This window comes from Pedobacter boryungensis, assembly GCF_013204825.1.
GTDB classification, from domain to species: domain Bacteria; phylum Bacteroidota; class Bacteroidia; order Sphingobacteriales; family Sphingobacteriaceae; genus Pedobacter; species Pedobacter boryungensis.
Genome location: NZ_JABMKV010000003.1, coordinates 115343 through 346028, shown reverse-complemented (window position 1 = coordinate 346028; position 230686 = coordinate 115343). Strand labels below are relative to the sequence as shown.

The 230686-nt window shown below is 33.8% G+C and carries 195 protein-coding genes, 2 tRNA genes and 1 riboswitch (2 of these 198 cut by a window edge); of the genes, 132 read left to right on the top strand and 65 right to left on the bottom strand.

The features are described from left to right. The 36 genes from HQN85_RS13635 to HQN85_RS13460 all read left to right on the top strand — a co-directional run. Positions 1–315, top strand: partial view of a DUF3108 domain-containing protein gene (locus tag HQN85_RS13635; RefSeq protein ID WP_173273149.1) — the 3' end only. Its footprint begins 459 nt before the window's first position; only the last 315 of its 774 coding nucleotides appear in the window; its start codon lies beyond the left edge, outside the window; it ends in the stop codon at positions 313–315. A gap of 6 nt (positions 316–321) precedes the next feature. After that, the gene (locus tag HQN85_RS13630; protein ID WP_173273148.1) at positions 322–888 is read left to right on the top strand and encodes a DUF3109 family protein; all 567 of its coding nucleotides are present in this window, start codon (positions 322–324) and stop codon (positions 886–888) included. A 70-nt stretch (positions 889–958) separates the two neighbouring features. Further along, positions 959–2011: a dTDP-glucose 4,6-dehydratase gene (rfbB, locus tag HQN85_RS13625; protein WP_173273147.1), complete on the top strand. Its 1053-nt coding sequence runs from the start codon at positions 959–961 to the stop codon at positions 2009–2011. Further along, positions 2011–2559, top strand: a complete 549-nt coding sequence (gene rfbC, locus HQN85_RS13620) for a dTDP-4-dehydrorhamnose 3,5-epimerase (RefSeq protein ID WP_173273146.1) — start codon at positions 2011–2013, stop codon at positions 2557–2559. The genes rfbB and rfbC overlap by 1 nt, the downstream gene beginning before the upstream one ends. Then, positions 2552–3430 carry a dTDP-4-dehydrorhamnose reductase gene (gene rfbD, locus HQN85_RS13615; protein WP_173273145.1) on the top strand — a complete coding sequence of 293 codons (879 nt, stop codon included), beginning with the start codon at positions 2552–2554 and terminating at the stop codon, positions 3428–3430. Before rfbC ends, rfbD begins: the two co-directional genes overlap by 8 nt. After that, the gene (gene rfbA, locus HQN85_RS13610) at positions 3427–4287 is read left to right on the top strand and encodes a glucose-1-phosphate thymidylyltransferase RfbA (protein WP_173273143.1); all 861 of its coding nucleotides are present in this window, start codon (positions 3427–3429) and stop codon (positions 4285–4287) included. The genes rfbD and rfbA overlap by 4 nt, the downstream gene beginning before the upstream one ends. Positions 4288–4345: 58 nt before the next feature. Then, complete coding sequence (gene gmd / locus HQN85_RS13605) at positions 4346–5482, top strand: GDP-mannose 4,6-dehydratase (RefSeq protein ID WP_173273141.1); 1137 nt, start codon at positions 4346–4348, stop codon at positions 5480–5482. Positions 5483–5501: 19 nt separating this feature from the next. Continuing rightward, on the top strand, positions 5502–7961 hold the full coding sequence (locus tag HQN85_RS13600) for an SLBB domain-containing protein (protein WP_173273138.1): 2460 nt from the start codon (positions 5502–5504) through the stop codon (positions 7959–7961). A gap of 65 nt (positions 7962–8026) precedes the next feature. Continuing rightward, positions 8027–9100 carry a lipopolysaccharide biosynthesis protein gene (locus HQN85_RS13595; RefSeq protein ID WP_173273136.1) on the top strand — a complete coding sequence of 358 codons (1074 nt, stop codon included), beginning with the start codon at positions 8027–8029 and terminating at the stop codon, positions 9098–9100. Between the two features lie 3 nt (positions 9101–9103). Continuing rightward, entirely contained in the window at positions 9104–10102 is a 999-nt protein-coding gene (locus tag HQN85_RS13590) for an NAD-dependent 4,6-dehydratase LegB (RefSeq protein WP_173273135.1), read from the top strand. 15 nt (positions 10103–10117) lie between these two features. After that, positions 10118–10840 (top strand): acylneuraminate cytidylyltransferase family protein, encoded by a 723-nt coding sequence (locus HQN85_RS13585; protein WP_216847292.1) that lies wholly within the window; start codon positions 10118–10120, stop codon positions 10838–10840. Beyond that, on the top strand, positions 10837–11886 hold the full coding sequence (locus HQN85_RS13580) for an N-acetylneuraminate synthase family protein (RefSeq protein WP_173273132.1): 1050 nt from the start codon (positions 10837–10839) through the stop codon (positions 11884–11886). The genes HQN85_RS13585 and HQN85_RS13580 overlap by 4 nt, the downstream gene beginning before the upstream one ends. 40 nt (positions 11887–11926) lie before the next feature. After that, positions 11927–12964, top strand: coding sequence for a nucleotidyltransferase family protein (locus HQN85_RS13575; RefSeq protein ID WP_173273130.1), 1038 nt, complete (start codon positions 11927–11929; stop codon positions 12962–12964). 12 nt (positions 12965–12976) lie between these two features. Then, positions 12977–14113: a UDP-N-acetylglucosamine 2-epimerase gene (neuC, locus tag HQN85_RS13570; RefSeq protein ID WP_173273128.1), complete on the top strand. Its 1137-nt coding sequence runs from the start codon at positions 12977–12979 to the stop codon at positions 14111–14113. Next, entirely contained in the window at positions 14106–14957 is an 852-nt protein-coding gene (locus HQN85_RS13565; protein WP_173273126.1) for an NAD-dependent epimerase/dehydratase family protein, read from the top strand. Before neuC ends, HQN85_RS13565 begins: the two co-directional genes overlap by 8 nt. Positions 14958–14986: 29 nt before the next feature. Further along, complete coding sequence (gene hisF, locus HQN85_RS13560) at positions 14987–15742, top strand: imidazole glycerol phosphate synthase subunit HisF (protein ID WP_173273123.1); 756 nt, start codon at positions 14987–14989, stop codon at positions 15740–15742. Beyond that, positions 15739–16377, top strand: a complete 639-nt coding sequence (gene hisH, locus HQN85_RS13555; RefSeq protein WP_173273120.1) for an imidazole glycerol phosphate synthase subunit HisH — start codon at positions 15739–15741, stop codon at positions 16375–16377. Before hisF ends, hisH begins: the two co-directional genes overlap by 4 nt. Positions 16378–16382: 5 nt before the next feature. After that, entirely contained in the window at positions 16383–17612 is a 1230-nt protein-coding gene (locus tag HQN85_RS13550) for an N-acetyl sugar amidotransferase (protein ID WP_173273117.1), read from the top strand. Between the two features lie 81 nt (positions 17613–17693). After that, positions 17694–19121: a lipopolysaccharide biosynthesis protein gene (locus tag HQN85_RS13545; RefSeq protein ID WP_173273114.1), complete on the top strand. Its 1428-nt coding sequence runs from the start codon at positions 17694–17696 to the stop codon at positions 19119–19121. A 26-nt stretch (positions 19122–19147) separates the two neighbouring features. Then, positions 19148–20518, top strand: a complete 1371-nt coding sequence (locus HQN85_RS13540; protein ID WP_173273111.1) for a hypothetical protein — start codon at positions 19148–19150, stop codon at positions 20516–20518. A 58-nt stretch (positions 20519–20576) separates the two neighbouring features. Beyond that, a complete protein-coding gene (locus HQN85_RS13535; protein ID WP_173273109.1) occupies positions 20577–21506 on the top strand; it encodes a class I SAM-dependent methyltransferase in 930 nt (309 codons plus the stop codon). Between the two features lie 132 nt (positions 21507–21638). Continuing rightward, positions 21639–22154: an acyltransferase gene (locus tag HQN85_RS13530; protein WP_216847291.1), complete on the top strand. Its 516-nt coding sequence runs from the start codon at positions 21639–21641 to the stop codon at positions 22152–22154. A 112-nt stretch (positions 22155–22266) separates the two neighbouring features. Beyond that, positions 22267–23262, top strand: coding sequence for a hypothetical protein (locus HQN85_RS13525; protein WP_173273105.1), 996 nt, complete (start codon positions 22267–22269; stop codon positions 23260–23262). Next, positions 23259–24137, top strand: a complete 879-nt coding sequence (locus HQN85_RS13520) for a glycosyltransferase family protein (RefSeq protein ID WP_173273103.1) — start codon at positions 23259–23261, stop codon at positions 24135–24137. The genes HQN85_RS13525 and HQN85_RS13520 overlap by 4 nt, the downstream gene beginning before the upstream one ends. 37 nt (positions 24138–24174) lie before the next feature. After that, on the top strand, positions 24175–25353 hold the full coding sequence (locus HQN85_RS13515) for a hypothetical protein (protein WP_173273101.1): 1179 nt from the start codon (positions 24175–24177) through the stop codon (positions 25351–25353). Next, positions 25350–26072 carry a glycosyltransferase family 2 protein gene (locus HQN85_RS13510; protein ID WP_216847290.1) on the top strand — a complete coding sequence of 241 codons (723 nt, stop codon included), beginning with the start codon at positions 25350–25352 and terminating at the stop codon, positions 26070–26072. Before HQN85_RS13515 ends, HQN85_RS13510 begins: the two co-directional genes overlap by 4 nt. Before the next feature lie 49 nt (positions 26073–26121). After that, positions 26122–26652, top strand: a complete 531-nt coding sequence (locus HQN85_RS13505; protein WP_246249797.1) for a DapH/DapD/GlmU-related protein — start codon at positions 26122–26124, stop codon at positions 26650–26652. Between the two features lie 4 nt (positions 26653–26656). Beyond that, on the top strand, positions 26657–27790 hold the full coding sequence (locus HQN85_RS13500) for an NAD-dependent epimerase/dehydratase family protein (RefSeq protein WP_173273098.1): 1134 nt from the start codon (positions 26657–26659) through the stop codon (positions 27788–27790). Between the two features lie 3 nt (positions 27791–27793). Further along, entirely contained in the window at positions 27794–28783 is a 990-nt protein-coding gene (locus HQN85_RS13495) for a hypothetical protein (RefSeq protein WP_173273097.1), read from the top strand. A gap of 153 nt (positions 28784–28936) precedes the next feature. After that, the gene (locus HQN85_RS13490; protein ID WP_173273096.1) at positions 28937–29836 is read left to right on the top strand and encodes a glycosyltransferase family 2 protein; all 900 of its coding nucleotides are present in this window, start codon (positions 28937–28939) and stop codon (positions 29834–29836) included. A 93-nt stretch (positions 29837–29929) separates the two neighbouring features. Beyond that, positions 29930–30982, top strand: coding sequence for a glycosyltransferase (locus HQN85_RS13485; RefSeq protein ID WP_173273095.1), 1053 nt, complete (start codon positions 29930–29932; stop codon positions 30980–30982). Between the two features lie 217 nt (positions 30983–31199). After that, positions 31200–32186, top strand: coding sequence for an MraY family glycosyltransferase (locus HQN85_RS13480; protein WP_173273094.1), 987 nt, complete (start codon positions 31200–31202; stop codon positions 32184–32186). Positions 32187–32334: 148 nt separating this feature from the next. After that, positions 32335–33846: a lipid II flippase MurJ gene (locus HQN85_RS13475; protein ID WP_173273093.1), complete on the top strand. Its 1512-nt coding sequence runs from the start codon at positions 32335–32337 to the stop codon at positions 33844–33846. Next, on the top strand, positions 33843–34931 hold the full coding sequence (locus HQN85_RS13470) for a glycosyltransferase (RefSeq protein WP_173273091.1): 1089 nt from the start codon (positions 33843–33845) through the stop codon (positions 34929–34931). The genes HQN85_RS13475 and HQN85_RS13470 overlap by 4 nt, the downstream gene beginning before the upstream one ends. 327 nt (positions 34932–35258) lie before the next feature. Further along, positions 35259–36383, top strand: a complete 1125-nt coding sequence (wecB, locus tag HQN85_RS13465; RefSeq protein ID WP_173273090.1) for a non-hydrolyzing UDP-N-acetylglucosamine 2-epimerase — start codon at positions 35259–35261, stop codon at positions 36381–36383. A gap of 236 nt (positions 36384–36619) precedes the next feature. Further along, on the top strand, positions 36620–38302 hold the full coding sequence (locus HQN85_RS13460) for a capsule assembly Wzi family protein (RefSeq protein ID WP_173273088.1): 1683 nt from the start codon (positions 36620–36622) through the stop codon (positions 38300–38302). A 112-nt stretch (positions 38303–38414) separates the two neighbouring features. On the opposite strand, the gene HQN85_RS13455 is transcribed toward HQN85_RS13460, so the two are convergent. Both HQN85_RS13455 and HQN85_RS13450 read right to left on the bottom strand, forming a co-directional pair. Next, positions 38415–39149, bottom strand: a complete 735-nt coding sequence (locus HQN85_RS13455; RefSeq protein WP_173273087.1) for a tyrosine-protein phosphatase — start codon at positions 39147–39149, stop codon at positions 38415–38417. A 133-nt stretch (positions 39150–39282) separates the two neighbouring features. Further along, positions 39283–39921, bottom strand: coding sequence for a DUF6266 family protein (locus tag HQN85_RS13450; RefSeq protein WP_173273085.1), 639 nt, complete (start codon positions 39919–39921; stop codon positions 39283–39285). 320 nt (positions 39922–40241) lie between these two features. On the opposite strand from HQN85_RS13450, the gene HQN85_RS13445 reads away from it, so the two are divergent. The 22 genes from HQN85_RS13445 to HQN85_RS13340 all read left to right on the top strand — a co-directional run bounded on the left by HQN85_RS13445 (position 40242) and on the right by HQN85_RS13340 (position 67437). Further along, positions 40242–41006 carry a polysaccharide biosynthesis/export family protein gene (locus HQN85_RS13445; RefSeq protein ID WP_173273084.1) on the top strand — a complete coding sequence of 255 codons (765 nt, stop codon included), beginning with the start codon at positions 40242–40244 and terminating at the stop codon, positions 41004–41006. Between the two features lie 4 nt (positions 41007–41010). Further along, positions 41011–43410, top strand: a complete 2400-nt coding sequence (locus HQN85_RS13440) for a GumC family protein (protein ID WP_173273083.1) — start codon at positions 41011–41013, stop codon at positions 43408–43410. Between the two features lie 21 nt (positions 43411–43431). Then, positions 43432–44412, top strand: a complete 981-nt coding sequence (locus HQN85_RS13435; RefSeq protein WP_173273080.1) for an SDR family oxidoreductase — start codon at positions 43432–43434, stop codon at positions 44410–44412. 15 nt (positions 44413–44427) lie between these two features. After that, entirely contained in the window at positions 44428–45708 is a 1281-nt protein-coding gene (locus HQN85_RS13430) for a nucleotide sugar dehydrogenase (RefSeq protein ID WP_173273078.1), read from the top strand. Positions 45709–45757: 49 nt separating this feature from the next. Beyond that, positions 45758–46891, top strand: a complete 1134-nt coding sequence (locus HQN85_RS13425) for a DegT/DnrJ/EryC1/StrS family aminotransferase (RefSeq protein WP_173273076.1) — start codon at positions 45758–45760, stop codon at positions 46889–46891. Next, the gene (locus tag HQN85_RS13420) at positions 46884–47468 is read left to right on the top strand and encodes an acyltransferase (protein WP_173273074.1); all 585 of its coding nucleotides are present in this window, start codon (positions 46884–46886) and stop codon (positions 47466–47468) included. Before HQN85_RS13425 ends, HQN85_RS13420 begins: the two co-directional genes overlap by 8 nt. Beyond that, positions 47458–48489, top strand: coding sequence for a Gfo/Idh/MocA family protein (locus HQN85_RS13415; RefSeq protein ID WP_173273072.1), 1032 nt, complete (start codon positions 47458–47460; stop codon positions 48487–48489). Before HQN85_RS13420 ends, HQN85_RS13415 begins: the two co-directional genes overlap by 11 nt. A 1-nt stretch (position 48490) precedes the next feature. After that, positions 48491–49729 (top strand): polysaccharide pyruvyl transferase family protein, encoded by a 1239-nt coding sequence (locus HQN85_RS13410; RefSeq protein ID WP_173273070.1) that lies wholly within the window; start codon positions 48491–48493, stop codon positions 49727–49729. 19 nt (positions 49730–49748) lie between these two features. After that, positions 49749–51164, top strand: a complete 1416-nt coding sequence (locus tag HQN85_RS13405) for a lipopolysaccharide biosynthesis protein (protein WP_173273067.1) — start codon at positions 49749–49751, stop codon at positions 51162–51164. A 123-nt stretch (positions 51165–51287) separates the two neighbouring features. Beyond that, positions 51288–51734 (top strand): acyltransferase, encoded by a 447-nt coding sequence (locus tag HQN85_RS15890; RefSeq protein WP_216847289.1) that lies wholly within the window; start codon positions 51288–51290, stop codon positions 51732–51734. 57 nt (positions 51735–51791) lie between these two features. Then, positions 51792–52916, top strand: coding sequence for a glycosyltransferase family 4 protein (locus HQN85_RS13395; protein WP_173273065.1), 1125 nt, complete (start codon positions 51792–51794; stop codon positions 52914–52916). 5 nt (positions 52917–52921) lie between these two features. Beyond that, positions 52922–53965 carry a non-hydrolyzing UDP-N-acetylglucosamine 2-epimerase gene (wecB, locus tag HQN85_RS13390; protein WP_173273063.1) on the top strand — a complete coding sequence of 348 codons (1044 nt, stop codon included), beginning with the start codon at positions 52922–52924 and terminating at the stop codon, positions 53963–53965. A gap of 25 nt (positions 53966–53990) precedes the next feature. Then, a complete protein-coding gene (locus HQN85_RS13385; protein ID WP_173273061.1) occupies positions 53991–55286 on the top strand; it encodes a glycosyltransferase family protein in 1296 nt (431 codons plus the stop codon). Positions 55287–55309: 23 nt separating this feature from the next. After that, entirely contained in the window at positions 55310–56560 is a 1251-nt protein-coding gene (locus HQN85_RS13380) for an EpsG family protein (protein ID WP_173273059.1), read from the top strand. A 17-nt stretch (positions 56561–56577) separates the two neighbouring features. Beyond that, complete coding sequence (locus HQN85_RS13375; protein WP_173273057.1) at positions 56578–57912, top strand: phenylacetate--CoA ligase family protein; 1335 nt, start codon at positions 56578–56580, stop codon at positions 57910–57912. Positions 57913–57922: 10 nt separating this feature from the next. Continuing rightward, a complete protein-coding gene (locus tag HQN85_RS13370; protein WP_173273055.1) occupies positions 57923–59095 on the top strand; it encodes a glycosyltransferase family 4 protein in 1173 nt (390 codons plus the stop codon). Next, positions 59085–59687: a sugar transferase gene (locus HQN85_RS13365; protein WP_173273054.1), complete on the top strand. Its 603-nt coding sequence runs from the start codon at positions 59085–59087 to the stop codon at positions 59685–59687. The genes HQN85_RS13370 and HQN85_RS13365 overlap by 11 nt, the downstream gene beginning before the upstream one ends. Beyond that, the gene (locus tag HQN85_RS13360; protein ID WP_173273052.1) at positions 59687–60292 is read left to right on the top strand and encodes an acetyltransferase; all 606 of its coding nucleotides are present in this window, start codon (positions 59687–59689) and stop codon (positions 60290–60292) included. Before HQN85_RS13365 ends, HQN85_RS13360 begins: the two co-directional genes overlap by 1 nt. A gap of 280 nt (positions 60293–60572) precedes the next feature. Beyond that, on the top strand, positions 60573–61748 hold the full coding sequence (locus HQN85_RS13355; RefSeq protein WP_173273049.1) for a DegT/DnrJ/EryC1/StrS family aminotransferase: 1176 nt from the start codon (positions 60573–60575) through the stop codon (positions 61746–61748). A 69-nt stretch (positions 61749–61817) separates the two neighbouring features. Next, positions 61818–63737, top strand: coding sequence for a polysaccharide biosynthesis protein (locus HQN85_RS13350; protein WP_173273047.1), 1920 nt, complete (start codon positions 61818–61820; stop codon positions 63735–63737). Between the two features lie 120 nt (positions 63738–63857). Continuing rightward, positions 63858–65792 carry a polysaccharide biosynthesis protein gene (locus HQN85_RS13345; RefSeq protein WP_173273045.1) on the top strand — a complete coding sequence of 645 codons (1935 nt, stop codon included), beginning with the start codon at positions 63858–63860 and terminating at the stop codon, positions 65790–65792. 25 nt (positions 65793–65817) lie between these two features. Further along, positions 65818–67437: a gliding motility protein RemB gene (locus HQN85_RS13340; protein ID WP_173273043.1), complete on the top strand. Its 1620-nt coding sequence runs from the start codon at positions 65818–65820 to the stop codon at positions 67435–67437. Positions 67438–67752: 315 nt separating this feature from the next. On the opposite strand, the gene fcl is transcribed toward HQN85_RS13340, so the two are convergent. Next, positions 67753–68682, bottom strand: coding sequence for a GDP-L-fucose synthase (fcl, locus tag HQN85_RS13335; protein WP_173273041.1), 930 nt, complete (start codon positions 68680–68682; stop codon positions 67753–67755). Positions 68683–68737: 55 nt separating this feature from the next. Then, positions 68738–70666, bottom strand: a complete 1929-nt coding sequence (gene dxs, locus HQN85_RS13330; RefSeq protein WP_173273039.1) for a 1-deoxy-D-xylulose-5-phosphate synthase — start codon at positions 70664–70666, stop codon at positions 68738–68740. Between the two features lie 259 nt (positions 70667–70925). Here dxs and glyA point away from each other — a divergent pair, with 259 nt between their 5' ends. Continuing rightward, positions 70926–72197: a serine hydroxymethyltransferase gene (gene glyA, locus HQN85_RS13325; protein WP_173273037.1), complete on the top strand. Its 1272-nt coding sequence runs from the start codon at positions 70926–70928 to the stop codon at positions 72195–72197. Positions 72198–72211: 14 nt separating this feature from the next. Then, positions 72212–74980, top strand: a complete 2769-nt coding sequence (locus HQN85_RS13320; protein WP_173273035.1) for a PAS domain S-box protein — start codon at positions 72212–72214, stop codon at positions 74978–74980. 107 nt (positions 74981–75087) lie between these two features. Here the strand turns inward: HQN85_RS13320 and HQN85_RS13315 are convergent, their stop codons facing one another. The 6 genes from HQN85_RS13315 to HQN85_RS13290 all read right to left on the bottom strand — a co-directional run bounded on the left by HQN85_RS13315 (position 75088) and on the right by HQN85_RS13290 (position 80815). Continuing rightward, a complete protein-coding gene (locus HQN85_RS13315) occupies positions 75088–76473 on the bottom strand; it encodes a Clp protease/crotonase-like domain-containing protein (RefSeq protein WP_173273033.1) in 1386 nt (461 codons plus the stop codon). 2 nt (positions 76474–76475) lie between these two features. Then, entirely contained in the window at positions 76476–77174 is a 699-nt protein-coding gene (locus HQN85_RS13310) for a ComF family protein (protein WP_173273031.1), read from the bottom strand. Positions 77175–77281: 107 nt separating this feature from the next. Then, on the bottom strand, positions 77282–78337 hold the full coding sequence (gene rlmN, locus HQN85_RS13305) for a 23S rRNA (adenine(2503)-C(2))-methyltransferase RlmN (RefSeq protein WP_173273029.1): 1056 nt from the start codon (positions 78335–78337) through the stop codon (positions 77282–77284). Positions 78338–78454: 117 nt separating this feature from the next. Continuing rightward, positions 78455–79432 (bottom strand): 23S rRNA pseudouridine(2604) synthase RluF, encoded by a 978-nt coding sequence (rluF, locus tag HQN85_RS13300; protein WP_173273027.1) that lies wholly within the window; start codon positions 79430–79432, stop codon positions 78455–78457. Between the two features lie 115 nt (positions 79433–79547). Then, positions 79548–80045, bottom strand: coding sequence for a DinB family protein (locus HQN85_RS13295; protein WP_173273025.1), 498 nt, complete (start codon positions 80043–80045; stop codon positions 79548–79550). Between the two features lie 80 nt (positions 80046–80125). Beyond that, entirely contained in the window at positions 80126–80815 is a 690-nt protein-coding gene (locus HQN85_RS13290) for a helix-turn-helix transcriptional regulator (RefSeq protein WP_173273023.1), read from the bottom strand. 56 nt (positions 80816–80871) lie between these two features. On the opposite strand from HQN85_RS13290, the gene HQN85_RS13285 reads away from it, so the two are divergent. From HQN85_RS13285 to HQN85_RS13180, 22 genes are all read left to right on the top strand, one after another. Beyond that, the gene (locus tag HQN85_RS13285; protein WP_173273021.1) at positions 80872–82029 is read left to right on the top strand and encodes an amidohydrolase family protein; all 1158 of its coding nucleotides are present in this window, start codon (positions 80872–80874) and stop codon (positions 82027–82029) included. Positions 82030–82033: 4 nt separating this feature from the next. After that, positions 82034–82987, top strand: coding sequence for an NAD(P)H-dependent flavin oxidoreductase (locus HQN85_RS13280; RefSeq protein ID WP_173273018.1), 954 nt, complete (start codon positions 82034–82036; stop codon positions 82985–82987). Between the two features lie 2 nt (positions 82988–82989). After that, a complete protein-coding gene (locus tag HQN85_RS13275; RefSeq protein ID WP_173273016.1) occupies positions 82990–83367 on the top strand; it encodes a hypothetical protein in 378 nt (125 codons plus the stop codon). 143 nt (positions 83368–83510) lie between these two features. Further along, positions 83511–83795 (top strand): acylphosphatase, encoded by a 285-nt coding sequence (locus tag HQN85_RS13270; RefSeq protein ID WP_173273014.1) that lies wholly within the window; start codon positions 83511–83513, stop codon positions 83793–83795. 66 nt (positions 83796–83861) lie between these two features. Then, positions 83862–85361 (top strand): lipopolysaccharide biosynthesis protein, encoded by a 1500-nt coding sequence (locus tag HQN85_RS13265; protein WP_173273012.1) that lies wholly within the window; start codon positions 83862–83864, stop codon positions 85359–85361. A gap of 3 nt (positions 85362–85364) precedes the next feature. Further along, positions 85365–85796 (top strand): dUTP diphosphatase, encoded by a 432-nt coding sequence (gene dut / locus HQN85_RS13260; protein WP_173273010.1) that lies wholly within the window; start codon positions 85365–85367, stop codon positions 85794–85796. 47 nt (positions 85797–85843) lie between these two features. Further along, positions 85844–87541 carry a tetratricopeptide repeat protein gene (locus HQN85_RS13255; RefSeq protein ID WP_173273008.1) on the top strand — a complete coding sequence of 566 codons (1698 nt, stop codon included), beginning with the start codon at positions 85844–85846 and terminating at the stop codon, positions 87539–87541. Continuing rightward, entirely contained in the window at positions 87519–88310 is a 792-nt protein-coding gene (locus tag HQN85_RS13250; RefSeq protein ID WP_173273006.1) for a DUF4292 domain-containing protein, read from the top strand. The genes HQN85_RS13255 and HQN85_RS13250 overlap by 23 nt, the downstream gene beginning before the upstream one ends. Before the next feature lie 20 nt (positions 88311–88330). Beyond that, positions 88331–89605, top strand: coding sequence for a murein hydrolase activator EnvC family protein (locus HQN85_RS13245; protein WP_173273004.1), 1275 nt, complete (start codon positions 88331–88333; stop codon positions 89603–89605). Positions 89606–89653: 48 nt separating this feature from the next. Next, entirely contained in the window at positions 89654–90010 is a 357-nt protein-coding gene (locus HQN85_RS15780) for a Sec-independent protein translocase subunit TatA/TatB (protein WP_246249794.1), read from the top strand. Positions 90011–90054: 44 nt separating this feature from the next. Then, positions 90055–90261 carry a Sec-independent protein translocase subunit TatA/TatB gene (locus tag HQN85_RS13235; protein WP_173273002.1) on the top strand — a complete coding sequence of 69 codons (207 nt, stop codon included), beginning with the start codon at positions 90055–90057 and terminating at the stop codon, positions 90259–90261. A 33-nt stretch (positions 90262–90294) separates the two neighbouring features. Next, on the top strand, positions 90295–91722 hold the full coding sequence (gene gatA, locus HQN85_RS13230; protein WP_173272999.1) for an Asp-tRNA(Asn)/Glu-tRNA(Gln) amidotransferase subunit GatA: 1428 nt from the start codon (positions 90295–90297) through the stop codon (positions 91720–91722). Positions 91723–91755: 33 nt separating this feature from the next. Then, on the top strand, positions 91756–93147 hold the full coding sequence (locus tag HQN85_RS13225; protein ID WP_173272997.1) for a lytic transglycosylase domain-containing protein: 1392 nt from the start codon (positions 91756–91758) through the stop codon (positions 93145–93147). 232 nt (positions 93148–93379) lie between these two features. Continuing rightward, positions 93380–95698 (top strand): NADP-dependent malic enzyme, encoded by a 2319-nt coding sequence (locus tag HQN85_RS13220; protein ID WP_173272995.1) that lies wholly within the window; start codon positions 93380–93382, stop codon positions 95696–95698. 6 nt (positions 95699–95704) lie between these two features. Then, a complete protein-coding gene (gene ruvA, locus HQN85_RS13215) occupies positions 95705–96289 on the top strand; it encodes a Holliday junction branch migration protein RuvA (RefSeq protein WP_173272993.1) in 585 nt (194 codons plus the stop codon). A gap of 10 nt (positions 96290–96299) precedes the next feature. After that, a complete protein-coding gene (gene sov / locus HQN85_RS13210) occupies positions 96300–103457 on the top strand; it encodes a T9SS outer membrane translocon Sov/SprA (protein ID WP_173272991.1) in 7158 nt (2385 codons plus the stop codon). 91 nt (positions 103458–103548) lie between these two features. Further along, positions 103549–103929 (top strand): glycine cleavage system protein GcvH, encoded by a 381-nt coding sequence (gene gcvH / locus HQN85_RS13205; RefSeq protein WP_173272989.1) that lies wholly within the window; start codon positions 103549–103551, stop codon positions 103927–103929. Positions 103930–103932: 3 nt separating this feature from the next. Then, a complete protein-coding gene (locus HQN85_RS13200; RefSeq protein ID WP_246249792.1) occupies positions 103933–104343 on the top strand; it encodes a VanZ family protein in 411 nt (136 codons plus the stop codon). Between the two features lie 250 nt (positions 104344–104593). Then, complete coding sequence (locus tag HQN85_RS13195) at positions 104594–107371, top strand: outer membrane beta-barrel family protein (protein ID WP_173272987.1); 2778 nt, start codon at positions 104594–104596, stop codon at positions 107369–107371. 132 nt (positions 107372–107503) lie between these two features. Continuing rightward, positions 107504–107719 (top strand): FeoA family protein, encoded by a 216-nt coding sequence (locus HQN85_RS13190; RefSeq protein WP_173272985.1) that lies wholly within the window; start codon positions 107504–107506, stop codon positions 107717–107719. Positions 107720–107732: 13 nt separating this feature from the next. Beyond that, positions 107733–109841 carry a ferrous iron transport protein B gene (feoB, locus tag HQN85_RS13185; protein WP_173273525.1) on the top strand — a complete coding sequence of 703 codons (2109 nt, stop codon included), beginning with the start codon at positions 107733–107735 and terminating at the stop codon, positions 109839–109841. Between the two features lie 46 nt (positions 109842–109887). Then, a complete protein-coding gene (locus tag HQN85_RS13180) occupies positions 109888–110469 on the top strand; it encodes a SprT-like domain-containing protein (protein WP_173273523.1) in 582 nt (193 codons plus the stop codon). Here the strand turns inward: HQN85_RS13180 and HQN85_RS13175 are convergent. The 12 genes from HQN85_RS13175 to HQN85_RS13120 all read right to left on the bottom strand — a co-directional run bounded on the left by HQN85_RS13175 (position 110421) and on the right by HQN85_RS13120 (position 123254). Next, positions 110421–111236, bottom strand: coding sequence for a hypothetical protein (locus HQN85_RS13175; RefSeq protein ID WP_173272983.1), 816 nt, complete (start codon positions 111234–111236; stop codon positions 110421–110423). The genes HQN85_RS13180 and HQN85_RS13175 overlap by 49 nt on opposite strands. A 348-nt stretch (positions 111237–111584) precedes the next feature. Further along, positions 111585–113561 carry an alpha-ketoacid dehydrogenase subunit alpha/beta gene (locus tag HQN85_RS13170; RefSeq protein ID WP_173272981.1) on the bottom strand — a complete coding sequence of 659 codons (1977 nt, stop codon included), beginning with the start codon at positions 113559–113561 and terminating at the stop codon, positions 111585–111587. Between the two features lie 59 nt (positions 113562–113620). After that, complete coding sequence (locus tag HQN85_RS13165) at positions 113621–115009, bottom strand: LutB/LldF family L-lactate oxidation iron-sulfur protein (RefSeq protein ID WP_173272979.1); 1389 nt, start codon at positions 115007–115009, stop codon at positions 113621–113623. 136 nt (positions 115010–115145) lie between these two features. Beyond that, positions 115146–116792 carry a M28 family peptidase gene (locus tag HQN85_RS13160; RefSeq protein WP_173272977.1) on the bottom strand — a complete coding sequence of 549 codons (1647 nt, stop codon included), beginning with the start codon at positions 116790–116792 and terminating at the stop codon, positions 115146–115148. A gap of 65 nt (positions 116793–116857) precedes the next feature. Further along, a complete protein-coding gene (rpiB, locus tag HQN85_RS13155; protein WP_173272975.1) occupies positions 116858–117298 on the bottom strand; it encodes a ribose 5-phosphate isomerase B in 441 nt (146 codons plus the stop codon). Positions 117299–117366: 68 nt separating this feature from the next. After that, positions 117367–118248 carry a twin-arginine translocase subunit TatC gene (gene tatC / locus HQN85_RS13150; protein ID WP_173272973.1) on the bottom strand — a complete coding sequence of 294 codons (882 nt, stop codon included), beginning with the start codon at positions 118246–118248 and terminating at the stop codon, positions 117367–117369. A gap of 113 nt (positions 118249–118361) precedes the next feature. Beyond that, positions 118362–119702 carry an acetyl-CoA carboxylase biotin carboxylase subunit gene (gene accC / locus HQN85_RS13145; RefSeq protein ID WP_173272971.1) on the bottom strand — a complete coding sequence of 447 codons (1341 nt, stop codon included), beginning with the start codon at positions 119700–119702 and terminating at the stop codon, positions 118362–118364. 82 nt (positions 119703–119784) lie between these two features. After that, positions 119785–120270 (bottom strand): acetyl-CoA carboxylase biotin carboxyl carrier protein, encoded by a 486-nt coding sequence (gene accB / locus HQN85_RS13140; protein WP_173272969.1) that lies wholly within the window; start codon positions 120268–120270, stop codon positions 119785–119787. A 134-nt stretch (positions 120271–120404) separates the two neighbouring features. Continuing rightward, entirely contained in the window at positions 120405–121400 is a 996-nt protein-coding gene (locus HQN85_RS13135; protein ID WP_173272967.1) for a beta-ketoacyl-ACP synthase III, read from the bottom strand. A gap of 74 nt (positions 121401–121474) precedes the next feature. After that, positions 121475–122413 carry a phosphate acyltransferase PlsX gene (plsX, locus tag HQN85_RS13130; protein WP_173272965.1) on the bottom strand — a complete coding sequence of 313 codons (939 nt, stop codon included), beginning with the start codon at positions 122411–122413 and terminating at the stop codon, positions 121475–121477. 98 nt (positions 122414–122511) lie between these two features. Continuing rightward, on the bottom strand, positions 122512–122703 hold the full coding sequence (gene rpmF, locus HQN85_RS13125; protein WP_173272963.1) for a 50S ribosomal protein L32: 192 nt from the start codon (positions 122701–122703) through the stop codon (positions 122512–122514). A 17-nt stretch (positions 122704–122720) separates the two neighbouring features. Then, positions 122721–123254, bottom strand: a complete 534-nt coding sequence (locus tag HQN85_RS13120; RefSeq protein ID WP_173272961.1) for a YceD family protein — start codon at positions 123252–123254, stop codon at positions 122721–122723. Positions 123255–123383: 129 nt separating this feature from the next. Between HQN85_RS13120 and HQN85_RS13115 the strand changes: the two genes are divergently transcribed. Further along, positions 123384–123575, top strand: coding sequence for a hypothetical protein (locus tag HQN85_RS13115; RefSeq protein ID WP_173272959.1), 192 nt, complete (start codon positions 123384–123386; stop codon positions 123573–123575). A 2-nt stretch (positions 123576–123577) separates the two neighbouring features. On the opposite strand, the gene HQN85_RS13110 is transcribed toward HQN85_RS13115, so the two are convergent. Then, complete coding sequence (locus HQN85_RS13110; RefSeq protein WP_173272956.1) at positions 123578–124417, bottom strand: sulfurtransferase; 840 nt, start codon at positions 124415–124417, stop codon at positions 123578–123580. Positions 124418–124465: 48 nt separating this feature from the next. Beyond that, the gene (gene pdxA, locus HQN85_RS13105; RefSeq protein ID WP_173272954.1) at positions 124466–125545 is read right to left on the bottom strand and encodes a 4-hydroxythreonine-4-phosphate dehydrogenase PdxA; all 1080 of its coding nucleotides are present in this window, start codon (positions 125543–125545) and stop codon (positions 124466–124468) included. Between the two features lie 168 nt (positions 125546–125713). On the opposite strand from pdxA, the gene rsmA reads away from it, so the two are divergent. The 4 genes from rsmA to HQN85_RS13085 are packed head-to-tail and all read left to right on the top strand — an operon-like array spanning position 125714 to position 128478. Continuing rightward, positions 125714–126499: a 16S rRNA (adenine(1518)-N(6)/adenine(1519)-N(6))-dimethyltransferase RsmA gene (rsmA, locus tag HQN85_RS13100; RefSeq protein ID WP_173272952.1), complete on the top strand. Its 786-nt coding sequence runs from the start codon at positions 125714–125716 to the stop codon at positions 126497–126499. A 2-nt stretch (positions 126500–126501) separates the two neighbouring features. After that, complete coding sequence (locus HQN85_RS13095; protein WP_173272950.1) at positions 126502–127431, top strand: 2-hydroxyacid dehydrogenase; 930 nt, start codon at positions 126502–126504, stop codon at positions 127429–127431. A gap of 40 nt (positions 127432–127471) precedes the next feature. Next, positions 127472–127948: an OsmC family protein gene (locus tag HQN85_RS13090; protein WP_173272948.1), complete on the top strand. Its 477-nt coding sequence runs from the start codon at positions 127472–127474 to the stop codon at positions 127946–127948. Positions 127949–127950: 2 nt separating this feature from the next. Next, entirely contained in the window at positions 127951–128478 is a 528-nt protein-coding gene (locus HQN85_RS13085) for a hypothetical protein (protein ID WP_173272946.1), read from the top strand. A gap of 93 nt (positions 128479–128571) precedes the next feature. Here the strand turns inward: HQN85_RS13085 and HQN85_RS13080 are convergent, their stop codons facing one another. Continuing rightward, complete coding sequence (locus HQN85_RS13080; RefSeq protein WP_173272944.1) at positions 128572–130446, bottom strand: M1 family metallopeptidase; 1875 nt, start codon at positions 130444–130446, stop codon at positions 128572–128574. A 303-nt stretch (positions 130447–130749) separates the two neighbouring features. On the opposite strand from HQN85_RS13080, the gene greA reads away from it, so the two are divergent. Then, positions 130750–131223, top strand: a complete 474-nt coding sequence (gene greA, locus HQN85_RS13075; protein ID WP_173272942.1) for a transcription elongation factor GreA — start codon at positions 130750–130752, stop codon at positions 131221–131223. A 73-nt stretch (positions 131224–131296) separates the two neighbouring features. After that, positions 131297–131686: an HIT family protein gene (locus HQN85_RS13070; protein ID WP_173272940.1), complete on the top strand. Its 390-nt coding sequence runs from the start codon at positions 131297–131299 to the stop codon at positions 131684–131686. 55 nt (positions 131687–131741) lie between these two features. Here the strand turns inward: HQN85_RS13070 and HQN85_RS13065 are convergent, their stop codons facing one another. The 3 genes from HQN85_RS13065 to rsgA are packed head-to-tail and all read right to left on the bottom strand — an operon-like array spanning position 131742 to position 133459. Then, a complete protein-coding gene (locus HQN85_RS13065; protein ID WP_173272938.1) occupies positions 131742–132068 on the bottom strand; it encodes a nucleotide pyrophosphohydrolase in 327 nt (108 codons plus the stop codon). A 10-nt stretch (positions 132069–132078) separates the two neighbouring features. Continuing rightward, a complete protein-coding gene (dtd, locus tag HQN85_RS13060) occupies positions 132079–132537 on the bottom strand; it encodes a D-aminoacyl-tRNA deacylase (RefSeq protein ID WP_173272936.1) in 459 nt (152 codons plus the stop codon). Position 132538: 1 nt separating this feature from the next. Further along, a complete protein-coding gene (gene rsgA / locus HQN85_RS13055) occupies positions 132539–133459 on the bottom strand; it encodes a ribosome small subunit-dependent GTPase A (protein ID WP_173272934.1) in 921 nt (306 codons plus the stop codon). 533 nt (positions 133460–133992) lie between these two features. Between rsgA and thrA the strand changes: the two genes are divergently transcribed. The 3 genes from thrA to thrC are packed head-to-tail and all read left to right on the top strand — an operon-like array spanning position 133993 to position 138720. Then, positions 133993–136449: a bifunctional aspartate kinase/homoserine dehydrogenase I gene (gene thrA, locus HQN85_RS13050; protein ID WP_173273521.1), complete on the top strand. Its 2457-nt coding sequence runs from the start codon at positions 133993–133995 to the stop codon at positions 136447–136449. 2 nt (positions 136450–136451) lie between these two features. Then, a complete protein-coding gene (locus HQN85_RS13045) occupies positions 136452–137381 on the top strand; it encodes a homoserine kinase (protein ID WP_173272931.1) in 930 nt (309 codons plus the stop codon). Between the two features lie 25 nt (positions 137382–137406). Continuing rightward, entirely contained in the window at positions 137407–138720 is a 1314-nt protein-coding gene (thrC, locus tag HQN85_RS13040) for a threonine synthase (protein WP_173272929.1), read from the top strand. Between the two features lie 70 nt (positions 138721–138790). On the opposite strand, the gene metF is transcribed toward thrC, so the two are convergent. The 8 genes from metF to murQ form a co-directional block, all read right to left on the bottom strand. Next, a complete protein-coding gene (metF, locus tag HQN85_RS13035; protein ID WP_173272927.1) occupies positions 138791–139744 on the bottom strand; it encodes a methylenetetrahydrofolate reductase [NAD(P)H] in 954 nt (317 codons plus the stop codon). Between the two features lie 9 nt (positions 139745–139753). Next, complete coding sequence (locus tag HQN85_RS13030; RefSeq protein ID WP_173272925.1) at positions 139754–140149, bottom strand: four helix bundle protein; 396 nt, start codon at positions 140147–140149, stop codon at positions 139754–139756. Between the two features lie 67 nt (positions 140150–140216). After that, a complete protein-coding gene (gene metH / locus HQN85_RS13025) occupies positions 140217–143918 on the bottom strand; it encodes a methionine synthase (RefSeq protein WP_173272923.1) in 3702 nt (1233 codons plus the stop codon). Positions 143919–144051: 133 nt separating this feature from the next. Next, positions 144052–144155: riboswitch (SAM riboswitch) on the bottom strand. Between the two features lie 116 nt (positions 144156–144271). Beyond that, positions 144272–145015: a Bax inhibitor-1/YccA family protein gene (locus HQN85_RS13020; RefSeq protein ID WP_173272921.1), complete on the bottom strand. Its 744-nt coding sequence runs from the start codon at positions 145013–145015 to the stop codon at positions 144272–144274. 29 nt (positions 145016–145044) lie between these two features. Continuing rightward, on the bottom strand, positions 145045–145260 hold the full coding sequence (locus HQN85_RS13015) for a DUF2442 domain-containing protein (RefSeq protein ID WP_216847287.1): 216 nt from the start codon (positions 145258–145260) through the stop codon (positions 145045–145047). Further along, positions 145244–145483 carry a DUF4160 domain-containing protein gene (locus tag HQN85_RS13010; RefSeq protein WP_173272917.1) on the bottom strand — a complete coding sequence of 80 codons (240 nt, stop codon included), beginning with the start codon at positions 145481–145483 and terminating at the stop codon, positions 145244–145246. Before HQN85_RS13010 ends, HQN85_RS13015 begins: the two co-directional genes overlap by 17 nt. Before the next feature lie 16 nt (positions 145484–145499). After that, the gene (locus HQN85_RS13005) at positions 145500–146066 is read right to left on the bottom strand and encodes a hypothetical protein (RefSeq protein ID WP_173272915.1); all 567 of its coding nucleotides are present in this window, start codon (positions 146064–146066) and stop codon (positions 145500–145502) included. A gap of 82 nt (positions 146067–146148) precedes the next feature. Then, positions 146149–146955 (bottom strand): N-acetylmuramic acid 6-phosphate etherase, encoded by an 807-nt coding sequence (gene murQ / locus HQN85_RS13000; RefSeq protein WP_173272913.1) that lies wholly within the window; start codon positions 146953–146955, stop codon positions 146149–146151. Between the two features lie 285 nt (positions 146956–147240). On the opposite strand from murQ, the gene HQN85_RS12995 reads away from it, so the two are divergent. The 5 genes from HQN85_RS12995 to HQN85_RS12975 all read left to right on the top strand — a co-directional run bounded on the left by HQN85_RS12995 (position 147241) and on the right by HQN85_RS12975 (position 152394). Beyond that, entirely contained in the window at positions 147241–148845 is a 1605-nt protein-coding gene (locus tag HQN85_RS12995) for a S41 family peptidase (RefSeq protein ID WP_173272911.1), read from the top strand. A 128-nt stretch (positions 148846–148973) separates the two neighbouring features. Continuing rightward, entirely contained in the window at positions 148974–149246 is a 273-nt protein-coding gene (locus HQN85_RS12990) for a DUF4242 domain-containing protein (protein ID WP_216847286.1), read from the top strand. A 3-nt stretch (positions 149247–149249) separates the two neighbouring features. Then, on the top strand, positions 149250–150038 hold the full coding sequence (locus HQN85_RS12985; protein ID WP_173272910.1) for an AraC family transcriptional regulator: 789 nt from the start codon (positions 149250–149252) through the stop codon (positions 150036–150038). A gap of 86 nt (positions 150039–150124) precedes the next feature. Beyond that, a complete protein-coding gene (locus tag HQN85_RS12980) occupies positions 150125–151360 on the top strand; it encodes a S41 family peptidase (RefSeq protein ID WP_173272908.1) in 1236 nt (411 codons plus the stop codon). A gap of 2 nt (positions 151361–151362) precedes the next feature. Then, positions 151363–152394 (top strand): threonine aldolase family protein, encoded by a 1032-nt coding sequence (locus HQN85_RS12975; protein ID WP_173272905.1) that lies wholly within the window; start codon positions 151363–151365, stop codon positions 152392–152394. A gap of 40 nt (positions 152395–152434) precedes the next feature. Here the strand turns inward: HQN85_RS12975 and HQN85_RS12970 are convergent, their stop codons facing one another. From HQN85_RS12970 to HQN85_RS12940, 7 genes are all read right to left on the bottom strand, one after another. Then, complete coding sequence (locus tag HQN85_RS12970) at positions 152435–152956, bottom strand: GNAT family N-acetyltransferase (RefSeq protein ID WP_216847285.1); 522 nt, start codon at positions 152954–152956, stop codon at positions 152435–152437. Between the two features lie 565 nt (positions 152957–153521). Beyond that, complete coding sequence (locus HQN85_RS12965) at positions 153522–154586, bottom strand: DUF5007 domain-containing protein (protein ID WP_173272903.1); 1065 nt, start codon at positions 154584–154586, stop codon at positions 153522–153524. Between the two features lie 11 nt (positions 154587–154597). Beyond that, on the bottom strand, positions 154598–155296 hold the full coding sequence (locus HQN85_RS12960) for a hypothetical protein (RefSeq protein WP_173272901.1): 699 nt from the start codon (positions 155294–155296) through the stop codon (positions 154598–154600). 22 nt (positions 155297–155318) lie between these two features. Next, positions 155319–156800 carry a RagB/SusD family nutrient uptake outer membrane protein gene (locus HQN85_RS12955; protein WP_173272899.1) on the bottom strand — a complete coding sequence of 494 codons (1482 nt, stop codon included), beginning with the start codon at positions 156798–156800 and terminating at the stop codon, positions 155319–155321. A 10-nt stretch (positions 156801–156810) separates the two neighbouring features. Then, a complete protein-coding gene (locus tag HQN85_RS12950) occupies positions 156811–159960 on the bottom strand; it encodes a SusC/RagA family TonB-linked outer membrane protein (RefSeq protein ID WP_173272898.1) in 3150 nt (1049 codons plus the stop codon). A 616-nt stretch (positions 159961–160576) separates the two neighbouring features. Continuing rightward, positions 160577–160648: transfer RNA gene (locus HQN85_RS12945), tRNA-Glu, on the bottom strand. A gap of 30 nt (positions 160649–160678) precedes the next feature. Then, positions 160679–160754: transfer RNA gene (locus tag HQN85_RS12940), tRNA-Met, on the bottom strand. A 109-nt stretch (positions 160755–160863) separates the two neighbouring features. Between HQN85_RS12940 and era the strand changes: the two genes are divergently transcribed. Both era and der read left to right on the top strand, forming a co-directional pair. After that, positions 160864–161754, top strand: a complete 891-nt coding sequence (gene era / locus HQN85_RS12935; protein ID WP_173272897.1) for a GTPase Era — start codon at positions 160864–160866, stop codon at positions 161752–161754. Positions 161755–161924: 170 nt separating this feature from the next. Continuing rightward, positions 161925–163226, top strand: a complete 1302-nt coding sequence (der, locus tag HQN85_RS12930) for a ribosome biogenesis GTPase Der (protein ID WP_173272896.1) — start codon at positions 161925–161927, stop codon at positions 163224–163226. Between the two features lie 57 nt (positions 163227–163283). Here der and HQN85_RS12925 read toward each other — a convergent pair whose 3' ends face one another. Then, a complete protein-coding gene (locus HQN85_RS12925) occupies positions 163284–164144 on the bottom strand; it encodes an AraC family transcriptional regulator (RefSeq protein WP_173272894.1) in 861 nt (286 codons plus the stop codon). Between the two features lie 151 nt (positions 164145–164295). Between HQN85_RS12925 and HQN85_RS12920 the strand changes: the two genes are divergently transcribed. The 3 genes from HQN85_RS12920 (at position 164296) to HQN85_RS12910 (ending at position 170327) form a co-directional block, all read left to right on the top strand. After that, a complete protein-coding gene (locus tag HQN85_RS12920) occupies positions 164296–164982 on the top strand; it encodes a GNAT family N-acetyltransferase (RefSeq protein WP_173272892.1) in 687 nt (228 codons plus the stop codon). A gap of 408 nt (positions 164983–165390) precedes the next feature. Next, on the top strand, positions 165391–168438 hold the full coding sequence (locus tag HQN85_RS12915) for a SusC/RagA family TonB-linked outer membrane protein (RefSeq protein WP_173272890.1): 3048 nt from the start codon (positions 165391–165393) through the stop codon (positions 168436–168438). An 11-nt stretch (positions 168439–168449) separates the two neighbouring features. Next, entirely contained in the window at positions 168450–170327 is a 1878-nt protein-coding gene (locus HQN85_RS12910; RefSeq protein WP_173272888.1) for a RagB/SusD family nutrient uptake outer membrane protein, read from the top strand. Positions 170328–170382: 55 nt separating this feature from the next. Here the strand turns inward: HQN85_RS12910 and HQN85_RS12905 are convergent, their stop codons facing one another. Continuing rightward, complete coding sequence (locus tag HQN85_RS12905; RefSeq protein ID WP_173272886.1) at positions 170383–170766, bottom strand: hypothetical protein; 384 nt, start codon at positions 170764–170766, stop codon at positions 170383–170385. 174 nt (positions 170767–170940) lie between these two features. On the opposite strand from HQN85_RS12905, the gene HQN85_RS12900 reads away from it, so the two are divergent. The 5 genes from HQN85_RS12900 (at position 170941) to HQN85_RS12880 (ending at position 175074) form a co-directional block, all read left to right on the top strand. After that, positions 170941–171246, top strand: coding sequence for a GNAT family N-acetyltransferase (locus tag HQN85_RS12900; RefSeq protein ID WP_173272884.1), 306 nt, complete (start codon positions 170941–170943; stop codon positions 171244–171246). A 69-nt stretch (positions 171247–171315) separates the two neighbouring features. Then, on the top strand, positions 171316–171906 hold the full coding sequence (locus HQN85_RS12895; protein ID WP_173272882.1) for a TetR/AcrR family transcriptional regulator: 591 nt from the start codon (positions 171316–171318) through the stop codon (positions 171904–171906). Between the two features lie 6 nt (positions 171907–171912). Then, positions 171913–172137 (top strand): hypothetical protein, encoded by a 225-nt coding sequence (locus HQN85_RS12890; protein ID WP_173272880.1) that lies wholly within the window; start codon positions 171913–171915, stop codon positions 172135–172137. Positions 172138–172141: 4 nt separating this feature from the next. Beyond that, positions 172142–173395 (top strand): MFS transporter, encoded by a 1254-nt coding sequence (locus tag HQN85_RS12885; protein WP_173272878.1) that lies wholly within the window; start codon positions 172142–172144, stop codon positions 173393–173395. A gap of 221 nt (positions 173396–173616) precedes the next feature. Beyond that, positions 173617–175074 carry a glycoside hydrolase family 30 protein gene (locus HQN85_RS12880; protein ID WP_173272876.1) on the top strand — a complete coding sequence of 486 codons (1458 nt, stop codon included), beginning with the start codon at positions 173617–173619 and terminating at the stop codon, positions 175072–175074. Positions 175075–175092: 18 nt separating this feature from the next. Here HQN85_RS12880 and HQN85_RS12875 read toward each other — a convergent pair whose 3' ends face one another. The 3 genes from HQN85_RS12875 to HQN85_RS12865 are packed head-to-tail and all read right to left on the bottom strand — an operon-like array spanning position 175093 to position 177253. Continuing rightward, positions 175093–175935, bottom strand: a complete 843-nt coding sequence (locus tag HQN85_RS12875; RefSeq protein WP_173272874.1) for a DUF6263 family protein — start codon at positions 175933–175935, stop codon at positions 175093–175095. Between the two features lie 22 nt (positions 175936–175957). Continuing rightward, positions 175958–176368: a hypothetical protein gene (locus HQN85_RS12870; RefSeq protein ID WP_173272872.1), complete on the bottom strand. Its 411-nt coding sequence runs from the start codon at positions 176366–176368 to the stop codon at positions 175958–175960. Between the two features lie 12 nt (positions 176369–176380). Then, complete coding sequence (locus tag HQN85_RS12865; RefSeq protein ID WP_173272870.1) at positions 176381–177253, bottom strand: hypothetical protein; 873 nt, start codon at positions 177251–177253, stop codon at positions 176381–176383. Between the two features lie 265 nt (positions 177254–177518). Here HQN85_RS12865 and HQN85_RS12860 point away from each other — a divergent pair, with 265 nt between their 5' ends. The 5 genes from HQN85_RS12860 to HQN85_RS12840 all read left to right on the top strand — a co-directional run bounded on the left by HQN85_RS12860 (position 177519) and on the right by HQN85_RS12840 (position 185268). After that, complete coding sequence (locus HQN85_RS12860; protein WP_173272868.1) at positions 177519–179489, top strand: DUF1800 domain-containing protein; 1971 nt, start codon at positions 177519–177521, stop codon at positions 179487–179489. Positions 179490–179495: 6 nt separating this feature from the next. Beyond that, positions 179496–180767, top strand: a complete 1272-nt coding sequence (locus tag HQN85_RS12855) for a DUF1501 domain-containing protein (RefSeq protein WP_173272866.1) — start codon at positions 179496–179498, stop codon at positions 180765–180767. A gap of 929 nt (positions 180768–181696) precedes the next feature. Further along, positions 181697–183262, top strand: a complete 1566-nt coding sequence (locus tag HQN85_RS12850) for a M20/M25/M40 family metallo-hydrolase (RefSeq protein ID WP_173272864.1) — start codon at positions 181697–181699, stop codon at positions 183260–183262. Between the two features lie 116 nt (positions 183263–183378). Then, positions 183379–184896 carry a glycoside hydrolase family 10 protein gene (locus tag HQN85_RS12845; RefSeq protein WP_173272862.1) on the top strand — a complete coding sequence of 506 codons (1518 nt, stop codon included), beginning with the start codon at positions 183379–183381 and terminating at the stop codon, positions 184894–184896. A gap of 174 nt (positions 184897–185070) precedes the next feature. Then, positions 185071–185268 carry a hypothetical protein gene (locus HQN85_RS12840; protein ID WP_173272860.1) on the top strand — a complete coding sequence of 66 codons (198 nt, stop codon included), beginning with the start codon at positions 185071–185073 and terminating at the stop codon, positions 185266–185268. Between the two features lie 602 nt (positions 185269–185870). Here HQN85_RS12840 and HQN85_RS12835 read toward each other — a convergent pair. From HQN85_RS12835 to HQN85_RS12820, 4 genes are all read right to left on the bottom strand, one after another. Beyond that, the gene (locus tag HQN85_RS12835) at positions 185871–186725 is read right to left on the bottom strand and encodes an N-acetylglucosamine kinase (protein WP_246249788.1); all 855 of its coding nucleotides are present in this window, start codon (positions 186723–186725) and stop codon (positions 185871–185873) included. Positions 186726–186743: 18 nt separating this feature from the next. Beyond that, a complete protein-coding gene (locus HQN85_RS12830; RefSeq protein WP_246249783.1) occupies positions 186744–188054 on the bottom strand; it encodes a TolC family protein in 1311 nt (436 codons plus the stop codon). Between the two features lie 6 nt (positions 188055–188060). Next, complete coding sequence (locus tag HQN85_RS12825; RefSeq protein ID WP_173272856.1) at positions 188061–191183, bottom strand: efflux RND transporter permease subunit; 3123 nt, start codon at positions 191181–191183, stop codon at positions 188061–188063. Between the two features lie 94 nt (positions 191184–191277). Beyond that, a complete protein-coding gene (locus HQN85_RS12820; RefSeq protein ID WP_173272854.1) occupies positions 191278–192390 on the bottom strand; it encodes an efflux RND transporter periplasmic adaptor subunit in 1113 nt (370 codons plus the stop codon). Positions 192391–192534: 144 nt separating this feature from the next. Here HQN85_RS12820 and HQN85_RS12815 point away from each other — a divergent pair, with 144 nt between their 5' ends. Further along, a complete protein-coding gene (locus HQN85_RS12815; protein ID WP_173272852.1) occupies positions 192535–194346 on the top strand; it encodes a M61 family metallopeptidase in 1812 nt (603 codons plus the stop codon). A gap of 208 nt (positions 194347–194554) precedes the next feature. Here the strand turns inward: HQN85_RS12815 and HQN85_RS12810 are convergent, their stop codons facing one another. From HQN85_RS12810 to HQN85_RS12800, 3 genes are all read right to left on the bottom strand, one after another. After that, on the bottom strand, positions 194555–195025 hold the full coding sequence (locus tag HQN85_RS12810; protein ID WP_173272850.1) for a hypothetical protein: 471 nt from the start codon (positions 195023–195025) through the stop codon (positions 194555–194557). A 216-nt stretch (positions 195026–195241) separates the two neighbouring features. Then, positions 195242–195550 carry a hypothetical protein gene (locus HQN85_RS12805; RefSeq protein WP_173272848.1) on the bottom strand — a complete coding sequence of 103 codons (309 nt, stop codon included), beginning with the start codon at positions 195548–195550 and terminating at the stop codon, positions 195242–195244. A 121-nt stretch (positions 195551–195671) separates the two neighbouring features. Then, positions 195672–196388 (bottom strand): pirin family protein, encoded by a 717-nt coding sequence (locus HQN85_RS12800; RefSeq protein ID WP_173272846.1) that lies wholly within the window; start codon positions 196386–196388, stop codon positions 195672–195674. 251 nt (positions 196389–196639) lie between these two features. On the opposite strand from HQN85_RS12800, the gene HQN85_RS12795 reads away from it, so the two are divergent. Continuing rightward, a complete protein-coding gene (locus HQN85_RS12795) occupies positions 196640–197782 on the top strand; it encodes a putative sensor domain DACNV-containing protein (RefSeq protein ID WP_173272844.1) in 1143 nt (380 codons plus the stop codon). A 9-nt stretch (positions 197783–197791) separates the two neighbouring features. On the opposite strand, the gene HQN85_RS12790 is transcribed toward HQN85_RS12795, so the two are convergent. Then, positions 197792–198169 carry a hypothetical protein gene (locus HQN85_RS12790; protein ID WP_216847284.1) on the bottom strand — a complete coding sequence of 126 codons (378 nt, stop codon included), beginning with the start codon at positions 198167–198169 and terminating at the stop codon, positions 197792–197794. Positions 198170–198359: 190 nt separating this feature from the next. Between HQN85_RS12790 and HQN85_RS12785 the strand changes: the two genes are divergently transcribed. The 4 genes from HQN85_RS12785 to HQN85_RS12770 all read left to right on the top strand — a co-directional run bounded on the left by HQN85_RS12785 (position 198360) and on the right by HQN85_RS12770 (position 203258). Then, positions 198360–198713 carry a PadR family transcriptional regulator gene (locus tag HQN85_RS12785; protein WP_173272840.1) on the top strand — a complete coding sequence of 118 codons (354 nt, stop codon included), beginning with the start codon at positions 198360–198362 and terminating at the stop codon, positions 198711–198713. Between the two features lie 11 nt (positions 198714–198724). Next, complete coding sequence (locus HQN85_RS12780; RefSeq protein WP_173272838.1) at positions 198725–200335, top strand: PspC domain-containing protein; 1611 nt, start codon at positions 198725–198727, stop codon at positions 200333–200335. Positions 200336–200420: 85 nt separating this feature from the next. Further along, positions 200421–202871 carry an outer membrane beta-barrel family protein gene (locus HQN85_RS12775; protein ID WP_173272836.1) on the top strand — a complete coding sequence of 817 codons (2451 nt, stop codon included), beginning with the start codon at positions 200421–200423 and terminating at the stop codon, positions 202869–202871. 18 nt (positions 202872–202889) lie between these two features. Continuing rightward, entirely contained in the window at positions 202890–203258 is a 369-nt protein-coding gene (locus HQN85_RS12770) for a hypothetical protein (RefSeq protein ID WP_173272834.1), read from the top strand. 63 nt (positions 203259–203321) lie between these two features. On the opposite strand, the gene HQN85_RS12765 is transcribed toward HQN85_RS12770, so the two are convergent. The 3 genes from HQN85_RS12765 to msrA form a co-directional block, all read right to left on the bottom strand. Continuing rightward, positions 203322–206045, bottom strand: a complete 2724-nt coding sequence (locus tag HQN85_RS12765) for an alpha-2-macroglobulin family protein (RefSeq protein WP_246249780.1) — start codon at positions 206043–206045, stop codon at positions 203322–203324. Positions 206046–206196: 151 nt separating this feature from the next. Then, positions 206197–206829: an NAD(P)H-dependent oxidoreductase gene (locus tag HQN85_RS12760; RefSeq protein ID WP_173272832.1), complete on the bottom strand. Its 633-nt coding sequence runs from the start codon at positions 206827–206829 to the stop codon at positions 206197–206199. A 153-nt stretch (positions 206830–206982) separates the two neighbouring features. Continuing rightward, positions 206983–207582: a peptide-methionine (S)-S-oxide reductase MsrA gene (gene msrA / locus HQN85_RS12755; protein WP_173272830.1), complete on the bottom strand. Its 600-nt coding sequence runs from the start codon at positions 207580–207582 to the stop codon at positions 206983–206985. A 223-nt stretch (positions 207583–207805) separates the two neighbouring features. Between msrA and HQN85_RS12750 the strand changes: the two genes are divergently transcribed. Next, the gene (locus HQN85_RS12750) at positions 207806–208768 is read left to right on the top strand and encodes an isopenicillin N synthase family dioxygenase (RefSeq protein ID WP_173272828.1); all 963 of its coding nucleotides are present in this window, start codon (positions 207806–207808) and stop codon (positions 208766–208768) included. Between the two features lie 80 nt (positions 208769–208848). Here HQN85_RS12750 and HQN85_RS12745 read toward each other — a convergent pair whose 3' ends face one another. Continuing rightward, complete coding sequence (locus tag HQN85_RS12745) at positions 208849–210681, bottom strand: serine hydrolase domain-containing protein (RefSeq protein ID WP_246249778.1); 1833 nt, start codon at positions 210679–210681, stop codon at positions 208849–208851. After that, positions 210653–212284 carry an amidohydrolase gene (locus HQN85_RS12740; RefSeq protein ID WP_173272826.1) on the bottom strand — a complete coding sequence of 544 codons (1632 nt, stop codon included), beginning with the start codon at positions 212282–212284 and terminating at the stop codon, positions 210653–210655. The genes HQN85_RS12745 and HQN85_RS12740 overlap by 29 nt, the downstream gene beginning before the upstream one ends. A 258-nt stretch (positions 212285–212542) precedes the next feature. On the opposite strand from HQN85_RS12740, the gene mutL reads away from it, so the two are divergent. The 8 genes from mutL to HQN85_RS12700 all read left to right on the top strand — a co-directional run bounded on the left by mutL (position 212543) and on the right by HQN85_RS12700 (position 221501). Beyond that, positions 212543–214390 (top strand): DNA mismatch repair endonuclease MutL, encoded by a 1848-nt coding sequence (gene mutL, locus HQN85_RS12735; RefSeq protein ID WP_173272824.1) that lies wholly within the window; start codon positions 212543–212545, stop codon positions 214388–214390. A 2-nt stretch (positions 214391–214392) separates the two neighbouring features. Next, the gene (locus tag HQN85_RS12730; RefSeq protein ID WP_173272822.1) at positions 214393–215100 is read left to right on the top strand and encodes a rhomboid family intramembrane serine protease; all 708 of its coding nucleotides are present in this window, start codon (positions 214393–214395) and stop codon (positions 215098–215100) included. Then, positions 215093–215938, top strand: coding sequence for a rhomboid family intramembrane serine protease (locus HQN85_RS12725; protein WP_173272820.1), 846 nt, complete (start codon positions 215093–215095; stop codon positions 215936–215938). Before HQN85_RS12730 ends, HQN85_RS12725 begins: the two co-directional genes overlap by 8 nt. Further along, the gene (locus tag HQN85_RS12720) at positions 215938–217056 is read left to right on the top strand and encodes an endonuclease/exonuclease/phosphatase family protein (protein ID WP_173272818.1); all 1119 of its coding nucleotides are present in this window, start codon (positions 215938–215940) and stop codon (positions 217054–217056) included. Before HQN85_RS12725 ends, HQN85_RS12720 begins: the two co-directional genes overlap by 1 nt. A 46-nt stretch (positions 217057–217102) precedes the next feature. Then, positions 217103–218563 carry a cysteine--tRNA ligase gene (gene cysS, locus HQN85_RS12715; protein WP_173272816.1) on the top strand — a complete coding sequence of 487 codons (1461 nt, stop codon included), beginning with the start codon at positions 217103–217105 and terminating at the stop codon, positions 218561–218563. An 11-nt stretch (positions 218564–218574) separates the two neighbouring features. Then, complete coding sequence (locus HQN85_RS12710; RefSeq protein WP_173272814.1) at positions 218575–219561, top strand: M28 family peptidase; 987 nt, start codon at positions 218575–218577, stop codon at positions 219559–219561. 76 nt (positions 219562–219637) lie between these two features. Continuing rightward, positions 219638–220492: a nuclear transport factor 2 family protein gene (locus HQN85_RS12705; RefSeq protein WP_246249776.1), complete on the top strand. Its 855-nt coding sequence runs from the start codon at positions 219638–219640 to the stop codon at positions 220490–220492. A 130-nt stretch (positions 220493–220622) separates the two neighbouring features. Beyond that, on the top strand, positions 220623–221501 hold the full coding sequence (locus HQN85_RS12700; RefSeq protein WP_173272810.1) for a glycerophosphodiester phosphodiesterase family protein: 879 nt from the start codon (positions 220623–220625) through the stop codon (positions 221499–221501). Between the two features lies 1 nt (position 221502). On the opposite strand, the gene HQN85_RS12695 is transcribed toward HQN85_RS12700, so the two are convergent. Genes HQN85_RS12695 through HQN85_RS12685 form a run of 3 tightly spaced genes read right to left on the bottom strand, consistent with a single transcriptional unit; the run spans position 221503 to position 224376 of the window. Then, a complete protein-coding gene (locus tag HQN85_RS12695) occupies positions 221503–222465 on the bottom strand; it encodes an AAA family ATPase (RefSeq protein WP_173272808.1) in 963 nt (320 codons plus the stop codon). 3 nt (positions 222466–222468) lie between these two features. Then, positions 222469–223830 (bottom strand): peptidylprolyl isomerase, encoded by a 1362-nt coding sequence (locus HQN85_RS12690; RefSeq protein WP_173272806.1) that lies wholly within the window; start codon positions 223828–223830, stop codon positions 222469–222471. A gap of 60 nt (positions 223831–223890) precedes the next feature. Further along, complete coding sequence (locus tag HQN85_RS12685) at positions 223891–224376, bottom strand: hypothetical protein (protein ID WP_246249774.1); 486 nt, start codon at positions 224374–224376, stop codon at positions 223891–223893. 213 nt (positions 224377–224589) lie between these two features. On the opposite strand from HQN85_RS12685, the gene HQN85_RS12680 reads away from it, so the two are divergent. After that, positions 224590–225195 carry a hypothetical protein gene (locus tag HQN85_RS12680; RefSeq protein ID WP_173272802.1) on the top strand — a complete coding sequence of 202 codons (606 nt, stop codon included), beginning with the start codon at positions 224590–224592 and terminating at the stop codon, positions 225193–225195. Beyond that, positions 225188–225766 carry an RdgB/HAM1 family non-canonical purine NTP pyrophosphatase gene (gene rdgB / locus HQN85_RS12675; protein WP_173272800.1) on the top strand — a complete coding sequence of 193 codons (579 nt, stop codon included), beginning with the start codon at positions 225188–225190 and terminating at the stop codon, positions 225764–225766. Before HQN85_RS12680 ends, rdgB begins: the two co-directional genes overlap by 8 nt. 10 nt (positions 225767–225776) lie before the next feature. On the opposite strand, the gene HQN85_RS12670 is transcribed toward rdgB, so the two are convergent. Then, on the bottom strand, positions 225777–227987 hold the full coding sequence (locus HQN85_RS12670) for an OstA-like protein (protein WP_317170034.1): 2211 nt from the start codon (positions 227985–227987) through the stop codon (positions 225777–225779). A 71-nt stretch (positions 227988–228058) separates the two neighbouring features. Here HQN85_RS12670 and tilS point away from each other — a divergent pair, with 71 nt between their 5' ends. The 3 genes from tilS to bshA all read left to right on the top strand — a co-directional run. Next, positions 228059–229393, top strand: a complete 1335-nt coding sequence (gene tilS, locus HQN85_RS12665) for a tRNA lysidine(34) synthetase TilS (RefSeq protein ID WP_173272796.1) — start codon at positions 228059–228061, stop codon at positions 229391–229393. Beyond that, entirely contained in the window at positions 229393–229875 is a 483-nt protein-coding gene (locus tag HQN85_RS12660; RefSeq protein WP_173272794.1) for a hypothetical protein, read from the top strand. Before tilS ends, HQN85_RS12660 begins: the two co-directional genes overlap by 1 nt. A 121-nt stretch (positions 229876–229996) precedes the next feature. Next, a protein-coding gene (bshA, locus tag HQN85_RS12655; protein WP_173272792.1) for an N-acetyl-alpha-D-glucosaminyl L-malate synthase BshA crosses the window boundary here: on the top strand, positions 229997–230686 show its 5' portion. The gene runs 450 nt beyond the window's last position; 690 of the gene's 1140 nt are visible here — the first part of the coding sequence; its start codon is at positions 229997–229999; its stop codon lies beyond the right edge, outside the window.

The following is a 230686-nucleotide window of genomic DNA, read 5'->3' as shown; positions in this document are numbered from 1 at the left end:
AGTTTGGATATCGCTAAATTAAAAGTGGGAGATAAGTTCAAATTGAATTACTTTTTAGGAGATGAAATTTCTCAATTGGAAATTCAATATGTGGGTAAAGAAACCATTAAAAGTAAATTGGGTTCGATTAGATGCTTAAAGTTTAGTCCATCAATTAAACCGGGTCGTATCTTTAAAAAAGATAGTAAACTGTATCTTTGGATTACAGATGATGGCAACAGAGTGCCTGTTAAAGCTGAAGTAGAAATTTTAGTAGGTTCAGTAACCTTAGAAATTAAATCTGCTGAAGGGCTAAAATATCCAATAGGGAAATAATAAAAGATGATAGAAGTACAAAGTGCTTTAGTGCATGAAGATGTAATTAGTGAAAACTTTGTGTGCAATTTAAGCAAGTGCAAAGGAATTTGTTGTGTAGAAGGGGATTCGGGGGCACCATTAGAAGTAGCAGAAACTGCTATTTTAGCTGAAATTTATCCTAAAATCAAACATCTATTAGCACCAAAAGGAATAAAAGCAATTGAAGAACAAGGAACTTCAGTGGTGGATGCAGATGGCGACTTAACTACCCCATGTGTAGATGTACACAATGAATGTGCGTATGTAACGTTTGAAAATGGAATTACAAAATGTGCAATTGAAAAGGCATATGAACAGGGCTTGGTGGACTGGAAAAAACCTATTTCGTGCCATTTATACCCGATACGAATTACTAAGTATCCTGAATTTGATGTGCTAAATTATGACAGATGGCATATTTGCCACGATGCTTGTACTTTTGGTAGAGAACTTAAGGTTCCTGTTTATCAGTTTCTAAAAGAACCATTAATTAGAAAATATGGTTTGGAATGGTACACAGAACTTGAAAATAGTGTAAATTCAAAAGAGTAAGAATCGTAGTATTGTTATAATTGATATTTAATGTTGAAGATTTAACTACTTAAAACTAATTGATAATACCTTGAAGAAAATTTTAATTACTGGCGGTGCTGGTTTTATTGGCTCACACGTAGTCCGCAGATTTGTAAACAACTATCCGCAGTATGAAATAATCAACTTAGATGCGCTAACCTATGCGGGAAATCTGGCCAATCTTACCGATGTTGAAAATAAGAATAATTATAGGTTTATAAAGGCTGACATTACCAATGCCTCAGAAATAAACAATCTTTTTAAGACGGAGAATTTTGATGCTGTAATCCATTTGGCGGCAGAATCACATGTTGATCGTTCAATAGCAGATCCAAGTGCCTTTGTAATGACCAATGTGATAGGAACTGTAAATCTGTTGAACGCAGCAAGGGAATATTGGAAAGGTGGGTATGCAGATAAGCGTTTCTACCATGTCTCTACAGATGAAGTTTATGGTGCCCTGGGAGAAACAGGGATGTTTACAGAAAGTACCAGCTACGATCCCCATAGTCCATATTCGGCATCAAAGGCGAGCTCTGACCACTTTGTGAGAGCCTACCATGATACTTATGGTTTAGATGTGGTGATTTCAAACTGCTCTAATAATTATGGGTCGCACCATTTTCCAGAAAAGTTAATCCCACTTGCGATAAACAATATTAAGAATAATAAACCGGTACCTGTTTATGGCAAGGGTGAGAACGTACGCGATTGGTTATGGGTTGAAGACCATGCAAGGGCGATCGACGTAATCTTCCATAACGCTAAGACTGGTCAGACATATAATATCGGGGGCCATAATGAATGGAAGAACATAGATCTAATCCATTTGTTATGTCAGATAATGGATCAAAAACTTGGCAGGGCAGAGGGAGAATCTGCAAAATTGATCACCTTTGTAACCGATAGGGCAGGGCATGATTTACGCTATGCGATAGACTCTACCAAGCTACAGAATGAATTGGATTGGGTGCCTAGTTTGCAGTTTGAAGAGGGTTTGGCAAAAACAGTAGATTGGTACTTGCAGAATGAAGATTGGTTAAATAATGTAACTTCAGGCAATTATCAATCATATTATATTAAACAATATCATACTAATTAATGGAAATTCAAGAAACCGGGCTAAAAGATTGTTTAATTATTAAACCTAGATTATTTGATGACTCTAGAGGTTATTTTTTTGAGAGTTTTAATCAAAATGTGTTTGAAAGTAAAACAGGTCTTTCATGCAATTTCGTTCAAGACAATCAATCATTCTCATCTTATGGAGTAATTAGGGCACTACATGCTCAAAAAGGAGAATACGCACAAGCTAAATTAGTGCGTGTGCTAAGTGGAAAAGTACTTGATGTGGCAGTTGATGCAAGAAAGGGATCTCCTACTTATGGTCAACATGTTGCTGTAGAATTAAGTGCCGAAAATAAATTGCAATTATATATTCCTCGCGGGTTTTTACATGGTTTTGCAGTTTTAAGTGAAACAGCTGAGTTCTTCTATAAATGTGATAATTCTTATAATAAAGAATCTGAGCAGGGAGTAATGTATAATGATCCAACATTAAATATTAATTGGTTGATTCCGCAAGAGAAGCAGCTAATTTCTGATAAAGATCTAATTTTAAATTCTTTTGCATCCCTGTCTGATGAGTAAAATAATAGTTATTGGAGCCGGAGGCCAGCTAGGGCAATGCCTTAAAGTTGTTGCTCATAAAAGAGGTATTAGCTCTATTTCGTTTCTGATGGAGCAAGAAGCTAATATCTTAAATCCCTCCCTTTTAAATGCGTTATTCGAGAGCGAAAAGGCCGATTATGTGATTAATTGTGCAGCATATACTGCTGTAGATAAAGCAGAGGATGAACAAGAATTGGCAAAAGCAGTTAATGAAACTGGCGCATTTAATTTAGCCAATGCATGCAAAACACATGGATCAGTTTTAATTCATGTTTCTACAGATTTTGTTTTTGAGGGAAATGATGTAAAATTATTAACAGAAGAAGATGTTGCTAAACCTATTAACGTATATGGGCAAACAAAATTAGATGGTGAGTTAGCTATTGCTGAATGCTTAACCAATTATTTTATAATTCGTACCAGTTGGTTATACTCGGAGTATGCTAATAATTTTGTTAAGACAATGCTTAAATTAGGAGTAGAAAGAGATGAATTAAATGTGATAGCCGACCAAGTTGGTACCCCAACGTATGCCATAGATTTAGCGAATGTCATTTTCGATATAATTAATTCTGGAAGTGAAAACTACGGGCTATATCATTATAGCAATGAAGGTGTAACTTCTTGGTTTGATTTTGCTAAAGCGATATTTGATATTAGTAAAACTAAATTAAAGCTAAATCCTATACCAGGTTCAGCTTATCCAACTAAAGCTAAACGACCATTGTTTTCAGTAATGGATAAGAACAAAATAAAAAGCACTTTTAACCTAACTATTCCTTATTGGAGACATAGTTTAGAGGTGTGCATTAAACAAATAGAAATCATATCTCAAATTAATAAAAAATGAAAGGAATAATTTTAGCAGGCGGTAGCGGAACACGCTTACATCCATTAACACTTGCATGTAGCAAACAAATGATGCCGGTTTATGATAAACCCATGATTTACTATCCACTATCAACTTTAATGCTTGCAGGAATTAAAGAAGTTTTAATTATTTCAACACCACATGATCTTCCAAATTTTGAAAAGTTATTAGGTGATGGTGCTAATTTAGGCTGCAAATTTAGTTATGCGGTTCAACATGAACCAAATGGTTTGGCTCAGGCTTTTGTAATTGGGGAGGAATTTATTGGAAAAGATAAAGTAGCCTTAGTACTTGGCGATAATATCTTTCATGGTGATGGTATGGCAAAGTTGCTTCAAGCTAGCTCAGATCCAGATGGAGGTGTGGTATTCGCTTATCAAGTTTCTGACCCGGAAAGGTATGGCGTAGTAGAATTTGATACAGATAAAAATGCAATTTCTATAGAAGAAAAACCAGCTCAACCTAAATCAGATTACGCAGTACCAGGCTTATATTTTTATGATAATTCAGTGGTTGATATTGCTAAAAATATCAAACCATCACCTCGTGGAGAATATGAAATTACCGATGTAAACAAAGTATATTTAGAACAAGGTAAATTAAAAGTAGGTGTGTTAAGTCGGGGAACTGCCTGGCTAGATACAGGAACTTTTACCTCATTAATGCAGGCAGGACAATTTGTTCAAATTATAGAAGAGCGCCAAGGTTTGAAAATAGGATGCATTGAAGAAATAGCATATCGTATGGGTTTCATTAACGATGAACAATTGAGAAAAATTGCAACACCATTAATAAAAAGTGGTTATGGTGAGTATTTGCTGAAAATCATTAAGTGATAATTTTCTATTAGATAATCTGTATGTTTGCAATTGTGAAAAACCGTTTAATTAATCTATGAAAGTTGCACTTATTACCGGAGTTACTGGCCAAGATGGAGCTTATTTAGCCGAGTTTTTGTTGAAAAAAGGATATTTTGTGCATGGTATTAAAAGACGTTCATCTTTGTTCAACACTGATAGAATAGATCATTTATATCAAGATCAGCATGAAAATAATGTGCATTTTAAATTGCATTATGGTGATTTAACAGATTCTACAAATCTTATACGGATTATTCAAGAAACACAACCAGATGAAATTTACAATTTGGCCGCCATGAGCCATGTTCAAGTAAGTTTTGAAATGCCAGAATACACTGCTAATGCAGATGGAATTGGTACTTTACGGTTATTAGAAGCTGTGAGAATTTTGGGTCTAGCAAAAAAAACAAAAATTTACCAGGCTTCTACATCTGAATTATATGGATTGGTTCAAGCTGTACCTCAAAGCGAAACCACTCCTTTTTATCCGCGTTCGCCATATGCAGTAGCTAAAATTTATGGTTATTGGATTACAGTTAATTACCGTGAAGCTTATGGTATGTTTGCATGTAATGGAATTCTATTTAATCATGAAAGTCCTTTAAGAGGAGAAACTTTTGTAACCCGTAAAATTACAAGGGCAGCTTGTAAAATTGCTTTGGGGTTGCAAAATTGCTTATACTTAGGAAATCTTTCTGCTCAACGGGATTGGGGACATGCTAAAGATTATATTGAGGCAATGTGGTTAATTCTGCAGCAAGAAAAAGCAGAAGATTTTGTAATTGCAACGGGGGTGACCACCACAGTTCGTGACTTTGTTCGTATGAGTTTTGCAGAGTTAGGTATTGATATCGAGTTTAGTGGAAAAGACGCCAATGAACAAGGAGTAATTATAGATATCGATCAAGTAAAAATTAAAAGCTTAGGCCTAAATGAAGATAGCTTAAAACTAGGCATGACGGTTGTTAAAGTAGACCCGAAATATTTCAGGCCAACTGAAGTTGACTTGTTATTAGGTGACCCAACTAAGTCAAAAACCCAATTAGGATGGGAACCAAAATATGATTTACCAGCATTAGTAAAAGATATGATGCAATCAGATTTACATTTAATGAAAAAGGATGAATACTTAAAAGAAGGAGCGTTCAGGACTCTAAATTATTTTGAGTAGATTAATCTTACAGAAACTTATGAAAAAAAACATACTTCAATTATTCACGATTTTGTTGGTTATTTTAAGCTTTAACAGCACTGTTTTAGCACAAAGTAATTATGCAAACGTTAAAGTAGATGAACTTTCTGATACGCGGATTTTAGAAATCGTAAAGCAAGGGGAATCTATTGGTTTTACGAGTGAAGCTCAATTGGAACAAATGGCTTTAGCTCGTGGAATGAAAGCAGAAGAGGTACGAAAATTTAAACTCCGTGTAGAGAAACTTCGAAATCAAAATAATTCTGATCAATCTTCCTCAACTAATAGAACCTATAATGAAGATCAATCAATTGTTGCAGATACAGTTGGAAAAAACAGGAAGAATGAAAGTTTAACCCCTAAAATTTTTGGTTCAGATTTATTTCGAAATGGAAATATTACTTTCGAACCAAATTTACGCATCGCTACACCAAAAGGATATATTATTGGCCCAGATGATAAATTAATCATTGATTTAACTGGTGATAATGAAAAGACGTATAATTTGCAAGTAAGTCCAGAAGGAATTATAAATTTAGAATTTGTAGGAAGAATTGCTGTTGGTGGATTAAGTATTGAACAAGCTGCTTCTAAAATTCGTTCTTTAATGTCTTCTACTTATCCAGCATTGCGCTCTGGTCGGACAACTGTAGCAGTTAATTTAGGCAATATTAGAAGCATTAAAGTAACAATTACTGGTCAGGTTGTTAAAGCTGGAACGTACACTATATCATCACTATCTACTGTTTATAATGCTTTAGGTGCTTCTGGAGGGCCATCTACAAATGGATCCTATCGTAATATTCAAGTAATAAGAAACAATAAAGTTGTTTCAACAGTAGATGTTTATGACTTTTTATTAGCTGGAATTCAAAGAGCTAATATTCGTCTGCAGGATCAGGATGTAATTTACATTCCAGTATTTGAAAAAAGAGTTGAAATTCAAGGAGAAGTTGTTCAACCTGCTTTATTTGAAGTTAAAAATGGAGAAAGCTTGCAAGATGTAATAAATTTTGCTAGTGGCTTCACACCAAAAGCGTATACTGCTCAAATTAAAAACTTTCAAAATACAGATAAAGAACGTCGAATTAGCGATATTTCTTCATCAGCATTTAATACTTATATACCAAAAAATGGAGATGTCTATTTGGTAGAGCCTATTTTGGATCGTTTCGAAAACCGGGTTGAAATTGAAGGAGCAGTTTTTAGGCCAGGTCAATATGAATTAGAGAAGGGTTTAACCTTAAAAGCATTGATTAATAAAGCTGCGGGTTTAACTGAAGATGCTTTTTTAAATAGAGGATATATTAATCGTTTAAATGCTGATAATACACCAAGCCTAATTTCGTTTGATGTAGCTAAGCTTATGGCCGGAACCATAACTGATATTTCATTACAACGTGAAGATAAAGTTACAATTTCTTCTATTTTTGACTTACGAGATGAATATAAAATTACTATTCAAGGTGAAGTAAGAGCTCCAGGTGTATTCAACTATGCGGATAGTATGAGTTTAGAGTCAGTTATTCAAATGGCTGGGGGTTTCAAAGAAGGGGCAACAGCCAAACGAATTGAAATTTCTAGAAGAATCAAAAATAGTGATGCAAGTTCGGCATCTGCTCGTACTGCTCAAGTCATTACAGTTAATGTAGATCAAAATTTAAAAATTATAGGAGATCGTGTTATCTTAAAACCATTCGATGTAATTTCTGTTCGTAGTTCTACAGGATATCAAGTACAAAAACAAGTAATAATTGAGGGTGAAGTTCTTTATCCAGGCCCTTATACAATTATGAAAAAGAATGAGCGAATATCTGATTTGATTAAACGAGCAGGAGGCTTAACCCCATCAGCGTATACAGATGGAGCTTCATTAAAAAGACCTGGTGCTGACAACGTCAATCCTACAGATAAAAATGCAATTAATAATAAAGAAGAGGAAGAGAAAAAGTTGTTAAGTTTAAAACGCATACAGGAAGCAGGGGTAAAAGATACATTAACAACAGAAGTAGAACAAAAGCTTATTCAATCTGATTTGGTAGGAATTAATCTTACAGCTATTTTAGAAAAACCACTTTCTAAACAAGATCTAATTGTAGAAGATGGAGATATTATTCGTATTCCACGTCAATTGCAGGTTGTTAAAGTTACAGGAGAAGTGCTAAGTCCAAACAGTATTGTTTATCTAACTGGGAAAAGTTTCAAAGATTATATAAATGGTGCGGGTGGTTTTACTGATAAGGCACTTAAAAATAAGGCTTATGTAAAATATGCGAATGGTACAGCTGCTGGAGCTAAGAAGTTTTTGTTTTTTAATAATTATCCAAGAATTAAGCCTGGAGCTGAGATTTTTGTTCCAAAAGCCGCAGATAAACAACCTTTAAATGCTCAAGCTTGGATTGGCATAGGTACTGCAATCGCTTCTTTGGGTGCTATTATTGTGAGTTTGTTAAAATAAATTGTATTAGAAATTTAAATAGCGAATAGCATTCCATTGTATTTATAAACAAATTATTTTAAGTAATGACAGTCGATAATCAGGGTAAAACTTCAGATGAAATAACTTTAAAGGAACTCCTACTTAAATTAGGGAGAGGATTTCGTTTTATACTATCTAAGGGGTTCATTATTTTATTTTTTGGTATTTTAGGAAGCGTTTTTGGTTATTTTTATGCCGCTAAAAAAAAAGCAATTTATACCGCCACTACTAATTTTGTACTAGAAGAGGGGTCTTCTCAGGGAGCACTAGGTAATATTGGAAGTCTAGCATCTATTGCTGGGATTAATTTAGGAAGCGGTGGTGGTGATCTTTTTCATGGAGATAATATTATCAAACTTTACAAATCACGAAAGATGGTTGAGGAAACCTTATTAAGTGAGGTAGATTTTAATGGTAAGAAAAAATTATTGATAGATGCATATATTGAATTTAATGATTTAAAATCAATATGGAAAGATAACCCGAATTTAAAGGACATTAATTTTAAAGAAACTTTAACTCAGAAAAATCGTGTTAGAGATAGTATCATTTCTAGTATCGTAATTGATATCAATAAAAATTATCTCTTCGTTGATAAGCCGGATCCTGAACTAAGTATCATTAAAGTTGATGTAAAATCGAAAAATGAATTCTTTGCAAAAGAGTTCAATGATCAAATCGTAAAAAACGTAAACGATTTTTACGTGCGGACCAAAACAAAGAAATCAATCGATAATGTAAATATTTTGCAGCATAAAACAGATTCGGTTAGACTGGTAATGAATGGAGCTATATCTACAGCCGCAAAAGTTACTGATGCAACACCTAATTTAAACCCTACAAGACTTTCACAACGCGTGGCACCAGTACAAAGAGCACAATTTTCTGCCGAAACAAATAAGGCTATTCTAGCAGAATTCTTAAAGAATTTAGAATTGTCGAAAATAACGCTCCTTAAAGAAACACCACTAATTCAGGTAATCGATGAGCCAATATTTCCATTACAAGTAGAAAGATTTGGTAAAGTAAAAGGTGCCTTGCTAGGCGGAATACTATTTGGGTTTTTGACAATTTTAACTTTAACACTAAAAAGGATATTTAAAGATATTTTAAACTAATTAATGGAACTTACAGGTAAGAATATTTTAGTAACAGGAGCTGATGGATTTATTGGCTCACATTTGGTAGAAGAACTATTAGCTATTAATTGCAATATAAGAGCATTTTGTTATTATAATTCATTTAACAGTTGGGGGTGGTTAGATACTTTGCCAAAAGATAAACTATCAAAAATTGAAGTTTTTACAGGTGATATTAGGGATACAAATGGTGTTAGAACTGCAATGGAAGGTATTGATGTTGTTTTTCATTTAGCAGCACTGATAGCTATACCATTTTCCTATCACTCTCCAGAATCATATATAGATACCAATGTAAAGGGCACACTAAACATTGTTCAGGCTGCTAAAGATTTGGGCGTTGAGAGAATATTGGTAACTTCTACATCTGAAGTTTATGGTACGGCTCAGTACATTCCTATAGACGAGAAACATCCACGCCAACCCCAATCTCCATATTCTGCATCCAAAATTGGTGCCGATAGTATCGCAGATTCTTTTTATAGAAGTTTCGATTTGCCATTAACTATTGTAAGACCATTTAATACTTATGGCCCAAGGCAATCAGCTAGAGCAGTAATTCCAACAATAATAACACAATTATTAAATGGTATTGAAGAAATTAAACTAGGCGATTTAACACCTACAAGAGATATTGTTTATGTTAAAGATACTGCTAACGGATTTATCGAAATAGCTAAATCAGACACCTTAATTGGGCATGATTGTAATATTGCTACCCAAAGTGAGATTTCGGTTGAAGATCTAGCTAAAGAATTGATAAATCAGATTAATCCTAATGCAAAAGTGATTTCGGATAGCCAGCGCCTAAGGCCAGAAAAATCTGAAGTTTTTAGGCTCTATGGATCAAAAGAGAAATTGCAAAAAAATACATCATGGGCACCGAAATATGACTTAAAAAATGGATTGGCCGAAACTATCGAATGGTTTAAGAACCCAGATAATCTGAGTCGTTATAAAGCTGATATATATAATATTTAAAGAAAGAGATCAATTTTGGACTCATGTATAAAAGATGTAATGATTAATCCCGGTAAAATTATATGTATTATACCCGCAAGAGGTAAATCAAAGCGATTACCAGGGAAAAATATAATCGATTTCTTAGGCAAGCCATTACTTGCTCATTCTATACTAGCTGCGAAGCAATGTGTCTATATTGATGATATTTTTGTCACAACTGATGATGACGATATAGCAGAAGTTGCAATTTTTTATGGAGCAAAAATTGTAAAAAGACCAGAAGAATTATCATCAGACTTCGCAACAACAGCAGCCGCGATTAGACATGCATTAAACAATGAGCAGGTTAGTTCCTTAAATCCAACTGCAGTTTTAACATTACAGCCAACAAATCCATTGCGGCCAGAAAATTTAATTGGCCAATGTGTAGAGGCTTTCTTAAACTGTAAAAATGATATAGATTCTTTAATTTCAGTATCAATTAATCGACATAAAATTGGAAAAATTAAGGACAATATTTTTGAACCTCTAACTTATAAATTAGGTGAAAGATCTCAAGACATGATCCCAAGCTATTATGAGAATGGATTAATTTATATCACCAAAACAGCTATTATTTTAAATCAGAATGATTTATTTGGTAAAAAGATTAAGCCGTTTGTAGTGGATAGTCCGTTTTCAGATATTGACATAGATACTAAAGATGATCTAGATTGGGCCGAGTTTATTGGTAAAAAGTATAATAGTAAATTATGAAAAATAATGATGTAGAATTCGAGATTGCAGGAAGAAAAATTGGATATAACCATAATCCGTTAATTATAGCAGAGATAGGTATTAACCATGGAGGTTCTTTGGCATTGGCGAAAGAAATTGTTGATGCCGCTCACAGTGGTGGTGCTGAAGTTATTAAACATCAAACTCATATTGTTGAAGATGAGATGACAAGCGAAGCGAAGAATGTAATACCAGGACATACCAAAACATCCATATATGAAATTATGGAAAGATGTGCATTGAATGAAAAAGATGAGATTGAGCTAAAGAAGTATGTTGAAAGTAAAGGTATGATTTTTATGAGTAGTCCATTTTCTCGTGCAGCCGCAGATAGACTTAGAAGAATGGATGTTCAGGCATATAAAATAGGTTCTGGAGAGTGTAATAATTATCCCTTATTGGAGCATATTGCAAGCTTTGGAAAACCTATCATTTTAAGTACAGGAATGAATAGTATTGAAAGTGTTAAAAAGGCTGTTGCAATCTTCAAAAAATTCAATATTCCTTATGCGTTGTTACATTGTACTAATATCTACCCAACACCTCCAAATTTGGTCCGCCTTGGAGCAATGAATCAATTACAAGAAGAGTTTCCTGATGCCGTAATTGGACTATCCGATCATACTACAGATAATTTGGCATGCTTAGGTGCAGTAGCATTAGGTGCATCAATTTTGGAAAGACATTTTACCGATAGTATGTCTAGGGTTGGTCCAGATATAGTTTGCTCTATGGACCCTAAGGCGTTGATTGAACTTATAAATGGAGCAAATATCCTAAAATTAGAACGAGGAGGAGAAAAAGGTGCGCTTAAAGAAGAGCAAGCTACTATTGATTTTGCTTATGCATCGGTTGTTACCATTGATAATATTAAAAAAGGCGATACGTTTACCAAAGATAATTTATGGGTTAAAAGGCCAGGAACTGGACAGATTTTAGCTGAAGAATTTAATACTATTCTTGGTAAAACAGCCGCTAAAGATATAGCTAACGATACTCAGTTAAAATGGGAATATGTGCTGTAATAGATAATTAATTAAAATAAGACAAAAAAAATCGATAAAAATGAATGTCATTCCTATTTCTGCTACTATAAAAGATGCTTTAAAAACCTTAAATCAACTAGAGAGCGGATTTACATTATTTGTGAAAGATAGTGATGATAAAATAGTAGGAACACTAACTGATGGTGATATTCGACGTGGATTAATAAATGGTTATGAATTGATAGATCTTGTGGACTCGATTATGAACAAAAAGTTCGAATTTCTGACACGTCAAACTATAAATTCTAAAAAGATATATCAATTAAGGAATAATAAAATTTTTCAAGTTCCATTACTTAACGACGAATTTAAGATTATCAAGATTTTAGACCTTGAAAATATAAAAGGATATATATCTGTTGATGTACTTATTATGGCTGGAGGCGAAGGAACACGTCTTCGCCCATTAACATTAGAGGTTCCAAAACCACTCTTAAAAGTTGGTGATAAACCTATTATTGAGCATAACATAGACAGGTTAATGGGATATGGAGTTAATAACTTTTGTATCTCTACTAAATACTTGGCAGAAAAAATAGAAACTTATTTTGGAAACGGAGAAGCAAAAAAAATAAATATTTGCTATGTATTGGAAGATACACCTATGGGGACCATTGGGGCATTAAAACTCATGAATAATGCGAGTAATGATGATGTATTGGTTATGAATTCTGATTTATTGACAAATATCGACTTTGAAGATTTTTATAATTTCTTTAAAAATAGTGATGCGGATATGGCTGTAGCAACCACAGCGTACAATGTCAATGTTCCATATGCTGTTCTAGAATTAGGGAAAGACAATTCAATAACTTCCCTAAAGGAAAAACCAACCTACACCTATTATTCTAATGCAGGAATCTATCTTATAAAAAAAGAAATGATAGACCTAATACCAGAATCTACATTTTTTAATGCGACAGATCTAATGGAATTGATTATTGGAAAGAATTTAAAACTCGTAAATTACCCCATTCTTGGTTATTGGTTAGATATTGGAAACCATACAGATTTTGCTAAGGCACAAGAGGATATTAAACATATCCAATTATATTAAATTAAGATAAATATGAAAAAAGTTTTTGTAGTAGTAGAAAGAAGAGCAGATTATAGCAGATATAAACCTATCCTTGAAAAGATGGTGAAAGACCCTTTCTTTGAAATATATTTAGTAGTAACTGGAATTTGCTTGTTGGAAGAGCACGGTAGTGATATTAACTACATAGAAGAGGATGGATTTGTAATCTCTGCAAGAGTTCCGATGTTTAATGAGAAAAGACCAGATACAGGTGCAGAAATGGTAAGATCTATGGCGAGAGTACTTAGCGGACTTACAGACGAGTTGGAAAAATCTAAACCAGATTTAGTATTATCAGGATTTGACATTGGTGGAAATTTTGCTGTAACTATTGCCGCAGCACACATGAATATTCCTGTGTTACATATTCAAGGTGGAGAAGTTACAGGAAGCATAGATGAAAGTATTCGTCATGCTATGAGCAAATTCTCGCATATTCATTTGCCTGCTACAGAGGATGCTAAAGATAGATTAATAAGAATGGGAGAAGACCCTGATAATATTTTTGTAGTTGGGTGCCCATCAATTGATGTCCTAGTAAGTACACCTATTATTCCTAAAGAAGAATTGGAAAAAGAATTTGATCTTGATTTTTCAAAACCATTTGTTATTATGATTCAGCATCCTGTAACTACAGAGGCTGCTACATCTTTAGATCAAATTAAAGAAACAATCAATGCTATTAAAGAATTAGGTATACAATGCCTAGTTTTATTACCTAATAATGATGCTGGTTTCTCTAATATCATTAATGAAATTAAAAATTCTGGGCTTAAATGGTACCCTAGTTTACCAACAAACAAGTTTATAAATTTATATAGAAATGCTTGGGCACTTGTAGGAAATTCAAGTTCGGGCATCCATGAAACGCCTACTTATAAAATTCCTGCTGTTAATATTGGGAATAGACAAATGGGTAGAGAAAGAGCAGAAAATGTAATTGATGTTCCAAACAATAAAGAAGCGATCAAAAAAGGGATAGAAAAGGCTATTTATGATGAGGAATTTAGATCTTTTGTAAAAACAATTGTAAATCCATACGGCGTAGGTAATTCGGCTGATCAAATCATTGAGGTTATGAAAAATGTTTCTTTAGAAGGCATAATTCAAAAACGTTTTTATGAATAAAGATGTTATAATCTTAGCGGGTGGCGGATTTTTAGGAAGAACATTAATCAATTCCTTGAAATTAAATGGGTATAATCAAATTGGATGTATAGACCTTGTTAACCCGAATATTGATGGGGTTGAGTTTTATGCATTAGATTTACTTAAATCCAGTACCGAAGATTTAATAAGCATTATTAAAAATTACAATATCGTAGTAAATTGCTTGGGTCAAATTACTAATCCCATTAACATATGTTTTAGATTAAATACTGAAGGCATAAATCGAATTACTGATGCTGTTGTAAAGACAAATAAATTTTTATTTCATTTTTCAACAGTTACTGTTTATGGATCTGTTAAAAGTGCCAATGAAGAAACAGACCTAAACCCTGAAACACCATATTCATGTTCCAAGGCCTTTGCAGAATATTTAATCGAAAGTAAATTAGATGATAATAAATATTGCATAGTAAGGTTATCTAATTTGTATGGTGATGAGCAACCAAAGGGGGTATTTAGCTATATGAAGAGGTCATACAATTCTGATAGGATACTTGAATTTAATAATAATGGAGAAATGGTACGCTATTATTTGCATGTAAAAGATTGCGCATCTATTGCTGTTGAATTGTTATCACAATCCATTAGTGGAAAATATAACCTTATAGGTCCTGATAGGTTTACACTAAAAGAATTGATCAGCTCCGCAGAGCAAGTACTACATATTAAATTTCAAGGATTTTTTGATAATGTAGTTGCTCCAGACAATACGTTACATATAACTGATGAAAAGTTGAAAAAGCAAATTGGTATTAAGTATAATAACTCTATACCGGAAAGTTTTAAGGTAATATTTAAATAAGACAATACAAAAATAACTAAGCATAATTCATGAGTAAGAAAAGGCTAATTGCTAGGATAGATGTAAAAAATGAATTTGTAATTAAAGGCATTCATTTGGAGGGTTTAAGAAAAGTGGGTGATCCATTTGAACTTGCCAGAAGATATTATCATGATGGAATTGACGAAATTATATTTATGGATGCCGTAGCAAGTCTATATGGAAGAAATAATTTATTTCATATTATTGAACAAGCTTGTAAGGAGGTTTTTGTACCTATTACAATTGGAGGTGGGATAAGGTCTATCAATGATATTGAAATGGCATTGAAATCTGGTGCAGATAAAATCTCTCTAAATACTCAAGCTATAAAAACCCCAAACATAATTACTGAAGCATCAAGAATTTATGGTTCTCAATGCATTGTTGGATCTATTGAGGCAAAAAGAAAGGGAAACTCTTGGGAAGCATACGTGGATAATGGTAGAGAAGAAACCGGAATTGATGCAATAGAATGGGCATGTAAACTCGAACAGCTTGGCGCTGGAGAATTAATGGTTACATCTATAGATCAGGAAGGAACCAAAAGGGGATTTGAAATTCCTTTAATAGAAAAAATAGCGGCAAAGGTTTCTATACCAGTAATAGCGAGTGGAGGAGCTGGAAATCCTAGCCATGTTGCTAATCTTTGTAAACAAACAAAAGTTAGCGCTGTAGCAATAGCTGCTATACTTCATTACAATTCATTTACTGTAGGAGACATTAAAAAAGCAATGGATGCAGATGGCATCAAGGTAAGGATATGAAGAAGATCGTTGTAATAGATTACGGAATAGGTAATGTAAAAAGTATGGTGAATGCTTTGGAGAGCTTGGGTGTAGAAGCAGTTTTAACTGCTAATGAGCAAGAGATTATGACTGCAAACGCAGTTATTCTTCCTGGTGTAGGTGCATTTAAACACGGGATGGATAACCTAAACCAAAGAAATCTTGTGCCTGTTATCCACGACTATGTAGGTACTGGAAAACCCTTTTTAGGGGTATGCTTAGGTATGCAAATGTTAATGGAAGAAAGTGAAGAATTCGGGAGTTCAAAAGGCTTAGGACTAATTGAAGGAAGTGTAAAAATTATTCCCTTATTGGCCGATACCACAGAAAAATTGCCTCATGTAAGTTGGAATGAGTTAATTGAGCCTACAAAAGATCGATGGGAAAATACTATTTTAAACAATACTAAGGTTGGAACAGATATGTATTTTGTACATAGTTTTGCCGCAATCCCAATTCATCCATCCGATGTATTAGCTAACTGTAGCTACGGCAATCTAAGCTTTTGTGCAGCTGTACATAAAAAAAATATATATGGAACTCAATTTCACCCAGAAAAAAGTGGGATATTTGGCCTGAGAATATTAGAGGAATTCATTAAACTTATAAATTAAAATATATGTCATCAGATCAAACTTATTATGGACTGCCTGCAGAAGTCAAGTTTTGCAAACGTTGTGTAATATCTAATCAACGACCAAGTTCGACCGTTGAATTTAAAAGTAATATTAAAGATAAGAAAGAAACGATAGATTTTGATGAACATGGAATATGCTCGGCTTGTAGATATCATGATGAAAAAGAAGTAAACATAGATTGGAAGCAACGGGAAGATACGTTGATGAAATTATGTGATAAATTTAGGAAAGATGATGGTACTTATGACATGATTATTCCAGGAAGTGGGGGGAAAGACAGTGCATTTACCTCACATATCATGAAATATAAATATGGAATGAATCCACTAACTGTAACTTGGGCTCCGCATTTATATACAAATATTGGCTGGAAAAATTTTAATAACTGGATGCACGAGGGCGGGTTAGATAATATCTTATATACACCTAATGGCAAACTACATAGATTATTAACAAAATTTGCATTTCATAATTTGTTGCACCCCTTTCAACCCTTTATCATTGGTCAGCGCATTATTGGCCCCGCAATGGCTGCTCGGTATGGCGTAAAATTGGTTATGTATGGCGAAAATCAAGCTGAATATGGCAACAAGGTTGATGCTAATAATATTCCAACGATGAATACAGAGTTTTTTTCTGTGGAAGATCCATTAGAAATGAGCTTGGGTGGTGTGAAAATGAAGGATATTATTAAGGATTATGGGTATAAAAAAGCAGACTTTGCACCATATATTCCAGTAAGCCCAGAAGAATTGCATGCCAAAGGTGTAGAAGTACATTACCTTGGTTATTATTTGAAATGGGATCCTCAAGAATGTTATTATTATGCTGTAGAAAATACAGGGTTTTCATCAAATACTGAACGTACTGAAGGAAGTTATTCTAAATATAGTAGCATTGATGATAAAATAGACCCATTTCATTACTTTACTACATTGGCTAAATTTGGAATTGGTAGAGCAACCTATGATGCAGCCCAAGAAATTCGCAATGGTAAAATTACAAGAGAAGAGGGACAATTTTTGGTTAAGAAATTTGATCAAGAATTTCCCCACAAATTTTTCACTGAATTTTTAGAATATATCGATACTTCAGAAGAAGAATTTAATCGTATTGTTGATAAATTCCGTTCGCCACATCTGTGGGGGAAAAATGAACAAGGAGAATGGAAATTAAGACACAATGTAAATAACGATGGCTTAGATGATTAGTAATTAATTTAGGCAAAAATACTTATCATAGCAATTAAGTACAAAACAGACTTAATTGCTATTTTATTTTAATAACCCTCAATGTTGAACAATAAGAAATTTCTATCCAATACTATTTTATATTCCATTGGGGAAATTGTACCTAGGGCATTGGCGCTTTTACTATTGCCCATTCTCACTACTTACCTTACTACTCGAGAGTACGGGATAAATAGCTACACTACCTCTGTGATGACATTTGTTTTCGTCATCACTTCCTTATCACTAAACACCTACATTTTAAAGCAATACTATAAAGTTGATAGCATAGAGGAAAGAAAAAATTTAGTAGGGACTGTATTCTATTTCATACTATTATTTAATGGCCTGCTTCTTATTATCCAATACCTAGTATTTCCTAGTTTAATCTCTTTCTTTAAAATAAATATTCCATTTTATCCTTTTTTTTGGCTGGCTATACTCAATAATTTTTTTGATGTTATTGCCATCATTCCACTAGTTATTTACCGAGTAAATGAGAACGCAAAGGGTTTTATCTTAGTTAGTTTATCAAAAACAATTCTACAGTATGCTTTGGTTTTAATATTAGTTGTTCATTTTAAATATGGTTTAGAAGGAAGCTATTATGGTAGGTTATTGGTTAATGTGCCATTTGTTTTTGTTTATGCTTATCAGCTCTATAAGCACGGAAATTTAAAATTGGATTTCAAAATTATTAAAAGTGCGTTACGTTTTTCATTGCCACTCTTACCAGGTAGTATCTCCTATATTTTGATATCGCTCAGTGATAGAGTCTTTTTAGAGCAATATATTAGTTTAGATGAATTAGGGGTTTATTCGGTAGCCTTTACCTTGGCACTTACACTAAATGTAATTATACAGGCGCTTTATAAAACAATAGAACCTATTTTATTTAAAGAGCACAATCAACCTAATTTTCAAAATGTCAACTTGAGATTGTATAAATCTTACTTGGCCTTACTTTTGATCGGTGGATTTGGGATGGCAATATTTAGTAAAGAGGTTTTTATAATTGCTACATCTAAGAATTTTTTAATGGGCTATAGATTAGTCCCATTTTTAATCATTTCTGTTTTAATCTCAGGAACTAACCTCTATCTAGATATGCTTCTAATAGCTAACAATAAACAAAAAATAGTATCCTATACAACTATATTATCTGGAATAATTTCTGTGTTGGCCAACTTTGTCCTTATCCCGATTTTAGGTTACTATGGAGCTATTATAACTTCAATAGTTTCTTTTTTAGTGGTGAACATCATTTGTCAACGCCTGGTTTTTATAAAACATAAATACTTTCTTTCCCAAATTGTAGCTTTGCTATTAATCGCCTTTTTACCTACTCTGTATGAATGTATTTTCACATTTGAAGGGTTGTTTATTCATATTTTGCTAAAAACATCACTATTTATTGCCTTTAGTACACTGATATTGATAATTTTTCAAATAGACCCACGTAAATTAGTAAAGAATCGCCTAGCTATTTAATTGAGGTAGCCGAAAGATATTATAACATGGATATAGTAGAATTCACAAAAAAAATAAACAAATTAGAAGTTAGTCATAATTTTTTTGATGTTAAAGACGAAAATGGTTTAGCATATTGGGACATTGCTAGGCACGATGTTTTTTACGCAATTTATTATGAACTTTCAGGTATTAAATTAATTAACTCTGGATTTAGCAATAGTAAACTTTCTAGAATCAATTCCATATTTAAATATTTTTATCATTCATTCAAGCTTAAGCAGGCCATTTCTAATAAAACATATAAATATATCTGTTTTACCTTTTCTAGATATCGAAACGAAAAGAACGAAAATATAGATTATGCAATGGATGATATTGTATCCAATATTGATGCAAATGAGGTCCTCCTACTAGAAAATAATATTATTTTTGGGGAAACATTCGCATATACTTCATACTTAAACACGGGTGTAATTACCGCTGGTTATTTTAATAAATTTAAACAGTTATTTTCAAGGCCTAAAGATCGGTCATTTTTGATTACCCAAATACTTAAACAAGAGTTTGGTGTAAAAGCCAATTTGAATCAAATCATAAATGGTCTGATTAAAAAATATACTTTAGAAGTTAATTATTATCTAAAGTTATTTAAAACGGTTAAACCTGATCAAATTTTCTTAGTTCAAAGCGGATTACAAAAAGGACTATTTAAAGCGGCAAATGCACTCCAAATACCCTCTTATGAAATGCAACATGGGCTGGTTAGCTTTATACACCCTGCATATGATTATCCTCCGGCAATTGATTTAAAAAACTCAGGTAATTTTCCGGCTTATTTTTTGAGTTTCTCACCATTTTGGTCAAATAACATACATTATCCTGTACAAGAAACGATTACCCTTGGAAATACATTTTTCTCAAAAAAACCGGCCCCACAGCCAGAAGAATTTGATTTGCTAGTTGTTTTTGCAGATATATACACGCAAGACCTTTTAGAATTATTAAACAAATTTTTAAGTATTGAATTTACCGGAAAGATTGCAGTTAAATTGCATCCTAATCAGAAAAGGGAAGTAGATTTTATTACTAAATATTTTGTGCTGTATCCAAACGTTACAGTAATTTGCGATGAAAGAACAATAAAAGAGCTACTCTTGGCTTCGAATTCTGTTTTAGCAGTGCAATCTACCTGTGTTTATGAAGCTTTATACGATCAGGTTAAAGTATTAATATATAAAGTTAAAGATTATCATACCCATGAGGATATATTTAATAATCCAAATGTTTATCAAATAGATAATTGCGAGGAAATAAGAGATATATTAAAAAGAACTTATATTTTAGATGATCAAATTAAATTTTTTAATCCATTTGATCGTAAGCTTTTTTTAGACTTGCTTAAGCATCATGTATAATATTGGAGAAATTGGAAAATTGTTGTTAATCGATAGTGTATTAGATATTTGATTTATAATGGGAATAGCAGCAGAACCAGTTATTAAGACATGCATCATTTGCAACTCAACTGATGTTAGGGTTATTTATAATACCTATGATAGACATTATGGGAATACCGACAAATATTTTCAGGTTGCGGAATGTAATAGTTGTGGATTACTTTTTTTAAACCCAATGATTACAAGTGACGAATTGCACAGTATGTATGATGAAGACACCTATTACTCTTATCAACAATTTAATGATGGAACCGAAAAAAAATCTTTGAGACAGAAATTAGGAAAGTTATTATTGAATACTGAACCTAAAGATCTGGAATTTAATTGTGCTGGGAAGGAGGTTTTAGATATTGGGTGTGGAAGTGGGGAAAAACTATATGACTACATGAAAAAGGGGGCTAAAGTAAGTGGTGTCGAAATTAGTAAATCTGGTGCTGATTTTGGAAATACTTATGGGTTAAAAATATTTAATGGGATATTAAATGAAGCAAGATTTGAGAGTGATAAGTTTGACTACATAAGAAGTAATCATTCTTTTGAACATTTGATAAATCCCATTGAAACCACTGAAGAAATTTATAGAATAGCTAAGCCTGGTGGTAAGGTTTTTATTGGGGTGCCGAATACCAAGAGCATTCCCTACTTTTTTTTTAAAAAATATTGGTATTATCTAGGGATACCTTTTCATCCCATTAATTACAATCCTAAAAATCTAATTTTGCTTTTTGAATCGAAAGGCTTCAAAATGGAAAAGGTTAACTATAATGGTAACGTAAATGGCGTACTGGGCAGTATTCAAATATTTTTAAACCGAAATAATAAAAAGTCTAGCTCAGAAGGCTGGTTGGTAAATAACTTGATTTTAAAAGTAATCACACATCAAATTGCGAAGTTCCTGAATGTAATCAAGTTAGGCGATTGTATTGAAATAATATTTGTAAAATAAGGATAGATTTACATGGATTATAAATCTTTAAAAGAAGAGCCATTAAGATACTTTCATAGTATTTATCGAAAGATAATTACTAATACTCTATACAAATCTGCGCTTAGTTCATTAGGTAGCAATGTTCTAATTTTGAAGCCATTATTAATAACAAAGAAATGTGTTTCTATAGGTAATGATGTGTATATTTGGCCTAATTGTAGAATTGAAGGCATATTTAGCTACGCTGGAACTTCTTATTCTCCACAAATTATGTTTGATGCCCGCTGCAGTATTCAACAGAACCTGCACCTCACTTGTGCAGAAAGCGTATATATTGGTAAGAATACCGCTATAGCTGCAAATGTGTCTATTACCGATATTCATCATGGATATGAGGATATTGAAGTTCCTATTGAAGAGCAAAGCCTTATTGTGATGCCAGTTTATATTGGGGATGATTGTAAAATAAATAACAATGCAGTTATTCTTCCGGGAACTTCTATAGGTAAACATTGCATTATAGGCGCTAATAGTGTTGTTAAAGGTTCTTTCCCAAATTATTGTGTAATTGTCGGTGCTCCAGCAAAAATTGTTAAAAGGTATTGTGAAGATGTAAAACAATGGCGTTCGACTCATTCAGATGGATCATTTAAAGATGGAATATGAAAAATTTTATGGATAACCGGCTTTGGGTTTATCAAAGCTATTATAAACATTCCTCTCATCCATTGATAAATGGATATTACTATTGTGTTGTTTTAAAGGAGATCTGTAATTAATGAGAAATGATTTTTTAAAAGATAAGCGTGTGCTTTTCATCGGCATGGGATTTTATGATTATGATCATGCCATCATTGAACAATTTAAAAAATTTGGAGCAAAAGTCGATTATTTCTCAGAGGTGCCTACTGGGTATCAATTTAGGTATGCACTTAGAACGGACAATCAAAAAGCTAAACAGCAAATTGTTAACAATTTAAGCTTTGAAATTGCACAAAGTTCACAATCAGATTATGACATTGTTTTTGTAATTAAAGGTGAATACTTAACAATAGAGGCAATTGAAATTCTTAAATCAAAAAGCAAATCAGCAAAATGGATATTTTATTTATGGGATTCAATAGCTAGAATCCCTAGCTCTGCTAGAATTATGGGTCAATTTGATGAAGTTTATTCTTTTGACAGGATAGAATGCATTGATAATCCAAACATGAAATTTAACCCGCTTTTTTATAGAGAAGAGTACGCCTATAGGAAGCCTTTAAAAGAAGCATCGATTGATCTTTACTTTTTAGGCTGGTACCACTCTGATCGACTTAAGCTGGTAAAAAAAATAAGTAATTTTTGTGATCAACATAGACTAAAATACAACATGAAGCTGTATAGTGGTCGATTTAGTTATTTGCTTCACACTTTAATGGGGGGTGAATTAAAAGGGAATAGGCAATTATTAACATTTAAACCTACTACCGCAAAAAAAAATATGGAAGGGATTTTAAGTTCACGATGCTCACTAGATATTGCGCATCCACTGCAATGTGGACTTACCATGCGAACAATAGAATTACTTGGTGCACAAAAAAAGATCATTACAACTAATAGAGACATCGTTAATTATGATTTTTACCATCCTAATAATGTCTTACTCATTGATAGGGAAAATCCTGAGCTCAATGTAGATTTTTTTAAGTCTGATTATACTCCTATTTCAATAGAAATTGTGAGTCAATATACCATAGAAAGCTGGTTAAAAAGAATGATTATAAACAAATGATAAAAAAAAATATACCAACCGTTGAGTTTAATGCTTTCTTAGATTCTCTTGTCGTAACTTTAGTCTTATTTAAAACAAACCTATATGAAACAAGTGCATATATAACATTAAATAAATCTGCTAAAGAAATAGCGGCTGATGCGAATTTTGATTGTTATGTTTTTGATAATAGCCCTGAACCAAATTTTAATGATATTAGTAGGCTAACCCTTGATAAAATTAAGTATAAATACGATAGCTCAAATCCTGGATTAAGTAAGCCCAGTAATGAAGCTGCTCAAATGGGTAAAAATGCGCACAAAAAGTGGATTTTATTTACCAATCCTGATACTTCTTATCCATTAAATTATTTTGAAGAACTCTTTCATTCTGTTAGTTCAAATAATAATATTGAATTATTTGTGCCAATATTAAAGTCTAATGAAGTAATTGTTTCTCCAGCAAAATATACATTTTTTATAGGATCTAGCCCAGATAGTGTTAATCCAGGTATTAATAACTTAGAAAAAAAATTAATTCTTTATAGTGGAATGTTCATCACATTAACTGCCTTTTTTAAATCGGGCGGATTTAATGATAAAATAAAATTAGATTTTATGGATTGTTATTTCAGCGAAAACTATAAAAGGAAATATCCTACATTTTATTTATTAAACGTAAATTGTGAGCATGATTTGTCGTCATTCGAAAAAAATGTACAAAAAGTGTTAAATAGATTTAAATATTATTGTGAGGGTGCTAAGTACTTCGCTTCCACAAAAATAAACTATTTTTCTTTGTTTGTAATTTGTTTGCTGAGATCATTTAAATTAGCGACAAAATTCCAAAATTTATCCTTTCCAAAAATTGTGTTTAAGGTTTTTTTAACCAAATGAACCGGTGAGATTTAATATGGTGTATGATTAGAAAGTAATGATAAATACTTTAAAGAGAATTGAATTCCTAACAATACTTAAACTACTTTTTGTTCCAATTCTATTTGAATTGGTCATTGGAGGCGGTGGGCATTTTATGGAGCTTGGACCATTAACAGCCAGGATGTTGTTTTTTATCTTTGCAATATTCTTATCACTAAGCTATTTGGCCTACAAGAAACGCATTAAAAAAGATATCATTTATATTATATTATCTTTCACCCTAATTTTATTTATAGGAACGTTAGTTGGTTATGTCAACAACGGTACATGGGCAGCCATAATCGAAGATCTAAAAACAATGATTTTCTTCTATATCTTATTATTTTTTTCGCTTACAATTAAATCTATAGGGGACATAGAAAAAGTAAAGTTTATCATTAAAAGTGGTTCACTAATATTAGGGATAATTTTTGTCGTTGTTATACTATTGTTATTAATGGGTAGGATTAACTTTATCTCATTTTATGCTAAACAAAACCAAATAGGAGAAATTATGTTCAGGAATGATACCTTATTTTTTTATAAGGGGTTTCTTTACTTATGTGTTGGATTTTTCTTTTTTCTTTTATCAAAAGGATTCTACAATAAAATTGGGGCGTTTTTTCTATTGCTTACTATAATCCTAACTTTAACAAGAGGATTTATGCTGTTTACCTTTTTAATATTGCTATACTATATATTTTTTATTAACAAAAAGGCAATTTATAAATGGATAATTTTAATATTAGGAAGTCTGACATTGGTTATTGTTGTTCCAATGCTTCTTAACGTTTTAGGAGATAAAAAGGGTTCTGACGGTATGCGATATCTACAAATTAATCAAGTAATTGATGCGATTAATCCTGTGAGTTTAATGGTTGGACACGGCTTGGGTATTGGTGTTGAAAGTCGACCAGTACATATGGAATTATCATTTTTGGAAATTTTCCACAAGCAGGGTTTAATCGGAATTAGTTTTTGGATTGGTATTTTCAGTTATATTTTTTTTATGTACTATCAAATCAAAAATGAGGAGTATAAAAAATTGGCCTTGCCTTTCTTATTAAGTGTTATCTTTATAATTTTGCAATCTGCAACAAATCCTTATATGAATAATCCAATCGGATTAACAATGATTTTAATCACTATTGTAATTTTCTCAAAATTGCTAGAACTACAAAAAACTGATTTATGATGATTTCTGTGTGCATAGCCACTTATAATGGCGAAAAATACATTCTTGAACAATTGAACTCCATTTTACCACAATTGTGCTACGATGATGAAGTTATTATTTCAGATGACTTATCTACAGATGCTACTTTAGCAATTATTGAATCCATCAATGATCATAGAATTAAGATTTACATAAATGAGCAAAATTATGGATATTCAAAAAACTTTGAAAATGCACTGAATAAAGTAAAAGGAGAGGTCATTTTTATTGCTGATCAAGATGATGTCTGGTATCCTAATAAAGTGCAGAGGATGTTAAAAGCCCTTGAAAATGCAGAGATGGCAATTAGTGATGCCACTGGAGTAGATGAAAATCTTAAACCCCTCTATCCTTCGCACTTTGAAATCCATCAAACTAAACAAGGTTTTTGGGTAAATTTTTTGAAAACAAGGTATATTGGAGCCTGCATGGCTTTTAAAAAGGAATTGTTACAAAAAGCATTACCTTTGCCCTCTAATTTTAGATTATGCGCATACGATTACTGGTTGGCAATTATTGCTGAATACTATTTTAGCGTAAATCTTGTAAATGAACCCTTGCTAAAATACCGAAGACATAATAATAATGCCTCTTCTGGAGGTACATCAAGTCATAATTCATTATTCAAAAAGATTGAAATTCGAATTTATGCCATGCGTGAATTATTAAAAAGAAAAAATAATGTTTCAGAGATATAGTTTTTTTCAAATAGTTTCGTTGTTCATTGATGTGATCAAGACAAGATTCATGTTTTCAGAAGCTAGGCTAATTAGGTCTCCATCAGATATTCGTGGTAAAAAATACATCAGTGTAGCTTCAGGTTTTACTACTGGGAAAGGTTGCAGATTAGAAGCGTATCCCAAAAATAAGAAAGATGTGGTTTTATTCTTTGGAAAAAATATACAAATGAATGATTATGTGCACATTACCGCGATGGATGAAGTTAGAATTGGCAATAATGTACTAATTGCAAGTAAAGTATATATTTCAGATAATTCTCATGGGCACTATGCTGGAGATGAAAATGATTCTTCCCCTTTATCTATACCTAAGGATAGACCTTATACCACAAAAAAAGTAATTATAGGAGATAATGTTTGGATTGGGGAAATGGTAAGTATAATGCCAGGAGTAACTATAGGAAGCGGTACAATTGTTGGCGCAAGTTCTGTCGTAACAAAAAATTTGCCCCCAAATACAATTGCAGTTGGTTCTCCGGCTAAGCCAATAAAAAAGTTTAACTTCGATACCCAAAGATGGGAATCTTACAAATTATAAAAATATGAATATACTAATAACTGGAGGTGCTGGATTTATAGGGAGCAATTTGGCTTTAAAATTAATCGATAAAGGTCATAAAATTACTGTATTAGATTCTCTTTCGCCTCAAATACATGGTGATAATGCTGAAGAAACTTCACCTTTATATAAGAGCATAAAAGATAAAGTTAACTTTATTAAAGGCTCAGTTACTTCAAAAGATGATTGGAAAAATGCTGTTAATGGACAAGATGTTATTGTACACTATGCAGCTGAAACTGGTACTGGACAATCCATGTATGAAATTCAAAAATATGTAGATGTGAATATCAACGGTACAGCTATTTTACTTGATTTGTTAGCAAATCAATCTCATCAAGTTAAAAAAGTTATTATCGCTTCTTCTCGCTCTATTTATGGAGAAGGTAAATATAAAAGTGCCGAGAAAGGTATAGTTTATCCTAAACACCGAGTATCTGAAATGATGGATAAAGGAGATTTTGAGGTTAAATATCCAGGTTGCGAAACCAAATTAGAACTAATGGCTACAGATGAAGAATCTAAAATACATCCATCATCGGTTTATGGCATAACTAAACAAAATCAAGAGCAAATGATTATGACTGTTTGTCCAACACTAGGTATAGCACCCGTAGCATTCCGCTACCAAAATGTTTATGGCCCAGGGCAGTCTTTAAAAAATCCATATACAGGTATTCTATCTATATTTTCAACCCAGATTAAAAATGGGAATGGCATTAATATTTTTGAAGATGGCAAAGAAACACGTGATTTTGTCTACATAGACGATGTTGTGGATGCCACAATTTTGGGTATAGAGAGTGACAAAGCTAATGGGGAAGTTTTTAACGTTGGGACAGGTGTGGCTACTGATGTAATGAAGGTTGCAAAAACGTTAATTAAGAATTACGGTGTAGAAGTGCCGGTTACAATTAGCGGCAATTATAGGTTAGGAGATATCCGTCATAATTATGCAGACTTAACGAAGATAAAAAGCCTATTGGGATTTCAACCTAAATATACCTTCGAGCAAGGCATTAATGAATTTACAAAGTGGGTAAATGATCAGGAAATTGAAACAGATAATTATGCTAAATCAATTGATGAAATGAAGGCTAGAGGCCTATATAAATAAAAGATGGCATCATTAGATAAGAAGAATATTTTATTTTTATCACCAAGTTTTTTTTCATACGAAGTAGAAATTCAGGATGCGCTAAAACGCATGGGAGCTCATGTAACTTGGTGTGATGAACGTCCATCTAATACATTTTTAACAAAAGTGCTCATCCGTTTGAATAAAAAAGTTGTTAAAAGAAAAATTATCAACTATTATTCGGGCGTCCTCAATCAATTGATCAAGGAAAAAAAGGAGTTTGATTATATTTTTATCATTAGTCCAGAAACCCTAACATTGCCAATTTTAACTAGCTTTAAAAATTCCTTTCATAAAGCAGAAGTTATACTTTACATGTGGGATTCTTTTAAGAATAAGGGGGCATTAGAACTATTGCCTGAAGTTGATCGTACGATTACCTTCGACCCCATTGATGCTGAAAAATATGATTTAAAGTTTAGACCTTTATTCTATATTAATAAGTATAAGGCAAAGGAGGCCCAAATTCTTTATGACCTACTTCTTATTGCTACAGCACATAGCGACAGATATATCTTTGTGAGAAATTTGATGTGCAAATTGCCAGATAAACTCCGATTTAAAACCTATTTTTTTCTTAGTAGTCAAAAACTTTATTGGGCAAAAAAGATAGTCGAAAAGAATTTCAAGAATGTTAAATTAGAAGATATATCGTTTACTTCACTATCTCATGATGAAACTGCAGAAATGGTTCATCATACTAAGGTTGTACTAGACATTAATCATCCGGAGCAAGTTGGTTTAACAATGAGAACTTTAGAAACATTAGGGGCTCAAAAAAAACTTATTACCACTAATAAAGACATCGTTCGATATGATTTTTATGACCCAACTAATTTTTTAATTCTAGATAGGAATGATCCCAATGTGCCAATGGATTTTTTTAACACAGCGTTTAAACCTGTTGGTGATGATATATTAAAAAAATATAGTATAAATGGTTGGATTGAAGATATATTTGAATTGGATTAGTTTACATAATTAGATAGTTAGTAGCTAAATGCCTTTTGTTCATTGATAAAAAAAACCTAAAGTTTATTAATTTATTAAAAAGTCTTATGTTAGGGCAATATGCTTCGTTTTTCAATTTTTTAAAACTTATAAGCAGATCTCAATTATAGCGTAATGGGTAATCAACTTATACAAGTAAGTATCATTATAGTTAATTTCAATAGTACTCAGTTATTAATCCAATGTTTAGAATCAATAACCAAACATACTACTTGTTCTTATGAGATTATTGTAATCGATAATAATTCAACTGTTGATAAACCAATAAACTTAGTTGAAATTTACCATAATATTCACTTCATTTTTAATTCTGATAACCTTGGTTTTGCTAGAGCTAATAATCAGGGCATATCTGTGGCTAAAGGGGATTATTTTTTTATTTTAAATCCGGATACATATTTAAAAAGCGATGCAATTGGTGCTTTTTTAAGTTTTATGGAGTGTAAAGAAAATGTTAATGTTGCATGTTGTGGTGCAAGTCTTTGTCTGCCAGATGGAAAACTTCAAGTAGCTTATGGTAATTTCCCGACGTTAAAAGAAGCATTTTCTTCTTTAGGCTTCTATCGACTATATCAGGCTTATTATTACAAACGCCTGCATTCTGCAATAAAAGCTAGCACGAAAAAAACAATAACAGTAGATTATATATCTGGAGCAGACTTGTTTTTAAGAAAAGCTGCTTTAATGGAAACTGGATTATTTGACGAAGATTTTTTTCTTTATTTCGAAGAAACAGAGCTATGTTTTCGTTTTAAGAAACATGAATATAAATGTGTTTTACTACCTTTGGTAGAAATTGTCCATCTCGAAGGTGGAAGTCAGCAATTAAAATCTAATTATTTACTTAAGTATCAGTTCTTTGCAAAAGGTAGGAGCTTATTCTTTCGTAAATGTTATGGCCTTATTTCTTATAAGACAATGAAAGTATTGTGGACAGTTCATTATTTAATGACGTACGCAATTATGAGAAGAAAGTATGCATTACAATTAGCAAAAATTACTTGGAAAACATGAAGTATTTAAGGACAAACCAAAAGCTATGTTAAGAATGAAAAACCTTTATGGAAATGATAGTGCTTGTACTAAAATTCTAAAAACTCTTTGCGCTTGAAAGAAATCCTATTCCTTACCGCTTACCCAACCAAAAAGACTTTAAAAGACGGAATGGTTCAACGTGTTAAAAACATTGATGATCTTTTTACCCATACCCCAAGAATTTTTCTAGATGTTAAGATAAGATTCTACTTTAGTAAGCAAGTTTGTGAGCCAGCTGAGTATGTTAAAGAATATAAGCTTAATGCAGTTATTCATTTTTTTCTTATCTGGAAATTAATTAAAAGTGCAGATATTATTTATCTACACTCTATTTATGGTGCTGTTTGGACATTTATACAATTAAGCTTTTTTAAGAAGAAAATTTGCCTTGATTTTCATGGTGTTGTACCAGAAGAAAATTTAGTTATCAATAATAAATTTTATTTTTATTATTTCAATTTTATAGAAAGAATTTCTGTTCGTCTTGCTACACATGTGATACATGTTTCAAAAGTAATGGAGCGAAATTTTACACATAAATACCCATTTATTACGAAAAATAGTATGGTTTATCCAAACTACACTAACATTAGAAAAGATCATATTCCCCTTGATTTTGGCAAGAAAGAAATAGGAAGTGAGACTACATTTATTTACAGCGGTAATCTTCAAAGTTGGCAAAATATAGATGAACTCCTGGAACTTATTCATAGTTATCAGCATGTTCCGCACTATCGTTTTATTATATTAACAGGAAAGGTAGAACAATTCAAAAAGCGAATTTTAAAACATCATATACAACTAGATAGAATTGAAATCAATTCTGTTAATTCAGATGAGATAGATCAATATTATGCTAAAGCCCACTATGGATTTATTTTGAGATCAAATCATTTGCTAAATAGGGTGGCAAATCCAACAAAAATGATGGAATATCTTTTATTTGGTATTACGCCTATTGTAAAGTCTGTGGCCATTGGCGACTTTAATGATTATGATTATGAGTACATTAATGTAAAAGAATTTAATGAGCACCTTCTGCCAAAAAAGAGTATAGTCAATCAAAATATTGCTCTTAAAATTTTAAGTGAAAAAGAAGATTTAGTTGAGTTTGTAAAATTGTAGATTATATATCTATATGGCATAGTGCGGTTAAGTTTTACCAATATTACTTAATCTATAATGTAGTAAATAAACTATTTGAAGTTGTAAATTAACACTTGGCGATATCTCATTTCTTTTTGATGTGCTTGCTATCAAATTTATACATTAGAATTCTATATGTTGATTAAATAACTATCTTTGGTATGTTAAGGCATAAAAAGGAGTACAACAATAACTAATGAACAAGATCTACATCTACCTGCTATTTTTTGTTTTTTTGTTTTTGATGATGGCGATTTATTTCAAGATAGCTAATAAGTATAACATCATTGATAAACCAAATGCAAGAAGTTCGCATACTTTAATTACTGTAAGAGGAGGAGGGATTATCTTTCCTATAGCGGCATTTCTCCATTATTTTTGTTTCGGATCAGCTCATCCATGGTTTTTAGCTGGACTGCTACTAATTAGTATTGTAAGTTTTGTTGATGATATCATCGAACTTAAGGGGCAGATTAGGTTGGTATTTCAATTTATTGCAATGGCCATGTTGTTGCTAGATTTTTCGTTATTCAATTTCCCCTTTTATGTTTATTTACCCTTATTAATGTTGGGAGTTGCGACTATTAATGCTTGGAATTTTATGGATGGTATAAATGGAATTACTGGCGGTTATAGTTTACTCACATTAGCTACTCTCATTTACTTAAAAGATCAGGTTCTTGGCTTTGCCTCAACTGGTTTTACGGTAGCAATTGCACTGGCACTCTTAGTATTTATTTTCTATAATTTTAGAACACAGGCTCGTTGTTTTGCAGGAGATGTTGGAAGTGTAAGTATAGCATTTATTGTGGTAGCATTAATGATTAAGTTGGTTAAAACGACAGAAAATCCAAATTATATCTTATTTATCTTAATATATGGGCTTGATTCTGCAACAACAGTATTTTTTAGGGTACTTAGAAAAGAATCTATATTACAACCTCATCGGAGCCACTTGTATCAATACTTAGCTAATGAAAAGGGAATGCCACATAATACTGTTGCAATGGTTTATATATTGATACAGTTAATAATAAATATTTTGGTTATTTCATTTTCTTTTCATTCAACCAATACCTTTATCATTAGTTTAATTGTTTCTGTTGTTATTTTTGTTGGCGTTAGATTTGCCTTAGAGGGTTCTAGTCGATTGCTCGGTCGAGCTCCTCTTATCCAAGACTAATAGGTGTCATAAAGACTTTTGCTACAAGTTGGGACCAACAATTATCATTAACAATCTGCAATTAAGTACTTCAAAAAGTAGTGTTTGGTTTAAAGATGTGGATTGAATTGAAGTATTACACAGATTTAAAAGTATAAACTCGAAGACGTTGAGGAGACAAGCAGGTACATTAGTTGTTCTTAAAGGGTGCCGACTTAGTATATCGATTTTAAGTCTTTATTTTTCTGCCAAATATTTTGGTGTTACCATAGAAAGAGATGTTTGGCTCCTTGCTATAAATGTACTCCTTATATTCGATATGGCTATATGGGGTCCAATCAACGAAAGCTTTAGAGCTAAATTTATTTTCATAAGAGAAGAGGAAGGCGAAAAAGAAGCATTACAAAAAACGAGTTCCTTGCTGCTATTTACTAATGTAGTTACAGTAGTTTTAGTCTTACTAATTTTATGGAAACCAGAACTTATTTCTACTATTATAGCGCCCACTTATAAAGGCGAGCAATTAACATTCTTGCTATTTATGATTAGAATTATGGCGCCAAGCTTTCTTTTTAATCAAGTTAATCAACTTTTGATTAGTGTACTAAACTCCTATCGGTCTATTTATGTCCCTGAAATTGCAGGACTTATCTCAGGGATAGTCAACCTAATACTTATTATCATACTTGCTCCAAAAATAGGTATACTATCATTAGTCTTTGGTTACTATTTGAGTTTAATTTTTCTGCTTATTCTGCTCATTTGCCAAATTATATTTAAGAAAATTAAGTTATTCAGCGATATAAAAATGATTAAACTTTCCGATACGAAACCGTTTATCTTATTTTCTTTGCCATTTTTCATCCCTTATTTTATTGGTCAAGTAGCATTAGTTGTAGAGAAAACAATTTCTACGCTATTAGGTTATGGTGTTGTTTCAATGCTTGATTACTCTAGGAAGTTTTCAGACATATTGACCAACATCTTATTAAGTATTCTCGTTACGATGTTTGTGCCTATATTATCATCTCATTTTATGAAGAATAATATAAAGGGTTTCGTTTTTGAGCTTAAACAAATTTATCAGTTTGGTTTTTTACTCTTAATTTTTGTAGTTGCTATACTTACTGTATGTCCGTATCCCTTTATTAGTATAATATACCAAAGTGGTAATATTTCAGATACCGCCCTTCATCAAATAAGTAAACTTACTATGTATTATAGCTGGTCTACAATTGCCATATTTTTTTATTACATCTTTGGCATTAGTTTACTATCGTCAAAAAGAGGAAAATACTATGCTTTATATGGTTCTTTTGCACAAGTAATTATGATACTATTAAATCTGTTATTTTATAAAAGGTTAAATGCATATATTTTTCCATTCTCGTTATTCATTTCTCACCTTATTGCCGCCTGCTTAATGTTAGCAAAATTACCTTATGGCAAAAGGGAGCTTGCAAAAAGTGCAATGAAATATATTTCAATTTTATTGAGTATTATTTTACTACTATATTCCATTAATTATTACTTTATCCTCTTAAACTCCGCATTTATGATTTTGTTTATCAATATATTTTTGCTCACTGCTATTTTATTGGCAGCTTTGTTTTTGTTTAAACTAGATGAGCGAATTATATTAATTAACTTATATCAAAAAGTATTTAAAAAGCATAAATGAAGAGATTTCTAACAATCTTTCCTATTGCTACAAACGTACATCTAATTAAAGATGTTGGTATGATTCCTTATATCCTGCATAAGGAATTAAACTATGAATCGACTTTCTTATGCTATAAAAATGATGATTATTCTTATTTAGAAAAGGAAGTAAAAGGGCTTCATATTGTATATCTTAAAAAGATTTTTCATAATCAATTATTAGATGTATTGTTTTTTCTTCTTTTTAATCAGAGAAAATATGATGTATTCCAAGTGTACCAATTAAGCCGAGTAAACTTGATTTTGTGTTTTTTTATCAAAATATATTCTTTTTGCAAAAGAAAGACATATCTCAAACTCGATGCTGATGATCAGATATTAAGCTATTTGCCATCAAAAATCACTAAGTATCTTTTAAAGGGAATTGATATCGTATCCATCGAAAACCAAACCTATCTTAAACACCTCAATCTAACTATGCAGTTAGGCAGAAAAATAGACTATGTTCCTAATGGCTTTTACGATAATGGAGTTCAAAAATCACTCAATTTTAATAAAAAGGAAAATAAGATAATCACAGTTGGTCGTATTGGCACAAAACAAAAGGCAACAGAAATACTTTGTGAAGCATTTAGAGAGTTTTCGATTTATAATCAGGAATGGAAGCTTGAAATTATTGGGCCTATTGAAAATGAATTCAAGCCTTTTATTGCGCATTACTTTAAACAAAATCCTAATTTAAAGCACAGAGTAACATTTACTGGCCCAATTAATAATAGGGAAGTATTGGAGGATTATTATGCTACAGCCAAGGTTTTTGCGCTAACCTCACGATATGAAGGATTTCCATTGGTTTTAACTGAAGCGGCAAAATTTGGTTGTTTTATTATTTCAACAGATTTGCCTGCAGTAAGAGATTTAATTGATGGTAACCAATATGGTAATGTTTTCCCAATTAATGATCATCACTATTTAGCAGCGCTTTTTAAAAAGATTAGCGATAATCCGCATATATTAGAAAAATTATCTTCAGAATTTCAGTCTTTTGCTTACAAGCATTTTTATTGGCCAAAAATCTGTAGAACTATCGATAAATTATTATGAGGAAAGATTAGAGCCTATATGATCTATAATTAGTATCGTTTAGACGACAATCTTAATACCCTTACTATTTAAGCACCTGTAATAAGTCCGCAAAAACGGAACTTTCATTTAGCTCATGGAATAAAGGATATTTATCCTTTATTTTGTGATATGTACTACTTTATCCCTAGAGAACTTCTTATCGTTAAACAAACTTTAGAGAAATCTTTTTTTTCGTCTGCAGTCACTGATTATAGTTTTAAGAAATATGACCAAGACTGTACCTCAACTCTTCCTAAGTCTGCGTATTTTTTGCAGAGATTAATGCACAAACTTTAACCCAAAGCTGTGAGAAAAAAAATATTAATTGCCTTTGGAACGAGACCAGAAGCCATTAAGATGGCTCCATTAATTAACGAATTCAAACATCATAAAAATAAATATGAAGTTAAAATTTGCGTTACGGGTCAACATAGAGAGTTACTTGATCAGGTTTTAGATTTTTTTGAAATTGTCCCTGACTATGATCTAAAGCTAATGAAAAGCAAACAAGATTTAAGTCAACTCACTGCAGCGGTAATTGAAGGAATGAAAGTAGTACTAGACTCCTTTAATCCTGATTTTTTATTTGTGCATGGCGACACTACTACCTCTACATTTGCTGCTTTGGCAGGATTTTATGCTGGGGTAAAAGTTTGTCATGTTGAGGCCGGTTTGCGTACCTATAATTTAAGTTTCCCTTTTCCAGAGGAAGGTAACCGTCAACTAACTTCCAGATTAGCTTATTTGCACTTTACACCTACTGCTATAGCATCAACTAATCTTTTAAAGGAGGGCATTGATCCCAAGCACATTTGTTTAACGGGAAATACAATTATAGATGCGTTACTTTTTGCTATTGAAAAAATAGAGAAGAATAAATACCTACAAATAGAAGACTTAAAGCAACTTATTAGCCAAGAGCGACCAGTAGTATTGGTAACCTGTCATAGAAGGGAGAATTTTGGTCAGAACTTTGAGCAAATCTGTAGTGCGCTAAAACATATTGCAGAAACTAATGATGTTCAGCTCATTTATCCTCTTCATTTAAATCCAAATATTCACGATACTGCCCATAAAATAATTGGTAATGTTAAAAATATCAACTTAATTGAGCCCCTAGCTTACCCAACATTTATATGGTTAATGAAAATAGCCAGCTTTATCATTACAGATAGTGGAGGAATACAAGAGGAGGGAACAGCATTAGGAAAGCCTATTTTACTGATGCGTACCTGTACGGAAAGACCAGAATTGGCTGATTCGGGATTGGTAAAACTGGTTGGTTCTGATCCTAAAGGAATTATTGATGAGGCTACTATACTTTTAAGGAGTCAGAAGAGATCACAATCTGTTGCAATTCAATCTAGCCCATATGGCAAGGGAGATTCTGCCAAACAGATACTAAACGTATTAGACACACATATTCTTTAACTTCTGTAGCTAAGTTTCTTTAGATTTTGGTTGACAATTAAATACTATTGTTTTCTAACTGTTATTAAAAAACATGAGTAGCATTACCGTATAATTTTTAGCTTAATGTACTTAATAAAATTTACAAATCATCGTTTGTAGGATAATACACAAAATTTAATGGATACTATCTCTTATATTTAAAAAATAAATTATAGTATTTAGAAATATTATTGATACAAAAGAAACAGTTGACTATGAAGAACAAAGAAATCCTAACACTAGTATTTTTCCTATCAATTGGCGTTTTCCAAGCAATTGCTCAGACCTTACCTGTTGGCCAGCTGCAAAATATTGAAGATGCCTATCGCAGGCAACAACTACTAGGGAATGATACCTCGAAAACTTCATTTATGATTCGTCCAATTTATATGAGCGATGTTAATCAATTTGATCTTGCTGATGATGAGGGCACATTTTCAACACATGACTTTCGTAAACAATTATATGGTTCTGGTAGTGGTAAAACTGCATTATATGCGCTGCCTGTAATTTGGCAACAGCAATATAATACGCATCATCCTTATGGTTGGAATGATGGGGCAATGGTGCCAGCAAAAGGCTATCAAACGTTAATTACCGCTGGCTTTTATGCCAAAGTAGGTCCATTAAGTATTCAATTTAAACCAGAGTTTGTTTTTGCACAAAATAAAGATTTTGTAGAGATTTCAGAGCCTGCACCTTTTAAACCAAATGTTGTAGGTGGAATGTATAATTATATCGATTTGCCAGAAAAATTTGGGAATGGAGCTTATAGTAAATTTAATTGGGGCCAGAGCAGTATTAGGCTTAATGTTGGGCCTATGTCCTTAGGCTTGTCGAATGAGAATTTATGGTGGGGACCAGGTGTTCGTAATTCTTTATTAATGAGTAATAATGCGAGTGGATTTAAGCATCTCACCTTAAATACCATTAGGCCCGTTAATACACCAATTGGATCTTTTGAAGTCCAATTGATTTCGGGTAAATTAGAAAAATCTGGTTATCCAGGTTCTCAGTACATTAAATCCAATGTTAAACCAAACGACTGGCGCTACCTTTCTGGGTTAGCTTTTGTGTTTAACCCTAAATGGGTACCAGGCTTGTATCTAGGCTTTGATCGTTCTTATGCGTTATATAGTAAAGATTTAGGGCATGGTTTTTTTGATTATTTCCCAGTATTCTCAGCACTGGAGAAAGCTGCTTATGATGACCCTAACAATCCAAATTACGATTTTGAAGATGCTAAGAATAGAGACCAATATTTCTCACTTTTCGCCCGTTGGGTGATGCCAGAGTCTCATGCGGAAGTATATGCGCAATATGGTAAAACAGATCACAATAAAAATTTAAGAGATATTCTACTAGAGCCAGAATCTTCGAGAGCTTATATTTTAGGATTTAGGAAATTAGTGCCTTTAGCAAAGAGCGATGAATACATCCAGGTTGGATTAGAAGTTACTCAAATGGAAAAATCTCCAACAAAAGAGATTCGCTCAGGCGGTACTTGGTATACACATAGTCAGGTTAGAGATGGTTACACAAACAATGGTCAGGTATTAGGAGCAGGTATAGGCCCTGGGAGCAACCTACAATCTTTAGATATCAGTTGGGTGAAAGGCTTAAAAAAAATAGGCTTACAATTGGAACGTTTGGTGAATAACAATGATTGGATGTACAGAGCTGCTCCAAGCATCAGAAGGCATTGGGTAGATTTATCGGCTACTGGAAAATTTGACTGGACTTACAAGAATTTTGTTCTGAATTCTCAACTTACCTACGTTCGGTCGTTAAATTATCAATACGTAGTGAAAGAAGCTGTACCTGCTGATTTTTGGAATTATGATTTCCAAGATGTAAATAATTTTCAATTAAGAGTTGGGTTAATGTATAGATGGTAATGTCTATCTAACTTTTGTATAGTAATTGAATATAGGGATTAGTGGCTTTTTGGTAAGGATTACTCTTTAACAGTCTTGCGAAACAATTTTTTTATTTGCTATGGCAATTTAATTAAGAGTTCAACAAGCTTTGGTTTTTCAATAATCCACTATCTACTAAACGTGTAAAGTGTTTACTTAAGGGTACTCGTTTTAAAATTTCAAGATGTTTGGTATGGTGAAGATCAGTTCCAATAAAATCTATCATGTCTTTTTCAATTAACTTTTCAGCCACAGCCTTAATATGTTTCCCATAATGTTCAGTCAAGGAAAGTGCATTCACTTGTAATTCAACTCCCATTTCTTTTAAGCGTGTGAAATAATCGAAATGTTTATGAAAGAACAGGTATCGTTCTGGATGAGCTAAAATGATTTGATAACCCTGAAGGCCTATTTCAAAAATTTGTTGTTCTAAATCATGAGGTCTAGAAATTTGACTAAATTCGATTAATAAGCGATTACCAGTGAGCGGTAAAACTGCATTATTATTTCTTTGTTCACTAAATTGCTCATCTAAATAATATTCTGAAGAAAGTGCCAAATGAATTCCAGTAGGTAATTTTCCATGTAATAAACTATGCCCTGCTTTTAAGGATTCATGCGTATTTGGATGTATATCCTGCAATGTATGAGGGGTTGTAATCAAATGCTGAAAACCTAGTTCTTTTAACCCTGTAATTAATTGCACACTATCTGCTACATCTTTTGCACCATCATCTACCCCCGGAATAAGGTGAGAATGCATATCGACAATAATGTCACTAAAATTTCTAGAAGCAGTCTTTTGCGAACGATTAAAAAAGAACATAATGGGTGGATGATTTGAGGACTAAGCTAAAAAAAAATACTTAATCGATAAAATAATCTAAGCTTAAACTGTCTTTTACAGTTCTAAGCCAGCTACCCCCAACAAAAACTGTTACGTATTTAAATTTAGTTAATTAAAAAATAAACTTCCCTGCATAGCTGCTCATCGAAATACCCTGTCTGTCATCTGCAATAAATGAAATCCAGGTGTGAAATTCATTTCCTTTTTCCAAACTTGGTATAAGTAAACTGTCAAAACCTGTCTCTCTTCTAGCGCCACTTAATTTGCAATAGGCTCGTTTGTCATTTACATTATAAGCTAATAGCATTATCTGATCGGTTGTTCTAATCCACGTGTTTTCTGAGTTATCAGTCCAGCTGAAATGAAAGCCGATATCATCTTGTGCAATGCTATGATTTTCTACTCCCCTTAAGTTGCCAAATGTTAAACAAATCTTTGAGTAATCGATTGCTCCATTTGCATCTAATGCGTTAAGCATATTGTAAGATTTAGCCACATTGTGTGCACCCATTTGCCTCAATTTTGATTCGAGATTGAACCCTACTCTAATGAAATCGATCACTGGACTAAGAAAATGCTGCATTTTGGTAAAACCAGATCTACATGCTCTCTGGTTAGCACTTCCCTTTTTGTTTTTTGGACTTAATTTAGGTAAACTTCTCATTACCCATTTGCCATTTAATTGATAGCCTATTGTACTACCAACTTTTCCGTTGAAACCCCCGTTGATTCCGTTGTTGAATGTTGCCATAATTTTTAAACATAAAACGGGATGATTAGGACCAAGATACAAAAACAATTGTAACGGCTATATTTTAAGACCAATTAAATTCGCATTTCAGTCGGAATTTGTTCGGATACAATTGTCACAACCCCGACCAAACCCCGACCAAACCCCGACCAAACCCCGTTTTAACAAAAATTTATTATAACCTATTTAGTAATTAATAGCAGGCATTCATATTTTTAAGATCGAATATTCAAACAAATCAATTAACAAATAAGCTAAAACACGAGTGAATTAAGTATTATTATTATATTTGACCATATTTAAAATCCCTAACTATATCTATGAGACAAATCTTCTATGTTTGTATTGTTGTCATCTTGTTTAGTGCCTGTTCTACTAGAAAATATAAAGAAGTAACTTATTTCAATGATTTAAATGATAGTAGCACTATTGTTCAACAAATTGAAAATTATCAAGCTTTGCGCATTCAAAAAGATGATATTTTAGCACTTAATATAAGTAGCCTAAATGATGAAGCTTCTGCTATTTTTAATAGGGGAAATATTGGTACTTCGCAAAATTCTGCATCAAGCACTATTACGAATGGATTTACCGTAGACGCTAATGGGGCGATTCAATTACCGAAGATAGGCTCCATTCAAGTAGCTGGATTAACTACCACTGAGGCAAGAGAGTTAATCCAAAAGAAATTATTGAATGATTTAAAAGAGCCCGTAGTTAGTCTACGAATAGCTAATTTTAAAGTGTCTATCATTGGGGATGTAGCCAAACCAGGTGTTTATCCAATTAACAGTGAACGTGTTTCTGTAATAGACGCTCTAGGCTTCGCTGGCGATTTGAATATTACAGCGCTAAGAAAAAATATACTTTTGGTGCGTGAAGTTAATGGTGAGCGAAAATTCATTAGATTAGATATGAATAGCAAGGAACTTTTTAAATCGCCTTATTTTTATCTTCAAAACAACGATGCTTTATATGTGCAACCAGGAGATGCCAAATATGCAAACGTCGATACGAGATATCGCAATGTTAGCTTAGGGTTATCTATCATTTCTATCATAGTTCTTGTTATCACACGCCTATAAAAACATGAATAATAATATAGATTTAAGCAATTTCGATAACGAAAACGAAGAAGCAGAAAACATTAATTTTGCTGAAATTTTACATAAATACCTGTATCATTGGCCAGTATTTATACTTGCACTTATTGTGTGTTTTAGCCTCGCGTTTTTATATCTACGCTACACTCGACCTGTTTATCAGGTTACAAGTACTTTGTTAATTAAAGATCAAAAGAAAAGTGGTAACCCTGGGGATTTATTGAATGAATTAGATCTGTTTGGAGGATCTAAAGTGGTTGAAAATGAAATAGAGATCTTACAGTCTAAAACCCTGATGCGTAAAGTAGTTGATCGGTTAAATTTAAATGTGAGCTATCAAGTAGAGGCTAGGGTGCTTACAGTAGATTTATACGAGCAACGTCCAGTTAATTTTATTTCTATTGGTCTAGATAGTGCGCTGTATGGAAGTACTTTTAAGCTAAGCTTTCCTAATGAAAATCAATATGTTTTAGAAGATACCAAAATTCATAAAACAGTTAAAGGAAATTTAAATGAAATACAAAGAAACAGATTTGGTGTTTATAAAATCGATAAAACAAGGTTCTTTAAAAAGAATAGTAAACAAGTAATCACCTTGCAATTTTCTAATCCTGTTGCAATTACAAATCAGTATTTAAGCAGGCTGTCAGTCGCATTAAAAAATAAAGTTTCCTCTGTTTTGGTGTTAAATTATCAGGCCACCAATATACAGCGGGGTAAGGATATTTTAAGTACTTTAATACAGGTTTACAATGAAGCTGCTGTTGTAGATAAGAATCAAACTATTCAAAGCACCTTAAATTTTATAGATGAACGTTTAAAACTGATTAGTGGAGAATTGACTGATGTAGAGAAAGATGTAGAAAATTTTAAAAGTGGCCAAGGTTTAACAGATATCAGTAGTCAGGCTAGCTTATATTTAGATAATGTAAAAGCCAATGATGTACAATTAAATCAAGTGAACCTACAAATTGATGTCATCAAGGATATCCAACGCTACGTCAACTCAAATTCTTCTCAAGAAAAGTTGCCAACCACAATGGGCATTTCCGATCCCGTACTTTCTTCTCAGATTGTGGAATTGAGTGCATTGCAATTGAAAAAAGACGAACTTTTAGCCACTACTCAACCAGATAATCCAATAGTTGTACCTATAACCAAACAGATAGAGTCTATTAGAGCTAACATAAAAAATAGTGTGCAAAATATTTATAATTCATTAATGATTACCAAGCGCTCGCTTGCTCAAAATAATTCTAAATACGAAGGCTCTATCAAACAGATTCCTAGCCAGGAAAGACAATACATTAGTATTAAACGCCAGCAAGGGATTAAAGAAACGCTTTATTTGTACCTATTACAAAAAAAGGAGGAGGCAGCACTTTCGTATGCAGCTTCAGTCACCGACAGCAGGGTAGTAGATGATCCATTTTCAAATAATACACCAATATCCCCTAAGCGACAGCTTATTTACTTAGGCGCCCTTTTATTGGGAATTATATTGCCTGTAGGCTACATTTATGGAAAGGATTTATTAAACAATAAAATTTATAGTAGTTCGGATATTAGCAAAATTACCAATGCTCCTGTATTGGGCGAAATTTCTCTTTCTGATAGTGATCAACCTATAGTTGTTCAAGCTAATAGTAGAAAAGCTATTGCAGAACAATTCCGGTCAATTCGAACTAACATGCAGTTTTTATATGGTAAAGGTGTTGAGGGTGTAGGCCATGTTACCCTATTTACTTCGAGTATGTCTGGAGAAGGAAAGAGTTTTGTGGCAAGTAATGTCGCAGCAGCCCTAGCTGTAAGTGGTAAGAAAACCGTTCTTTTAGAATTAGATTTAAGAAAACCTAAAATTAGCAAGTATTTAAACTTAAACAATAAGGTTGGATTTAGTAATTATTTAATAGGGAAAGTCAAGATAGATGATATTATTCAACCTTCTGGAGTTAACCCTAATCTTTTCGTAATCGGATCAGGACCAATACCTCCTAACCCTTCTGAATTGTTAATACAGAATGAGATCGAAGAATTAATGACTTATTTGAAAAGTAATTTTGATGAAGTTGTTATCGATACACCACCAATTGGCCTAGTAACTGACTCCCAAATATTAGCAAGGCTAGCAGATGCATCTATTTACCTCGTTAGACAAGGGGTTACCAGTAGAGAACAAGTTAAACAGTTAAACAAATTATACGCAAGCAAGAAATTCCCTAAATTAAACCTGATTTTGAATGGTATTGAATTGGGTGGACGGTATGGTTACGGGTACGGCTATGGCTATGGTTATGGCTACGGTTATGGCTATTATTCTGATGATGTTTCCTCAAAAAGAAAAACAATCAAAGTACTGTTTAAAGAATTCATCAAAAGATTTTAATTAAATACCAAATATCTATTCATGAGTTTAACGATTGAAACAATTCTAATTACGGGCGGAGCAGGATTTATCGGTTCTAATCTAACAGAATACTTTTTAAATAAGGGATATAAAGTAAGGGTATTAGATAATTTCGCTACAGGTCATCGGTATAATATCAATCCTTTTCTTGCCAATCCAAATTTTACGTTGATAGAAGGGGATATCCGTAATCTAGCGGATTGCCGAAACGCTGTTAGAAGCGCAAATTATGTATTACATCAAGCTGCACTTGGGTCTGTGCCACGTTCTATTAACGATCCAATAACTAGTAACGATGTGAATGTTTCTGGATTCTTAAATATGCTAGTAGCGGTAAGAGATGCACAGATTAAACGATTTGTATATGCAGCAAGTTCAAGTACATATGGAGATTCGGAAGCTTTACCAAAAGTAGAAGATAAAATTGGTAAACCGTTATCACCCTATGCTATTACCAAATATGTAAATGAACTGTATGCCGATATTTTTGCAAAGACGTATGGATTAGAATGTATAGGCCTTAGGTATTTCAATGTGTTTGGTAGAAGACAAGATCCAAAAGGAGCTTATGCTGCAGTAATTCCGAAATTCGTGATGCAATTAATGGCTCATGAGAGTCCTGTGATTAATGGTGACGGAGAGCATTCACGTGATTTTACATACATCGATAATGTCATTCAAATGAATGAGAGAGCAATGACTACTTCAAATAAAGAAGCAGTCAATACAGTGTATAATACCGCTGTTGGAGATCGAACTACATTAAACCAATTGGCAAGCTACTTGAAAAAATATTTGTCCGTCTATGATCCTGAAATTGAAACTATTAAAATAAAGCATGGCACAAATCGTGCTGGCGATATTCCGCATTCATTAGCAAGTATTAAAAAAGCGCAACAATTATTAGACTATCAACCGTCACATAAAATTGGGCCCGGATTAGAAGAAGCAGTAAAATGGTATTGGGAGAACTTAAAATAACTCATAATTAAATAAATGAATGCACCAAAATTAGCCGTAATTGGTTTAGGGTATGTTGGCTTGCCTCTAGCAAGATTATTTGCAACAAAATATGCCGTGATTGGCTTTGATATAAATGCTAATCGTATTGCAGGTTTACGTGCCGGAAATGATAGTACATTGGAAATTTCAGATGAAGTACTTCAGGCAGTATTGGTGCAATCACCTCAATCGGAAAAAGGACTGTATTGTTCCTCTGATTTAAGTGATATCGCAGATTGTAATTATTATATCGTTACTGTACCCACACCTGTGGATAAGAATAATAGACCGGACTTAACCCCACTATATAAGTCAAGTGAAACTGTGGGAAATGTGTTAAAGAAAGGGGATATCGTAATTTACGAATCTACTGTATACCCTGGTGTTACAGAGGAAGAGTGTGTACCGGTATTAGAAAAAATATCAGGACTAAAGTTTAATGAAGACTTTTTTGCTGGATATTCGCCAGAAAGAATTAATCCTGGAGATAAAGAACATACGGTTGAAAAAATATTAAAAGTTACAGCTGGCTCTACTGCTGAAGTTGGAGAAAAGGTGAATGAACTTTATAAATCGGTTATTACAGCAGGCACTCATCTAGCACCTAGTATCAAGGTCGCCGAAGCGGCAAAAGTAATCGAAAATTCACAACGCGATATCAACATCGCTTTTGTAAATGAACTGGCTAAAATATTTAATTGCATGGATATTGATACCCATGCCGTTCTAGAGGCTGCGGGAACGAAATGGAATTTCCTCCCATTCAAACCTGGATTAGTTGGGGGACATTGTATTGGCGTAGATCCTTATTACTTGGCACAAAGAGCACAAGAGTTTGGTTACCATCCAGAAATTATATTGGCTGGCCGTCGCTTGAATGATAGTATGGGAGAATATGTGGCTTCTCAAATTGTTAAATTAATGATTAAGAAAGGTATTACAATAAATACCGCAAGTCTGTTGATGTTGGGAATAACTTTCAAAGAGAATTGTCCTGATGTACGAAATACTAAAATTGTAGATGTTATTTCTGCTTTGAAGGATTATGGTATTACGGTAGATATATATGATCCATGGGCAAATCCAAAAGATGTTCAACATGAATATAAATTAGAAACGAGCCAAGAGTTGCCATCAAAAAAATATGATGTAGTTGTTTTGGGAGTTGCGCATAAAGAATTTTTGTCAATAGACTTAAACAATTTTAAAAATAACAATGCAATTCTATATGATGTTAAAGGCATCATAAAAAATAATGTTGATGGTAAGCTATAGTTGATATAGGTCACATTAATGGTTTAATATAAAGTGCTGTAGAATCAAAATGGATAAAAATATACAAATGGTAGATCTTAAAATTCAATATCAAAATATTGAAGAAGAGATAGATACAGCAATTAAAGATGTTTTAACAGGTGCCCATTATATCAATGGCCCACAGGTAAATGAATTTGAAACCAATCTGGGTTCTTTTTTAGGAGATGTAAAGGTGGTGGGATGTGCAAATGGTACAGATGCATTACAGATTGCTTTTATGGCATTAGGGCTAAAACCTGGTGATGAAGTTATTGTACCAAGTTTTACCTATGTGGCAACTGCAGAAGTAATTGGTCTATTGGGTTTAATCCCTGTAATGGTAGATGTGGATCCTTTTACTTTTAACATTACTGCAGAATTGATTGAACCTGCAATAACATCAAAAACAAAAGCAATTGTTCCGGTGCACCTTTTTGGTCAGTGTGCGGATATGGAACCTATTATTGAACTTGCAAAAAAGCACGGCCTAAAAATTGTAGAAGATACTGCACAAGCTTTAAGTGCTGTTTATACGTTTTCTGATGGTAGGAGCTTAAAAGCAGGAACAATGGGAGATATTGGATGTACTTCTTTCTTCCCTTCTAAAAATTTAGGATGTTTTGGAGATGGTGGAGCATTATATACGAATGATAAGTTACTGGCTGAACAAATTAAAATGGTGGCAAATCATGGTCAGCGTAAAAAATATTACCATGAAGTACTCGGAATAAATAGTCGCCTTGATACCTTGCAAGCAGCTATTCTAAATGTAAAACTTCCGTATTTGAAATCATATAGTGAGGATAGAGAAAAAGCAGCTTCTTTTTATGATAAAGGATTGCAGGATATAGGTGGTATAACCTTGCCAGTTAGATCTCCTAAAAGTAGTCATGTTTTTCATCAATATACATTACGAGTAGCTAATGGCAAAAGAGATGAATTGCAACAATTTCTAAAGAACCAAGGTATTCCAAGTATGATTTATTACCCATTACCATTATTTGAACAAGAAGCGTTTAAAAACATAGGTAGGGTTGTAGGCAAACAAGACATTACAATTTCACTTTGCAAAGAAGTTCTTTCCTTACCTATACATCCAGAAATTACGCAAGAAACGCAAGAGTATATTATCAATCAGATTAAAACTTTTTTTAATGGATAAAATTTTCTTTTCACATGAGACTGCAATAATTGATGAAGGTTGTGAAATTGGTGCGGGCACAAAAATTTGGCATTTTTCTCATATTATGACCAATTGTGTAATTGGCGAAAACTGTAATATTGGTCAAAATGTAGTGGTTTCTCCAGAAGTAGTTTTAGGGAAAAATGTGAAAATTCAAAATAACGTATCGATCTATACTGGGGTTACTTGCGATGATGACGTTTTTTTAGGACCATCGTGTGTTTTTACCAATGTAATTAACCCGAGGAGTGCTGTAAATCGTAAAAATGAATATTTAAAAACACATGTAGGAAAAGGAGCAAGTATTGGTGCAAATGCAACCATTGTTTGTGGCCACGATATAGGTAAATATGCATTTATTGGTGCTGGGGCAGTTGTTACTAAAACTGTAAAAGATTATGAAATAGTGGTTGGTAATCCGGCAAAACAAATGGGTTGGATGAGTGAATTTGGTCAAAAATTAATATTTGATCGGGAAGGAAGGGCAGTATGTTCAGAGAGTAAAGAAGAATACCTGATATTAAACGACAAAGTATCAAAAAGGAATGCAAAATAAAATAAAATTCGCTGTTATAGGATGTGGGCATATCGGTAAACGACATGCAAGTATGATTTTAGGTAATGATCATTTCGAGTTGGTTGCACTTTGTGATGTTAAACCTAAAGATACCTTAGGAGTTGATGCCTATTCGACAGCTCAATTCTTTTCATCCATAGATGAGCTTTTAGCCTCAGGATTAGTTATTGATGCTGTAGCAATTGCCTCACCTAATGGTTACCATGAAGAACACGCATTAAAGGTATTAGAACGTAATTGTCATGTGGTTATAGAGAAGCCGATGGCTTTAACAAAAGCCGGTTGCGAAAAAATCATTTTTAAAGCACTTCAAAAACACAAACAAGTATTTTGTGTAATGCAAAATAGGTACTCTCCACCTTCCGTTTGGTTGAAAAATGTTTTAGACCAAGGGATTCTTGGAAAAATATTTATGGTTCAAACTAATTGCTATTGGAATAGAGATGATAGATACTATAAACCTGATCCAAATACGGGAAAGCCTACAACTTGGCATGGCACTAAGAAATTAGATGGTGGAACACTATTTACCCAATTCTCTCATTTTATAGATTTGATGTATTGGTATTTCGGTGATATTACTAATATAAGAGCTCAGTTTAACGACTTTACGCATAAAAATAGTACAGAATTTGAAGACTCTGGCTTTGTGAGTTTTGATTTCATGGAGGGTGGAATGGGAAGTTTAAATTATTCTACAGCAATCTGGGATAAAAACTTGGAGAGTTCTATTACTATAATTGGCGAAAAAGGTTCGATAAAAGTGGGTGGGCAATACATGAACGAAGTAGAATACTGCCATATTAAGGATTATGAAATGCCAGAGTTAGCAGCAAGTAATCCACCAAACGACTATGGTCCGTACAAAGGGTCAGCAGCAAATCATCATTACATTTACGAAAATATTTCCGATGTAATAAATGGAGAAGGAAGTATTACTACAAATGCGCTAGAAGGACTTAAGGTGGTAGATATTATTGAACGAATTTACGCATCATAAAATGAGCACAGATGAATTTAGAAAAATTGTTATTTTCGGAAGCTACAATAAGCAAAGTGTTGGCGATAAGGCTATACTGATTTCAATAATCGATTTACTTTTCAAAAATTCTATTGAAAAAATATACGTTGAAGTAATTTGCTTTGATGTTGAAGCCATTAAAGAAGAACTAAAGGTGTTTTCTTGGTTTGCCTCCGTAAATGTTGTTCCTTTTCAGGAGAAATCATCAAGTAATAGTGTAAGGCAAAGCCCATCAAGGGGAAAAAGCAAATGGAAAAAAATCATACCACTTGGTATTTTACAGACTTTAAACTCTCTTAAATTCTATTTTAAATATAAACCAAACTTTGATACCAAGGCAGATTTACTAATCATTGGTGGTGGGAATTTGTTGATGGATCTTTTCCCTTCTTGGCTAATCATGCCATTTTTAATCACAAGGAAATTTAAATGTCCATATGTTATTGCTGGGGTTGGTGCATTTCCAATTAAAACCAACTTGGGTAACTTTTTAATCAAGCAATTGTTAAAGAAATCGTCATTTAATTTTGTTAGGGATCAAAATACATATGACTTAATCAAAAACAAATATAAAATTGATTGTCACCTACATCCTGATTTTGCATTTTCATATCCAAATAATCTGAAACAGACTGATGAAATGGTTGAAGATATTGTAGCAGTTAATGTTGCACCAGTGTTTGGTGAACATTGGCCTTACAGGAATATAGTTAAATATAATAACTTCATTAATATAATATCTGAAAGTTTACATGCCGAGATTTTATCAAAAAATGCAACGAGTAAAATATTATTTTTTGATAGTAATTATCCAACTGATCGATTGGGGGCAATAGATGTGATAAATCATCTGATGGCTAAGGGTATAGATAAGTCTAGGTTAATTTATGAAGATAAGTTAATTAGTAGTTATGGACTTATACAGATGTTTCTTAAAGTAAAGTACTGCATAGTGACAAGATTACATGCGGGAATACTTGGATTAGATGCTAACCTGCCTGTTTTGGGTATTGCTTATCAGCCCAAAGTTAAAGATGTGTTCGATCTTGTAGGATTGGGAGGAAATGTGATTGATATTGAAGATATTGACAGCCTACCAAATTTATTGAGAGATTACTCTAGAAATAGAGATAAGTATATTTTAAATGATGAAGTGAAGCTTAATTTAGAACGAAAAAATCAAGAAGTCATTGAAAAAATATTAAAAATTATTAACTAGTAGCTATTAAAATAATTTTATGAGTCAGGGAAATATACTTCTAAAAAATACTTTTATTTATGCCATAGGTAATTTTGGCTCAAAAATTCTTACCTTTCTTTTACTTCCCTTATACTCATATTATCTATCTACAAGTGATTTCGGGATATATGATATTATTTTAACTTCCGTTAGTTTATTAGTTCCAGTTGTTACAATGCAACTGTCCGAAGCTTCCTACAGGTGGTTACTAGATGCTGGTGATGATGAAGAAGTGAAATCCATAGCCATTACCAATGGATTTACGGTGATATTAACAAGTGCGATTTTTTATTGCACCATTTATGTTGTTTTGTCTTTCTTCATCGATTTTAAATTAACAATATATTTTCCAATAATTTTGTTTATCTCAAGCTTTGTGCCTTTTTTTCAGCAGGTAGCACGTGGTTTAGGGAAGAAAAAACTATACTCAATTGCAGGCATTATCAGCGCATTTTTTGTATTGGTTTTTAATGTCTGTTTTTTGATTTTATTTGATCTAAAGTTAATTAGTTTGCTATTGGCAATGATATTTTCTAATGCAATTGTATTAGGATTTCTTATTATTTCAACAAAGGTGTTTAGATTTTTTTCTATAGGCAATCTTAGCATTCACCATATTAAAAAGATGCTGCACTATTCGTGGCCGCTTATTCCTAATACAATAAGTTGGTGGCTTATTAATGCTGCCGATAAATATATAATTTTATACGTGTTACATACCGAGGCAAATGGTATATATGGTGTTTCAAGCAGATTTCCAGCTATCATTGCTCTCGTGAACTCCATTTTTTTAATGGCTTGGCAGGATGAGGGAATAACGACTAAGGAAAGCGATTACTCTGATAAAAATAGTTTTTTTTCTAGAACTTTCCATAAGTTTATCACTTTTGAACTCACGTTCGTAGCAATATTAATCTGCATATGCCAATATTTGGTTAAATACTTTCTGAGTGTTAAATTTTATGATTCGTGGCATTATATTCCATTACTTTTTTTAGGGGTCGCGTATTCTTCTTTTTCCGCATATATAGGGGTAACCTACCAACGTGCTAAAAAAACAAAAGGTATATTTACCACAACAATAATTGGAGGACTGGTCAATATTCTAGTAAGTGTACTTTTTATGAAGTATATTGGTCTTTATGCTCCCGCACTAGGAACTTTTTTGAGTTTTTTAATAGTATATATGGTTAGAAAGAAAGAGACAAATGCCTTTTCACCAGTTTATGTTGACAACAGAAACTTAATATTGCTGACACTTTGGGGTCTTGTTTGCTTAGGGTTTACATCTTTTAATATCCTCTACGTAAATATTGTATTTACGGGAATCTCTATATTTATATTTTTCAGATACAACCGTCCTCTTATAGCTATTGGTTATAAATTTTTAAAAAGAGATAAAAAATTGTCTTAAAATTTTATTATGATTTCATTGTTTAAGTTTCTCATTACCTATCGTAACAAATTAATTTTGGGAAAAATTACTAAATCGTTTGGGAGCGTTGGTATTGGGACCAAAATTTGGAAAGATATTAATGTGTCTTTTCCGAAGAATTTAGTGATTGGAGATTATGTCTATATAGGCCCTAATGCATTTATCCAAGCTCTAGGCGGAGTAACTATTAAAAAAGGTACAATAATAGGCCCTGACTTAAGGTTATACACGGCAAATCATAAGTTTAAAGGTGCTAAGTCTATTCCCTACGATGAAAACTATGAAAGAAAAGCAGTTGCTATAGGAGAAAACGTATGGATCGGTGGAGGAGTAATAATTCTTCCAGGCGTAAGCATAGAAGACGGAGTGGTTGTTGGAGCTGGAAGTGTAGTTACTAAACCAATACCAAAAATGGCTATTGTGGGAGGGAACCCTGCAAAGATAATTGGTTATAGAAATGAAGGTGATTATGAGAAATTAAAAGCCAATGATATGATTTATATGAAACTAAAAGGCTCTGGCTTAATTAAACCGAATTTTCATAATTAATATTTCTAATATTTAAGTAAATCAATGCACATCCTTTTAATTCCTTCTTGGTATCCTATGCCAACAAAACCACTGGCTGGCACTTTTTTTCAAGAGCAAGCCTATGCATTGAAATCTAATGGAATAAAGGTTGGTATTGTAGCGGTTAACCAACAATCCATAAAAAAAATCGGAGAAAAATTATTTAATAAAGGAACAGTTTACAATATCATAGATAACGGCATTCCCACATACATTCAAGAAATTCGCTCATGGTTACCTAATATTCCATACGGAAACGCATTGTTGTGTAAAAGAGCATTTCATAAAATGATCGATTCCTATATTGAAGAAAATGGTACTCCAGATCTTATTCATGCTCATTCAGCATTTTATGGGGGTTATGCAGCTATAACCTATAAATTAAAAATTAGAACCATATTAACTGAACATAATAGTGGATTTGTAAGGGGTTTATTTAATAAAACTTGGAAAAAAGCACTGATGCGTAAGGTGTTAGAGAATGTAGTCGCTAAAATAGCTGTCAGTAATTTTTTTTCGGAAGCTTTGTTTCAGCTTTTCCCTGAGAATGGAAGATGGATAACGGTTCCAAATATTGTTGATGCCAGTTTTTTTTTAAAACCGATTGAAAGAAATAATTCATCGAATATAACTTTTTTAAACGTTGGTTTTTTAACTCCCGTAAAAGGTCAAAAGTCTTTACTAACAGCTTTTTCCATTTTTTGTAAAGAAATATCAAATGCACATCTTTTAATTGGAGGTGATGGTCCTTTAAAAGATGAATTAGTTAATTATTCAAAAGAACTTAACATCGATGAAAACGTAGTCTTTTTAGGTAACCTATCTAGAGATGAAGTGCGGCACCACATGAGGAAAGCAGATTTTTTTGTGCTTAATAGTAATTTTGAAACATTTGGAGTTGTATTAATTGAAGCTCTAGCAGCTGGTTTGCCTGTTTTGAGTACTAGGTCTGGCGGCCCCCAAGATATTATAAATGATTCAAATGGAATTTTAATTGAAAATTATAATCAGAATGCTTTAGTTGAAGGATTGTTAAAATTATATCATCATAAGAGCTTTTATGATAAAGAGAAAATAAGAAAGGACTGTTATGATAGATTTTCTGGTGAATCAATCGTAAGGTTATTAAAAGACGTTTATAACAAAGTATTATCTAATTAATTTAAATGAAAATCATAACTATTATTGGTGCAAGACCACAATTCATTAAGCATTTCCCTTTTGAGAAAGCCTGTGAAGGAAGATTGGAATTGAAAACTATTCATACGGGACAGCATTACGATGCCAATATGAGTGAAATATTTTTCGACCAGTTAGGTATGAAAAAACCAGATTATACTTTAAGTACAGGTAGCGGAAATCATGGAGAGCAGACAGCCTCTATGATGGTAGAAATAGAAAAAATTGTATTGCTAGAGCAACCAAATGGAATTGTAGTTTACGGGGACACTAATTCAACATTAGCAGGGGCTTTAGTTGCGTCAAAATTACATATTCCAATATTTCACATTGAGGCGGGTTTAAGAAGCTTTAATAAAAAAATGCCCGAGGAAGTAAATAGGATACTAACTGATCATATTTCAGATTTACTATTTACACCTTCTGAAGCTGCAAAACTTAACTTAACTAATGAAGGCATAACAAAAGGTGTATATGTGATTGGTGATATCATGAAAGATTTAATTAAATATGTAAAGGAGAAGGATCTTATAGGTGTAAGACCAATTCAAGAATCTTATTATTATGTTACATTACATAGACCTTACAATACAGATGATAGAGAAAGGCTAAAATACATTCTTGAAAATTTGAATGATTTATCTAGCAAAGTAATCATGGCTCTTCATCCTAGAACTAAAAACTTGATGGAGAAGTATAGCATAGACCTAAATCAGTTTTCTAATATTTCTTTTATCGAGCCGCAATCATATTTTCACAATCTCACCTATTTAACATTTTCAGATGGTTTGATTACAGATAGTGGTGGAATGCAAAAAGAAGCCTATTGGTTAAATAAAAACTGTATCACGATTAGAACTGAAACGGAATGGATAGAAACTGTAACTTTGGGAGGAAACGTTTTAGTTTTTGATGATTTAACTTTAATACAAAATGCAATTGATAAGAGCATTGAAAACTGGGATAGTAATTTATATGGTGATGGCAATGCAGCCACTCAAATAGTTAATAAAATAGTTGGTTATGTATGATTTAAATGTTAGTGAGAATAAGTAGATGAAAAAAAAGATACTAATTATTTCATATAGCTATCCACCATCAAATGCACCTGCAGCACAACGACCTTATACTGTAGCAAAGTATCTTAACAAGGAAGAATTTGATATTACAGTAATTACTTGCGGTAATGCAGATAGCTCTTTAGGTTATAATGAAGGCTTCGATCCAGAATTACCAGATGTTAAGCTGATCAAGATCAATAGTTTGGTAGGCAGTGGCGCATCCACTCTTAGAAAGAGCAAAATGGGTGGGAATAAAAGTTTAAAAAATAGCATCAAATCATCTCTATTTGATTTATTTTCATCCTTGATTGTTCCAGATAAAGCAATCTTTTGGTATCCGAAGGTTAGAAAATACTTGTTGGCACATCCAGATCTAATTTATAAGTCAGATGTTGTGTTTACAACTTCCCCTGCTTTTTCAAATCATTTAAGTGGTAAATTTATAAAATCACTAAACAAAAATGTTTTTTGGGTAAGTGAAATGAGAGATTTCCATGCATTAGAAAAAACGGAAAATGCTAGGAGCATAAGACAAATTATAAATAAAAAACTGGAACAATCGGTTATAAAAGAATCTGATAAAGTTTCTTTTATATCTTATGCCATGCAACATATTTATTCAAATTATTATACAAAGTTTAATCATAAATTTGGCGTTATTTATAATGGATTTGACTTGTCGGATTTTGAACATTTAAATATTGTTAGGACACAAAATAGAAAACTAACGTTATTTTATGCTGGGAGCTTTTACCGAGGGGTAAGGTCTCCTAAGCCTCTATTAGAAATATTAGATAATTTGATAGCTAGAGAGTTAATAACTGTTGAGCAACTTGAAATTCGGATAGCAGGTAATTTCGAAAATGAATTAATGGAGGAGATCAAAAGGTATAAATCTAGTACATCTATTAATTTCATAGGTAATATTCCTAGGAAGGAGGTACTTTTACAATTAGTGTCTGCAGATTTATTATGGTTAATTGTAGGGAATAAATCAACCCATTATACTGGTGTGCCTATTAAGTTTTTTGAATATATTGGAGCCCGCAGGCCAATAGTGAACTTTGCCCCAGCTATGTCCGAGCCTTCGAGGATTATTTCTGAAAATAACTTGGGATGGAATTTTGACACCTCTAATTTCAATCTAACAGAGTCGGTCGAAACTTTCCAGCAGATTATTAATGATTATAAATCTGGGATATTAGCTGAAAGTTTAAAAAATAAATCCTTTCCTGAATTTGATAGAGAACACCAAGGAGTTCTGTTTGGAAAATTATTTAATGAAATTTAAAATTAGAATAACGGATTTAGATTATGTTTAAAAAAATAAAAGGGTTTGGGTTGCCGTTACTGTTTATATTACCAGTTGCTGGTTTTTTCACCTCTTTATTTAACATACGCTCTAAGAGTAGCGCATTCATATATATTGCTTTTGCCATGCTTTTTGGATATGCCATTTCATTTTCGGATGCTTCTTCAGACTCTCACCGATATGCTGAGGCATTTAGCAGATTTGACAATACGCTTAATTATAATGCAATTGTACAGCTGTATAGAAACGGTGAGTTGAGGGATATGTATAGGCTACTTTTGTTCTATTTTGTTTCTTTATTTTCAAATAACCCGAAAGTAGTTTATGCTTTTGCAAGTTTAGTGTATGGGATCTTTAGCTATCTATCGCTTTTGATTTTTGTTCGGGAAAGAGGTAATAGATGGGATAAGTATGTGTTGGTGTTAGGGTTAATATTTTTTACTATGATCTCGTTGGCGAACGTAAATAGTTTTAGATTTAATACCGGGGCTTTAGTCTTATTTTATTCAACCTATCAATTCGTTATCAAAAGAAAAACGATTTGGGTATTGGGAATCTTAATTACACCATTATTTCACTATGGTATTATATTGATGGTTCCGGTCTTGCTATTGTATAAATTATTGGAGCGTATCTTGAACAATAAGGATAAGATTAATTCATGGTTGTTTTACGCTTTTGTTCTTGCCTTTGCAGTATCCTGGGTTCTTGGTTCCAATACGATAAATCTGGGATTTTTGAGCCAAGCAGATGTTTTCTCTGGAGCTGTTGGAGCTCGAATGAAATATGTCAATAGCTTAGAAGTGAGTAATTTAGTTGAAGGTAGGAATGGGTCATCAATTTTTTTAACTTTACAAAAGGCTTTTGGATACGGAATCAAAATTTATGTTTTTGTAGCAGCTTTGTTCATTCGATATTGGCTTAAAATTGCCACAGGAAATAAAACGGAATATATAAGATTATTTAATTTTATCTTGTTTTTTTATACAGTCGCCTTTATAGCAAGTTCAATTCCGTCAGGTGGAAGATTTCTAAACATTGGTCATATGTTTATGATATTACTTTTAGGTAAATTTTACGCTGTTTATAGGGGTAAACAGATAAAAAACCTTTTAACATGGGCTATACCAGTGTTTTCATTTCATATCGCTTTTATAAATTTCATGTTGCCTTTTTTGATTTTATCCCACACGTTTTGGTATGGCAACCTTTTTTGGATTATAATTGAAGGATTAAGTTTTCAGGTACTATAAGGGCATTTTAAGAACACATGAGAAAGATATATTCAAGATTACCATTAGGGCTACAAAATTTAGCATTAACTTTAATAAATACCTATAAATATTATCAAAAATATGGTGCGATCCCACTCTTTAAACCTTTAAAAGGGATTGTTAAAGGGTTAGATATAAATGCATTTAATGATGACCTAACTCTCACAAGAATAAATAATTTGATTAAATATGCTACAAATAATGTTCCATACTATATTAAGAATAGAGCAGATTACCAAACAATAAAAACGCTTAACGATCTGGAAAAAATTCCCGTGCTAAAAAAAGGAACCTTAAAAGAACATAACAAAGATTTTATTTCAAGGGAAGCCAACAGATTTAATTCTTACAGCTTTAAGACAAGTGGTTCAACAGGCACTCCGATTTTTGGCGCAATAAAGAATTCTGAATTAAAGATGCGGTCACTTATGTTTTTAACTTCACTTAAAATTGCCGGCATTAATTATTCAAGGCCATTGGCAAGATTTCCTGGTGCTGATCTTGCAAGAAATGGAAAGGTTTATAGGCGTGACTTTATTAATGGCCATATGCTTTTCTCGATTTATCATTTGTCGGATGATAAAATATTGGAGTATTTCCGTGCCCTAAATGATTACAAAATCGAAATATTAGAAGGATATCCATCCACCCTTGTTTCATTAGTTAGGTTATTCAAAGCAAAGAACCTTAAACTACCAAATGTTAAAAATATACTTACCACTGCAGAAAAACTCTTGGATCATCACCGACAAGAATTAGAAGAGTTTTTTGGTATTAAGGTTTTCGATTTTTATGGCTCATCGGAAGGTTCTGTGTATATGTTTTCGACTGGAGAGGGATATTTAAATTGTAACAGGGTGGGTTATTTTGAATGTGTTGATGAAAATTTTGCTCAGGTTAAAATTAATGAGGTTGGAAAAATGTTAGTTACAAGTTTTAGCAGTTCCTTCACGCCGTTAATACGATATGATATCGGAGATTATGCTACTATAATTTCAAATGAAGATGATATAATTAGAGTTAGTGAAATTCAGGGGAGGCAAGAAGAAATATTTATTACTCCAGAAGGCAAAGCATTTGGTCGTTTCTCTTTAGTTCTAAAGTACTTGCCGTCTGAAATTGTGGAATCGCAATTAGTCTTAAAGCAACGTACTAACAAAATAAAGGTTGAATATATATCTGATAGAGAAGTAAATAACATTGAATTTAAGGAATTTGAAGATAGAATAAACTCTTTATTACATATGAGCTTTGTTTTTGAGTATAAGAGAATTTTAAAATTTGATAAGTCAAATAGAGGAAAATTGAGCGCAGTAAAACTATTCGCATAGCAACTTAAATATGTATGAACATAGATTAGTTAGATTGACTACCGTACCACTCTCTCTTCAAAAACTGATTGCTGGACAAATGAAGTTTATGGGCGAACATGGTTTTAAAGTAACCATGATATCTTCAGATTTTGAAGGTAAATCGGCACTCTCTGATAGTGAACAAGCTGAGTTTATTCCTGTGAATATGACAAGGACCATCTCGCCATTTGCAGATTTACAATCCTTATATCAGCTAATAAAAGTATTTAGAAAACTTAAACCGCAAATTGTTCATACACATACACCAAAAGCAGGTTTGCTTGGCATGCTAGCGAGCTGGTTTGTAAAGGTGCCTATTAGGTTACATACCGTAGCCGGTTTACCATTGATGGAAACATCGGGCGTTAAAAGAAAGATATTAGCAATTGTAGAACGAGTTACCTATAGCTGTGCCACTAAAGTTTACCCTAATTCAAGTAACTTAAAAGAGTTTATTATTCAACAAAAGTTTGCTAAAAGCGATAAGTTAAAAGTAATTGGAAATGGAAGTAGTAATGGGATAGATACCAATGTTTTTACAAGAACGGAGAAAATTGTGCAGGAAAGTAAGCAGATAGCCTCTCTATACAACTTAAAGGAAACAGATTTCGTTTTTGTTTTTGTTGGTCGTTTAGTGAAAGATAAAGGAATAGAGGAATTAGTTTTGGCTTTTGATCAATTGTCGGTAAAATATCCTGATTTAAAATTACTATTGGTTGGGCCCGAAGAGAAAGAATTGGATCCATTGTCTTTAAAATGCCTCGAGATTATTCATACAAATAAAGCAATAATCACAGTAGGTTATCAAAATGATGTGAAGCCTTATTTGGCACTCAGTAAAGCATTGGTTTTTCCGAGCTATAGAGAGGGGTTTCCAAATGTGCCCATGCAAGCGGGGTGTTTTGATTTACCCGCCATTGTAACAAATATTAATGGCTGCAATGAAATTATAATAGAGGGTGAAAATGGCTTAATTATTCCAACTAAAGAGAGTGAAGCATTAAGGAATGCAATGGAACGCTTATATTTGGATCAGAATCTTTATCGACATATGGCAGAGAAAGCTAGAAGCATGATAGTAGATCGATATGAACAAGAAAAAGTTTGGGATTTAATTCTAGCAGAATATCAAATACATTTAAAACAAAAAGATGTTATATAGTATAGTGAAGCGTTTTTTTGATTTCGTGTTCAGTAGCATGGCTTTTGTGGTGTTACTTCCAGTTTTTTTAATTATTTCGATTTTGTTGTTTTTTGTAAATAAGGGTAATCCACTTTTCTTTCAGTTACGGCCAGGTAAGAATGGCAAAATCTTTAAAATTTTTAAGTTTAAAACCATGACTGATCAACGAGATAAGAATGGCATGTTATTGCCAGATGAGGCTCGCTTAACAGCAGTTGGTAAATTTGTTAGAAAAACATCTATAGATGAAATTCCACAATTATTAAATGTGATTAAAGGTGAGATGAGCTTAATTGGTCCGAGACCTTTATTGCCAGAATATTTAGCTCTTTATTCTGATGAACAGCACCGTAGACATGAAGTGAAACCTGGTATTACTGGGTGGGCACAAGTAAATGGTAGAAATGCAATTAGTTGGAAACAAAAATTTGAATATGATGTTTGGTATGTTGATCATGTTAATTTTTGGCTAGATTTGAAAATAATAGGTTTAACCATAAAAAAAATTCTAATTAGAGAGGGTATTTCTTCAGCTACCTCGCTCACAATGGAAAAATTTAAAGGAAACTAATGCATATCATCGGAGCAGGCGGACAAGCCAGAGTAATTATAGATATTCTTATAGCAGCTAATCAAGCAATTGAAGGTGTTTGGGACGAAAGCACTACGATTAAAGCTGTATTAAATCAGCCAGTTCGTGGAAATTTAAAAGACTTTAAAGCAAGTGGTCTCCATCCTTTTATTATTGCAATAGGTAATAACTTGACTAGAAAAAAAATTGCAGAGGAACTTAATGTTGGTTGCAGAAGTGCTATTCATCCAAAAAGTGCAATTTCAGCATTAGCAAGTATTGGAGTAGGCACAGTGGTGATGGCGAATGCTAGTGTGAATGTAGGTACAACTATAGGAAAACACGTTATTATTAATACGAATGCCTCTGTAGATCATGACTGTCACATTGGCGACTATGCTCATGTTTCTCCACAAGCGGGTATAGGTGGAGGTGTGTATGTTGGAGAAGGAACACATATTGGCATTGGTGCATCCGTTAAGCATGGTGTAAAAATTGGGAAATGGGCAATTGTAGGTGCTGGTGCTGTTGTAATTAAAGATGTTCCAGATTATGCAGTAATTGTAGGTAATCCAGGGAGAATTCTTAAGTATAACCCTATCTAAATTAATCGATAAATTAGAAGTTGTTTGATTATAGCCTTATAAATACTTTGTCAAATTTGTAACAAATAAGTGGTTTAATCTTTAATCCACTATAATAGTTAAAAAATTAACTGTAAATTTACATTCTGTACTATTATTTAAGGTATTGGTAATATATAAGGCTTATTTAGTGATTATACAGTAACTAACATTCGTTAATTGGCATCGATTAAAAGTTACTTTTCTGTTTAGTTGATAATTGTTGCGATATATAAATTATTTTAATATTGAATAACATTTAATGAGTTCAAAAATCTGGCTTTCTTCGCCACACATGGGTGGCTCCGAGCAAAAGTATGTCAATGAAGCTTTTGAAACTAATTGGATAGCTCCTCTTGGTCCTCAAGTGAATGCTTTTGAACATGATTTAGCTAGATATACCGATACCAAATATGCTGCAGCCTTAAGTTCAGGAACTGGCGCATTACACTTAGCCTTAATTATGCTGGGTGTGCAACGTGGTGATGAAGTGATTTGCCAAAGCATGACCTTTTCTGCAAGTGCAAATCCTATTGCTTATTTAGGTGCTAACCCTATATTTATAGATAGCGAAAAAGACACCTGGAATATGTGTCCAGATTTATTACTTGAAGCTATAAAAGATCGCATGGCTAAAGGCAAAAAGCCTAAAGCAATTATTCCAGTTCATTTGTATGGCATGCCTGCGCAAATGGAAAAAATTATGGCTATTGCCAATGAATATGAGATCCCTGTAATAGAAGATGCCGCAGAAGCACTAGGTTCTACAATTAATGGTAAAGCAATGGGGAGCTTTGGGTTAATGGGAGTGCTTTCTTTTAATGGAAATAAAATTATTACTACTTCTGGTGGAGGGGCGCTATTATCTAACAATGAAGATTACATTCATAAAGCTAAATTTTTAGCTACTCAAGCTAGAGAAAATACGCCTCATTATGAACATAATGAAATTGGTTATAATTATAGAATGAGTAGTGTTTGTGCAGCGATAGGACGTGGACAAATGGAAGTTTTAGATGAGCGTGTAGAACAAAGAAGAAATAATTTCCAATTGTATAATAGGGCACTATCCATATTTGAAGGGATCACACTAATGGAAGAGCCTGCAGGTTATTATAGTAATCGTTGGTTAAGCACTTTATTAATTGATCCAGAAAAATCTAACGGAGTAACTAGAGAATTGGTTGCTGCTGAACTAGCTATTGACAATATAGAAAGTAGACCATTGTGGAAACCAATGCATATGCAACCCGTTTTTAAAGGTTCAGCTTTTTATGGTAATGGAATTTCAGCACAATTATTTGAAAAAGGCCTTTGCTTACCTTCAGGTTCTAATTTAAGTGCCGAAGATTTACAAAGAGTCATCGACAATATTTCCAAAACACTTTCTCGCCCAAAAAAAAGTGACCAATTCACTGTAGTGAATGATGAGTGCTAGATAAATTACAGTAATCAACACAATTTATTTTATTATTCTTAACTTTAAGCTTAAACTAACGCCTCTTTCATGTTTAAACTTGAGATAGTTTCTCGCTGGGTTATCTTTGCTATAGATTTCTTTCTTTGTTTAATCGCATTACTATTAGCAAAAATAGTGCGGCATAATTTTATTTTTCAAGAGATTGATATACTAGCCTTATATAAATCAATTTTAATTTATTCAGTAGTTAATGTAATTGTATTTTCTAGTGTAAGAACATTTACTGGTATTGTTCGATATACTAGTATTCAAGATTCATTCCGGATATTTTTTGCAGTTTTATTTAGCTCTTTTCTCATATTTCTAGTCCACTCGATATTTGTTTTATATGGATGGAAAAACTTTATTATTAACACCACCATTATTATTCAGGCACTTTTTAGCTTTTTGTTTTTGATTATTTATAGAGTATTAATTAAATACTTCTTCATGTATCTTAAAAATGCTAAACTTAATAAAACTCGCGTATTAATTTATGGTGCAGGTGAGGCTGGTGTAGCCACTAAGCGTACATTTGATCATGATGTAAAATTGAACAAAAACATCATTGGATTTATAGACGATGACTTGCGAAAGGTCGGTAAAACCATAGATGGAATTCAAATTATGGATGCAAGTAAATTAGCCTACTTGATTACTAACCACGAAGTAGACGAATTAATTTTCACTGTTCATTCCATTAGTCCTGAGCAAAAGGACAAAGTTATTGATATTTGTTTAACGCATAAAGTAAATATATTGAATATCCCGTTACCTGAAATTTGGGAAAAAGGAGAACTTACATTAGCACAATTGCAACAGGTACAAATTGAAGATTTGTTGGAACAAACAACTATTGAAGTCAATGCCAATGCAATTAATGATCAAATAAAAGGAAAAAGAATTGTGATTACTGGTGCTGCTGGTTCTATAGGAAGCGAACTAGTAAGGCAATTGTTAAAATTTGAACCAGATCTACTTATTTTATGTGATCAAAATGAAACGGCATTACATCATATTTACTTAGAACTAGAAGAATTATCTACAAGTCGTTCTTTTCACGCTTTTATTGGTGATATAAAAGATGCCGCCAGGATGGAGCAGCTTTTTGACACTTACAAACCTCACATTATTTACCATATTGCAGGATATAAGCATATTTCCTTAATGGAAGATAATGCTTCGGAAGCTATAAAAACTAACGTTTTAGGCACTAAGATACTTGCAGATAAGGCAGTAAAACATGGTGTTCAAAGGTTCATCATGATTTCTACGGATAAAGCAGTAAATCCAACAAACATAATGGGTGCTTCTAAGCGGATTGCGGAGCTTTATGTACAATCCTTAAATAGCTCTTTGCATAGTGTCAATCATATTTTTAGTAATGGCTTAAGTTTTATTAATGAATTAAAAGTTAGGCCAATAACCAAATTTACGACAATTAGGTTTGGAAATGTTTTAGGTTCGAATGGTTCTATTATTCCTCGTTTTAAAGAGCAAATTGAGAGGGGTGGACCAGTTACTATTACACATCCAGAAATGACACGTCATTTTATACCAAACCACGAAGCGTGTAAGTTGATTTTAGAAGCAGGAACTATTGGTGCTGGAGGTGAAGTTTTTATATTTGACATGGGCAAATCAGTAAAAATTCTCGATCTCGCAAAGAAAATGATTCGTATTGCGGGATTTGTGCCTGATCAAGACATCAAAATGCACTATTCTGGATTAAGACCGGGAGAGAAATTATACGAAGAATTGTTTCCTAATTCAGAAAGTACACTTCCTACTACACATAATAAAATTAGGGTTCTTAATTCAAAGCCAATGGTATTTAATGAGATAGAACAACAAGTTTATGAATTATTGATACATGCAACTGCAAATAATAATATTCAACTTGGATTGCAAATGAAAAAAATGGTTCCTGAATTTAAGCGTATAAATGTGGTGTACGAAAAACTATAATGATTTTATTTTAAGCTAAATTGGCAAGATTCTTGCATATAGGGCACTTGGTTAGGTATTAAAATTGAGTTAATATTTATATATTTATACTTAACTTTACGAAAATTAATCTTATAAGGTTTGTTTACTAAAATTAATATTGTTCCTCGGTGGATTATCTTTTTACTAGATTTAGTCATCTGTACTTTTTCTCTAGTATGTGCCTATAGTTTAAGACAAAATCTAGATATTAGCGCCATTGATATTCCTGAATTATATAGAAATATTTTAATTTTAGGTTTTATCAATAGTGCTGTTTTTTTAAATGTAAAAACCTATACAGGCATTGTAAGATATACTAGTGCACAAGACTCTTTCAGAATTCTATTTTCAGTTCTGGTCGCAAATGGCACCTTTTTCGTAATTAATCTCTTCTTTATCTCTTTTTTGCAAGATTCACTTGTTTCAAATGCAATATTAGTTACAAATGGTTTAGCAAGTTTTCTATTTTTAATTACCTATCGGGTAATGATCAAGTACTTTTTCTTATACATTAAAAATCTAAATTTAGATAAAAGAAAAGTTATTATTTATGGCGCAGGTGAGGCCGGACTAGCAACTAAACGTACTTTTGACCATGATGGAAAAGTGAATAAAACCATAATGGCCTTTGTGGATGATGATGAACGCAAAGTAGGTAAGACGATAGATGGTATTAAAATTATTGCTGCTGAAAAATTAGAATCCCTTATTAAGGAACATGAATTGGACGAATTAATTTTTGCTTCTTACAGTATTCCAATTGAAAGGAAAAATCAAATTGTAGATGTTTGTTTAGAAAACGAAGTGGTGGTGCTCAATATACCACCTGCAGATGTTTGGGCAGGCGGGAAACTACATACTACACAAATCCAAAATATCAATATAGAAGATTTGTTAAATAGAAAGTCTATTCAAATTGATATTGAATCTATACAAAATCAATTACAAGATAAAAGAATATTAATAACTGGTGCTGCTGGCTCTATAGGCAGTGAGGTGGTTAGACAGTTGCTAAAATTTGAGACAGGTTTAATCCTTCTTTGTGATCAATCTGAAACAGCTTTACATCACATTTATTTGGAGCTAGAAGAGTCGCATGCAAATACGAACTTTCATGCTTTTGTTGGGGATGTAAGAGATGAAAAAAGGATGAACCACCTTTTTGAAACCTATAAACCACATTACGTGTACCATGCTGCTGCTTATAAACACGTGCCTTTAATGGAGGATAATCCATCTGAGGCAATTAAAACAAATGTTTTAGGGACAAAGACTATTGCAGATTTAGCCGTAAAACATGGAGTGCAAAAATTCGTGATGATTTCTACGGATAAAGCGGTAAACCCTACCAATGTAATGGGTGCATCTAAACGTATTGCAGAAATTTATGTTCAATCGCTTAACAATTCGCTAAGTACAGATCAATTTATTTTTAGCAATGGATTGAGTTACATTAACGACTTAAGCGTAAAACCGATTACTAAATTTATTACCACCAGGTTTGGAAATGTATTAGGATCAAACGGTTCTGTTATCCCTCGTTTTAAACAACAAATAGAAAAAGGCGGGCCAGTTACAGTAACTCACCCAGAAATTACCCGTTATTTCATGACCATTCCAGAAGCTTGTCGCTTAGTTTTAGAAGCAGGTTGCATGGGCAAAGGCGGTGAAATATTCATATTTGATATGGGTAAATCTGTAAAAATAGTAGAGTTAGCTAAGAAAATGATTAGACTGGCAGGACTAGTGCCAAACCAAGATATACGAATTCAATATTCTGGATTAAGGCCAGGTGAGAAATTATTTGAGGAATTATTGAACGATAATGAAAATACTATGCCTACTCATCATGAAAAAATCATGATTGGAAAAGTGCGTGAATATGTTTTTTCAGAAATTGAACAACAGATATATAAACTTTTAGATCATGCCAAGAGAAATGATGACCGACAAGTTGTAATGGCTATGAAAGATTTGGTAAGAGAATACAAAAGCAAGAATTCTATTTTTGAAGAGCTAGATCATCAAGTCTAAGTTTAATTAACTACCACCTATTATTATGAAAAAACATATACTCGGACTGCTTCTGGTCTTTGCAACTTTTTATGCCTCGGCTCAACAAATCATTCCTTATAGTTATAATCAGTATCAGCGTTTAAATCGTTCTTTATATAGCTTAGATACTAGATTTCATACTTCTTTAAAACCAGTTATTGGTGATGACACAACGGTTACCCGCCAATTAGATTCTCTATTGCTAATTGGTACAGATCAAACCCGTAACTCTTGGGTAACACGTAAGTTATTTAATGAGCATTTAGTAGAAATTAATAAAGAAGATTACAGTGTTTATATTGATTTTCTACCCGATTTTCAAATTGGAAGAGATTTTAGTCATGAAATTACAACCTGGCTCAACACACGTGGTTATCAAATTGGGGGTACGATTGGTAAGAAATTTTCTTTTTACAGTAGTGGTTTTGAAAACCAAGCTAGGTTTAATAACTACCTCACAAATTATATCGATGCTAAAAATGTCATTCCGGGAATGGTAAATGACAGAAATAAAACCGGTGTATTTACTAACAATAAGGATTGGGCATATGCTACTGCTGTGTTAAATTATACTGCCAATAAGTATTTTACTTTTACTTTAGGCCATGATAAAAATTTTATAGGAGATGGATATAGGTCATTGCTATTGTCCGATATTTCTGCTGCCTATCCTTTCTTCAAAGTTACAGGAACATTAGGCAATGTAAAATATATGGCAATGTGGTCTCAATTTCAAGATCCTAACAATCCTGTATTAGATCCCTCCGATCCGCAAGGGTTATATGACCACGGCTTTAAAAGGAAATGGGGTGCATTTCATTATCTAGATTGGAATGTTAATAATCGATTATCGTTAGGATTTTTTGATTCGATTATTTGGCAAGACACCGATGCTTCTGGGAAAAGAGGGCTTGACATTTCTTACTTAAATCCAATTATATTTTTAAGAACGATAGAAGGCATGAATGGTTCTTTGGACAATGCCCTAATTGGATTGACAGCAAAGTATAAATTGTTTAGTAATGGAACTATTTATGGACAATTAGCTCTCGATGAATTTACAGCAAAAGAGGTATTTAAAGGCAATGGTTATTGGGCCAATAAGTCTGCAATTCAGCTTGGCCTAAAAGGATTCGATGCGTTCAAAGTAGCGAATTTAAATTACTTAGTCGAGTTTAATACCGCGAGGCCATTTACTTATACTCAACGTACATCTCTCTTAAATTATGGGAATTATGCGGAGGCTTTGGCTCATCCGATGGGTGCTAATTTCAAGGAGTTCTTAACAATTTGGAATTATCAATTAGGACGCTGGGGATTTTATGGACAAGGTAATTATGCGCAATATGGCTTAAATCAGAACGGAGAAAATTTCGGTAAAGACATTAATGAATCTTACCTTACTCGTAAGCAGGATTATGGTTATCAAACCGCTGGTGGGTTAAAAACAAATTTTTATTACCTAGATGGTCGTATTTCTTATTTACTTAACCCGAAATATAATTTAAGATTTGAATTGGGTGGGATATTAAGAACAGAGAAAAATAGTTTAGGTACCGACAGAACAACTCAAATCACCTTTGGCTTAAGAAGTACATTCAGGAATATTTATCAAGATTTTTAATACTCAGAATAGTTACTTAATTTGCGCACAAAAACATCTTCATCTATTAAATCTTTCCACTTGTAATTATCTTTTGGGAAGTAGGTGGAGAATGTTAAGCCGGAATAATATTTTATGGGTTACCAAGATCACAATTGTAGGGTATGTGGTTCTGATTTTCATTATCAAGTACCACGAGGATTTTTTTTGAAAAACGTATTGGGCTTTTTGCCAATTCGCATATACTGGTGTCCTAGATGCATTAAGAACAGATATGTATTGGTTAATAGGAATAGGAAACTCTAGAAAAAAGAGTTTCCTGTTCCTTAGTGAAATTTAAGCGTGGTTATTTAAATAATCTTTATAAGCCATTGCTAAACCATCTTTTAGTTCTATTTGATGTTTCCAACCCAAAGCATGTAATTTAGAAACATCCATTAATTTTCTAGGTGTTCCATCAGGTTTGGTACTATCAAATGTTAAATCTCCTTCAAACCCAATTACCTCTTGTATTAATATTGCTAAGTTTTCAATAGTTAGATCTTCACCTGTACCTACATTTATCAGGTTTGGTTCATTATAGGTTTGCATTAGAAAATAACAAGCATCCGCTAAATCATCTGCAAATAGAAATTCACGCATCGGTTTGCCAGATCCCCAAATAACAACTTTGTTTTCACCAGATTTTTTAGCCTCATCAAACTTTCTAATTAAGGCGGGAAGTACATGTGAGTTTTGCGGATGATAATTGTCATTGTAGCCATATAAATTGGTTGGCATTACAGAGATAAAATTACATCCATATTGAGCACGATAAGCATCGCACATCTTTATACCTGCTATTTTAGCTATTGCATAGGGTTCATTGGTTTCTTCTAATAAGCCCGTTAACAGATAGTCTTCTTTCAAGGGCTGTGGTGCTAATTTAGGATAAATGCAACTTGAGCCTAAGAACATTAATTTTTTAACACCTGTTAAATAAGATTGATGAATAACATTATTTTGTATGGCTAAATTCTCATACAAAAAGTCTGCACGGTAGGTGTTGTTCGCAATAATTCCCCCAACCTTTGCTGCAGCTAAGAAAACATATTCTGGTTTTTCAATACTAAAGAAATCAGCAACTTTTTGCTGATTTCTTAAATCTAATTCATCTGAAGTCTTGGTAATAAGGTTTGTAAACCCTTCTTTTTGCAGCTTACGATAAATGGCAGAACCAACCATGCCTCTATGACCAGCAACGTATATTTTTGAATTTTTTTCCATTAATGTTTAAGTTATTACTGAGATTTTGGCTTTGCTATGAGTGATAATATTCTACTTAAGAAGCCATTGTTTTAGTTGTACGACTTACAGCTATTTTTTTCACGGCAGTTACGATTGCATTTTTATCATAATTGCACAATGTCCAAAGCTCTGGCTGTTCTCCATGCTCTATGAATTCATCTGGTATACCAAGTCTTACTACATTTGCTGTATATTTATGATCAGCCATAAACTCCAAAATGGCACTACCCATTCCTCCCTGTAAACAACCATCTTCTATAGTGATGATATTTGTATATCTTGTAAATACATCATGTAGTAAGGCAGCATCTAAGGGTTTTACAAAACGCAGATCGTAATGTGCAGGATGAATGCCTACTGTGCCTAATTCTTGGCAAGCTTCTACTGCAAAATTCCCTACATGCCCAATCGATAATATAGCAACATCCTCTCCATCACAAATTTTACGCCCCTTGCCAACTTCTAATGCCTTAAAAGGACGTTTCCAATCTGGCATCATTCCATTTCCACGAGGATAGCGAATAGTAAATGGCCCCATGTTTTCTTGTTGTGCAGTAAACATCAGGTTACGCAATTCCTCTTCATTCATAGGAGATGCCACAACCATATTAGGGATACAACGCATGTAAGCTAAGTCGTAAGCGCCATGGTGTGTTGCCCCATCAGCACCTGCTAAACCAGCTCTATCTAAACAAAATACTACATTTAAGTTTTGTATCGCAACATCATGAATAACTTGATCATAAGCTCTTTGCATAAAACTAGAATAGATGTTGCAAAAAGGAACTAAGCCTTGGGTAGCTAATCCCGCTGAGAAAGTAACGGCATGTTGTTCGGCAATACCTACATCGAATGCACGATCAGGCATAGCCTTCATCATGATATTTAATGATGAACCTGAAGGCATAGCAGGAGTAATACCTACAATCTTTTTGTTGGTTTCAGCTAGCTCAACCATAGTATGTCCAAATACATCTTGGTATTTTGGTGCTTGAGGTTTATCTGAGACAGATTTTTTAATTTCTCCGGTAATTTTATCAAAAAGACCTGGTGCATGCCATTTTGTTTGATCTTTTTCCGCCAATGCGAAACCCTTACCTTTTACCGTTACACAGTGCAGCAGCTTAGGGCCAGGAATAGCTGATAAATCTTTTATAACAGCAGCTAAACGTTTTACATCATGACCGTCAACTGGACCAAAATATCTAAAATTTAGTGCTTCGAATAGATTGCTTTGTCTAAGTAAAGTACCTTTAATACTCTTTTCTATTTTCTTAACGTATTTATGCGCATTTGGCCCAAGCTCAGAAAGTTTCGCTAATACATTAGATACATCATCGCGAAAACGATTATATGATTTAGACGTGGTGATACTAGTTAAGTATTCTTTAAGTGCGCCTACATTTGGATCGATAGACATACAATTATCATTCAATATAACTAAGAGATTTGAATTTTCTATACCTGCATGATTTAAACCTTCAAATGCTAAACCTGCTGTCATTGCTCCATCACCAATTACAGCTACATGTTGCCTATCTTTTTCTCCCTTATAATGAGATGCAACTGCCATACCTAAAGCGGCAGAAATTGAAGTTGAAGAGTGGCCAACGCCAAAAGTATCATATTCGCTTTCGCTGATTTTTGGAAAACCACTTATGCCATTTATAATACGATTGGTATGAAATTGATCTCTTCTTCCTGTTAAGATTTTGTGGCCATAAGCCTGATGCCCAACATCCCAAACTAGTTTGTCGTAGGGTGTGTTTAATGCATAATGTAAGGCAACCGTTAATTCTACTACACCTAAACTTGCTCCAAAATGTCCGCCATTCACACTTACAACATCAATAATATATTGACGTAATTCTTGACAAATTTGCTCTAAGTCTTGTTCACTATATTGCTTTAGATCAGCAGGATAGTTGATCGTAGATAATAAGGCTCCGGTTTTGATTTCCATGCACTATTTTAAAAGTACAAATTACGGTATTTTGTTTAATACTTTTATCAAGAATCGTCTCAAATTCGCATCAATATTGTCTTATTGTACTTTATGGCGCAGAATTAATATTTAATGTCGCTATTATTAGCTGTTAGCACATCTAATTTATTGCTGTTAATGCTGAAAATAGCAGCATTAAAGAGAGCTAAAAGGTATTCAATATCCCTCCTTGAATTCAGCAATAATTTAGTATTTTTACCAAAAATACATTCCCATAATGAAACGAGATACTTTAATTTTTGACTTGATTGATAGAGAATTAGACAGACAAGAGCACGGCCTTGAGCTAATTGCATCAGAAAACTTTGTGAGCAAACAGGTGCTGGAAGCCGCAGGTTCGGTATTAACTAATAAGTACGCTGAAGGCTTACCAGGTAAACGCTATTATGGCGGTTGTCAGGTGGTAGATGAGATAGAGAACTTGGCTATTGAAAGAGCAAAAGAACTTTTCGGTGCAGCATGGGTAAATGTACAACCTCACTCTGGCGCACAAGCAAACGCAGCGGTTATGTTAGCTGTTATTCAACCGGGAGATAAAATTTTAGGATTTGATCTTTCTCATGGTGGACACTTAACGCATGGTTCTCCTGTAAACTTTTCAGGTAAACTATATCAACCACATTTTTATGGGGTTAAAAAAGAAGATGGTTTAATCGACTATGCTAAATTAGAGGAAGTAGCTTTAGCAGAAAAACCAAAGTTAATTATTTGTGGTGCATCAGCTTATTCAAGAGAATGGGATTACGCATTCATTCGTAAAGTAGCAGATCAAATTGGTGCTTTGGTTTTGGCAGATATTTCTCATCCAGCTGGCTTTATTGCAAAAGGGTTGTTAGCAAATCCACTTCCTCATTGTCACATTGTAACGACTACCACACACAAAACTTTACGTGGTCCACGTGGTGGAATGATTATGATGGGTAAAGATTTTGAAAACCCATGGGGATTAAAAACACCAAAAGGTGAAATAAAAATGATGTCAGCCTTGCTGGATATGGCTGTTTTTCCAGGTACACAAGGTGGGCCATTAGAGCATATTATTGCTGCTAAAGCAATCGCGTTTGGCGAAGCCTTATCTGATGAGTATTTAACTTATATTAAGCAAGTTGGCGCAAATGCACAAGCTATGGCAAAGGCTTTTGTAGCAAAAGGATATGGTATTATTTCTGGTGGTACCGATAATCATTTGATGTTAATTGACCTTCGTAATAAAAACATCACGGGTAAATTAGCGGAGAAAGCATTAGAAAATGCAGACATCACCGTAAATAAAAATATGGTTCCATTTGATGATAAATCTCCATTTGTAACTTCTGGCATGCGTGTAGGTACTGCAGCAATTACTAGTAGAGGTTTTAAAGAGAGTGAAATGGAACAGATTGTAGATTTGATTGATCAAGTTTTAACTCAGCCAGAAGATGAAAGTAATCTTCGACAAGTAAGAGAAAAAGTATTAGCTTTAGTTAATCGATTCCCGCTATATAAATAAATCTCTTATTAAGTATGTTTACTAATCCTATTTCTCCCGAAGATGAGGAACAACGCCTAAAGGCTTTGTATTCTTATGATATTTTGGGAGATGGATTAGCGAATGAACTGGATAATTTGGTAAAATTAGCAGCGCAAATTGCTAACGTGCCCATGGCTTACGTAGCATTTGTAGATAGGGATGCAATTGTTCTGCGCTCTGCAATTGGTATAGATTCTGAGTATAAAAAGCTACCAAGGGAGATGGCAATCTGCCAGCATACAATGATGTACGATCACATTTTTGTAGTGCCAGATGTGACTTTGGAACCAGAGCTTTCAAATAATCCTAAATATTCCCACATACAGAACATCCGTTTTTATGCCAGCGCCCCTTTAAAAGATGCTGAAGGTTTTGCATTAGGCTGTTTGTGTTTACTAGATTATGAATCTAGGCAGTTAAACGAAAATCAACTTGAAGCATTACAGACCTTAGCGGTTCAAGTGGTAGCGCAATTGGCATTAAAAAGGAAAAATTTGCAATTAGAAGCGCAAACTAAACGCTTTGATGAGTTTGTTGGTATTTTTACTGCTTCACCAGAAATCCATTGCATCTTAGATAGGTCTGGAGCGATACTTTTTATTAATGATGCAGTTACTTCTATGCTTGGCTATACGGTAGAAGAGGTGATTGGCCATAGTATGTGGAGTTATTGTTATCGTGAGGATATTGATAAAACAGTTTACGCTATTGAAAAAGGACTAAAAGACAAAAGTAAACAGTTCAACATTGATTTTCGATTGGTAAGTAAAAGTGGTCAGGTAAGATGGATTGGCTGGGGAATGGTGTTCAAAGATGACCGTTGGTATTCTTATGGAAGAGATATTACTGAACAAAAAAAGGTTGAGAGTGAGCTAACCCAGCTTTCCTTTGTAGCTAGTAAAGTAAATAATGGTGTTGTTATTAATGATGCCAATAACAATGTAACTTGGATTAATGATGCTTTTGAAAAAATCACGGGATTTAACCTTGAAGATTTAAAAGGCAAACCATTAGGAGATTTAATAAGTGGCCCTGATACTGATTGGTCATTGATAGAAAATGCTAGAGCGCTCACTCAAAAAAAACAATCTTTTACTGTTGATATTTTAGCTTATCGAAAAGATAAGGAACCTATTTGGCTATCCATATACAACACTGTTGTATTAGATGATGAAGGTAAAGTAGAAACTGAGGTTGAAATTATTATTGATATCACCGAAAAGAAAAAAGCAGAAGAGGAACTACAAATTTTATCATTAGTTGCTAGTAAAACTAATACTGGTGTAACTATAGCTAATGAAAACGGAGAAATTACCTGGGTAAATGAAGCGTTGGAGCAACTGATAGGATATTCTTTGCAAGAACTTTCAGGAAAAATGTTAGGCGATGTCTTATCAACTGCAGATACGGACAAGGAGTTAATTGCTCAAGCTAGGGAGAAAGCCGCTAATAAACAAGCTTATACCATAGAAGTGCTAGCCCATAAAAAGGATGGCATGCCTATCTGGCTTTCTGTTGCTAATACGCCAATTATTAATGCAATGGGTCAGTTAGAACGACAAGTCGAGCTCATTTATGATATTACCCAACGCAAGCAGGTAGAAAGAGAGATGGTGGAGGCTCGAGAACAAGCTTTGCAATTAAGCGAAGCAAAGGAAATGTTTCTTTCTGTAATGAGCCATGAAATTAGGACACCTTTAAATGCTGTAATTGGAATGACCCATTTGCTATTGGATAATCACCCTAAAGCATCACAAATTGACGATCTGAATATTCTTAAATTTTCTGGTGAAAATCTACTGAATATTATTAATGATATACTTGATTTTACCAAAATTGAAACGGGTAATCTGCAATTGGAAACTATTCCATTTGATTTACATACTTTATGCGTAGATATTACTAACTCTTTACAGGTAAGTGCCGGCAAAAAAGGCAATTTGCTTACCTTAACTTACGATGATAGGGTGCCAGAACAATTGTTAGGCGATAAAACTAGATTATATCAAGTAATTGTAAATCTATTAGGTAACGCAATTAAATTTACAGATAAGGGTAAAATAGATCTTAAAGTAAAACTAAAATATAATAACATTGATTCTTGTTTGATTTGTTTTGAGATTAAGGATAATGGAATTGGTATTCCTAAAGATAAGCAATCATATATTTTTGAAACTTTTACGCAGGCAGGATCAGATATTTCTAGAAAATATGGAGGAACGGGTTTAGGTCTTGCCATTACCAAAAGATTATTAAAGCTGCATAATTCAGAAATTAAAGTAGAGAGTACAGAAGGTAAAGGAACGCTATTTTCATTTGCTATTGATTTTAAGAAAATATCAGATTCTGTTGTAGTTCCAACACTTATAGCTAAACCAAGCGCATTTACAGGTAAAAAAATACTAGTAGTTGATGATAATGAAGTGAACATCTTAATTGCAAAAAGATTTTTAAGTAAGTGGGGATTAATAATTGATTTTGCAACTAACGGAGAAGAGGCAATTAATAAAATTGTAAATAATATTTACGATTTAGTATTTATGGATATCAGAATGCCAGGAATTGATGGCTTTGATACCACTCGTATTATTCGAGAAATTTCTGGTGATTATTATAAAAAACTCCCAATTATTGCATTAACTGCTTCAACACTGCATAATGAGAATATGAAGTTCAAAGAGTCGGGTATGAATGGACATATCTTGAAACCATTTAATCCCGAAGAAATTAAGGAAGTTTTGGCAATTTACTTGAAAAAGTAAAGGGCCGGTATTTCTTGACGAAATACCGACCCTTACCATCTAAATTAACGCTCTCGAAATAATAAACGCAAGCGAATACTAATTGTTTTAAAAAAGTTTATAATTTTTTAATTATTTTCATAACAGCCTAAATCAGAAGGGAATATTCTTGATTTATTATTTAGGTCTTTGTGTAAGTATGTATTGAAATAATCATCTGAACTCAGGTTAAATCCCTTGTTGTTGGCTGGGCTAACTTTATTTAGTTTAAAATTACCCATTTCAGGATTTGCAAATGATGGATCCATATTTAAAATATTTCCATTAGTACCATAAGTCGTAGTAGAAACTTTTAACAAATTATTTTTTACCATGATTAAAACCGTTGTCTTCGCATCTTTTTTATCAATTGTAAATTCATCAGCCAAATTCCCCCAAATAATATTGTTGTAAAGTTCTGCTGTAAGATTAGCAGATTGTGTATTGCTAATGTAATCTGATAAATAAACTGCTGCGGTCTTTCTAGGAAAATTGAGGTTATAACCCGCAAAAGTGTTTTGCTTTAAATTATATACACCACCACCAACGCCATATAACAAGTACTGTCCACAATTAAAAAAAAGGTTATTAAAAGCTGTCAACTCTGTTTGATAACCTAAAAAGCCAACTACCTCCATGTTTTTAATAATACTATTGGTTAATAGTAATTTAGGTTTGTTATTCTCTGAGAGTGAATCTACAGTAATTCCAGCAATACCGTTTTTAATAATCGCATAATTGATTTGAGAGTTTTTACTTTCTGGATAAAAATGAAGCCCATTCCATTGGCCTGTTTCATCCATATATAACTTTTCTAATCGATCGCTAGCAAACAAAATACTATCTGCTTTAGTGCCAACCGCTGTTAAAGTACCTTTTACGCTCATGGTAGAATTTCCATGGAAAAGGATTCTTGTGCCAGGCGCTATTGTTAAATTAGCGTCTTTGGCTACAGTTACAGATTTATAAATTAAGTATGGCAATTTGCTATTCCATGTAGTATTAGTAGATATGGTGCCGCTATTTATGAAATTGGCATTTTGTCCGTAAGCCACCAAAGGGATGCTTTGTTTTTTGCCATTAAAATAAAATAAGATTGAATCTTGTACTATAAAAGGTAAACTTTGGTTAGTAGGATTAATATTAACTTTTACAAAGACGTTAATCGAATCGTTCCCATTTACTTTTAAATCGCTAGTTTCTGAAGTTGCTAACCCATTAATATTTAAACTAAACGCAGAAGAAATACCACCGCTTAATTTGATGTTATTGATATTAATTGCTTTAGGGTTTGGGTTGTATACTTTTAATCGTCTAGTACTAGAACCAATAGAGGTAAAAACGGTATCAAATAAGACACTATCTATTGAAAAATTAACTTTAGCGTCTAAATCAAAAGTAACATCCTCATCCTTATTGCAAGCAGCAAAAAAGAGACTAAGAACAATACCTAGAAATAGTAATTTTAAACGCATAATTATTTTGCAAATGCAATTGCTGCTATACTTAATTTTTTAATTCCCGCTGTTAATAATGCATTACCGCAGGCTTCTAACGTTGCTCCAGTAGTAATTACATCATCCACTAACAAAACGTGTAGGTTTTCTATTTGTTTTGCCTGATGAATCTCAAAAACCGACTGCATATTCTCGTAACGTACATATCTCGATTTTTTAGTCTGACTATCTGTAGATTTACCACGTAACAAATGATTAGGGCTCATTGGAATATCCAAAACTTCTGCAATTCCTTTAGCAATAAATTCACTTTGATTATAGCCCCTTAATCTTTCTTTTTTTGGATGTAGTGGAACAGGAATAATTAAATCGATATCATTATATACGCTATTTAATTTTAATCTTTCTCCTAAAAGATGGCCTAATCTTACACCAACTTCAGTTTGTCCCTTGTATTTTAGACTATGCATCAAATTTTGAACATTTGTGCCCTTTCTAAAATAAAGCATAGCCATAGCTGCATTGCAGGGTAATCGACCCCATAATTGTTTAGCAACCGAATTATCGTTGTATAAATGATAGTCTGTATAAGGTAAATCGTACAAGCATTTTATGCAAATTTCCTTTTCTCCGTAATATAGATGCGTACCACAGGCATTACACAACTCTGGAAAAAGTAATCCAATTATGTCTGTGGCTAAACGTTTTACAGCTATCATAATTCAATTTAGTAAAAAATAATAGAGAATGGAAAATAGAAGTAAAAGAATGGAAAGATAGGTCTTCGACAAGCTCAGACTGGCAATTGCTTATTGGAAACTAAAAATTAACTTTCGGCAGTTTCCTTAACCGCTAATTGTCCACAAGCTGCATCAATATCTTTACCGCGGCTACGCCTGATGTTTGTATTGACACCATGGTTGCGCAAATACGCGGCAAAAGCATCAATTTTATCGCCTTCTGCATTAATGAAATCTGCAAATTGAATAGGATTATATTCGATGAGATTTACTTTACAAGGCACATGTTTGCAAAACTTAACTAATTCCATTGCATCTTGAATTTCATCATTAAAATTATTGAAAACGATGTATTCGTAAGTAACTGGATTTTTAGTTTTTTGGAAATAATATTTAAGTGCTTCAGCCAATGCTTTTAAGGAATTATGCTCAGTTATTGGCATAATTTCATGACGTTTTACATCGTTTGCCGCATGTAGAGAAAGCGCTAAATTGAACTTTACGCCATCATCGCCTAGTTTTTTTATCATTTTGGCAATACCAGCAGTAGAAACGGTAATCCGTTTATAACTCATGTTTAAACAGTCTGGCGACGTAATTCGTTCAATTGATTTAAGTACATTCGCATAATTCAATAAAGGCTCACCCATACCCATGTACACAATGTTTGTGAGTGGAATATTGTAATTTTTTTTCGCCTGTTGATCTATTAAAACAACCTGATCGTAAATTTCATCAGCGTTTAGATTCCGCTTGCGATCCATATAACCTGTTGCACAAAATTTACAGGTTAAGCTACAGCCAACTTGCGAACTCACACAAGCTGTCATGCGTTCTTCTGTAGGAATTAAAACACCTTCAACTATGTTGCCGTCGTATAAACGAAATGCATTTTTAATAGTATGATCGTTACTAAATTGAGCGCTGTTTATTTCAACAACGTTGATGGAATAATTATCATCTAGCTTTTTGCGAAGATCTTTTGACAGATTACTCATTTCTTCAAAACTTCTGGCAGATTTCTCCCAAAGCCATTGATAGACTTGTTTTGCTCGGTAAGCAGGCTCCTTCATTTCCAAGAAATGTTGTTGCAAACTTGGCAAATCCAACGAACGAATATCTATTTTTTTAGTGCTCAGCATTAAGTGCAAAGGTAATTATTTTTGTGTTATGAGTTAGGGATCGAATGTGATGAGTATTAATTTCAATTATAAAATGACTTTATATACAGACATTTAACTCAGCTTATAAAGCTCGACCTATTTCCTTTTAGGGCTACGCGTTTTTGCGCCAGGCGCACCAGATTTTCCATTTGATGGACGAGTTGGTCTTTTACTAGGGCCGGACTTAAACCAATCGCTACTATTTGCATTACCTTTAAATGAGCTATTCCCTTTAGAATCTCCTTTAGGTTTTGATGAGCCACGAGTTTTCTCTTTAGCAAAGCGTTGTGCAGGTTTTTCTTCTTTTTCTGCTGCTGATTTTTTAGTAACTCTTTTTGGTACAACTGGTTTTTCAGAACTAGATTTAGCGACTAATTTGAATATTTCAGTTTGTTCTTCTTCAGTTAATTCTCTCCAGTCGCCTACAGCTAAACCTTTAAGTGTAATATTCATAATGCGTGTTCTTTCCAACTTCGTTACTTCGAAGCCGAAATATTCACACATCCTACGAATTTGACGGTTTAGACCTTGTATCAATGTAATTTTAAAAATGAAAGAACTCTCTTTTGTTACTTTACATTTTTTAGTCATCACACCCAACACTGGAACACCTTTACTCATTCCTTCAATAAATTGATCGGTTAAAGGTTTATTTACAGTTACGATGTATTCTTTCTCGTGATTATTACCAGCACGTAAAATCTTATTAACTAAATCTCCATTATTGGTTAAAAATATTAATCCTTGAGAATCCTTATCTAATCTTCCAATAGGAAAAACACGCTCACTATGGTTTACATGATCAACAATGTTTCCTTTAACATTAGCTTCTGTAGTGCTGGTGATGCCAACAGGTTTGTTATATGCTAAAAGAATAGAGTTCTCTGCTTGTTTAGGCTCAATGGTATTGCCATTAACACTTACTATATCGCCAAAAAACACCTTATCGCCTACTTTGGCTTTACGACCGTTAATAAAAACTTGACCTTGCTCAATATACCTATCAGCGGCTCTTCTTGAGCATAAACCGCTTTCGCTAATGTATTTGTTTAACCGTGTTGTAGAATCAGACATTGAGTAGAATTAGTAATTTAACTACAAAGTTAACATTTTAACACATCTATAGAGTACAACCAGATAGAAACATAGGCCCATCGTTATAAATCTGATGTGCCTATGTGAAAATGGTTTAAAAATTTTGATCGTCGGCGGTTGGTCCATAACTGGAAGGAACAGGGATATTTAATAAACGGAAATAAACTCCTAATTGTGCTCTGTGGTGAGTTGTTTGACTAAATGCAATGCGAATAATTCCATATTTATCCATATCACTCAAAATTTGTTCACCATTACGCAAAACCCATCTTTTGATTAAATCTTCTTCTTTTGCTTTCGCCAATTCTTCTTTTGCGCCCTCATAACTTTTTTCAAATATTGCTAGCAACTCATCATTATTGTTTACTACAATTGGTTCGTAGGGGGCGGTGGCAAAATCTAACTCATCGGTTGTTAAACCTAAGCTTATCCAACTAGGCAACTCTGCAATATGAGTTGACAGTGGCATCATTTTCATGCTTTTTTCATGTGGAGCCCATTGTGCTTTATCAAATGGAACCAACGCTAAAAATTTACGAGTAGTTTGCGCTTCGCTTTCTAATTCTTTTAATAAAAATTCAATAATATTCATAATTTCTCTGTTTTATAGAACAAAGAAAAGTAGAGCGACTGACAACCCTATGGCAGTGTGAAAAAAGAAATTAAAAAATATTAATAATTAACAGGCAGTAGTTTCATATAGTCGTTTAAAGACATATGCGCAGCTCTTCTGAAAGGAATTTCAGTGCAATGTATATTGATCATATTATTTAGTTTAAAATCGCGATACTCATTTCTTAAATGGCACCAGGCAATTAAATGCCAACTAAACGCATAAAAAATTAATCCAATTGGTTCGATCTCCCTTTTGCTAATTTCTTCTTTGTTATTCTTATAGCTAATCTCGATAATACATTTTGCTGAAATTGCATTTTGCAACACTGATAAATAATCGAAATTATTAGTTAATCTTTCAGGTAACTGCAATTTTATGTTTTCATTTAAAAGCTCTAATTTTTCTTTTTGCGAAGTACGAAGTACAGTTTTAACCTTGTTTAATGCTGTTGTATAATGTTGTGTGATTGATTTATCGGCGAAACCCTCTAAAAAGCGTTCCATTAATAATAATGCATTTGCTTCATCCGAATTAAAGGAAATAGGGGGTAAAAAATAACCTTGCACAATAAAATATCCTTTGGCTTGCTCAAAACTTAAAGGAATTCCTTGTTCACCAAGCGCTTTCATATCCCTATAAACTGTACGCACACTAATGTTAAATTGACTAGCAATTTTTTCGGCAGTAACGTATTTTCTTGATTGCAAGAGTATTAAAATTCCAAAAAGTCTGTCAATTCGGTTCATCAATATTAGCTAATTTATCAATTGGCAAATTAGCTAATTATAGCGTAATTTGTTGCATGTATATCTCGGCAAATGTAGTTTATCCTGTAAGTAGTGCGCCTCTTAAAAATGGTGTAATTAAACTTAATGAAGATGGTCGTATTGTTGCTGTTTTAACGCAAGAAGAAGCGAATGGCATTGAAAATATTCAGCATTATGATGGTATTTTAGTGCCAGGTTTTGTTAATACGCATTGCCATTTAGAATTATCGCATTTGCGCCACAAAATTGCCGAAAAAACTGGATTGATTTCGTTTATTAAACAAATATTAAGTTTACGACAACAGCCAGAACAAGAAATTATTTCAGCAATGCAAAACGCTGATGAAGAAATGTACGAGAATGGAATTGTAGCTGTTGGAGATATTTCAAACTTGTTAATTTCTAAAGCTGTTAAATTAAATAGTAAAATTTATTATCACACATTTGTGGAAGTATTTGGATTTAATCGACCATCGGAACCAATTATAGAACAAGGATTGAGTTTAAAAGGAGATTTTGCGCCATTAAAGGCTTCAATTGTTCCACATGCACCATATTCCGTTTCTAGTTCGCTTTTTAATGAAATAGAAAAAGTAACACATGCCGAGGATATTTTAAGCATTCACAATCAAGAAACGAATGGAGAAAATGAACTTTTTGAAAAGGGAATTGGAAAATTCGCCGATTTTTTTGCCGAACTCGGGATAGCACAAAGTGATGCACATAATTCTGGCAAAAATTCTTTAAGTTATCACTTGCCCCAGCTTTCAACAAAAGTAAATACATTATTGGTTCACAATACATTTAGTAGCAAAGCTGATGTAGATTTTGCCCAAAAGAAACATCAAAAACTGTATTGGTGTTTATGTCCGAATGCTAATATTTATATTGAAAACACATTGCCTGATGTTAATTTATTAAAGGCTGAGAACTTAAAAATCACCTTAGGAACAGATAGTTTAGCGAGCAATCATCAGTTAAATATTTTGACCGAAATGCAAACTTTACAAGAACGTAAAAATGTTCCATTTGAAGAATTGCTAAAATGGGCAACATTAAATGGTGCAGAATTTTTAGGGATTGAAAAGCAATATGGAAGCTTGGAAGTGGGCAAAAAGCCTGGTATAGTTTTAATCATCAATGCTGAAAACAGAATTATTAATAAAGAAACAACTATAAAACGTTTATTTTAGCAAAATGGCTAATCGCATTACCACTCTTTTTAACATAAAATATCCAATTATTCAGGCTGGTATGGTTTGGTGCAGCGGTTGGAAATTAGCCGCAGCAGTTTCTAATGCTGGCGGTTTGGGCATTATTGGAGCAGGTTCTATGTATCCAGAAGTTTTGCGCAAGCATATTCAAAAATGTAAGCTTGCTACGTCAAATCCTTTTGCCGTAAATGTGCCGTTGCTTTATCCAAATGTTCAAGAAATTATGAATATTTTGGTTGAAGAGGGTGTTAAGATTGTGTTTACTTCAGCGGGTAATCCAGCAACGTGGACTTCATTTTTAAAGGGTAAAGGCATAATAGTAGTTCATGTAATTGCTAATACTAAATTTGCTTTAAAGGCACAAGAATGTGGAGTGGATGCCATAGTAGCCGAAGGTTTTGAAGCTGGCGGGCACAATGGAAGAGAAGAAACCACAACTTTATGTTTAATCCCGATGATAAAAACGGCAGTTAAAATTCCTGTAATTGCTGCGGGTGGTATTGGTAGTGGAAAAGCGATGTTGGCAGCTTTTGCATTAGGAGCGGATGCTGTTCAGATAGGTTCGGCTTTTGCTGTTGCCGAAGAATCATCAGCACACCCTAACTTTAAAGAAAAAATTATTGCTTCTGCCGAAGGCGATACCAAATTACGAATGAAAAAATTGGTGCCTGTTCGCTTACTTAAAAATGAATTTGCAGATGTTGTTGCACAAGCTGAGGCGCAAGGTGCAACGACCGAAAAATTAATTGAACTGTTAGGTAGAGCAAGAGCAAAATTAGGCATGTTTGAAGGTGATATGGAGCAGGGTGAATTGGAAATTGGACAAGTATCAGCAATGCTGGATGAAATAAAACCTGCTGCAGATATTTTACAGGAGATTTGGAATGAGTTTTTAGTAGAGAAAGAAAAATTGAGTGAAATGGATTTTAATTCATAAAAATGAATACAAAAATAATAATGTCTCTAAGTGCTATTGTAATGGCAATTGTAGGTTTAACTTGTTCTTTTATGCCAGATGAAATTTTAACCTATTTTAGCCTTCCTAATGCTGTAGGTCTTTCATTAATTATTCAGATTTTAGGCGCTATCTATTTGGGTTTTGCATTTTTAAATTGGATGGCGAAATCAAATTTAATTGGTGGTATTTATAGTAAGCCAATTGCTATTGGAAATTTTATGCATTACATGATGGCCAGTTTAACGATGCTTAAATTTTTTATGGCGCACCCAGATTTAAAGTTAATTCTTATTCCACTTATTATATATGCGATATTTGCATTCGTATTTGGGAAAATAACTTTTGGTAGTCCAATTTAATAGATTATGGTTTTAAAAAGAATATTAGCCGCAATAACGGTGATTTTGGTAATAATTGCCATTATTTTGGTAAACAAAAGAGCTAAAAATCAAGTTACAAACGGCAAGGCAAAAACGGAAATCGAATTAAATAAGTAGAATAAATGAAACACATCAATATTATTGTAACTGGTAAGGTGCAAGGCGTTTTTTTTAGGGCAAGCACAAAAGCTGTAGCAGATCAGATGGGGGTAAAGGGCTTGGTAAAAAATGAAAAAGATGGATCAGTTTATATTGAAGCAGAGGCAGATGAAACTACATTAGAGGTATTTGTAGATTGGTGCAAAGAAGGACCAGATAAAGCTAAAGTAGAAAATGTGCAAGTTCTAGATGGAGAACTTAAAAATTATCGCAACTTTGAAGTTGTAAAAAAGAACTTACTTTGGTAAGTGCATAACAGCTTGAATGTTACAGCTACTACCTAACAAAAAATCAAAAATTTAATCAAGAGTAAATTGTCTGTATATAAAAAATTTCTTGGGCAAACAGCTGTCTACGGCATTAGTACCGTGCTTTCTCGACTATTCAATTTTATTTTAACTCCAATTTACACAAAAGTATATGCTAAAAGTACGTATGGTATTTTTACTAATATGTATGCAAATGCATCGTTAATTAATGCTGTTTTGGCGTTTGGTATGGAAAGTACTTACTTTCGTTATTTGAATAAATTCGAAGATAAAAAGCAAGAAGTTTATAACAATTCGTTTTTGTGCATTGCATTTATCTCTACTCTTTTTCTTATTACGGGATTAATTTTCTCCACATCTATTGCAACATATTTAGCTGGAAAACCAAGTGAACTTGCAGATTATAAAATCTACGTAAGCTTTTTCTTATGGATTTTATTTATTGATGCCATTTGTGTAATTCCATTTGCAAAACTGCGGGCAGATGAAAAAGCTGTAAGTTATAGTATCGCTAAATTTTTAAATATTGGTTGTTTTGTGGGCTTTAATCTTGTATTTATTTTTTTGGTGCCGGCAATAATCAAACATCATTGGTTTGGGGCAGAATGGCTGGCTTCATGGTACCGCGAAAAATGGATTGGATATGTTTTCCTCTCCAATTTAATTGCCAGTTTAGCTACTTTTATTTATTTGTTGCCAGAGTTTTTAAAATTACAGTTCAAGTTCGATAAAAAATTGTTTGGCACCATGTATTCGTACAGTTGGCCAATATTGGTAGCCAATTTGTCGTTTATTGTGAATGAAAATCTAGATAAAATTGTGCTAAAGAAACTATTGCCTATTGATATTGCCGATGGAGAAGTCGGTATTTATGGAGCCGTATGTAAAATAGCTATTTTCTTAAGCATATTTATTACCGCATTTAGACTTGGAGCAGAACCTTTTTTCTTTAGTCATGCTAAAAATGAAAACGCAAAAAAAACTTACGCTACCATTCTACATTATTTTGTAATTGCATTAGCCATAATTTTTATTGGATTAGTTGCCAATATCGATATCCTTAAGTTCTTCATTAGTAGGGATGCAAAGCATTTAGCCGAATATTGGGTTGGTTTGCCCGCAATACCTTATTTGCTTTTCGGTTATGTTTGTTTAGGTATTTACATGAACCTTTCTGTGTGGTATCGTTTATCAGATCAAACCCGGTTTGGGCTATATATTTCCGTTGCAGGAGCTGCAATAACTATTGTATTAAATATTATCCTTATCCCAAAATATAGCTATATGGGTTCTGCTTGGGTAAGTATGTTGGCCTATTTTGTAATGATGGTTTTATCGTATGTATTGGGACAAAAATATTATCCAATTCCATATAATTTGAAAAGAATTTTAACCTACCTCATTATTTCAACTGCAATGGTATTCTCCTCATTTTTTATGTTTAACCATAATATTTACATTGGTAACGCCATGCTGATGGCCTTTATAATAGGAGTTTTTTATTTTGAAAAAGACGATTTAAAGAGAATATTGAAAAGAAACTAAACTATGCAAATCAAAATCATCAATCACTCTACACACCCTTTACCTGCTTATGAAACTGCTCATGCTGCAGGTATGGATTTAAGAGCTTTTACGCCAGAACAAATCACGATTAAACCTTTGCAACGTCTTTTAATTCCAACAGGTTTGCACATAGAACTACCCATTGGCTACGAAGCGCAAATTAGGCCGCGTAGCGGATTAGCATTTAAACATGGAATTGGAATTGTAAATTCTCCAGGAACAATTGATGCTGATTATCGTGGAGAGATTAAAGTGTTGTTGGTAAATTTATCAGATACAGATTTTGTAATTAATGATGGTGATAGAATTGCACAAATGGTCATTGCAAAGCATGAAACCATTAGTTGGGAAACTGTAGAAGAATTAAGTGATACGGCTCGTGGTGCGGGAGGATATGGTCACACAGGGAAGTAATTTTCAGTTGGCAGTTTGCAATTAACAATTTAGCAATACAACAATAAATGAAGTTTAAACTCACATTCCTTTTCTTGTTTTTTGTAAATGGGTTACTATTTGCACAAGAATCGCCAGCTCAAGAAACCAGAGAAGGAAATGTAGTAAAGGAACTTTTTTTTGCCGGACTAAAAGAGAAAATGGCAGATAATTATGCCAATGCTAGCTTAAGTTTCTCTAAAATCTTAGCAATTGATCCAAAAAATGATGCAGCATATTTCGAACTCGCATCACTCAATTATCGTCAAAACAAGTTATTAGATGCCGAAACTGCAATTAAACAAGCAATTAGTTTAAATCCTAAAAATATCTGGTATTTAAAACTTCAAACAGAAATCTATAAGCGAAATGGCAATATGGATGCATTAGTTAATGTTTTTAATCAGCTTATTCAATTATCTCCAGAAACTGATACTTATTATTTTGATAGAGCAAACGCACTTTTCATTGCTGGAAAAACAGAAGATTCGGAAAAAGCTTATGAAGAAATAGAACAAAAATTTGGTAGCTCTAAAGAATTAACCTTTGCAAAGCAACGACTAACTATTCAAGGAAATGATGCGCCAAATAATGACTCCATAAATAAACTATTAGCAGAAAACCCGACAGATGTTAAAAGTTATCTTTATTTAAGTGGTGTTTTATTAGAAAAGGATAAAAAAGAAGAAGCATTAGCACTTCTACAAAAAGCGAAAGTGCTAGAACCTGATAATTATGAAGTTGATTTGGCAATGGCCGATATTTATAATTCGCAAAAGAAAAACGAATTAGCAATTATTTCATTGAAATCTGCTTTTGTACATCAGGCTATGCCTATTGCGAGTAAACTTAAAATTGTGAGTTTAATGCTTCCGAGATTTAACAATCAAACTGTAGTTAAAGATGCTACAGATTTAATACAAATTGCGGTAAAAACTCATCCAAATGATCAGAAGTTAGTTGTTTTATATGGAGATGTGTGGTATCAACAAAACAATTTAAGTGCTGCGAAAGAACAATATTTAGCTGCCTTAAAAATCTCAGATCAGATTTATGCAGCTTGGGAAAAATTGCTGGGTATACAAACATTATTGGGTCAATATAAAGAGGCAATTAAAACTGGTGAAGAAGCACTTTCAATTTATCCTAATCAGGCAATATTGTATTATTATAGCGCATTTGCTTTGCATAGAAATGGACAAAATGCAGAAGCTGGACTAGAAATAAAGTCTGCTTTGCAGCTTGATCCAGATGATACGAATTTAAAAGCGATGATCTTTGCTTTACAAGCAGAAGTATTAATCGATCAGGAAAAATTAAAAGAAGCAGATGTAGCATTTGATAAAGCAATTTCTTTAGCTCCAGATAATTATTTAACACTAAGTAATTATGCTTATTATTTAGCGTTAAGAAATCAGAATTTGAGCAAAGCAGAAATTTTAGCAGAGAAATCTGTAAAAGCTTTACCTAAAAACGCATCAATATTAGATACTTATGCATTAGTGCTTTTGAAACTTGGAAAACATGATGAGGCACTTATTTGGATGGAAAAGGCTTTGCAAAACAATGAGGCTTCAAATCCTGTTTATTTAGAGCATTATGGCGATATTCTTTTCTTAAAAGGAGAGAAGGATAAAGCGGTAATGCAATGGCAAAAAGCCAAACAAGCAGGAAATGTATCCGAAAAATTAAACAAGAAGATCAATGAAAAGAAATATATTAAATAGCCTTTTATTAGCTGTATTAGTAGTATTAGGTGTTGGGTGTAGAGCAAAAAAGGTAATTGTTGCTACGCCACCAGCTGGACAAACCGACGTGCTAAAAGTTGACAAGAAATCGGAAAATTTAGCGTTATTAAAAAGTAAAGATCTTTCGTTTACTACACTAGCTTTAAGAGGAAAAGCTGCATTAGACATTAATGGTGATGAAAACAATGTAACCATGATTATCAGAATACAAAAAGATAAAAAGATTTGGGTAAGTGTTACTGCAATTGCTGGTATAGAGGTTGCAAGAGCTGTCATTACCCCTGATAGTTTATTGATATTAGATCGTTTACATAAGAAATTCACCAAAAAACCATTTAGTTATATTTACAACTACACCAATAAGCAAATCAATTTTGATTTATTACAAGCGGTATTTTCTGGCAATACAATAAAGGATTTCATGGTGGAAAAATCGGCATTGGTTCAAGAAAATGGTGTTTGGGTTTTGAGCGGCACAACTGGAGATTTAGCTTATCGCAGTTTGTTTAATACGCTGTTAAAAACTGAAGAAACTAACTTAAACGATGCAAAAGCAGCGCAGGCATTTAAGGTAACTTATGGAAATTATACGCCAGTAAATAATGCATTATTCCCTTCTAGCCTGAAAATCAATTCTATGTCAGGTGATAAAAAAATAAATATAAATATCGATTTTATTAAAATAGAAAGTAATACTACAGTTGATTTTCCTTTTACCGTTCCTAAAAGTTTTGAGGTAATCAACTAATTTTTTATATTTTTGGTCTAATGAAGTTAAAACAACTACTCCTTTCCTTATTGTTTTTAGCGGTTTGTTCAAGCAGTTTTGCACAATCTAGTAAAGAACTTACTCGCAAAAAAGAAGCACTACAAAGAGAAATCGAATTAGCGCAAAAAAACCTGAATCGGACTACAAATGGTAAAAAACTAACATTAACACAAATTAATGCAATAAAAGCACAAGTTCGATTGATGCAAGAGAAAATCTCGACCATCAATTCTGAAATGAAAAATTTGGATAACCAAATTACAGAAAACACTGGTAAAGTACATAATCTGCAAACTCGTTTATCAGATCTGAAGAAGGAATATGCTGCAATGATCAGATTTGCTCAGCGCAATAAGAATTCATACGATAAAATGATGTTTATTTTTGCAGCAAAAGATTTTAATCAGGCTTATAAACGCATTAAATACTTACAGCAATTTGGTCAATACCGCAAAAAACAGGCTTCTTATATTCAAGGTACTGAAAAGGATTTAAGCAATAAAATTGTTGTATTAGATCAAGACTTAAAGAATAAGAATAACTTACTAAAAGAACAGGTGAATGAAAAAGGTAAGTTAGATAAAAAGAAAAACGAACAAGCAGTTGTACTAAATCAATTAAGTAAACAAGAGAAACAGTACAAACAAGATATTTCTAAAAAGAAACAGCAACAGGCAACAATAGATAGAGAAATTAGAGCAGCTATTCAGCGAGAAATTGCATTGGCTAAAAAGAAAGCTGAAGATGAGCAAAGAGAAAGAGATCGTATCGCAGCAGCAAAAGCAAAGTCTGAAAATAAGCCTGCGCCAGTTGCTACATCAACAAAATCTCAAACAAATAGCGAAGCTTTAAGAGCTACACCAGAAGCCGCTAAACTTTCAGCAGCTTTTGAAAACAATAGGGGTAGCTTGCCCTCTCCGGTTGCAAATGGATATATCACCGCCCATTTTGGTTCTTATATGGTAGACCAAGCCTCTGGTCGTAACGAAGGTGTAAAATATCAAACAAGTGAAGGCGCTGCGGTTAGAGCGGTTTTTAATGGTAAGGTCACTACTATTTTTGACAAGTTTGGAAAGTATTATGTAATCATAAAACATGGTGAATATTTCACAGTTTATGAAAATTTAAAGAGTGTTAGTGTAAGCAGAGGCGATGATGTAAGTACTAAACAAACCATTGGCACTGCGGGTACAACAGATGGTGTTCCAGAAGTTGGTTTCCAAATTCATAGGGGTAGCGTGGCACAAAATCCTGAAAGTTGGATTGCACGATAAACCATTAGGAAATTTATTTGTCTATATTTGTATAAAAATCAATTAGAGATGTATTCAGGCGTATTATTGGAGTTCTTAAACATGGGTGGCGGAGAGGTTGCACTCATTATGGTGGCTGTACTTTTGTTATTTGGAGGTAAAAAATTACCAGAATTAGCAAGAGGCTTAGGAAAAGGAATTAGAGAGTTTAAAGATGCGTCGGAAGGTGTCAAGCGTGAAATCCATCGTAACATTAATTCCGTAGATATAGACAACGAATTAAAAGCGGAAGAAGAAAATCATGCACAACGTCATCATCCAATAGAAGATGAAACTTTAGCTCATGACGTACCTTCTACTGATGAAATTAAAACACTTCCTATACAGGATGCTGTTGATGAAAAAAATAAGGAGACTTATTCTTAAGAAGAGTTTCAATTAACTAGATTAAAAAAATTAAAATAAATCCAATGGCACAACCTACAATTTTAGTAGCCGGTTTAGGTACAGGTGAGATAGTATTAATAGTTTTAGCACTTTTATTATTATTTGGTGGTAAGAAAATTCCTGAATTAATGCGTGGTTTAGGTAAAGGCGTTAAAGAATTTAAAGACGGAAAAGATGGTTTAGATGAAGGTGGTAACCCAACCAGAACTAACGAAAACAAACCACTTTAGTCTGCATTCATTTTTGTCTTTTAAATTTAAGTTTTGAAGAAATATACCTCTTTAAAAGAGATACAAGGAGAACTTGCGCAAAAAGAACTCGTTTTACCTGAGCTTTTATCATACTACTTTAAGCAGATAGAAAAAAATGAACACCTCAATGCATTTAATGAGGTGTTTTTTGATTCTGCAACAAAGCAGGCAAACCTTGTGCAACAAAAGATAGTAGAAGGTAAGCAAGGCAAATTGGCTGGTATGATAATCGGTATTAAAGATAATATCTGTTATATAGACCATAAAGTTTCTGCATCTTCAAAAATGTTGGAAGATTTTGTCGCTCCTTATTCTTCAACCGTAGTCAATCGTTTATTGCAAGAAGATGCCATAATTATTGGCAGATTAAATTGTGATGAATTTGCTATGGGAGGCTCTAATGAAACATCTTATTTTGGTGTAGTAAAAAACGCAGCAGATGAAGATCGAGTTGCTGGTGGCTCATCGGGAGGTTCAGCAGTTGCTGTACAAGCAGATATGTGTTTAGCCGCTTTAGGTACAGATACAGGCGGATCCGTTCGTCAACCTGCCGCATTTTGTGGTTGTATTGGCTTTAAACCTACTTACGGCCGTATTTCTCGCTACGGAGTTATTGCCTATGCCTCTTCATTTGATCAAGTAGGTACACTTACATCTTCTGTTAGTGATGCTGCTTTATTATTGGAGGTATTAGCTGGAGTAGATGATGCAGATAGTACAGTTTCATCAATACCAGTTCCAGCTTATTCACAGCATCTTTCACAAAGTGGGAAAAAGAAAATAGCAGTTTTAAAAGAGACAATTGAAAATGATGCACTAGATTCAGAAATAAAGTCTGCTATTTTAACAGCTATTGAAACATTGAAAATTCAAGGTCACCATGTTGAATATGTATCCTTCGATTTATTAGATTATTTAGTGCCCGCATATTATGTGTTAACTACTGCAGAAGCATCAGCTAATCTTTCACGTTATGATGGTGTTCATTATGGCTATAGAAATACACAAGCAGAAAGTCTTAATCAATTGTATAAAACCTCAAGAGCAGAAGGTTTTGGAGAAGAAGTAAAAAGAAGAATTTTACTGGGCACTTTTGTTTTAAGTGCTGGATATTATGATGCATATTATCAAAAAGCACAACAAGTGCGAAGACTGATTAGGGAAAAAGTGGAAGCTTTACTCAGCGATTTTGATTTTTTACTTAGCCCTGTAACACCAACTTCGGCATTTAAAATTGGCGAAAATATGCAAGATCCATTGGTGATGTATATGGCAGATATTTATACAGTATTAGCTTCCTTAGCTGGTATTCCTGCAGTTGCGTTACCTTTAGGCAATAATAAAAAAGGTTTACCGTTAAGTGTTCAATTAATGACCAAACACTTTAACGAACAAGAACTGCTTTCATTATCACATCGTTTTTTAAACGAAGTTAGTTAGCTTAATTCTAAAATTGATTTGCAAAGATTGCCTATGAAAAAAGTAGTACTAATTGTATTGAGTTTTTTGGCTTTTTTAAGCGCCACGGCACAAACTCCTAAAAGAATTATACAAAGTGATACACTTTTAAAAAATATTATTGCCCCATTACCATCAGATACTATTGCAGTTCCGGTTATCGACAAGCCTTTATTTTTTAATCAGAATCTAATTTATAAGCTTCGCTTAGATTCTATTCAAAAAATTGTACCGCTTAGTTACAATGAATACGTACAAAATTTCATAGATATCTATAGTAGACGTAAAGATATGATGGGCAAAATGTTAGGCTTATCAACCTACTACTTTCCAATATTCGAAAGAGCACTTAAAGCTTATAATATTCCTGCTGAAATTAAATATTTGCCCATAATAGAATCATCAATGAACCCTCATGCGATATCAAGAGTTGGGGCAACAGGCATGTGGCAGTTTATGTTTAGCACTGCAAAAGCATATGGTTTAAACATGGATAATTTTGTAGATGAACGCAAAGATCCTATTCAAGCAAGTTATGCTGCGGCAGCATATTTTAGAGATGCATACGAAGAACTTGGCGATTGGCTTTTAGCTATTGCAGCTTATAATTGCGGTAAAGGAAATGTAACACGTGCCATTGATAAAGCTGGCTCAAGAGATTTTTGGGTGATACGTTCATATTTACCAAAAGAAACAAGAGATTACGTTCCAGCTTTTATTGCAGCTGTTTACGTAATGAATTATGCGAGTACTCATGATATTGCGAAACAAAATCCTGCTATCAATTTTAAAACTGATACAATTCAGGTTAACCACTTTGTGGCTTTAGCCGATGTGGCAAAGGCAATAAATTACGATGAATCAACTTTATTTGGCTTAAATCCTTCCTATAAAAAGAAAATAGTAAACGGAACTACAGGTTTACCTAAAAGGATAATTTTACCAAGAGTAGAACATGCTGATTATGCAAAAGTTTATGATGTTTTAAATGCTGATATTGAAACAGAAAGAGATGTTATCTTAGCATCAACGGATGATGTTAGAGATTTGCGTAAAAAAGTAATTAGTAAACCAACAGCTCAAATCACCTATTATAAAGTTAAGCCAAATCAAAGTTTAGGAAGCATTGCTGATCTTTATAATGTAGAAGTACAAGATTTAAAAGTTTGGAATAGATTGAAGAGTAATACCGTTATTCCAGGACAAAAATTAAAAATCTACGGTGCTTTACCAGCTCTAAAACCATTAAAGAAATCAGTTTATATTACTTATAAAGTAAAACTAGGTGATACTTTATCTGGTATAGCCGAAAAGTTTGATGGTGCTACGGTAGCTAATATTAAGAAAGTTAACGGTTTAACTAAAGTAACTCTACAGCCCGGCATGTTGTTAAAAATTAAAGGGTAGGTTTTAGTATTAGTTTTGCTGTGTTTCCTGCAACCTTAAATAATTGCACAGCTTTCTACTTAATAAACCCGATGGTATTGAACACGTAGTTCCTGACCTTTAGGTTGGGACGAAGTAAAACGTACATCGGGATTGCCTTTAATTGATGATTTACTTTTGCTTTTCTAATCCTTAAAATTCATATATTACCATAAAAATAATTGTAACTTTGCCCGTTACCAAAAAGTATTTTATGAGTAAAACGAATAGAAAACAAGACGCTTTAGATTACCACTCGCAAGGGCGACCAGGGAAAATTCAGGTTGTACCTACAAAACCTTATTCTTCACAAAGAGATTTAACCTTGGCTTATTCGCCAGGTGTGGCGGAGCCTTGTTTGAAAATTGCAGATAACAAAGATGATGTATATAAATATACTGCTAAGGGCAATTTGGTTGCTGTAATTAGTAATGGTACAGCAGTTTTAGGTTTAGGAGATATTGGTCCGGAAGCAGGCAAGCCTGTAATGGAAGGTAAAGGTTTGTTATTTAAAATTTTTGCTGATATTGATGTATTTGATTTAGAATTGGATACTAAAAATGTAGATGATTTTGTAAAAATTGTAAAAGCATTAGAACCAACTTTTGGCGGGGTAAATTTAGAAGATATCAAAGCGCCAGAATGTTTTGAAATTGAACGCCGATTAAAAGAAGAAATGAACATTCCGGTGATGCATGATGACCAACATGGTACCGCAATTATTTCTGCGGCTGCATTATTAAACGCATGCGATTTGCAAAAGAAAAAGATGGATAAGATCAAAATTGTGGTGAATGGCGCTGGTGCCGCTGCAATTTCTTGTTCTCGTTTATATGTTTCACTAGGAGCAAAAAAAGAAAATATTATAATGTGCGACAGGAGTGGCGTTATTCGTCACGATCGTGAAAATCTAGATGCAATAAAAAGAGAGTTTGCAACAACTCGTAAAATTGATACGCTGGAAGAGGCCTTAAGAGATTCTGATGTATTTATCGGACTTTCATCAGCAGATTGTGTAACTGCTGAAATGTTAAAATCGATGGCTAAAAACCCTATCGTTTTTGCAATGGCAAACCCAAATCCAGAAATTGCGTACGATTTAGCCATCAGTTCTCGTAAAGATTTGATTATGGCAACGGGTCGTTCGGATTACCCTAATCAAGTGAATAACGTATTGGGTTTCCCATACATATTTAGAGGAGCGTTGGATGTTAGAGCAACCAGCATTAACGAAGAAATGAAAATTGCTGCGGTTCGTGCGATTGCCGAATTAGCTAGAAAAACTGTTCCTGAAGCAGTAAATATGGCTTACAACGCTCGTAATATTAAATTTGGAAAAGAATACATCATTCCAAAACCAATGGATTTTCGTTTAATGACCAATGTTTCTATGGCTGTTGCGAAAGCGGCTATCGAATCTGGTGTTGCTCGTAAAACGATTACAGATTGGGATGCATATGCAGAAGAATTGAAACGTCGTTTAGGAATGGATGATTCAATTATGCGTGCCATTACTAACAAAGCTAAATCTGCACCTAAACGTGTGGTATTTGCAGAAGCAGATAATTATAAAATTTTAAAGGCTGCTCAAATTGTTAAGGATGATAATATTGCAATTCCTATTTTATTAGGGAATAAAGAAGTAATTCAGCAAATTATAAATGAAAATGCGTTAGATCTTGAAGGTGTTGAAATTATTGAACCAGCTCTAGAGCCAGAACGTATGAAGAGATATGCTGAATTACTTTATCAGAAGAGACAGCGTAAAGGTGTAACATTATTCGAAGCTCAAAAATTATTACGTGATCGTAATTACTTTGGTGCATCTATGGTAGAGTTTGGTGAAGCCGATGCCATGATTTCGGGTTTAACTAAAAACTATGTTTCTACCATTAAGCCTGCTTTACAAGTAATAGGTATAGAAGAGGGTGTGGGGCGTGTGGCAGGTATGTACATGATGATGACTCCTAAAGGTCCTGTATTCTTTGGTGATACTACTGTAAATGTAGATCCAACGGCAGAGGAATTGGTAGGTTTAACATTATTGTTAGAAAAATCAGTACGGAAATTTAATATCCAGCCAAGAATAGCTTTATTATCTTATTCTAACTTTGGTTCAAACCAAGGTATTATTCCAGAAAAAGTAAGAAAAGCAGTAAATATCTTGCATGAAAAACATCCAAATATCATTGTGGATGGAGATATGCAAGCGAATTTTGCGATAAACAATGGACTATTGAAAGATAACTTTCCTTTCAGCCGTTTGGCAGATGCACCAGCAAATACATTAGTATTTCCAAACTTGGAATCTGGTAACATTGCCTATAAACTTTTGCAGGAATTAGGTGGTGCCGAAGCGGTAGGACCAATTTTATTAGGCTTAAAAAAACCTGTTCACATTGTGCAATTAGGTAGTTCTGTAAGGGAAATTGTAAATATGATTACCATTGCAGTTTTAGATGTACAAGGAAAAGAAGAAACATCAAATTCAATAAAAAGAAGAGGAATTTTAAATAGAATCGCTAAAAAATAAACGCTCATGTTTGCATATATTGATGGTAAGTTGACATTTAAGTGTCCAACATATATTGTTGTAGAAGCTGGGGGTGTAGGTTACCACATCAATATATCGCTAAATACCTATTCTGCTTTAGCTAATACTGAGCGTTGCAAGGTATATACTTGGTTGCATGTGAAAGAAGATGCACATACGCTGTATGGTTTCGCAGATGAAGGCGAAAGAAGATTGTTTTTACATCTAATTTCCGTTTCTGGTATTGGTCCAACTACATGCAGAATGATGCTTTCATCAATTACTCCTGTAGAAATTCAAAACGCAATTATACAAGCGGATGTTGCTTTAATACAGCAAATTAAGGGGATAGGTGCAAAATCTGCCCAAAGAATTGTATTGGAATTACAAGATAAATTAAAGAAAGAAGGGCCAGATACTTTAATTTCTATGCCGCTACATAATACAACTAGAGATGAGGCGTTATCTGCATTAATTATGCTCGGATTTGGGAAACAAGTTGCAGAAAAAGCCATTGATAATGCTCTTAAAAAGGCAGATCAGGATTTAACTGTTGAGCAAATGATTAAAATAGCTTTAAAAAATTTATAATTTATTTCGCTTGAGAAACGCACTTATTCTAAGTATTTTCTTGTTTTTTATTTTTGTTGGTAAGAGTTCCTTTTCTCAGGTTACGCCCTCACAATCGAGAGCTGATTCGTCAAAAAACTCTTTCAATTTACGTGAAAAGCAATATTTAGGCCTCAGAACCTTTACCAATCCATTTCAGACTTTACCCCAAAATATCAAAAGGGAAGTTGAATACGACGCACAAAATAAACGATATGTAATTACTGAACGTATTGGAGATAGGCTATACTCGCCTCCGCAATACTTAACTATCGAGCAATATTTACGATTAGTAAACAGTGAGATTAAACGGGACAACTGGCGTGTTTTATCGAATGCAGAAATTGCTGATGTCCGTAGGACAGGAATTATTCCTCAGGTAAAAATTAATAGTCGTGTTTTTGAAAAAATATTTGGCGGAACAACGATTGATATTCAACCTCGTGGAGATGCTGAACTTACATTTTTGGGCCGTGTAAATAAAAATGAGAATCCTTTATTTAACGAACGACAAAGGGTTCAAAGTAATTTCGATTTTAATCAGCGCATTCAAATGGATGTTGTTGGAGATATTGGAACGAAGATGAAAATCAAAATGAACTACAATACTGAAGCTCAATTTGATTTTGAAAATCAGGTTAAATTAGATTACACGGGTGGCAAAGATGATATTATTAAAAAAATTGAAGCAGGAAATGTAAGCTTACCTTTAAATAGTACATTAATTAATGGAACACAAGCCTTATTTGGAGTTAAAACTCAATTGCAATTTGGCAAACTAGATGTAGCAGCTGTATTTACTCAGCAGAAATCTCAATCTAAAGAGATACAAATAAATAATGGTGCCCAGCAAAATGAGTATAGAATTAGTGGGAGTGATTATGAAGCAAATAAGCACTACTTTTTAGCTAAATATTTTCGAGATAATTACAATAAGTCTTTATCAAATCCGCCAACAATTACTTCTGGAGTTTTAATTACAAAAATTGAGGTTTGGATTACCAATAAAACTGGTAACACACAAGATTCTCGAGATGTATTAGCTTTTCTTGATTTAGGAGAAAATCAGCCTTATAATACTGCACAAGTAATAGGTGGCTCATCGGTTTTACCTTCAGCTTTTACTAACCCAACTTTTCCTGCTCAATCCAATAATTTATTAGCGAATATTCCAGCAGATTCTAGACAAACAAATAGCAATAGTGTAATTTCTTATTTTGCGGCAAATGGTGCAACTGATAATTTTGCCAAGCTAACGTATGCTAGAAAATTGACCGATAGGGAATATAACTTTCAACCTCAATTGGGTTATATTTCCTTAAATAATGCGTTAAATGCAGATGAAGTCTTAGCTGTTTCTTATCGTTATACTTATAATGGAGTAGAGTATCAAGTAGGAGAGTTTTCTACTGACGTAGCTTTTGATCAGGCAACACCTAAAGTATTATACTCGAAATTATTAAAGAATGAAACGATAAAAACTAACTTGCCAACTTGGGATTTGATGATGAAAAACATCTATTCAATTGGAGGTTATCAAATTAGTAATCAAAACTTTAAACTTGATATTTTTAGGATTGATGATAAGACCGGAATAGAAACACCTTTAATAAGAGAAGGTACAAAAACTGCGTTAAAACAATATATTACTTTAACCAATTTAGATCAACTAAATCAGCAAAAGGAACGTAAACCAGATGGCGTTTTTGACTTTGAAGCTGAGGATAAACCTTTTGTAAATAATCAAAATCAACAAAATAGTCAAAGTAATTACTCGCCAACCGGAGCAGGGTTGAGTAGCTTAATTAACAATACAAATAGTGGCTATGTTACTATAGATCCTTTAAATGGAAGAGTAATATTTCCTTTGGTTGAACCATTTGGAAGCGATTTAGCGGCGAAATTTAATCTCCCAGCAGAACAAGCTTTAGCTGACAAATACACCTACCAGCAGCTCTATGATTCAACAAAGGTTGCTGCTCAACAACAATTTAGCAACAAAAATCTTTACGTTATAAAGGGAGCTTATCAATCTGAAATCGCATCAGAATTTTCTTTAAACTCTATCAATGTAACTGAAGGTTCGGTAAAGGTTTTTGCAGGAACAATTCCATTGCAAGAAGGCTCTGATTTTACAGTAGACTATCAAGGTGGACGCGTTAAAATTGTTAATACAGCATTGTTAACTTCTGGTCAGCCTATAAGAATTACTACAGAAAATAATGAGCTTTTTGGGCTGCAACAACGCTCGCTCTTCGGTACACGTTTAGATTATCACGTAAATAATAAATTGACTTTAGGAGGTACTTTTATGAACCTCACGGAAAAACCACTCACTCAAAAAGTGAATTATTTAGAAGAGCCAATATCAAATACCATATTCGGGTTCGATATGAATTATAGTTCTCCATCAAGGTTTTTAACCAAATTAGTTGATAAAATTCCATTTATATCTACGAAAGCTCCATCTAGTATTACATTTGGCGGAGAATATGCGCAGTTAATTCCAGGGCATCCTAGTGCTATTAATGCTAGTGGAGAAAAGGGTGGGGCAAGTTATTTAGATGATTTCGAGGCATCGCGTTCTATTATTGATCTTAAAAGTTCAGTGCCTTGGCAAATAGCAGGGACACCTCAACTTTTTCCAGAATCGCAATTGGTAGATAATTTGGCTTATGGTTACAATAGAGCAAAATTAGCTTTCTATAATATCGACCCTACATTTTACAATAAAAATTCTACCACAATACCTTCGAGTTTAAGGAACAATAGAGCCGAATTGTCTAATCATTATGTGAGAGAAATTATAGAACAAGAAGTTTTTCCATTTAAAGAAATAAGCACTGGGCAGGCTCTTAATTTGCCTACTTTAGATTTGGCTTATTATCCTAACATTCGTGGGCCTTATAACTATGCGACAACCGGTTTTTCTTCTAATGGCTTATTAACTAACCCTAAATCAAGATGGGGAGGTATTACTAGAAGAGTAGATATTAATGATTTTGAAGCCAATAATATTGAATATATCGAACTTTGGGTGATGGATCCATATATGTACAAACCTACATCGCAAGGTGGAGATTTGTATTTTAACATTGGAAATATTTCGGAAGACATTTTAAAAGATGGAAGGAAGGCGTTAGAAAATGGGTTGCCATCAAATGGAGATCCAACTAAATACGATGAGACCAATTGGGGCCGTGTAGCGAAGTTACAACCAGTTGTGCAGGCTTTTGACAATGATCCAGCTGCCAGAAAAGCACAGGATGTTGGTTTAGATGGGTTATCAAATTCGAATGAAAAAGTAAAATTTGCTGCATTGATTAATCAAATCAAATCACAATTGAATCCTGATGCAGCACAAGATTTTGAAGACGATCCATCATCTGATGATTACTCTTATTTTAGAGGAACTAACTTTGATAATAGTAATGCAGGTATTTTAAAGCGGTACCAAAATTACAATGGAACAGAAGGGAATTCTAAAACTTCGCAACAGTCTGCAGAAGAGTTAGGTTTAGAAAATTCGGCATCAACCTCGTTGCCAGACGGTGAAGACATTAATAGGGATAATAACATGACGCAGTCTGATGAATATTTTCAGTACAAAGTGTCTATGCGCCCTGGCGATTTAATTGTTGGCCAAAATTTTGTAACCGATAAAGTAGTCTCACAAGTGAAACTTGCTAATGGACAAACACAAAATTCAACTTGGTATCAAATTCGTATTCCATTAGCACAATACCAACAAAAAGTAGGCGGAATTCAGGATTTTAAATCGATACGATTTATTAGAATGTTTATGACCAATTTTGCTGATACAGCAGTTTTAAGATTTGCAAAAATTCAATTAGTAAGGGGCGAATGGCGACAATATAATGCTAAAAATGAGACTCTTCAAGTAATTGCCGATCCTTCATTATTGCCTGCAAGTCCTGATAATTCTACTTTAGAAGTTGCTACTGTAAATATAGAAGAGAACGGTAAACGCACACCAATACCTTACGTAGTGCCTCCAGGAATTGAGCGGGAACGTGATTTTAGCAATTATAGAGGAGATACTCGTCAAAATGAACAATCACTTGCTGTAATTATCAAAAGATTAAGAGATGGCTATGGAAGAGCAGCATTTAAAACTGCGATAAACGATTTTAGATCGTACAAGCGATTAGAAATGTATATCCACTTAGAAGCAATTAGTGGTTCCAATTTGAACGATAATGATTTAAGTGCATTTCTACGTATCGGTACCGATAATCAAGATAATTACTACGAATATAACCAGCCTTTAAAAGTTACATTACCGGGCACAAGTGATCCATATTCAATTTGGCCAGATCAAAATAAAATGGATATCGATTTAGAGTTATTTCAAAAAGCCAAAACAGCTAGAAATAATGCTAGAACTACTGGTGGATTACCTTGGCCAATAAACGTACCTTTTACCTACATAGATAAAGGGAATACTATCATTGTAAAAGGCCAGCCAGATATGAGTAAAGTTAGAGTTTACATGTTGGGGCTTAAAAATCCATTGCGTAATCCAGCTTCGCCAGCAGGCGATGATGGAATGGAGAAAAATGCACAGGTTTGGTTTAACGAACTTCGATTAACAGAATTTGATGAACGTGGCGGTTGGGCTGCAACGGCTAGAATGAATGCGAAATTAGCTGATTTTGCAGATTTAAATATCTCTGGCAGTAAATCTACTATAGGTTTTGGATCGTTAGAAAAGAAAGTGAGCGAACGAAATAGATCAGACAACACTTTCTTTGATGTGTCCTCAAGTTTAGAATTAGGTAAATTCTTGCCGCAAAAATCGGGTGTTAAAATACCAATGTATATTAGTTATTCTAAACAAGTGCTTACTCCGCAATACGATCCTCGTACACCAGATATCGAATTGAAGAATGCACTAAACGGAGCGTCAAAGGTTCAACGTGATTCTATTTTGAATTTTGCGCAGGATTATACAACTAGGAGCAGCATTAATTTTACTAATGTACGTAAAGAACGAGTTAATACAGAAAAGAAAGTAAGGCTATGGGATATAGAAAACTTTAATGTTTCTTACGCTCAAAGTAAATTTTCACACCGTGATTTTATCAATGAAACAAGTATTCAAAATACATATAGAGCTTCTTTAGGATATAATTATGCAAGTACACCTAAAAGCTATTTGCCATTTGATAAATTAATTAAATCGAATACGTTAAAATTATTGAAGGATTTTAATTTCACTTTATTGCCAAGTTCTATCAACTTTAGAATCGATGTTGATCGTTTCTACTCAGAAAATACATTGAGAAACAATGACCCTAATAATTTTATCCCAATTAATACTACATTCAATAAAAACTTTTTAGTTTCGAGAGTTTATGGAATAGCTTGGGATTTAACCAACTCCTTGAGTTTGGATTTTGATGCTACAAATTACTCGATCATAGACGAGCCAGATGGAAAAATTGAAGGTTTAAAAAGAGATACATTGTGGCAAAACCTAAAAACATTAGGTCGTACAACAGATTACAATCACAATTTAAATATCAGATACAATTTGCCAATTAATAAAATACCTGGTTTGGATTGGATTAATGTGGCAACAATCTATGGCACTAACTTTAATTGGCAAACTGAGCCATTGGCTACGTTAAGAGATCCAAATGTTAATTTGGGCAATACGATTCAGAACTCAAGAACAATACAGGTAAATCCAACCTTAAGCATGACTACTTTATATAACAAATTAGGGTTTGTAAAAAGGAGTATAAATAAAATAGATTCAGTTCATAAATTTTCTGATATCCTAGTGGGTTTATTAACCAGTGTTAAAAATGTAAATGTGGCTTTTACTCAAACAAAAGGAACATTTTTACCAGGATATTTACCAAAAACCAAATATTTTGGAATTGATGATGCTACGGGAGCCCCAGGTTTAGGTTTTGTATTCGGTAGCCAAAGAGATATTAGGGAAATGGCGCTAAACAATGGATGGCTGTCAACAGACGAGCTTCAAACGCAGTTATACATTAATACCTTGCGTGAAGACTTTCAATTAACCAGTACAATTGAACCCCTTAAAGATTTTAAAGTCACCTTAAACGCAACAAGAAGTAGAACACTAAATTTTTCTACAAACTTTAAGTATGATAATAACATTGGTTCTTTTAGAAATCTTAGTCCAACTACAACAGGAGATTATAGTGTGTCTATTATCACATTAGGTACTGCTTTTAAAGATAAGAATGGAAGTATTGTTTCGAGTTTATTTAACGACTTTATGGCTAATAGACAAACTATTTCTCGTCGTTTAGGAAATGAAAATCCAAATTCTGCAGGTAGTACAAATGGATATGCAGATGGTTATGATAAAAATGCTCAGGATGTTGTAATATCTTCATTTATAGCTGCCTATACTGGTAAAAATGCTAATACAATAAGTTTAAATAACTTGCCTAAAATACCTTTGCCTAACTGGAGAATTACATATGGTGGGTTAACGAAAATCCCTTTCTTAGCAGAAAAATTTTCTGAACTTGGTTTAAGGCATGGATATCGTTCTACTTATAGCGTGAATGGGTTTAATAGCTTGTTGAAATATCAAGAGACAGATGGGTTTGTGAGTAGTAGAGATGTAAATCAGAATTTCTTGCCACTATATCAATTTGCGCAAGTAAGTATTTCAGAACAATTTGCACCTTTAATTGGAATTGATACCAGATTAAAAAATAACTTAACCGCTAACTTCGAAATTAATAAAACACGGATAATGGCGTTGAGTTTATCAAATAGTCAGTTGGCCCAATTATCAGAAAATAATCTAGTATTCGGTTTAGGTTATCGCACCACTAAATTTAGATTCCCTTTTGGTTGGTTTAGCCAAATGAAAATGAATAATAATATGGATTTTAAGTTAGATGTAGCGGTAAGAGATAATAAAACAGTAATTTATAGAGCAGATGTTACTGAAGCGGAGGTTTCATCTGGTGCGAAAAATATTACACTTAGACCAAGCGTAGATTATGTATTAAACCAACGCTTTAACCTTAAACTTTTCTACGATTCTAACATCACTAAGCCTTATACTTCTCAATCATTCAATACTTCATTTAGTAATTTCGGATTTAGCCTACGTATAACTCTTAATTAGTAATTGGTATAAACGCGTTTAATAATTATCTTTGATGTGAATAGAGCCAAGCTTTATAAAATAGATTGATTAAAAAACTAATATAAAAACAATGAATTTTCCATCAGAATTAAAATACACAAAAGATCACGAATGGCTAAGAGTGTCGGGTAATGAAGCTTTTATAGGTATTACAGATTTCGCTCAGCGTGAGTTAGGTGATATTGTTTATATCGACATTAATAGCGTTGGCTCTGAAGTAAGTAAAGATGAAGTTTTTGGTACAGTAGAAGCTGTAAAAACAGTTTCAGATTTATTTATGCCTGTAACTGCCACTGTTTTAGAAGTAAATAGCGACTTGAACGATAACCCTGAATTAGTAAATTCTGATGCTTATGGTAAAGGATGGATGGTTAAAGTTTCATTAACAGATGCTGCTGAGGTTGATGGATTATTAAGTGCTGACGAATATAAAGCTTTAGTAGGCGCTTAATTAATGAATGCTACTTTCAAAGCACTAAAACACCAACGTTGGTCTATAATTTGGGCTATTATTGTTTTAGTGCTTTGTAATATTAGGATGCCAGAAAGTGATGGCTCATCAAGTTTCTTTTTTGAAGGATTTGATAAAGTAGCGCATTTAGGTTTTTTTTATGTACTAACCATCCTACTTTTTTACGGCAAAATTAAATATCAACATAATTATGCTTTTCGCTCATTAACCATCTTCAAAATAGTTCTTATTTGTTTTTTGCTAGGAGGAGGAATAGAATTATTGCAATGGAAGGTGTTTACTTATAGATCAGCTGAATGGTGGGATTTAGGAAGTGATATGATCGGATCCTTTATGGGAGTTTTTAGTTATGTTCTATTGCATCTATCCAATTATAATGAGAAAAATGTTTAATCTTATTAGATTATAATTAAAATTAAATCTTACCTTTTTTATCGTTTGTCTAATTCTCTACGCTAATTATTTCTATTAATTAGCAATTTTACTTACCCTCTCTAAATTATCAAAAAGCCGTTTATCTTGATTTTGTAACGATAAAGTTAGTTGTATTTAAAATGTTACCCACATTTTAACACTTCTTAACAAACTTTTGCGGCTTGCAGTAGTCTGATAGGTAACTTTACAAAAAAATATAAAAATAGAAATGAAGAATTTTTTACAAAGATCCATACTCATTGCTCTCTTATTCGTGAGTTATTTTGCAAACGCTCAAACTAGTGGTACAGCTACTGGTAAAGTGCTAAATGGCAAAGATAAATCACCAGTTGATTATGCATCAATAGCTATTAAAAGACTAAGTGATTCAAGTACCGTGGGTGGTACAAATACAAGTGCAACCGGAACGTTTACAATTAACGGATTAGCACTAGGTAAATACAAATTGTATGTAGCATATTTAGGTTTTAAAACAATTACTAAAGATTTCGAACTTACGGCTGCAAACCCAGGTATCAACTTTGGTAATTTAAATATGGAAGATACTGGTGTTACATTAAACGCAGTAGAAATTAAAGGAGAAACTCCTCCTGTAGTGGTTAAAAAAGATACATTAGAATTTAACGCATCTACTTTAAAAGTAAAAGAAAATGCAGTTGTAGAAGATTTATTAAAGAAAGTACCAGGAGTAGAGGTAGCTAAAGATGGTACAATTACAACGCAAGGTGAAACCATCAAAAAGGTAAGAGTAGATGGTAAAGATTTTATGGGTAGTGATCCATTAATGGCTACAAGAAACTTAGCTGCTGATATGGTTGATAAAATTCAGATTATTGATGACATGTCTGAACAATCAAAATTCTCAGGAGTTGATGATGGTAATCGTGAAAAGATCATTAACATTACCACAAAGGGCGGTGTTAAAAACAAAGGTTTTGTAGGGAATAATACCGTAGGTTATGGTACAGATGATAGATATGATGTAAATCTAAGTGTATCGAGATTTAATCAAAGTGAACAAATGTCGCTTATAGGGCAATTTAACAATGTTAATAAGCAAAACTTTGGTGGTGGAATTGGCGGTGGAGGCGGAATGAGATTTGGTGGTTTTAATGGTGGTCCTCAAAAAGGCATTACTACTACTAATATGGGCGGATTTAACTATGCTAACGTCTACAAAAACGGAACTATTTTTAACGCAAGTTATAATTTAAATAAAACATCATTATTTCTCGATCAAAATAGCTTAACTAAAAACTTGCTAGGCAGTATTATAACTACAAATTCGTCAGACGCTGTAAGTACAACTGAACGTTTAAACCATAGGTTTAATGCAACTTTAGATACCAAAATTGACTCTTCGATTTCGGTAAGATGGCAGCCTAGTTTTACATATTCTAAGAACAATGGAAATAGTTTGAATAATTATACCAGAGAATATACGAATAGTACTACAATTGGTAATCAAACAAACCTAACTAATTCTACTTCTCCTTCATTAAGTAATAGTGTACTATTTAGAAAGAAATTTCAACGTAGGGGTAGAACATTATCATTAAATATTAATACAAACTATAACAATAGTGATGGAAATACCTTTAATAAGGTTTCAGAAAATTCCTTAAATGGTGGAGCTCCTTCTTCTAAAAATACAGACCGATTAAATGATCAAGATTCTAAATCTATATCAAATACAGCTAGGTTGGTTTATACTGAACCTTTATCAAAAACTTTAAATTTAGAATTAAATTATCAAAACGTATATTCATTTGATAACCAAGAGAGACAGGTTTATGATTTTAATGCAATTACTGGACAGTATGATTTAATTAATGCTAGATACAGTAATAATTTTGAAAATACTGCTTATACAAATGCACTTGGTTTCAGCTTTAATAAAAATGAGAAGAAATACAATTGGCAGATTGGTTTAGCTGTTCAAAATATAGATCAAAAAAGATTCAATGTTACCGAAAATGATACTTATGACCGTAACTTCGTTAACCTAACTCCATCTGCGCAATTCAGATATAATTTTAGTAATAGTAAGCGTTTAAGAATTAGTTACAATGGACGTACATCTCAGCCATCTATTAGTCAGATTGCACCAATTTTGGATGAAACAAATACGCAAACATTGCCAATTGGTAATCCAGATCTAAAACCATCATTTACCAATAGCTTAAATATTTTTTATAATAATTTTGATTTTGCAAGTTATCGCTCTATGTTTTTTGGAGCTTTCATCAATCAGCAGTTTAATGCGTTTTCAACCCAATCTACTCTAATTCAAAATGATGTGATTAATCCTGAAAACAATGGTAAAATCCAACAAAAAAGTGTAAACGTTGATGGTAATTTTAGCGCCAATGTATTTGGTTCAATTAGCCAGCCAATTATTAAAGGAAATAAATTAAATTTACAAATTGATTTAAGAGGGGGCTATTCAAAAACAACAGGTTTCTCAGGGAACGTAGAGAATATTACCAATAGTTATTCAATTACTAATGGTTATAAATTAGTTTCAAATTTAGATAAACTCGATTTAATTGCAGGGATTTCAGGAACAATGTACCGTGATAAATATTCTGCAAATTCAAATAACAATACAAAGTATTATACATTGTCTCCTAATATAGATATTAGTTACTTGCTTCCAGGCAGTATTCGTATACAATCAGATTTAACATATAATAAGCTAACAGGTAGAGCTGGTTATAATACTGATTATACATTGATAAATGCTTACGTAAGTCACTTATTTACTAAGAGCAGAATTACCCTTAAAGCTTCTGTTAACGATTTATTAAATCAGAATACAGGTATTGAACGTAATGGCGGTGCAAACACTATTCAGGATTTGAATTATAATGTATTAAAACGCTATTATATGTTTTCAGTTACTTATTCATTAAGCAAGATTGCTGGTTTAAATGGAAATTCTGGGCAACAAGGTGGTCAAAGAATGAGAATGGGCGGAATGTAAGCTTATCCGAATAAATAAAAAATCGTCATCATTAATTTGATGGCGATTTTTTTTGCCTAAAAGTGACCTTTTATTTATGTTTTGTTATTTGGATTTAATATAAATAAAGGGTAAATTGCGCAATATTTCATTATGAAGCTTTCACAGTTAAACCCAGGAGAACAAGGAACAATCGTATCATTTACAGATTTAGAAATGTCTGTGAAATTGATGGAAATGGGCTGCTTGCCAGGTGAAGTTGTAGAAGTAGAGCGCTTTGCTCCACTTGGAGATCCTATAGCTATCCGCGTTGCGGGATATCAACTTTGTTTACGTAAAAGCGAAGCTTCGGTAATTATAATTCAGTAATACATTGGCAGATATTAAAGTTGCATTAGTTGGTAATCCGAATACTGGAAAATCTACTCTCTTTAATCTTTTAACTGGATTAAATCAGAAAATTGGAAACTTTCCCGGTATTACTGTTGATAAGAAAATTGGCTTTTGTAAACTTTCAGCTAATCAAAATGCAGAAATTATTGATTTACCAGGGACCTACAGCTTATATCCAAAAAGTAAGGACGAAAGTATCGTTTTACAAGTATTAGCCGATAAAAGTAACCCAAGCCACCCCGATGTTGTAGTTTTAGTTGCTGATGCTACTAATTTACGCCGTAATCTTTTATTGTGTTCACAGGTTGCAGATTTAGGTTTGCCAATGCTGTTAGTGCTCAATATGACAGATATGGCCCGTAAAGAAGGTATCCATATTAACGTAAATAAATTAGCAGAACGATTAGGTATACAAGTGGTAGCCATGTCTGCTAGAAAGAGTGATGGGTTAGATACACTTAAAAAAGCCATTTCTCATACGACTTGGGTTAGCACTCAGGTTACAGGTATAGATGTAACTATTTTTGCTCCAGAAGCAATCACTGAAGTAAAAGAAAAAATCAAAACAGAAAATGATTATTATGCATTGCAGGTTTTGCATCAGCATGAGCATTTGGCATTTTTTACTGAAAAAGAACAACAAGAAATTGAGGCTATTGAAAAAGCACATCAATTCGAATCTTCTAAAATACAAGGCGCAGAAACTATAGCGAGATATCGCTATTTGAGTACGGTTTTAACAGATCTTATTTTTGATACAGGAGCAGAAAAGAAGTTTAAGGTTACTGATAGATTAGATTCAATTCTAACTAATCGTTTTTGGGGATTTCTAATTTTTATCCTCATTTTATTCTTCGTTTTTAATGCAATTTTCTCCTGGTCTTCTTATCCAATGACACTCATTGAAAATGGTTTTGTTTGGCTAACTGAATTTGGTCATGCACATTTACCTTCTGGAGTATTAACCAATCTTTTATTAGATGGTGTAGTTGCAGGATTAGGAGGAATTATCATATTTATACCGCAAATTGCTATTCTATTTGCTTTGATTTCCATTTTGGAAGATACTGGCTATATGGCCAGAGTTACTTTTATGATGGATAAGATAATGCGTAAGTTTGGTTTAAGTGGTAAATCTGTTGTGCCAATGATTGGTGGAATTGCCTGTGCAGTACCTTCAATTATGAGTGCTCGGAATATTGAAAACTGGAAAGATCGCATTATTACTATTATGGTTACACCATTAGTAAGTTGCTCGGCAAGATTACCAGTTTATACCTTGTTAATATCGCTTGTTGTACCTAATAAGATGATATTAGGATTTTTAAGTTTGCAAGGCTTAACGCTAATGGCAATGTATGTGATTAGTATTATGGCTGCAATATTAGTAGCTTTTGTAATGAAATTTATTATTAAGGCAAAAGAAAAGTCTTATTTCATTATGGAATTGCCTGTTTATCGTATGCCGAGATGGAGCAATGTGATATACACTATGTACGAAAAATCTAAAACTTTTGTACTTGAGGCGGGTAAGGTTATTATTGCGATTTCAATTGTGTTATGGGTATTAGCTACCTACGGACCAAGCAAACGATTTGATGCTATAGAAAAAAAGTATACAGCCATTGAAGCAAATTCTACAGATAGCGTACAATTAGCATCTTTAGAAAGAGATAAGGCAGCAGAAAAACTAGAAAATTCTTACGCTGGTATTTTAGGTCAGACGATAGAACCAGCAATAAAACCTTTGGGTTTTGATTGGAAAATAGGTATTGCCTTGATTACTTCTTTTGCCGCTCGTGAAGCTTTTGTGGGCACAATGTCTACTATTTATAGCGTGGATAATGGAGATGAACAAACAGCAACTATAAGGAATAAAATGAGAGATGCTAAAAACCCTGAAACTGGTTTGCCCGTATTTACTTTTGCTACATCCTTATCTTTAATGTTATTTTATGCTTTCGCGATGCAATGTATGAGTACTGTTGCGGTAGTTTACAGGGAAACAAAATCTTGGAAATGGCCAGTTATTCAATTGGTTTATATGACAGCAATGGCCTATGTAGCTAGTTTGATTGCTTATCAATTCTTAAAATAATTAGTAAATTTACTTCGTGGATAAAGTTGATGTTTTAGCACAGTATATGCCTGCGCCAGCAGCTCCGATCATTGCCAAATGGATTGATTATTTTCAGTGTGAGTTTAAAATTTCTAAAAATAGAACAACTAAACTTGGCGATTACCGACATCCGTTTAAAGATAAGGGGCATAAAATTTCTGTAAATAATGATCTAAATCCTTATGCTTTTTTGGTAACTACCGTACATGAGTTTGCTCATTTATTAACTTGGAATGATCATAAACATAAAGCTAAACCTCACGGCACAGAGTGGAAGCATAATTTTAAGCGAATGATGAATCCATTTTTTGATCTTCACGTTTTTCCTGCGGATATTCATCAAACTATTATCAACTATTTAAATAACCCAGCCGCTTCAAGCTGTACGGATTTAAGATTGGCAAGGGCGTTAAAAAAATACGATACACATTTATCTACTACTAGAATTGAAGAATTACCGTTGAACACGGTGTTTACCCTAAAAGACGGCAGGAAATTTACTAAGGGAGAACGTATACGAAAACGATATAGATGCGTTTGCTTAGATAATGGAAATACCTATTTATTTAACCCGCTTGCAGAGGTATTGCTTGCTACAGGTACATAAACGGCTTCTTTGTCTTTTACAACCCATTTAAACTTTAGTTTTTGATCTTTAAAATTAATTGGATCATTTAAAAGGCTATCAATTAATGCATCTCGTTCTTTGACCAAAACACTTGCACTGTAGCTGTTTTGAATTTTACTTCTCAAAATAATATACCTTGAATCTGGGTAGGTAGTAATACTTTCAAATACCACATCGAATTTATCGTTTCCGTTTACTACATTATTTAATGAATTTACGTTTTCAAGATAACTTTGGTCTGGCTTATTATTGTTGCTTAATGGTAGTCCAATATAAGGTAATGAAGTTAATGCAGCTTGCGTAGAGGCAGTTTTATTCTCTATTTTAAAGACTGTATTATTACGTAAGTAAGTCCGTGCATCTTTAAAAACAGTTCCATCTTCGTTAACTAACTCATTTTTATCTGTTTCTAGAATTAAGCTATCATTTTTGAAATAATATTTCTTTAAACTATTACTTGTACCTCCATTATAAGAATGTTCTATGAGTAGAACAGTTTGATTATTTTGGGTATATTTTTCTACATAGAATGATAAATCTCCCAGCATGTAAACTAAACTTGTGTTTTTCGAGAATTGTGTTAGGTTTTTATCTATGGAGTTGGCGTAATTAATAATTGATTGAGCAGTTAGATTTGTAGCGTTTTCATCTGTTAACTCTGCTTGTGGATGATCGGACTTAATATAATTACAGCCAAATAGTGCACTAAATGTGCAAATTAAAACCAAATAATATACACTTTTCATGTTGTATCTTTAAATTAAATTCTCTCCATGAGTTTAGGCTATTATCGTGCCAAGGTAGTTTGTATGATCTCGCAGTTGTTAGGTACAAGCTTGCATTTGCTAGCTACAAATTCGCAGTTGTTAGTATAGTGTTTTGCTTAATGTATTGTTTTAAGTTTGTTAAACCTGATAGCAACGGAAATACTTTTTGGTGAAGGTGCTTTGACTTAGCCAACAATGTTTATGCAAAAAGATTGCAGTGTATAGCGGGACTAACATTGATAGGTGTTAGGAATTGCTTTTCTAATACTTTTTTATTGAAGTCTAAAGACTGCTGATGTCGTTACTGCTCGAATACGAATGGGTATGTTAGTAGGCTAATAATTTTGTGATGGTGCTAGCTAGTCGGTTTTTAGGTAAAAAATCGTCCTCTAATACTTTGCTCATTGGTATGGCGGTATCTAAACTTGCGCAACGTAGGACAGGAGCATCGAGATCTGTGAAGCAATTTTCGCCTATCCATGCAGCTATTTCGGCACCAAAACCACTGCTCAAAGTGTCTTCGTGTAGGATAATTACTCTGCCTGTAGCTTTTACTGCAGCCGCAACAGTTTCTTTATCCCAAGGTTGTAGGCTAACTAAATCTACCAATGTGGCAGAAACTTCTGGGTGATTGTTGAGATACTCTAACGCCCAATGTACACCCAAGCCATAGGTAATGATGGTTAACTGGTTGCCTTGTTTTAAAACGTTTGCTTTGCCTATTTCAACAGTATAATAACCATTAGGTACAAGGCCAGTTAGGCTGCGGTATAAATATTTATGTTCGAAATAAATTACTGGATTTGGATCTTCAATTGCAGCGATTAATAAACCTTTTGCATCGTAAGGGAAAGCTGGATAAACAACTTTTAATCCGGGAGTTTTGGTGAACCAAGCTTCGTTACTTTGTGAATGAAATGGACCAGCTCCAGTGCCTGCACCAGTTGGCATACGCACTACAACATCTGCTTTTTCGCCCCAACGGTAATGGGTTTTGGCTAAATTGTTTATAATTTGATTAAAACCACAGGTTACGAAATCTGCAAATTGCATTTCTACCACAGCTTTATAACCGTTAATTGAAAGACCTAAACCCGTGCCTACAATTGCGGATTCGCAAATAGGAGTGTTGCGTACTCTGGCTTTGCCAAATTCGGCAACAAAACCATCAGTAATTTTGAAGGCGCCACCGTATTCTGCAATATCTTGTCCCATGATTACCAAGTTTTCATAGCGTTGCATTCCTTCTTTTAAACCATCGGTTATTGCATCTAAATATCTTTTTTCTGTTTGTGTTGATGAGGGAGCGATTACATTTTGAATGTATGGTGCATACATATCATCTAACTCTATTTTAGAGCTTGCTGTAGGTTCTTGCTCGTTAAATGCAGCTTCAACTTCTTGCTCAATTTCGGTTTTAAAGCTGCTTTTTATAGTAGCGATTAACTCGTCGTTTAATATATTTTGGGCTACTAAATATTCTTCGAAATTTTTAACAGGATCTTTTTTTGTCCATTCATCAAACAGGTGTTGAGGAACATATTTTGTACCAGAAGCTTCTTCATGACCACGCATTCTAAAGGTTAAGCATTCAATTAATACAGGACGAGGATTTTGCCTAATACTCGAAGCAACTTCATTTATTGTATCGTATACCTCGAGTATGTTATTTCCGTCTAACTGAATACCTTCAATTCCGTAACCGATTGCTTTATCTACTAAATGCTTGCAGTTAAATTGTTCGTTTATTGGTGTTGATAGGCCGTAACCGTTATTTTCTATTAAAAAGATAACTGGTAAATTCCATACCGATGCTACGTTGATGGCTTCATGAAAATCGCCTTCGCTGGTTGCACCTTCTCCTGTAAAAACTAGAGTTGCATGTTGTTTGTTCGCAATTAAATCGGCTAGTGCGATTCCATCGGCCAATGCCATTTGAGGGCCTAAATGAGAAATCATGCCAATGATTTTATAGTCTTGTGTGCCAAAATGGAAGGAACGGTCGCGACCTTTTGTGAACCCCGATATTTTACCTTGCCACTGCGCCATTAATTTTTTAAGTGGAATATTTCTGCTTGTAAATACACCTAAGTTTCGGTGCATTGGTAAGATATATTCTTCAGGCTGCATGGCTAAGGCACTGCCAACTGCAATGGCTTCTTGTCCGATACCTGAAAACCATTTGCCAATTCGCCCTTGGCGGAGAAGAATAAGCATTTTTTCTTCTACCATGCGGGGATAAAGTAATGTTTTATATAGTTTTAAGAGTTGAGCATCGTCTTTATCTTTTCTATCGAATTGCATAGTTTAGTATATGTGGTTAGAATATAGTAGTTGAATATTAGAGGACTTAGACTTTTGACTTATAACTCTGGGTTTTTCTTCTGCTCTTCCCATTGTTTGGCGAATGATTTTGGAGCAATTTCTGGCATGGAACGGTATTTACCCCAACTCTTTTTAAAGAATTGTTTAAGGAAGAAATTTTTCATTTTCCCACTTACCATATCCATTAAAGAACGTTTTTGCATTCCTTTTTTCCATAAACTCCAGCCAATTTCTTCGGTTTTGGTGTTTATATGTTCGGCGGCTGCATCTCTTCTATTTAAGAGGAGCATTTTGTGAATATCTATTTTAACTGGGCATACTTCGGAACATTTTCCGCATAGGCTAGAAGCATAGCTTAAATGTTTAAATTCTTTCATCCCTTTAAAATGAGGGGTGATAATGGAACCGATTGGTCCGCTATAGGTTGTGTTATAGGTGTGGCCACCAATATTTTTATATACCGGACATGCATTTAAGCATGCGCCGCAGCGAATACAGTATAATGCCTGACGTTGATCTTTTTGTGCTAGGAGATTTGTACGTCCGTTATCTAAAAGGATAACATACATTTCTTCTGGACCATCGGTTTCATTGGCTTGTCGTGGTCCACTTAAAATGGTGTTATATACAGTTAAATTTTGTCCTGTACCGTGACTTGCCAATAAAGGCCAAAATAAGTCGAGATCTGCAATGGATGGAATTACTTTTTCTATACCAACAATTGCTATATGTATTTTAGGGAATGTAGTGCACAAACGGGCATTACCTTCGTTTTCTGTTAAAGCTATACTACCAGTATCAGCGATTAAAAAATTTCCGCCAGAAATACCTATATCTGCTTGTAAATATTTTTCACGCAATAATTCTCTAGCTTTTTGAACTAATTGAGGCGGAGTAGCATCAATGGGTGTTCCAAATTTTTCGTGAAATAGCTCTGCAATTTCCTCTTTGCTCAAGTGCATTGCTGGTGTTACGATGTGATAAGGCGTTTGCCCTAGTAATTGTACAATATATTCGCCTAAATCGCTTTCTAATGATTCGATGTTGTGATGTTCTAGAAATTCGTTTAAGTGAATTTCTTCAGTAGTCATTGATTTAGATTTGATAACAGTTTTACCGTTATTCTTTTGAATGATATTTAAGATTTCTTTCTGTGCTTCTTCAACGTCATTTGCCCAAATTACCTTACCACCTCTTTTCTGGAAATTTGCTTCAAATTCTGGTAAAAATTTGTCTAAATTCTCTATCACACGCCACTTAGTTACATGTGCTTTTCTTTTTGAAGCTTCTAGATTTTCGAATTTCGAAAGACCTCTTTCTACTGCGGCATTGTATTTTCCAATATTATGATTAATGGTTTTACGATGTGGTAAGTCAAAAGCTTTTTCATCAGCTTTTACTAAGAATTCTTCTGCAGTATTGATCATGTTCAAATATACAAGCAGAAAGCTAAAAGACCAAAGAAGAAAGACCATACTTAGCTTATTATGGAATAAAAAAACCGCAGATTAACAGATTATTGAAATCTGCTAGTCTGCGGCTTAAAGATATTATGATTTAAATCTAGTTGGTAGTTTTAGGCGTACCGTTTTGATTTTTATCTACAACAGGTCTATTAGGTCTGTTTGCAAGTTCCCAACCAATGTAGTAAGTTAAGTGTGCTCTTTTTGCTAATAAATCAAAATTGATTTTGCTTACTTCGTCGCCTAAACCATGGTAATCTTTACCTAACATACCATCATAAAAGAAAATAATTGGAATGTTGTTTTTAGCGAAATTATAGTGGTCTGAACGGTAATAAATTCTTTCTGGATCTTTTGGATCATCATATTTGAAGTCCAATTTCATTTTAGTGTAAGTATTGTTTATTTTTTCTTGAATTTGACCAAGTTCTGTACTCAACATAGATGAACCTACAGAATAGATATAATTTGCACTATCTGCTTTACCTAGATATTCTTCGCCAATACGACCAATCATATCTGTGTTTAAATCTGCAATTGTGTTTGCTAGAGGGAATACTGGATGTTCTGAATACCACTCAGAACCTAATAAACCTTTTTCTTCACCAACTACAGTCATAAATAAAATACTTCTTTTAGGACCTTTACCTGCTTTTTTTGCTTTTGAAAAAGCTTCAGCCATTAATAAAACTCCAGTTGTACCTGAACCGTCATCATCAGCTCCATTGTAAACTTTATCTTTTGCATTTGGATCAGGATTTAGACCAATGTGGTCATAGTGACCTGTAATTACTAGAATTTCATTTTTTAATTTGGGATCAGAACCTTCTAAGAAACCTAAAACATTTTCTCCACGTTGTGGAGTTTCTGATTTCTTAGCACTTGCAACTAATGATGTTGTTGCTGTTAGTGAAGAAGGCTTACCGCTTTCCATAATTTTTTTAGATAAAGCTTCAACTGTTGTGTTGCTAGCTTTTAAAATTTCGTTCGCAGTAGCTGGCGAAATAGTTAGTGTAATTATTGGAGTTGCTCTTTGCGGAGCAGCTGTAGCAGGTGCATCCTTTTTAAGCATAATTCTACCTAATGTTGAAGCAATTTTTGAAGATTCAGGTAGTTTATCGAAGTTCATGTCAATTAATAAAATAGCTTTTGGTTTGCTTTTCATTAAATTGGTCATTCTTTGTCTTGCTGCCATCATAGCTGCACGACCAGTTGGTACACTATCTCCAGGTTTAACTGTTGGGTCACCAGTAGAGAAAATCATAATTACTTTTCCTTCGGCGTTAATGCCGTCGAAATCATTATATCCTCCTTCTTTAGTCATTCCATAACCTGCAAAAATAACTTCGCTAGCATTTAGATCTAGACCAGTATTAGAAACACTGTTGCTTGGAATTACAAAATCCTTGTACAATTGTCTGGCTTTTCCATTAATAGAAAGTGTAGCACCAGAAACATCATTAGTAACTAGACCAACCTTTTGGAAATAAGGGTCAGTTCCATCTTTTACCGGACCAACTAATCCAAAGCTTTTAAATTGCTTTTTAATGTATTCAGCAGCCATCCATGCGCCTTTTTTACCAGTCTCTCTTCCTTCATATTCATCAGATGCTAAGATTGAAAGGTGACTGTACGCTCTATTTTTATTGATAGATTCGCTAAATTTTACAGCTACAGGATCTTTCTGAGCTGCCGCACTCAAACTCAGGAATAATGCCAAGCCGGTGTATAGAAATTGTTTTTTCATCAGTTATATATTGTTTTAATGGTCATGAAACTAGCGTTTCATCAGTTTATAAGTTATAAGATTAGTTAACACGATATTTTTTCAACTCTTTTTTCATGTCTGCCACCTTCAAAAGCAGTATTCAGAAAAGTTGTAGCTATTTCTTTTGCCAGACCTGAAGATACAAACCTAGCGGGAATACATAAAATATTAGCGTTATTATGTTGTCTAGCTAGTGCTGCTATTTCATTTTCCCAGCAAATTGCCGCTCTAATTTGCTGATGTTTATTGGCAGTCATTGCAATACCATTTGCACTGCCACAAATTAATATGCCGAAATCAAACTCTTTACTTTCTACAGCTGAAGCCACAGGATGTGCAAAATCAGCATAATCAACAGAATCTGCAGTATATGTTCCGAAATCTTTTAACTCATGTGCTGATAAATAGTCTTTTAAGATTTCTTTATATTCAAAGCCAGCATGATCTGATCCAATAGCAATTTTCAATTTATCTTCTGTAGGCATTTTCAAATTTAAATAGAATTATACAGCTTATGCGTAAATTTTTTGTTGCGCTTATTTACTGAAAACCCTTAATTTTTAAAGAATAATGCTTCGGCCTTTAGTTTTTTCCTTTGGATGTTAGCTGAAATCATGATACTCAATTCGTACAATAAGAATAATGGCATTGCAACAATCATCATAGTAAAAGGATCTGCAGTAGGGGTAACAACTGCCGCAACTATCAAAATTAATATTGCTGCATATCTTCTATTTTTCCTCATAAATTGAGGTGTCATTACACCAAGTTTAGAAAGAACAAAAATTACAACGGGTAATTGAAATATAATGCCAGTTCCTAATGTTAAGGTAAGTACAGTTGAAAGATATGAATCAATTGTGAAGGTGTTTTGAATGCTCGGATCTACTGTGAAGTTGATTAAGAAATTGATAGACCAAGGTGCAATAAAGTAATAGCCAAATAATACACCTGTTAAAAATAATATAGAGGCAAAAAATACAAATCCTTGTGATGATTTTCTTTCTGTTTCTAACAAGGCTGGTTTAATGAATAACCAGATTTCGAATAAAAGATAAGGAACGCCTAAAATTAATCCAGCTGTTACACATGAAGTCATTTGTAATGTAAACTGACCTGACATTTCAGTATTGATAATTTTTGCATCAATTTTTGTGATACAAAAGTCTTGTCCAATAGAAGGAAACATTGCTGCAATCTTACATCCCATTCTATAAGTCCAGAAAGTTGGATCTTTTGGACCCATAATAATCTTGCCCCAAATAAAATCAGAGTAATAAAAAGCAACACAGGTAAGTAAAGTTACTACGGCTAATCCTCTTAATAAATGCTTACGTAATACATCAATATGATCAAAAAAGGACATTTCTGCCTCTAAACTTTTTCCTTTATTTTTTATGGATTCAATTAGATCCTTAGTTTTATTGTCGCTCATTGAAATAAGTTAGTAAACAAAAATACCATTCTTTTAAGATAGAATGGTATTTACGATTTAAATCTATAAAAAGATTATTTTATTTGGACACAATATATTTTAATGGTTCGAAACTATTCTGAAAATTCGAAAGTTTCCATAAACTTTGTGGTAAAATTACCTGCTCTAAAGTTAGGGTCTTTCATTAACTGTAAGTGAAAAGGGATAGTTGTTTTTACCCCTTCAATCACAAATTCACTTAGGGCACGTTCCATTGTACAAATTGCCTCTTCACGTGTTTGTGCTACACAAATCAGCTTTGCAATCATTGAATCGTAATTCGAAGGAATAGCATAACCTGCATATACATGGGTATCAACCCGTACACCATGACCACCAGGTGAATGGAAGTTTGTAATTTTTCCAGGTGATGGTCTGAAATTATTAAATGGATCTTCCGCGTTGATACGACACTCAATTGCATGCATGTTTGGCACATAATTATTTCCTGAAATAGGAATGCCAGCCGCAACTTTGATTTGTTCTTTAATTAAATCGAAGTTAATTACTTCTTCAGTTACTGGATGCTCTACTTGGATACGTGTATTCATCTCCATAAAATAGAAATTACGGTGTTTATCCACCAAAAATTCTACTGTACCAGCACCTTCATAATTAACAGCAAGTGCGCCTTTAATTGCAGCTTCACCCATTTTCTCACGTAATTCTGGAGTCATAAATGGAGATGGAGCTTCTTCAACCAATTTTTGGTGACGACGCTGAATTGAGCAATCTCTCTCTGATAAATGGCAAGCTTTTCCATATTGATCACCAATTATTTGGATTTCAATGTGTCGAGGATCTTCGATATATTTTTCTAAATAAAGACCATCGTTACCAAAAGCAGCACCAGATTCCTGACGGGCACTATCCCAAGCATTTTCAAAGTCTTCATCTTTCCAAACAATGCGCATCCCACGACCACCACCACCAGCAGTAGCCTTTAAAATTACAGGGTAGCCCATGCCTTTGGCAATTTCTATTCCTTCTTTTACACTCGATAACAAACCCTCCGAACCTGGAATTGTAGGAACTCCAGCAATTTTCATCGTCTCTTTAGCAGAGGCTTTATCGCCCATGCCATTGATTTGCTCAGGAGTAGCACCAATAAATTTAATTCCATAATCGCGGCAAACAGAAGAAAATTTAGCATTTTCTGAAAGGAAACCGTAACCAGGATGAATTGCATCAGCATTTGTTAATTCTGCAGCTGATATGATATTTGGAATACTTAAATAAGAATCTTTACTAGGAGGAGGACCTATACAAACAGCCTCATCGGCGAAACGCACATGTAAACTCTCTCTATCTGCAGTAGAGTAAACAGCAACCGTTTTTATACCCATTTCTTTACAGGTACGTATAATACGCAAAGCGATTTCGCCCCTGTTGGCAATTAATATTTTTTTAAACATAATTTTTTCCTTTTCGTCACCCAGAATTTAGTTCAAGGCCTTTCAAAATTGAGATGCTGAACTAAATTCAGCATGACGGATATTAAATAGGTTCTACTAAGAATAATGGTTGATCGTACTCAACTGGTGATGCATTGTCAACTAATACTTTAACAATACGGCCAGCAACTTCACTTTCAATCTCGTTAAATAATTTCATCGCCTCAATAATGCAAACTACTTTACCAACAGCAACCTCATCGCCAACATTTGCAAATGAAGGTTTATCAGGGCTAGATGAACGGTAGAATGTACCGATCATTGGTGATTTTATAGTAATGTATTTTGATGTGTCTTCCGCTGCTGGAGTACTTGCCACTTTAGTTTCTGCTACTTGTTGAGTTGCTGCTGCTGCTGCGGGAGCCGCCGCTGGTTGTGCTGCAACTGGCGCAGGTATAGCCGCATTTACATAAACCGGCGCTTGGTTAGTTTTTATGGTAATTTTGAAGTTCTCTTGCTCTATAGCAACTTCATTTACCCCCGACCGAGAAACAAATTTAATGAGTTCCTGAATTTGTTTGATATCCATTCTTTTGTTGTTATGTTAAAAAAATTGGTGTCTTTATGAATTAACTAAGTTATAGTTTTTTTGTTTTAAAATATAGTCAGTAGTTCAATAGTTCATTGGATGACTGGTTACAGCCACATGAGCTAAATAACAAATTAACTATTGTATGCCCACTTTAAGTAAACAGATCCCCATGTGAAACCTCCACCAAATGCGGCTAAAATAAGATTATCTCCTTTTTTAAGTTTACTTTCCCATTCCCATAAGCACAACGGAATTGTACCATTGGTTGTGTTACCATAACGTTCAATATTGATCATTACTTTATCAGTACTAACGCCCATTCTCGAGGCAGTTGCGTCGATAATACGTTTGTTTGCCTGATGAGGAACTAGCCATGCAACATCATCTGATGATAAACTATTGCGTTCCATAATTTCGGCAGCAACATCTGCCATGTTAGTCACAGCGAACTTAAATACTGCCTGACCTTCTTGATGAACAACGTGTTCATTATTGGCCACAGTTTCTGCAGTAGCAGGACGAGCAGAACCACCTGCTTTTTGGCCTAAATAATTTCTTCCAGAACCATCGCTGCGTAAAATAGAATCTTGTACGCCTAATCCTTCTTCATTTGGTTCTAATAATACAGCGCCACACCCATCTCCAAAAATTATACAAGTGGTGCGGTCTTGGTAATTGATAATAGATGACATTTTATCGCCACCAACTACTAATACTTTTTTATGTTTACCAGATTCAATAAATTGAGATCCTGTCGATAAACCATAAATAAAACCTGAACAAGCAGCTTGTAAATCATATCCCCAAGCATTTTTGGCGCCGATTTTATCAGCTAAAATATTTGCAGATGCGGGAAAAGGAAAATCGGGAGTAGTGGTACAAAAAATAATTAAGTCAATTTCTTCTGCTCCAATACCTCTCTTTTTAAGTAATCCATTTACAGCCTCAACAGCCATATCAGATGTACCTAAGCCTTCACCTTTTAATATTCTTCGCTCTTTAATACCTGTTCTTGAAGTTATCCATTCGTCTGATGTATCGACAATAGTTTCCAGTTCTTTATTTGTTAAAATGTAATCTGGAACGTAACCATGAACGGCAGTAATAGCAGCGTGAATTTTGTTCATTTTCATTTATTTATAATGTGTCTTCAGTTGTAATGAAGCTACCATGATTATGTAATCATGATAGTTGTTTTAAATTATTGGAATGCAGCTTGTATCTTTCCAATTAAGTCAGATGTAATCATATCTCTTGACTGGAAAATCATATTTTTAATTGCTTCAGGACTAGAAATTCCATGACCAATTAATACTGGTGCATTTACTCCTAAAACTGGGCTACCACCATAGTTTTCGTAATTAAAACGATCAAAGAATTCATCTTTTAATCCTTTTTTAATGGTTAATACATAAAATGATTCCGCTAATTTAAGCATCACATTGCCAGTAAAACCATCACATACAATTACATCGGCTTTATCATTAAATAAATCTCGTCCTTCAACGTTACCCACAAAATTAAAAAGTTTGGTTTCCTTCATCAATCGATGGCTAGATAAAGCAATCATGTTACCTTTCTCATCTTCTTCACCAATATTCATCAAGGCTACCTTTGGATTATTAATCTGCATCACATTTTCGGCATATAAACTGCCTAAAACGCCAAAATCCATTAAATTATCTGGTTTACAATCTGCGTTAGCGCCTACATCTAATAGTAGTCCGGTACCACCTTTTAATTTAGGTACAATAGTACATAAACAAGGCCTAGAAATTCCTGCTATTGGTTTTACGCTAAAAACAGCGCCAACTAACATAGCGCCAGAGTTTCCTGCACTTGCAAAAGAATCTAATTTGCCTTCTTTTAATAATTGAAAGCCTACAGCAATGCTCGAGCTTGGCTTTTGAAGAATAGCCTTTGTGGGATGTTCGCCCATACCAATAACTTCTTCGGTATGTACGTATTCAAAGTGATCGGGGTTGAATCCGTTCTCTTGGAGTAGAGGTTTAATCTGCTGAGTATCTCCAATAAGCACTAAATGCTGATCGGGAGCTAGGGATTGATGAGCTGCTATTGCTCCCAAAACAATTGCTTTGGGAGCATAGTCTCCGCCCATAATATCGAGACCTATTTTCATAGTAAAAAATCTTTTGTGTTTAAGCTAAATCGCTTTATTATTTCATTAATCTAAGGTAAACTTAAACCAATGTAAAACACAAAAATTTTCTTAGAAAATTAACCTATTGAAGTGTTTTCTATAACTAATTTACCGTTGTAGTACAAGTTACCATCAACATTGTAAGCATGGTGAGGAACGTGTATAGCACCAGTAGTTTGGCATGTTGCCAAAGAAGGAGCTACAGCTTTATAGTGAGTTCTTCTTTTATCTCTTCTTTGTTTAGAAATTTTGCGTTTTGGATGTGCCATTGTGCTTTATTTAATTATTATTTTAATTTTTTTAATGCTGCCCAACGTGGGTCGTCATTTTGTTCTTCTTCTTTTTCTGCTGTTCCGCTTGCCAATTTTTCTAAAGTTGCAATCATTTCCGGATCGCATTTTTGACCTTGACCTGCTTGCTCGCAGTTGTTAATATAAGGTACAGATACGTTGATAAATTCGTAAATCATTTCCGAAACATCCAATGCACTTTCCTTTTTATTTAGCATGATAATTTCTAAATCATCACTTTCTAAATCGTCTTCAGCAAATTTTACAATTTGCCTTTCATTAATATCAATTGGTTGTGAAAATTCAGCTAAACATTTATCGCAATTAAGTTGAATTGTTCCCCAAATATGGAAATGCAAAATCAACATTGTTTCTTGTTTATCTAATTCAACTTCAACTTTAAGTGCCCCGTCTTTTACTAAAGAGTACTCAAATGCATCAAAAAAGCTTCTATCAATTTCAAAATCAAATTGATGTTTGCCCAATTTTAAGCCTGTAAACGGGATTGAAAATTGTTTTAATGCCTTCAATTGTAACTAAATTTTAGCCTGCAAAGGTAGAAAATATTTTTATTAAATGAAATGTTTTTTAGAATTAAAACTTGCTAATCCTCACAACTTTATCGCTTTTTAATTGTTTTATGTAAAAATATATTCAAAATGGAAACACAAGAAAAAATTGATTTGTTAAAAATTATTAACGAACAAGTAAGTTCTTCTATTCTTGGAGGAGAAGAAGCAGATTATACGGCTTTAGAAAATGAGGGCTATATTAAAATTGATAGAAGTTCTGTACAATGGTCTGCTGTAATCACTCCTTGGGGGCGAAAATTTTTAGAAGAAAATTGGTAGAATTAGTTTTCTGCTAAAATCATTTTCTTATTATTTCTACTCCATTCACTCCAAGAACCCACATACAATTTTGGAATTTTCAATCCTGCGTAATCCAGCGCTAGAAGTGTATGGCAAGCAGTTACACCCGAACCACAATGCACTATTATATCTTCTGGTTTTTTATTCGACAGCGCTTTAGTATATTTTTCTTTTAAAATAGCTGGAGATAGAAATAAACCGTTGTCATCTAAGTTTTCTGTGAAAGGAATATTTATGGCGTTTATAATATGGCCTGCAATTAAATCTATTGGTTCGGTTAAGCCTGCAAACCGATTGGCGTCCCTAACATCAACAATGGTTTGGTTGCCGGTTTTACTTGCTTTTTCTACCTCATCAATATCAACCATTCGCAATTTCCAATTAATTATTTCGTAATTACCTACTTTTTTCGGGTTTTCGATAACATTATTTGAAGGAAAACCAGCTTTAATGGCTGCAGCAAAACCTCCATTTACAACCTGAACTTTTTCATGACCAATTGATTTTAACATCCACCAAAAACGGCCTGCAGCATTACTTCCATTTTTATCATCATAAATAATAACGTGACTATTTTTATCAATTCCGAATTTTTCTAAAACTGCTGCAAATTGTTCAAGTGTTGGTAAAGGATGTCTTCCGCCCTTAGCGAAATCATTGACATCTGCTAAATCAGTATTCAAATCAATATACAAAGCTCCAGCCAAATGAATGTCATCAAATCTTGCTTTTGAACCTGCGCTTGCATCAATTAACACGTATGTTGATGAATCAAGGTTTAGTAAATCTTCTGCTTGTATTATTGAAGGTATTTTTTCCATGGCGAATAGCTAATTCTTTATCCCTCTCTGAATCACAAAAAGTAAATCTTAATTTGCATCGTCTTTAACATCGGTAGCTGTTTCTATTAATTTACCTCCGCTGCGCAATTGGTTTTTTAACAGACTTTCTTGTTCTCTGCGATGTTGGACAATATGAACTGCTGCAAAAACGGCTTCCATAAATGAAGTAGGGTCTGCAACATTTTTACCAGCAATATCGTACCCAGTTCCATGATCTGGAGAAGTGCGCACAAATTTTAAACCTGCGGTATAATTTACACCAGTACTAAAAGCTATAGTTTTAAAAGGAATTAAACCTTGATCGTGGTACATGGCTAAAACAGCATCGAATTGTTTGTAAGTGCCATTACCAAAAAAGCCGTCTGCAGGATAAGGACCAAAACAAATAATGCCTTTATCGAATGCTTCTTGTATAGCTGGCGAAATAATTTCTGCTTCCTCTTTGCCTAATAATCCATTATCGCTAGCATGAGGATTTAATCCTAAAACAGCAATTTTTGGTTTTTCTATCCAGAAATCTTTTTTCAAACTATCGTTAATTAACTGAAGTTTTTTAACAATTTTTTCACGATTAATTGCGGTTGGCACTTCTAAAACAGGAATATGACCAGTCACTACACCAACACGTAAAGATTCGCTAATTAAAAACATGAGCACATCATTGCTTTCGCTGCGTTCTTGTAAATATTCAGTATGACCGGGAAAACTAAAATGCTCAGACTGAATATTGTTTTTATTAATTGGAGCTGTAACTAAAGCATCAATTGCACCGCTTACCAAATCATCTGTTGCTTTTTGTAACGATAGTAAAGCATATTTTCCGCCAGTTTCATTAGCTACACCTAAATCAATTTTTACATCTTCTTCCCAACAATTGATCATGTTTGCTTTACGTGGATTTGCATCAGCAGCTTTATTGATTACATTAAAAACGAAATCGCTCATATGCAAAGCTTTTCTATGAAAAGATGCCACTTTTGTATGTCCATACACGATAGGTGTACAATAGTCAAGTATTTTACTTTCGGCCAAAGTTTTTAAAATAACCTCTAACCCAACGCCATTTATATCACCAATGCTTATACCTATTTTAACTTTATCGCTCATGCTATATTAAAAGATTTTAGCGCAAATTAACGATTTTGAATTAAACCTTGCTAAAAATAATAGAGAAGTTCAATAGTGTCATTTGTTCACTAGCTCAATAGATATATGGTCGAAATGAACTAATGGCGAATGAACTGATGAACAGATAAAAACCTTAACTTTGCAACAATGAGTTTAGTAAAAGCGAAAAAACATTTAGGTCAGCATTTTTTAACCGATAAGAAAATTGCGGAGAAAATTGTAAATGGTTTAATTCATGCCGATCAATACCATCAGGTTTTGGAAGTTGGACCAGGAATGGGAATTCTTTCAGATATTTTATTGGCTAGAGAAGATTTAGAAACTTTTTTGATTGATATTGATGTAGAGTCAGTTGCTTTTTTAGCCGAAAAATATCCCCAATTGGGAGAGAGATTAATTAGTGGAGACTTTTTGAAACTAGACTTAACTTCTATTTTTCCAGGCAAATTTGCTGTTATAGGCAATTTCCCATATAATATTTCATCACAAATTTTATTTAAAATTTTAGAGCATAAAAATCATATTGTTGAAATGGTGGGTATGTTTCAGAAAGAAGTTGCAGAACGTTGCGCATCAAAATCTGGTACTAAAGAATATGGAATTTTAAGCGTTTTAATTCAAGCATATTACGATATAGAATACTTATTTACGGTAAAACCAGGAACTTTTAATCCACCACCAAAGGTAAATTCTGGAGTTATTCGCTTAAGTAGAAATAGCATGGAGACTTTGCCATGCGATGAAAAACTGTTTTGGCGAACAGTAAAAGGTGGATTTAATCAGCGTCGTAAAACGTTGCGTAATGCGTTGTCGGGTACAATTGCAAAAGATAAAATGGATAATCATCCGTTTTTTGATAAACGAGCGGAGCAATTAAGTGTGGAAGATTTTATTACATTAACACAACATCTTAGCTTTTTAATGAGTCAATAACAATGAACAAAAAGATTTTAATTATAGACGATCTTCATCCAACATTTAAAGAAAAAGCAATTGCTTTAGGTTTTGAAGTAGATGATTTGCCTTTAATTACGAGGGCAGAAACTTTGGCTGTAATTAAAGATTATATAGGCATCGCGGTGCGTACTAAATTTAGAATTAATAAAGAGTTGTTCGATTTAGCGCCGAATTTAAAGTTTGTAGCAAGGGCAGGAGCAGGTTTAGATAATATTGATGAAACGATTGCTGCCGAAAGGAATATTCAATTAATTAATGCCCCAGAAGGAAATAGAGATGCAGTTGGTGAACACGCTATTGGTCTTTTGCTTTCGTTAATGAATAATTTTCGCAAAGCGGATTCAGAAATTAGAAATGGTATTTGGGATAGGGAAGCCAATCGAGGTTACGAATTAAAGGGCAAAACCGTTGGTATAATTGGTTATGGGTTTATGGGGCAAAGTTTTGCAAAGAAACTTTCGGGATTTGACGTAAATGTATTAGCCTACGATAAATATAAAACTGGCTTTAGTGATGCTTACGCTCGAGAGGTGAGCATGGAAGAAATTGTAAAACATAGTGATGTTTTGAGTTTACATATACCATTAACCAAAGAAACCAAGCAGATGGTAAACGAAGAATATTTATACCATTTCAAAAAACCAATCTTTTTTATCAATTCAGCCAGGGGTGAAATTGTAAATACATCAGCTGTAATAAATAAAATAAAAGAAGGTAAAATTTTAGGTGCTGGTTTAGATGTATTAGAAACTGAAAAATTTCCAGCTTTGAATGAACAGTCTTGGTTTGATGATTTGAAAAAATCGGGCAAGGTAATTTTAACGCCTCATGTGGGTGGATGGACATTTGATTCATATCGCAAAATTTCTGAAGTTTTGGCTCAAAAACTAGAGGAAATCAAATTATAAATCCCTAAATTGCTCATAAGAACAAAACATCAAATATCTTATGGCAAAGGAACATCAATATAAAACCAATTTGGTTTGGGCGGGTAACAAAGGTTCAGGTACAATGGATTATCGTTCATACGATCGCGATTTTGTAGTGTCTATTGAAAATAAAGCACCAATTTCAGGTTCATCCGATTCTGTATTTTTAGGAGATAAAACAAAGTATAATCCAGAAGATTTACTACTTTCTTCAGTTTCTTCTTGTCACATGTTATGGTATTTGCATTTATGTTCTAAAAATGAAATCGTTGTGATGGAATACAAAGACAACGCAATTGGCATTATGGAAGAAAAGACTGATGGAAGTGGTCAGTTTAAAGAAATATTATTACAGCCAGAAGTCGTTATTTCTAAGAAAGAGCAAAAAGATTTAGCAAACTCACTTCATGAAGAAGCGAATAAAATGTGTTTCATTGCTAATTCCTTAAATTTCCCAGTTAAGCATACAGCAAGTTGCTCAGCAATTAATGAGTAAATATGACTATTAGAACCTTTTGGGCAATCTTGATTAAAATATTAGGGATTTTGATTGTTTTTAGCAGCATAACAGTTATACCGCAATTTTTAACAACCTTATCTGTTTTTAGATTAAGACAAGTAGAAAGTTCTTTTGGAATTGTAATTGTGCCTATTGTGTTAACTTTCGCAAGTTACATTTTCATTTTATGGTTGTTTGTTTTTAAAACCTTTTGGCTAATAGATAAACTCCATTTAGAAAAGGGATTTATAGAAGAAAGGATTTCATTTAATATTAAAGCCTCAACGACTTTAGCTATTGTAATTATGGTTATTGGCGGACTTATGTTTGTAGATAGTTTACCAATACTTTGCAAAGAAATATTTATTTACTTTCAACAAAAAAATGTATTTGGTGATAATCCAACTTCAGCTTGGATTATTTTCCATTTTTTAAAAATTAGTATTAGTTATTTACTGATGACGAATAGTAAATTGTTAGCTAAATTTATATGTAGACAAAGTGGAGAAGGAGATGAGGTAATATAATAAGGGTAAAGATGTCATCAGAATGATGATTAAATAAAGAAAAGCCACAGATTAGCTGACCTTATTGCTAATCTGTGGCTTATTTATTTAATACTATTTCCCTTCCCAAGCATTATCTTTAGGAGTAGCGTCCATAAAGATGCCTCCATCTAGTACAACAGATTTTACTTTTTTAGTACTGTTAAAACTAATTGTTGCCATTTTCTGATTTGCTTTCCATACCGATGGTGTTTGATGTAAAGTCTGTTTAGAACCATCTGCGTAAGTAATATTTATATCAAAAGGAATAGCAAAACCACCTTCGTTTTTAATGGAAACACTATTTTTTCCAGCAGCAGCTGAAACTTTAGTTAAAGCTAAATCAATGTAATTATTGCTGAAAAACCAATTGTTAAAAAACCAATTTAAGTTTTGTTTAGCACCGCTATTCATAGAATTAAAATAATCCCATGGGATTGGATGCTTGCCGTTCCAATTGTCCATATAAGTGTGTAAAGCGGTTTTAAATAAATTATCGCCTAACATATCCTTTAAGGCTAAGTATGATAAAGAAGCTTTTCCATAAGAGTTGTTTCCATATCCAGAACCTGATAACTGGCTCGACATAGAAATAATTGGTTGATCTTCTTCAGTAGATTTATCTTTTATGTAACTGTTAACCCTAAAAGATTTATAGAATTTATCTGCAGCATCTTTACCATGCTCTGCAATACCAATTAAATATTCTAACGTAGTTGCCCATCCTTCATCCATAAATGCATAACGAGTTTCATTTATGCCCATATAAAAAGGGAAATAAGTATGTGCAATTTCATGATCTTGTACTAATTGTGCGAAAGTTGCATCTCCAGTTTGAGAATCATTTACCATTCCAGGATATTCCATGTCAGCAAAACCTTGGAAAGCTGTCATTTTTGAGAATGGATAAGGGACTCCTGGCCAATTATTCGAGAACCAAGCTAATGCGTAATTGTTGTTTTTAACAGAGTTGACAAAGTCAGTTCCTTTAACATCGTATGCTGCCTGAGTGCTTACTCTGCGATTGGTTTTATTATCTACAACTACACTTCCAGCGTCCCATAAATAAGTGCTACTTAAACCAAAGCAAACATCAACTATGTTATTTACAGAAAATTTCCATGTGTTCCAATCGTTTTGTAAGGTAACTTTACCACTTTTCATTTCCTGTTCAGTAGCTACGTGAATTACTTCATCACTTGTGTATGATTTTTTCAGTCGAGCAGCAAATTCTGGTTGTAAAACTTCATCAGGATTTAATAAATCGCCTGTGGCATACACTACAAAGTTTTTAGGAGCTTTGATAGAAAAAACATAATCGTTAAAATCGTTATAAAATTCCTGACGATCGGTATGTGGTAATCTATCCCAACCATTGTAATCATCGTAAACAGAAACTCGTGGATAACTATACGCCACGTACATGGTTGTTGGATCTATTTGCCCTTCGCGGCCACTTTCTTTTGATAATGGATAATTCCAATCGATATTTAAAAGCGCCTTTTTACCAGGTAATAACGGAGATTTTAATCTTATATCACCTGTGGTGCCCCAACCCTTAGTATTTACATTGTATACTTCGCCATTAATCTTCAAGGAAGTAATGGTTAATCCGGCTGATAAAAAATCATCGCTCACACTACCGCCTCTCGGTGATGTTGGTTTATGCAAATTGTTTACAAAGCGAATTGTAATCGTTTTTAATGTATCTGTGCTATTATTCGAATAATCGATACTTTCTGTTCCACTTACAACTTTTGTATCGGTATTAACTGTGATTTCCATGTTGTATTTACCATGGTTTTGCCAGTAATTTTTACCCGGTTTCCCATCTAAAGATCGCGTCCCTTTTTGATAAGCTGCCTTAATATTTCTAGGCATATATAACTCTTGTGCAAACAATGTAGTTGTACAGGTAAGCACGACTAGTGTGAGAATAAATTTTTTCATCTATTTAAATTTGTTTTAACTGTGATGAAGCTATCAGATTTATAACCTACTGGGGTTTGAAAATCGTGATGGTTTCATGTAATTTTTATTTGAAAGCTAAATTAGCGAAATTAAAGGTACCTCTATACATCAATTATTTTTACAGGGCTACAAATGTTATCGAATTGTTTTTTAAACCAAAATATTTGCTTTTGTAAAAATTGCCTTATATCTTCGTTTTAATTCAAAGCAAGACTATGTAGGCTAATGGCCGATGTAGTCTTGTTTGTTTTTTATAGAGAACCAAGTAAATGATTTAGTGCTATGGCAGAAATTACATATTACACAAAAGAAGGATTAGAGAAGCTGAAAGAAGAGCTTCATTATTTGAAAACAGAAGGAAGAGCAAATATTGCAAAGGCAATTGCCGAAGCTAGAGATAAAGGTGATTTGTCGGAAAATGCGGAATACGATGCAGCGAAAGAAGCGCAAGGACATCATGAAAGCAAAATTGCTAAACTAGAAAATACATTGGCCAACTCACGTTTATTGGATGAGAGTAAATTAGATACATCAAAAGTTTTAGCCTTATCCATTGTTAAAATTAAAAATGTAAAAAACGGGGCTACAATGACTTACCAATTGGTTGCAGAAAGTGAAGCTGATTTAAAAACTGGAAAGATTTCAGTTAAATCTCCAATTGCACAAGGTTTATTAGGTAAATCTGTTGGCGATACTACCGAAATTCAAGTGCCTGCTGGTAAAATGGAATTTGAAATCTTAGAAATATCTAGGTAGAGGTCTTGGGCGTAAGGTATAAGGCTTAGGGTCTTGCCTTCCACCTTTAACCTTCCACCTTTAACCTTAAAAAATGAGCATATTTTCAAAAATTGTAAATGGAGAAATTCCTGCACACATAGTTGCAGAGAATGCAGACTTTATGGCTTTTTTAGATGTAAATCCATTAGTGATGGGGCATGTGTTGGTTATTCCAAAAAAGGAAATAGATTATATTTTCGATATGGATGATGAATTATATACTGGCTTAACTTTGTTTGCAAAGCAAGTAGCTAAAGCAGTTAAAGCAGCATTTCCGTGTAAAAAAGTTGGAGTAGCTGTTATTGGGTTAGAAGTTCCACACACACATATTCATTTAATACCTATGAATAATGTAAGTGATATGAACTTTGCCAAAGAAAAATTAAAGCCTTCTCAAGAAGAACTTGCTGAGGCAGCCGTTAAAATAAAAGCAGAGCTTTAATCTTGTTGCTAGTTGTGAGTTTAGGTTTGGATGCAGACTAAACTCATAACATTAACTATCTTAACTTTTCGTTATTCTTATGCCGATCTGCATCACGGATAGTTTTCTTTTCTAGATTTTTAACCAGTGCTTCATTCAAATCAATGCCTGTTTGGTTGGCAAGACAGATTAGCACAAATAAAACATCCGCCATTTCATCTGCTAAGTTTACTTCTTCGTCACTTTTTTTAAATGATTGCTCACCGTATTTTCTAGACATGATGCGGGCAACTTCACCAACTTCCTCCATCAGAATAGCAGTATTTGTTAATTCATTAAAATAACGAATGCCCGTAGATTTAATCCAATTATCTACAGTTTCTTGTGCTTGTTCAATGGTCATAGTTATTTAGTTAGTGGTTGTCTTTATCTTTTGTATCCATTAAAATCGTCACAGGTCCATCATTTACCAAGCTAATTTTCATATCTGCTCCAAAAACACCACAAGCTATTTCCTTATTTAGCAAGGCTGATAAAGTTTTGATCATGTCTTCATACATAGGAATAGCTTTATCCGGTCTTGCAGCTTTTGTAAAGCCAGGTCTGTTTCCTTTTTTAGTTGCGGCAAATAAAGTAAATTGACTAATTAATAAAATATTCCCATTAATATCGGCTAAAGATTTATTCATCAAGTCATTTTCATCACTAAAAACCCGCATGTTAGCAATTTTTTGAGCCAGCCATTCTAAATCTTCATGTGTATCTGCATCTTCAATACCTAAAAGCACTAAAAATCCGGCGCCAATTGCTCCGGTAACTTTTCCATCTACTGTGCAACTAGCCTGTGTAACCCTTTGTAAAACTGCTCTCATTTTATGCTCTTGTATCGTTATTATGAAAAATACTTAAATAACTCTCGTACCTGCTTACTTCAATTTCACCGTTTTCTACTGCTTTAATTACAGCACAACCTGGCTCATTTACGTGTCTACAATTATTAAATCTACATTGATTTAAACGTTCTCTCATCTCTACAAAAAAGTGACTTAATTCTTCTGGCTTAATGTCAAAAACGCCTAATTCTCTAATTCCAGGAGTATCAATTAAGTAGCCGCCAAAAGGTAGGGTATGCATTTCTGCAAAGGTTGTGGTGTGTTGTCCTTTGTCACTCCATTCAGAAACTTCGCCTGTTTTAATTTCGAAACCTGGTAATAAGGCGTTAATTAAACTCGATTTTCCTACGCCAGAGTGCCCAGAAAATAAAGTAGTTTTATCTTTTAATAAGGCTTTAATTTGCTCAATGTTGGTTCCTTTTAAGGCAGAAACCTCGTAGCATGGATAACCAATTTTCTCATAAATGGCTTTGTATTCGGCTAAAATTTCTAAGCCTTGGTTACTAAATAAATCAAGTTTATTAAATATTAGGCAAGTCGGAATGCTGTATGCTTCAGAAGTAACCAAAAAACGATCAATAAACCCTAGAGAAGTTCGTGGTGATGCTAAGGTAACAATTAAAAAAGCTTGATCTAAATTAGCGGCAATAATTTGCGCTTGCTTACTTAGGTTTATCGATTTGCGGATGATATAATTTTTTCTGTCTTCTAAGGTATCAATTACACCTGTTGATGCATTGGGTTCTAATTCGAAACCAACTTTATCGCCAACAGCAATAGGATTTGTAGTTTGAATACCCTTAATCCTAAATTTCCCCTTAATACGGCAATCGTAATTTTTACCGTCTTCGGCATAAACCTGATACCAACTTCCTGTAGATTTTATAACTAATCCTTGCATAAAGCACAAATGTAAATAAAATGTAAAGAGGTAAGATAGAAAATGTGAGATGGGTATTTTGAAAAGCAGTTTCAGTATTTCAATTCAAGCAAGTCCTGCTTTACACTACAATCTTTTTAGCTTCCTCCCACAAGCTCAGGATTAAGCTCAAAATGATTTTCGTTGCAATCAGGTTTAGCAAATAAAGAGAATTGCAAAACCGCTCCGATTTTAACTGCGGTACTTTTTTAAATTCATTAAAAATAAGATAAAAAAAGGGGTGCATTTTTATGAATTTCGTAAATCTTTAAAAGATTTGATAAAAAAATGAATTTATTTAAGATGAACTCTTGACATTGTAAAAAATAATTATCTACTTAGCGGTGTAGAAAATACACTAAGAAAAAGAAATGATTTTTAACAACACGATTATTACCATTATTACATCAACAACAGGCCAATGCCTGATGGGGAAACGCTAGTGGTATAATTGAAACACAACATATAAAGCGCTCCCGAGAAAATCGGGAGCGCTTTTTTTTTAACCCATTATGATGAACATTTTAAAATTTGGCGGTACTTCAGTAGGTTCAGTAGAAAGCATTAGTGCTTTATTGAACATCTTAACAAAGGAAAATCAACAACAGGAAAAACCAATAGTGGTTTTATCGGCAATGAGTGGCGTTACTAATTTGCTTACAGCAATGGCAGAAAAAGCTGCTTTGGGACAAGATTACAGCGAAGAGTTAAAGTTAATAGAACAAAGACATTTTGATGTGATTAGGGCATTACTGCCTGCTGCTGCTCAAAACCCAGTTTTAACGAAGTTGAAATTGTACTTTAACGAATTGGAAGAATTACTGCAAGCCATTTATAACTTGCAAGAGATAAGTTTACAGGCAAAAGATTTGGTACTAAGTTACGGTGAGCGCTGCTCGACTTTAATGATTAGCCATATTGCAAAGCAGAAATTCTCTGAAGCAGTTTTTGCAGATGCAACTCAATTTATTAAAACTGATAGCAATTTTGGGCAGGCTAAAGTAGACACGCAATTAACTGATTTTTTGGTTAAAGATTTTTACCAAAGCAATGCAGGTAAAATGCTTTTTGTAACTGGTTTTATTGCTAGTAATGATGCTAATCGTGTGACTACGTTGGGTAGGGGCGGTAGCGATTATACTGCAGCGATTTTAGGATCGGCTTTAAATGCCAATGAAATACAAATTTGGACTGATGTAAATGGAATGATGACTGCCGATCCACGTATAGTGAAGAAAGCATTTTCATTACCAGAATTAAGTTATATTGAAGCCATGGAGCTGTCTTATTTTGGTGCAAAAGTTATTTATCCACCTACTATGACGCCTGCTTTTTTAAAGCAAATTCCTATTGTTATTAAAAATACATTTGATGTAGCTTTTGAAGGAACTTACATTCGTCATGGCGCAAAAGCATCGGCTTTGCCTATAAAGGGTATCTCTTCTATAGATGAAATAAGTATTGTAAACTTGGCTGGAAGCGGAATGGTGGGTAAAGCTGGTTTTAGTGGAAGATTATTTTCATTGCTATCTCGAGAGCAAATTAATGTGGTGCTAATTACTCAATCATCTTCAGAACATAGTATTACTTTCGCGGTAAAACCGTCTGATGCGATTAAGGCCGTAAAACTGATTTCTAAGGAATTCGATTTAGAATTACAAGCCAAAAAACTAGAGCAACCAGAAGTAGAAAATGGTTTAGCAGTTTTAGCTATTGTGGGTGAAAACATGAAACACACACCTGGTATTTCGGGCAAATTGTTTCATGCATTGGGTAGAAACGGAGTGAATGTTCATGCTATTGCACAAGGATCATCAGAATATAACATCTCGGTAATTATTGCAAAAGCAGATTTATCTAAAGCGGTAAATGCAGTACATGATGCTTTTTATACTTCATTGAATAAAACACTGCATGTTTTCTGTTTGGGAACTGGCAATATTAGTAAAACATTATTTAAACAGTTACAGGTTCAAATGCCTTTCTTGGCTAAAAATAATGATTTGCAAGTAAAAATAATGGGGATTAGTAACACCCGAAAAATGCTTTTATCGCCCAATGGCATTGCTTTAGAAAACTGGGAAGAAACACTTAATACAGGAGGGGAAAGTGCTAATTTGGAAGAGTTTGTTGCAAAAATGAAAGCCATGAACTTACCAAACTGTGTATTTGTAGATAATACGGCAAGTCCGCAACCGGTACCTTTTTACCAAGGTATTTTCGAGTCAAGTATTTCTGTGGTTACCTGTAATAAAATTGGGAATTCGGCCAGTTTTGCGCAGTATGAAATGTTTAAAAATACAGCTCGCAAATTTGGCGTCGACTTTTATTATGAAACGAATGTGGGTGCAGGTTTACCAATTATTAGAACTTTAAAAGATTTAATGATGAGCGGGGATAAAATAGCTCGGATTGAAGCGATTTTATCAGGAACAATCTCTTATATCTTTAATCATTTTAAAGGTGATGCTGCTTTCCATGATGTAGTAAAAGAAGCACAAGAATTGGGTTACACAGAGCCAGATCCAAGAGATGATTTGAATGGGAAAGACTTTATGCGTAAGATGTTGATTCTTGCCCGCGATGCTGGTTATGCTTTCGAAGAATCTGATGTGAGTATTCAGAATATGTTGCCAGATGCTTGCTTACAAGCTCCAACTGTGGAAGAGTTTTATCATCAATTAGAACTGAATGCAGCTTATTTCACTAAGCTGAAGCAAGAAGCAGAGGCGAGCAAAAAAGTGCTTAGATATATAGGGAAATTGGAAGATGGTAAAGCATCGATCACTTTACAAATGGTAGATGAAAACCATCCATTTTATATGCTCTCGGGAAGTGATAATATTATTTCTTTCACTACAGATCGATATAAAGAACGTCCGTTAGTGGTAAAAGGGCCAGGTGCTGGCGCAGAGGTTACTGCTGCAGGAGTGTTTGCCGATATTATAAATGTAGGAGGCGAAAAAGCATAAATATGAAAGAAATAAAAGTTTTCGCTCCTGCCACTGTTGCCAACGTAGTTTGTGGATTTGATGTTCTAGGGTTTGCTGTGAATGAACCTGGAGATGAAGTAGTGATGCGCTTGGTTGATGAACCTGGTGTTCGTTTATTGAAAATTACAGGAGATGATGGCCGTTTACCATTAGATTCTGCAAAAAATACGGTGAGTGCAAGTGTACAACATTATCTAAGACACTTAAATAGAGAAGATATTGGGGTAGAAATTGAACTACATAAAAAGATGCCAATAGGTAGCGGATTAGGTTCTAGTTCGGCAAGTACGGTTGCGGGTTTATATGCTATTAATCAGCTAATGGGCAACTCGCTGACCGCAAAAGAATTGGTTCCATTCGCAATGAAGGGTGAGGAACTGGCTTGTGGCTATGGTCATGCAGATAATGTGGCACCAGCATTAATAGGTGGTTTTGTTTTGGTTCGCAGCTATGAACCATTGGATTTAATTGCTTTGCCAACACCCAAGGACTTATTCGCGGCCATTGTTTATCCAGAAGTGGAAGTGCCTACTAAAGATGCTCGACAAATGATACGTGCTAAAGTTTTATTGAAAGATGCGGTTACGCAATGGGGAAATGTGGCTGGTTTGGTGAGTGGCTTGTTCTTAAACGATATCGATCTGGTAGGTAGAAGTATGAAGGATGTTTTGATAGAACCAACTCGCTCTATCCTAATTCCAGGGTTCGAAACTTTGAGAGCACTTGCTATGGAAAATGGAGCTGTAGGTTTCGGGATTTCAGGCTCTGGTCCGTCTGTTTTTGCATTAGCCAAAGATGAAACAACCGCTAGGAAAATAACAACTGCCCAACAAAAACATTTAACAAAATTAAATATCAATAGTAACGCTTATGTTTCTTCAGTAAATGCTGAGGGACCAAGAGCAATATAATTGGATACTGCAATCAATAAATTAAATGAAACTATACTCAACCAACAATAAAGATTTACGTGTTTCCTTTCAAGAGGCAGTTTTTAATAGCATGCCACTAGATAAAGGCCTATACATGCCCTTGAACATTCCTCAATTAGAAAAAGAATTTCTCGATCACATCGAGAAATATTCCTTGCCAGAAATTGCGTATCAAATCGCATCAACCTTGTTGAAAGATGAAATTCCTACCGCTGATTTGAAAGCTTTAGTAGAAGATGCCGTAAATTTTGATGCACCTCTTGTCAAATTGGATGAAGATACATTTGTGCTCGAATTGTTTCATGGCCCTTCTTTAGCTTTTAAAGATTTTGGTGCTCGATTTATGAGTAGAGTAATGGCTTATTTCTTAAAAGATGGCGAATTGTTATTAGATGTTTTAGTGGCTACTTCAGGTGATACTGGCGGAGCAGTTGCTTTGGGCTTTTTAGGTGTGCCTAATACTAGGGTTACTATTCTGTTTCCGAAGGGAAAGGTAAGCGAAGTGCAACGTTTGCAACTTACCACTAATGGCAAAAACGTTAGGGCAATTGCAATTGATGGAACTTTTGATGATTGCCAGGCCTTAGTGAAACAAGCTTTTGCAGATGAGGAGTTGAAGGCTAAGTTCCGATTAACTTCTGCTAATTCAATTAATATAGCAAGACTAATTCCGCAGACTTTTTATTATTTCAATGCGTATGCGCAATTGAAAAGAAAAGGATTTAAAGAGGTGGTTTTTTCGGTGCCTAGTGGAAATTTCGGAAACATAGGTGCAGGATTATTAGCCTATAAAATGGGTTTACCAGTGCATCAGTTTATTGCAGCAACTAATGCAAATGATACGGTTCCACGCTTTTTAGAGAGTGGAATTTATGAAACTAAACCATCTGTACAAACTTATGCCAACGCCATGGATGTCGGTGCGCCAAGTAATTGGGTACGCATCATGGATTTGTTTAATACCGATAGAAAAGTGATTCAAGAATTAGTAAAAGCCTATCGTTTTACAGACGAGGAAACCTTAGCAGGTATAAAAGAGATCTTTGATAAATTCAACTACATTGCCTGTCCGCATACCGCAATTGCTTATCTAGCAACTAAAGCTTATGCTGAAAAAAATCCTACAGATAAAGGTGTTAAAGTGTTTTTATCCACTGCTCATGCATGTAAATTTCCTGAAGTTTTTTCAGCAGAAATGCAATCTAAAATCGAGTTGCCAGCGCAAGTAGAAACCTTAAAAAACAAGGTAGAACTGTATAGTGAATTGGGTAAGGATTTTGAAGGGTTTAAGGAATATTTGTTAATGGGAGATCAATAAACTAATTATACACATAGAAACATAGAGAACATAATTTAGATGTATGTCTATGTTTGTATGTGTTATTGTGTTAAAATATTGCTTGTGCTATTCTCTTAGTTGGTTCTGGATTACTCATCGTATAAAAGTGTAGTACAGGAGCTCCAATTTTAACCAACTCTTTGCACTGGGTAATCATAAATTCTATACCAACTTCTTTAACCTCTGCTTCGCTTTTGCAATTATGGATAGCTTCGCTCAAGTCTTCAGGTAAATCTATATGAAATACTTTTGGTAAACTGATTAATTGTTTAGATGAGGTGATTGGCTTCAAACCAGGGATGATGGGCACATTAATTCCATTTTCGCGACATTTTTTTACGAAATCGACATATTTAGAATTATCAAAAAACATTTGAGTTACGATAAACTCTGCGCCCATATCTACTTTCTTTTTCAAATATTTGAAGTCAGTTTTTAGATTAGGTGCTTCAAAATGCTTTTCAGGATATCCAGCAACACCAATACAAAAGTCTGTTTTAAAAGCATCATGATCTTCATGTAAATAGCGGCCATTATTCATGTTCATTACTTGCTCCAAAAGATCTGTTGCATACGCATGACCACCTGGGGTTGGAATAAAACTAGAATCTGCATGACGAGCATCTCCACGTAAAACTAGTACATTATCAATTCCTAAAAATTGCAAATCGATTAATGCATTCTCAGTTTCTTCTTTGGTAAATCCACCACAAATTAAATGTGGAACAGCATCAACTTTATATTTATTAATAATTGCTGCACAAATAGCAACTGTACCTGGTCTTTTTCTGTACGATATTTTTTCTAACAGACCAGTTTCATGCTGCTTATAAATATAATCTTCACGATGATAAGTTACATCAATAAACGGTGGATTGAATTCCATTAATGGATCAATAGCATTGTAAATAGCTTGAATGCTTTTACCTTTTACTGGTGGTAAAAGCTCAAATGAGAATAAGGTTTTACCCTTTGCGTTTTTTATATGATCTGTAATCTTCATTCTAGTTGATTAGTTGGTTGGTAGTTTGTTATTTGGTTTCTGAATAGTTGAGCTAATGTATCTTATGTAGCCATTTATTAGCTTGCCTAAAATCTCAATTTCTATAATACAACTATTCAATTGTTCATCAGAAATAATTGAAATGTCCTTTGAAATATAAAGTTGGGTTTCAAGTTCGTAAAGTGATCCTCGAGCTATAGTTAAAAACTGGATAGTTTCTTTGGCATGTTGTCTACCACTACCTTCTGCAATATTCGAAGGAACAGAAATTGCACATCTCCTAATTTGGGAAGTTAAACCATAAACTTCTTCTTTCGGAAATTTGGATGTAAGCAAATAAATATGAGATGCAAATGCTCTTGCCTTTTTCCACACCTCTAATTCTGTATACTTATTATATGCCATTTTACTTAACCAGTAAATTATTTAAACTGCACTATCTAAAAAACGAAACAACGAAACATCCAACAAACTAGTATGCAAGGTTCGGGCTCAGCCATCGCTCTGCATCTTCCAGATCCATTTCTTTTCTAAGAGCATAATCTTGAACTTGTTCCTTGGTAATTTTTCCTAATCCAAAATAGCGAGAATCGGGATGGGAGAAATAAAAACCACTAACAGCTGCAGTTGGGTACATGGCATAACTTTCGGTAATTTTTAAACCAATCTTTTCTTCGGCATCTAATAATGCAAACAAGGTTCCTTTTTCGGTATGTTCTGGACAAGCCGGATAACCAGGCGCCGGACGGATTCCTTTATATTCTTCCTTGATTAATTGTTCATTGGTTAAAACTTCTTCTTTCGCATAACCCCAATAATCCTTGCGAACAAGTTCATGTAGTTTTTCTGCAAAAGCTTCTGCTAATCTATCAGCCAATGCTTTTACCATAATACTATTATAGTCGTCGTGGTTCTTTTCGAAATCGGCAACTAATTCATCACAGCCTATCCCAGTTGTAACTGCAAAACCACCAAAATAATCCTGAATGCCACTGTCTTTATCAGCAATGAAATCGGATAAAGCATAATAGGGTTGTCCATCTACTTTTTCGGCTTGTTGACGTAACGTGTGAATTCGTACCTTTTCAGCTTTGCCATTTTTCAGTTTCTCATCTACTTTTAGCGTATTGCTTTGCACTTCAAGTTCAATATCATCACCTATGGCATTTGCAGGCCAGAAACCAAATACTGCTTTGGCAGTTAATAACTTCTCATTTACAATTTTGTTTAAGAGTACTTGAGCATCGTCAAATAATTTTTTAGCTTCAGTACCTACAAATTTATCATCAAATATTTTAGGATAACTTCCTCGTAGTTCCCATGTATGGAAAAAGGGTGTCCAATCTATATAAGGGACAAGCTCTGTTAAAGGATAGTCCTCCAGTATTTTAGTTCCGGTGAAACTTGGCGCTGGCGCAATTTTTTCAAGGTCTAACTTAAATTTATTCGTTCTTGCTTCCTCAATTGTTTTATAGCGTTTATCAGAACGTTTATTTAAATGTGCTTCACGAGCTTTATCATATTCTGCCCTAATGCCAGCAACGTATTCGTCTTTTGTTTCTGGGTTCATCAATGTGCTACATACAGTAACACTTCGAGATGCATCTAAAACATGAATTGCCGGTCCCGAATAGTTAGGTGCAACTTTTACCGCAGCGTGAATACGTGAAGTGGTAGCGCCACCAATAATTAATGGAATAGTAAACCCTTCGCGTTCCATTTCCTTCGCAAAATGAACCATTTCATCTAATGATGGGGTAATTAAGCCACTTAAACCAATAATATCTGCATTAATTTCTTTAGCTTTTTTAATGATATCTTGTGCAGGAACCATTACGCCCATATCCACAATTTCGAAGTTATTACAGGCTAAAACTACACCTACAATGTTTTTTCCGATATCATGTACATCGCCTTTTACGGTTGCCATTAATACTTTTCCAGCAGAAGAATTTTGATCCTGATCTGGATTTTCTAATTTTTCTTGCTCAATAAATGGTAGGAGATAGGCTACGGCTTTTTTCATTACCCTAGCAGATTTTACAACTTGTGGTAAAAACATTTTTCCGGCGCCGAATAAATCACCAACAATGTTCATCCCATCCATTAACGGACCTTCAATTACTTGAATAGGGCGAGGGTATTTTTGTCGAGCTTCTTCAACATCATCATCTAAATATTCTACAATACCTTTTACCAAAGAGTGGGATAAGCGTTCTTCTACTGTGCCCTTGCGCCATTCCTCATCTCGAACTATTTCTTTTCCCTTACTTTTAATGGTATCAGCATATTCTACCAAACGTTCGGTTGCATCATCCCTACGATTCAATAATACGTCTTCTACACGTTCCAATAATTCAGGTGGAATTTCTTGATAAACCTCCAACATTCCTGCATTCACAATCCCCATGTCTAAACCAGCCTGAATAGCATGGTACAAAAATGCAGAGTGCATGGCTTCGCGAACTGTATTATTTCCTCTAAATGAGAATGAAATATTAGAAACACCACCACTTACTTTAGCGTAAGGCAGGTTTTGTTTAATCCAACGTGCAGCATTGATAAAATCTACTGCGTAATTGTTGTGCTCTTCTAAACCTGTAGCTACCGTTAAAATATTAGGGTCGAAAATAATATCTTGAGGAGGAAAACCAATTTCATTTACCAAGATGTCATAACTTCTTTTGCAAATTTCAGTTCTACGATTGTAATTATCTGCTTGACCTTGTTCGTCAAAAGCCATTACCACAACCGCTGCGCCATATTGCATAATTTTTTTGGCACTTTCTCTAAATTTTTCTTCTCCTTCTTTTAAGGATATAGAGTTTACAATCCCTTTGCCTTGTAAACATTTTAAACCATTTTCTATTACCGACCATTTAGATGAATCTACCATAATGGGTAATTTTGCAATATCAGGTTCTGAAGCAATTAAATTCAAAAACTTAGTCATTGCAGCTTCCGAATCAATCATGCCCTCATCCATATTTACATCAATGATTTGCGCACCACCTTCTACTTGCTGTAATGCAACAGCAAGAGCAGCTTCATAATCGCCACCTAAAATTAGTTTAGAAAATTTTGGAGATCCTGTAATATTGGTTCTTTCACCAATGTTTACAAATATACTTTCGGGAGTGATGGTAACAGGTTCTAATCCGCTTAAGCGCAAATAAGGTTCAACTGTAGGAATTTTTCTTGGACTTGCTTTTTTTGCTTTTTCGGTAATACAGCCGATATGATCTGGCGTTGTACCGCAACAACCACCTACAATATTTACAAAACCAGATGCGATGAAATCATCTACCAAGTGTGCGGTTTCATGGGGTAATTCATCGTAAGCACCAAATTCATTTGGTAAACCAGCGTTTGGATAAGCAGAAATATAACAACCTGCTTTTTCAGCCAATTCTTCAATATGCGGACGCATTTCTTTTGCTCCCAATGCACAATTAAAGCCAATACTCAGAGGATTAGCGTGTATTACCGAGTTTAAAAAAGCTTCAGCTGTTTGTCCAGATAATGTTCTGCCAGAAGCATCAGTAATAGTTCCAGAAATCATAATTTCCAGTTTTCTGCCAATAACTTCCTCGTATTTTTTAATAGCAACAATTGCTGCTTTACAATTTAATGTGTCAAATATGGTTTCGATCAATAATACATCAGCTCCACCATCAACTAAGCCGCGAACTTGTTCGTAATAAGCGGCTTCTAATTCATCGAAATAAATAGCTCTAAAACCTGGGTCATTTACATCTGGCGACATAGACAGTGTTCGGTTTGTTGGGCCAACGGCTCCAGCTACAAAACATTTCCTATCTGGATTTGCGGCCATGAATTCTGTTACCGCTTCCTTAGCTACTCTTGCTCCTTCAAAACTTAACTCGTACGACAAATCTTCCATTTGGTAATCTGCCATGGAAATACGTTGCGTACTAAAGGTGTTGGTTTCTATAATATCAGCACCTGCTTTTAAATATTCTAAATGAATTTCCTTTATAATATCAGGACGTGTAATGTTGAGCAAATCGTTATTGCCTTTTACATCACATGGGTGATTCTTAAAACGCTCTCCTCTAAAATCTTCTTCAGTTAGCGTATAGCGTTGAATCATGGTACCCATTGCACCATCTATAATTAAAATACGTTTCTCTAATTCTTCTCTAATACTCATATTCTACCTCGTCGTTGCGAACTTTATGGTTTAAAGTCTGGCAATTTGTTTTATCGATGAGATTGCTTTGTCGTACCTCCTCGCAATGACGCTATTATTGGCTTATTCAAAAGTCAGAATAGATTATTCTTTAAACTTATCTTCTCTCGCCACTGCTGAGATTAGAAATTAGCACCTTGTTGGCACAGGTTGCTAAGACTTCGTTGGGTCTAGTCCCTCCGTCTTTCTTAATAAGCACTACAAAAATGCAACAAAGCATTATCAATTCCAAATAATTGCAATGTTTACCGAATTAAATAACAAAAGCCCCACAAATTTGCGAGGCTTTTGAAATATTGTTCTGTTTTTGGAAATTACTTTCTGCTTCCAAAAATGCGTAATAGGAAGAGAAAAATATTAATAAAATCTAAATACAATGATAAAGCTGCCATAATAGCCAGTTTTTTAGAATCGGTAGCCACCATTTGTTCCCCGCTTTCTTCAATTCCTAAACCTATTCTTTTAATTTTTTGAACATCATAAGCTGTTAAAGCTGTAAAAATTGCTACACCAAAAAAGCTCATGATATAGTCAACTCTTTCGCTCCCTATAAACATATTTACCAAGCTTGCGATGACAAGGCCTACAACGCCCACCATTAATATTGGCCCAAATTTACTTAAGTCAACTTCGGTAGTATATCCTAAGAATGCCATAATGCCAAAAATACCTGCTGCAGCGATAAAACAACCTACTACTGAACCTAACTCATAAAATATAAGTATAGAGCTTAGACTAACACCCAATAGGGTAGAAAAAAGGATAAACACACCAAGTAAAGCATTGAAAGAAAGTTTATTAAATCCAGCTCCCATTAATAGAACAAGACCTAAAGGAGCAAATGTTGTGATATAACCAAGAGTAGTAGGTTTAAATGTTAGTGGATCTCTGATTAAATCTTTAATGCCAGGTATTTGATTTGTGAATATTGCAGCTGCAGTAGAAACAGTTAAAGCTACAAACATCCACAAAAAAACATTTGCAAAGAATTTTTTAGAAATTGAGCCTTCTTGTACAAAAACGCTGTCATTCTGATATTGATAATTTTGTTGTTCCATTTGATTTATTTCTGTTTATGTTATGTTTTTTATTTGCTGAAAGAATTAAAACCATCAAAGCTTAAATCTTCGTCAATTTTTTCCCAATGAATTCCGAAAGGAGATATGCTAAAATTATTTCTTTCTTCATCACTAGCATTCAATAACTTTGGAAACCAACTTAGTGGGTGGCTTCTTTTCTCGCCCAACGCATTTTTTATATAGATGCGATTGTCTTCAAACCAGACTTTAATTTTGTTTTCCATGATATTCATTCCATTTTGCAATAATAATTTCTTTGTTTTCTTCTATCAAAGATTGTGCAAGATTAATATCTTTATTCTTAAGCCCTCTATTACTAACCAATTTAATTTCTTCCACCTCAAACTTTGCCTCTCCATCAGCATTTCTTACATCAATATGGATGGGCAAGTGTTCGTTGGAATAGAAAAAGAACCGAAGTCCAAAAATTATAAATAGTGTAGGCATTAGTAAAAATAAGCGTTTAATTTAATCTTTTTGTCAGGAGTTCTTCAACTTTTTTAAAGAACTGTCGTGGTTTAAGCTTTCGCCAATGCAAATCATCTAGCTCACCTCCAAAGTTGATGTAATAATCTATACTATTATCGCGAAATTCACGAATAACATGTTCATTGAAATTAACCCCTGCAATCCATCCATCTTCTACGTCTTGAAACCATTCTTCATAATAACTATCATCTGAAGCATGAAAATTCAATACATTTTCTCCTATAAGGATAAATTTATTAATTCCTTCATCTATCATTAGCTCTAAGATTTCTCTTTTTAACATCATGATATCGTTATTAATCGCATCATTCCATTCACCCATCAGTTCAATAATGGCATATTGCTTTTCATAATCTACAAACAATACTTTAATGTACAGTGTAGCAGATCCAAACGTATCCCATTGCGGATGAATTAGAAAATTATAGAGTTGCTTATCGTAATAGAACTCAGAATATTCGGTGTTAAAAAATGGCGAACGCTCATCTTCTGCAGCGATATAATCGTCTCTCCAAAGATAAAAAGGTTCAATTTCGTGCATCTGTTAGTTATTTGGTTTTTTGGATGTTTAGTTTCTTTGGAAATTGGAGGACTAACCAACTAACAACTAACCAACGAAAAAACTATCCCTTTGAAGCCTCCACAGCTTTACGCACACTACCATATTTGTTTAATAAATCTGCAGCTTGGTCGTGGTCAATATGTAGTTCATCCATTACCATTTGTGTGCCACGATCTACCAACTTATGGTTAGTTAATTGCATATCTACCATTTTATTCCCTTTCACACGTCCCATTCTAATCATCACGGTAGTACTTAACATATTTAAAACCAATTTCTGAGCAGTTCCCGATTTCATTCGAGTTGAACCAGTTAAAAATTCAGGGCCTACTACTACTTCTACAGGAAAATCAGATTCAGCAACAATTGGTCCGCCTTCATTACAAACAATACAACCAGTTAATACGCCGTGTTTACGAGCTGTATTTAAACCACCAATTACATAAGGTGTAGTTCCAGAAGCAGCTAGTCCAACTAAACAATCGTTAGCATTAATTTGATACTCTTGTAAATCTTCCCAAGCTTGAGTAATGTTATCTTCTGCAAATTCAACTGCTTTACGTATTGCGGTATCTCCACCGGCTATAATACCAACAACCGTATCAAAAGAGACACCAAATGTAGGAGGGCATTCAGAAGCGTCAACTACTCCTAAACGGCCACTGGTACCTGCGCCTATGTAAAACAATCTTCCTCCTTTAATCATTCTATCAGCAATTGCCGATGCTAATTTTTCAATTTGTGGTAAAGCCTGTTCAACAGCTAGTGGTACAGTCTTGTCTTCGTTATTGATGCCTGTCAAAATTTCTAAAACAGACATTTTATCAATGTCGTTGTATTTAGATTCTTGCTCTGTTACTCTATTCATGGATTTCATTAAAGGTTAAAGTTCGTCAATTTATCAATTAACAGGAAATATTATGCATAAAACCCTACAATTTTATAGAGAAGATTACTCCCTTGCAAATATTTACTTTAAAAAAATCAAAAAACTAAAATGTTTTAACCTTGTTATTTAATAACAGGCTAATTCTCACCTGTTTGTAATTTGTTTTTTTTATTTGTGATGAGGCACCCATGTTTTTGATATTCATATAGTTATGAGCTTGGTAAAATCATGGCTGTTTCATAACTTTGTAAAGTCACTTCCCTAATGAAAAAAAGTACGAGATTTAACCTTCTTCTTGCCTTAACCTATTCCATAACTTTAATAGGTGGAATGTATTTAGGTTTTAAATTTTTAAAAGATCAAGGATTTAAAGTCGAAAAAAGTACTCGCTATGCTGATAACAATCAAAAAGTAGAAGATATTATTCATATCATTAATAAAAACTACGTTGATGATGTGAATGCAGATAGCCTTCATCATTTACCAATAGACAGTTTACTGCATCAATTAGATCCGCATAGTATGTATTTACCAGCGACTAAGGCATTTGAACTGGCAGAAAATTTAGAAGGTAACTTCGAAGGAATTGGTGTAGAATACTATATCCTAAACGATACATTATTGGTAACTAATGTACTTAAAGATGGTCCGGCATATTTAGCAGGTGTAAAGCAGGGCGATAAAATACTTAAAGTAGATAGTACGAATGTGAGTGGTAGAGGATTACCACGTTCTGAAATGATAGGTAAAATTAAAGGCAGAAAGGGTACCCCTGTACAACTTACTTTATTACATTATGGAACTGTTTCACCAGCTATTTTAACAATAAAAAGAGGTAAGGTAGAAGTAAGTAGCATTGATGCTGCTTATATGATTACACCAGAAACCGCTTACATTCGCATCAGTAAATTTGGAGCAAATACAGATAATGATTTTGTAGAGGCTGTAAAATCGCTTAAAACCAAAGGGATGAAAAAGTTAGTGCTTGATCTTCGAGATAATGGTGGCGGTTATTTGAATGCTGCAACAGGTTTAGCAAATCAGTTTTTGCCAGAAAATAAATTGATTGTGTATACCCAAGGTAAACACGAGCCGCGTACGGATTATTTTGCGACTGGCGGTGGGGAATTTGAGCAAGGAAAATTAGCTGTATTAATTAATGAAAACTCTGCCTCGGCAAGTGAGATTTTTGCAGGAGCTATACAAGATTTAGATAGAGGTATTATTGTGGGTAGACGTTCTTTTGGGAAAGGTTTAGTGCAAGAACAATTCGCATTTGAAGATGGTTCTGCCCTAAATTTAACTATTGCAAGATATTACACCCCACTTGGTAGAAGTATACAAAAATCATATAAAAAAGGATATGCAGCTTATCAACATGAGTTGGAAGATCGTTTAAATGATGGGGAATTAACAGCTAAAAATGCAAAAACTAAAGATAGTTTGCAGAAAACCGGTGCGTTTGTGACACAAAGCGGAAAGAAGGTTTTTGGTGGTGGTGGTATTCAACCAGATGTTTATGTGAAATTAGACACTACAGGCTACACGAAACTATATGCTACATTGATTAATAAAAAAATATTAATTGATTTTGTATTTGATGTATTGGCTGATCGATATACGCCATCATATTTAGCTCAAACCTTAAATACATTTACCATTAACGATACCGACTATAGGGATTTAGTAAACTACATTCAATCTAAAAATGTTGCGATTGATGCAAAACAACTCACCGCATCTAAGTCCATTATTTACAACGATCTAAAAGTAATGTTGTGTAAATATCATTTAGGAGATGTTGGTTATTATAAAGCTCACAACTTAACAGATAATGTGGTTAAGCAGGCTTTAGTTAGCTTGCAATAGAATTTCTTACCGCCTGTATTTTCTAGTTTTGTAAATAAGATTGCAATATCTTCCAATAGCGTCTTGTTTAATCACTTTAATTTTGTGCTATACTTACATTAAACTATGTAAATTTAAATAGCCATAAAATGATGAAAAAATTTGTAATTGAAAGAGACTTGCCAGGTGCAGGAAAACTATCGCCAACAGCATTGGCAGAGATAACGGCTACCTCTTGCAACGTAGTAGCTAACTTAAATGAACCTTATCATTGGATAGAATCATTCGTAACAGCTGATAAGATATTTTGCATACACATCGCTGAGAGTGAAGAGGTAGTGCGTGAACATGCGAGTAGGGGTAATTTTCCAGTTACTGCAGTTTATGAAGTTAAAAATGTAATCGATCCTACAACGATTTAAACCATGAGCGGTACACCGTCAAAATATTATAAATTAGCTATTGGCGAAGGGTTAGAAGCGTTATTGGCAAAAGATTATAATCATTCTTTTCCATTTCACTTTCATCCAACTTATAACATTACCTTGGTGTACCTTGGTTCCTTTAACACGCAGTTGCATAATCAATTATTGATTGCACCCACAGGAAGCATTCTCATCACAAATCCACAAGAAATTCACGCCAACCCTTTCGAAAAGGACAACAAAGTTTCATTTTTTACCTTTTATGTAAGTCAGGATTTTATGGAGTACTGCAATGGTGGGCAGTCTGTGGTTTTTAACAATAAAGTAATTAATGATGATGATCTATTTAGCGCTTTACACCAATTAGCCACAACCATTAATCATCCTCAACTAGGTTCAACTTATGAAGATGAGCTTAAAAAAGCATTGCATACCCTTGCGCTTAATTATGGCGACAACCACAATGAACCTCAAGATCTTCAATTTAAATCATTATTTGATGATTTCATGGCTGAAGAAAGTATCACTAAGTTTTCCTTGGATGTCGCTGCTAGTCGATTTGGTATCGATAAATACAAATTCATTAGGCTTTTTAAATCTCAAACAGGCTTAACACCGAATAATTATTTTATTCTTAAACGCATAGAAAAAAGTAAAACCATGCTAGCTGAAGGGAAAGACTTGTTAAGCATCGCAATTGATCTTGGTTTTTACGATACTGCTCATTACTGCAACCATTTTAAGAAATTCACAGGAATTTCTCCTATTGCTTATAGTACCAATATTTAGTTGCAATATCTTCCAAGCCTTTTGAACACCTAAGGTTTAATTTTACAACATTATAATTAACCTCCATGTTTCACTTTACCACAATCATGAAAAAATTAATCTGTTTTTTACTTTGTTTTTCTGCTTTACCTGTTTTCTCTCAAGTATTTACTACCAAACAATATCAAGAAGATTTCACTTATTTTTGGAATAGTATCAATGATCAATATTGTTATTTTGATAAAAAAGGTATCGACTGGAATAGCTTAAAACCTATTTATCAAAAACAAATTGATACTGTTAGCAGTAGAGATGCTTTTGTAAGCATTCTAGAAAAAGCATTATATGAATTGTACGATCATCATTGTTCGCTCGGTACCAATACCAAATTTTCTCGCAGATTGGTTCCTACTAGTGCAGACATTTGGGCCGAATATCAGAACAATAAAGCAATTATAGTCGAGGTGAGAAAAGGCATGGGTGCTGAAAAAGTAGGCATCCATTCAGGAATGGAAGTAGTAGCAGTAAATGATGTAAATGTAAACGAAGCTATTTTACCATTTTTGGCTCATACTGTTAATGCAGAATCAAAGAGTTTTGCCTTACGCCTTTTGCTTGCAGGAGATCATTTTACCCCTCGGAAAATTACACTAAAAACCTCAAAAGGAATTCAAGATTTCTTCCCAGATCAAGAAGGGTTGATGTTAGAACATATCAATTATCCAGATATGGTTCAATCATCCAACATTAAAAATATAGGTTATATCAAAATCAATAATTTTCTATATGATAATGCGCTTATCCCCAAGTTTGATAGTGTTTTGAATGCCATGCTACAAACAAAGGCAATCATTATAGATTTAAGGGAAACTGCAAGTGGGGGTAATACTAGTGTAGCCCGAGCTATTTTAGGTCGTTTTACTAATAGAGATCAGTTTTATCAAAAGCATGAGTATTTTGCTGAAGAAAAAGAGACTGGTATTAAACGAAGCTGGGTAGAAATTGTATCGCCAAGAGGTATTACATATACTAAGCCAGTGGTTGTTTTAGGTGATCATTGGACTGGCAGTATTGCCGAAGGAATTACGATTGCATTTGATGGGATGAAGAGAGCTACCGTAATTGGTACTCAATTAGCCAGATTAAATGGTGCAGTAGAGAGTTTTAAAATGCCTAACACCAAAATTGGTTTTAATTTCACAACAGAAAGATTATATCATGTAAATGGTTTGGCAAGGGAGTTATACAATCCGACAATTAAAGTAGAGCTAAGTAGACAGCAAATGGGTGAAGATTTAATTCTGCAGACTGCTGTTAATTATTTGAACCAAAAAATTAAGTAGGAATGAATTTTTCAAGTGAAAATTTTGATGCAGTTCATCCTGCAATGATGCAAGCGCTCGTTGATGCTAATACAGGTTTTGAGTCTTCTTATGGAAAGGATTCTTATACCTTAGCTGCCACTAAGCTTTTTAAGGAAGAATTTGGTGAAGAGATAGCGGTTTACTTCACTTTTAATGGTACTGGAGCTAATAATTTCGCACTCGCAGCTATCACAGAAAGTTACCAATCTATTTTTTGTGCTGATATAGCTCATTGTTATGTCGATGAGGCAACTGCCCCAGAAGCTTTTAGTGGCTGTAGATTATATCCCATAACAACTGTAAATGGAAAAATAACCTTAGACGGATTACAGACTCAATTAAAGCGTAAAGGAGATGTTCATCATCCACAAGCTAATGTGGTAACCTTAACCCAGCCTACCGAATATGGTACGATATATAGTTTGGAGGAGTTGCGAGCAATCAAAGCATTTTGTGTAAGCAATGGGCTGTTGTTACATGTAGATGGCGCTCGGTTTTTTAATGCAGCTGCGGCTTTAAACGTTAGTTTAAAAGAACTAAGCGAAGGAGTGGATGTGTTGACATTAGGTGGAACAAAGTTAGGAATGATGTATGGTGAAGCTGTTATTTTTTTCGCTTCAACACTTAGTTCAAGTCTCAAGTTTACCCATAAAAGAAGTATGCAGTTAGCTTCTAAAAACAGGTACATCTCGGTTCAGTTTCAAGCAATACTTAGAGAAAAGCTATGGCTACAATTAGCAAATTATACCAACCACTTGGCAAAATGTTTTGAAAAGGAAATTAAAAAGCTTAACAACATTCAAATCATTTATCCAGTACAAAGTAATGTGGTATTTCTCAAGATGTCTAAATCCCTCTACTTGAAAATGCAAAGTTATGCTAGTTTCTATTACTGGGACGAACAAAGGGAAGAAGCAAGATTGGTTTTTTCATTCAGCAATACGCTAGCAGAAATTAAGAAGTTCGTAGAAATTCTTAATGAAGAAATTCACAGCTTGACTTCAAACTCTTAATTTCAAACTTAGGATTTTCCGGCTTTCAGAGAGCTAATTCCTAATCTAACGCTATTTCAAAAAGATTTAAACTGATGCCTTCATAATGTTTAGGTAGGCCACTGTTTGGAGCAATTTTAATCATGCCCACATGTTTAAAACCACAACCCGTATAATAAGTTAGTAGTTTTTCATTATCTGCCCAAGTATCCATTCGTATAAACTGAATATCATTGGTTTTGGAGTATGCCTTAGCCCAATCTATAATTACATTTACAAAGCCAAAACCTCTAAAATCTGCATGCGTAACAATACGATGAATGTAAATTGCGGAATCAACATTTCTTTCTTCCCAAATTTGAGGGTCGCTAAATGTGACGGCAAAAATACATGCGATCTGTCCATCAACAAGGATTTTGAATTGTCTTTTTTCATCAATTTCTTGCGTAATTAAATCGCCACTAAAGCCTTGCCAGTGGTGATGAAAAACTTTTTTTTGATGAGCAATCGCCATATTGTAAAACTCGAATATGGTATTAAAATCAGCTAATGTACTTGGTATAACTTGTATAAATTTTTGCATTTATTAATCACCTTAGTGAAACAATTGAGTGGTCGAAATTACCGTTTTCTTACCACTTAAAGTTCAATATTTACGGTTAAATTGTTGCCAACTTATAAATGCTGGAACAGTTGCAGAATATGGGTTGCAATAGAAGCTTTCATAATTGTTAATCTTTGCTGTTTTCCTTAAGTCAAATTTTAAATGTATATTTAAAAACCACTCCTTAAACAACCATTCCGTTAAAAACCCTTAATTATTTCCTTCATACTTACCGCGACAATAAGGCGACCTTATAGCGACCTTACCGCGACTTATGTCCTAGAAGAGTTGCTGTCTAGCTCTACCTTTGTTTAGGTTCGCTGATGGTTTTGTGGTATATCGTTTTTTAAAAAAGCACCTTTTCTCGAACAAGACAAGGATGAGTGTATATAAAATATAACTTCAGCATCATCGCTAATATGAGTTTTAAGGAATAAGTAAATATTGCAAATGAGCCGCCCTCCAAATTGTTACTGTTGGGATAAGAAAGTTTGAAAAAAAGCGGTTAAAATATTTAACCGCTTTATAACTCATAATTCAAATATTAAGGTTTCTTAGTCAATCTTAATTTTAATTCATATAAATACTTGCCTGGTTTGTTCAATTTTGTATTAATTCTAAAATTAACTTTAACAGGCTGCGTAGTATAAGTTAAGTATTGCATTTTTGTCGGTGGAGACCAGTTTAACGGGTCTGCATAGTCTATAGACTGAATATAGTTTTCATAAATTCTATAATAACAATTTAATGCATTAGATTGATTATCCCAATAAGGGTCAGGAAAACGAGCTTGTGCATAATCATATAAAATGGCGGTATCTGTAACCGTTGTTTTATAAGCAAAGGTTTTTAGGTTTTTAAGATAAGTATTTCCGCTTGGTCTGTCTGACAGTGCTTTTCCCGGAAAAACTGCGCCGTTTTTATCTAAAACTTTAAAAACAATTTGATTGGGCGTTGCCGCTAAGCGTTTAATTGTTAAAGTAGCATTAACTGCTTGTCCTATCGAAAGATCAATAGGCTGGTTTTCACTGATTGGAAATGGTATTGCCGTTTCTGATCCAACAGGAAGCGCTTGAAAATAAGGATTATTTACATACTCATAATCTTTAGTTGCAGTTAAGTTAATTGTACAAATACCTTTGTAAACCTTTGTACCATTAGGGTTTTCTATTTGTAAATCTACTAAGTATTCGCCTGCAGGTACATTGTCAGAAGCTTGGGTAAACATTAATTGACCACTAGATTCAAGTATATACAAAGGTTTCTTTTTTTCATATCCTCTTTTGGCATCGATCAAAGCTAAAGTTGTATCAACTAAAGGATTGTAAGCTTTTTTCCATACGGCCACTTCATAATCCTTAAAAAAAGCTTCTTCACGTTTTCCTGTAGCTTTATTACGAACATCTAATAGGGTAATTTTAAATGGGGGAGTTGATCCATCATTTGCAATTCCGGTAGATATAAGAAAAACCCCCTGTCCAACCGTTAATGGATTTGCTGTATATCTTAAATTATCACTTAAAAAACCAGTGGTGATTTTTTTGCAACCTGATATGCCAATGAATAATAATAAGCATGAACACGCTATAATTATGATTTTATTTTTCATGTTATTTTAATTTATTGTTGTTTAAATGACCAATTATGAGCGTTTGATAGCACATGTACTATTCCTGTGGTAGTAATCAACCCTGTTGTTTGACATAGAACTTTGATATCTAATTTTTTAGGATCATTGGTAGGGTCGTAGGTTAAGCCGCTACTTTCCACAATATCCTTGTCGCCAATTACTTTAGTTAAGTAGATATATTTAGGCTTGGTAGAGATAACCCCGTCAACAATGTATTGAGATGCCTCTATTAATGATACCCATAAACTTACATTTGCTGTATTACTTTGATATAAAGCGCCAGGGTTTGATAATTTATCTCTTGTAAGTTTGTCCTTAAAGCAATAAATGCCCATAGAATCTCTTAACATTTGTGGAGTATAGTTTAATAATGAATCCAATGTAAAGTTCAATCTTTCATCTTTCTTTCTAACCTCCGTTTGTTTAAGAGTAATATAATTGCCAATTACATAATCATTAGGGACAAAAAAAGTACCCGCATTATTAATGATATCTTTCATGCCCGCTTTATCAATAACTCGTAATGTAGTATCGAACATGCTTCGTGGATTACTTTTAATCCAATCGTAGGTTGTCATGTTGATATTGGGATCACTTAAACCCCCATCAATAACTGCGTCTTTTTTGCAGGCACTAAAAAATAAAAGTATGATACTGATATTTAGTAGGGTGTATAAAATCTTTTTCATATTAATTTCTTTAATGTTTTAATTAAATTTTTCCTCTCCACCAAGGGATTTGACTTAAAAGCTTATTGGCATTTAAAATAGTATTGCTTATTGGCCAATAATAACCTTTGGCTGCAAAACGACCTGGATCCATTGTCCATGATAATACTTGCCCAAATAATAGATATCCTGTTGGAGATTTGTAGCTATTTCTTACTACATCAAAGTAGTTTTGACCTTCTCCTGCAAGTTCTCTTTGTCTTTCTAACAAGATGTCTTTTTTAAGATCAACCCCAGTAGTGTTAATTGCCCCAGCTCCAGCTCTTGTGCGTATAAGGTTTAAGGCTGTTTGGGCTTCTGGGTCTCTATTTAAAGCATTAAGCGCCTCACTTTTTAATAAAATGATATCAGCTAATCTGTAAATAACGATGTTGTTTTCAGATCTCCATGCAATGCTATTGCTTGTACCTACATTCTGAAATACTGCATATTTACCTAATGCCCTGTTAAGTGTTACGTTTGGTCTTGGCAGGTAAAATTGTGCTAATCTTTTATCATTTGGATCATTATATAGCACAGACAATTTCGTTGTTGGCACATAATATTCTGGTGTTGAACGTGGTAAACCATTAATAATATCATTACTAACAGTAGAAAAAGCAATGCCTGTGTTGGTAGACTCATTATCGCTTTGCTTTTGAGTTATTACGAATATGTTTTCTGGCTCGTTGCTATTTTTAAAAACCAACTTTATATCATCAATATCTTGAAGCTGAAACTTTCCGCTTGCTATGATAGAATCTGCATAAAGTAGTGTTTTACTATAGTCATTATCCCATGCTGTTGCATGTGTTAAAAGTGATAAAGCGGCGCCTTTACTAGCTCTAACTCTTTCCTGACCTCCATCCCACGTTAATAATGCAGATGCTTTTTGCCCATCGGCTATCACTTGTTTTAGAATGCTGCTTGCAGCAGTTGCTGGCTTGTATTGTGCTTGTTGTGCGGTAGTTGTGGCTTCAAGTTGCAAGGGCACATCGCCCCAAGCTCTTGTCATATAAAAATAAGCTAAACCTCTTAAGAAATAAGCTTCGCCTAAAAAGTAGTTTTTTCTTCCAGGTGCGAACTTGCTATCAGACATTTTAGTTACATTTTCAATAACTAAGTTGCTCAAATCTACCACACGGTACCAGTTTGTCCAGTTGTGTGCACCATCTTCTCTATAAGGGACCCCAAAAGCACCACTTCCGTAAGCACCTTGTATGTTTGTGTCATCTGTTGCAAATACACCAGTAGCTAAATCGCCCCAAATGAAAAAATTGTTCTGATTATTTAAGCTTTTTCTTAAAAGACCATAAGCCCCAGATAATGCCCCATCCACATCATTTTCGCTTTCCCAAAAAGTATCGGCATAGGTTTTATTCTTTAATTCATTATCTAGCTCTTTTTTACAGCCAACAATGGAAGAAGATAAGGTAAAAACTAAGATTACCCCCAGTATTTTGTATTTTAAAGATTTGATTTTCATGATTTTAAGGTTAAAATTCAATTTGTAAACCTAAAGTGTATTTAGTTGGTAAAGGGTAGCCATCTCCATAATCGTAACCTTGGCCATCTACTCTTTCGGCATCTATGCCAGAGAATTTTTGGAAAATATGAAGGTTATCTATATTGCTATAAATTCTTAGATTACTCAATCCTGCCTTTTTTAACCACTGGTGCTTTTGTGGATTAAACCTATAACCCATAGAGATATTTTTCACTCTCACGTACCAACCTTTTTCTTTATATATTGATTGTTCGGCTCTATAAGCATATAGACCCATAAAAGGACTAAGCGCAGGGAAAGTAGCGTTATCTCCAGCTTGGCGCCAGTAGTTGTATTGACTAACATCAGTTATTGATGAATTGGCAAAATCTTCTGTATTGCTGTAAAATAATCCGTTAGATAATCTACGAGCTAATGTGCTGTTAATAATGTCTCTACCAAAAGTAAATGTTGTAAATATTTGCAAAGAGAAATCCTTGTAGGTGAAAAGGTTAGTAAAACCGCCTGTTGCAAGTGGATTAGGATCACCATAAAAGGTTCTATCATCCTGACCAATATTATCGCCGATGTAATAATCACCATTTACATCTCGCCAATTTGGCATCCCAAGCTTTAGGGTTCCCCATTTTGTTGAACCAACTGTACCGGTATAAGGATTTACAATTAAATTTCCAGGAGAATTTATCACACCATCTGTAATATATCCATAATACATATTTAGTGGCTTCCCTACAATATAAACGGCATTCCCAAAATACAAATCACGATTTCCATTAGGTAATGAAGTAACCATGTTTTTGTTAAAGGCGATGTTAATTGATGGATTCCATTGAAACGCTTTATCGCTAGAGAATACTTTTCCACTAATACTAAGCTCAATACCCGAGTTTCTAACTGAGGCTGCATTTGTAAAAGTACTGCTGTAACCAGTGTATTCTGGAATGGTGATGTTAAGCATCTGACCTGATGTACTACGGGTATAAGCATCTACACTTGCAGTTAACCGATATTTAAATAAGCTTAAATCTATACCTCCATTCCATGATTCAGATTGTTGCCAAGTAATATCATCATTGGTAATTCCATTATAGTTGGGAATAACTGAAATTACCCCTCCATATGAGGTTGCAGTTGAACCTGCATAATTAGCATTTCCTGCAATGTAGGCGTTATATCTGCTATTGTCCGAAATACTACTTTCATCGCCGGTAATACCCCAACTTCCTCTTAGTTTTAGCTCATTTACCCAGCCTAAATTTTTGATAAAGTTTTCTTCAGATAATAACCAGCCGGCAGAAACTGCTGGGAAATAACCCCATTTATTGTTTTTTCCAAACCTAGAAGAGGCATCAGCTCTCCAACTTGCATCTAATAGATATTTGTTGTTATAATCATAATGTGCTGCTCCTATGAATGATAATTTCGCATAAGTTGATAAATCCGAACTACCATATAGCGTAGTTGCTGCCTCTACAACTTTAATATTATCATTTGGTATACCATTTCCTTCTAAAAATAAGCCTTCGTTACGTCTGCTTTCATATTCTTGACTTACGTTGGCTGTTATGTTATGTTTAGAATTAAGTGTTTTGAACCATTGTAAGGTATTGGTAATGATTTGTTTACGATTTTGATTGTAATTGGATAATCCGTATGCTAAACCATCTGAATTGATAATAGAAGGAGAAGAGAAATCGATTTTGTTGGTTTCATAATTAATCGAGCCTCTGGTGCTTATTCTAAAATCATTTAAAAAAGTATAACGTAACTCTGCACTTCCACTAATATTGGTGTTAATCCTGTCGTTTCGAACGTATTCATATGGGTTAACATTGCTTTCAATATCAATATCAGACATTCCTAGTAGCGAAGAAGGCATATCTACAGGGTTGATTGAGAAAACATCCCTAAAAGTTCTTGAGCCACTATTCTTACCATCTAGTCTTTTTGAGGTTGATGCTCTTAAGCTTGTTACCAATTCTAGCTTTTTACTGAAATTGATGCCGATATTACTAGTGAATGAATATCTTTTATAACCAGTGTTAATTACAACTCCTTTTTCATTGTACAAGCCAGTAGATATTCTATAATTGATCACTTCTGTTCCTCCGCTTGCCGAAACATCATAGTTTTGTACAGCGCCCGGTTGGTAAAACAAATCTTGATAATCTGTATGGTTGTTAAATGCAGGGTTTAAACTATCAGTAAGCATCTGCGGTACATTATTTTTGAGTTGATTTCCTTTACCATATAGATAAATCAAATCCATTTTTTGCCTACGTTCAGCAGCGCCAATTAAAGTAGAAACCTTTTCTGGTTTAGTAACATATCCATAATAGGAGTTTACACTAAATCTTGGTGCGCCAATTTTACCTCTTTTGGTTTTGATTAGAATTACACCATTTGCACCTCTTGATCCATATAAGGCTGCAGAGGCAGCATCTTTTAAAACATCTATTGATTCGATGTCATTAGGATTTAAACTCGCTAAAAAGTTAGTTCCCGTTGCATCGAAATTACTTACCTCGTCTTCAGAAACCGGTATTCCATCCATTACATAAAGAGGATTACTATTTAAATCATCAGCATTAAAACCAGTAGATGGATTTGATATTTTTGTGTTACCACGCACAATAAGAGATGTTTTTACACCAGGTTGGCCAGTAAAGTTTTGAACGTTTACGCCAGGTAGTTTACCTTGCAAAAGTACATCAACACTTGCTGCGGGAAGATTTTCTATCTCTTTACCAGAAATACTTGCCAAAGCACCAGTGGTTTTCTTACGATCGATATTAATGTATCCCGTAACAATGATCTCACTTAGATTACTTTCAGATTCAACCAATATAATGTTCATGGGAGAGGTAGATGCCGGAACTTCTTTGGTTTTGAAGCCAATCATTTTAAATACTAGTACCTCATCTGTTGGTGCAGAAATTTGAAATTTACCGTCTTTATCAGTATTTACGGCAATTTTAGGATTGCTTTTTAAAAAGATTGTCACCCCGGGAATTTCACCTGCCTTGTCGCGGACTGTTCCCGTTATTTTATTTTGCGAAAATGCATTAGGTATAGATAATAATGATGTAATTAAAAATACCCATGCAAATAAAACTATTTTGGAAAGTTTTAATTTCATTAGTGTTTGTTTAGTTTAGAGAATTTGGTTAGTTGTTTGTCAGAGACAAAGTTTGGTTAATAGGTTTTCAGTACTATTTTTACATAGGCAATAATTTTTGTTATAAAAAAACTTTTAGATTGACTTATTTTTAACTTATTGCAATAACCAAATTTAGCTTTACAGAAATATTAAGTACGGCTTATCTCAACGCAACCGTTTGACTTTAGCAGGGAATAATGACTTTTTAAGAAATGTGGAGGTTGTTATGAGTGTTAACTCGCTGTGAAATTGGAGTTAACATTTTTATTTTTGCTCATCATTAGTGTGGAGTAATTGTTAAATAATACCACGATGTTTTTTAAGAAACATTTTAAATTTATTGAGGTCTTTGGTCTTCTCTTAACGTTTGTTTTTTATAATGTCTTCTATATCATTATTGTTAAGAGCTGAACTATGCTAATTACGAAGTGATTTATGGCGCCAATAGTTTATTAGCGCAAACGTTTGTGCTGTTTTAATATCTCTTAGCGAAATATAATATAATTTATCAAGCGTATGTATGCTTTTGTTTAAGGTGAGCACGGGAAAAACTTAAGCATAAAAAAAGCCGCTCTACTTTCGTAAGCGGCTTTAGTAGCCCGTAGGGGAATCGAACCCCTGTTTCCAGAATGAAAATCTGGCGTCCTCACCCCTAGACGAACGGGCCATTTAATAAGAAGTGTCATTTCAACTTCTTTGGTAGCGGGGACCAGACTCGAACTGATGACCTTCGGGTTATGAGCCCGACGAGCTACCAACTGCTCCACCCCGCACGCTATACAATTTGAGGTTTTGTTAAATCCTTAACTCTTCTCCCGAATTGGAATGCAAAGATATAATTCGTTTCTTTGCATTACAAATTTATTTTAAAAAATATTTTTTATGTCGCATAAAGCAGGTTTTGTAAGTATAATTGGTAAGCCTAATGTTGGTAAATCCACTCTCATGAATGCATTAGTAGGAGAAAAGCTTTCTATCATTACTCCTAAAGCGCAAACTACACGTCACCGTATTTTAGGAATTGTGAACGAAGATGAGTTTCAAATTGTATTTTCAGATACACCTGGTATCATAAAACCACTTTACGGATTGCAAGATTCAATGATGAGTGCAGTAAATGGAGCATTAAGTGATGCTGATTTAATTCTTTTCGTTACTGATATTCATGAAAAACATGATGAAAATGATGTTTTAGAAAAGATTACAAATACAGATATACCTCTCGTTGTGCTTTTAAATAAAATTGATAATGCTACTCAAGAACAAGTGGATGAGAAGTTTGCTTATTGGCAAGAAAAACTTAACCCTAAGCATATCTTCGCAATTTCTGCTTTGCATCAATATAATTTAGAGGGTATTTTGCCAATGATTTTAGATCATATTCCAGAACACCCAGCTTATTACGATAAAGAAGAATTAACCGATCGTAGTCAGCGTTTCTTTGTTTCGGAAATCATTCGTGAAAAAATCTTTACTAACTACAAAAAAGAAATTCCTTATAGTACTGAAGTAGTTGTTACGGCTTTTAAAGAAGAGCAGAGTAAAGGTGGGCCAATGATCCGTATTACAGCGGAAGTTATTGTAGAAAGAGATTCTCAAAAAAACATACTGATTGGTACAGGTGGCGCTATGCTTAAAAAAGTTGGAATGGAAGCTAGAAAAGACATCGAGAAATTTTTAGATAGCAAAGTGTTTTTAGAAACTTTTGTTAAAGTTTTACCAGATTGGAGAAGTAAGAAAAATTACTTAAAGAGCTTTGGGTACGACAATTAACCAATTTACCCTTAAATTTCCAATAATTTAGCTTACCTTTGCACTCCCTTATAAAAGGGCTTAATAGTTGACTGTCAAAATGTTTAGGAAATATTTATGCACTCAATTATGAGATTTTTAGGTAAATATATAACGTTTTTACTTTAGTAACGTTTCAACAGTACAACACCATGAGCAATATTATAGCAATCGTAGGAAGACCAAATGTAGGCAAATCTACCCTTTTTAACCGCTTAACAGAAAGTCGCAAAGCTATTGTAGATGATTTTAGCGGTGTAACTCGAGATAGACATTACGGTAAAGCCGAATGGACCAATAGAGAGTTTACGGTTATTGATACTGGCGGTTACGTGGCCAATTCTGAAGATGTTTTTGAAGCTGCAATTCGTGAACAAGTAGTGATTGCTATTGAAGAAGCTACTGTTCTTGTTTTTATGGTTGATGTAACTACGGGAATTACCGATTTAGATGATGAAATTGCACAATTACTTCGTCGCAGTAAAAAACCTGTATTTGTTGTAGTAAACAAGGTTGATAACCACCAATTAGAAAATGATGCAACTGTATTTTATGGTTTTGGTCTAGGTGAAATCTATACTATTTCTTCTATGACAGGATCTGGTACTGGAGAATTATTAGATCAAGTAATCACTCACTTTGAAGATGTTGTTGAAGAAGAAAATGCATTGCCAAAAATTACAATTGTTGGTCGCCCTAACGTGGGTAAATCTTCTTTAATTAATGCTCTTATTGGTAAAGATCGCAATATTGTAACCCCAATCGCAGGCACCACTCGTGACTCAATTCATATCCACTACAACCAGTTTGGTCATGAGTTTATGTTTATTGATACCGCAGGTTTACGTAAAAAAACTAAGGTAAAAGAGAACATTGAGTTCTATTCTGTAATGCGTACCATTAAGGCTTTAGAAGAAGCTGATGTTGTAATGTTAATGATTGATGCAGAAGATGGTTTAGAATCTCAAGATGTAAACATTTTCCACTTAGCTGAAAAAAACAAAAAGGGTATTGTAATTTTAGTTAATAAATGGGATTTGATAGAAAAGAACAATAAAACTATCAAAGAATTTGAAGATCAAATTCGTACTAAATTACAACCATTTACAGATGTGCCGATTGTATTCATTTCTGTATTAAATAAACAACGTATTTTCAAAACAATTGAGACGGCTTTAGATGTTCATAAAAACCGTAGTAAGAAAATACCTACTTCGAAATTGAACGATGTAATGTTGCCAATTATAGAAAACTATCCTCCACCAGCATTGAAAGGAAAATACATTAAGGTGAAATATGTTACTCAAATTAATGCCACTTCTCCAATGTTTGCGTTTTTCTGTAACCTGCCTCAATATATTAAAGAACCATATAAGCGTTTTATAGAGAATAAGTTGCGTGAGAATTTCGATTTTTCAGGAGTTCCTATACAAATTTATTTCAGACAGAAATAAGAAACTGTCACTTATCATAAATTATTTTTGTAATTGGGGGAGAAACTTTAGGATAGATTAATCGGTTAAAAACGACTTTTGATATTGTAACGGACTTTTCCCTGTTATACTTTTAAAGTATTGATGAAAACTTGCGAAATTATAAAAGCCACTATCATAACACACTTCTTTTACATTAACTTTTCCGTCCATTAAAAGTTTACAGGCATGACTAACCCTAATCTCATTAATGAATCTAGAATATGTCTTTTTACTTCTTGATTTAAAATATTTGCAAAAAGAATTGGGACTAATTTTGGCTACTTCAGCAATAGTTTTTAAATCGATTTTCTCCTTGAAATTAGAAATTGTATAGTTATAAATAGAATGCATTCGGTCTTTTTCTAATTCTTGAAAATGATATTTGAAGCCCATAGAAACTAAATGTTTTACTTCTTTAGTAGCTGCAATAGAGAGCAATGCCTCCATTAGGTTTATAATTTTTCGACTGCCATTTGTTTCAATTACATTTGTAATTAACCTGGCAACTTCCATCCTTGCTGTTCCTACAATTTGTACACCTAATTGTGATTGTTTTAATAAATCTTTTAACTCTTTATTCTCTGGAATATCCAGAAATTCTGAACCCCAAAAATTCTCATTAAAGTGAATTACTCTTACATCTACATTATTATCATCTTCAGTTATACTATCAAAACGCCAATAATGCGGTACGTTGCTTCCTACTAAAATTACATCTCCAGAATTGAAGCTCTCAATACTATCTCCAATGAATTGTATTCCGCTTCCTTTTGCAAAATAAATGAGCTCAACTTCCGGATGATAATGCCAATGACTATTAATATCAGCAACAACATCTTTTCTAGCGCTAAAAGAATGAATTAAATCTGTCGATACCTTTAAAAGTTGCGGTTTCATAGTTCGTTTAGTAAGTAATAATTCAGTGTTATTGTTAAATATCAACTAAAAATAATTAAATTAATATAATATCGCTTACTATCTATTGAAATTGCTACTCAAGTAATGATTTTGCTTTTTTGATATATTTGTTTTTATAAGATAGCCTACAATGAATCATGTACTAGATAATCCGATATACAATTCATTAAAATCTGCACATCAAATTTTTGCTAATGGAACAGAAAGTGTGAAGTATTACGCTGGAGATGTTGCTCCATTTGCAGGTTTAAAAGATAATTCTGCCAAGGATTTTGATATACTTTATGAACACAGCAATTTGGGAAATACATTTGTTGTGTTTACACCAGTCGCCTATGCTATTCCACATCAATGGACATTAATTCATGAAATTAATATGTTTCAAATGGTTTATGAACCTAAGGAGATTCCATTAGGGGATGAGGTGGATTTTGTGAATTTAGATAAATCTAATGTTGAAGAAATGTTAACGCTAGTTAAGTTAACGGAACCTGGCCCATTTCGTTCACGAACAATAGAATTCGGAAATTATACTGGAGTATTGAAGGAAGGACAATTAATCGCAATGGCTGGTCATCGGTTTAATCCTACACCTTATGTAGAAATTAGTGCAGTATGTACACATCCAAATCATCTAGGTAAAGGATATGCTTTTGGATTGATTCGAGAACAAATTAAACGGATAGTTAATAGAGGAGAAATTCCTTTTCTACATGTTAGAAATGATAACGAGGGCGCAGTGAAGCTATATCAAAAATTAGGGTTTCAAATCAGAAGTGAAATGATTGCTTATGTTATTCAGAAAGCAGCAAAATAGTATGCTATTTATTCCAAAAAATCTATAAAATTACCATTCAGTCAAAAAATAAGAAGCAAAAAAGCAGGCTTATTAATTAAGTTGTAAGTTTTCTTGTTAAGTTTTGACTAATATTTCCATCAAATGCACAAATAATTTAGACTTAAAATAGTCTATTTCTAAGCTATTTGGACCGATTTATATTTTTTTTCAATTTTTTTTCATTGTGCTTAAAGCGTATTGCTCAAAAAAACTCAAATACGTCACACCAATGTTACGGTGCGATTTTATAGTACTTGAGGTGCGATTTAAGCGTATCAAAATATTTATAACTATCTTATTATAAGGTATTTATGTATTTTTTTATTTTGTTATTCTATATTTTTTAGAATAGATTTACTTTACAAAACTATTCTAACCAAATGTAACATGAGAAAAAAAATTACCCTACTTATTAGTATGGTCCTTTTCACCTACGTATGCTGTTTCGCTCAGGATATCGTGATAAAAGGTAGTATAAAGGACAAAAATGGATCTCCATTACCTGGAGTTTCTGTAACAGTTAAAAATTCAAAATCTGGGGCCTCTTCAAACGGCGATGGAGAGTATTCAATTTCTGCCCCTGGTAATTCTACTTTAGTATTTTCTATGATTGGATATAAAATACAAGAAGTTGCAGTTAATAATCGGGCGCAACTAAACGTAGAACTAATCGAATCTGTAAACGAACTTTCTGATGTGGTTGTAGTCGGTTATGGTACAGCACTTAAGAAAGATGTAACTGGAGCAATTTCTAGTGTAAAAGCTACCCAGTTAGAAAATGAAAATCCACAAAGCGTTGCAGATATCCTTAAAGGAAACATTGCAGGTTTATCGGTAGGCATGAATACAAGTGCTAAAGGTGGTGGCGATTTGTTAGTAAGAGGAAAAACTACCTTAACAGCGAGCACATCACCACTCATTGTTTTAGACGGTGTAATTTACATTGGGCAACTTTCTGATATCAATCCAAATGATATTGAAACAATAGATGTATTAAAAGATGCAAGTTCGCTCGCTGTTTATGGATCTAAAGCTGCTACTGGTGTTGTTGCTATTACAACAAAAAAAGGTAAGTCAAGTACGCCAACAATTAACTTTAATACCAATTTTGGTATTGCTACCCTTTCAAAAGATCAACCAGTATATGATGGACCAGGATTTTTAGCTTGGCGTGGTGATGTTTTAAGAAGTGCAGGGACTAGTCCTGCCTATATTTATAACGATCCAGACAATTTACCTGCTGGCGTTACTTTAACTCAATGGCTTAATGGACAAACTACTACAAACCCTAAAGATCTTTGGTTAACCAGATTAGGCCTACTTACTAACGAGAAAAATAACTACTTCGCTGGTAATACTATAGATTGGTATGATTTATTATTCCGTACGGGTCAACGCCAAGACCATACGTTAAGCATAGCTGGTAGAAAAGATGAAGTTAATTATTACATGTCTTTAGGCTATTTAAAAAATGAAAATCTAATTGAAGGTGGCCAATTTAGTACAGTTAGAACTAGAGTTAACTTGGATGCAAAAGCAGCCAAATTTTTAAATGTTGGTATTAACTTCCAATATGCAGATCGTGATGAAGGCTCTATAGAAGCAGATTGGAGTCAATTAACAAGTTTATCACCTTATGGTGATTATTACAACACAGATGGCTCATTAAGAAGAATTCCAACTGACGACAATGGATTAAATGCAAGAAATCCTTTCTTAAATCCAACCTATAACAGTAGAATGGTGAGATTAAATACTTTATTTGGAAGTATTTATGCTAAAGCCACTTTGCCATTCGGAATTACATATCAATTGAATTTCAGTCCTGGTATAGATATGTATCGTACATTTAATGCATCTTCTTCATTAAATCCAAACGTTACTACACCTGGTGGTTCTGCAACAAGAGCACAAGAAACGAGATACAATTGGCAAGTGGATAATTTGTTGAAATGGAATAAAACCCTTGGTAAAATTCACAATTTTGATGCTACCTTCTTAGTAAATGGCGAGAAATACCAATCGTGGTATACCTTATCAGGAAATGAAGGATTTATTCCTAGTGATATTCTTGGCTACCATAACTTAGGCAGTGGTATTAAAGCAAGCGTTAGTAGTGATGACCAAGCTTATAAAGGCGATGCATTAATGGGTAGAATTATTTATTCATTACTAGGTCGCTATAACTTATCTTATACTTTACGTCGTGATGGTTTTTCTGGCTTTGGCGCCAATAATAAAAGAGCAGTCTTCCAGTCTGCAGGTGCTGCCTGGACATTTACAGAAGAAAGTTTCTTGAAGGACATCAAATGGCTTAATTACGGAAAATTAAGAGTTTCTTATGGCGAAAATGGTAATCGAGTAGTAGATCAATATTCAAGTTTATCTGCTGAAGATTTGGTTAAATACCAATATGTAAACTCAAGTGGAGTACCTTCAGAAGTAAATGGTTTAGTTGGTGGTGCTAGAATTGGAAATCCGGAATTGAAATGGGAGAAAACAAAGTCATTAAATATTGGTTTGGATTTCGGAATAATCAATAATAGAATTAATGGCGCTTTAGAATTCTATGATAAAAAAACATCTGATTTATTAATTAGCCAAACTTTATCAAACGTATCTGGAGCATCAAATGTAATTTCTAATATTGGTGCAGTTAACAACAAAGGTTTCGAAATTTCTATTAGCAGTAAAAACATCACCTCTGGTAAAATTCTTTGGAATTCTAACTTTATTTTCTCTTTAAATAGAAATAAAATTATCCGTCTTGCTACACCAAATAATGATCCAGGTAATGGATGGTTTATTGGAAAAGATATTGACGTAATATGGGATTATAAAATTTTAGGCGTATGGCAAACTAATGAAGTTGCTGAAGCTAATAAATTTAACAAAGGGATAAAACCAGGAGATTACAAATTACAGGATGTTGATGGTAACTATGTTTACAACGATGCTGATAAACAATTTTTGGGATATCGTAATCCTCGTTTTACTTGGGCATTTAGAAACGAGCTTAATATTTATAAAAGCTTTGATCTTTCGTTTCAGCTAATCTCAAATTGGGGGCAAAAAGGACAAGATAATCAAGGTCTTAATCAGCCAGGTAGTGTTGGTTTTGGTAGAACTAGTTCATATGTTGTTCCTTATTGGACTGTAGATAACCCAACTAATGAGTATGCTCGTTTAAGTTCTGGCTTAAGTGGAACCAGTTTTAATGTATACAGAAAGAGTTCATTTATTAGATTAAATACCGTGGCACTTTCTTATACATTGCCAACAGATTTAATTAGCAAAGTGAAATTGCAAAGTGCCAAAGTATATTTCAATATCAATAATGCAGCACTTTACGCCCCTGATTGGAATACATGGGATCCACAAAATAATGGTCCAACACCAAGATATTACACACTAGGACTAAATATTTCATTATAGAACTTATAGATATGAAAATTTTAAATAAAAAATTAATTACAGCCTTGGTCATGTTAATGGTCATTGCTAATAGTTGTAAGAAGGCAGATCTAGACTCAGAATTTCTTTCGAAGTTTGAACCAGAAGTAGCTCTAAGTAATGTTGCTGGAATGAAAGCTGCATTAGCTGGATTAGGTTTAAATGTAAGACAAGAGTTTTTTGGTGATATGGCTCCAATAGTTACGGAATCTATCTTCTCAGATGTAGCTGTGGATGGTACAACAGATAAAAGTACTCAGGCTCAGGATATGAATACGAGAGTAACACCTGATGCAGAATTGAATAATCCTGATTACAATAGAATTGGGTTTTATTGGACTGAAGGCTTTAAAGGTGTTAGATACGCCAATACAATTATTAATAACATCAATAATGTAACGTTTAAGAATGATGCTGAAAAAAATTCAATCTTAGGATCGGCATTATTTTATCGTGCTTATTACTATTATAGACTAGTTCATCAATTTGGAGACGTGCCTCTAATTTTAAAAGATTTAACAGAGCCAAAACTCGATTATTTTTCTACTAAGCGTGAAGTTATCCTTAAAAAGATGAAAAGTGATTTATTGTTCGCCGAACTTTGGGTATTAGACAATGTAGATAGAGGTGAAGTAACGAAAGGGGCAGTGAGCCATTTGTTGACAAAAGTAAATTTAGCTCTAGGTGATTTTGATGATGCAATTACATCTGCAAATAATGTTATTAATGGAGGTAAATATGCATTAATGAAGAACCGTTTTGGAAGCACTGCAGGAGATGCAACAAAAAATGTGGTTTGGGATTTGCACAGAATGGATAATAAAGCAATTGCTGCAAATAAAGAAACTATTTTTTTAGCAATTGACAGAGAAACGTTAGCTGGAGCAACAGCTTTTGGCTCTCAAGTGATGCGTAATTGTGTACCTGCATGGCACTTTGCAAATTTAAGAACTCCATCAGGATTAAACCCGGCTATTGTAGATGGTGTTACCGTAGAAATCCCTTTAACCTTAATGTATGGTAGAGGAATTGGTAGATATCGCGGAACGCCATATAGTACTAAATACATCTGGACAGATAATACAGATTACCGCCATGCACCAGGTATGTGGGTAAATATGACAGATTTGGTGTATAACAATCCTGCGTTAAAAAACTCTTCTAATCCAACAGAAAAAGCATTGTATGGCAAACCATTGGTTGATGTAACACCTGGAAACATTAATAATATGTTTTTGAATAAAGGCCTAGATACCATTCGTCACTTTTTCGGTTGGCCGCATTATAAAACGTTTATCAATTCAACAAACACATTAGCAGTTGATAAATATTGGTCGCCACCAAGAGGTACAAATACAGATTGGTATATTTTTAGATTAGCAGAAACATATTTGCTAAGAGCTGAAGCTTATTATTGGAAAGGTCAATTAGGTTTGGCAATGGATGATATCAATCAAGTAAGAGGAAGAGCGAATGCAACTTTGTTAACTGATCCAACATCCATAACTATAGGTACGATTTTAGATGAGAGAGCAAGAGAGTTATATTACGAGGAACCGCGTAAAACGGAGTTAACACGTATAGCTTATATTTTCGCTACTACAGGTAAAGTTGCCTATAATGGAAAAACATACAATTTGGCTAACTTCTCCGATAATAATTTTTTCTATGATCGCATAATGGAAAAAAATGATTTTTATAAAAATCAAGTACCAACAGTATCAGGTGTAAATTTCAAGATTTCTCCTTATCACGTGTTATGGCCTGTTCCAGGAAGCGCACAAAGATTTAATACCAATGGTCGTATTAATCAGAATAAAGGATATAGTGGGTACGAGAATAATGTTCCAGCGTTGGACAAAATACCATAACTAAAGAAGATCAATAGTTACATAAGAGGCGGTACTTGAAAAAGGCTGCCTCTTTTTATTGAGATGATTTGTTATTAACGTCTAACTTTCTTTTTAACTCCAGTTTAGGAATTTTAACGATCAAGAAAAGTGCAGTAACTGTGATAATAATTTGTAAAATTACTAAGCTTATGGCAAATGTATTAAACTCTGGAGATGTTTCTAAATTGAATAAACGATGTATGGTTTTAGCAATCAAAATAATTAATAGGTATTTAGCCCAAGTAAAACGTCTTTTAATTAAAAAAACTGAAAAGTACCTTAGAGCTAAAAAAACACCCGAAATAAGAATATCTCCCCAATCTTCAAGTCCACGTATAAATACAATCGCAATTCCTATAATAAAGCTACATAAAACAAGATTGGAAGAAATTGTATAGTTTTTACTAAATTTATTCATCTGGGGCCCTCAATACAATAGTTTCAAATATCGTCAATTCTTTTTTGATGCCCTAATGTTTTAGGGAATTTTCTCAATTTAAATAAGTTTAATAGTCAGATTATGAGGAATTAACAAAAGTCTAGTTTCAATTATCAAATAAATCAACATATTTGATCTATAAATAATTTGGATATGGAAGATATCAAGCTATCATTAAATGAGAAAGGTAGAGGAGCTTTTTTTATTACAGATGGAGAAGAACAATTAGCAGAAATGGCTATAGCTGTAACTGATGTAGATTTAATTGTTTACCATACTGAAGTCGCTCCAAAAGCGGAAGGCAAAGGATTAGCAAAAAATTTACTCAATGAAATGGTGAGCTACGCTCGTAAACATGAACTTAAAGTAGTTCCATTATGTCCGTATGTTCATGCTCAATTCAAAAAGCATCCAAAAGACTTCGAAGATATCTGGAGAAAATCCAGTGAAGATTTATAAATACCTATTGGGTTCAACTAAATATAAAAACATTTCATAAGTGAATGAATATTCATTTATATTTGTGCCATGAGAACTAGAGATGAAGATAAAGTCAGCTTAGTTAAAAAAATGGCTATAAAAAGCATTGTTAAAGATGGTTTTGAAGGTTTTAGTATGAATAAACTTGCTAAAGCTTGTGGAATTTCTGTAGCTACGCTTTATATATACTATAAGGACAAAGATGATTTAATCATCAGCATTGCGAAGGAAGAAGGGGATGCTATGGCTGATTCGATGATAAAAAACTTTGATCCAACAGTTTCTTTTGAGGAAGGAATGCGAGTGCAATGGGAAAACCGATATGCCTACATGCTCGAACATCCATTTTCTATTGCATTTTTTGAACAACTACGTAATTCCACTTATCAAAGTCGCTTCTTAGATAATTTTATGAAGAAATTTAAACAAATTATAGGGGAGTTTATGAATAATGTTGTGAAGAATGGAGAAATTAATTCAATGCCATTAGAGGTGTTTTGGTCGATTGCGTATGCGCCTTTATACTCTTTGGTACGCTTTGATGCTGAAGGGCAAAGTGTAGGTGGAAAACCTTTTAAGATGACAGATGAAATCTTATGGCAAACTTTCGATTTAGTTATTAAAGCATTAAAAAATTAATTCCTTATGGAGAATTTTGATCATATCTTATTATTCAAAACCGACATTAAAAGCCAGGAATGCAAAGAAAAATTACAATCTATTTTAAATAGCTATGAAGGTATTGAGCAATGGAATATTGCGTTAGATGATCAAGATTATGTATTAAGAATAATCTCTTATACTTTAAATCACCAACAAATTATAGAACTTATTACCAATCATGGTCACTCTTGCTGTGAATTAACCTAATTAAATGAAACAAGAAATTATTCCTTTTACAGGCTATCAAAAAGTTGTTATTTTTCTTTTAGCAATCACTCAATTTACTGTAATACTAGATTTTATGGTGATGTCGCCACTAGGTGATATTTTAATGAAATCAATGTCATTGCAACCAAAGGCATTTGGTTTTGCAGTTTCTGCTTATGCCTTTAGCGCTGGTATTTCAGGTTTGCTTACTGCTGGTTTTGCCGATCGTTTTGATCGGAAAAAACTCTTAATGTTCTTTTACATTGGATTTATTGCAGGAACATTCTTTTGTGGTTTGGCACATACATATGCCGAGTTGGTAGCTGCCAGAATTATTACTGGATTATTTGGAGGTGTAATTGGATCTATTTCAATGGCAATCATTACAGATTTATTTAGCTTACAACAACGTGGTAGGGTAATGGGATTTGTGCAAATGGGTTTTGGTGCGAGTCAGGTTTTAGGTGTGCCGATTGGACTTTATTTAGCAAATTTTTGGGGCTGGGAAGCTCCGTTTTTAATGGTAGCATCGTTGGCTGTTCTTATTGCTATTTTAATTTTAATTCAATTAAAACCAATAACCGCTCATTTAGCTATTCAAAAAGACAAATCTGCAATATTGCATTTGTGGCATACAGTTAAAAAACGTAAACATCGAATTGGATTTACCTCTACTGCATTATTATCAATTGGTGGTTTTATGATGATGCCCTTTGGTAGTGCTTTTGCTATTAATAACTTAAAGATTTCTAACGATCAGCTAGTAATGTTATTTACTATTTCTGGATTAAGTTCACTAGTGATTATGCCAATTGTTGGCCGATTGAGCGATAAGATTAGTAAGTTTAAAATATTTGCTGGTGCAACAATTTGGATGATGGGAATGTGTGTACTCTACACAAATCTTTCTATTACACCATTTTGGATTGTGGTTATTCTTAATATTTTAATGATGATGGGTGTAATGAGTAGAATGATTCCCTCATCAGCCTTAACCAGCGCAATACCTGAAATGGAAGATCGAGGTGCTTTTATGAGCATTAATGCATCACTTCAACAAATAGCTGGTGGTGTAGCTGCCGCAGTTGCCGGAATGATTGTAGTACAAAAAACTACATCTAGTCCACTTGAAAACTATAATATCGTAGGTTATGTTATTGTAGTAATTTCTATCATTAGCATTTTCTTGTTATCAAGAGTAAGTAAAATGGTAACTGAAAAAACGGTTAAATCTGATTCAACAGTAATGAAGGATTAGCATAAGGTCTCTAATTCTATTTGCCCAACCAAAGCTTAGTATTTAATATTAATTACGCTAACAACCACTACAAATCCACTACTCAAAAAGTAAATTAATTGATTTCAAGTGTTTAGGCAAACCTTTGCGTAAAAATATACGCTTAGGGCAGTGCTAACTATTGGTTTGTGCTTTTAAAATGAGGAAATTGCAATTCAATTTCGAACCAAATTTTAGATACAATGAACAAATCTAAACATATCATTTTATTAGCCACCTTAGCTTTTATTACTGTAACCTCTTTTGCCCAGCAAAAGGCAAAAATTTCTATTTCAACAAAAAAGGTGTTTATCTATTCAACTGTTAAAGGTTCAGATAAACCAATGGAAGAAACTAAAACACTAGCTTTTAAAGCTTTAAAACAACCAGTAGAAACACAAACATTGGTTTTTGTAGATCCTAATAAGACTTTTCAAACCTTTATAGGAATTGGAGGAGCCATTACAGATGCTTCTGCAGAAGTTTTTGCCAAATTGCCGAAGGCTACACAACAAGAATTTTTGACTGCTTATTATGATAAAAACAAAGGAATTGGTTATACAATTGCTCGTACAAACATAAACAGTTGCGATTTTTCTAGCGGTAGCTATACTTATGTTGCTGAGAATGATAAAGCATTAAAAACATTTAATATTGACCATGATCGCAAGTTTAAAATTCCATTAATTAAACAAGCTACAGCAACGGCAGGAGGAAAAATTAATTTATATGTAAGCCCTTGGAGCCCTCCAGCATGGATGAAGACCAATAATAGTATGTTAAAAGGTGGTTCTTTATTGCCAGCTTACAATCAATCTTGGGCTAATTATTATGTGAAATTTATTCAAGCCTACGAAAAAGAAGGTATGCCAATTTGGGGTTTAACCGTACAGAATGAGCCAATGGCAACGCAAAGATGGGAATCATGTTTATATACAGCAGAAGAGGAGAGAGATTTTATTAAGAACTTTTTAGGGCCAACATTGCACAAAAATAACATGGCAAGTAAAAAACTAATTGGTTGGGATCATAATCGTGATTTAATTTATCAAAGAGCTTCAACGTTGTTAAATGATCCACAAACGGCCAAATACCTTTGGGGAGTTGGTTTCCATTGGTATGAAACTTGGACAGGAAGTAGTCAAAATTTCGAAAATTTAAAAAGAGTGCATGAGGCTTTTCCTACAAAACAATTAATTTTTACTGAGGGTTGTGTAGAGAAATTTAGTTTAGATAGAATTGATGATTGGTCGTTAGGCGAACGTTATGGGCTTTCTATGATTAATGATTTTAATGCAGGTACTGCGGCATGGACTGATTGGAATATCCTTTTAGATGAAAACGGAGGCCCTAACCACGTTGGTAATTTCTGCTTTGCTCCAATTCATGCAAATGTTCAAACAGGAAAATTAATGTATACCAATTCGTACTATTATATTGGTCATTTCTCCAAATTTATAAAACCAGGAGCTAAAAGAATTATAAGCTCTCCAAGCCGCTCAATGCTAATTAGTACAGCTTTCCAAAATCCTGATGGTTCTATTGTTGTAGTAGTAATGAATAATACTGATCAGAAATTACCTTACCAATTATGGATGCAAGGAAATGCTGCAGAAACAGAGAGTTTACCGCATTCAATAAGTACATTAATTATAAAGTAATTTAGTAAGCAACTACGATCAGCGTAGTTGCCTACTCTTTTCCGAAAGACTTGTAGATCGAGAGACGGCATAAGCTACACCTCCAGTTGATATTTGATATCCAGTAGAAACAGTGTAAACTAATTTCTCGGCAATTAAGCCTGTACTATTGTCTAAAATATAAGTTCCATTAGAGTTACTATTAAGTAAACGAGTAACTATAGAACTACTAAATTTGATGACAGTGTTTTTTTGGTTAATGTCTTCTATCCAAAACTTTGTAACTAATTTCTGCTTGTTAATTTGTACAGAATCAGTCCAGGTATAACCTTTTTTAAAGTTGTTATTAACGTTTATATCTGCTAATAATCCTAATAAAGTTCCTTTTTCAAAGGCTTCCATTTGTATACCTGCAAATGAAACTAAGGTATCAGTAGCTAATTCACTTTTATATTCTGTTGAGGATAAAATAACCCCGTATTTATCAATTGATACATTAACAGGTTTATTTAACATAAAGTTTAATGCTTTTTCAATTCTAGAGCTACTATCACCTTTAACATCCGAATTATAATGGAACTGCTTATCTAATGCATCAATCAAATTATCCATTTTTTGAATGCTAACATTTAAATCATAACCTTTATCGGTTGCAGCCGTTACTTTGTAAAGTTTAGTAAGTGAAGATGTAGTATTAACATTTAAAGTTTGATTTCCGCGTTGAACTACTGCTTTTGAGTTGGATAAAATTTCTTTTTGAAATTCATTACCTACTTTTAGCGTAAAAACTCGATGTTTCTCTTGTGCCTGTAAGGTAAAAGACATTAAAAGAAACAAAAGGAATGTAGCAATTTTTAAAATTGACTTATTATCGTTATTCATGGAGTTGGCGTTAATATTTGCCTTAAGGATTAATTAATCTTAGTTGTGGAAGTGGTGGAATTGGTGGAACCGGTGGTAAAATTGGGAGTGCTGGCAACGTAATAACCGTTGGAGTAACTGGAGTAGATGTAGCTGCTGCGGTTGCCGCAGGAGTAGGTACTGCAGGAGCCGGTGGAGTAGCAGGAACAGTAGGTACAAGGGTATTTGTTGCTACTGTATTTACTGGAATTCCTGGCATAGCAGGCATAGCTGGTGTAGATGGAACTACTACCGGCGCAGCAGATGGTGTTGCAGCTGGTGTTGCTTTCGGGATTGATGGTGAAGGCAATGGAACTTTCCAATCAGAGTTGTTATTCACACCATTTTGTGCATTCGCATTTTTTACACTAAAGGCTGCCACAATTAACAGCAAAATAAAGATTAGCTTTTTCATTAGTTTATATTTTTATTGTACTTTTTTACTTAAAGAAATTGGATAAGATAATGTTGCAAGCACAGCTGGCTTATCTCCTGAATATTTGGTTAAATTATAAACCCCTAAACCAAGGGTAAGTGGAGATGTTCTTATTGGTCTAACTCCAGTAGAAAAACCTAAATTCAATCCAGACCACTCAGCGTTGATATTGATTTGTTTTAAGACTTCAAAAGAAATATTTGCAAAAACTCCTGTGCCATATTTCCCCTTACCAGCAGCTATATCATAAGGGCTTTTATATAAGAAGCGCCCAGTACCAAAACCAATGGTATAACCTAAAGCAGAATAACCCGCTGTTTTAGAACGAACTGTTTGTACAGCATGACTAAAAGCAATGTAATAAGTCCCATCAGGAGAATCTGATACGGTAGAATTGGCAAAAAGCTGAACTCCACCTACAGAAATACTACTTGCTCTAAATATTTGTCTATTCACAACTAAGTTAACTGAAAGATCACGTAATTCGGTAACTCTCGTAATGTTTACACTAGCTGAAACATTTACACTTTTTGCAGGATTTCCAAATGTAACGCCTAATGCAGATATTAAATCTGCTTTTTTACTATAAGCAGAAGGATAAACACCACCTACTACACCAAATACATATGTGCCAGTACTTCCCCAAGCAGAAGGTGTCATCAGACTTTGTATCCCGTTATTTGGTAACATAGTTTGGCCAATTAATAATGGACCTTTCTCTGCAATTAAAGAATCCATTTTCTTTTTTAAATCGTTTTCAAAAGCATTTTGAGCAGATGCAATATTTAAGCAAAGCATATTAAAAACTAAAGCAAAAAGAAAACCAATTTTTAATAGGTGATTAATTCTAATTGCCTTATTCATGAAATTTGAGCATTAATATTATAGTAATTGAGCATTATTTAGGTACTGAGAAAAATATTCTTAACAAAGTACAAAGTAAATAAAAGTTATAACAAATAATGATTTTTTTAACAACAAAAATTTAATTAAGTGTTTAGGCAACAAATATTTGAACCGTTACATTCCTCAAAAAGAAAATTTAATTATTAAATATTATTCATTTTTTGATTCTCATATTAATCCTTATTTGATTTCCGTTGTCATAGCATTGTAATTGTCAATTGATATGAAAAAAAATATTCACAATTTTTATATATGCTGTATAGCATTTGTTTGTGCTCTAGTCCTTTCTTCATTTGTAAGAACTTCGCAACAAAAGGAACAGATTTTTTTACCTTATAAAAAAGCTGGCTTAACAGAGCAACAAGCAGCAGCACATTTACTAAGTCGCTTTACCTATGGAGCAAAAGAAGGCGATATAGAATTAGTGACAAAAATGGGCTTAGAGAAATGGTTAAAGCAACAACTAGAGGGAAATTTAGAAGACACTGCCTTAAACCGAATGCTAGATAAGTTTGATGCCATCAATTTAACCAACACTGAAGTTGAAAATGTTTTTCCTCGAAATGCTCAAGTAGTGAGATTTGCAGTAAGAGACGGATACATTCATAAAGACTCGGTAAACAAAGCTAATGGTAAAGAATACAGAGCAACGTTAGCTAATTATATGAAAGAAAAGGGCATTAAGCCTCAACAAGAATTATATAGACAGTTCATCAACCAAAAAATACTAAGAGCTACTTATACCAATAATCAATTAAAAGAATTAATGACCGATTTTTGGTTCAACCATTTTAATGTGGCGCTAAGTAAAAACCAATGCGCATCTTATATTCCAGCTTACGAACGCGATGTAATACGTCCTAATGTTTTTGGAGATTTTGAAAACTTACTATTAAGCACAGCTAAATCTCCAGCTATGCTAATGTATCTTGATAACTTCAGTAGTACAGGTACTAATATCCCTGTAAATGAATATGGAGAAGATATGATGATGACCGGGCAACAAAAGCGTAAAGGTAAGTTTGCAGCACAAGTTGCTAAAGCTAAAATTCCTCAAATCAAAAATAAAAAATCAGGCTTAAACGAAAATTATGCCCGAGAAGTAATGGAATTACATACGCTTGGTGTTGATGGTGGTTATACACAAAGTGATGTTACTCAAGCTGCCAGAATATTAACTGGTTGGACTATTGCGCCAATGGGCGATAATGGTTATGGTGCACCAATGAAAAAGATAATGGAGAGTGCAGGAGACGATAAGCTTAAAAAACGTGGCTTTGTACATGATGGAGATTTCCTATTTGTAATGAACCGTCATGATAATGGAGAAAAAACAGTTTTAGGACAAAAATTTCCTGCCGGTGGAGGTTATGAGGAAGGTGTAGCATTGTTAGAAATGTTAGCCCATCATACCTCAACTGCCAAGTTCATTTCTAAAAAAATTGCTACTCGTTTTGTAAGTGATAACCCACCACAAAGCTTAATAGATAAAATGGCAAAAACATTTTTAAGTAGTAATGGAAATATTAAAAGCGTACTCATTACCATGGTTAGTGCACCAGAGTTTTGGTCGCCAAATGCATTAAGAGAAAAAACAAAATCACCATTTGAATTTGCAATCAGTGCAGTGAGAAGTTTAGATGCTAAAATAACTCAGCCATATCAATTATATACATGGATTAACAAAATGGGTCAGCAAATGTATTATTATCAAGCCCCAACTGGTTTCCCAGATAGAGGCCAATATTGGATAAATACTGGGTCATTACTAAATCGAATGAATTTTGGTTTGGCATTAGCTTCACAGCGTATTCCTGGGGTTACCTTTAATTTAGCGGCGATGAATAATAATCATGAGCCAGAAAGTGCAGAAGCAGCATTATTAATTTATAGCAAAAAGATAATGCCAGAACGAAAACTAGATGAAACGATAGCTAGGTTAAAACCGATGTTAAATGATCCAAATTTAGAAGGTAATGTTGCAAAGGCTGCCTCACAAACCGCACCACCTCAGCAACAGAATACCATGGCAAATGAAGATGCTAATATAATGGAGCAAAGCGCTGATAAAGCAAAATTAAAAGGCAAAAAAGCTTTATTGAATAGTACACCAAATCAAAAGGCAGGTACCAATACAATGTTAGCTCAAGTTGTAGGAGTAATTATCGGATCACCAGAATTTCAACGTAAATAAATTATCATGACTTCAAGAAGAGGATTTATTAAAGCAGGGGGCTTAGCCTTATTTGGAATAAGCTTAGGCGGTATACCAGGATTTTTAGCAGATGCCGTTGCGGGAACTGTAGCACCAGGTTTATTTAAAAAGAAAAAAATAATGGTTTGCATCTTTCAAAGAGGTGCAATGGATGGCTTAATGGCTGTAACTCCTTTTACCGATCAATATTTAAAGGCAGTTAGACCAAACCTCTTCATGTCTGCAGCGCAAGGTGGTAAAGAAAAATCATTAATTGATTTAGACGGTAGATTTGGCTTACACCCATCAATGAGTGCTTTCGAACCCATGTTTCGCGAAAAGCGCATGGCCATTGTACACGGTATTGGTTCGCCCAATAATACAAGATCTCACTTTGATGCTCAAGATTTTATGGAGTCTGGAACACCATTTAATAAAGGGACAGCAAGTGGATGGTTAAATCGTGCAGTTGGTTTGTTGGGGCATGAAGCAGCAACTCCGCTACAGGCAGTAAGTTTAACTTCATCTTTACCAAGATCATTTTATGGTGATAACCCAGCGGTAGCAATTAGCAATTTAGCAGATTTCAATATTCAATTAAGAGGTAATCAGGCAGGTGCAAATATGGCATCTAAAAGTTTTGAAGATTTGTACGATCAAACTTCTTCTAGCTTATTAAAAAATACAGGTAAAGAAAGTTTCGATGCAATTAAGTTATTGCAAAAAACAAATGTTAAAGATTATAAACCAGAATACAATGCTGTTTATCCAACTTCTGCATTGGGCAACTCTTTAAAACAAATTGCCCAATTAATTAAAATGGATGTAGGTATGGAAGTTGCTTTTGCTGAATCTGGTGGATGGGATACGCACTTTAATCAAGGTACAGACACAGGGATTTTTGCTCGTAATGTAAATGATTTAAGCAATAGTATAATGGCTTTTTGGACAGATATGGGTAAATACCAAGATGAAGTTACGGTAATGACAATGACTGAATTTGGTCGTACCGTTGCTCAAAATGGAACTGGTGGAACAGATCATGGTCGTGGTTCATGTAATTTTATTCTAGGAAATAGTGTGAACGGAGGAATGGTTCATGGCTTAATGAATCCATTAGCTAAAGAAAACCTAGAAGATGGTAGAGACTTAGCGGTAACTACTGATTTTAGGGCTGTATTTAGCGAAGTAGCAGATAAACATTTAGGTATTCACAACGACAAAGTACTCTTCCCAGATTGGTCTGGAAAGCAGATTGGTGTAATGAAAGGCGTTTAATCCCCTCCCAAACTCCCCCTTCGGGAGAGGTTAATTATTCGTTAAAAATGGCTCGTGAAACACGAGCCATTCTTGTTTACTTGTCATTGCGAGGTGCGAAGCAATCCTAAAGCGAAAGTTTTTACTTTTCTAGAGCCTTAAGATTGCTTCCTGCCTTGCAATACAAACTTAAACTATTCCAGATTTTTGGAAGGTCGTCATTCCCGTGAAAACGGGAAATTTAATACGGTAAAAGGCTACCAAATTTACTTTGCTATAGCACTACGATATCGCCAAAATAACCCTTTCCGTAAGGCTTCAACAAAACTGATGGCAATTTTTAATGCTTTTGACTAATTTTGACAAGTTTTGGAAAAATTTAAAAGAGCCTCGTAAAATCCAAATATGCCTTCACATAGATGAAAATGCAGTTTTCCCTAATTTATCAGTAGCAATAATACCAATTGTATGTGATACAATGGTCAATGTACCGCATACAATTGGCTTTGTACCGCATACAATGACGTATGTTTAGGATACAATGGTCAATGTATCTCATACAATGATTAATGTACCGCATACAATTGGCTTTGTACCACATACAATGGCTTATGTATCGCATACAATTGACTTTGTGTCACATACAATGCCATAATTTTCTCATTAACTTATTAATCTGATAAAAATAATAGTTGCTTTATAAGGGAAATTGAGAAACTGTTTAAATTTCTGTTGGAAAAAATACTTGTGGGTCGTCGAAGACGACCAAGTGCTTATCGTCATTTCGACCGTAGCGCAGTGAGCGGAGAAATCTTTGGAAATAACAGTGCCGTTTTTTTTTAAACAGGGTTCTCATTTAAACTATCCTGTAACTTATTTGATGATTGTTGCTTAAAACTGTAGCAATTCTTATCTTTCAATCTGGAAATAAACTAACAAAACTTATAAGAATGAAAACTACCCAAAAATCCCGATTGCTATTATTTGCGGCAACGATGTTAAGCAGTAGCTTTGCTTTTGCACAAACAAAAGATGCATTTGTTGCAAATGTTACCAAAGAAGCAACTGAAAACTCACAATTAGAAAAATTAGCTCACGAACTCTTTGATGTTGTTGGTCCGAGATTAGTTGGAACACCACAAATGAAACAGGCAGGGGATTGGGCTGTAAAAAAATATAGTGATTGGGGAATTTCTGCGAAAACTGAGAAATGGGGAGAATGGCGTGGTTGGGAAAGAGGTATTACTCACATTGATTTAACAAGTCCAAGATTAAGAACCTTAGAAGGTACTCAATTGGCATGGAGCCCATCAACCGTAAAAGGAAAGCCAATTAATGCCGAAGCAATTGTATTGCCATTAGTAACAGATTCTATGGCTTTTGTTAATTGGTTGCCAAAGGTAAAGGGTAAATTGGTATTAATTTCTCAAGCTCAAATTTCGGGCAGACCAGATAAAAACTTTGAAGATTTCTCTACTAAAGATGGTTTAGCAAAGTTTAAAAAAGATAAAGAAGAGGCAGCAAAAGCTTGGAGAGATAGATTAGCTAAAACTGGCTTAAATGCTAAGAATTTAGCTTTAGCCATAGAGAAAGCAGGTGCTGCGGGAATTATTATTAATAACTGGAGTGCAGGTTGGGGCGTAGATAAAGTTTTTGGGGCAAATACTACTAAAATTCCTACTGTAGATTTATCTGTAGAGGATTATGGTTTAGTTTACCGTTTAGCAGAAAGTGGTAATAAACCAATGCTTAGAATAGAATCTGAATCTAAAGAATTAGGTGTAGTACCTACGTTTAATACCATTGCAGAAATAAAAGGTACCGAAAAACCAAATGAATATGTAATGCTTTCTGCTCACTTCGATTCTTGGGATGCTTCTAGTGGGGCAACAGATAATGGAACTGGAACGATTATGATGATGGAAGCCATGCGCTTATTGAAAAAATTCTATCCAAATCCTAAAAGAACAATTTTAGTTGGACACTGGAGTAGCGAGGAGCAAGGCTTAAATGGTTCAAGAGCTTTCGTAGAAGATCACCCAGAGGTTGTAAATAACTTACAAGCATTATTTAATCAAGATAATGGAACTGGAAGGGTAGTAAGTATTTCTGGTCAAGGTTTTGCCAAAGCAAAAGACTTTTTACCAAGATGGTTAGCTGCAGTTCCTGATACCATTAAAAATCAAATCAAAACAAGTTTCCCAGGTTCACCAAGTGGTGGTGGTTCAGATAATGCATCTTTTGTTGCAGCTGGTGCATTGGGAATTTCTTTAGGCGCTTTACCATGGGATTATTTCAGTTATACATGGCACACCAATCGTGATACTTATGATAAAGTTGTATTTGACGAAGTGAGAAGTAATGCAATCTTAGCAGCAATCTTAGTTTACATGGCTTGCGAAGATCCAGAAAAAACATCAACAGAGAAAGCTCCTATGCCAGTTAACCAACGTACTGGTCAGCCAGGTGTTTGGCCAGCTCCAGTTAAAGCTAACCGTAAAGGTGGATTAAACTAATAGTTGTATATATTTTTTGTCATTCTTGGGGGAGAGGAATCTAGTTTAGATTAAGCTAGGTTTCTCCTTCTTAGAATGACAATTTGTTTTAACAGTATCCTCATTATAAAAGTGCTATGCTTAAAAAAATCACACTCCTCTTTTCATTAGTTTTAATGTCCGTTCAGCTTTGTTTAGCTCAAAATAATGCTGAAGTAAAAAATCAGCTGCCAAAACCTTTAAGAGAATTTAGAGCAGCTTGGATTGCCACAGTAGCAAATATCAATTGGCCAAGCAAACCAGGTTTAACTACTACCGAACAACAAAAGGAAGCTATTGTATTGCTAGATTTATTGAAAAGCTTAAATTTCAATGCGGCCATTTTACAAATCAGACCCCAAGCCGATGCATTGTACAAAAGCGATTTAGAACCATGGTCGTATTTTTTGACAGGTAAACAAGGAAAAGCACCAGAACCATATTATGATCCTTTACAGTTTTGGGTAGAAGCAGCACATGACCGTGGATTAGAACTACATGTATGGTTAAATCCTTACCGTGCCCATCATCTATCTGGTGGAGAAGAAAGTGCAGCTTCAGTTGTAAAATCGAAACCAGAATTGGTAGTGAAATTGAAAGATGGCCAATACTGGATGGATCCTTCTAAGAAAGAAGTGCAAGACCATTCGGCAGCTGTTGTAAAAGATATTGTGAAACGTTATGATATAGATGGGGTTCATATTGACGATTATTTTTATCCATATGAGTCTTATAATGGAGGCGCAGATTTTCCAGACCAGCAAAGTTGGGATGCCTACCAAAAAGCGGGTGGAAAATTATCAAGAGGCGATTGGAGAAGACAAAGTGTAAATACTTTTATAAAACGAATTTATAAAGAGATTAAGGCAGAGAAGAAGTATGTGAAATTTGGTATTAGCCCTTTTGGTATTTGGCGACCAGGCTTTCCTGAAGGTGTAGAAGGATTAGATCAATATGATAAATTATATGCTGATGCAAAGTTATGGTTAAATAAAGGTTGGTTAGATTATTTTAGTCCGCAATTGTATTGGACAGTAAATGCGCAAAAGTTAAGTTTCCCAGTATTATTAGGTTGGTGGCAATCTGAAAATACAAAAGGTAGACACTTGTGGCCAGGTATGAATATTGGTTTAGGTGGCGATGATAAAAATGTGGATGAAGTTGTTAATCAGATCATGATAAGCAGAGGAATGTTGCCGACAAGTAAAGGAGCGTTGCATTGGAGCATTGATGGTTTGGTAAAACATGAAAAACTAAGAAAAGGTTTAATAGACGGTCCTTATCAAAAAGAAGCTATAGTGCCTGCTAGTAAATGGTTAGATAAAAAAGCACCTAAAATGCCTATTGCAAGTAGTTCTCAAAAAGATACAATGGTGCAAATTAAATGGGATCATCCTGAAAAAGATGACGTGTTTAAATGGGTTGTTTATTATAAATATGGGGGAAAATGGAATTATCGTATTATGACCCGAAATGATAATAGCCTAGACGTATCCGCTTCAATTCGTAAAACTGCTACTAGCAATGAAAAGCTTACCGCATTTGGTGTAACTGCTATAGATAGATCTGGAAATGAAAGTGAATTTCACGAATATACCATTGGGCAAAAGCTTTAAATTTAATAAGTAATTATTTTGCATATTATTGGGTTGCTCAATCGTCATTGCGAGGTACGAAGCAATCTTACAACGTGAGAAAGATAGATAGTCTATTGCTTTAAGATTGCTTCGTACCTCGCAATGACGGCAATTTTAATAAGTGAATAGTTAATATAATAAGGCAGGTATATAATGAAAAAACATTCGAAAGATCAAATAGAAGCTACAGCTAATTCAATCATGCAGCATTTTATTCCAAAAGATGCAGCTGAGCAAAAGCTCAGTTTTCATTTTACAATACCGCCATCTTCTAATTATAAAGTGAGCTATGAAAAGGATGCCAAAGGGAATTGGAACTTTGTAGCTTATGAGATAGATGAGGGGAATTAGCCCCTGTTTTATCTGTGCGTCATTCCCGCGAAGGCGGGAATCTTAAAGCTTATTACCCGCATTACGATACCCAATCGAGTTGGGTATGACGGACTTTTTGCAGTTCATCCGATTACGCTCAGGATGACGCTTTTCGTCATTGCGAGGTACGAAGCAATCTTAAAGCTATAGTTTTATTTTCTAACGTTGTAGGATTACTTCGTCTATGCGTCATTCCCGCGAAAGCGGGAACCTTAAAGCTTATTACCCGCATTACGATACCCAATCGCGTTGGGTATGACGGACTTTTGCAGTTCATCCGATTACGCTCAGAATGACATCTTTCGTCATTGCGAGGTACGAAGCAATCTTAAAGCTATATTTATATTTTCTCACGTTGTAAGATTGCTTCGTGCCTCGCAATGACGTGTGTTTTAGAGAATTTGATGGTCTTTGCCAGCGTAGTAAAGTAACTCCTAATTGGTTTTACGACACCAGTTAATGTACGACTTCGTTATTTTACCTATGCGTCATTCCCGCGAATGCGGGAATCTTAAAGCTATTGCCAGCACTACGATATCCAATCAAGTTGGGTATGACGAAGCTTGTGGCAGCTGCAAAATCTAAGCAGTAATTCCTTCTTTTTTTAGGATATACTCAAAAATTCCTTCAATAGGCTTTTGTAATACTTTCCCAACTTTGATTGCGTTTTCTGCAAAAACAGCCCTTAATTCATCTTGATAATAAAAAGCAATAGAGCCTACAAAATTACACTCCAAGGTTTTATATGCTTTGTAATCTTTAACGTTGGTGTCTATAAATTCTTGAAAGCCATCTCTTAGTATTTGCTGAATAAAAGGATGCGATTTATGATCTGCCATAAATTTACTAAAAGCCGCTAAATACGAATTAGGAAATGGCTTTTGATAAATATTAGTAATAACAGTTTCTTTATCCACGTCGTAAGCCTTTGCAAAAGCTTTACTTAATTCTGCAGGCATTTTTTTATACAGATAAGAAACTAATACTTTTCTGCCAAAATAAGTTCCAGAGCCTTCATCACCTAACACATAGCCTAAGCCATGTTTTCCGTCATGTACATTTTTACCATCGTAATAGGAGATATTAGAACCAGTACCCAAAATGCATGTTAATCCTTTTTTATCGCCACATGTTGCATAAGCAGAACCAATCAGATCGTGGTCTACACTTATAAATGCTTTTGGAAAAAAAGTTGAAAGTCCGTTAGAAATGATTTCATGTTTATCAGGAGAAGAACAGCCCGCACCAAAAAAATATACCTCCTTTATCATATTTGCATATGCAGAAATATCTTTATTTTTTGAAAGGATTTTAACTACATCCTGTGCATTCGCAAAATATGGGTTTATTCCCTGGGTGCTAAACTTAATGGTATGGTCCGGACTGTAAGCCATCCAGTCTGTTTTGGATGAACCGCTATCTGCAACTAAAATCATGTGCTAAAAATAACAATCTTATTGAATATTTAGGGTTCCGCTAAGCTCTTTTAGTGCAATTTCTGCCAATTTAGCTTGATATTGTATTTCTAAATATCTGCTATTCGCATCTAATGCATTTCTTTGAGCTTCCCTAAGTTCTAAAGGAGCAATACTTCCTAAACGATATTTTTCTAAGGTAATATCTAAATTTTGTCTAGCGATATCAACGTTTCCACGCTCTAACTTAACTAACTCTAAATAAGTGTTGTAATTCTGATAGGCAGAAGTTAACTGAGTAATAATATCTTGTTTAGTTTTAGTTAATGTTAATTCTGATGAACTAATTTCAATCTTGGCATTGCGCTCGTTTTGGCGTTGCAAAAAGCCATTAAATATATTTATACTAGCCGTTAATCCGTAAGTTAAGCCATTAGCTCTAAGACTAGTATTAAAGCCAGTAGGGGTAGTACTACGATTAAATTCATATCCACTATTTAAGCTCACTTGTGGATATCTGCCAGCTTTAACTTGCTTTAAATTAAGCTCAGCAATTTTTTTATTGATAAAGGCGTTTTGCAAATCTGGATTTAATTGTTCAGTTTGACTAACTAATTCCGTATAATTTAAACTTCTATCAATGTCGATTTGATCGTTAACCGAAAATCTGATATTTACATCTCTGGCTAATAATTGATTTAAAGTTACCATGTAGGTAACCAAAAGATTTTTTTGCTGTAAATAAGTTGAAGTATCTGTATTGTAATCGACCTTTGCAGAAAGCACATCTAATTTAGAACCACGACCAAGTTCTAGCTTATTATTGGCAATCTTTAAGCGTAAATTAGAAACATCCATTGCGCTATCTGATGCTACCACTAATTGTTGCTGTTTGGCTAAATTATAATAACCTGTAATTACACTAGAAATAGTGGTTAACAATTGTGCTTTTAGATTGATTTGCCCTTGTTGTTCTAATGCCTTTAAACGATCGTAATTAGCGAACATTCTAAAGCCATCAAAAATTGTCCAATCTAAACCAACACCATAAGACATGTTTGTGCTACGAGCGCCATCTGTTTTTCTTTGCGTACCGCTAGATTGAGTTTGAACTGTGTTTTGTCTACTGCCGCCAGTACTAAAACTACCAACAGCAACTGGCAGTATGCCCGCATTTCCTAAGTTCACATTGTTTTTAGCAATGGCAACATCATTATTTACCAGTTTAATATCGTAGTTGTTTTGCAAGGCAATGGTAATCGCATCTTGAAGGCTCAACTTTTCTTGCGCAAACAACTGTTGATTAGCGCTCGCAATCCATATGGCAATAAAAAATATAAAGTGCTTCATCTTCATCTAGTTGTTTAATTTTTTTGCAGCAGCTTCATCAGCCAATGCAGAATTTAATGAATCTGTTAAATCTTTATTCTCTTTATGTTCTTTAGACCAATATGAGTAAATAGCTGGAATTACAAATAAGGTTAAAACTAAGGAGAACAAAGTTCCGCCTACAATTACAATACCCATACTCATTCGGCTTTTTGCTGCGGCACCCAAAGCCATAGCAATAGGTAAAGCACCAATAGCGATGGCCAAACTTGTCATTAAAATTGGTCTTAGCCTCGAAACAGCTCCTTCTCTAATGGCATCATGTACAGATTTTCCCTGCTCTTTTAACTGATTAGCAAATTCTACAATTAAAATACCATTCTTAGTTACCAAACCGATTAACATAATAGTACCAATCTGGCTAAAGATGTTCCAGCTTTGGCCACATAACCAAAGGGATAAAAATGCACCTGCAACTGCCATTGGTACAGTTAAAATAATAATGATTGGATCTTTAAAACTCTCAAACTGTGCCGAAAGAATTAAATAAACCAATACCAATGCTAATCCAAAAGCGAACATGGTATTTGATGAACTTTCTTGAAAATCTCTCGATTCTCCACTCAAGTCAGTAGTAAACGTATCATCTAATACCTTTGCCGCAATCTCATCCATGGCTTTAATTCCATCTCCAATGCTTTTTCCTGGTGCTAAACCAGCAGATACCGTTGCTGATATTAAACGGTTATTTCTGTATAATTGTGGTGGACTACTTTCTTCTTTTGCAGTCACTAAATTATCTAATTGGATCAATTGCCCTTTATCATTTCTTACATATACAGAACTTAAGTCCAAAGGATCTTTACGATCACTAATATCAAACTGTCCAATTACTTGATATTGTTTTCCATTCATAAAGAAATAAGAAAAACGCTGACCGCTTAATCCTAATTGAAGTGTTTGTGCAATGTCTACAATAGAAACGCCTAAGTTTTTAGCTTTTGCTCTATCGATAGTTAAATTAATTTCTGGTTTATTGAATTTCAAGTTAACATCAGAAGTAGAGAAAGTGGGGTCTTTCGCAACCTCATCCATAAACAAAGGCACTTTTTCACGTAACTTCTCAAAATTTTGAGCCTGTAAAATATAACTGATTGGTAAACCTCCACGTCGGCCTACAGAAATTGTAGGCTGTTGATTTACGGTTACTTTACCTTCAGGATATTTTTTAGTGATTTTAGTTAGTTTTTCTGCAATTTCTTTCTGACTACGTGTTCTTTCTGAAGGATCAACTAATCCCATTCTCATAAAACCAGAGTTGGTAGAACCTGCACCGCCAAAACCAGGAGAAGTGATGGTAATATTCACTTTTTTCTCTGGAATGGAATCCATTACCATTTGGTTTAGCTTAGAAATAAAATTATCAGTATAAGCAAATGAAGAACCTTCTGGTGTAGATACGTTTACATTGATAGCACTTCTATCATCGTAAGGAGCTGTTTCTTTAGGAAGTAAATTCCAGAATAATACAATTAAACCTGTACACACTACAATGATTGGAATGGCTAACCATCTTCTTGTTAAAAATGCATCCAAATTCGATTTATAACTCTCATTCAGTTTTACAAAATACGGTTCAGTGAAATTGTAAAATTTAGAAGGCTTATGCCCACCTTTTTTCATAAGGTAAGCGTTTAACATTGGCGTTAATGTTAAGGATACAAACGCCGAAATTAATACCGCGGCACCAATTACCACACCAAATTCCCTAAACAGTCGCCCCACAAAACCTTGTAAAAAAATTACAGGTAAAAATACCGCAGCCAATGTTATCGAAATGGAGATAACTGCAAAGAAGATCTCATTAGAACCTTTAATTGCAGCTTCAATGGGCGAGTAGCCTTCTTCTATCTTTTTAAAGATATTTTCTGTTACTACAATACCATCATCTACCACCAAACCTGTAGCTAATACAATAGCGAGTAAACTCAGTACATTTATCGAATACCCAAAAATGTACATGATAAAGAAGGTAGCTATCAATGATACTGGAATATCAATTAAAGGCCTAAAAGCAATTGCCCAATCTCTAAAGAATAGGTAAATAATTAAAATTACAAGAACTAACGATATTAAAATAGTTTCGGCAACCTCAGTAACAGATTTTTTAATAAAAATAGTACTGTCTTGCGATACGTTTAATTTAATATCGCTTGGCATATCTGCCTTTAATTTATCGTAACGTTTGTAAAACTCTTTACTAATATCTAAATAGTTTGCACCAGGCTGTGGGATTATCGCTACAGCAACCATCGGTTTGCCCGATTCGCGAAGTACAGTTTCTTCGTTCTCAGAACCTAATTCTACCAAAGCAATATCTTGTAGCTTAACTACATTATTGCTATCACTTTTAATAATTAGGTTATTAAATTCTTCGGCAGTAGTTAATTTACCTAAAGTTTTTACAGTAAGCTCGGTTGTTGCGCCAGTTAATTTTCCCGAAGGTAATTCTACATTTTCTTTATCAAGTGCAGCTACAATATCTTGCGAGGTTAAACCATACGAAGCCAGTCGATTTGGATCTATACGAACACGCATAGCATATTTACGTTGCCCCTGAATTTGCACACTACTTACACCTGGAATTGTTTGAATTCTATCAGCAATTACATTTTCGGCAAAATCACTTAAATCTGTTACACTTCTCTTATCACTTTGTATAGTCATAGAGAGAATGTTGTCAGAATTTGCATCAGCTTTGCTTACTACAGGTAAACCGTCTATATCTTTTGGTAAACTACGTGCAGCTTGAGAAACTTTATCACGTACATCATTTGCAGCTTCTTCAATGTTTTTACCTAAATCAAATTCTATAGTAATATTACTTGTTCCCTGATTACTTGATGAAGATATATTTCTAATTCCATCAATAGAGTTGATTGATTTTTCTAAAGGCTCAGTAATTTGAGATTCGATAATATCTGAATTGGCACCAGGATAAGAGGTACGCACCGACACAACTGTTGGATCAATAGATGGATACTCTCTAACTCCTAAAAAGTTGTATCCAATTACCCCAAATAAGAGAATTATGAGGTTCATTACAATAGCAAGAACCGGTCGCTTTATACTTGTGGTTGATATACTCATTTTTTATTCTTGTTCATTAGTATCAATGGTTGATTAGTTCATTAGTATTAATTGTTCATTGGTTAAGGGCGCTCAGCCTAATGATACCAATGAACTAATGAACAGTGTCTTTCTTTTTACTGCCAGCTACTTTTACTTTAACGGCAGCATCTGGTTTTAAACTCATAGAGCCAGTAGTCAGCACCGTGTCGCCAATGTTTAAACCACTAGTAATTACAATGTTTTCTGCAGTTCGTGTGCCAGCTTCTACTTTAACCTGTTTTGCCTTTCCATCTTTACTGATGTACACCATCTTTCCATTTAAAACTGGAATTATAGCTTGTGTTGGAATAAGAATAGCATTATTTTGAGTACTCAAAGCCAATTTAACCTTTGCGAATGAACCTGGTAAAAGTTCATTATTTGGGTTTGGCGCTAAGGCTTTAATTTGTAAAGTACGAGTCTGTTGATTGATGCCAGGTTCTATTGCAAATACTTTTCCAGAGAAACTTTTTCCAGAGCCATCTGTAGTAAACGAAATTGGTGAGTTTAATTTAATTTGACCAATATATTTTTCTGGCACTGAAAAGTTAATCTTAACAGGATTTGTGCTTAATAAATTGGCAATTACAGTAGATGGTGTTAAATACTCGCCAACAGAAATAGAACGCAAACCTACTTTTCCACTAAATGGAGCTACAATGGTAGTTTTAGCTAATTGAGCTCTTACAATTTGGGCTTGCGCTTTTAAAGATCTTAAATTGGCAAGTGCAATGTCATACTCTTCCTGGCTGATAGCGCCTTTTTGTAATAACTGTTTAGCTCTGTTTTCGCTTGTGGCAGATAAATTTTGCTTGGTTAACGCATCTTGTAACTGTGCTTGAATATCTTTATCGTTAATTTTTAGTAGGACAGCACCTTTACTTACATTGCTACCTTCTTTAAAATAAATGCCAGTCACCAAACCAGAAACCTCACTGCGTAAAACAACAGATTCGTTGGCTTCAATGCTTCCAGTAATTTCTAAATCATTAGTAAAAGAGCTGGTTTTAACAACAATACCATCAACAGATAAAGAAGGTCCACCTCCGCCTTTGGCGTCTTTAGCGCCTTTGCCACCTTTAGGGCCGCCAGCGCCTTCAATTTTTTTATTTTCAGAAATTCTATAGTAAACCAAGTAAGCTAACCCTAAAAGAATGAGGGTATAAATGATATATCTAATCTTCATATGTGTTTTATGATTTTGATAACGCACAAAAATATTTATTTGTTTCCTTTATCGTTAGATGTACTAAGTATGTTACAGCATATTTGGTGATTATGCTTCTTAAAAAAGTCAGAAATTATAAATTTGCAGTAAAAGATCTCAACTATGTTTATAAAAAAATCAATTTTCGGATTAATTGTATTCCTATCCATAACTATGGCGGCAAAATCACAAGTTAAAACAGCCTTTCAGGTAAGCTTTAAAGAACCACAAGCACATTATGCTGAGGTAGAGATGAACATGACTGGCTTAGCTGCTAAAAACTATGTAGATGTAAAAATGCCCGTATGGACACCAGGTTCTTATTTAGTAAGAGAATTTGCAAAAAGTGTTGAAGGTTTTGGTGCCTCAGTTGGTGGTAAAACTGTGAAAACAGAAAAGGTAAATAAAAATACGTGGAGAGTTTACAATGCTAAAGCTAATGGTGTAAAAATTAACTACCGTGTTTATGCTTTCGAAATCTCTGTTCGTACTGCATTTATAGATGCTTCTCATGCTTTCTTATCGTCGGCAAGTATTTTTATGTATCCTGCTGGGATGATTAAAACACCAAGTACCGTAAAAATTATTCCGTTTAATGGATGGGATAAAGTAAGCACAGGCTTGGAGCCAGTAGCTGGACAAAAATTCACTTATAGTGCACCAGATTTTGACATCTTATTTGATAGTCCGATAGAAGTTGGTAACCAAGATGTGTTTGAATTTAACGCTGCTGGGGTTAAACATGAAGTAGCTATGTATGGTGGCGGTAACTACGATAAAGAACGTTTGAAAGTAGATATGGCTAAAATAGTTGAGCAAGAAACAGCTGTTTTTGGCGAAAACCCTAACAAACATTATACGTTCATTGTACATAATTATGCACAAGGTGGGGGCGGTTTAGAGCATTTAAACTCTACTGTTTTAGGTGCAAGTAGAAACGGATATGGTAGTGAAAGAGGATATTCAGGGTTTTTAGGACTTGTTGCACATGAATATTTCCATTTATGGAATGTGAAAAGATTACGTCCTATTGCGTTAGGTCCATTTGATTATGATAATGAAAACTACACCACAAATTTATGGATAGCTGAAGGTTTCACCTCATATTATCCAAACAAGGTAATGTTAAGAGCAGGTTTAATTAATCAAGAAGGGTTTATAAATGCAAACTTAGGTGGTATTGGTACTGTAATGAATATACCTGGATCTAAAGTTAACTCGGCTGCAGAATCTAGTTTTGATGCATGGATTAATCCAGCATATCGTCCATCTGAAAATGGAAATAACACCTTTATCTCTTACTATTCAAAAGGACAAGTAATAGGTAATTTAATGGACTTAGAAATTATCAATGCTACTAAAGGTGCTAAAAGTTTAGACGATGTGATGAAAGCAATGTATTTACAATGCAAAGTTTTAAAACGTGGTTATACTGATGCTGAGTTTAAAGCAATGGTAGAGAAAGTGAGTGGCATAAGCTTTACTGATTTCTGGAATAAATATGTTACTGGAACTGTAGATGTGGAATTTGCTAAGTATTTTGCCTATGCAGGTATTGATGTAGTGAATGAAAATGAAGGCAAAAGCGTACCTTATTTAGGTGCTAATGCTGGAAGAAGTTCAATGGGATCGGGTAAAATTATTGTTGGTAGCGTAGCTCGTGGATCTGGTGCTTGGAATGGTGGTTTAAATGTAAACGACGAAGTTGTTACGGTTGATGGTGCTCCTGCTGAGATGAGTTTAGAAAGAATGAGCCAAATTACAAGCAAAAAAGTTGGAGATGTAGTTAAGATTAGCATTGTAAGAGACGGACTTAAAAAGGATTTAGATATTACTTTGACAGCAAATCCGGCAGTAAGATTAAAAGCTACCGTTAAAGAAGATGCAACTCCATTGCAATTAGCTGTTCGAAAAAAATGGATGGGCGTTAATTAACACCTGTTAGATTAATATTTATAAAAAAGCCTTTCTATTGGCATTATGTCTAGTCTAATCGTCATTGCGAGGTACGAAGCAATCTTACGACAACAGAAAGTTTATAACCTATCGCTTTAAGATTGCTTCGTGCCTCGCAATGACGACATGTTAAACAAAAAAATCCCGTTAGGCAAACCTAACGGGATTTTTTTATGTTGTTAAATTCTTATTTAAAAATGTATCTAAAGCCGATTTGAAATCTTGCGGCATTAAAATCATTTCCACCATCAAAAAATTGCCAAGCTGGTCTCCAATCTAAAGATACACCAAGTGGAGCGCCGTTAATTTTATAATCTAAACCAGCATTAGGTCTAATTAAGAAATTAGTATTATTGCTTCCAATCGCAACTCCAGGTCCAACACCTAAATCCCATCTTAATCCTGGAGCGCCAGAAATATCACCATGGTATAAATATAGTGCCTGAATAAAGGTTACATGGTTTGCAAATAAAACATCACCTTCAATTGCTCCGTTAGCATTAAAAAAATGTTTAATGTGAGGTCCAACAAGTGTAGATCCATCACCAAAGTCTACAGCTAAACCAGCAGCAGTTTTGTAGTCTTGAGCTTTCGCATTAGATAAACCTAGGGTAAAAAGTGCAGCGCCCGCAATAAAAGTAAAAAGTATCTTTTTCATAATTCAAAAGGTTAAGTATTTAAATAGTTTTCATCTACATATCAAGATTTGTGCCGTTTGTACTTAATTAATGAAGTTTTTGAATTATTAAATGAAAGAAAACTATTTACAATGCTGTAATGATGGTTAATAATGCTCTATTGTTTGTGAAAAATTAATGGTATAGATCAATTGAACAAAATAAAGGTCAAAAATTATTTAGCAGATAAATTTATATTAGTGAAACTTGCTTAAAGCTTGATGTATTTCAGCAAATAATAATCCGCTTCCACCACCATAATGTTTAACGATTGGGATGTTTGGTTTGCTTTTAGCTAAATGTTCTTTTAATTGTAGCTCTTGTCCTTCTTCAATTCCCGCACCAATAAGTACTACGCTAAAATTCTTTTGTAAACAAATATCTATTGCATCTGCAAACGATAAGGCAATAGTTGCTTGCCATATTTTATCTCTATCAATTAATCTGGCAATGGTTTCCATAATAGGTTTATGGGTGCCTACAACTAGAATTTGAATAATTTGCATTTCTTTTTAATTAAGGTGATGATAAATCCTTTTTCGTCATTCCCAACTCGATTGGGAATGACGCCCAGATTGATATTAATTCTAATAAACCAATGAACTAATGACTGATGAACTAATCAAATTAAAACTCCATTGGAACTTCCATCAACAGGAACTCAGCATCAGCTACTGCTTTTATTTCCACAGAATTTGTATCCCAAATACCCATACCGTCTCTAGTATCTAAAACATCCCCATTTACTTCTACTTTACCTTTCAATACAAAAACATATAAACCATTACCTTCTTTATGGAATGAATATGTTTTAGTGTTATTAGCTGTAAAATTGGCCAAATTGAACCAAGCATCTTGATAAATCCATACGCCTGCATCATCTTTACTTGGTGATAAAACCTGTACAAATTCATTTTGTTTATCAGCATGGTTTAATACAATCTGATCGTAACGAGGTGTTACATTTCTTTTATTAGGGAACAACCAAATCTGTAAAAATTTAGCAGGTTTTGTAGCATCAGCATTGTATTCAGAATGATAAATTCCTGTTCCGGCACTCATTACCTGAATTTCTCCAGCTTTAATGGTTGCTTCATTTCCCATACTATCTTTATGTTGTAACTCTCCTTCCAATGGGATAGAAATAATCTCCATGTTATCATGTGGGTGTTCTCCAAAACCCATTCCACCCGTTACAATATCATCGTTCAAAACTCTTAGTGCACCAAAATTAATTCGCTCTGGGTTGTAATATCCAGCGAAGCTGAAACTTTGATAACTTTTTAACCAACCATGATCTGCTACACCTCTGGTGTTAGCTTTGTGTATTACTGTCTGTGCCATATCTGTATGATTTAATACTACAAAGATAAGCTTGCGAGTAGATCTGCTTATTGATGTAGGGTAAGAAATCTCTAAACCATATATAGGTATTAAGATAGTAAAGTAAAATAAACCAATAGATACCTACACATAGATAGCGAACCTATGTTTTTCTATGTGTCTATGTGGTAATTAGAAATTAAGAAAGTCGATAAAATGTAAACAGTAGATTAAAAGTTAAAACTGCAAATTGAAAAAGCTAACTTAGTGAAATGGTGAACCGAGCAACATACCAAGCCGCTAAATTAGTGGCGTCGAAAATAGAATTACATTTTGCAAAACATTTGGCAGAAGCTAATGCTAAGGGCGAACAAGATTTAGCGCCACAACCACCAGCAAGAGTAATTGAAGCGATATTAGATGCTGCTTTTTGGTCTAGCTTGCGAAAAGAAGAAGGACATTCTCCTAAGATATCTATTGCTTTTTTGCCGCCAGAGCAAGCTGGAAAACCTTTACTTTTTAGTCAGAAATTACCATTAAACCCAAATGTGTTAACCAAATTAGCACCAGGTGTTGAGCGTGGTGGTATTCATATTGGGGTATGGCATGATGGATATAAACTACATATTTGGGGTACTACCTTAAATATTCCAAATTATTGCTTTGTGGTAGATGTTTCAGAACCAGCACTATTGGTTATTAAACATCGTAGAATTTATGGTTTTGGTAAATACACAAACGTAGCTGTATTGAAAGGCGATCAAATTAAAATTGTAGAAGATAAAAGTGCAAACGGTCCAGACTGCCCCTCTATATTATTATCCTTATTAGACTTAACAGCACACTCGTATTGGAATGATTCTGCAAATATTTTAATTCAATTAGCAGTTTCTATGCGAGCGCATGGGAGAGGTGGTGCTTTGTTAGTTGTTCCTCAAGATACAAAAGATTGGGAATGCTCTGTAATACAGCCTATTAGTTATGCTTTGACTCCATCATTTAATGGTTTGGCAGATTTGGTACATAAAGATAGACCCGATGCGAGTGAAATATTTTGGCAAAGTGCATTAAAAAGAGAAGTAGATCATTTAGCAGGATTAACTGCCATAGATGGAGTAACAATTATTACAGATGAATATCAGTTACTCGCGTTTGGTGCTAAAACTGGCCGCTCAAATAGCAGTGCACATATTCAAGAATTATCTTTTTCTGAACCAATTTCTGGTGGTGAGGCCGTAGTTGTTCATCCCGCAAAGATTGGAGGAACTAGACATCTTTCTGCTGCTCAATTTGTGTTTGATCAAAAAAATGCACAAGCTTTGGTAGCATCTCAAGATGGACACTTTACTGTTTACAACTGGTCGCCAACTCTAAATATGGTGCAGGCACATAGAATTGACACGTTACTACTATAATTCTTAAAATTATGAGAAAATAACAGCTGCAGTAATAGCAACTAAATAAGAAATAACAATAGCTATACGATCAGCGTTAACTCTGTCTTTTAGTGTTAAAGGACTAACTACTTTTACTATTTTATGTCTAGCATAAAGAATGGTTGGAAGTGGTAATTTGATAATCATAGGATGATGTTTTGATAGGTTATTTATTTTATTACAAAACTTAAGCCAATGATTACTAAGTTGTTGAATTATTTTAAAATCTAGCCATACAGTCTTTATTTGCACTTTTTCAAGATGGGTTTTTCCCTTGTTTAGCTCTGTTGTGTTCTTTCTTAAACAGTTTGTATCATACACTGTTCTTTTTTCTATATACAATTTAATCCTATCTTCTTTTTGCATATGTGTTGAAAAAATAGGCATGATTTATCGCTAAGTTTTATTGGAATCCTTAAGGTTTTAAATAAAGTGTAAGTTTTTTTTATTATAATTAAAAATTATTTAACTGATTGTCAGTGCTTTAATTGTTTTATTAAATTATTTATAGTACTATGTATTGCATATTACTATTCTAAACATATATCTTTGTTATATGATAGCAGAAAATACGCAAACACAAATGCGAAAAGGCATAATTGAATATTGTGTGCTTTTAATTATATCGAGAGGAGAAATTTACGCTTCAGATATTATCGCGGAATTAAAGCAGGCCAAACTACTCGTAGTTGAAGGAACATTGTATCCATTACTAACCCGCTTAAAGAACAACGGATTATTGAGTTATAATTGGGTTGAGTCTACATCTGGTCCACCACGTAAATATTACGTGCTTACCGAAGATGGTAAACAGATTTTAAAACAATTAGACACTACATGGGAAGAATTGGCTTATGCTATTACAACTTCTCAGCATGGTGCTACTAAACCAAAAGACGCTCAAAATTAAACACCTTAAACATGAAAAAGACACTTATTATAAATATTGGTAATTCTATCATTCACATAGAAGAGGATGCCTACGAAATATTAACGACTTACCTAAACGAGATTAAACAACATTTTGCAAAAAATGCTGATGACTTTGAAATCGTAACAGATATTGAAAACCGAATTGCTGAAATGTTTTCGGAGATTTTGCAAGCTGGTCAAAAACAAGTAATTGAACTAGCTGATGTTCAAAGTGTAATTGCACAAATGGGTCGCGTTCAAGATTTCCAAACAGAAGATGAGGAAGAATCTCCAAAAGCATCTGCTTATACACAGTTTGCTGGTAATAAAAAGCTATATCGCGATACAGATGAAGGTGTAATTGCTGGTGTTTGCGCAGGTTTAGGTCATTATTTAAATATCGAAGCACGTTGGGTTAGATTGATTGCTTTCTTGTCTATCTTTTTAGGAGGGTCTGGAATATTAGCGTATTTCATTTTATGGTTTGCAATGCCAAGAGCGGTTTCTAGATCAGAAAAAATGTCGATGAAAGGTGAGGCAACTAATTTATATGGTTACCAAAGAAGTTTTGATGAAGAGCTTGCGGCTTTTAAAGAAAACATGAAATCGGCTAATGCGCATCTTGGCCCAATGGTTAAGCGTTCAGGAAACTTTATTACTGAAATGATAGAGGTTTTAGGCAGATTTTTAAATGGTACTGGTAAAGTAATTATGAGAATTATTGCAGGTTCATTTATTGTTTGCGGTTTTGGACTCATGATTTGCTTAATTATCTGTTTAGCTGCTTTTCTAGGCTTCTGGGATTCGAATGCTTATGATTATTTTCCGTTATCTATCATAAACCAAGGCTTTAGAAGTGAAATTGTGTTAGGCGCTTTTGTTACATTATTTATTCCTGTTTTAGCATTAGTTTTATTTGCAGTTAGGGTTGCCTTTAATAGAATGGCAATTAATAAAACCGTTTCTTTTGCTTTATTAATCATCTGGTTACTTGGTGTTTCATCAACAGTTTATTATGTAGCTAAAATTTCATCAGAGTTTCAAGAACATGCAGAATTGGTGCAAACAATAGAATTGAAAACCTATCCAACTTATGTAGTTGATGTAGATAAAAGCATGGTGTTAAGTAAAGATGATAGCGTAGCTTACCGAATTAGTGAAATGGATTTTGGAAAGCGCATTATTGTTGATGATTCTGATGATCATCCTTTTAGAGTTCCACGTAATGTACGTATAGAAATTGTAAAGAGTGATAATGGTAAAACTACTATGGTGCAAACTTACGAATCACAAGGGAAGACATTTCAAATCGCTTTACAAAATGCTCAAAATATCAACTATAAATACACGCAAACAGATTCATTGTTAACACTTAGTCCAAGATTAGAATTAAAAAGAGAAAGCATTTGGAGAAACCAAGAGGTACGTATTACATTAAAAGTACCAGTAGGTACACATTTATTATTAAACGATAATATTTATAACTACCTGCAATTCTATTACTATTCTTGCAATATAGATGATCAAAAAGATAGCGAATACAGAGAATGGGTTATGACTGAAGAAGGTTTGAAATGTAAAAGTGAATTAGATCAACCAAAGGAAGAAATTAATCCTTAATAAAATTTTATCATTTAGGGCAAAGCAAAGAATTTTATATTTCGCTATTTACTTTGCTCTTTGATACTATTATAATAAAAAAATCATGAAAAATTTACTAGTGCTATTGACATGCCTTTTGGTGTGCGGGACTTCTTTTGCCCAAAAATTAAATAAGATTTCTGGTAAAATAACCAATGAGCAATCTGAAAATGTACCTTATGCTATTGTTAAATTAGTGCATTTGCCTGATAGTAGTTTGGTTAAAAGTACTTCAGCAGATTTAAATGGAGGTTTTGCCTTTGAAGAAATTAAAACTGGAGCGTATTTACTTTCTGTAAATATGGTTGGCTATAGAACTTTGACAACTGCACAAGTTATTGTTGATCAAGATGTAAAACTTCCAGCAATTAAGATAGAAAGTGTCGCAAAACAATTAAAGGAAATTACAATCCAAGGTAAGAAACCATACATCGAGCGTAAAATAGATAAAACCGTATTAAATGTTGAAGGAAGTATTGTTTCATCAGGCAATAGTGCACTTGAACTTTTAGAAAAGGCACCAGGTGTTACTGTAGATAGACAAAACGACGAAATTAAGTTGAATAATAAATCAGGCATTACCGTAATGATTGATGGTAAAGCAAATTTTTTATCAGGTGCAGATGTAACTACGTTGCTAAGTAATATGAGTAGCGATCAAATTGCAACAATAGAATTAATTACCAATCCATCTTCAAAGTACGATGCTGCTGGTGCAGCAGGAATTATAAATATTAAGTTGAAGCGTAACAAAGCTTTTGGTACAAATGGAAGTTTGTCGTTAAATACTGGACAAGGCTTTATGCCTAATTTTCCAAAGGATATGTATCGAGTTGGTTTGAGCCTAACACTTAATCACCGTGTAAATAAGTGGAATATATATGGTACCGGAGCATTTAATAGAAAGGTTGGTCTTAACAACATCAATGTATTGCGTAATACGTTAACCAGTAGTTTAGCAAGTTCTTTTAATCAAAATTTTGAAAGAAATACGAAAGGTGTTGCATACATGGGTAAACTGGGTGCAGATTATTATTTGTCTGATAAAACTGTTATTGGTGTAATGGTTGATGCAAATACCATAAACTCTGACTTGAATAATGTGAGCCAAACACATATTAGCGAAATGCAAAACAGCATTGCAACCTCTAATACAGTAAATCAATTAGCACTTTCAGATTCTCCTGTAGGGAATTTAACTGCAAATTTTAACATAAAGCATGACTTTAATAAAGAGGGTACTAGTTTAACTTTTGATGCTGATTACTCTGGTTTTAGCAATGAAAAGAATGATAAGTTTGATGCGCAATATTTAAATAACACAGGAACTTTGACTAAAACTACTGCATTAAGAAACTTTACTGATGCACAGATAAATGTCGTTGCAGCAAAATCAGATTTTACATGGGCTATAAATAAAACAGTAAAAGTAGAAACTGGGTTAAAAAGTAGTTATGTAGTCACACATAATGATCTAATTTCTGAAGAATATTTAGCAGGAGCTTGGAAGAATGACGTGGGAAAATCAAATAGTTTTATCTACAAAGAAAACATAAACGCTGCGTACACTAATTTTGCGAAAGAATGGAAAAAATGGCAAATTCAATTAGGATTAAGAGCAGAATACACACATTCTAATGGTAATTCAGTAACAAGTAATAAGGTTGTTGATAGAAATTATTTATCCTTATTCCCAACCTTTTTTGTAAACCAAAACTTAAATAAAGATAATAGCATAAATTATTCTTTCAGTAGAAGAGTAGATAGACCAAATTATCAGCAGTTAAATCCTTTTGTTTTTTATATGGATCCTTATGCACTAGATGAGGGAAATCCATATTTGAAACCTCAATTCACTTATAATTATGAGGTTGGTTATACCTATAAAGAAATCTCTTTCTCTTTAAATTATGCAGATACAAAAGATATGATTACTCAAATCAGTCAGCAAAATGAGGAAACAAGAATTATAAATGTAATTCGTAAAAATTTAGGAAGAGCACAAACGTACTCTGCTAATTTATATTTTCCTGTTAAGGTGACCAAGTTTTGGAGAATGCAAAATAATGTAAGCATGTTTTTCTTAAAGTTTGATGACGGGAATTTAGAAGGAGCAAAATATACGGCTAATAAAGTAGCATATAATTTAAATACAAATCACGCTTTTACATTGCCTCAAAATTTTTCTTTAGAACTTAATTTTTGGTTGAACACACCAAGTTTAAAAGGTGTTGAGCAAACTACAATTACACAATATGCTTTAAATGCAGGTATTCAGAAAAGTTTAATGAATAAGAAATTAAAAATTAGATTGAGTATGGATGATATCTTTTTAACTAACCATTGGGAAGGAAAGCTGCAATACCAAAATGTAAATTTAAATGTTGTCAATCGATATTTAAGTAGAAGAGGCGCATTCTCGGTTAATTATGCTTTTGGGAATCAGAATGTAAAATCTGCAAGAAATAGAAATACTGCAACAGATGATATTAAAGGTAGAGCAGGGAGTAATTAAAATCTAAGAAATAATAATATGAACAATAAAAACTACTTAATCGCACTAATTTGTTTTGTACTATTTGGATGTAATTCCAATCAATCTAGCCAATCTATTAGCGTTAAAAAAACAGAAGCAGCATATAACTTTGAAGCTTCTTATCCAGAAAAGAAAACGGCAAAAGTGATCTCATATATAGAAAGCACAATAAAAGATGATCTTTTTTCAACCGTAAATAGCAAGCATAATGCTGAAGTATTATTAAATGATAGCACTAAATTTTATTTAAAAGCTGAACCAGGTTTTATCATTATCGATTTTAAAAAACAGAAAAATTCTATTACTTCTTATCAGAAGCTGGAAAAACTATGTATGGGAATTAAAGAAGTAATTAGCGAAAATTAAAAAAGGTTGATGTCTCTACCAACCTTCAAATATTAATTTAGGTGCAGCGGAAACGCTGCACTTTTATTTAACTGTGTAATGGTAAACAGTCCTAGCTACATTTCCGTTTTTATCAATTCCTTCAACAACTGCACGATAAGATCCTTTACCATCTGCATTGAAAAATTCGAAACTCACATTGCCTTTTTCGTCGGTAATTAATTTAGGATTCCAGTAAATTGTGGTACGTAAATCATTAATTTGATAGGTAACCGATGGAAGGTATTTTGGTGAATAAAACTCACGTTCTTTACTATATCCCATTGGGTTAAAAGTAATGATGTTTGTTTTTGGTAACATATCCATTAATTCTTGCTTGCTTATTTTTTTGCCAACTGGTGCTTTTTTAGTGTTAATTACCAACACACCTTTTGTTCCATAAACTCTATCTACTGTACCCAGGTCATCTTTTAGAAATATCTCAACAGACTCAACTTCAGCAGGATTGATACTATTAACATCTACAGCATCTACAGCATTTCCATTGATGAAAATTTGAACTGGAATTCTGCTGCCTTGGTTATAATCTCTTGAAACATAGAACTTATCAACATCAAAAGTCATTCCGGTAGCCATTGTTTTTAAACAGTTTAAAAATTGACCACACCCGGCTAAAAAACGATCGCCAGTAATTAAATGATCTGGTTGAGCACTTAAGCCCGATAAAGATCCATGATCTGCATGACTTGGTTTTTTAACGGCCGTTCCTTTAATTTCTACAGTTTTAAGTGTGCGTAAGTATCTGTATTGCTTCTGACTATTGCTTAAATAAGAAGATAGCACGGTATCAATATTAGTTACTTCATCTGCAACATTAATATTTTTTGCAGCACCAGCAGTAGGGACGCCATCAAGCATAATCATTAAATTTGCTGCATTTGCATTATATTTTGCGCTAATTACTACTTGGGAAGAATCGGGGAAAGTTAAATTCTGAAAATTAAATAAGCCCATATTACTGGTAACTGTTTCTGAAGAAATTGGTTTTCCAGTAACCATTAAACGCATCGCACCTTTTCTTATTGGCATACCTGTACGGTCTCTTAATGTACCTGTAATGTTAATTCCTTGCTCTGGCAAATAAGTAACAGCAGGATAACGCCCGGCTAAAATTTCCTTATATGAAAACCTGCGATAACCTTGTGTAAGCATTAACTTATCTAAGTCACCTAGTTTTTTATCGTCTGTTTTGGTGAAATAATAATTTGGTTTTTCAATATATCCCTTTAAATCGGACGTGAGTAGCAGCGAACTTAAAATAGTTGTTTCACTATTCTCGTCTACTGGTACTTTTTGCTCATCAATGACTGATACAGAAAAATCTCCTGCAATTGGCAAACCAGCACTTTTAGCATCTAAAGTCATCTTTACTTTCTGGCGAGGCTTATAGATAGGTAGATCGGTCTTGACAGTTAGTTTCATAGCATCTGGATGCAGAACAAAAGTTAAGCGTTCACTTAATGGTTCATCATTAGCATTAAATAAAGTAATTTGAACTACTCCAGATGGAAAATTCTTTTTAGGAATTTTAGTGATGATAACTTGATTTTTTAGATTCGCTTTTGCAGCATAATAAATCACATTAGCATTTTGTCCAACAACAAAAAACGATTTATCAGTATTAGCCTCATAAAATGCAGTGTTAGCTAATATTTTAAGATTAATAAATTCTGTATTTGAATTTACTATTTGTAAGGTAATGCCTGAAGGAATTGCTTTTGGTAAATCGAAAGTTTTTATAGATCCATCTTTAAATGTAACCTTAGCTTTATAGTTTTTACCACTTTCTGGGGTAAGATAAAATGAGCCCATACCAGCATAAGAAGAGGTAAAAGTTGTGACTTGATTATTTTGATCATCTATGATCACTCCATTTGCATCCATACCTAAACCAGAAGTTCTAACTGCCTTAAAACCCATTTGATTAGGTATGCCACTAATTAATTGTCCTCCTTCTGGGAAAAACTGAAAATCTACATTGTTTACAGTTTGTTTTAGGTTAAAAATTGCGCTTGCAACCTCTTTCTCTGCAATATTTATATCGGTAATTAATGTTCCTTTTGAAATGATTTCTTCAGCTTTGCTGTTTACGGTAACGGTTAAAATACCATTTTGATCTGTTGTACCTTTGCCCTTTAATACTACATCATAATTAGAAATAACTTTCCAGCTTACTGTTTTATTAGCATACGGTTTTTTGCCAATATCCTTAAATTGAATTTTAGCAGTAGTTTTTAAATTCTTATCACTTTGCTCATTGGTATATGAAATATTAGTGATTAATTTTTTGTCAATTGCCTCGCCAAGCGGAATTGTCTTTGTAAAGAAATAATCATTGCTAAAATTCAACATCCATAAGGTATAAGCTCTTACATAATAATTACCCTGTTTGTAATTTTGCATGTTAAGTGGAATATTACCATAAGCAACACCATTTTTGATGGGTAATTTTACGGTTTGCATTAAAGAATCTTGAGCATTCCAAACTTCTACATATACTATTTTACTTAACGGCGAAGGTAAGTTTTGCTCAATAGTTGCATAAGCTTTAAACCACATTGTATCAGCTACGGCATAGTAAGGTTTGTCAAAATGCAGATAAACTTTTTCAACGGGTTGCTCATCAGATAATCTTTTAGTTTTTGTAATGATGTTATTCAATGCTATACTATCCTGCTGTGCAGATACAGATGAATTTAGAATAAATATAAAAGCGACTAGTGTAAAGAGAATTCTCGTAAATTTCATCGAATTGAATTAAACTTTGTAATGTTTGCTAATATATTGATTATTGATTGAGGATACGCATTGTAACTAATCTTTAACATATTTTTACAATTTAAAAGGCATAAAAAAACGGATGCCTTATTGCAGAGCATCCGTTTTACAGTTGTGTATTTTACTTGAATTCGATTATGAATTCTGATTTTGGTTGACGTACTTTTTTCAAGCCTGCTAACCAGTCGCCAGTCTCATCGCGATACCCTAATGGCATAATTGCAACACTTTTTAATCCTTTTTCTTTCAATCCTAAAATTTTATCATATTCAGCATTGTTAAATCCTTCCATAGGTGTAGCATCTACTTTTTGAATAGCTGCTTCAGCCAATGCCATCCCAAAGCCTATGTAAGCCTGACGTGCAGCATGGTTAAAATTCACATCTTCACTTCTAGGCACATAACTATTAATCAACATTTTTTGATAATCCGTTGTGCTTTCTGGAGGAGTTCCACGTTCGTTATGTGTATGTGAAAACACACCATTAATTCTGTCTTCTGTATATGTATCCCAAGCGGCAAAAACCAAAAGGTGAGAAGAATCTATAATTTGAGATTGATTAAATGAATGTGGTAAAAGTGTTTGTTTTAAATCTGGATTAGTGATTACAATAACCTTAAAAGGTTGTAAGCCAGAAGAAGTTGGTGCTAAACGTGCAGCTTCTAAAATCAAATCTACTTTTTCTTGCGGAACAGCTTTGCCGTTCATTTTTTTAGTGGCATAACGCCAATTTAATGCTTCTATTAAACTCATTTTATATATTTCATTTTATACAACAAAAGTGATTATTATAAATTGATCTCTTCTTGATGTATGATAAGTAAATTGTCATTTTAGATGTAATGACAATTTGATTGCTAAAAGAAAAAGCTGAACGTTAGTTCAGCTTTTAAGGTATTTTTGATGTTAATTCTTCAACTTCGCTTTAAATAGTTTTTCTAGTTTTTCCATTTTAGGTAAAATCACTAAACGACAATAAGGTAGCTCCCCATTTTTTACAAAATAATCTTGATGATAGTTCTCTGCCACATAAAAAGGTTCAGCTTTTACAATAGTAGTTACTACAGGTTTGCCAAAAGCATTGTCTTTATTTAAAGCTGCTTTATATTTCTCTGCAATATCTTTTTGTTCATCACTATGATAAAAGATAACAGAGCGATATTGGGTGCCGACATCTGCTCCTTGTCTATTTAAGGTAGTAGGGTCGTGGCTTTTCCAAAAAACTTCTAACAATTCATCGTAGCTAATTTTTGCAGGATCATAAGTTACTTCGATAACTTCGGCATGATTTGTAGTTCCTGTACAAACTTCTTCATAAGTTGGGTTAGGAACATCGCCACCTTCATAACCAGACTTTACATTGCTAACACCGTTTAAACGTTGAAATAAAGCTTCGGTACACCAAAAACAACCCATTCCGAAAGTTGCTTTTTGTAATTTTTGTTTTTGAGCATCAGCATCTTGCATAGATAAAAGAATTAAAACCATAATTGAGATATATTTCATCTTGATATTTTACTTAAGTAATAATACGTAAAACAAAAATGGTATAGATTTTTAAAATTAAAAAGGGACTTAACCTTGACAAATTGTATTTTTAGTTGTGAATTAAATTATTTTGTTAATAACTTAACATTTTGTTAGTTAGATTGTTAAATAACAAAAAACAAAGCGGTTAAGATTTATTAACATATCTTTTCTAATTTTAATGTTCATTAAATAAAATATTATGTCTACACCGTATATCCCATGCCTTGATTTAGGTACATACATTAATGGAAACGAAGAACAACGTAAAAAGTTTTCTGATGAGTTAGGAAGAGCCTTTAACGATTCTGGTTTTGTAACCATTACCAATCATGGCGTAAGTCAGGAATTGATTGATAAATTATATAAAAATATTAAAGGCGTTTTTGCTTTACCTGTAGAAACTAAACGCAAATATGAAAAGCCAGAATTAGCTGGACAACGTGGATATACTAGCGCTGGTAAAGAAACTGCAAAAGGTGCCAAAACCGCAGATTTAAAAGAGTTTTGGCAAATTGGACAAGAAGTTAGTGATGGAGATCCAATCAAAAATGAATACCCTGATAACGAAGTATTAGAAGAAATTCCTGAATTTAATCCTGTTACTAGAGAGATTTATAAAAAATTAGAAGAAAATGGTAAGCATCTTTTACGAGCAATTGCTACCTATTTAGAATTACCAATTAACTATTTTGATAAACATGTACATAATGGAAATTCTATTTTAAGAGGTATTCACTATTTCCCAATTGAAAATCCAGAGGCATTACCTGATGATGCTGTACGTGCTGGGGCGCATGAAGATATTAACTTAATTACCTTATTAATTGGTGCAAGTGCTGATGGTTTAGAAGTTTTAACCCGTAGTAACGAGTGGTTAGCCATTAAAGCAGAACATACTGATATAGTGGTAAACGTTGGCGATATGTTGCAACGCTTAACAAATAACAAATTAAAATCTACAACACATAGAGTGGTAAATCCACCACTTGAATTAATGAAAACTTCACGTTTCTCAGTTCCATTTTTCTTGCATCCGCGTAGCGATATGGACTTAACCTCATTGAGTTCTTGCATTGATGCAGAACATCCAAAAGCATATAGTGATATGACTGCTGGAGAATATTTAGATGAAAGATTGAGAGAGATTGGATTAAAAAAGTAAGTCGTATTAATGATAAAACAAAAGGGGTTTCACATTGTGAAACCCCTTTTGTTTTTAAGCTGATTTTAAAAATTGCTAAATTATTTCTTTCCTTTATCAATTGCTCTATTAATTGCATCTTGTATTCTTGGGCGGATATTCATTCGGCCTAGTTGTTCACTTACAGTTGGATTAACACGATTGGATAAGAAAATATAAACCAACCCTCTAGATGGATCTACCCAAACACCAATACCTGTATAACCTGTATGTCCAAAAGTTTGAGGAGATGCTAATTCTGAAGGATATTTTTTAGTCAAATCTGGATCCCAACGGTCAAAACCTAAACCTCTTCTGCTTACATTAGATTGTTTGCTAGTAAACATCTCTACCGTTTGCGGTTTGAAATATTGCTCGCCACCATAAGTACCTTTGTTTAGCATTAGCTGATAATAAATCGCTAAATCGTTTGCACTACCAAATAAACCTGCATGACCAGCAACACCACCTTTTAAAGCAGCACCCTGATCGTGTACATAGCCTTCTAACAATGTTTTTCTAAACGCCTGATCATCTTCCGTAGGTACAATCTGATCTTTACTGAAACGATTACGCGGTAAATAACCTGCTGTTTGCATACCTAATGGAGTATAAAAATTATCCAACACATATTGTTCTTCGTGTTTTTCTGTAATGTGCTCAACAATATCTTGCATTACATACATGCTAATATCGCTATACACATATGTTCCACGAGTTTTTATAGGAGAGTTTAACATTTTTGGCCACATAAAATCACTAAAAAATCCTTTTTTAATGTAATATCTATCTGCCACTTTTGTTGGATAGGCGGCTGATGAATCACGGCTATAGTCCCCTTCTTTAATGTAATTGTGAAAAGGGATGTAAGGAATAAATCCTGCTTGATGCAGCATTACTTCTCGAACATTAATAGCATTCATTGGTGTATTTCTAGCCCTTGGAATGTAATAACCAATGTTGGTATCTAACTTCAATTTTCCTTCTTCTACCAAGCGCATTACAGTTGGCGTTGTTGCGGTAACTTTGGTAACCGATGCTAAATCAAAAATATCAGTTACTTTATCTGCCATAACATTATCGTAAGTATGGTAACCAAAAGCTTTATTGTAAATCACCTTGCCATCTTTAGCAACCAAAACTACCATCCCCGGTGAAGCTTTTCCTGCAATTCCTTCAGCAACAATCTTATCAATTTCATTTAAGTCTTCGGTATTTACACCTGCGTCTTCTGGTACAGAATACTTTAAACGGGTAACGGTGGTTTTAAAACCCGAACCTGCAGTATATTTTGCAGAAAACCCTTTAGTTAAGGTTTGTTGTGTTGCTATTCCACCAAAAATAAGCTGCGGAACAACCATTGCTGCTTCATTATTACTTTGTGGACTCCAAACAATAGGGGCGCTTAAATTATCAAAAGAACTAAGGCTTTTTCCGTCACCGAAAACGGCTAAAACCACATCTTTATGTTTAGCAACATCGCTTATAAAATTTAAAAAGCGACCGTTGTTTGCCATCTTATCTGTAATGCTGATAATTACAGTGCTATAATATTTTAAATCATCAGCTAAATCATTTAATGTAGCTGAATCACGGTATTTTTCGGAACTTATTGATTTTACTTCAGCATATTTATTTAATAAACTATCAAATGAAGATTGGTATTCGAAACCCAAATTAACAGAAACGAATTTTTTATCGGCCAGTTTAGTAACTGGAATAAAACCCTGTTGATTGTTTAATAAAACTGAACTATTGGCAATTGCATTTATATTTTTTAATCGGTTTTCATTTTGTCTATGATCTTGAGCGCATGCACTCATTGTGAAAACTACAGTTAAACAAGTGGCAATTATGCCGATTAAATTATTTTGCTTCATATACTTTTTCTCCATTTAGGTAGGTTTTTAACACTTTATTTTGTAATATCTGTTGGTGATTTGCTTTCATAATATCGTTTTCTAACATCACGAAATCAGCAAATTTTCCAACCTCCAAACTTCCTTTTTCTTTTTCTTCAAAATTTGCTTTTGCTGCCCAGATCGTCATTCCTCTTAATGCTTGTTCTGGTGTTAAGGCGTTTTCCATTTGAAATCCACCTTTCGGGAAATCTTTAGCATCTTCTCTAACAGTTGCAGCGTAAAAAGTAAACATTGGGTTTATTTGCTCTACTGGGAAATCAGTTCCTAGAGGTATCCAACCATTTTGATCTAACAATTGTTTGTAGGCATATGCTCCTTTTACTCTTTCTTTTCCTAAACGAACTGCTGCCCAGTACATATCAGAAGTTGCATGTGTAGGTTGCACTGATGGTACAATGTTGGCGCTTCCAAATAAATTAAAATCGCTTTGCGCTACAACTTGAGCGTGTTCTATCCGCCAGCGTTTATCATTTTTTCCGCCTAAAACCTGATTATATATTTTTAAGATAGTGCGGTTAGCCGAATCGCCTATGGCATGCGTACACATTTGAAAACCATGTTCGTTAATTTTTTTGGCAGCTTCTTCAAAATGTTTAGGATTGCTTAATAGAAAACCAGATTTAGTTGGCATATCGCTATATGGATGCAATAAACAAGCACCACGAGAACCTAAAGCGCCATCAGCATATACTTTAAATGATCGAACATTTAAACGATCGGTTTTTATTTTTCCACGTTTAAATAAGTAATCATAATTTTTTTCAGCATCAGAAAGCATCACATACATGCGCATTTTTAACGATTTGTTGTTTTGCATTTTCTCTATAAATTCTACTGCGTCAAAATTTAAACCGCAATCATCAATAGTCGTTAAACCAGCAGCAAAACAATTTTTTTGTGCATCTAATAAAATTTTTGTTGCTTTTTTCTCATCCGGAGGAGGTATTTTAGATGAAACTAATTCTACAGCATTATCGACAAGTAAACCTGTTAGTTTTCCATCTTTCTCTACAATGTCACCGCCAGTTAATGCAAATGATTTTGTTATGCCAGCGGCATTTAAAGCGCTTCGGTTAGCTATAGATGCATGTCCGTCAATTCTCTCCAATAAAACTGGTCTGTTCGGAAACAATTCATCAAGCTTTTCTTTACTTGGGAATTGCTTGTTTTGCCAATCATTTTGATCCCAGCCTCTACCAGTTAACCACCCATCAGGATGTGTTTTTGCAAATTCTGTTAAACGTTTCAGCACATCTTCCCAACTCGTTGTTCCTGTTAAATCAGCACTTTGTAAACTTTCGCCATATCCAAAGAAATGAGCGTGTGCATCAATAAATCCTGGGTAAATAGCTTTTCCATGTGCATCTATTTCTTCCGTTGCACCGAATTGTTTACGAAGATTGGCACTGCTACCAACTGCTAAAATTTTTCCATCTTTAACTGCTATCGCTTCTGCTATATCAAACTTGTCGTTAACAGTGTAAATTTTTGCATTATAGATGAGTAAATCTGCTTTTGGCTTGCTGCACCCAAATAAAATTAGGAGTAGTGCCAATAATGGGAGAATTCTTTTCATTTTTTAAAGATATAAATCAGTTAGCAGTTTTCAAGTAACAAAATTGGGATTGCGGTAGATGCCTGTATTAAAAAGCATGATTCGACCTTTAATCCATATCATCTCCTTACAGATTGAAATATCTCAATTTGTTTGATTATGGCTGTGCACTATTTAAAAAAATGAATTTGAATATCAATTTGACAATTAAACAATCAATTTTTGTACCCAAGATTAGCCTTATTTTCGCTAAATTAGCAGCCTTACTAAAGAATATAGATGTCTGATATTATACAACTTTTACCCGATAGTGTTGCCAATCAAATTGCAGCAGGAGAGGTGGTGCAAAGACCTGCATCAGCGGTAAAAGAATTACTCGAAAACGCCATAGATGCAGGTGCAGATAAAATACAATTGATTATTAAGGACGCGGGAAAGGCGTTAATCCAAGTTATAGACAATGGTTGTGGAATGACAATTACAGATGCAAGAATGTGCTTTGAACGTCATGCAACTTCTAAAGTTCGTAAAGCTGAAGATTTATTTTCTATTCGTACGATGGGATTTAGAGGCGAGGCCATGGCGTCTATTGCAGCGATTTCGCAAGTAGAAATGAAAACCAAACGTCATGAAGATGAATTGGGAACATTGATTCAGATTGAAGGTGCTTCTTTTATAAAACAAGAACCTGTTGCAAGTCCAAATGGAACTAGTATTTGTATTAAAAATCTTTTTTACAATACACCAGCTCGAAGAAATTTTTTAAAAAGCAACCCAGCAGAAATGCGTCATATTATTGATGAATTTCAACGTGTTGCATTGGCAAAACCACATATTGCTTTTAGCTTACATCATGATGGATTAGAAGTTTATCGCTTGCCAGCATCTGCCATGAAACAACGTATTGTGCATTTATTTGGTAATAATTACAACGAGCGATTAATTCCGGTAGAAGAAGAAACAACCATTATTAACCTAAAAGGATTTATTGGAAAGCCAGAATTTGCCAAAAAAACCAGGGGTGAACAGTTCTTTTTTGTGAATGATCGTTTTATAAAGGATGCCTATTTAAATCATGCCGTAAATAAAGCGTATCAAGAGCTATTACCCGATGACAATTTTCCATTGTACGTATTGTTTATTGATATTGATCCTTCAAAAATTGATGTAAATGTTCATCCAACAAAAACTGAAATTAAATATTTGGATGAGAAATCGATTTACGCAATCATCCATTCGGCAGTAAAAAGATCATTAGGCCGCTTTAATATCAGCCCCACCATAGATTTTAATCAAGAAACTGGTTTTAGCAGTATGATAAGTCATAAAGCACCAGAAGATATCGTGCCGCCAAGTATTGCTTTTAATCCAGATTTTAATCCTTTTGGTACCGCAAAAACTACTACAAAAGAAACTAGTTTTTCTAGAAATGAGAGTAAAGGAAATATAGCTCCAAGTAAAAATTGGGGCTCTTTGTACGAAATAAGTAATCATCATATTCCAGAACAAGTTTCTATAGATTTGGGAGGTCAGAAAGATGATCAATTTGAACCAGTGCAAAAACAATTTATGCAGATACATCATCGTTATATTGTTTCTCAAATTAAATCTGGTGTAATGATCATCGACCAACAAGCTGCACATGAACGGATTTTGTATGAAAGATTTTTGCTGCATTTGGATGATAGAAAAGGAGCATCGCAACAAAGCTTATTTCCACAAACGGTAACGCTTAGCCCAAATGATTATGAATTAGCTAAAAGTTTACTAGATGATATTAAGAGTTTAGGTTTCGAGGTGAGAGAATTTGGTAAAAATACTTTGGTAATTGAAGGTATTCCAGTCGATTTAGGAAGTACAGGTATTAACGAAACTCAATTGTTTGAACATTTAATTGAAGGTTTTAAAAACTCCCAACAAGAACTCAAATTAGATAAACGAGATGCATTGGCGAGAAGTATGGCGAAAAATAGTGCCATAAAGGGTGGAACAGCTTTAAGTCAGCAAGAAATGAATACGTTAATTGAAGAACTTTTTGCGTGTAAAAGTCCTAATTTTAGCATTAGTGGAAAACCAGTTATACAAACCATTGCGTTAACAGAAATCGCTCAGAAATTTGATAAATAAATATGAATAATATACATATACCGCCAGTTGTAAAGAATTTACTAATTATTAATGTAATATTTTTTATTGCAACCTTAGTTTTCAGTAATAACGGTTCTTATACATTGGTACAATACCTTGCTGTCTTCTATTTTGATTCGCCTTCTTTTAGATTTTGGCAACCTATTACTTATATGTTCATGCATAGTCCAGTAGACTATTTCCATATCATATTTAATATGTTTGCACTATATAGTTTTGGAAGTATTTTAGAGCAGAGGTGGGGAGCAAAAAGATTTTTGATTTTTTATTTCATTACTGGTTTAGGGGCTTTGGCTTTACAATGGGCGGTTCAGGCGTATGAAGTTTATTCGGTTTTAGGTAGTGCGACTTTTGATGTTTCCCAGAGTATAAATGTTACTCAAGATAAAATGGAGCTTCTAAGTAGCATTTATTATGGTCCAATGCTTGGTGCATCTGGTGCTATCTTTGGGTTGCTAGTTGCTTTTGGAATGCTGTATCCAAATGCAGAACTGTTTATTATGTTTATTCCAGTGCCAGTAAAAGCAAAATATATTATGCCAATTTATGTATTGGTAGAGCTTTTCTTAGGAGTTGGCAAATTCCAAGGTTCTGTGGCTCACTTTGCCCATTTGGGTGGGGCTTTAATTGGCTTTATTTTAGTGAAACTTTGGAAGGATAAAAACACATTTTACAATTATTATGAATAGCAATTTGTGGAACGAGTTTAAGCTTAAGTTTTTTAAATCTGGAAATCCAGTTTTTCTTTATATAGGCATTAATATTCTAATTTTTGTGCTGGTTTCATTAGCGTCAGTAATGGTTTTTTTTGCTGGTTATCGCGGCTTAATTAATGATTTGATAGCTAATTATCTAGCTTTCCCATCGCTTCCTGATTTATGGCTAAGTCACTTTTATACGGTGTTGACTTATCAGTTTTTTCACGTTGATTTCTTTCACATTTTATTCAATATGTTATGGTTATATTGGATGGGTCAGCTTCTTTTAGATTTTATTAAACCACGCCAATTTCATGTGTTGTATATAGGCGGAGGAATTTTAGGGGCAATTTTTTACGCTGTAATTTTTTCAATTGTTCCTGCTTTTAAAACCACGGCGAATATCCCGTTAATAGGTGCTTCGGCAAGTGTAATGGCAATTTTTACAGCCTTAGTAACGTTAGTTCCAAATTATAGCATTCGTTTATTATTTGTTGGCGAAATAAAAATTAAATACCTTTTATTGGTTTACGTTTTGTTAGATTTATTAGGGACAACATCCACAAATGCTGGCGAAAGCTTAGCTCATTTGGGAGGTGTAATTTTTGGGTTTTCATATGTTAAATTGCTGCAAAATGGAATTGATTTGAGTATCATTTTTAAGAAAAAGCCCAAACTTAAAGTAGTTCGAAATGAAAATGTGAAAAAACAGGAAAACGTTGTTAATCAAAAAGAAATAGATACGATATTAGATAAAATTTCTAAAAGCGGATATGATAAATTAAGCAAAGAGGAAAAAGAGACTTTGTTTAAGGCAAGCAAGAATTAATGAAAAAAAGTAAATTAACCTTTTTTGATAGATTGATTATTTTTATAGCAATACTAGTTGCTGTAGGCCTAATATGTGGGGCACTTGCTGGTAAAAATGATCCTCGTCAACATATTATTCTTGCCTTTTTTGGATTAGCGTATCCATTCTTTTTATTAGCAAACATCATTTTAATCCTATATTGGATTTTACGTAAAAAATGGATTTTTTTCCTATTAACGATTATAATTATTGGTACGGGTTGGCATGCTTTAATTGCTACATTTGGTCTTTTCGGTAATGCTGGGGAAAATGAAAAAGCAGAAGCTAGTTTAGTGAGAGTAATGACTTACAATGTGCATAATTTTAAACCTTACGGCGAAGAAATAACAGAAAAAGTAAAAGAAAAAATGTTGGGAATTGTTAAAACTCAAAATCCTGATGTAATCTGTTTCCAAGAATTTTATAGCCGTTACAAAGGTCCATACGATACCGTAGATAGCTTAATGAAACTGTTAAATACAAAGTACTACTATTTTCAACCAACAATGGAAAGCCGATCTGAGGCAATTGGTTTAGCTATTTTTTCCAAATATCCCATACAAAATAAAGGAAATATAACTTTTGGTCCTGATGCAGGAAATGGAAGTATTTTTGTGGATTTAGATGTGAATGGAAGTCCTTTGAGAGTATATAATGTTCATTTGCAATCCATTTCATTTGGTAGAGAAGATTATTCATATCTAGAAAAAGTAACTAAAGAAATGGATGCAGAAATGAATTCTTCTAAAAGAATTTTGCGCATGCTAAAAAATGCATTTAAGAAACGTAGCTTACAAGTTGATTTAGTAAAAGCACATATGAAAACTTGCACCACATCATATTTAGTTGCAGGCGATTTTAATGATACACCCGCATCTTATGCCGTGACTAAAATTACTGATTCGCTTAATAATGCTTTTATCAAACAAGGACAGGGATTAGGTAGGACTTATAACGGTAAATTTCCCAATTTTCAAATTGATTATATTGCCACAACTAAAGATATTGAGGTTACAAATTATCACATTATCCAAGCTAAATTATCTGATCATTTTCCTTTACGTAGTGACTTACGTTTAAAAACCACAAAGCCATAATGTAGCTTAGCCTATCTACTAACTGCTTTTTATTTACATTTGTAACATGAAACAAGATCTTCAATTATACAATACCATTACACGAAAAAAAGAACTATTTAAGCCTTTAAATGCTCCTCACGTAGGCATGTATGTATGTGGGCCAACAGTTTATAGTGATGTACATTTGGGTAATTGTCGCACTTTTATTTCATTCGATTTAATCTTCAGATATTTAAAGTATAGTGGCTATAAAGTACGCTATGTTAGAAATATAACTGATGCTGGTCACTTAGAGGGAGATAGAGACGAGGGCGATGATAAATTTGCAAAAAGAGCCAAATTGGAGCAATTAGAACCAATGGAAATTGTTCAGAAATATACATTAGGTTTCCACGATGTGATGAGAGTATTTAACACCTTGCCACCAAGTATAGAACCAACCGCGACTGGTCATGTTATCGAGCAAATCGAAATGATTAAAAAAATTATCGATAACGGCTATGCATATGAAGTTGATGGAACTATATATTTCGATGTAGAAAAATATAGTCAGAAATATAACTACACCATTTTAACCAACCGCAATTTAGAAGATATGTTGGCAAACACCAGAGAGTTAGGTGGTCAGGATGATAAGCATGGCAGATTGGATTTTGCGCTTTGGATTAAAGCGAAGCCAGAAACACTAATGCAATGGACTTCACCTTGGGGAATGGGTTTTCCTGGTTGGCATATCGAATGTTCTGCAATGAGTGCTAAATATTTAGGGCAGGAATTTGATATACATGGCGGTGGAATGGATTTAGCAGCAACACACCATACCAATGAAATTGCACAATCTGAAGCATGTAGCCATCATCAGCCTGCTAAATATTGGATGCATACCAATATGTTGACGGTAAATGGCACACGTATGTCTAAATCTGCAGGTAATGGTTTCTTGCCAGGAGAATTATTTACCGGAAATCATCCGCTGTTGCGCAAAGGATATAGTCCAATGACGGTTAAGTTTTTTATGCTACAAGCACATTATCGTAGTACGCTAGATTTTTCTAATGATGCTTTAGATGCCTCTGAAAAAGGTTTTAGAAGATTAATGAATGCAGTTAGCTTATTGCCAAAACTTGTGGCAAGCGAAAAGGGAGAGGTAGAAATCGATCCACTTCGTGTGAATTGTGAAAATGCAATGAACGACGATTTTAATAGTCCTGTAGTGATTGCTGAATTATTTGAGGCAGCTCGAATTGTGAATACAGTTTATGATGGCACATTAAAAATCTCTACAGCAGAGTTAGATAAATTAAGAACCTTAATGCATGATTTTATCTTTGAAGTTTTTGGTTTGAAAGATGAAGAGACGAGTAATACAGAGCTAAATGAAGTTTTAGATATGGTTATCGCCCTGCGAAAAGATGCCAAAGAGAATAAGGATTACGCAACTTCTGATATGATACGCGTAGGCTTGCAAAATATTGGCATTCAATTGAAAGATAGCAAAGACGGAACAACATGGAGTAAATCTTAATCATTTACCAAATGAATAGAAATTTTTTAATCATTGCTTTAATAGCAATTTTCACTTTTCAGACTTGTACATCTGATAAAAAAGAAACCAAAGAAGAAACTGAACAGGTTGTAAAACTAACTTCTCCAGATTTTAATGCAGACAGTGCTTTTGCATATACAAAAGCTCAAGTTGATTTTGGTCCAAGAATTCCATCTACTGAAGCCCATGCTAACTGTGCTAAATATTTGGTAAATAAATTTAAATCTTTTGGTGGAGATGTGTTTGTACAAGAGGCGCCTGCCAAAACATACGACGGCAAAAGTCACAGATTAAAAAACATTATTGCAGCATTTAACCCTGAAAAAACACAACGAGTTTTAATAACGGCTCATTGGGATGCTCGTCCATTTTCAGATCAAGATCCTGATGCAACGATGCATGATAAACCTTTTGATGCAGCAAATGACGGTGCAAGTGGAGTGGCTGTGATGTTAGAAATGGCTCGTCAAATTCAGCAAAAGCAACCTAATGTTGGGGTGGACTTTATTTTGTGGGATATTGAAGATTATGGAAAATCAAATGATGAATCTCAAAATGAAACCACATGGTGTATTGGCTCTCAATATTGGTCTAAAAATCCTCCAGTAAAAGGGTATAAGCCTTTATATGCCATTAACTTAGATATGGTTGGTGGTTCAAGTGCACAATTTGCTCAAGATGAGATTTCAAGAAAATATGCACCTACTATCGTTAAAAAAGTTTGGGATATTGGAAATGAAATTGGTTATTCGGCCTATTTTATAAATGTAACTTCTGGGAGTTTAATTGATGACCATTTTTGGGTAAATCAAGCAGGAATTCCTTGTATCGACATTATTCATTACACAGATGCTGTTGGGTTTTACATGAATTGGCATACACAATTAGATAATTTAAATAATATCGACAAAAATACTTTGAAAGCAGTTGGTCAAACAGTGCTAGAAACTATTTATAGAGAAAAATCGCCCATCTAATGTGTAATTGTTAATTACTTTTTAGGAAGTCTTAATCTTCAAACCATATATTCGCAACACTATTTTACTTATTATGATGAAAAAAATTATTTATTCAGTTTTAGTTGCAACAATTAGCGTGAGTGCATTTGCTCAAAAATCAGATGGCACCACAAAATCTTTGGTAAATGCAGAAAAAGCATTTGCTGAAGAAGCATTGAAGGATGGAACAAAAGCTGCTTTTAATAAATATGCAGCATCTGATGCGTTAGTTTTTAGACCAAACCCAGTAAATGCAAAAACTTTTTACGCTACTGCGCCAGATATGAAAAACTTAAACTGGGGACCTACTTTTGCTAGGGTATCTAGAAGCGGAAACTGGGGTTTTACAAGTGGAAATTATGTAGTTAACGGAGAGAAAAAAGAGTATGGACATTATCTATCAGTTTGGAGAGTAGAAAATGGTAACTGGAAGTTTATTTTAGATTTAGGTGCCGAAACTAATAAGCCACTAAATAAAGTGACAACAAATTTTGTAGAGCCTAAAGATCATTTTATTCCAAAATATACCACAGATAAAGAATTAAAAGCAGGAAGAGAAGTAATTCTAACTACAGAAAAAACATTAAATACTACCTTAAAATCTTATGGAGCGAGTGCATTTGCTGGTTTTCTAAATAAAGATGCTCAATTGATGTTCCCAGGCACTGAAACAATTGTTGGAAAAGAAAATATACAAGCATTTAATAATAGAATGATTGATAAAATTAGTTTGAAAACTACTTCAGCTGATAAAGCATTAGGTGGAGATTTAGCCTATACTTTTGGCGTAGCAACAATAGATTATAAAACTGATTTGCGTGAGAGTTTCCATTATGTTTTTATTTGGGAACGTCAATCTGATGGGAACTGGAATATCATGAGCCAAATTTTCACCTTAGCAGAACGCTAACCTAAACAACCAAATATAAATCATAAGGATTTCGGCTTTGCTGAAATCCTTTTTTGTTTTTAGGAAAGTTATGATGAACCAATAAACTATTCTCTTAGATTTTGGCGTTATTATTGAATACAATTCAACTATGAAAAAATATCTACTATTCGTTTCATTATTAAGTATTTCTCTTAACATTTTAGCTCAAAAAAAGTTTGATGTTCAAGGTCATCGAGGCGCCAGAGGGATTATGCCAGAAAACACAATTCCTGCAATGATAAAGGGGCTACAATTAGGTGCTACAACTTTACAAATGGAGGTAGTAATTTCTAAAGATAGACAAGCAGTAGTATCCCAGGAACCTTATTTCAATCACGAATATAGTTTAACACCTGAAGGAAAATCAATCTCATTAAAAGATGAAAAAAAATATAACATCTTTAAAATGGATTATGATGAAGTAAAGAAATTCGATGTAGGTAGTAAAATCCATCCCCGGTTCCCAGGTCAGCAAAAAATTAAAACCTATAAACCATTATTAGGAGAATTAATAGATTCCGTTGAGACCTATGTAAAACTGAATAAATTAGCAAAACCAGATTATAATATCGAAACTAAATTAATTCGAAAAGGTGATGATGAATTTCAGCCAAGCCCTGAGGAATTTGTAGATATTATAATGGAGATTGTAAAAAAGAAAAACCTCGAAAAACGTGTAATAATTCAATCTTTTGATATGCGTTCGTTGCAATATCTGCATAAAAAATATCCTAAAATACGTACTTCTTTAGGTATAGATGAAAAAGAAGACTTCGAAAATAATATTAAAGATTTAGGGTTTACACCAACAATTTATAGTCCGTATTCTGTTTTAGTAGGGAAAAATTTAGTGGATAAATGCCATGCTATGGGTGTTAAAATTATTCCATGGACAGTAAACTCAATAAAAGATATTGAATATATGATGAACCTGGGTGTAGATGGAATTATAACAGATTATCCCAATTTAATGGGACAGTTGAAATAACTTAAAACAAATCTTTGATAATCTGTTCGATAGTTAAACCTTCAGCCTCTGCTCTATAATTACGCACAATTCTATGGCGTAAAATAGGTTCAGCAACAGCTTGAACATCTTCTATATCAGGAGCATATTTTCCAGAAATAGCTGCATGACATTTAGCTCCTAAAACTAGAAATTGCGATGCTCGTGGCCCAGCACCCCAAGAAACATAATTATTAATTGTCTCTGAAGCTAATTCAGTATTCGGACGAGTCTTAGCAGCTAATTTTACTGCATATTCCAATACGTTATCGGTAACAGGAATATTTCTAATCAGTTTTTGGAAATATTGTATTTCTTTAGCACTGATAATTTTTCCCAACTTAACTTCTTTATTGCTCGTAGTGTTTTTTACAATTGTCAATTCATCAGCAAATGCTGGATAATTTAACTGAACATTAAACATAAAACGATCTAATTGCGCCTCTGGAAGTGGATATGTACCTTCTTGCTCAATTGGGTTTTGAGTTGCTAATACGAAAAAGGGTGGGGGCAAAATATGTGTCTGACCGGCTGCCGTAACTGCTTTTTCTTGCATTGCTTCTAACAAAGCAGCTTGTGTTTTTGGCGGTGTACGATTAATCTCATCAGCCAAAATAATATTTGAAAATATAGGGCCTTTGATAAACTTAAAGTGACGATCTTCTCCTAAAATTTCTGCACCAATAATATCGCTGGGCATTAAATCTGGAGTAAATTGTATACGGTTAAAATCGAGGTCTAAAACATTAGCAACAGTTTGAACTAATAAAGTTTTTGCCAAACCAGGTACGCCAACTAATAAACAATGCCCATTGCTAAATATAGCAATGAGCACAGATTTTATAATTTCATCCTGCCCAATAACAACTTTGCCAATTTCGGCTTTAATGTTCTTAAAAGACTGGTGTAGGGCGTCTACAGCTTCGACCTCGTTAGTAAACTGCATTCTTTATTTTTTATCCTTATTAACCCAAAGCTTCATCTCATCGCAAGTTGCAAACTCATCGTCAACTCTAATATAAGTAGTTTCTTTACGTTTCTGAAACCACTCACTCATTACACGGGCTTGCTTTTCGCTCTGCGCTCTTTCTTTAAATTTAGGATAATCTTGATCTAAATTCCCTTTATGAGGGGGTATTTTAGATTTTAATAGGAATATTTTATATCCTTCTTTCCCGTCTTGCGGATTATTGAATGCGACAGGTTTAGAGATATTTCCAACTTTCATTGTATCAATAACCACAAACACAGTAGGATCTAATTTCTCTACTGGAATAAAAGTAGTTCTAGTAGTTTGATTGTCTGCATATAACATCATTCCGCCATTGTATTGAGTTTCTTTATTATCTGAATAAGTAGAAGCAGCTGTAAAGAAAGGTAATTTTTTATCGGTAATGTCTTTGTAAATACTATCTGCCTTTAACTTAACTCGCTCTAAACTAGCAGCAGTAGTTTGTGGACGAATTAGAATATGTCTTGCATGTACTTGTTCACCACGTCGCTCAATTACTTGTAAAATGTGGTACCCATTTTCAGTTTCGAAAACTGGTGACATTTCCCCTGCCTTTAACTTAAATGCCCATGCTGTAAATTCCTTAACCATTTGACTTCTATCAAAGAAGCCTAAATCCCCTCCTTCAGATGCCGAACCTGGATCTTCTGAATATGTTTTAGCTAAGAAACCAAAGTCTTCACCACTTTTAATACGCAACCTAATTGCATCAAGTTTATCGTAGTATTTTTGCTTTTCAGCTTTTGTTAATTTTGGATATAAAGCAATCTCTCCAACTTCTACTTCGGTACCAATATCTGGCAAGCTATCTTTTTTATAGGTTTCGAAATATTTTTTAACTTCTAAAGGAGTAACGTTTGTATTTTCAGTAATTTTTGCCTGCATTTTTTCTGCAATTAATCCTTCTTTTATATCAGGTCTCATCTCATCTTTATATTGCAATACAGATTTTTGCAAGAATTGCTCTAAACGGTCTTGTCCGCCCATGCGTTGTATTTGGTAACGCATACGTTTATCTAAAGCATCATCAACTTGGCTATCATCAACCATAATAGAATCTATTTCTGCCTGTTGTTTTAATAGCTTTTGAACCAGCATTTGTTGTAAAAAATAGCATTTTGCTTTTTCATCTGCCGGATTACCCTGATTTAAATAAATAGCATATTGTTGATTTAGATCTGATAATAGGATAATATTATTTCCTACTACAGCAACGACTTTATCTAGATTTGTTTTTTGAGCCTGTACATTTAAAAACAGACACATTAAACCGCCTGCTATTAATAAAAATTTCTTCATTCTATTTTTGTTCAATTGTATTTCTATTGCAAAGTTAATATTATTCGCTTTATAAGCTGGTTAAAGCTTGGCAAGCTTTCTTAGTTCGTCTTCGTTAATCTTTATGGTGTATTTTGCTCTTAGAGTCTTAATCCATGCATTTTCTAAGCTTTGCTGATAATCCGCAGTAACTTGTCCCCGTATTTCATCATAACTTTTACCCTGATAAGCATTTATATTTTTGGTGTAAAACTCTTCAATTGCAGTTTCGCTATCAGGTATTTTACTCCAAATCTTCTTTTCAGAAACGTTAAACATTAACACACCTTCTCTATACTCGTTCATAATAAAATTATAATCGATATTTTTAGGAGAAGTCTTTTTTTGTGCTTTCAAAGCAATTTCGTAACCGTTAATCTCTTTTTTATAAGCAGTATCGGCATCTAAATTCATTGCTTTCGCCTCAGCTACCTTTAACTTGAAATTAATGTAAAGATCCAAGTAAGACGCCAAATCTTGATAAGAAGCAGCTGCAATACCTGCATGATTTTTTTTATAAACCCACATAAATTCCTTACTGCTGATAGATTTCCCATTAACAGAAGCGACATTTTGTGCAAATGTAACGCAGGCAAAAAAACATAAAATAAAAATGCAACAGACTTTTCTCACAAAAGACAACAGCTATATAATTTTAATGGATAAAAGTAACAAATTAAGGCGCTATAATAAGATATTTAACTAATTTTAACAGAAAATAATTTTCATTAAAAAGATATGATGGATAACCAACTAACAAGTAACGCAGAAGCCTTACGTTTATTTTTTACAGACGATATTTATCTGGTAAAAGATGATGTGCAAAATGCTTTTGTAGAGTTAGTTAATAGGAGCCCAGATATCGCCCAAAAAATTGAGGGTACTTCGCCAGTAAAGGAAATAAACGATATTGCAGATTTGCCATTAGTTGTTGAAGAGCCAAAACCAGCTCTAAAAAAAGAGTTTAAGTTCTTAGGGAAAAATCAAAAAGGTATTTTGATTTTAGTAAATGATAATGAGAATAAAGTAAGTTCTGAGCAAGGTACAGAGCTGTTACGTAAATTGGTAAAAGCCATTGAACTAACAAACAGCGATTTTGCATTGGTTAATTATGCAAATTATGTTGGTGCAACTTTCGAAGATTTAAAAGGGTTCTTTAATTGCCAATTGGTATTATCTTTCGGTGTTGGAACTCAGCAACTAGGTTTAGCCACGCAAGCCTTAAATCAATTATTTACAGTTGGCAATACACGATTAATTTTTACATCGAATTTGCATGATTTAAATAGTGATCAGCCTAGTAAAAAAATCCTATGGACAACTTTACAACAGTTAAAAAATGGCTAATCAATTAGTTTTCGCGACAAATAATGCCCATAAAACACTAGAGGTTAGTAAGTTATTAGCGCCTAAATATGAGGTTTTAAATTTAGCCGGTATTGGTTGTGATGTAGATATTCCAGAAACTGGAAGTACATTTGCTGAAAATGCAACTTTAAAAAGTACGTATGTAGTAGAAAATTATCATATAGATTGTTTTGCAGATGATAGCGGATTGGAAGTTGAGGCGCTAAATAATGAGCCTGGAATTTATTCTGCAAGATATAGTGGGGCCAGAGGTGATGCGGAAAATATGAAATTCTTGCTCCAAAAAATGGAAGGCATCACCAATCGTAATGCTCGTTTCAAAACAGTAATTTCTCTAATCAAAAATGGAAAAAATCATCTTTTTGAAGGAGTAATTTATGGCAAATTGAGAACTTCACCAGTAGGAGAAAATGGTTTTGGCTACGATCCGATATTTGAGCCAAATGGCTATTCTATTACGTTTGCGGAGATGGATATAGAGCAAAAAAATAAAATCAGTCACAGAGCATTAGCCATGCAAAAACTGATTTCCTTTTTACAAGGGAGCTAATGCTACTAATTTAAGGCTGAATTTTTGTTTTAGTAGTATCAACTTTTACTGGAGGAGCAATGGCAGGTTTAACAAGTGTTTTGCTTTTATTCAGATCTCCTGTAGTTTTTTTGGGTGGCAAAATTGGTTTTATACCAGATGGATCATTTCCAGTTACTTTTACTGTTGGTTTTGCCGTAGTGTTCTTAGAAGTAGGTTTTACCGCAGGTTTACCTTTAATAATATCAGCTTTGCTAACAGGTCTTAACTCTGGTTTCCAAATAAAACCGGTTAAAAGTGTTTCTTTTGGTAATTTGTTCATTGGGTTTGTTGCGCCCTCTGCTTCTTTAATGTATAAAATGTCTGTTAGCTCTTTGTCTTTAAATAGAAATTTAATTCGGCTACTCACAGATTGGTTCATTTTATCATAATTCCCTTTATCATCTTTAGAATAATATATGCTTTCTGCATTGCCATCCACATACATATTTCTTAATTCTCCTTCTCTAAAAAAGCCTGTAATTTTCTTTCCTTTTACCTGGTTAAATTTGGTAGAATCGGTTTCTACATTTACTAAAAAACCATTTTGTAAAACTTGAAAACTATGGATTTTGTCATTCTTGAAAAAAACATGAATGGTGTCACCAGTTTGTTGTGTTCCTTCCGACCATAAAATGGGATTTTTATACCACCGTAAAGTAGAATCTGCGGCGGTATAAAACAACGAATCTGCCTTTGCTTGCATATTAGATTTAAAAACCCTTACGTTGTGAAACGCTTTAATAACCCGCGTTCTTACTGTATCCGCAGGATTAAAAACCGCAGTACTATCTTTTTTAAGTGGATTAGGATTTGCGATTTTTGACTTAATTCCATTTGTAACAGTAGAAATTGCTTTTTTATCATCTGGTTTTAGCGCAATTTTTTTAGCGGTTTGAACAGAATCCTTATTGCTTGGTGCTATCGTTTTATTTACTGTAGGCGGAGGTACAACTTTTATTAAACTATCCTTTTTTACACTATCTGTATTTATTTTTGTACTATCCAATAACTTTATAGGAGGTGGATTATTTTTCAAATCTTTAGCCTGTTGTTCGGCTAGTTTTCTTTCTTTTTTGCTCAGTTTTTTCGTATCAGTATTTACAACAACAGGTCTTTTTACAATTTGCGCTGCTGCAGCTTTTTTGGCTTCGGCTTTCTCTTTCTCCTTTTCTTCTTTTGCTTTTTCATCTTCAGACCCAACCTCATTGTCTTTCTGAATTATAGGTTTATTAAGGAGCTTTAGTGTGTGTTGTAAAACTTTTTGTGTTGCTAAAGTATCGGCACCAAGCCAAAGCGTATCAGGTATTTTTTTATTTTTTACCGTAATAGAATCTTTAGTGGCCATTCCGAAATATGCATTTTTAGTTACGACGACACGTTCATCTGCTTTGTAATATTCGCCCAATTGTCCGCGTAAAAGTGTTCTATCCGAAGTGTCAATAAATACAATGTTTTTTACCGCTCTACCATATCCGGTTTTACCGTAATAATATAAGCTATCACCTTTTAATGATTTCGTATTTTGTGTATACAGATTTTTTTTGCCGAAATACGCATTTTCACTTTTGGTATTGTAAGCGCCATTTTCGGTATATAAATTATCGTCTTTGCCTTTTATATTTGTCGGACCGTAAAAATAAGTCCAATTCGTAAAGGTGTTGTAACGTAGTGTATCAGATTTGATAGTGCTTTGTGGTGTAACAACCACAACATTATACCTAAAATAAGCATCCTTGGTATTGGCAAAGTAATAACCTCTTTTACTGGTAAGCACTACATCTTTATTTACAATTTTTCCTCCAGTACTATATTCCCCAATTTTGGTGGCCATATTGTAATCCAATACATTGGTAGTCAACGTAGAAGTCGGATCAATCATTTTTACATTATTTGATAAATGCGCTTTTTTTGCATTTCCATCATAATTCAAAAAGTCAGAATAAATATTTACAGTATCACCTTGGTTAATATGCACATTTTTAAAGGCTTCAAAGTAATTTCGATCTTTATAAAATACAGCGCTATCAGATCTTAAAGTAGCATTATCTTGTCTAAATACTGGATTTATAACATAATTTATATTTGTTTTGGTATCCACAGTTAATCGGTCAGAAGAAACTAATTCAATTTTAGTCCGCTGTTGCGCAAAAAGCATACTGGGGAAGAGTAACAAAAGTAAGAAGAAGCGTAATTTCTGCACTTTACAAAGTTATGTTTTATTTTTTTTTAATGATGTAAGCTTATCACGGTTAAATTAAATATTTTTGAAACATGTTACCGCTACAGCAGTTTACAAACTACATCAAAAAAAATGCCCTTTTCCTTAAACAAGACAAAATCTTGTTGGCGGTAAGTGGCGGTAAAGATTCGGTTCTGATGGCTCAGCTATTTAAACTCGCAGATTTTCAATTTAGTATAGCGCACTGTAATTTTAATTTGCGGGGAGATGAATCTCAACGTGATGAAGCTTTCGTTAAACTCTTAGCTACAACATTAGATGTGCCTTTTCATGTAGTTCATTTTGATGCAAAAGCTTATGCGAATAAACATCAACTGTCTATACAAATGGCAGCTAGAGATTTACGTTATCAATGGTTTGAAACGATAAGACAAGAAAATTGTTATGATTTTATTGCTTTGGCGCATCATCAAAATGATTCTATTGAAACTCTATTGCTCAACTTAACTCGTGGTACAGGAATAAGTGGCATGCATGGTATTTTGCCTAAAAGGGATAAATTAATCAGGCCTTTATTATTTTTATCGCGACAGCAAATTGACGAGTTTGTAGAAGAAAATGACATCAATTTTGTTGAAGACAGCTCGAACGAAAGCACTAAATATGCTCGTAACAAAATACGTTTAAATGTTATTCCGCAACTGCGAGAAATAAATCAAAATTTAGAACATACATTTGCACAGAATATTGCTCGGTTCGCCCAAACTGAAGAAGTTTTGCAAAGCGTAATTGAGAAAACTCGTCAAGAAATTGCAAGAGAGAATAATGATGCTTTTTATATTTCGATTGAGAAAATTCAACTCTTAAAACCTCAGAAATTAATTTTTTTCGAGCTGTTAAAACCCTATCATTTTACAGATAAGGTAGTTGATGAAATCTTAGAATCATTAACAAAACAGAGTGGAACTTCATTTTATAGCCAAACACATCGTGCAACTATCAATCGGAGTGAGGTTATAATTTCGGCCTTGCCTAAAGAAAAACCGCATATAAATCAGTTTATACATCCACAAGATGAACGAATTTTAGTAGAAAACCAGCATATTTTAATTTCTTACACTAATTCGAATGCAGTTGAGAATAACAGAGATAAAGCATTTGTAGATGCAGATAAATTGATATTTCCTTTGGTTATTCGTTTTAAACAAGATGGCGACCGATTTATGCCATTAGGAATGAAACAGTATAAAAAGCTCAGCGATTTTTTAATTGATAGTAAAGTGCCATTGCCACAAAAAGAAAAAATTCCCTTAATAATTAATGGAAATGGAGAAATAATTTGGGTTGCAGGTTTACGGCAGGACAATAGATATAAAGTAAATGCAACAACGAAAAAAGTTGCTATATTCGAATTGTTAAATACATAATGGATCACAGAAATATTTATATCGAAAAACAATACATTGGTCGTGATTATATCCGGATATGTATTAGGCTTGTAATGGCAGCATTTTGTTTTGCAGCCTATGTTTATGAGCGTGATCGGGATAATACTGTTGATCTCTTTCTGGTAGTTGGTTTCGGTATTATTGGTGTTTCAATTATTCTTTTATTTCTTATTCAGTATAAAATACGAATTGAGAATAAAAGTGTAGTGATAGATGGATTGTGGACTGCCAAAAAAGTTAAAATAGACTTAAACAGTATTACAAAAGTGCGCAAAGCAACGTATAGTAATTTTATGTTTAATAATCCTGTTTATAATCTACATAAAAAAGGAAGCATTCGCTTTTATTCTTCTGGTAAAGATGCTATCGTTTTAACTGATAGAGATGGTTTGGAATATTTTATAGGTACCCAGCGCCCTAATGAAATGTATTTAGTGATTCAAGAAGAAATGAGAAATTAATTTATTTCGTTAAATCATTTTGTTCAGCATCAATTTTATTACCAATAGATAACACAAATTAAATAAGATATAGGTTAATTTGTTATTGTAAACTTAGGGTTTACATTTTATAAAAATATTGATGAAAATAGGAATTGTTTGTTACCCTACATTTGGTGGAAGCGGTGTTGTTGCAACTGAATTAGGTAAAGCTCTTGCAAATGAAGGCCATCAGGTTCATTTTATCACGTATAGCCAGCCTGCTCGATTAGATTTTTTCTCGGCTAATTTGTTTTACCATGAAGTATCGGTAAGAGATTATCCATTATTTGACTATGCACCTTACGAATCCGCTTTAGCCAGTAAATTGGTCGATGTAGTTCGTTTTGAGAAATTGGATCTTTTGCATGTGCATTACGCTATTCCTCATGCATCTGCAGCGTTTATGGCAAAGCAGATCTTAGCAACTTACGGCATTAATATTCCTTTCGTAACTACTTTACATGGTACAGATATAACCTTGGTAGGTAAAGATGCAACTTATAAACCTGTGGTTACCTTCTCCATCAATCAGAGCGATGGCATTACTACAGTTTCTCAAGATTTAAAAGAGGATACCTACAAACATTTCGATATTCAAAAGGATATTAAGGTAATTCCGAATTTTATAGATTTTAATCGATTTAGTTTACAGCCTAAAGGACATTTTAAAAAAGCTATTGCTCCAAATAACGAACGGATTTTAATTCATACGTCTAATTTTAGAAAAGTAAAACGTACAGAAGATGTGATCAAGATGTTTCAGAAAGTGCAAGAAAGAATTCCTTCTAAA

Coding starts and splice junctions, on each gene's coding strand:
- HQN85_RS13630 (WP_173273148.1), top strand. CDS start 322: ATGATAGAAGTACAAAGTGCTTTAGTGCATGAAGATGTAATTAGTGAA.
- rfbC (WP_173273146.1), top strand. CDS start 2,011: ATGGAAATTCAAGAAACCGGGCTAAAAGATTGTTTAATTATTAAACCT.
- rfbD (WP_173273145.1), top strand. CDS start 2,552: ATGAGTAAAATAATAGTTATTGGAGCCGGAGGCCAGCTAGGGCAATGC.
- rfbA (WP_173273143.1), top strand. CDS start 3,427: ATGAAAGGAATAATTTTAGCAGGCGGTAGCGGAACACGCTTACATCCA.
- gmd (WP_173273141.1), top strand. CDS start 4,346: ATGAAAGTTGCACTTATTACCGGAGTTACTGGCCAAGATGGAGCTTAT.
- HQN85_RS13600 (WP_173273138.1), top strand. CDS start 5,502: ATGAAAAAAAACATACTTCAATTATTCACGATTTTGTTGGTTATTTTA.
- HQN85_RS13595 (WP_173273136.1), top strand. CDS start 8,027: ATGACAGTCGATAATCAGGGTAAAACTTCAGATGAAATAACTTTAAAG.
- HQN85_RS13590 (WP_173273135.1), top strand. CDS start 9,104: ATGGAACTTACAGGTAAGAATATTTTAGTAACAGGAGCTGATGGATTT.
- HQN85_RS13580 (WP_173273132.1), top strand. CDS start 10,837: ATGAAAAATAATGATGTAGAATTCGAGATTGCAGGAAGAAAAATTGGA.
- HQN85_RS13575 (WP_173273130.1), top strand. CDS start 11,927: ATGAATGTCATTCCTATTTCTGCTACTATAAAAGATGCTTTAAAAACC.
- neuC (WP_173273128.1), top strand. CDS start 12,977: ATGAAAAAAGTTTTTGTAGTAGTAGAAAGAAGAGCAGATTATAGCAGA.
- HQN85_RS13565 (WP_173273126.1), top strand. CDS start 14,106: ATGAATAAAGATGTTATAATCTTAGCGGGTGGCGGATTTTTAGGAAGA.
- hisF (WP_173273123.1), top strand. CDS start 14,987: ATGAGTAAGAAAAGGCTAATTGCTAGGATAGATGTAAAAAATGAATTT.
- hisH (WP_173273120.1), top strand. CDS start 15,739: ATGAAGAAGATCGTTGTAATAGATTACGGAATAGGTAATGTAAAAAGT.
- HQN85_RS13550 (WP_173273117.1), top strand. CDS start 16,383: ATGTCATCAGATCAAACTTATTATGGACTGCCTGCAGAAGTCAAGTTT.
- HQN85_RS13545 (WP_173273114.1), top strand. CDS start 17,694: ATGTTGAACAATAAGAAATTTCTATCCAATACTATTTTATATTCCATT.
- HQN85_RS13540 (WP_173273111.1), top strand. CDS start 19,148: ATGGATATAGTAGAATTCACAAAAAAAATAAACAAATTAGAAGTTAGT.
- HQN85_RS13535 (WP_173273109.1), top strand. CDS start 20,577: ATGGGAATAGCAGCAGAACCAGTTATTAAGACATGCATCATTTGCAAC.
- HQN85_RS13525 (WP_173273105.1), top strand. CDS start 22,267: ATGAGAAATGATTTTTTAAAAGATAAGCGTGTGCTTTTCATCGGCATG.
- HQN85_RS13520 (WP_173273103.1), top strand. CDS start 23,259: ATGATAAAAAAAAATATACCAACCGTTGAGTTTAATGCTTTCTTAGAT.
- HQN85_RS13515 (WP_173273101.1), top strand. CDS start 24,175: ATGATAAATACTTTAAAGAGAATTGAATTCCTAACAATACTTAAACTA.
- HQN85_RS13510 (WP_216847290.1), top strand. CDS start 25,350: ATGATGATTTCTGTGTGCATAGCCACTTATAATGGCGAAAAATACATT.
- HQN85_RS13505 (WP_246249797.1), top strand. CDS start 26,122: ATGTTTTCAGAAGCTAGGCTAATTAGGTCTCCATCAGATATTCGTGGT.
- HQN85_RS13500 (WP_173273098.1), top strand. CDS start 26,657: ATGAATATACTAATAACTGGAGGTGCTGGATTTATAGGGAGCAATTTG.
- HQN85_RS13495 (WP_173273097.1), top strand. CDS start 27,794: ATGGCATCATTAGATAAGAAGAATATTTTATTTTTATCACCAAGTTTT.
- HQN85_RS13490 (WP_173273096.1), top strand. CDS start 28,937: ATGGGTAATCAACTTATACAAGTAAGTATCATTATAGTTAATTTCAAT.
- HQN85_RS13480 (WP_173273094.1), top strand. CDS start 31,200: ATGAACAAGATCTACATCTACCTGCTATTTTTTGTTTTTTTGTTTTTG.
- HQN85_RS13470 (WP_173273091.1), top strand. CDS start 33,843: ATGAAGAGATTTCTAACAATCTTTCCTATTGCTACAAACGTACATCTA.
- HQN85_RS13460 (WP_173273088.1), top strand. CDS start 36,620: ATGAAGAACAAAGAAATCCTAACACTAGTATTTTTCCTATCAATTGGC.
- HQN85_RS13455 (WP_173273087.1), bottom strand. CDS start 39,149: ATGTTCTTTTTTAATCGTTCGCAAAAGACTGCTTCTAGAAATTTTAGT.
- HQN85_RS13450 (WP_173273085.1), bottom strand. CDS start 39,921: ATGGCAACATTCAACAACGGAATCAACGGGGGTTTCAACGGAAAAGTT.
- HQN85_RS13445 (WP_173273084.1), top strand. CDS start 40,242: ATGAGACAAATCTTCTATGTTTGTATTGTTGTCATCTTGTTTAGTGCC.
- HQN85_RS13440 (WP_173273083.1), top strand. CDS start 41,011: ATGAATAATAATATAGATTTAAGCAATTTCGATAACGAAAACGAAGAA.
- HQN85_RS13435 (WP_173273080.1), top strand. CDS start 43,432: ATGAGTTTAACGATTGAAACAATTCTAATTACGGGCGGAGCAGGATTT.
- HQN85_RS13430 (WP_173273078.1), top strand. CDS start 44,428: ATGAATGCACCAAAATTAGCCGTAATTGGTTTAGGGTATGTTGGCTTG.
- HQN85_RS13425 (WP_173273076.1), top strand. CDS start 45,758: ATGGATAAAAATATACAAATGGTAGATCTTAAAATTCAATATCAAAAT.
- HQN85_RS13420 (WP_173273074.1), top strand. CDS start 46,884: ATGGATAAAATTTTCTTTTCACATGAGACTGCAATAATTGATGAAGGT.
- HQN85_RS13415 (WP_173273072.1), top strand. CDS start 47,458: ATGCAAAATAAAATAAAATTCGCTGTTATAGGATGTGGGCATATCGGT.
- HQN85_RS13410 (WP_173273070.1), top strand. CDS start 48,491: ATGAGCACAGATGAATTTAGAAAAATTGTTATTTTCGGAAGCTACAAT.
- HQN85_RS13405 (WP_173273067.1), top strand. CDS start 49,749: ATGAGTCAGGGAAATATACTTCTAAAAAATACTTTTATTTATGCCATA.
- HQN85_RS13395 (WP_173273065.1), top strand. CDS start 51,792: ATGCCAACAAAACCACTGGCTGGCACTTTTTTTCAAGAGCAAGCCTAT.
- wecB (WP_173273063.1), top strand. CDS start 52,922: ATGAAAATCATAACTATTATTGGTGCAAGACCACAATTCATTAAGCAT.
- HQN85_RS13385 (WP_173273061.1), top strand. CDS start 53,991: ATGAAAAAAAAGATACTAATTATTTCATATAGCTATCCACCATCAAAT.
- HQN85_RS13380 (WP_173273059.1), top strand. CDS start 55,310: ATGTTTAAAAAAATAAAAGGGTTTGGGTTGCCGTTACTGTTTATATTA.
- HQN85_RS13375 (WP_173273057.1), top strand. CDS start 56,578: ATGAGAAAGATATATTCAAGATTACCATTAGGGCTACAAAATTTAGCA.
- HQN85_RS13370 (WP_173273055.1), top strand. CDS start 57,923: ATGTATGAACATAGATTAGTTAGATTGACTACCGTACCACTCTCTCTT.
- HQN85_RS13365 (WP_173273054.1), top strand. CDS start 59,085: ATGTTATATAGTATAGTGAAGCGTTTTTTTGATTTCGTGTTCAGTAGC.
- HQN85_RS13360 (WP_173273052.1), top strand. CDS start 59,687: ATGCATATCATCGGAGCAGGCGGACAAGCCAGAGTAATTATAGATATT.
- HQN85_RS13355 (WP_173273049.1), top strand. CDS start 60,573: ATGAGTTCAAAAATCTGGCTTTCTTCGCCACACATGGGTGGCTCCGAG.
- HQN85_RS13350 (WP_173273047.1), top strand. CDS start 61,818: ATGTTTAAACTTGAGATAGTTTCTCGCTGGGTTATCTTTGCTATAGAT.
- HQN85_RS13340 (WP_173273043.1), top strand. CDS start 65,818: ATGAAAAAACATATACTCGGACTGCTTCTGGTCTTTGCAACTTTTTAT.
- fcl (WP_173273041.1), bottom strand. CDS start 68,682: ATGGAAAAAAATTCAAAAATATACGTTGCTGGTCATAGAGGCATGGTT.
- dxs (WP_173273039.1), bottom strand. CDS start 70,666: ATGGAAATCAAAACCGGAGCCTTATTATCTACGATCAACTATCCTGCT.
- glyA (WP_173273037.1), top strand. CDS start 70,926: ATGAAACGAGATACTTTAATTTTTGACTTGATTGATAGAGAATTAGAC.
- HQN85_RS13320 (WP_173273035.1), top strand. CDS start 72,212: ATGTTTACTAATCCTATTTCTCCCGAAGATGAGGAACAACGCCTAAAG.
- HQN85_RS13315 (WP_173273033.1), bottom strand. CDS start 76,473: ATGCGTTTAAAATTACTATTTCTAGGTATTGTTCTTAGTCTCTTTTTT.
- HQN85_RS13310 (WP_173273031.1), bottom strand. CDS start 77,174: ATGATAGCTGTAAAACGTTTAGCCACAGACATAATTGGATTACTTTTT.
- rlmN (WP_173273029.1), bottom strand. CDS start 78,337: ATGCTGAGCACTAAAAAAATAGATATTCGTTCGTTGGATTTGCCAAGT.
- rluF (WP_173273027.1), bottom strand. CDS start 79,432: ATGTCTGATTCTACAACACGGTTAAACAAATACATTAGCGAAAGCGGT.
- HQN85_RS13295 (WP_173273025.1), bottom strand. CDS start 80,045: ATGAATATTATTGAATTTTTATTAAAAGAATTAGAAAGCGAAGCGCAA.
- HQN85_RS13290 (WP_173273023.1), bottom strand. CDS start 80,815: ATGAACCGAATTGACAGACTTTTTGGAATTTTAATACTCTTGCAATCA.
- HQN85_RS13285 (WP_173273021.1), top strand. CDS start 80,872: ATGTATATCTCGGCAAATGTAGTTTATCCTGTAAGTAGTGCGCCTCTT.
- HQN85_RS13280 (WP_173273018.1), top strand. CDS start 82,034: ATGGCTAATCGCATTACCACTCTTTTTAACATAAAATATCCAATTATT.
- HQN85_RS13275 (WP_173273016.1), top strand. CDS start 82,990: ATGAATACAAAAATAATAATGTCTCTAAGTGCTATTGTAATGGCAATT.
- HQN85_RS13270 (WP_173273014.1), top strand. CDS start 83,511: ATGAAACACATCAATATTATTGTAACTGGTAAGGTGCAAGGCGTTTTT.
- dut (WP_173273010.1), top strand. CDS start 85,365: ATGCAAATCAAAATCATCAATCACTCTACACACCCTTTACCTGCTTAT.
- HQN85_RS13255 (WP_173273008.1), top strand. CDS start 85,844: ATGAAGTTTAAACTCACATTCCTTTTCTTGTTTTTTGTAAATGGGTTA.
- HQN85_RS13250 (WP_173273006.1), top strand. CDS start 87,519: ATGAAAAGAAATATATTAAATAGCCTTTTATTAGCTGTATTAGTAGTA.
- HQN85_RS13245 (WP_173273004.1), top strand. CDS start 88,331: ATGAAGTTAAAACAACTACTCCTTTCCTTATTGTTTTTAGCGGTTTGT.
- HQN85_RS15780 (WP_246249794.1), top strand. CDS start 89,654: ATGTATTCAGGCGTATTATTGGAGTTCTTAAACATGGGTGGCGGAGAG.
- HQN85_RS13235 (WP_173273002.1), top strand. CDS start 90,055: ATGGCACAACCTACAATTTTAGTAGCCGGTTTAGGTACAGGTGAGATA.
- HQN85_RS13225 (WP_173272997.1), top strand. CDS start 91,756: ATGAAAAAAGTAGTACTAATTGTATTGAGTTTTTTGGCTTTTTTAAGC.
- HQN85_RS13220 (WP_173272995.1), top strand. CDS start 93,380: ATGAGTAAAACGAATAGAAAACAAGACGCTTTAGATTACCACTCGCAA.
- ruvA (WP_173272993.1), top strand. CDS start 95,705: ATGTTTGCATATATTGATGGTAAGTTGACATTTAAGTGTCCAACATAT.
- gcvH (WP_173272989.1), top strand. CDS start 103,549: ATGAATTTTCCATCAGAATTAAAATACACAAAAGATCACGAATGGCTA.
- HQN85_RS13200 (WP_246249792.1), top strand. CDS start 103,933: ATGAATGCTACTTTCAAAGCACTAAAACACCAACGTTGGTCTATAATT.
- HQN85_RS13195 (WP_173272987.1), top strand. CDS start 104,594: ATGAAGAATTTTTTACAAAGATCCATACTCATTGCTCTCTTATTCGTG.
- HQN85_RS13190 (WP_173272985.1), top strand. CDS start 107,504: ATGAAGCTTTCACAGTTAAACCCAGGAGAACAAGGAACAATCGTATCA.
- HQN85_RS13180 (WP_173273523.1), top strand. CDS start 109,888: ATGCCTGCGCCAGCAGCTCCGATCATTGCCAAATGGATTGATTATTTT.
- HQN85_RS13175 (WP_173272983.1), bottom strand. CDS start 111,236: ATGAAAAGTGTATATTATTTGGTTTTAATTTGCACATTTAGTGCACTA.
- HQN85_RS13170 (WP_173272981.1), bottom strand. CDS start 113,561: ATGCAATTCGATAGAAAAGATAAAGACGATGCTCAACTCTTAAAACTA.
- HQN85_RS13165 (WP_173272979.1), bottom strand. CDS start 115,009: ATGATCAATACTGCAGAAGAATTCTTAGTAAAAGCTGATGAAAAAGCT.
- HQN85_RS13160 (WP_173272977.1), bottom strand. CDS start 116,792: ATGAAAAAACAATTTCTATACACCGGCTTGGCATTATTCCTGAGTTTG.
- rpiB (WP_173272975.1), bottom strand. CDS start 117,298: ATGCCTACAGAAGATAAATTGAAAATTGCTATTGGATCAGATCATGCT.
- tatC (WP_173272973.1), bottom strand. CDS start 118,248: ATGAGCGACAATAAAACTAAGGATCTAATTGAATCCATAAAAAATAAA.
- accC (WP_173272971.1), bottom strand. CDS start 119,702: ATGTTTAAAAAAATATTAATTGCCAACAGGGGCGAAATCGCTTTGCGT.
- accB (WP_173272969.1), bottom strand. CDS start 120,270: ATGGATATCAAACAAATTCAGGAACTCATTAAATTTGTTTCTCGGTCG.
- HQN85_RS13135 (WP_173272967.1), bottom strand. CDS start 121,400: ATGAACAAAATTCACGCTGCTATTACTGCCGTTCATGGTTACGTTCCA.
- plsX (WP_173272965.1), bottom strand. CDS start 122,413: ATGAAAATAGGTCTCGATATTATGGGCGGAGACTATGCTCCCAAAGCA.
- rpmF (WP_173272963.1), bottom strand. CDS start 122,703: ATGGCACATCCAAAACGCAAAATTTCTAAACAAAGAAGAGATAAAAGA.
- HQN85_RS13115 (WP_173272959.1), top strand. CDS start 123,384: ATGGAAACACAAGAAAAAATTGATTTGTTAAAAATTATTAACGAACAA.
- HQN85_RS13110 (WP_173272956.1), bottom strand. CDS start 124,417: ATGGAAAAAATACCTTCAATAATACAAGCAGAAGATTTACTAAACCTT.
- pdxA (WP_173272954.1), bottom strand. CDS start 125,545: ATGAGCGATAAAGTTAAAATAGGTATAAGCATTGGTGATATAAATGGC.
- rsmA (WP_173272952.1), top strand. CDS start 125,714: ATGAGTTTAGTAAAAGCGAAAAAACATTTAGGTCAGCATTTTTTAACC.
- HQN85_RS13095 (WP_173272950.1), top strand. CDS start 126,502: ATGAACAAAAAGATTTTAATTATAGACGATCTTCATCCAACATTTAAA.
- HQN85_RS13090 (WP_173272948.1), top strand. CDS start 127,472: ATGGCAAAGGAACATCAATATAAAACCAATTTGGTTTGGGCGGGTAAC.
- HQN85_RS13085 (WP_173272946.1), top strand. CDS start 127,951: ATGACTATTAGAACCTTTTGGGCAATCTTGATTAAAATATTAGGGATT.
- HQN85_RS13080 (WP_173272944.1), bottom strand. CDS start 130,446: ATGAAAAAATTTATTCTCACACTAGTCGTGCTTACCTGTACAACTACA.
- greA (WP_173272942.1), top strand. CDS start 130,750: ATGGCAGAAATTACATATTACACAAAAGAAGGATTAGAGAAGCTGAAA.
- HQN85_RS13070 (WP_173272940.1), top strand. CDS start 131,297: ATGAGCATATTTTCAAAAATTGTAAATGGAGAAATTCCTGCACACATA.
- HQN85_RS13065 (WP_173272938.1), bottom strand. CDS start 132,068: ATGACCATTGAACAAGCACAAGAAACTGTAGATAATTGGATTAAATCT.
- dtd (WP_173272936.1), bottom strand. CDS start 132,537: ATGAGAGCAGTTTTACAAAGGGTTACACAGGCTAGTTGCACAGTAGAT.
- rsgA (WP_173272934.1), bottom strand. CDS start 133,459: ATGCAAGGATTAGTTATAAAATCTACAGGAAGTTGGTATCAGGTTTAT.
- thrA (WP_173273521.1), top strand. CDS start 133,993: ATGAACATTTTAAAATTTGGCGGTACTTCAGTAGGTTCAGTAGAAAGC.
- HQN85_RS13045 (WP_173272931.1), top strand. CDS start 136,452: ATGAAAGAAATAAAAGTTTTCGCTCCTGCCACTGTTGCCAACGTAGTT.
- thrC (WP_173272929.1), top strand. CDS start 137,407: ATGAAACTATACTCAACCAACAATAAAGATTTACGTGTTTCCTTTCAA.
- metF (WP_173272927.1), bottom strand. CDS start 139,744: ATGAAGATTACAGATCATATAAAAAACGCAAAGGGTAAAACCTTATTC.
- HQN85_RS13030 (WP_173272925.1), bottom strand. CDS start 140,149: ATGGCATATAATAAGTATACAGAATTAGAGGTGTGGAAAAAGGCAAGA.
- metH (WP_173272923.1), bottom strand. CDS start 143,918: ATGAGTATTAGAGAAGAATTAGAGAAACGTATTTTAATTATAGATGGT.
- HQN85_RS13020 (WP_173272921.1), bottom strand. CDS start 145,015: ATGGAACAACAAAATTATCAATATCAGAATGACAGCGTTTTTGTACAA.
- HQN85_RS13015 (WP_216847287.1), bottom strand. CDS start 145,260: ATGGAAAACAAAATTAAAGTCTGGTTTGAAGACAATCGCATCTATATA.
- HQN85_RS13010 (WP_173272917.1), bottom strand. CDS start 145,483: ATGCCTACACTATTTATAATTTTTGGACTTCGGTTCTTTTTCTATTCC.
- HQN85_RS13005 (WP_173272915.1), bottom strand. CDS start 146,066: ATGCACGAAATTGAACCTTTTTATCTTTGGAGAGACGATTATATCGCT.
- murQ (WP_173272913.1), bottom strand. CDS start 146,955: ATGAATAGAGTAACAGAGCAAGAATCTAAATACAACGACATTGATAAA.
- HQN85_RS12995 (WP_173272911.1), top strand. CDS start 147,241: ATGAAAAAAAGTACGAGATTTAACCTTCTTCTTGCCTTAACCTATTCC.
- HQN85_RS12990 (WP_216847286.1), top strand. CDS start 148,974: ATGATGAAAAAATTTGTAATTGAAAGAGACTTGCCAGGTGCAGGAAAA.
- HQN85_RS12985 (WP_173272910.1), top strand. CDS start 149,250: ATGAGCGGTACACCGTCAAAATATTATAAATTAGCTATTGGCGAAGGG.
- HQN85_RS12980 (WP_173272908.1), top strand. CDS start 150,125: ATGAAAAAATTAATCTGTTTTTTACTTTGTTTTTCTGCTTTACCTGTT.
- HQN85_RS12975 (WP_173272905.1), top strand. CDS start 151,363: ATGAATTTTTCAAGTGAAAATTTTGATGCAGTTCATCCTGCAATGATG.
- HQN85_RS12970 (WP_216847285.1), bottom strand. CDS start 152,956: ATGCAAAAATTTATACAAGTTATACCAAGTACATTAGCTGATTTTAAT.
- HQN85_RS12965 (WP_173272903.1), bottom strand. CDS start 154,586: ATGAAAAATAAAATCATAATTATAGCGTGTTCATGCTTATTATTATTC.
- HQN85_RS12960 (WP_173272901.1), bottom strand. CDS start 155,296: ATGAAAAAGATTTTATACACCCTACTAAATATCAGTATCATACTTTTA.
- HQN85_RS12955 (WP_173272899.1), bottom strand. CDS start 156,800: ATGAAAATCAAATCTTTAAAATACAAAATACTGGGGGTAATCTTAGTT.
- HQN85_RS12950 (WP_173272898.1), bottom strand. CDS start 159,960: ATGAAATTAAAACTTTCCAAAATAGTTTTATTTGCATGGGTATTTTTA.
- era (WP_173272897.1), top strand. CDS start 160,864: ATGTCGCATAAAGCAGGTTTTGTAAGTATAATTGGTAAGCCTAATGTT.
- der (WP_173272896.1), top strand. CDS start 161,925: ATGAGCAATATTATAGCAATCGTAGGAAGACCAAATGTAGGCAAATCT.
- HQN85_RS12925 (WP_173272894.1), bottom strand. CDS start 164,144: ATGAAACCGCAACTTTTAAAGGTATCGACAGATTTAATTCATTCTTTT.
- HQN85_RS12920 (WP_173272892.1), top strand. CDS start 164,296: ATGAATCATGTACTAGATAATCCGATATACAATTCATTAAAATCTGCA.
- HQN85_RS12915 (WP_173272890.1), top strand. CDS start 165,391: ATGAGAAAAAAAATTACCCTACTTATTAGTATGGTCCTTTTCACCTAC.
- HQN85_RS12910 (WP_173272888.1), top strand. CDS start 168,450: ATGAAAATTTTAAATAAAAAATTAATTACAGCCTTGGTCATGTTAATG.
- HQN85_RS12905 (WP_173272886.1), bottom strand. CDS start 170,766: ATGAATAAATTTAGTAAAAACTATACAATTTCTTCCAATCTTGTTTTA.
- HQN85_RS12900 (WP_173272884.1), top strand. CDS start 170,941: ATGGAAGATATCAAGCTATCATTAAATGAGAAAGGTAGAGGAGCTTTT.
- HQN85_RS12895 (WP_173272882.1), top strand. CDS start 171,316: ATGAGAACTAGAGATGAAGATAAAGTCAGCTTAGTTAAAAAAATGGCT.
- HQN85_RS12890 (WP_173272880.1), top strand. CDS start 171,913: ATGGAGAATTTTGATCATATCTTATTATTCAAAACCGACATTAAAAGC.
- HQN85_RS12885 (WP_173272878.1), top strand. CDS start 172,142: ATGAAACAAGAAATTATTCCTTTTACAGGCTATCAAAAAGTTGTTATT.
- HQN85_RS12880 (WP_173272876.1), top strand. CDS start 173,617: ATGAACAAATCTAAACATATCATTTTATTAGCCACCTTAGCTTTTATT.
- HQN85_RS12875 (WP_173272874.1), bottom strand. CDS start 175,935: ATGAATAACGATAATAAGTCAATTTTAAAAATTGCTACATTCCTTTTG.
- HQN85_RS12870 (WP_173272872.1), bottom strand. CDS start 176,368: ATGAAAAAGCTAATCTTTATTTTGCTGTTAATTGTGGCAGCCTTTAGT.
- HQN85_RS12865 (WP_173272870.1), bottom strand. CDS start 177,253: ATGAATAAGGCAATTAGAATTAATCACCTATTAAAAATTGGTTTTCTT.
- HQN85_RS12860 (WP_173272868.1), top strand. CDS start 177,519: ATGAAAAAAAATATTCACAATTTTTATATATGCTGTATAGCATTTGTT.
- HQN85_RS12855 (WP_173272866.1), top strand. CDS start 179,496: ATGACTTCAAGAAGAGGATTTATTAAAGCAGGGGGCTTAGCCTTATTT.
- HQN85_RS12850 (WP_173272864.1), top strand. CDS start 181,697: ATGAAAACTACCCAAAAATCCCGATTGCTATTATTTGCGGCAACGATG.
- HQN85_RS12845 (WP_173272862.1), top strand. CDS start 183,379: ATGCTTAAAAAAATCACACTCCTCTTTTCATTAGTTTTAATGTCCGTT.
- HQN85_RS12840 (WP_173272860.1), top strand. CDS start 185,071: ATGAAAAAACATTCGAAAGATCAAATAGAAGCTACAGCTAATTCAATC.
- HQN85_RS12835 (WP_246249788.1), bottom strand. CDS start 186,725: ATGATTTTAGTTGCAGATAGCGGTTCATCCAAAACAGACTGGATGGCT.
- HQN85_RS12830 (WP_246249783.1), bottom strand. CDS start 188,054: ATGAAGCACTTTATATTTTTTATTGCCATATGGATTGCGAGCGCTAAT.
- HQN85_RS12825 (WP_173272856.1), bottom strand. CDS start 191,183: ATGAGTATATCAACCACAAGTATAAAGCGACCGGTTCTTGCTATTGTA.
- HQN85_RS12820 (WP_173272854.1), bottom strand. CDS start 192,390: ATGAAGATTAGATATATCATTTATACCCTCATTCTTTTAGGGTTAGCT.
- HQN85_RS12815 (WP_173272852.1), top strand. CDS start 192,535: ATGTTTATAAAAAAATCAATTTTCGGATTAATTGTATTCCTATCCATA.
- HQN85_RS12810 (WP_173272850.1), bottom strand. CDS start 195,025: ATGAAAAAGATACTTTTTACTTTTATTGCGGGCGCTGCACTTTTTACC.
- HQN85_RS12805 (WP_173272848.1), bottom strand. CDS start 195,550: ATGCAAATTATTCAAATTCTAGTTGTAGGCACCCATAAACCTATTATG.
- HQN85_RS12800 (WP_173272846.1), bottom strand. CDS start 196,388: ATGGCACAGACAGTAATACACAAAGCTAACACCAGAGGTGTAGCAGAT.
- HQN85_RS12795 (WP_173272844.1), top strand. CDS start 196,640: ATGGTGAACCGAGCAACATACCAAGCCGCTAAATTAGTGGCGTCGAAA.
- HQN85_RS12790 (WP_216847284.1), bottom strand. CDS start 198,169: ATGCAAAAAGAAGATAGGATTAAATTGTATATAGAAAAAAGAACAGTG.
- HQN85_RS12785 (WP_173272840.1), top strand. CDS start 198,360: ATGATAGCAGAAAATACGCAAACACAAATGCGAAAAGGCATAATTGAA.
- HQN85_RS12780 (WP_173272838.1), top strand. CDS start 198,725: ATGAAAAAGACACTTATTATAAATATTGGTAATTCTATCATTCACATA.
- HQN85_RS12775 (WP_173272836.1), top strand. CDS start 200,421: ATGAAAAATTTACTAGTGCTATTGACATGCCTTTTGGTGTGCGGGACT.
- HQN85_RS12770 (WP_173272834.1), top strand. CDS start 202,890: ATGAACAATAAAAACTACTTAATCGCACTAATTTGTTTTGTACTATTT.
- HQN85_RS12765 (WP_246249780.1), bottom strand. CDS start 206,045: ATGAAATTTACGAGAATTCTCTTTACACTAGTCGCTTTTATATTTATT.
- HQN85_RS12760 (WP_173272832.1), bottom strand. CDS start 206,829: ATGAGTTTAATAGAAGCATTAAATTGGCGTTATGCCACTAAAAAAATG.
- msrA (WP_173272830.1), bottom strand. CDS start 207,582: ATGAAATATATCTCAATTATGGTTTTAATTCTTTTATCTATGCAAGAT.
- HQN85_RS12750 (WP_173272828.1), top strand. CDS start 207,806: ATGTCTACACCGTATATCCCATGCCTTGATTTAGGTACATACATTAAT.
- HQN85_RS12745 (WP_246249778.1), bottom strand. CDS start 210,681: ATGGAGAAAAAGTATATGAAGCAAAATAATTTAATCGGCATAATTGCC.
- HQN85_RS12740 (WP_173272826.1), bottom strand. CDS start 212,284: ATGAAAAGAATTCTCCCATTATTGGCACTACTCCTAATTTTATTTGGG.
- mutL (WP_173272824.1), top strand. CDS start 212,543: ATGTCTGATATTATACAACTTTTACCCGATAGTGTTGCCAATCAAATT.
- HQN85_RS12730 (WP_173272822.1), top strand. CDS start 214,393: ATGAATAATATACATATACCGCCAGTTGTAAAGAATTTACTAATTATT.
- HQN85_RS12725 (WP_173272820.1), top strand. CDS start 215,093: ATGAATAGCAATTTGTGGAACGAGTTTAAGCTTAAGTTTTTTAAATCT.
- HQN85_RS12720 (WP_173272818.1), top strand. CDS start 215,938: ATGAAAAAAAGTAAATTAACCTTTTTTGATAGATTGATTATTTTTATA.
- cysS (WP_173272816.1), top strand. CDS start 217,103: ATGAAACAAGATCTTCAATTATACAATACCATTACACGAAAAAAAGAA.
- HQN85_RS12710 (WP_173272814.1), top strand. CDS start 218,575: ATGAATAGAAATTTTTTAATCATTGCTTTAATAGCAATTTTCACTTTT.
- HQN85_RS12705 (WP_246249776.1), top strand. CDS start 219,638: ATGAAAAAAATTATTTATTCAGTTTTAGTTGCAACAATTAGCGTGAGT.
- HQN85_RS12700 (WP_173272810.1), top strand. CDS start 220,623: ATGAAAAAATATCTACTATTCGTTTCATTATTAAGTATTTCTCTTAAC.
- HQN85_RS12695 (WP_173272808.1), bottom strand. CDS start 222,465: ATGCAGTTTACTAACGAGGTCGAAGCTGTAGACGCCCTACACCAGTCT.
- HQN85_RS12690 (WP_173272806.1), bottom strand. CDS start 223,830: ATGAAGAAATTTTTATTAATAGCAGGCGGTTTAATGTGTCTGTTTTTA.
- HQN85_RS12685 (WP_246249774.1), bottom strand. CDS start 224,376: ATGTGGGTTTATAAAAAAAATCATGCAGGTATTGCAGCTGCTTCTTAT.
- HQN85_RS12680 (WP_173272802.1), top strand. CDS start 224,590: ATGGATAACCAACTAACAAGTAACGCAGAAGCCTTACGTTTATTTTTT.
- rdgB (WP_173272800.1), top strand. CDS start 225,188: ATGGCTAATCAATTAGTTTTCGCGACAAATAATGCCCATAAAACACTA.
- tilS (WP_173272796.1), top strand. CDS start 228,059: ATGTTACCGCTACAGCAGTTTACAAACTACATCAAAAAAAATGCCCTT.
- HQN85_RS12660 (WP_173272794.1), top strand. CDS start 229,393: ATGGATCACAGAAATATTTATATCGAAAAACAATACATTGGTCGTGAT.